We start from the raw sequence: 230,686 nt of genomic DNA on the forward strand, positions 1-230,686 counted from the left end.
TTCGGGTCGGCAAAGCTAAATCTTTTTTACATCTCTCGCAAATCTTTTTTTATCTTTTTTCTAAAAGCTAAATCCCAATCTGACTGCTGTATTTCTGATGAACTTGTGCGCTGTTGCGGGTGCAAAACTACAACCTTTTTAGACTTAAACAATACTTTTTTAAAGTTATTTTTACCTTTTCTTAACTTTTAATCTCAATCAACTGAATTACACCATATTGTAATCAATCTTTTTTTACCATATTATCGCAAATCGAACCAGTTTATCAGCCTTTTCTGCTGCTAGCAGTGGTTTTATCTATATATACCTATTTATATAGGTACAATTTATAACACAATTATTGTCTTAAAAGCTTCATTTTGCCCTCCATTAGACTAAAAGAACTCTTTTACTAAGAAACAAGCTGGGATTAAAAGCTCTTTTCAGGTTATCCTCTACTAGATTTTGATTTTAACCATACATCCATTCCAAAATTCCTTCCTTATATATAAGGAGTAGTATAAAATTTAGAACAAGCCTAATCTATCCTGTTATACTATATATAGTATAATAACGAAGTGTCAATATTAGCTTATCAATATTGGTACTCAAAAAATCTATAAACCAAAAAACGTCCAGAATTTCTTCTAGACGTTTTCTTCACTAAACTAATAAACTAAAAAATTAAAAACACTGGTTTCAACTGGATGAAGATTGAGTTACTCTCCATCGGTTGTGCTGTAGTGCAGAGTTATTAATTGTAGAAGATCTTTCCACTCTTAATTTCTTCTCCAGTCACAATTTTATAAAAATATAATCCCTTTGGATAATTAACTGGAATATTCCAATTGATTCCCTGATTTGGTTTTACTACTCCTTTATATATAGTAGAACTATTTCCAAGCCATTCAGAATAAATAATAATTTCTACTTCTTTATTCTCCCAAACATCATTCTGAAAATTCACCAATCCGTTTGTTGGATTTGGATATACCTTAACAGTAATCGATTGTTCTTGTTCAGTAATATTTAGGTTTTCGAAAGTCGATATTTGACGGCCACTAAAATCATAAGAAACAGTATTGCTAAAAGATTTTTTTCCTCCAGATTTTACAATTCTATAATATTTTGTTATCATCCCTGGAATTTGTGTTATAGTATAATTCTGTTGATCGCCCACTAATTTATTAACCTCTCCAATAACCTCATCACCTATCATATTATATGAATACCATTCATAAGTATAAAATCCTTGGCCTAAACCCCCATTAGGTAAACTTCCTGTAATTTCTAATCCATTCAAAGCAATCGAATTATTAAGAATCTGAGTTCCTGGTATAACTTGAATAGAATTACTTGTAATACTTTGAATGCCAGAAGTAACAGTCCTATTAATATAGAGATTGGGGTATTGATTTAAATAATCATATACAAAATCTGGAATTATTAAATCCAAACCTATACCTTGAATAATTATTGGATCTTCTGGACTATACAATGTCCAAAAATAACTATATAGTCCTGTACCCCCTATAGGAAGGCTTCCAGAAATCAATGAACCATTTAAAATAATAGAATTACTTAATAACTGTGGTGCTGCAATAACGTTTATAGTAACTTCATTACTAATGCTATTTGCATTACCCGATTTAGTTAGTCTTCTATAATTTGTTGTAACCAATAAACTCCCTGGCATTAAACTTCCAGTAGTAGCCCCCTCAACTATATTCCAAGACCCATTGACTTCTTTTTTTTCCCATTGGTAGGTATATGTTCCGCTACCATTACCTCCACTGGGTTGACTACCAAATATGTTGGCACCACTATTACCCTCATTAATAGTTTGATTTCCACTTATTTCATTATTTGTAATTAGAGGACTATCATTCACCTGAATAGTAATTTCATTGCTACTGTTCGCTCTACCACCAGAAAGCGCATATCTTCTAAACTTGGTTGTTCTGGTTAGAGCTTCAGGTGTATATATATTACTTGTCGCTCCATTAATCTGAACCCAATTATTTACTCCATCATTTTTATCCCATTGATAGGTATAAGTCCCTGTTCCTCCATTAGGATTAGTACCTGTTAACATGGACGGTATTTGTCCATAATATATAGTTTGATTCTGAGTAATTGTGTTATTTGTAATTGGTGGAACGAGAGTTTTTACAACTTTTAAATCACTACTTTTATAAATGGATCCACTATAAGAAACATATTCTGCAAAAACAGCTCCTCCAGTATTATTAAATGCACTCGCTAATAATGTGAAAGAAAAATTACGTGATACAAAATTACTACCAAAGAATGGGGCAGAAATAGTGTTACTAATTCTGATTACACCTGAACCAGGGCTTTTTTGATAATATAATGATATATTTCCTTCTTTACCTCCCATGGGGGGGGTTATTGGTCGTGACTTCAACATCTAACTTAACACTCATCGAAGAGGCATCAAGTCCAAAGCTGATAGTCCCTCCAGAATTTACATAATTATCATTTACTAAAAGGGTTGAATTATTTATTGAAACATTAAACTGACTATATGAAAACAATGAATAGATACTCAGAAATAATGTAAAAAATAGTTTTAAGTAATTATTTTTCATAATTGATATTTTAGATTAAAAAAACCTGACAAGTTTGCACCTGCCAGGTTTAAAAAAATTAAAACTAACAAACAAAACTTACATTATTGTAATAATGTATATTGAACTGTTGGATATCCTCTTACTCCTGCATCATTTGTCATAGCAAGGAATTTCACTTTATAAACATTGCCGTCTGCATCTTTCACAACATAAAAACGGTCTGTTTTAATACTTGGCAAAGTTGTATTACTTCCACCGTTTCTCCAATTTGAACCAATAATTCTTTGATCTGTTGTAGATCCAGCAAATTTAGCTTCAGTTACATTCGCTAATTTGAAATTCTCAAATGTTATACCCTCAGAATTTAAAACTTGGTAAACTTTAGTACCACCTTTCATATTTGTAACGATGAAATCAGAGAAACCATAAGTAACAGCTCCAGATCCCATTACAAGATAATTTGTAAAAGTTGTAAAGTTTATATCCCATTTCTTTTTTGTTGGTTCAACAGTCGTTGCACTACCGCTTGCTAAACTGAAAAAAGTAAAATTAAAGTCTGCATTTTTAGTAACTGTTTTCTCTGTAAAAGTTGTAGAAGCAAGATCTGCGTACTGAATTTTATATCCAGTTCCACTTCTTAAAATTCTTACTTTTTTCCATCCTCTCTCTGCTCCATCAGTACTAGCTGATCCTACAGAAGGAGTAGTAGTTGAAATTGCAAAACCAAGATTTACTAAATATACATTGTTATTCGCATCAGTAGCTGAAATTTCAGCAATAGCTGTACCTTCACCATTACCTGCACCTGCTAATACTCCTGTTGGATTATCTACATAACCACTTGAAGCTAATGTTTCTCCACCACCTACAGCAACATCTGTATTGGCTACTTGAGGTAACGTGATATCATTTGTTGCTAATTTCTTAACAGCCATTTTAAGTGATCCATTAATAATCACTCTAAAATCAGATCCCCCTGAAAATCCAAAATCCCAAGAAGCTCTATTTACTGATGTAGAACTTTCAGTGCTTAAATCTAAGTATACTTGATTTGGTTGATTTGGACCACCAACTGTTGGTTGAAGTATTTTCCCTGATGATGGTGGTGTTACCACTTCTACTGGAGTAGTCGCATTATCATCGCTACTAGAACAAGCTGCAAGTGTTAAAGCAGCCATCGATAAGAATAAAAATCTTTTTTTCATTTTATTTTGTATTAGATATTTATATTAAAAGTTAAGGTTATACGTAAGTTTTGCATAATATGATCTTCCATAAGCCAGCATGATATTAGAAGATGTTGCATGTCCTCCACCTTCTGCTGTTCTTGTTTGGTTAACATTCGTCACATCCAAAAGATTTCTTGCTCCAACCATGAAGTCCAATCTGTTTTTGAAAAATGATTTTCTAATCGATGCATCTAACCAATTACTGGCTTCGATGTCTGAAATAACAAATTCTGAATTTCCTTCGATATATTGTTGTGTCTTTCCATTGTATTTATAATAGGCCGAAAAAACGGTTCCCCATTTCGGAATAGAATAGGATATGCTTGTATTTAAATTAAATGAATACAGAAATTTATCATCTGAACTAAATAATTGGTTCTCGATAACACGTGATACTCCAACTAGTGATGCTCCAAAATTAAACATCCAGTTATTTTGTTTCAATTGATGGTTAGTGGACACATTCCACATATTATATTTACTAATATTGATGTATTGGTATTCTGGTATTCCAGCACTATTGAATTTAATAAATGCCATATCTATTCGATCTTTCACATTTAAGAAACTTGTTGTGATGGTATTTGTCATGACAAGACCAGACTTAAAGTAGGTTCCTTTTTTTAAACTTATCTCATACGAAGTACTTGTTTCAGGAATCAGATTTTCATTTCCTGTAAAATGATGCCCGTCAAAAATTAGTTTTGAGTATAATTCATCAAATGTTGGTGTTCTGAAAGACTTTCCTAATGACCCTCTTAATTCTACTCCTTTGCCAAACAAATAACGTAATCCTAAGGATGAAGCATACTGATCATCAAATTTTGATTGTGAAGAAAAACGCAATCCTGGGCGTAAATAGAAACTTTCTGTCGCTTTAATTTCAGAATTAACAAAGAAATCATAATTCTCTAATCGTTTTCTAACAGGAGAAATAATATTCTCATCTTGAATTAATGAAAATCCATTATTGTTTACAAATTCATATCCTAGTTGTAAATCAACTTTACTATCTGAAAAGAAATTACTTACTGTTCCTGTCGAATAGGTTACTTCCATCGACTGATCCTGCACTCTTTTATTTAAAGTTTCATCTCCATTTGTAATATTATATCTAAAGTCTTCTATTTCTCTAGCTTGTCTTTGATGGGATACCGAAACGTTGTAGTTTAATTGAGAAAATAATTTTCCGACAGCATTTAGATGATGATAATAACGGTTTGTAAAATATCTTTTATCATCGGAATACAAATAGGATCCTAATTGTGAATTATAACCTGATTGTACTGTGGTATTAAAATAATCAGTATTTTCATCTAAGTATTCAAATTTATAGAATACTCGGAAATTATTTTTATGGTAGCTAATTAATGCATTTGATATTAGCTGTTCTTTTGGCAACCAACTATATCCCCTAGTGAAGTCATTTTCTTTATAATCTTTTCCTTTTTTATCTCCTAGATATCCTTGAAAATCATTTCTGTTTACACCAGCAGATATATACCAATTCTCTGAAAGATTATGTGCAAGGCGCAATGATTGAATATGTCTTCCTTGTTTAAAAAATGAGAATTCTTTATTAACGGTTTCTTCTTGTGCAGTAGCAGTAATAGACCATTTATGTTTTGAAGATTTTTTAGAGATAATATTAAGTATGCCACTCACAGCATTTGCTCCATGAGTAACACCCATTGATCCTTCTATAATTTCAATTCGTTCAACATCATTCAGATTGATTTGAGTTAAATCGATATTATTTCCTAGTCCAGCTTCATTTGCCAAAGGCACATTATCCACTAAAATTTTAAAATATTGTGCATCTAAACCAAATAATGATACTGTAGAACGCCCATCGTTACCACTTGGTCGTACTGTAATATTAAGGTATTGGTTTAATACATCCCCAAGATTATTTGCTGCTAAATTCTGAATGTCCTGATTTGAAATTACTCGAACATTAAAAACTGATTTATTAATTGATTGTGGTTCGAATTGACCTGTAACCACAACTTCATTCAATTTGTTTTCTTTACGAATTGAGTCTTGTTCAGTTGTCTGAGCGTATGAACTAAATCCTAGGAAAGAAGATAGTAGTAAAAAATAACCTTTATTGATTTGCATTATTTAATTATATTTAGATTAATTCTAAATTGCAAATTTAAACGAGTCATTTGTATTACGCAAGTTATTTTTACTAATTCTAAATAAAAATAAAAGCAGCGTAATTACGCTGCTTTTAAGAATAGATATTTTTAGTCTAATTACAAATCAAAACCCATGTTAACACCTAGTTTTGAAGCAATTATCTTTGTAATTCTAGCTTTTAATGCCGGTATTTTTATGCTTGAAATAACTTCATTGGTAAACGCATACATCAATAGAGCACGTGCTTCTTTGTATGGAATACCTCTAGATTGCATATAAAACATTGCACTTTCATCTAATTGTCCAATAGTACAACCGTGAGAACACTTCACATCATCTGCAAAAATCTCTAATTGAGGCTTTGCATTTATGCTTGCTTTATCACTCAAAAGGATATTGTTGTTTTTCTGAAATGCATCTGTTTTTTGCGCTTCTTTTTCTACATATATTTTACCATTGAAAACACCTGTTGAACGATCACCATAAATTCCTTTATAGTTTTGATGGCTTTCACAGTTCGGTTGAGCATGGTGTACTAATGTATAATGATCAACGTGTTGTTTATCTCCTATAATAGTAATTCCTTTTAGAGTAGAGTCGATACGCTCTCCAAAATGATAGAAATTCAAATTGTTACGGGTAATATTTCCTCCAAAAGAGAAGGTATGTACCGAACAAAAGCTTTCTCCATCCTGAGATATATACGTATTGTCAATTAAATTCGCCTGATCATTGTCATTTTGAATTTTATAGTAGTCCAAATTTGCTCTTTTTTGAACAAATATCTCCGTTACACTATTTGTCAATACAGGATTACTGTTTAAACTTTGATGACGTTCGATGATTTGAACGTGTGCATTTTCTGCAACTACAATCAGGTTTCGTGGTTGTACCAATAGAGCAGCCTCATTTCCTGTAGAAAAATGAATTACTTCAATCGGTTTGTCTGCTACTTTACTTTTTGGGATATTAATATATGCTCCTTCAAATGCAAAAGCAGTATTCAAAGAGGTTAAACTCTCTTCTCTATTTGCAATTTTATTGAAATAGGTATCAATAACCGTTTTGTATTTAGGTTTATTCAATGCTGATGACATTAAACAAACGTCCATTCCATCATGTGTTGTTGAAGATAAGAAAGAACTATAAACACCGTCTACAAAAACAATTTTATAGGTATCTACTTCATTCAGAAAATACTTCTTTACGTCTTTGAAATCAACCACATTTTCCCCTTTTGGGAAAACACTAAAATCATTTTTTAATACTGAACTCAGCGAAGTATATTTCCAAGCTTCATCTTTCTTTGTTGGAAAACCTTTTATTTCAAAATTCTTTAAGGCTTCTGTACGGATATCATGCAAATCTGCATCGATATCTACACGTTCTTCAAAAGCCATAAAAGAAGATATTAATTTTTCTTTTAATTCCATTTTTGGGTATCTAATGTGCGAAAGTTCAACTTTCAAACTCTTAATTATGTTCAATTACTTAAATCAGGTTATTTTTGAAGGTTTCAATTTGGAAATTATTTCTTCAATTGATTACTCCGTACCGATTTAACTAGTTTACTTCTTCAACTTCTTGTTTAATCCAGTCGTATCCTTTTTCTTCTAGTTCATACGCCAATTCTTTTGTGCCTGATTTTACAATTTTTCCATTGTATAATACGTGTACAAAATCTGGAACGATATAATCTAATAGTCTTTGGTAGTGTGTAATTACGATAATTGCGTTATTCTCACTTTTTAATTTATTCACACCATTTGCTACAATACGCAAAGCATCAATATCTAATCCTGAATCTGTTTCATCCAAAATTGCCAATTTTGGCTCTAGCATTGCCATTTGAAAAATCTCATTTCTCTTTTTCTCACCACCAGAAAATCCTTCATTTAATGAACGGGATAAAAATTTTCTATCGATTTCCAATAATTCTGATTTCTCACGAATTACTTTCAACATTTCATTTGCTGGCATCTCCTCTAATCCATTTGCTTTACGCTTCTCATTGATTGCCGTTTTCATGAAATTTGTTACTGAAACTCCTGGAATTTCCACAGGATACTGGAACGAAAGGAAAACTCCTTTGTGTGCTCTTTCTTCTGGAGCTAATTCTCCGATGTCTTCTCCTTCAAGAAATACTTCTCCTTCAGTTACTTCATAATTATCATTTCCTGCAATTACAGCCGAAAGTGTGCTTTTACCAGAACCATTAGGTCCCATGATTGCATGTACTTCTCCTGCTTTTACTTCAAGGTTTATTCCTCTTAAAATTTCTTTATCTTCTACGCTAGCGTGAAGGTTTACTATTTTTAACATAAGTCAATTTTCAATTAGTTCATTTCATCAAGCCAATAATAGGCTACCGAAATTATTTTGTTTTTTATCTTTACTCTTTGCGTTAAAATCAATTAACCCACAGAACCTTCTAATGATATTTCAAGTAGTTTCTGTGCTTCCACTGCAAATTCCATTGGTAATTTATTTAATACTTCTTTACTAAATCCATTAACAATCAATGCAATTGCTTTTTCTGTTGGAATTCCTCTTTGATTACAATAAAAAACTTGGTCTTCTCCAATTTTGCTGGTCGTTGCCTCGTGTTCTACTTTGGCTGATGGATTTTTAGATTCAATGTATGGGAAAGTATGTGCTCCACAGCTATTTCCCATTAAAAGAGAATCACATTGTGAAAAGTTTCTTGCATTGTCTGCTCTGGCACTAATTTGTACCAATCCTCTATAACTATTTTGAGACCTTCCTGCTGATATTCCTTTAGAAATAATAGTACTTTTTGTATTTTTTCCTAAATGAACCATTTTGGTTCCTGTATCTGCTTGTTGGAAATTATTTGTTACAGCAATAGAATAAAATTCACCAATAGAATTGTCTCCTTTTAAGATACAAGATGGGTATTTCCAAGTCACTGCAGATCCTGTTTCAACTTGTGTCCATGAAATTTTTGCGTTTTTCTCACATAAACCTCTTTTGGTCACAAAATTGAATACACCGCCTTTACCTTCTTTATTTCCAGGATACCAGTTTTGTACTGTTGAATATTTAATCTCAGCATTGTCCAAGGCGATTAATTCTACAACTGCAGCATGCAATTGATTTTCATCACGAGATGGTGCTGTACATCCTTCCAAATAACTTACATAACTTCCTTCATCAGCAATTACTAGTGTTCTTTCAAACTGTCCAGTTCCTGCTTGATTGATACGGAAATAAGTAGATAATTCCATAGGACAACGTACTCCTTTCGGAATATAACAGAACGAACCATCAGAAAATACTGCTGAGTTCAATGCTGCATAAAAATTATCCTTTTGTGGAACGATAGATCCTATATATTTTTGAACTAATTCAGGATGTTCTTTTATCGCTTCAGAAATGGAGCAAAAAATAATTCCTTTTTCATTCAGGGTTTTCTTGAATGTAGTTGCCACAGACACAGAGTCCATAACAATATCAACTGCTACTCCGGATAAAACTTTTTGTTCATCTAATGAAATCCCTAATTTCTTGAATGTTTCCAATAATTCAGGATCAACTTCGTCTAAACTTTTATATTTATCTTTCTTTTTGGGAGCTGAATAATATGATATTGCTTGAAAATCTGGTTTTTGGTAATGTACATTGGCCCATTCTGGTTCTATCATTTCTTGCCAAGCACGGAAAGCTTCAATTCTCCAATCTGTCATCCATTGCGGTTCTTCTTTTTTCTTAGAAATCGCACGAACAATGTCTTCATTTAAGCCAATAGGAAAAGTTTCAGATTCAATATCGGTATAAAATCCGTACTCATACTCCTTGGTTTCGAGTTCAACTTTTAATTCTTCCTCTGTGTATTTACTCATGTTTTTTATATTTAAAGTTTTACCACTTTAAGAAATACCTGGTTTTACCCTGTTTATTTCAAATGCTAAAAACTCTATCTTTTTTGACCAATACTGAGAGACCTCAGCATTGTATTTTTATGTCCATTATCAGTCTGCAAAAATAGGTACTCTTTTTGAAATAATCAGGATACATTTAACGGTTTTGGTCTTCCTTTTCACGGGAGATATTCGTTATTGCATCCTGATCTTCCATTTATTCACGTATTGGGAATATTGTTTTTTAAATAATTATTTTTCAGTCTGTTACAATGAAAAACTTTCTCCACAACCGCATGTTCTGCTAGCATTTGGATTATTAAAAACAAATCCTTTACCGTTGATACCACCTGAAAACTCCAATATTGTTCCTGCTAAGTATAGAAAACTCTTTTTCTCTACTGCAATCTTTATATTATTATCTTCAAATATTTTATCGTCTTCATTTTTTGTTTTGTCGAATTTTAAATCATACGACAAACCTGAGCAACCACCACTTTTTACGCCTACTCGCACGTAATCTGTAGCGCTGTCAAAACCATCATCGCTCATTAGGTCGACGATTTTTTTTCTAGCTGTATCAGATACTTTTATCATAGTTCTAATTGATTTTGTCTAAATTAATATGCAAAGATACCACAATTATATTTTTTTATTACATAGGCTAACATTTTTATAACTTATCGTATGATAATTATCATCTATAATTTGGTTTATCTGAATATTCCATAATTTTTATGTTCTTTTTCTTCTGATTGTGATTCCTCTAAATTTCACTTAAAAATCTATACTTCAAATTATTACATTTATTTCATTTCTTTAAATTCGTTCTGGAAGTATCTATTGGTAGTTCATAATATTATCTGTAATTTGCATCACTATTATAAAATTCAGAAAATCACAAAAAATGAAATTATATCCTATAGAGTGTGGTAATTTTAAATTGGATGGTGGAGCGATGTTTGGTGTTGTTCCTAAAGTAATTTGGAATAAAACCAACCCTGCAGATGACAACAATATGATTGATCTTGCAACGCGTAGTATGTTAATTGAGGATGGAGATCGATTAATTTTAATTGATACTGGAATGGGCGACAAACAGTCTGAAAAATTCTTTGCTTATTATTATATGTGGGGTGATTATACTTTAGACAAATCGCTAGCCAAACATGGTTTTCACCGTGATGATATTACGGATGTTTTTATGACGCATTTGCATTTTGATCATTGTGGTGGAAGTGTACAATGGAATAAGGATCGTACAGGTTATGAACCGGCCTTTAAAAATGCTCATTATTGGACGAATGAAAATCATTGGGAATGGGCTACACAGCCTAATGCTCGTGAAAAGGCTTCATTCTTGAAAGAGAATATTATTCCAATGCAGGAAAGTGGCCAATTAAAATTTATTTCTCAATTGGATAAACAGTTTCAAGAAAAATCAGAATTAGGTTTTGGAATTTTCTTTGCAGATGGACATACCGAAAAGCAAATGATTCCACATATTCAATATCAGGATAAGACAATCGTTTATATGGCTGATTTACTTCCAACTGTAGGGCATTTACCAATTCCTTATGTAATGGGGTATGATACTCGTCCTTTATTAACGCTGGATGAAAAATCACAATTCTTACATACTGCTGCAGATAAAAATTACTATTTATTCTTAGAGCATGATGCCCACAATCAAATTATAACGGTTGAACATACCGATAAAGGAGTTCGCTTAAAAGAGCGATTTACTTTTGAAGAAATCATAAGCTAGTGTTAATAGCACTAGAGGATTTAATAAAAAAAAATAATTTAGACGAATATTTCAAATTTAAACTAAACATAATGAGATTAATAAAACCAATTTATTTTTCGGCTATTTTGGGACTTGCCCTTACAGGTTGTGGTGCTTCCAAAGTAATTACTTCTGCAGCTCCCATTACCAACATTGATAATATTGCTTTAAAAAATGCTCCTCTTTCTGATTCAAATCTAAAACGTTGGAGTCATTTGGATATTATTAAGGACACTGTTCCTGGAATGAGTGTTGATAAAGCTTATGCTGAATTACTGAAAAATAAAAAAGGAGTAAAAGTTGTTGTTGGTGTTGTGGACTCTGGTGTTGACATTGATCATGAAGATTTAAAATCTATAATCTGGGTCAATAAAAATGAGATTCCTGGAAATGGTATTGATGATGATAACAATGGATTCATTGATGATGTTCACGGATGGAACTTTTTAGGAAATGTAAGTAATGAAAATCTTGAAATTGTACGTCTTATTAAAAAGGGTGATGACGGTTCTCAGGCTTATAAAGATGCCAAAGCATTATATGATAAAGATTATGCTGAAGCTTTAGGAAACAAACAACAATTGGATTTTATCTTAAATGCTGATAAAGCAATTAGAGATAATTTGAAAAAGGATAATTATACTTTAGAAGATGTTAAGGCAATCTTGACTCGTGATGCTACTTTAGGGCAAGCAAAGATGGTAATGGCTCAGGTATTGAGTAAAACGGATAAAGCAAAATTCGACAAAGAGATTGAAGGATTTAAAGATCATGTTTACGATCAATTGAACTACAATTTGAATCTACAATTTGAAGGTAGAAAGGGTAAAGCTTTGGATAAAAACCCAGATGATATTACGGATAATAAGTATGGTAATAATAATGTAACGGGTCCAGACAAAAAAGATGCAAAACATGGAACGCATGTATCTGGGATTATTGCTGGTATTCGTAATAACGGAAAAGGTGGCGACGGTGTCGCAAACAATGTTGAAATCATGGCGGTTAGAGCTGTTCCTAACGGGGATGAGTACGATAAAGACATCGCTTTAGCATTACGTTATGCTGTAGATAATGGAGCAAAAGTAATCAATACAAGTTTTGGTAAATATTACTCTCCGCACAAAGAATGGGTTTATGATGCTATAAAATATGCTGGAGAAAAAGATGTATTAATTGTGAATGCTGCTGGAAATGAAGGTTATGATTTGAATACTAAAAATGTATATCCGAATGATTCTGAAAATATGGGTCCTGAAGTATCTAATACATTCTTGACGGTTGGTGCATTGAATGTATCTTATGGTTCTAATTTAGTAGCAGACTTTTCAAACTACGGAACGTATGATGTAGATGTATTTGCTCCGGGTGTAGAAATTTACTCTACTACTCCAAATGATACTTATGAATTTTTACAAGGAACTTCAATGGCTGCCCCTAATGTTGCTGGTGTAGCTGCTTTAATTCGTTCTTATTATCCTACACTTACTGCTGCACAGGTAAAACAGATTATCATGGAATCTGGTATTCCTACAAAAATTGAAGTGGCACTAGATGGTGATAAATCAAACAAACGTTCTTTTGCAGAGGTTTCTAAAACAGGAAGAATGGTTAATGCTTATAATGCATTAATCTTAGCTGAAAAAATGACCAACACCAAAAAATAATACAAATATCTTTTATATGGGAAGGATGGGTATCCTTCCCTTTTTATTTTATTCCTCATGAAAAAAACATTTTTAATTACTTTTATTTTAGGTACATTCTTTACCGTTGCCGCACAAAATAATACGGCAAGACCTTTTTATTGGCAACAGCACGTTGACTATAAAATGGACGTGAATATGGATGTGAAAAACTTCCAATACAAGGGAAAACAAGAATTGGTCTATACCAATAACTCTCCTGATACTTTGAAAAAAGTATTTTATCATTTATACAGTAATGCGTTTCAGCCGGGAAGTGAAATGGATATCCGATTACAAACTATTGCCGATCCTGATAAACGTATGGTACGCTCTTTTAAATCTGCTAATAAAGAAATAAAAGAAAGTAGAATTAGTAGCTTAAAACCAAATGAAATTGGCTACTTGAAAATCACTAATTTTAAACAGGATGGACTAGAGGCAATTACAAAAGTAACAGGAACTGTTCTTGAAGTAACTTTAGCAAAACCTATTCTACCTGGAGCAAAAACAAAATTCAACTTGGATTTTGATGGTCAGGTACCATTACAAATTCGTCGTTCTGGACGAAATAGTGAAGAAGGTATTGCATTATCAATGACACAATGGTATCCAAAATTAGCAGAATATGATTTTGAAGGATGGCATGCTGATCCATACATGGGAAGAGAGTTCCATGGTGTATGGGGTGATTTTGATGTGAAAATTACAATCGATAAAGATTATATTTTAGGTGGGTCAGGTTACTTACAAAACAAAAATGAAATTGGATACGGATATGAAGATGCTGGTGTTGTTGTAAAGCGTGATAAAAAAGCAAAAACATTGACTTGGCACTTTAATGCTCCAATGGTTCATGACTTTACTTGGGCTGCAGATAAAGATTATATCCATGATGTAGTAAAAGGTCCAAATAACGTTGATCTACATTTCTTATATAAAAATGAAGCTTCTGTTAAAGAAAACTGGAAAAAGCTAGAGCCAAAAACAGCGGAATTAATGGAGTTCTTCAATACAACTGTTGGTCAATATCCTTACAAGCAGTATTCTGTAATACAAGGTGGAGATGGTGGAATGGAGTATGCAATGTGTACTTTAATTACTGGTAAAAGGAGTGTAAATAGTTTAATAGGTGTAACAGCTCACGAGATGGCGCACTCTTGGTTCCAACATGTATTGGCGACAAATGAGTCAAAACACGAATGGATGGACGAAGGTTTTACTTCTTTTATTTCTGACTTAGCGATGGCTAAAATCGTAGGTGGCAAAGATAATGAAGATGCATTCCAAAGTGCCTACAATAACTATTTCTATATGGTCGCTACGGGTAAAGAACAACCACAAACTACGCATGGAGATCGTTATGATACAAATCTAAACTATGGTATTACTGCTTACAGTAAAGGAACTGTTTTTCTTTCTCAACTAGGTTATTTAATTGGAAGTGATAAAATGATGGAAACTTTAAAACGTTATTTCCATGATTATAAATTCACACATCCAACACCAAACGATTTTAAAAGAGCAGCTGAAAAAACATCTGGCGCCGAATTAGATTGGTATTTAACAGATTGGACACAAACTACAAATACCATTGATTACGGTATTAAAGACGTGAAAGAAGATGGAAAAAATACAACCGTAACATTGGAACGTATTGGTAGAATGCCAATGCCTTTGGATATCTTAGTCGAATACAAAGATGGTTCACAAGAAACGTACTATGTACCATTGCGTATGATGCATTTCACAAAAGAAAATCCATACCCTGAATTAAAAAGAACTATTTTGACAGAATGGGCTTGGGCTTTCCCTACTTATGAATTCAAAATTGCAAAAGATAAAAAAGAGATTAAAACCATAGTAATTGATCCATCAGGATTTATGGCGGATATCAAAAAAGAAAATAACGTATTCAAACAGGACTAATGTTTTAGATACTGTTTTATAGATTTAAGGCACCCCAATTCTCATCCTAATATAAATGGAAGGAATTGGGGTTCTATATTATTATCTGACCTTCTAAAAAAGATACACTATGAATTATTTAAAAATTACTTTTTTACTTCTAGTAACAACTACTGTTTTTGGACAATCCAAAAACTTCATCGATGCTCCATACATAGAAACCTCAGCGAAAGTAGATACCTTAGTCTCTCCTGACAAAATTTATCTAAATATTCTAATCTCTGAAAAAGATACTAGAGGAAAAGTCTCCGTAGAGGATTTAGAAAGAAAAATGACTGATAAATTAAAAAGTCTACAAATTGATCTTGCTAAACAATTGACATTAATAGATTTATCAAGCAATTTCAAAAAATATTTTTTTAAACAACAAGATATTCAAAAATCCAAACTCTATTCTCTTTTAGTATACGATGCAAAGACTGCAGGTCAGGTTATTGTAGCGCTTGAAAATGAGAGCATCTCTAATATAATTCTTGAAAAAACAGAATATTCTAAAATTGAATCCTTAAAACTATTACTAAAAAGTAGAGCTATCATTAAGGCCAAGCAAACTGCTAATGCAATGATTACACCTTTAAATCAGAAAGTAGGCACTCCTCTTTTTATATCGGATACAAATTCAAATATTACAAATTTCTTACAAGGTAGTGCCAATGGAATAAGCATTAGAGGAGTAAGAAGTATGATGCCTGAATATAATTCAAATACTGAAGAAATAGAATTTAAAAAAATTAAAATCGAAATTGAAGTGTATGCCAAATTCAAAATTGACTAAGGCACAATTAAGACAGATTTCTTTAAAAACAATAAAAAACGGCAAGACTAACATCTTGCCGTTTTTTTATTACATTTAGACATCATTCCAACTTCTTTATGAACAAGACGCTCAAAACATTTTTAATTCTTGCGGGTAGTGTTATTCTCGTTGCTATTTTAGGTACAGCATTGGGCATGGATGGTTTTGTGATGCTCTTTTTGATGACCTTTATGATTGTGATTTCTCTCCTTATTGTAATTGGAGTATCAATACAGCAATCCCGAAAAAAATATTTAGATCTGGATAATAGTGGGAAGAAAAAATTCAGAAAAAGAATGTTTATTATTAGTATAATCACTGTAATAATTTTAATTGTTGGATGGATTATACTATCCTTCCAATCAGGTTATATTCTTCCGCAAAGAGACCAACATAAGGATTGGAGCTACTTTCCAAAAAGCAGTAATTCTAATGTTAGTATACGTGCTTTAGATAGTCTTTATATTTATAATCTAGAACCGATAAAAGGAACCGAAAACTACCTCATTTCTTTTGCAAAAGACAGTCTGAGATTTGGTGGTGGTACCGAAGAGGTTTTTTATGGCATTATCAATGCACAAGGAGATTTCAAAGTACAATATGATAAAGCTGTAACGGTTTATATTGATAATGATCGTATTATATTCAGTGAAATTATATATGGGGATAATCCAGATACAACTTATTGTGATGTATACGATTCCAAAACATTAGCTCTGAAAAAAGAAATCATTCAATCGATTACACTCCCTGAAACATATGATTCCTATTCTGGTTCCTATGCAACTGATGCGGGTAAAGAGTTGTATATTAAAAAATACCGTACTGCTTTTTTTGAAAATCTAAGGGGAATCAAAACATTCTCTGATAAAGCAATCTATCCTGCCAGTGATAAAAATAGGGGCTTTGCAATTTATTCTGACAAAAATGGCACTTTATATCAAATTCAAAATTCAAACGATGTTTATTCTTTGGATGTTCTTGCTCCGCAATGCGCTGGATATGATTTAGAGCTATCGGCATTTGAAGCGACAACCCTTTCCGAAAACATTAAAATGTCAAGTCCACCCATTGTTTATAAGAATAACCTCAACAGTGGTGTATCGATTGGTTATGGAAATCCCAATTCAAATGGCGATGAAGTGTACTTTCGCTTTTATCAAACTTGGTTAATGTATTATACAGTAACATTAGGCAAAACCATAACTTCCTTTAAAATAGAAGGAGGGAAAAAAAAATATCCCTATGTTCGTTTCTACCAATTAAATACCCTGAAGAAAGATACTGATGCTTTGTATATCGTTGCTAAAAGTAGGGTTTGGAAAATTCAAAAGAAATAGAGGTTGTTCCATTTTTGATTTTTAGTATATTTCAAATTCTTTACTAATGAATTAATTCCCAAGAATATGTTGGATAAAAAAGTATATGCAAATGGACAAGTTGTTTATGAAAAAATAGGGGAACAACTAACTTATTTTTACAAAAACGGAACCCTAAAAGCAGTAGGTCCCTTTATTGAAAATCTGATGGAAGGCGAATGGAAATTCTATCGGGAAACAGGACAACTCTGGCAAATTGGCAATTTTAAAACGGGGAAGAAAAATGGTTCTTGGATTCGCTATGATCGAAATGATACAATTGAATATCAGGAAACTTTTGAATTGGATAAAATCATTAAAAAATAATTCAACCTCAACCCAATACTATACTTATTTCATTACTCTATTTCATTCGTTATAAACGGAATACGAATTAAAAACACGGAATGTGCTGGCTTATGCTGTAAGGAAACGGGAACTTCGTAACTTTGCCCTTTTATAAACAGATGCAATACACCTACCCCAAGACCGAAAAACTAAAAAGCAGAACCGTCATCGACTCGATGTTTACGGAAGGAAAATCGGTATCCAAATACCCGTTGCGCTTAGTTTTTGTTCCAGGAGAACATAATGATGGGGAACAAATAAAAATTACGGTATCGGTTTCCAAAAAGCATTTCAAAAGAGCGGTAGATCGTAATTACTTTAAAAGAGTATTGCGTGAAACTTATCGCCTCAACAAACACATTCTATTAAACGGAATGGACAAGCCTTATGCTTTTATGCTTTTTTATCAAACAAAAGACCGTTTGAGTTATCAGGATATTCACATGAAAACCGTACAGTTATTTGAAAAGTTTATCGCACAACATTGCTCCCCAACACTTCCAAATGAAAGTGAATAGGAGCAAAAAAAACTAAAACCCCTAATCCCCTATTCTAGACTGTTGAAGTCTATTTCTGTCTCATTTTTTTGCTTCTGAATTTCTGAAATGCAGTTTTATCCAATAATCGTGCATAAGAATTCAATAATTTATCCTATTTCCTACGTATTTAGCCATTTATTATTAATTTAGTACTGTTGTTTTTCATCATTCGGAAAATGGCGTAAGAAATAAATATTCAAGTTATGTACGCATTTTTTAAAAAAAAATATATAATCCCTGTAGTAGCGGGTGGTTTATTCTTTGTAGGAGCCAGCTTTAAAAACGATTTTTTTGAAATTGCTAAACAAATTGAAATCTTTACTACGCTATTCAAAACGGTAAATATGAATTACGTGGATGAAACTAATCCGGGTGAGCTAATGGATAAAGCCATTAAGAACATGCTCAACGAATTGGATCCGTACACGGTTTACTTCAATGAACAAGATGTATTGAAATTCAAAATCAACAATACTGGAGAATATACTGGAATTGGTGCCATTATAAGCCGCAAAGAAGGTAAACTGATTATTAAAGAACCGTACAAGAATTATCCGGCGGACAAAGCAGGTTTAAAAGCAGGAGATGAAATTATCCAAATTGGTGATGTTAGCCTTGTAGATTTTAAAGAAGATGCTTCTCAATTGTTGAAAGGAGCTAAGAATGCTAAAATTGAAATCAAATACAAGCGTCAGGGGAAAATCAACACCACACAATTGATTCTTGAAGAAGTAGATGTCAAAGCCGTTCCATTTTTCGGAAAAGTAGATGATAAAACGGGTTATATCGTATTAACTCAATTTACAACCAAAGCATCATCGGAAACAAAAGAAGCTTTGGAACAACTCAAAAAAGATGGTGCACAAAGAATCATTCTTGATCTAAGAGGTAATCCAGGAGGATTGTTGAATGAAGCTGTAAACATCTGTAATTTATTTGTTCCCAAAAATGAAGTTATTGTAACCACAAAATCTCGTATAGAGAAACACAACAATACTTATAAAACAACCAAAAATCCTGTGGATACAGAAATTCCATTGGTAGTATTAGTAGACGGTCGTAGTGCTTCAGCATCGGAGATTGTTGCAGGTGCATTACAGGATTTAGACCGTGCTGTTGTAGTAGGAAGCCGTAGTTTTGGGAAAGGATTAGTACAACGTCCTATTGACCTTACGTACGGAACACAGGTAAAAGTTACAATTTCACGCTATTATACACCTTCTGGACGTTGTATTCAGGCTTTGGATTACGCACATAAGGACAAAGACGGAAAGGCTATTAGAACAGACGAAAAGAACTATACTGCCTTCAAAACCAAAAATGGTCGTAATGTATATGATGGTGGTGGAATTCAACCCGATGTTGTGTTGGAAGAAACCAAAAACAGTGCAATTACTGATGCTCTTCTTAAAAATGATGCGATATTCAATTATGTAACGCAATACTATTATAAAAACCTTTCGTTAGGAGACAAAATTCCAACAATCTCTGACGCCGACTTCAATGATTTCAAACAATTTTTGAAAAAAGAAGATTTTTCATTTGATACAGAAACTGAAAAATCACTTAAAAAAACATTAGAGATTGCCAAAAAGGAAAAAATAGATGGTTCAATTACTGTTCAATATGACCAACTTTTGAGCGCCTTGGAAAAAGGAGAAGAAAATGAACTGAATAAAAATAAAGCTGAAATTAAAAAACTAGTCCTTGATGAGGTCATCAAACGCTTTCAGTACAAAGAAGGTTTATATCAATACTATACCAAAAACAATAGTGAGATTACAAAATCTATTGCGCTATTAAACGATCCAACAAAGTATAACACCTTACTTAAAAAGTAATGCTTAAATTTTTAAAAATACTCCCCCTACTACTTTGTGGCCTTCTTCACGCGCAAGAAGAAATTGTCCATTCGGTATATTTTGAATTTGACAAATATAATCTCGAAGACAAACAAACAGAATCTGTTGTGAACTTTGTTCGCTCCATTGATTCAACGCGTATAGAAACAATTCAAATTTTTGGGTATTGTGACGATATCGGAAAAGAAGATTATAATTTTAAATTATCTACCAATCGTGCAAATACCATCAAAGAGAAATTAATAGAAAACAAAATCAAAAATAAGATTATTGTTACTATTGAAGGGAAAGGTCGTGTATTGATTGAAGATGATATTTTGGATAATCTATCGGAAGTACGTTCAAAAAATCGTCGTGTGGACGTGGTTGTAAACTTCAAAGAGTTACCCAAACAGAAAATTGAAATGCCGGGTATTTTTACCAGTGTACAAAAAGAACATATTGTTGGGGATCGTATTTTCTTAGATGATTTACTCTTTGAACGTGGTAGCAGCAAGCTTACTTTAAAATCCAAAAATGAATTGGATAAAATTGCTAAAATGTTACACCGTTACAAAAATCTGCAATTCGAAATTCAAGGACATGTATGCTGTACACCGCCCTTCCAAAAAGAAGCCATTGATAAGGATACTAAAAAACGTCAGTTATCACAAAACCGTGCTGAAGCCGTTTATAAATACTTGGTGTTGAAAAAGATTGCTAAAATCCGAATGAAATTTAAAGGTTATGGCAATACACAACCTTTAGGAAAAGGATCAGAACTAGATCGCAGGGTCGAGTTGGTAATTACAAAAGTGTAACTACTTCTTGATCATTTCGATATGTGGAATATCATCTTCTAAATAACTTTCTCCTACAGATTCAAATCCATGTTTTTGATAAAATCGTTCCAAATACAGTTGCGCAGAAATCGTAATTGCACTCGTATGGAAATTTTCTTCAATACCAATAATTGCTTTATGAATCATTTCATGTCCTAATTTTTGCTCACGTAATTTTGGAGATATTACAACTCTGCCTAATGAGGCATTATCAAAATAAATCCCTGCATCAAACAAACGGGTGTAAGCCACTACCTCACCATTAAAAAGCCCAATAAGATGTAATGCTTTTGTATCTTTCCCATCAATATCTTGATATACGCAATTTTGCTCTACAACAAAGACCTCACTTCGCAATTGCAATACTTGATATAGTTCATCAATAGTTAGGTCCTTAAAAGGCGTTATTTTCCATGTAACAGTCATTGGATAAAAATTTATGGGGTTATAGAAACGAAGAAGCTAATTTACTAATTAAAAATTTTAACCGATTTAATAATCGCTTCTAATTCGTGCATTAAATCTCTTTTCGGTGTAGATGGGGCATACGTGAATCCTTCAATGATTACCATTCGATTTCGAACTTTATCCACAATAGCATAATTAATAAAAGGCCCAGACATAAAATCATTTCTCAATTCCCAGGTCCCTTTTGTAGCATAAGCTTTTCGATTGTCTATCAAAGTATTCACCACATAAGGAGCATAAGATCCTTCTGTAATCATTTGTGTATTTTCTAATTTTCCATGGATGTATAGACTACCTATAGAATCTCGCATTTTCACAATATTATGTACCGTATTCGTATCTTTCTCAATACTGACCAAAGGAACTTGATAAATCAAAATACTGGAACTGCCACTTGGGATTTCTTTTTTAATCCACATGAAATTGTCTTTCTCCATCACGTATTTAAAAGTGGATGGAATTTTCAGGGATAAATTAAATTTGCGGTTGATCTTTTTTTCGTCTAATATTTTTAGACTGCAAATGCGTTGACATTCTTTAATTTCAGTATTCTTAATTTTTTGAATAATCTGATCCAGATGTTTTTCCAGTAAGTTAACAATCTGGGGAATGTTCTTTCCGGAAATATAAATTACATTTTGAGGTTGAGCATAGAAATCCTCAACAATTTCAAAATTATTTTTGGGTTGTTTTTTAACCACAAGAATATTACGGCCATCCATCATGGTGCCATTAAATACTTTGGTTGGATATTGATTGATGCTAAAAAGAGGTTCTTCTTGAGGTAATCCATCAATTGGGGCAGCGAGTTTTTTTCGGATACTATCTCCTACTTCGCCGTTCCACAGTGGATCGTCAATAAATACGGAAATGTAGTTTATCTTTCCGGTAGATTGGTTACTATTTCTCCTCTCTTTCTTTGAATCACAAGACATGAATAATAAAGAAAGAGAGAAGAACAGTACTAAAACATTCTTCATGGTATCGGGATTAAAAAAAGAATGCAACTAAATTTTAAAAGAATTATCCTTTAATTTTAAGCTTCATTCCTGGTTTAATATTGTTACCACTAATACCGTTCCATTTTTTTAGATTATCTACAGATACTCCAGGATATTTTTGTGCAATCGAAGAAAGTGTATCTCCTTTTTTCACAACATATTGTTTAGAAGTTGCAGCTTTTATCTTTGTTTCTGCTTTTGCATTATAAGCGATTACGGTATTATTCTCATCTCCGTAAATCTTTAATTTCTGACCTGACTTAACTGAATTAGCTTTAATACCATTCCATTTTTTAATATCGGCAATAGTCGTTCCGTATTTTTTTGCAATAAGTCCAAGACTTTCACCTCTACGTACTGTATGCGATTTTGTAACTGTTGAACTTCCATCTACTGTAGCCACTTCAATTTTATCTTCAACATAAGGTTTCTGATTTGAAATAGGTCTTTCTCTTTTATCAAATTCCCCTTGCGCATACGCATAAATCTTATCTTCATTTGAAGCAAAGATTCCAATTTTATCAACTGGTAATCTTAAGTAATGGTTTTTATTTGCTACATAAGGAATAATGTCCAATTTGTAAATTGGGTTCAAGAACTGAATTTGTTTTACCGGAACATCCAATAATTGAGAAATTTGTTGGAATGTAATTTGGTGTTTTACCATAATTGTATCTGTTGCCAAATACGTAATCGCTGGTTTTTGTGGAACAATGCCGTGTTCTTTATGGTACTCATAAATATACATTGTTGCCAAAAATGCGGGTAAATATCCTTGTGTTTCTTTTGGAAGATTTTTTCTAATATTCCAGTAATTCTTATATCCTCCAGAACGTCTTATTGCTTTAGAAACATTTCCTGGTCCTGAGTTATACGATGCTAATACTAAATCCCAATCTCCAAAAACATTATACAAACTTGATAAATATTGACAAGCTGCTTCCGTTGCTTTCAAAGGATCGCTTCTTTCGTCTACGTATGAGTTTACTTCTAAATTGAATTGTTTACCAGTAGGATACATAAATTGCCATAATCCTGTTGCTCCTACTCTTGATTTTGCTTTTGGGTTCAAAGCAGATTCGATAATGGCTAAGTACTTAATTTCCATTGGTACATCATATTTCGATAATGCTTGTTCAAACATTGGGAAATAATAATCGGAAATGGCCATTAATCGTTCAAACGATTTTTTTCTGTTTTTCAGAAATGATTTAATTACATTCTCTAATGATTCGTTGTATTCTACATTAAAAGGAGACTTCGAAGACATGGCCTTCAAGCGTTCTTTCAATACATCTGTTGGTAAATCATAAGCAACTGTTTCATCTAGGTTTACTTTGCTAACATCAATATACATGTTATCAAACAATTCCTGATTAGCCAATTCCTTCATCCACAAACTATCAATAGAGGCTGCTTTATTATGTGATACAAAACTTTGCTTTAAAGAATCAAGTTTTGATAATTTAGTTTCATTAACTATATGGATTTCCTTGTCTGCACTTTCCTGAGCGAATAGGGTATTCCCTAGGAGCAGTAACAGTATGGGTAGTATGTTTTTTTTATTCATAACTTTCAAAATATAACCTGTTAAATTCCAAATCTTTACAAATCAGAAACACAAACTTAATCAAGTTATAACTATATTTTTATTTAAATATTGTTAAATGTGATAATTAATCTTGAATTGCCTTAATTCCTGGTAAGCTTTTACCTTCCAACATTTCAAGCATAGCACCACCTCCCGTAGATACATAACTCATTTTTGGCTCTAGGCCAAATTGTTTCACTGCAGCCACAGAATCTCCTCCGCCTACTAGTGAAAACGCTCCTTTTTCGGTAGATTCTGCAATATAGTTCCCTAATGAGATTGTTCCATTTGCAAAATTTTCCATCTCAAAAACACCTAATGGACCATTCCATAAGATTGTTTTTGATTCCATAATTACCGTTCTGATAATTTCCAATGATTTTGGCCCGGCGTCTAATCCTTGCCATCCATCTGGAATTTCATTTACTGGAACAATCTGCGTCTCAGCATCATTACTAAATGCATTTGCTGCAACTACATCTACCGGTAAGTGTATCTGAACTCCTTTCGCTTTGGCTTTTTCTAAAATTTCAAGTGCCAATTCTTGTTTATCATCTTCACAAATCGAATTACCGATTTTACCACCTAATGCTTTTATAAATGTAAAAGTCATTCCTCCTCCAATAATTAAATGATCTACTTTATCTAATATATTTTCGATCACTGTAATTTTAGAAGATACTTTGGATCCACCCAATACTGCTGTAACAGGTTTCTCACTATTTTTTAAAACTTTATTCAGGCTTTCTATTTCCTTCGCTAATAGTATGCCAAAGCATTTATGTTCTGGGAAAAATTGTGCAATTATAGTTGTTGAGGCATGAGCACGGTGTGCAGTACCAAATGCATCATTTACATAAATATCTCCTAATGCAGCTAATTTTTTTGCAAATTCAACATCCCCCGCTTCTTCTTCTTTGTAAAATCTTAAATTTTCCAATAACAATACTTGACCGGGTTTTAAATTGGCCGCTGCTTTCTCAGCAACTTCTCCAATACAGTCTTTGGCAAATAAAACCTCAACTCCTAAAATTTCTGCTGTTTTTGCAACAATATGTTCTAGTGAATATTGAGCTTCCACTCCTTTTGGTCTCCCTAAGTGTGACATCAAAATTACGCTTCCACCATCTTGAAGAATTTTTACAATCGTCGGTTTTGCTGCTTCGATACGAGTAGCATCTGTTACCTTAAAATTTTCATCTAATGGCACATTGAAGTCTACGCGGATTAAAGCTTTTTTATTTTTAAAATCGAAGTCTTGTACTGTTTTCATTCTTTAGGTTTTTTCGTTTGTTTTTACTTGGATTGACAAATATAACTTTTTTCATTTATTATCATATTCGAAAAAGTATTAAAAAATAGCCTTTCATTTTTACGAAAACGTTGTAAATGATTGTTTTGACTGAAAATAATTGCTTTTTAAAAAATTTACAGAGAAATCTGTTAAAATTTAAAAACCATCTTTTTTTTTCGTCTTTTTTGAGAATTTTGCAAAAAAACAGATTGGAAAATGATAGGATAACCGTAGTAGTAATTAAAGAATATAGGTGTTGATAGAGTACACACATTTATATTTTTCCAATAATCTGGATTGGTCACGAAAGGCTATTTTAATATCATTATACTTCGTAGCATGTTGAATATCTCTTGTAGTTAGTAATACTCCAAACAGTTCCATACTGTAATAATCGCCATTTTCGTTTAGAAGTACATACATTATTTTACCTATTCATTGATGAATTGGCATCAAAGGTATAAATTAATTTCATGGGAAAACTCCCCGATTATTTAAGTTATTCAGGGAATCGTAAAAATAACGAATCCCTGAATAAACAAAAAATATTAAAATCTTATTGGTGGAACTGCACTTGGATCTGTAGATGATTCTTTTAACATCTTATAAATCATCTCTTCTCCTACTGTTTCAATAATATAATCTCTTGATTTTTTTGCGAGATCGGTTACTTTTTTCATATCGATGTTCACCAGTTTACCGTTTGCTTTTACAATTTTACCATCTACTAATACCATATCTACTTTCTCTGAATTTCCTTGAAAAACAACATGAGCCATTGGATTATATTGATGTGAAAGATTACGGTCATCACTATTATTGATTACAATCATGTCGGCTTTTTTACCGGGTGTTAAGCTCCCAATTTTATCTGCCATATTCATCCCTTGAGCTCCACCCATGGTTGCAAATTGAAGTACATGCTCTGATCTTAATTTATTAATTGGGTTCAAATGACCGTCTTTATGGGCTAACATATGTTCATAAGCTCTATCTGCCCCCAAGGTTGTACGCATTATCTCAAACATGGACTGATTCCAACGCATATCGGTATCTGATCCAAGTCCAATAGGAATTTTATGATTACATATCGGCGTTATTCTTGGATACCCTTGCCCTGCATTACAATTACTACAAGTGGCTATTGTTATAGTTCCTCCTGTATCTTTTATGCGTTTAAAATCATCATCCGTTATAGAAACAGTATGTATATAATTCACATTTTCGTTCATGAATCCATTGTGAAACAATCGTTTAATCCACACTTCATGATCCCAACCATAAAGTCCAGCATGTGTTGCGATAGGAATCCCACGATCTTGAGCAAAACGCCAAGCCGCAGCATCAGGAAAAGCAGGGTCTCTTGTAGAATCCAAACCCATTTTCATTGAGACTAAACCATCTGTTGAACCATATTGATCCCACATTTTAGTAACATGTGTAGTAGTTCCCCATTCTTGGGAAGGTCCATAAACATTGGCATAATGAAAACGTCCCCGAACTCCCGAATCTTCTAACCCTTTTACAGCTGCTTCGATATGATCTGTTGTAAGACCTATGTCTGCCCAATCTGCAAATGTTGTTATTCCGTGTTCTAAACTTTCTACCGCAGCTAATAGATTTGATGCATAAACATCTTCAGGTCTGAATTTTGTACCCAATACCTGAATCATCCATTTGAAATAATCCAATAATGACCAGTCACCACCCACTCCACGAGTTACTGTTTCCCAAGTGTGTCGGTGACTATCGATAAATCCTGGCATTATTATTTTTCCCGTAATGTCAATTATTAAAGCATCCGATGGTACTTCCGAAACTATTCCAATTGCTTTTATTTTATTTCCAACAACGAGTATATCACCTTTAACAATTGTTCCAATTTTTGGATCCATACTAATAATTGTTCCTCCACGAAAAAGTAAGGGTCTTTTATTTTTTTTGTCCGATAAGTACTTATTTAATTCTTCCATAATTTTTATATCTAGATTATTTTTATATATTTTTAAACAAAAAATCAGATGATTTAATGGTCTTTTGTATGATTTCGCTTTTATATAAACTAATGACTCATAAAGGTCTTGGATATAAAACGCACTCCAAATAAGAAATCTTAAGAAATCAGAAAAGCTATCTATGTTTCTATTGGAGAAAGATCATTTTTCCATTTGCAAAGATTACTTTTGTAACAATCTTTTAAAATCAAAAATATGTCCTCTCACCATATTGTTCGCGATGATCAGGAACCCGCACTTATTATTGCTAATGGCGCTGCCTGTAGTGAAGAATTATTAGGACAATTATTGGAATGGTCTCCCTTAGTGATTGTTTTGGATTCTGCTATTGACCGTGTATTGAATCTCGGAATAAAAGTAGATGTTCTATTGGGTGATTTTGATGGTGGTATAGACCCAGAACAGTATAAAGAATTACAATATCCACTTGAAATTGTATATACACCCGATCAGGATAAAACGGATTTAGAAAAAGCCTTTGATTATTTAGTCGAACGTAAAATACCTGCAGCCAATGTTGTATGGGCAACTGGAAAAAGAGCCGATCATACTATAACTAATATTACAAACATTGTTCGTTTTCGTGATGTCCTGAAAATTGTAATTTTGGACGATCATTCGAAAATTTTGCAATTACCTCGAAAATTTGAAAAATGGTATACCGCTTCTACTCCTATTTCACTGATTCCTGTAGGAACCGTTTCTGGAATTACCACACACAATCTAAAATATCCACTCCATAATGAATCGCTAATTATTGGTTATCGCACAGGTAGTAGTAATGAGGTTGTTGAAGATGGAATTGTTTGTATTGAACATACCGAAGGTAATTTATTACTGATGGAATGCTTTGATTAGCTATTGAGAAACATTTGACATTCCTCCTATTTTTATAGTAGGTGATTCCATCAAAGATTGCATCATTCTAACTTTTTGCTCTATATTTGCTACATGCAATTTTCAGAAATTTTAGGACAGGATTACATTAAAAATCATTTGACAAAAAGTGCAAATGCTGGACGTATTCCGCATGCTCAATTATTTGTCGGACCCGAAGGATCTGGTACTTTACCGATGGCTATTGCTTATGCACAATATATTTTATGCAATAATCAGGAGGGAGAAAATTCGGGAACAAATACGGCTTGTAACTTAAAGTTCAATTCTTTATCGCATCCTGATTTACATTTTATTTATCCTATTGCTCCCAATGATTCTATAAAAAGTCATCCTACCAGCGCAGAATTTTTAAAATATTGGAGAACATTTGTTGCTGAAACTCCTTATGGCGGTTTGTTCGATTGGTATAAAGAAATTGGGATTCAGAATAAACAAGGACGTATTGGTGTTGATGATGCTCTTGAAGTATTAAAAGCATTAGCACTAAAATCCTATGAAGGAGGTTATAAAGTTATGATTGTGTGGATGGCAGATAAGATGAATATTGCTGCTTCCAATAAATTACTAAAGATTCTGGAAGAACCGCCAGCCAAAACTTTATTCATTTTAATTTCTGAAAATGAAGAAGATATTATTCAAACGATTCGTTCCCGTTGTCAAGTACTTCATTTTGGAGGACTTAGTGAAAAAATTATTGCAGATGCTCTTGTTTCACGTGAAAAAATTGAGCCTCAAAATGCATTAAAAATTGCACATCAGGCACAAGGAAATTATAATAAAGCGCTTCATTTATTAAATCAAGATAGTGAGGAAACTCCATTTGAAGAATGGTTTGTACTTTGGGTTCGTGCAGCTTTTCGCGCCAAAGGAAATGCTGCTGCCATTCATGATCTTATTACATGGAGTGAAAATGTAGCCAGCTTAGGTCGTGAAGCACAAAAAAAATTCCTTCATTTCTGTATCGAAATGTTTCGTCAGGCATTGTTGATTCATTATCAAACACCCGAATTGGTTTATATGGAACCGAAGGTGGAAAAATTTAAATTAGAAAATTTTGCTCCATTCGTCAATGGAAACAATATCCATGAGATATTCCAAGAACTTTCGGATGCCATTTATCATATTGAACGTAATGGTAATGCAAAAATTATTTTGACCGATTTATCAATAAAACTAACTCGTTTAATCCATAAAAAATAAGCGTATGAACTATATCGGAGAAATCTTTATTCTACTTTTTCTAGCGTTAACTTTTTTGCAATCTGGGTATGAAAAAATCATGGACTGGCAAGGAAATGTCAATTGGTTAAAAGAACACTTTGCTCAAACTTTTATTAAAAATCATGTCCCAAAGAGTTTACTAATTCTTCTCATTTTGGAAATCATTGCGGGTACTTTAAGTGTCGCCGGAATTATTCAAATCATTTTTAATGATGATAAATCTTTAGGATTTTATGGTGCAGTTGTTTCTGGTATCGCTTTGCTATTAATGCTTTATGGACAACGTATTGCAAAAGATTATGATGGTGCTCGAACGATAGTAATCTACTATATTCCAACTTTGGTCGGTATCTTTTTACTGAACTAAATTACTCTGCTTCTAAACTTGCTTTGTATAATTTTAATTCGTTCCACGTGAAAGTTTCACCGTGCTGTTCTTTCAGTACTGTTAAAGATCCTTCGGTATAGTCCGAAAATGCTTTGGCAAGCGCATCAATTTTTTCACTTTCCAAAACGGCTTCAAGAACTAAATCACCTGATTTTACTAATTTTATCAAATGCCCCCAAATCGTATTTACTGATACTTTACGAAGTATTGCAATTTCATCAATTCTTTTGTTTTCCTGAAGTAAAAATAAGGTTTGTTCCACAGTAGATTTTTTGGCTACAGCTGGTTCTTTGTTTACCGTTTTTGATTTTTTTATTGGAACCAATGATTCTAATTCGTCGTATACATCGGATGTCTCTAATAATGATTTTGATTCTGCTGTTTCCATTCTCAATTGCTTGAGCTTAGAAACTTTATAGCTCATAATATCATCATTCCAGATACTTTCTTTGGTAATTTCTTTTCCTTCACCAATGCGTTCCGCCATCAACTTTGCTTTTTTCAATGCTAAAACGGCTGTGACTTGTAAATCTTCAATTTCAACTAATTCTTCATAAAAGGCTTTAATCTTTTTAGCTTGTTTGACTTCTTCTTTCTTTTTTAGAATACTATAGACCAAATTGTCCATCGTTTTATAGAAATAATCATACGCTGCTTGTACACGGGCTAATACAAAATCCTGATCAAAAGGTTCTTTACGGAATATACTTTCTAATTGATTGATAAATTTTTGCGAAGGTGCTATTAGTGATTCTATTTGCTGTGCTTGAGCATGAGCCCATTTTTGGTGTTTTCCTTTGAGTGATTTTGCTCCTGCTTCAAGATAACTCACTTTATGGACTTGCCATTCCTGATTTAATAGTCTCCAGTCAAAAGCAGTTTTCAGGTAATTCAATAGAAATGTTCGGGTTTCTTTTTGAAGAGTCGATTCTAATTCTCCTTCTTCCGTTTTATTCTTTGCATACAGCATTACATTTTGATCGTTGCTAATGCCATTCATGCGCATCTCAGAAAGCAAAATAAGCCCCTCTAACGAGCGTAAACGCGAAAGCGCAACATAGGCTTGTCCAGGTGCAAAAACACGCGATACATCCAACACAGCTTTATCAAATGTTAATCCTTGGCTTTTATGAACGGTTATGGCCCAAGCAAGCTTCAAAGGATAATGTACAAAAGTGCCTAAAACTTCTTCTTTTATTTCCTTCGACATTTCATCTACAGAATATCTAATGTTCTGCCATTCATATCGATCTACTTCAATTGTTTTATTTTCTTCTTTGAAATGCACCATAATTTCTCCATCGGAAAGGGATTCTATCACGCCCATTTTTCCATTGAAATAATTTTTATCCAAGGACATGTCGTTCTTCACAAACATAACCTGTGCTCCTACTTTTAATTCTAAATTTAATTCTAATGGAAATAAATGAATTGGAAAATCACCAACAACTTCGGCTTCATAAGAGAATAAAGGTCGTTCCAATTCTGTCAAGGCTACCGCATTAATTTGATCGGCCTGGCTATTATGGGTCGTTAAAGTAATATAACCCGGATTCATTTTAGTATCGAAATCAGGATTTACAAATTCATTCAGCACTGCTAAGTTTTCTACCGTAATCTGATTATTTCTAAGATTGTTTAGTATCTCTATAAATCGTTGATCGTTTTGTCTATAAATTTTAGTCAACTCAATGTAGAGCAATGGATTTTGTTGAATTACTCGGGCATTAAAAAAGAAAATACTTTGGTAATAGTTTTTAAGATAAAACCATTCTTCTGGTTTTACAATCGGTGGTAATTGTAATAAATCACCAATAAACAATACTTGTACACCTCCAAAGGGTTTATCATTTTTTCGAACATTGCGAATACACCAATCTACAGCATCTAATAAATCGGCACGTAACATACTGACCTCGTCAATAATCAATAATTCCATTGCTCGGATTACTGCTTTACGCTGACCTGACATATTAAAATGGCGTCGTAAGGTATCTTTTGTTTCAAATTTTACTTTATCAAAACTAGGTGGTGTACCAAATTCGGGAATGAATCCGCCAAAAGGCAATTGGAATTGGGAGTGTATCGTTGTACCACCAGCATTTAAAGCAGCTATCCCTGTAGGAGCTACTACCACTACATTTTTATGGGTAGCTTCAATAATTTTTCGCAACAGTGTAGTCTTGCCTGTACCTGCTTTTCCCGTTAAAAAAATAGATTTATGGGTTTGATTGATAAAACGCAATGTATATTCTGAAGGCTCTATTACTGATGACATGGTCTAAAATTGAAAGACGCAAGATACTATCATTCTACGTATCAAAAGGAATAATTATAATTTTTATAAGACAATAAACAACAATTATTTCGTGTATATTATGCTATAAATAATATATAAGTATTTATATATCAATTAATTAAAACTAAAAAATCCCGATTACGTATTGTAATCGGGATTTTTTTATAAATTCTTAAAGAAATTATTTCTTCTCTTCTGTTTTTACAGCTGGAGTAGCTTCTGTTGTTGCTCCACCTTTTTTGTATTTATCATTCAAGGCTTTTACGATTTCTCCTGTAATATCGTATTCTTCTTTAGCGTATAAAATATTTGCAGATTCACCTGTACCGTAGATATAGCTATATCCTTTTTCTTTACCGTATTCTTTGATGAATTTCTTAACGCTTTTTACTAAAGTATCCATTTCAGAACCACTTTCTTTTTGTAAAGTTTGCATCAAAGATTGTTGCATGTATTGTAATTCTTGCTCTCTCTTTTGTAATTCTTGTCCTTTTTGTTGTGCCCATGCAGCTCCTCTAGCTTGTGCATTTTTTTGGAAATCGGCAGCTTCTGCTTGGAAGTGTTTTACCTGTGCATCTAAATCTTTACCCATTACTTCAGACTTAGATTTGTATTTTGCTTCTAAATCTTTGGCTTCCGTATATTCATCTAATAATTTTGCTGTATCAATATAAGCTGTTTTTACTTCAGCTGTTTTTTCAGCAGGTTTGTTACAAGAGATCATTGCAATCGCCAATCCAAGTATTAATAATGATTTTTTCATCTAAATAATATTTTTTTTTAAATTTTTGGTAAATGTATAAAATTATGATTTGAACGCAAATTATATTTTCAAGGTACAAAATTTCTATTTTCAGAAAAGCTAAAAAAATGATAAAAATATTCATTTTCATCATCATAAACGATTCTTATAGTTTTCAAAAAAAGCATAATCCAAACTTATTAAAAGTGCCTTTTTTAGCTTTCAAATAAAAGCGTATCTAAATTTCGGCACCTTACGGGTTATTTCTCCTGTTGAAGTTACTTTAAATCGCTTTAAAATGATTTTTAGCTATTTTTTAATACATAAATATGCGAGGAATATTCTTTTGTGCTATTTCCTTTCAAATTTGAACGAAATCCGATGTACACTGCTTTTAAAAAATTCATTTTTCCGTTTTTGTATTTTTCGGAAAGTAAACTTACATAATAGGCATCCCATTTCATCGGTAATACTTTTTCTAGTTTTAAATTTTCTTTTTGAAAAAGTAATTCAATTGCTTTTTTTGAAAAATGCCATAAGTGTCTTGGTACATCAAAAGCGGCCCAATGCATTCCATAGTGTTTTGCATCAAATGAATTAAAATTTGGTACAGCAATTAGAATTGTTCCTGTTGGTTTTATTATTCTTTTTAATTCCTGAATTTGTTCTTCCAAATTAGGTACATGTTCTAATACATGCCACATCGTAATAACATCAAAAGAATGGTCATCTAAATCTTTAGTGCTTTCTACAAAATTCACCCCTTTTTGTTGAGCAATACTTTTTGCTTTTTCACTGGGTTCAATTCCTGTAGTCTGCCATCCATCGGTTTTAGCTTTTACTAAAAAATCTCCTGTTCCTGCTCCAATATCTAATAATGCTCCTTTTTTGTTTTGAAGATTATTAATCATATTTAATTTATTGGTCAGTGCACTATTTTTTACAAAATGATATGCTTTTTCAAACAGTGATCTTTTCCCATCTGTATGTGAAATATAATCTTCACTTTCATAATATCTGGACAATTCGATTCCTTGTGGTTGCGGATAAGTAATTAATAAATCTAATGATTCATCATGGTACAAATCAAATTGTTCTTTTGAAACTGAAAAATCTTTCAAAGAAAGAAAATGTTTATGTTTTAAAATATCCATTAATAATTATAATATTCGTCTTTTAATTTTTTTAAATAAGTAATCGCGATATTCTGATATAATGATCCTTCTGCTAAACAATCTTCGTTATAAGAATTGACCATAGAAAGCGCAATGAATTTTGATTGGTTACCCAACTTTGTACTTTGTGGATCAATATTTTTTACAGAATAATTTTCTAGTTCTAAATACTTTTCCATTTCGGCCATATCGTATACTAAAATCTTATATCGATCGGCACCGATAGTTACCCAGAATTCTGTTGTTTGATACGTAATCAAATTGTACTTCTGTGTGATGTATTGTTCGAAAGGAATATTCTTTAAATTGTTTTCAAAGATGAAAGCATTTAAATTCTCTAGTCCAATAATATTTTTACCTTTTGATTTTACCAAAACGTAATCGTTTATTTCAACCGTTTGTCTTGCTCCTATACAACTAGACAAAACAAAAAAAAGAAATAATATTGCTATTATCCCTTTTATACTGTGCTTTCGCAAACTTCGTTCCACGTGAAACATTTTATCTTCCCATATAAATTAATAGTACTGAAATATCACTTGGAGAAACTCCACTGATTCTTGATGCTTGAGAAATGGTAACTGGTCTGATCTTTTTAAACTTTTCTTTTGCTTCATGAGAAAGGGATTTTACTTTATCATAATCAAAGTTTTCAGGAATTTTTATTTCCTCAAGTCTATTCAATTTATCCGCATTATTTTTTTCTTTCTCAATATACCCAGAATACTTCACTTCGATTTCTGCCTGTTCGATCATTTCCATATCCAAATCGTTTGCAGCAATATATTCTTTTACTTTCTCAAACTTCATGATATCATCAATATCAATTTGTGGACGAGAAAAGATTTTAAACATTTTATCGGGTTGTGAAATCAAAGCAGAACCTTTCTCTTCTAGGATTGGGTTGGTCTCTTCTACTTTTACACTTGTTTCTTTAAAGAACTGTACAAAGGCAGCCGATTTCACTTTTTTCTTATCCATTTTACGTAAACGTTCTTCAGAAGCTAATCCAATCTCATGTGACATTGGTGTTAAACGGAAGTCGGCATTATCTTGTCTTAGAAGCGTTCTGTATTCCGCTCTGGACGTAAACATACGATAAGGCTCTTCTGTTCCTTTAGTAATTAAATCATCGATTAAAACCCCTATATAGGCTTCATTACGTTTTAAAATGAATGGATCTTTCTCCTGAGCGCGTAAATGTGCATTAATACCTGCCATTAAACCTTGTGAAGCAGCTTCTTCATACCCAGTCGTACCATTAATCTGTCCCGCAAAAAATAAACCATCTACTAGTTTAGTTTCTAAAGTATGTTTCAATTGTGTTGGTGGAAAGTAATCGTATTCGATTGCATAACCTGGACGAAAGAATTTTACTTTTTCAAATCCTTCCACTGAACGCAATGCTTTAAATTGAATATCTTCTGGTAAAGACGTAGAAAAACCGTTTACGTAAACTTCAACAGTATTCCATCCTTCTGGTTCAACAAAAAGTTGATGTCTATCTTTGTCTGCAAAACGATTAATTTTATCTTCAATTGATGGGCAATAACGAGGTCCTAAACTTTTAATTCGTCCATTGAACATTGGAGAACGATCAAATCCTTCTCTCAAAATGTTATGTACTTCATTTGAAGTGTAAGTCATCCAACATGATTTTTGAACTGCCAAAGGTTTTGTTACATCCAAATAAGAAAATTTATTTGGTACAACATCACCTGGTTGTTCTGACATTTTAGAATAATCTAAAGAACGTCCATCCACACGTGGAGGTGTTCCTGTTTTCATTCTTCCAGAAGTAAAACCTAATTTTACTAAATCTTCAGTAATACCATAGGCCGCACTTTCACCTGCTCTACCCCCACCGAATTGTTTTTCTCCAATATGAATTAACCCATTTAAGAAAGTCCCATTCGTTAAAACAACTGTTTTAGATCGAATTTCAATTCCCAATGAAGTTCTGATTCCTTTTATTTTTCCTTGTTCTACAATTAATCCTCCTACCATTTCTTGATAGAAATCAAGATTTGGAGTTCGTTCAAGCATCAATCTCCACTCTTCTGCAAAGCGCATACGATCACTTTGAACTCTTGGACTCCACATTGCAGGTCCTTTAGACTTGTTCAACATCTTGAATTGGATCGCTGTATTATCCGATACAATTCCAGAATAACCTCCCAAAGCATCAATCTCTCTTACAATTTGTCCTTTTGCAATTCCTCCCATAGCAGGATTACAGGACATCTGTGCAATATTCTGCAAGCTCATTGTAACCAATAAAGTTTTAGAACCCATATTGGCAGCAGCGGCAGCAGCTTCGGAACCGGCATGACCGGCACCTACTACAATAACATCATATATATCTTGAAACATACTCATTGTTCCACGTGAAACATTTAATTAAACATTTAAAATAATAAGATTACTGTTCCACGTGGAACAAAGCAATTTTATCTTCTTCTTTACTACGCATTAATGCGGCTTCATCTTCTGTTTTATCTTTATAACCACAGTAATGCAATATACCATGAGCCATAACTCTCTTCAATTCTTCTTCAAAAACAGTATTGAAATCCACAGCATTATCTTTCACTCTTTCCACAGAAACGAATATATCGCCGTGTAATTCATTTCCTACTGAATAATCAAAGCTGATTATATCCGTAAGTGTATCGTGCTTCAAGTATTCTACATTGATCTGGTGTAAATATTCATCATCACAGAATATGTAATTGATCTCTCCTTCTTTCTTGTTTTCAGAAATAATAACTCTAGATAACCAGTCTGAAAAAATGGTTTCATCAGCCAGTTCGAAGTCTGTTTCGTAATTAAAACTAATCATCTTTTTTAAAATATTGTTGCACTTTAGCGTTGAAATTTGGGCGCAAAGGTAAGCTTTGTCTATTTAATATCTCTATGCTATTTAAATATTCTTGTAATGCAGGTGGCAAAGGCTTCGCTTGATTATTGAATTCTTTCTGGTTAGAATCAGATTTACGTTTATTATCTTCTCCTTGTTGCTGAATTGCATTCTCTAATTTTAGTAATTCATAATTTAGATTTAGCATCTTTTGAGCCGTTTCATTCTTGAATCCTTTATTCAAAATATCCTTTTCTATCTGCTTCATTTGATCTAAAGCACGCTGCCCATTATTTCCTAAACCTTCTTTTTCTAATGCTTTTTGTAAAGCATCTTTTAATCTTTGTTGTTCTTTATAAATTTCTAACAGCTCTCCTGCTTCTCCTTCTCCATCTTTTCCACCTTCACCTTGTGTACTTCCTTTACCATCCTTGCCAGGTTTATCAGATTTTCCTTCTCCTTTTTCTTTCCCCTTCTCAGATCCATTCTTCATTTTTTCTCCTAAACCTTTTTGTTTTTGGATAATATCGGACAATTGAAAACCTTTTCCTTGACCTGGTTTTGGTTTTCCTTTACCTCCCATTCCTTGCATCTGCATTTGATTTTGCATATTTGACAAACTTTCACTTAGAAAATCTGCCAAACGATTGGATGATGTAATCGTATATTGTTGATGAGAAATACCTTTTTGTAGCCCTGCATCAGCAAAACTTTCAATTGATTTATCAAGATTATAATGTACTTCCCCTACTTCTTTATTTACAAATTCGTTGATATCTGGATTACGAAGTGATAAAGCAAATAGACTATCATCAACATGCTTGAATTGTAATTTTAAATCTTGTTGTAATTTTAAATTTTTATTATACGTTGGAGCACCTTTTTTAAGTTTTTTAAATTGCTTCATTAAGTCTTCTTGAGAAAAAGAAAAGGCTAATAAATTATCTAAAATCTGACGTAACGTTTTCACATCTTCTTCTAATTTATCATTTCCACCAGCAGCCATCATACTCATCATATTCTTACCCATGTCCTTCATTTTTTTTGAAGCACTTTTTTGTTTCGATTTGGCTTTCTCTTTTTCATTCTTCTGAAGTTCTTCGGAAGCATTTTGTAAATCTTTATCGATACTTTTTTCTTCTTCTGGATCGGAAGGAATATCCAATGGAGATTTTAGATCTTTGTTTTCTTTATTCAAATCTTTTAAATCTTCCTGAATTTTATCGAAATTTTTATTGATCTGATCTTGATTTTCTTTAGTATTTTCTTTTGGTTTGTTAGTCAACTCATCTTGCTTATCTCCTAATTTATCTAAACGATCCGCTAATTGTTCCGCTTTTTTCTCCACATAGAATTTCTTAGTCAGTTCAACAAGTTGTTCTAAATTTTTAGTTTGATTCTTAGAATTCTGTTTGAACTTATCCATTTTATCAAACAATTCTTCTTCTTTAATTTTATTAGTTAAATCCTGAAGTTCATCTAATAGCTTTTGATTTTTTTCAACTTCTTTATCATTGTTTTTTATGCGTTCCAACAACTGTTCTTTGAACTCATCTTTTTTATCGGTTTTGAATTGTTCTAAGTTTTCTTCCATTTTTTTAGAAAACTCTTTCATCATCTGATCTTGTTGCTTCTGACGTTGAATAAAATCTTTTACTTTTTGCTGATCTTTGAATTCTAAATTATTCTTTTCTTTCCCTATTTTTTGTAATTTTTCAAGTTCAGCAATTTGTTTATCTTGATTTTTTATTGATTTTGATAAACTATTTATATTATCATTTTGTTCTTTTAAATTCAAATCTTCTTTTTCTTCATCCGTAGATTCACGATGAGAAAATACTGAAGACTTTGTGCTCTTGAAATTATGTAATGCATCATTATCAAAAACTTCAAAATAATACTCGTAGGATACTCCTTGTTCTAAGGTTAAATTACTAGGAAACGTAAAATAAAATTGATCAAATGTTCCTTGCTTAATCACAATATTGCTACGTTTAATATTTTCAGGTTGTTTCTTAGGATAATAGACAACTTGTAATTTTGTCAAACCATTATCATCAGATATTTGGCCCAAAATCACATTTTTTTGAAGTTTTAATGTATCAGGCGCGTTACTAGCCTGAATTGTAGGGAACTGATCTTTAATTACAGTGATTTGATAATTAATTTTTTCGTAGTTTTTAACGTTCTTATTGGAAGTAAGTATTTGATATTCTGTATTTTGATTGATATTTTTAGAAAATAAAAAGGTATTATTTTCAGTTTTAAATTCATTATTCTGAGAAAAATCAGTCCAAACAATATTTTCTGTATGCTGTCCCATGATTTCCCATGTAACTTTTGTTCCTTCTGGAACCATAGCATTACCAGTTCCTTTAATAATTTCGGTTTTTTTATTTAAATAACTTGGGAAAGTTAATTTCATTTGAAAATTAGCAATCGTTGGAACTACCATTATTCCTAATTCAAAATCTTTTGAAGCTACTTTGTTTGCTTCAAGATGAAATTCAATTTTTTGAGTTGGTTTTTTAAATGTATATTCAAAAACTCCTGGTTTGACATTTTCTAAATAATAACTTTCGTTATTCATAAAAATCATCGCATTTTCCGGAACTATATTACCTACCGTTTTTACTTGCAAAACAAAATCTTTTCCTTCTTCTGTATTTAAATTTTTATTTAATACTACAAAACTAAATGGAGCTGGTGGTAGAAATTTATGTTTGTAGTGCACTACTCTATCCAAACTTTGTGTCAATAAAGATCTATTATTCGACAACATAAAAAAAGCAAGTACTAATAATGGAATTATAGCCCAAGGCAAAAATTTAATGTTCTCTTTAAAATTAATTGCACTACTGAATGGAACGGGTTTTAAATTATTTGCTTTTTGGTCAATTGATGCTAACAATAATTCTGATTTCTCATTGTGTTGAGTCAATTGTAAAAAATTGGTCAATTGATCATTTACTTCACTAAAATGGTTTCCAATAATTTTTGAAGCATAGTCAAAGTCAATTCCTTTTTTTATTTTAAATAATTTAAAAGAAGGAAAAAGTATAAATCGAAATAAGAGAAAAAGTTCAACAATAATAAAACTCCAAAATAATAAAGTTCTACCTATTGGTGAAAGCCAAAGAAAATGTTCCACGAATAACATCGATAAAAAATAAAGTAATCCAATACCGATAAATAAAATTAATCCTTTAATTAATTCATTCGTATAAAACTTCTTTATAAAGGCTTCAAGCTTCTGATATATTATTTTAGAGTTTTCCAATTTTTATAGACTAGACTGTATGACGGATAAAATTACAATTTAAATTGAATAATCAAGAATTTTAAAACTATTCTAGTTGCTTGAGATTTTAATATATCGATGCAATCTCCATTTACTATTTTTTATTCAATTCTCAGGAGGCAATCAAAATAGATTCAGATTACTCTATTTCTCTTTAATTTTAATTTTCTTCAAATTATAGTTGTCAACATATATTAATAACAACAAAAAAAAAGAATTTTTAAATTTAATTTATTGTTTGTTATTATAGCTTGTTAATAGTGACTATAACTTTATTTATTTAGGCATTGTTTTCTAGTTATAGTTTGTTATACACAGTAATTAACAATGCTGTTCGTCGATAAATCTTTTAAAATCAACTCTTTATAAAACGTTATTAACAATGGTTGATAATAGGTTTTATATTTAAATTCTTAATATCTCTACTTGTTAATTTGTGTTAATAAAGTGTTTTTATATGCTGATAAGTATTCTAGAAATTCATCAAACTTAATTTGTTTTATCCAAACCAATTTTGGATTAGTGAAAATTTTGACACGAACAATAAATACTTGTAATATTCTATCTAAAGTTATAAACATTCAATGTTAGTTTATAATTAACTTAATATCAATTAATTATGAATATGAATTAACAAAGTGTTTTTCCATACGATAATAACTACAAACCATCACGTTATCAGTGTATTAGGTAAAGTTAACTTTAAGAACTCGTATAAAAAGGTATTTTTTCAAGGACTTCAAAATAATTTTAACAAAAAATAAGTAATCCAGTTTTCAAAAATAGAAAAAGGATTTTTAAATCGAAGAATCCTTTTTGAAGTTATTAGATTGACACATTGAATTGTATCTTTGTATCATAATTTTGAAACTATTATGACAAAAAGAGTTCGAGTGCGTTTTGCACCTAGTCCTACAGGGCCATTACACATTGGTGGTGTTAGAACCGCTTTATTCAATTATTTATTTGCTAAAAAACACGGAGGTGATTTTTATTTAAGAATTGAAGATACTGATCAAAATCGATATGTTCCGGGTGCTGAAGATTATATTATTGAAGCATTAAACTGGTGTGGAATCCCATTTGATGAAGGTATTGGTAAAGAAGGTAAATGTGGACCTTATAGACAAAGTGAACGAAAAGATTTATATAAACAATATGCAGATCAGTTAATTAATAACGGCTGGGCTTATTATGCATTTGATACAGCAGAAGCATTGGATGTTTTACGTAAAGAATATGAAACGGCTGGTAAAACATTTATTTATAATCATACTAATAGAGAGGAACTTGAAACATCAATCAAACTTTCTGCTGAAGATGTGGCTGAAAGAATTGCAAATGGTGTTGCCTATGTAATTCGTTTTAAGACACCTGTTGATGAAACATTACATTTAAAAGACATAATTCGTGGTGATATAAAATTTGAAACGAATCTATTAGATGATAAGGTTTTATTTAAAAGTGATGGGATGCCTACTTATCATTTAGCGAATATTGTAGATGATCATTTAATGGAAACATCTCATGTAATTCGTGGTGAAGAATGGTTACCATCAATGCCTTTACACGTTTTATTATACAAAGCTTTTGAATGGGAAGCTCCAGAATTTGCTCATTTACCATTGATTTTAAAACCAACGGGTAATGGTAAATTATCAAAAAGAGATGGTGATAAACTAGGTTTCCCAGTATTCCCATTAGAATGGAAAGATCCAAATACTGGAGAAATTTCATCTGGATATAGAGAGAAAGGATATTTACCAGAAGCGGTTATTAATATGTTAGCGTTTTTAGGTTGGAATCCAGGAACAGAACAAGAGATCTTTACTTTAGAAGAATTAATAGCTTCTTTTGATTTGGCTCGTGTGAATAAAGCTGGAGCAAAATTTGATCCTGAAAAAACGAAATGGTTTAATCATCAATATATTGCTAAAGAAGATAATGCAGTTCTAGCGGAAAAATTTGCACCAATAGTACTTGAAAAAGGATTCCAAAAATCAATAGAATATACAACAACAGTTGTTGGATTGGTTAAAGAGCGTGCAACTTTTGTAAGTGATATATGGGATTTGAGTGATTTCTTCTACGTTGCCCCTACTGTATATGATGAGAAAGCGACTAAAAACTGGAAAGAAGAAACACCAGAATTGATGCGCCAGTTAATCGGTGTATTAACTACTATTTCAGATTTTACGAGTCATACTATTGAAACTACTGTAAAAGAATGGCTAACGACCAATGAAATTGGAATGGGGAAAGTAATGCAACCTTTCCGATTGAGTTTAGTTGGAGCATTAAAAGGACCACATTTATTTGATATAGTAGAACTGATTGGAAAAGAGGAAACTGTCCAGAGAATTGAAAGGGCAATTGCTACATTATAACAATGAAAACAAAAGCGGTTCTCTTAAATTTTAAGAGAACCGCTTTTTTATTACTATTAAATTTGTATATTACCTAAATTAACTTTTTTAAATAACTCATCATTATGAACATTCCATTAATTGTAATTTTATTTATTGGATTCTTTCTTTTTCTAGCTTCTTTTTTTACAGTGCGTCAACAGACATCGGCAATTGTAGAGCGTTTCGGAAGATTCCATAGTATTCGTCATTCAGGTTTACAACTAAAAATTCCTGTTATTGACAAAATTGCCGGAAAAATCAATTTGAAAATCCAACAGTTGGATGTAATAATTGAAACGAAAACAAAAGATAATGTATTCGTGAAATTGAAAGTATCGGTACAATTTATGGTTATTAAGAATAAAGTATATGATGCTTTTTATCTTTTAGAATATCCTCATGATCAGGTTACAGCATATGTATTTGACGTAGTTCGTGCGGAAGTTCCAAAATTAAAATTAGATGATGTATTTGAAAGAAAAGATGATATTGCGATTGCAGTAAAACGTGAATTGAATGAAGCAATGACTACTTATGGATATGATATTATCAATACATTGGTTACAGATATTGATCCAGATATTCAAGTAAAAAATGCAATGAATAGAATTAACGCTGCCGATAGAGAGAAAACAGCTGCGGAATTTGAAGCAGAATCATCAAGAATTAGAATTGTAGCGAAAGCCAAAGCAGAAGCAGAAAGTAAACGTTTACAAGGACAAGGTATTGCAGATCAAAGACGTGAAATTGCGAGAGGATTAGTAGAAAGTGTTGATGTATTAAACCGTGTAGGTATTAATTCTCAAGAAGCTTCTGCCCTAATTGTTGTTACACAACATTATGATACATTACAAGCGATTGGTGCAGATACGAATTCGAACTTAATATTATTACCAAATTCTCCACAAGCTGGAAGTGAAATGTTGAATAATATGGTGGCTTCATTTACGGCTTCTAATCAAATTGGTGAAGCGATGAAAAAAGGAGCGAAAAAAAGTCATTTAACACGTGATGAAAGAGCAATGAAAGATGAACCTAAGCATTCGTATGAAGATCCTAAATATGGAGATGAAATTGATCCAAATAAGGTTTAATTGCAATTAAAAAGCCTTTTGAATATATAGAATAAAAAAAGTCCCGATAATTATCGGGACTTTTTTTTATTTAAAGATCTTTTTAAGGATCACAGATATTAAGACATTCTTTATAGGTCCTGAAAGACCACCTAGGAGACCTAGAGCAGCCTTAGGAACGTTTCCGAGTAAATGACTAGGTGAAAGACTATCTTTTGTTTCCTGAACGCTTAAAACGAGTTTTTGATAATAGATTTCTTTTTCTATTTTAAGAATTTCAAGATCACGTTCTATCTCACTGTATGATCTGTATTTTTGATTTTCCATAGTTTAGTCGTTAAAAAAGAATTCAGAAAATTTTTCCAAAATTGGACCTTCAACAATCTTATCTTTTACATAGTAAATAATTATACTTACAATTAAGTATAAAACGCCCATAATCAAGAATCCATATGCAAAATTATCTAATGCATATCCAATGGCCAAAGCTGCTGCAATTGAAAAAAACAGCAAAACCATGCTCAACATGATACTTAATAAAAATATTTTAAGCATCATTGTTGTAGATTTCATACCAACTTTGAAAAGCCAAAGTTTATAATATGATATGTTACTATCTAAAAAACCTTTAGCCTGATCTTGTATGTTCTGGGTGTTCTCTTTTATTTTTTCAAAAGCCATACGCTTATATTATTTTTGGATTTTGGCACTGTGCTTTTTAAGCTCTTCCAATTTTTTTTCTAATGTAGCAATTACATCTTCTGTTTTGTTATCCACATTCGCAACTAAGTCATCAAAAGTAGATTCTAAATCTTTTTTTGTTCTTGCCGCTTTATGTTTTAACATATCCGTTAAATCATTGAATTTATCTTTTAAATCTGATTTTGATTGGTCAAAACCATCTTTTATTTTACCTCTTGTTTTTGAACCTTTATCTGGAGCAAATAAAATACCTATTCCTGCTCCAATTGCTGCACCTGCTAAAACGGCTAATACTGTGTTTCCTGCTTTACTTGACATAATTCAAATTATTTTATGGTTAATAATACTAAAGATACATATATTATTAAGGATTTTCTGTTAAGAGGTCGTTAAATCTGGGTTTCAAGACTGAAATCGATTTAAATTACCTGTGTTAAAGTTTTAATTGCTGGGATAATAATTACGGTTGTTTAAAATTTAAAGTGGCTTAGAAATAAAATATAGAAGTCATTTTTAATAAGCAAAATTGATGAAATTATTTTTTCAATTGTTAAAATTTATACTTTAAAAAGATAGTTTTTTGTGATCAAATATTTTTTTTGGTTCGAAATTATTTAAAAATTTTTGCAGTAAACTTTTCGAATATAGTAAAACATAAAAAAAGGTATTACAAATTGAAATTCATTTGTAACACCTTTTTATAAAGATTTGATGTGTGGATTTTATTTTTCCACTTTTGTCCATGTCTCTTTTAAACCTACGGTTTTGTTGAATACTAATTTTTCAGCAGTAGAATCTTTATCAACACAATAGTAACCTAAACGTTGAAATTGGAAACGATCACCAATTTTAGCTTCATTTAAACTTGGTTCTAAATACCCAGTGCTAATCACTAAAGAATTTGGATTCAAGAATGTTTTAAAATCTACGTCTTTATGTGAGTCTGGAGCTTCATCAGAGAATAGTCTGTCATACATACGTACTTCTGCAGGTATTGCATGAGCAATAGATACCCAATGCAAAGTACCTTTTACTTTTCTTTGACTAGCTTCTGTCCCACTTCCACTTCTACTATCAACATCGTAAGTACAATGAATTTCAGTAATATTTCCATTTTCGTCTTTTACAACGCTTTCTCCTTTAATGATGTAAGCATTTTTCAAACGAACTTCTTTTCCTAATGTTAATCGGAAGAATTTATTATTAGCTTGTTCTAAAAAGTCATCTTTCTCAATGAATAATTCTTTTGAAAAGGGAACTTTTCTAAACCCAGCATTTTCATCTTCTTGATTATTTTCTGCTTCTAGCCACTCTTCTTGTCCCTCAGGATAATTAGTAATAACTAGTTTTACAGGATCTAAAACAGCCATAATACGTGGCGCCGTTTTATTTAAATCTTCACGAATGCAGAATTCTAATAAAGAAACATCGATAATGTTTTCACGTTTGGCAACTCCTATTGTTTCAGAAAATTTACGGATTGAAGCAGGAGTATAACCTCTTCTTCTTAATCCAGAAATTGTAGGCATTCTAGGATCATCCCACCCGTTAACAATATTTTCCTGTACAATTTGTAATAATTTACGTTTACTCATAACAGTATAGTTAAGATTTAAACGTGCAAATTCGAATTGTCTTGGTCTTACCAATTTTGTATCGGCAACTTGGTCTAAAAACCAATTGTATAACTCACGGTGCATTACAAATTCTAATGTACAGATGGAGTGTGATATTTGTTCTAAATAATCAGATTCACCATGTGTCCAGTCGTACATTGGATAAATTTTCCAATCGTTTCCAGTACGGTGGTGTGCACGATGTAATACACGATACATAATAGGATCACGCATTAGCATATTAGAAGAAGCCATATCAATTTTTGCTCTTAGAACATGTTCACCTTCTGGAAAATCACCATTTTTCATTTTTTCAAATAAAGCTAGGTTTTCTTCAATAGAGCGATTTCTATAAGGACCATCAACACCAGGTTGAGTTGGAGTTCCTTTTTGAGTAGCCATATCTTCAGAAGATTGTGAATCAATATAAGCTTTTCCTTTTTTGATTAGAACAATAGCCCAATCATATAATTCTTGAAAATAATCGGATGCATAACGTTCTTCAGCCCAGTTAAAACCAAGCCATTCAATATCTTCTTTTATTGCATCAACATATTCTTGTTCTTCTTTTGCTGGATTTGTATCATCAAAACGCAAGTTTACCGGTGCATTGTAACGCTGTCCCAATCCAAAATTTAAACAGATTGATTTGGCATGGCCAATGTGCAGATATCCGTTTGGCTCTGGTGGAAAACGAAAACGTAACGAATCCTTACTGAATCCGCCTTTAATGTCTTCTTCAATTATTTGTTCAATAAAATGGAGTGATTTTTCTTCTTGCATTTTTATAGATTGCTTTTATAGCAAAAATACACAAAATCAAAAGATTCATTCAATATGAAAAGTAAAAAGCATAAAAATAATTTTATAAAATCATTTTTTGAAGATAATTGATGGGATTTCTAAAGTTTTTATAAATGTAATTATTTCGTTTTTAACAAATTAATACCGATAAATCAAACATTAGACTTATTGTTTTGTAAAAAGAGCCTATTGTGCTATTTAATCAAAACTTAGATTTTGTCCTTTGTTTTAAATTTTAATAAGGGAATAAACACAAGGCTAAACTCATTGAAATAAACTTGTAGAAAGTGAAAAAATAATAATAACAAATTCATATTAATTTAAAAATTAGGAATATAGAAACTGTACTGATAATCTGAAAAATAGAAAATAGACACAATTTGTAAATGTTAAAGCATCATAATCTTTTAATAGTGAATTGATACCAAGTTTACATTGAATGTCCACTTTTGAACTTTTTGATAATAGTACTATTCGTATTAAAATGCCACATTCATTAAAAATTTATCAAATTAACAATTTTATTATAATTTTCTAAAAATTAACAATTCTATTATTTATTCAATAAAATAATAAGAAGACTTAGTTTGGAGATAATTTACTATTGCTATTGCTAAAATAATAAATGATATAAAATTTAATATATAAAATTTAGAAGAGAAAAATTCATAATACACTAATTATGAACATGCAACAAAATAAGGGAATTATAAATGTTTTATAGCAATTATCAATAATAGAGAATTTAAAATCTATTACTATTAAATATCTATTAATATAGCTAAAAAATATATTGATTTTTTAATAAATATTGTTAAAATGTGCAATTGAGAAAAATATAAATATAAAATAATGACTATAAATCACTGTTAATATATCACGATATGCGAAAATATGTTAACAAATATGCTTCATATGTTAATAATAATGTTAATTTTGGAACAATTAATCGACGAAATGCCACAATTAACCGATTAAGTGACTGATTTCCAATATAAAAGAGAATAAAAAATTAACATTTTAAGCAATTACGCGGGGTGGATTGTGTAAAAATGTGTAGTTGTTAATTTATTAATTAACCGGAAAAAACGAATATTATGAATAAGTTTTGTTTTTATGCGTGTTTACTTATTTTAGGATACTCTCCCCGTGTTACATCCCAAAATATAAGTATAAATACTCCGATATTAAATTTCACCCAAGCTTGTGCTTCTCCGGGTTTTAACAATTATTCTTTAAAATTTACATTTACCCAAGCTCAAAATTTAGGAGCAAATAATCAATTTATCGTAGAATTATCCAATTCTAATGGAGATTTCATAACGCCTGTTACATTAACTACATCTACTGCAACAACATCACCTGTTACAGTTTCATTTGCCATTCCAACGAATACTGCTGGACAGAATTATAAAATTAGAATACGGAGTACATCTCCCGTTGCCACAAGTGCAGCAAGTAATCCATTTCCAGCGAATTATGCCGTTTTTGGACAAGCATTTTCAATTAATAATAATATAGAAGATGTTGTAATCTGTTCAGGATCAAGTTATACCATAAATGTAGATTACAATGGCAATAGCTCCTCCCCTGTTCATTATCCTAATTTGGTTTATAAATGGTTTAAGAATCATAACATAATACCTGGGGCAATCACATCTTCATTAACCATCACGGGAACAGGATCTTATTACGCAATGGTCGATTATGGGGTTTGTCAAACGAATGCTTATTCTAATATTGTCATGGCAACCGAAGTAAATGGGTTAAGTGTTGCCATTACTGCCCAAAATCCAGGAAATATTACATGCCCAGGTACAGGAAATGTCCTGAGTGCGAATTTACAAAATACAACTTATACCTATCAATGGTATAAAGATGGAACGGTTATCCCTGGAGCAAATACATTTACTTACACTGCTTTAGATGCGGGAAGTTATTATATAAAAGTAAATAATACTACTTGTGAAGCACAATCGAATGCAATTGCTTTACAATTAACAGATATTCAAGCGAGTTGGGATATAGCAGCAAATACAATCATTTTACCAGGTGAGCAGAAGACAATTACAGTAAGTACAGATGCACAATCCCCAGAATTTAAATGGTTCAAGGACAATGTATTAATTACAGGTCAAACCCAAAACGCAATAACAGTTACAGAAGCGGGAGAATATAAAGTGGTTGTTAAACAAACTGTGGGCTGTATTATTGAAAAAAGTTTGACCACAACGATAGAAGCACCTTCTGCTTTTACAATTGCAATCACGCATGATACAGGTTATCAAGATTGTGTCTCTACTTCTACACTATTAAAATTGAGTCAGTTTAAAGCAACTACTTCACAAGGTCAAGTTGATTTGTTAAATCAAAATACTGGTGCAACTTATCAATGGTATAAAGATAATACAGCTGTTAGCGGTGCTGTAGCTTCAACATTAACCATTAATTCAGCAGAAAATAATGACCAATATAGTTTAAAAGTATCCATACCAAGTTTCAGTACAGTTACATCAAATACAGCGACAGTTAAATTACTATTGAATGAAAATGCAGTTATCAGTACTACAGATATTTATTGTGATAGTAGCTCATCTGTGACAATAAACAGTAGTGTAACCAATACAAATTATACGTATGAATGGTTTAAAGAAGGTAGTACAACAGTAATTGGTACAACAAGTGCGTTGACCGTTAATAATCAAGGAAATTATAAACTAGTAGTAAGCTATAAAGGATGTAGTATCACTTCAAATACTTTGGCTATTGTTCCATTTGATTTATCACAAATTACAGTAGATGCACCCGAAAATATTACTATAAATCAAGGTTTCTCTACTACAATCACAGCGAGTGGTGCTCAGGTTTATGCATGGTATAAAAACAGCATATTACTAGGAAATAGTAATAGTTTAACCATTACACAAGAAGGAACATATATTTTAAAAGCCTCAGTAGGAACCTGTGAAGTTGTAAAAGAATTCCATGTTACTGTAGTGGATGTAACAAACCCAACAAGCTTAATTATACCGAATATAATCTCACCAAATGGAGATGGTATTAATGATCAGTGGATTATACCAGCACAATATGTAAATACTCCGGAAGTAGAAATCATCATTATGAATTCAAATGGAGAAGTTGTATTTAAAAAGAATAACTATCAAAATAACTGGCCAGAATCATCAATGTCATATGCCAGAAAAACAAACGTGTTCTATTATAAAATTATAAAGAATAACAAGACTTTAAAGCAAGGATCAATTACGATAATACAATAACATGATAAAAAAATACGTAGTAGCATTTTTTACTTTTTTCACCATACTTTCCCTTACAGCTCAAGAAGGGGCAGAAATTTCTTTTGATATTCCATCGCAAAATTTATTAAAATTCAACCGGTTTTTAATGAATCCCACATTTTCTTATGTGAACGAGGACTATTCCTACATCAACTTTTTTCACCGAAATCAATGGATTCAGTTTGATAATTCACCACAGATCTATTTTTTAAATTATTCTGGAAGAATCAATGATAAAAACGGAATCGGATTTGGATTATACCAGCAAAAAATAGGGGTAATCAGTAGTTTCGGTGCTCTTGTTAATTATGCCTATGGAATAAAGTTAAGTGAAAAAAACACCTTGACTTTTGGATTTAATATGGCATATTATAACAGCGGATTGGATAATGGCGCAGCTTTTCCAGGAATGCCAGATCCAGCATTACAACAAATTGAAAACAATTCACTTCTCTCCTTTCAACCCGGTATTAACCTTTCGTTTGGGAGTTTTGATTTTGGTATTTATGCAGAAAATTTATTAGACTATAATTTAAAAACAAGTAAATCACTGACAGAATTTTCACAAAAAACGTTCTCAGGACATTTTATGTATACCTATAGAATGCATAATCAAAGCGGTTTTCTAGAAAATGGAAAATTAGTGAGTATGATTCGTGGAAGATCCGAAGAAGATTTTAAAATGGGAGGAAGTGTTTTATTAGATGCTCCTAAAATAGGATGGTTACAAGCTGGTTACGATGATAAATACGGAATGTCGGGTGGATTAGGATTTAATATTACAAACCGTTTATCAATTGGATATACCTTTGAAAAAGGCACAAAAAGTGGGCTTTCCAATATGGGTCCTACTCATGAAATAGTTTTTGCTTACTCCTTTAAACCAAAATCAAGAGCCGCGCAAGACAATAAGAATGACGCTGCTGCAAAAACGGATACTTTGGTAGCGAAAGAAAAAGAATTACAACAGATTAAAAAGCAATTAGACGAAACGAATATCTTGTTAAGTGAATTGATTTTTAGACAAGATTCTGTTGAAAAAGCTAAAAATGCAGATTTTGAAAACCGTTTTATGAACGTTGTCGATTACATTAATATGTCTAACCGAAATGGTCAGAATACACAAAATCAAACGACTGCCCGAGTTCAATTTCAAAACCAGAAAACATCAAAAGAAACAAAGAATACAACTACACAAAAAGAATCAACAACTAAAGTAATTACTATTCCAGTTGTTTCTAAAGGAACTACATCGACGAATGCATCAAAAACAAATACAGATAATACTGACTTTGTTAAGCAAGCGAAAGCAAATAATGTAAAACAAGAAACAATTAAAAACCTTCAGGGAGTAAATGGAGGATATTATATTATTGGAAATATTTTTAGAAATAAGAATTACCTGAATGCATTTGTCAAATCATTGCATACCAAAGGAATAGTGACAGCCGATTCTTTTTTAAATCCATCTACAGGATTAAATTATGCATATCTACAACGCTATGACACGTGGCAGGAAGCTATCGAAGCAACAAAGTCTAAGCTAAACCATACCTATAATGGCCCAACTTGGATTATGCATGTGGACAATGCTATAGAAAATAATTCAAAAGGTTCCGGATCAGTTACGCCTCAAAATAAAATAACAGAAGAAAATAAGGCAGTACAAATTGTTGAAAATAAGGTTATAAGCACAAATTCTCAATCTACACTTGTGGCTACAGAAATTAAAGATACCAAAGCAAAAGAAGTTCAAAAAATACAAAAAGAGACGGAACCGAAGAAAAAAGAAATTGTAGCAGAATTAAAAGAAATCCAAGTTTCTTCAACAGTTACTGCAGCCCAAATTAAAGAACGATATAATGAGAATGAAGCATTAAAAAAATCAAATAATACAATAGTAGAAAAAGTAAATAAAATAGAAGAACCAGTTAAAAAAGAAGTTGCAAAGAAGAAAGATGTAGTTGCAAAAAGTAAAGAGGAAAATGCTACTCCAAAAGCAGATGCTACGGCAGAAGCGATACAAAAGGAATATTCTAAAAACACAACAAAGAAGCGTGAAACGGCAAAGATTGGACCAACGCTAAAGATTAATAATCAAGAAGGTGGATATTACATTATTGCTAATGTATTTGCAAGACCAGATTATGCCAGCAGCTTTGTTGAAAAATTACGTAAAAAAGGCTTAGAAGTTGATTATTTCATCAACCCAATAAACAACTACCGATATGTTTATTTGAAAAAACATGAAGAGAGAAATGGGGCCTTGGCTAGTTACTACAGCAATGTAAACAATACCTATTACGATAAGATTTGGATTATGTGCGTTAATACTTTATAAAATACCATGAAAAAAAACTACTTTACGAATTGTTCCCGGATTACGTTTTCAATTGTTTTTTTATTCTTTATTCATTCCATTAGTATTGCTCAAGTAGCAAAAGCATTTGCCCCCCGATATAATGAAAAAATTAAAGGGGATATGACTTTGATTGCCAATAATATTGTGAATCGAAATTATATTTATGGACCAAATACAGCCTATGATGCTCCCTATACATCATTAGAAGGACATTATGCCAATGATAATTTTGAGATGCGCTATATCGATATTGATTCTGATCCTGATACTTTCAGTTCCAGTAGTGCAAAATTAGAAATGCCAGCAGGTAGTTGCTATAAAATGGTATATGCTGGGTTGTATTGGTCTGCTACCAATAAATACAACATTGGGTATTCAAATAGTTCTTCCGATCCAGGAGATGGATTTCATCATACAGATTTTAATAAAGTCAAATTAAAATTACCAGGAAATACCAGTTATATTAATTTAACAGGAGAAGTAATATTTGAAGGATATACTAGTTCAAATGCCAATTTTAATGCAAGTAGTCCTTATGCCTGTTATGCTGATATTACAACTTATGTAAAAAACTTAGCAAATCCAGAAGGAGAATATACAGTTGCAAATATTAGAGCAACACAAGGATATATTAGAGCTGGAGTTTCAGGTGGTTGGACAATTTTCTTTGTATATGAAGATCCAAGCTTACCAGGTAAATACATTACATCATTTGATGGTTTTGCAGGTGTATTTGGTGTGAATGAAACAGATATAGATTTTACTGGTTTTACAACAATCCCATCGGGGGTAGTAAAAGCAAAATTAGCTTCTTCATCTTTAGAAGGAGATCGATCAATAGCCAACGATCAACTATTATTTAAGGGTGGAAGTAGCTCATCATTTACGCCTCTATCTGGAACTTATAGAACCTCAACCAATTTTTTTAATAGTAGAATAACGATACTAGATACAGAATATTTGAATCGTACACCCAAAAGTAGAAATACATTGGGTTATGATGCAGATATCATGAAGATAGATAATTTATTAGCGAATAACGAAAACTCCGCTACATTAAAATTAAAATCTACTCAGGATCAATATTATATGTTCTTTGGAGCATTTAATGTAGAAATTATTGAACCTAAAATTATATTAGGGAAAAAAGTTCAAAATGCGAATGAAATAGATTTAAATAATGCAAATGTCTCTCCAAACGATGAATTGTTCTATGTACTATCCTTTCAAAATCAGGGAAATGATGATGCAACAAGTTTCACGATTCGAGATGTTTTACCTGCCAACGTAACTTTTGTTCCGGGCGATATAATTTTACCAAATGGAGTTACTTATACTTACAATCCTGTAACCCATGAAATTGTATTCACTGTGAATCCTAATTTAGTTAAAATAGGAAGTGTAATTACCTCTATTAAAATTAAAGTAAAAGTATCCGATTGTCATAATTTAAGAGATGCTTGTTCAAACATTATAAAAAATAGAGCCTACTCTTCTTATAAAGGAGTGATTAATGGTACCCAGATTACAGATGATCCAAGTTTTTCTGGCTTTAATGCCTGTAATATTGGAGAAGATAGCCCAACCAATTTCTTAGTGGGATTAGGAGCGTGCTCATTCGATCGAAATGTTGAATTATGTGGTGCCAATGTTACTTTAACAGCAGCCAGTGGATATGCATCTTATTTGTGGACAAATGCTGCAGGAACCACTATTGGAACGACACAATCAATTACGGTTACAAATCCAGGAGTATATCATGTAGTTTGTACAGGAAATGCACCATGTATGAGCATTACAGAAAATATTACCGTAACACCTTTTGCCAGTAATTTAGCAAATCCATTAGCAGCACCTTTTGCCGATGAGGTAGTTACGTGTTTGAATGATGGAGATCAATTAGTAAAAGTATTCTTGTGTGGAGCAACAGATACAAGAACAGTTAACACAAATATTACAGATGCCATTAGTATTAAATGGGAAAAATTAGATGAATCTTCGTGTGCGGCTGTTGGAATGGCCAATTGTGCCAATAAGAATCCTGCTTGTACTTGGGTTGAAATTGCACAAGGACCAAATTTCACTGCAACAGATGAAGGAAAATACCGTATGGTTATTAACTACCAAAACGGATGTTTCCGAAGATTCTACTTTGATGTCACTAAAAATGTTTTATTAGCAGATGTTGTGACAACCGATGTAATATGTGATACAACGGGATCCATTACAGTAACGAACGTTCCTTCAACAGGATATGAATTTAGTTTAAGCCCTACGGGCCCATGGAGTCTAACAAATATATTTCCAAATCTTGCCGCAGGAACTTATACCGTTTACATTAGACAAACCGATATTAATAATCCCAAAAAATGTGTTTTCACAGTTCCAGGGATATTAATTAGAAATCATGTCCCAACGATAAATATCATACCAAAAAATCCTTTATGTAAAGATGATAAAGGAAGTATACGAGTTCAAGTCAATGATGCATTACCGCAATATCTATTTGAATTATATCAAGGAACAACTTTAATTCAATCATCGGTATGGTTAAACGGAGTTGGAGATAATGATTACACATTTACAGATCAAAATGCAGGAAGTTATACCATTAAAGTTACGACTACAGATGGATGTATACTTACTGGACCAGCAGTATTGATAAATCCAACGGAAGTAGAAGCTACGGCAAATGTAATAAGACCAATAACTTGCGTAGATGGACAAATAAGAGTTAATGCTATAGGAGGAACTGCACCGTATACGTATATAGTAAATGGAGGTGGAATCTTATTAGATCCAGTAATTGAAGTTTCAACACCCGGAGTTTATACTATTATTGTCAAAGATGCGAATAACTGCTCAACAACAACACAGGTAACAGTTGGAACTAGGGTTCAGCCAACCTTTTCTTTTGGAACAGTATATGAAACATGTGAAGTAGGGGCTAATAATGGAGCTATAATTTTCCAGAGTGGGAATAATTATGGATATACAATACAGTATAGTATTGATAATGGTGTTACCTATCAAACCTCATTGTCATTTACAAACCTTGCTAGTGGAACGTATCATATAAAGATTAAATATGTTGTTGGAACAACGACAGATGATGCAGGAAATACAATAGATATAGTTTGTGAAAGTTACACGGTAGATACTGTAGTTCAGGCGGCATCTCAAATTTCAGGTAGTGCAGTTTTATTACAAGATTATACATGTTTACAAAAAGCAAGTATTCAGGCTCAAAATGTTAGTGGTGGAACATTGCCTTATAAATATGCAATTGATGGTATTAATTTCCAAGCAGGAAATACCTTTATAAATCTTACGAATGGTACCTATACGATTACCATTAGAGATGCAGATAACTGTACGTTTGTAACCAATGCTATTGTAGTTGAAAATCTAAATCCTCCAACCAATATTACATTTGTAGCATCACAAGTAACATGTCCTACATTAATAACGGATGTAACAGTAACGGTTGTTGGTGGGACAGCACCTTTCATCTATGAAATTACAGCACCAACGACTCTAAATAATGGAAATAATAATGTATTTACAGGACTTTATGCCAATAGTAGTTATACTATAAAAGTTACCGATAGCAAAGGTTGTACGTTTTCAAATAATTATCTGACCCCAATGATTAAGCCTGTGGTCTTAACAACAGCCACTGCAACAAATGTTACCTGTAAGTCTACAGCAACAGGTTCCATAACGTTTAATACCCATAATTATTCTAATGGAGCAACCTATGATTATACCATAAACGGAGGTACTGCTGTAACAGGACAAGCACCAGGAACAGCGATAACAATTCCAAATTTATCTGTTGGAATCTATGTAATTGTAGTAAAAGACCCAATTACACAGTGTACCGATACTAAAACAGTTACTATTACAGAACCAACCACTGCACTAAATGTAATCTTAACTCCCACAGCCATTACTTGTGTTACACCTGGAAAAATAACAGTCGATGCAACTGGTGGATGGGGTGGTTTTATATATCAATTAACCTATCCAAATGGAACAACTATAGTTGGACCACAGTTAGGCTCTGTCTTTAATAATTTAACAGCAGCAGGTCAATATACTGTAACAGTAGTAGATGATGGAGGTTGTACGGTTACCAATACAGTTACATTAAATTCGAATGCAACCATTCCTATTCTGGCAATAAATTCTACATCAGACTTATGTTTTGATCCAATAAATAAAGCAACTTTAGTAGTTGATATTACAAATCCAGCAGCAGGGGAAATCTATACCTACAGTATTAATGGCGGAACACCACAACCGTCTAATACATTTACGGATCTAACACCCGGATCATATACAATTACGGTTGTTGGGACATTATATGGTTGTTCAGCAACGATTACAAAAACGATAGAACCAAGCCTAGCTATTGCTGTAACTGCTGCAAATATATCTGCATGTACAACATCTACAAGTTTAGGAATTACGGTTACAGGAGGAAATGGCGTATATCAATACGCAGTTCAAACGAATTCTACAGGAGCAATAAATTATACTTCAACCATTCCTACAGCCATTTCAACAGTTGGAACTCATATTATATGGGTAAAAGATGGAATTGGCTGTACAGCATCATTTCCAATAACTATTGTGAAAGATGCACCAATAGTTATTACTGCTACCGGAACAAATGTATCGTGTTATGGTACAAATTCGGGAGTTATCAATATTAGTGCTACAGGTGGATCTTCCATTTACGAGTACAGTATTAATAATGGAGCAACATTTGGTACAATAACAAATTTTGTAAATGTATTGCCAGGAACCTATACGATTGTTGTGAAAGATAATCGTGGCTGTTCAGCTACGACTAGCGTTATTATTACTCAACCTCAACATGCATTGACGGCATCTGCGGGAGTATCAAAAGACATTACCTGTGATGCTGTAAATAACCTTGCTGAGGTTAGAATTACAAATGCCCTAGGTGGTGTAGGACCTTACACTTATAGTTTTAATGGAGTTACATACGGCCCAAGTAATATTGGACATTTACCAGTAGGTACTCATACAGTATATATTAGAGATACAACAGGTTGTACTTTTCCAATGACTGTAATAGTAACTGCAGCTCCAGCAGCTCCAGTTATTACAACAGACATTGTACCAAATTGTGATGGCACATCAAATATTACTGTAACAACAAGTAATACTACATTTGATTATACCTATGCAATAGATGGTGTTCCAGTACCAGCACAAACCAATAATGTATTTACAAATGTTCCGGCAGGACCTCATGTAATTACAACAAATTATAGCTCAAATATTCCACCTTCACCAAGTGATTTATTACAGGAAGATTTTGGAGCAGGACCAAATACATCGATTAATAATATTGACCCAGTATATTGTTATGAACCCCAAGATGGAACAGGAACTTGCGGAACAGGACTTTTAATTGATGATGGTGAATATTGTGTAACCAAAAACATAAGTCCAAGACAAGATGGATGGGCTGCTTTTTCAGATCATACTGGAAATACAAACGGTAGAATGTTAGTTTTAAATGTTGGAGGAGTAGCTGGTTTACAAGGAGTTATTTATAAAAAACCAATTATAGATATTATCCCAAATCAGAATATCATCACTTCAATTTGGGGTAGAAATTTAGTAAAAAGTACTTATAATATTGGTGAACCAGATATTTTAATTCAATTAGTAGATAACACAGGAGCTGTTATTGCTCAACAAAATACGGGAAGCATACCAAATAATGAGATATGGAATAATTACATTATAAATTTAAATCCAGGAAGTAATACCCAATTGAATTTGGTCATTAGAACAAATTCAACAGTTACAAACGGAAATGATTTAGCGATAGATGATATACATGTATATCAGTTGCCTGAAGTATGTGGTTCCGTGGTTACAACCCCTATTGTAGTTGTAGATAAAACGTTCAAAGCACAAATTGTAGGATCACAAAATATTAAATGTAATGGAGCCAATGATGGACAAGTAACGATTCAAGCAGAAAATTTTGGACCTTATTTTTACAGTTTGAACAATGGTACTACATGGACAGCATTAACAGGTACTTCTCCATTTACAATTACGGGGTTAGCACCGGGTGTGATTAATATTAAAGTAAAAGGAACAAATGCTGATACATGTATTAAAGACTTAACAATAACCTTAACAGAACCAGCTCCATTAACAATTGATTTAGCGACAACTCCAAAAACTTGTTTGGTTAATGGTGAAGTGACCGTTACAGCGGGAGGAGGATCTGGAAATTATACCTATCAATTAACACATCCTAATGGAACTACAATTGTTGGTCCACAAGGGAACAATGTATTTACAGGACTAACAACACCGGGAACATATACTGTTGTAATAAAAGATATTAACGGTTGTACAGCTACCGATACTTTTGCGATTGTAAATCCAACGGCAATAGTAGCTACAATAAATTCAACATCAGATATTTGTTATGATGGAGATAAGGCAAGTATTATAGTCGATGTAACTGGAGGTGTTGCACCATATAGCTATAGCTTAAATGGTGGATTACCACAAACATCAAATACATTTTTGGACTTAACATCAGGAAGTTATACTATAACCGTTAAGGATGATTTTGGTTGTACGACTACTGTTTCCCAAGTAATAGCTCCTCAAATCACTGCAAATGCAGTATTGACGAAAGCTTTAGATTGTACCACAACTATTCCAACAGCAGAGATTAAAGTTACAATTGGTGGAGGTGTTCCAGCATATACCTATCAAGTTTCATTTAATGGTGGAACTTATGGTACACCAGCTACTGTTACAGGAACAACTTTTGTATATCCTACAACAGTAGCAGGGACATACCGATTCCAAGTTAAAGATTCAAAAGGATGCATTGTGTTAACGAATATTGTAACAATATTACCAATTACAAGTCCAGTTATCACAAGCGTTGTTCAAGGACAATCTATTTTATGTCATGGAGAAGCAACAGGATCCATTACAGTAAATATAAATACAGCTGTAGGGGTAGCACCATTTGTAATTAATGTTACAAACACTACAACAGGAGTTAATTATGTTACTCAAACGTCCGGATTAACAGCAGGGGTTTATGAAGTAACCATTACCGATGCAAATTCATGTAAAGATGTTAAATCAATAACTATTAATGAACCAAGTGCTATAACATATGATATTGTACCGGAAAATATTATTTGTGACGCTACAGGAGCAAGTACAATTAAAGGGAAAATACATGTAAATAACGTAATGGGTGGAACACCACTTTATACATATTACTTGCATAATAGTTTAGGTGTTTTAGTAAATCAATTTGGACCTATAGCAAATACAACGCATGTATTTGATATTCTAGAATACGGATTCTATCAAATTGATGTGGTAGATGCCAACGGATGTTTATTAAGAACAGAAAATATTAAAATTGCATCCCCGCCGAACTCTTTAGATATAGTGATTACACCAGTATCGACGAATTGTGCAACAGGCGGTACAGTTTCTGTAACAGTAGAAGGTAGTTTATTAGGCTCAGGACCATTCTATTTTGCATTATATACTACACCGATACCAGTATTTGATCCTGCATCAATTCCTCCATTTATTCCGGCAGATCCAGGAACACCACTTACAGCAACATTTTCAAATTTAACACCAGGAGTTATATACAGTTTTGTTGTGTATGATGATACTACGAAATGTTATTATTTCCAGCAAGCACCAGCACCAATTCCAACAAATTCTACATTAACATCAACGGTTAAACCAAATAATGTAACCTGTACAGGGAATGCAGACGGTAGTGTATCATTTACATTTAGTAATTATGATGCGACTGCTACATCAGTATCCTACCAGATATACTCAGCCTTGAACAATAGTCCAGTTGGGGTGGTAGGTACTACAACTCTATTGACTGGACCAACAATAATTGTTAATAATTTTGGAACACTAGCACCAGGAAATTATTATATACTATTTACTGAAAACGGAGGATCTCATGCAGATTGTACAAGTGGAACAGCCCATTTTACAATTTCGCAATCAGTACAAACAGTAGAAGTTACGGCATCCGCTACAAAAAATGATAACTGTAAAACTAATGCAGGACAAATAACAGCAACTGGACAATTTGGAACAACACCATACCAATACCAAATAGTTCCTACAGGAAGCCCAGCACCTACAGTGGCAACTTGGACGGGTTCAACAATAAATGTATTTAACGTTGAAGGAGGAGATTATACAGTATACATTAAAGATGCTAATAACTGTATTCAATCGGCGACGTCTGTGCTATTACCGACAGATCCAACTCCTGCAATTACAGCAGTAGTTACAAATCAATGTACATCAACCAATGGGAATTTTACAATTTCTGTAAACCTAGTATCGGTTGGAGTGGGACCTTATACCTATAGTTTAGATGGTGGAGCATTTCAAACAGATGCAGCAACAACATTTACCTATACAAACTTAAGTTCAGGAGCACATTCTGTTGAATTAAAAGATAGCAACGGTTGCGGGAATAAAGTATCGTTAGTAATCTATCCTGTATTGAACATCGCTCCAGCAGCAGCAGTTCATCCTACATGTGTAAATAACGATGGAAAAATTACAGTAACAGCAGTAGGTGGATCAGGAGTTACAAATTTCCAATATTCATTACTAAATAGTGCAGGTACGGTAATTGTACCATCAGGTTCTTCAAATATTTTTACAGGACTAGCTGGAGGAACCTATACAGTTATAGTAAAAGACAATTTAACGACGTGTTCAACGACTTTAGCCGTTATACTAGAAATACCAACACCAGTTACGTTTACAACAACGACAGAGCCAGTAAGCTGCTTTGGAGGAAATGATGGAAGTATAACAGTTGTACTAGATACAACAGCAAATGATGACCCAGTATATTTATACAGCATTAATGGTGGAACACCGCAGAATAATCCAGTATTTAATGGCTTAACAGCAGGGGATTATATAATTAAAGTTATTTCAGGTAAAAACTGTAGTCTAACACAAACAATTACAGTAGGAGGACCTAATAAGATTATTATCGATCCATCAGCTATAACAGTAGTAGGCTTTGGATGTACAACGGGTAATAATGTAAATAATGCGACAATTACAGTAAATCCTTTAAATATTACGGGAGGTACTGGAACCTATCTAATCTATCAATTTATTGATAATGCAACTTCAAATGTTGTACAACAAGGAAATAATCCAATTTATATTTTTACAAATACTACAGGAGGATCATTTACAATCAATGTATTCGATCAAAATGGCTGTGTTGGAACAAGTACAGCAACGGTCCTTCCGTATAATGAATTACAATCGGCTACAGCAGTAGTTGATACGCCAATAACCTGTATTAATGGAGGAGAAACAATTCATATTGATGTAGTATCGACCATTAGTAACCCAGCAGATTTAGAATATAGTCAGGATAATGGGGCTATATGGCAAGATTCAAATGTATTCAGTAATCTAGCAATTGGAACACATGCCTTTGTAATACGAAATAAGGTAACAGGCTGTATTATTTATGCCACACACCTTGTTAAAGATCCAAATACATTTATAATTAATGTTACGAAGATTAATGATGTTATTTGTTTTGGAACAACATCTGGAGCAGTAACCTTTGGTATTACAGACGCTACATACACTGGACCATTTACGTGGGAAATTTTTAATATTAGTGGAGTAACGACTGGTATTGTTGGGATACAAAATAATAATGGGCCAACACCAGCAATTAATCTTGGAGCAGGAGATTATTATGTTGAAATAAAATTAGGAAATGCACCAAGCTGTACTAAAAAAGAATTCTTCTCGATTGCCGCACCTACAGACGGAGCTATTACAGTTCAAACACAAGTAACCCCAATAACTTGTGTTGGCAATGACGGAAGTATTACAATAACAGCAACAGGAGGATGGGGTAATTATACGTACTATGTAGGTGTAAATGCTCCAGCCGCAGGTGATTATACAACTAATGCAGTTTGGAGTGGATTAGCACCAAACACCTACCAAGTTTGGGTAAAAGATGTGAATGGATGTGAAGCACAAGCAACGAATGTTGTGTTGAATGACCCAACACCAATAAGCGGAACATTACAAATTACACAACAAAACTGTATTGGATTACAAGGACAAATAGAAGTTCTAAATACTGCTGGTGGACAAGGAAGTAACTACTCTTATCAGTTGGTTCTGAATGGAACGCCTGTAGGAATACCACAAATAAGTCCAATATTCAGTAATTTAGGAGTTGGAACATACCAAGTAATTATTACTGACCAATGGACCTGTAGTATAACACTAGGGCCAGTTACATTATATAATGAAATTACACCAAGTATTGCGGTTATAAAACCAATTGGTTGTGAGGCAATAAACCCAGGAGGAGAAATTACAATTTCTATTATAGGAGGATCGCCAACAATCAACTATACTGTTGTTTTCCCAGACGGAACAACAACACAGACTAATACAACAGGTGTCTTTACAAACCTAATACAACCGGGTGTTTACACATTTACAATATTAGACACAACAACAAATTGTAGTTTTACAGTAACACAAGGATTAGATGCACCAACTGCGGTAACCTTTTCGACTGTAACAACAATGGTAAGTTGTTTTGGCGGAGATGATGGAACTATTTTGGTAGAATTAGGAGCCACAAATAATAATCCAGAATATCTATACAGTATTGATGGAGGATTGGGGCAAACGAATCCACTATTTACAGGATTAGTGGCTGGAACATATCAAGTTACGGCAACCTCTGTGAGAGGATGCTCATTAACACAACCCGTTACAATAACAGAACCTACAAAACTATTAATCACTGCAATGGCAACCGATTTTGTATGTTCAGCGACAAATGTTCCAAGTCTATCAACCATTACAATTACAGGACAAGATGGTACAGGAACATATACCTATAGTATAAACGGAACAAATTATGTAACAACAAATACATTTGAAGTTCCAGATACGGGAGTCGTACAAACGATAAATGTTTATGTGAAAGATGCTAAAGGATGTATTGAAACAACAGCTGTAACATTAAACCCAATGGCCGTTATTACAGCCGTAGCTGTAAATCAAATTACAGCGATTACATGTAATAATCCAGAAGCAGTTGAGGTTGTAGTAACAGGTGGATCAGGAGATTTCACCTACCAACTTTTACCATCAGGTACACCACAAGTAAACAACAATCAGTTCACATTACTAGCGGTTGGGACTTATGCTTTCCAAGTTACTGATAATGTAACAGGATGTTATACTATTACAACACCATATGTTGTTGCACCATATGATTTAATTGCAGCAACAGCAACAGCAACTATTCCTGTAACATGTTTTGGTGGAACCGATGGAGCCATGGAAATTAATGTAACAGGTTATACAGGAGCATATACGTATGATGTAATGAACACGGCTAATATAAGCGTAGCCAACGGAACAGGGAATACTACCGTGGATCCAACGACAATTACAGATATTCCTGCCGGAAATTATACTGTAGTCGTTACTGCAACCGATACACCATACTGTTCTATTACAACAAATACAGTTACGGTTGCTTCACCAGCGGTAGCATTAGCAGTAACATTAGTTCAAAATACAAGTGTTACCTGTGATAATAATCAAGGCGAAGTTATTGCAACTGCAGAAGGAGGTTGGGGTAATTACTTATATGAATTTATCAATACGACAACAGGATTAACGATACAAGGCTATGCAACAAACCATGTATTTAGTGGTTTAGCAGCAGGAACGTATCAGATAAATGTTAAGGATGATAAATTGTGTATCGCTTCACAAACGATAATATTAGCATTACCAACACCAATTACAATTACTTCTGTAGCAAGTACAACAACGTTGTTATGTTATGATGATGAAACAGCGACGATTACAGCACAAGCAACAGGCGGATCAGGAGCAAACTATCAATATACATTGCATTACGGTAATGGATTGACTTCAGGCCCACAAACGAGTCCAGTATTTAATAATCTAGGTGCCGGAACATATTATGTGACTGTGAAAGACAATTGGAATTGTGAGGCGACAGCTGCTACAATTACAATCAATGAACCGACTGAAATTGTAGGTACTTTATCACAAACAGTTGGATTGACTTGTACAGCAGATGCAACATTAACTATTACGGCAACAGGCGGTACACCACCTTACCAATACAGTACGGATAATATGACCTTCTCACAAAATAATACATTTAGTGTAGGAGTAGGAACATATCAATATTATGTGAAAGATGTCAACGGATGTAGCGTAGCAACAAATCAAGTAATAATTAGTCCAGTTCCAGCTTTACAAATCGCTTTAGATTTATCTGGGGCAATAGTAAATTGTGCAGGGAATAACAATGCTGTAATTGTTGCAACAGCAACAGGCGGTTTAGGAAACTATAGCTATATATTATTGAATGCATCCAATGCAGTTGTTGCCGGACCACAAGCTTCAGGCATATTTACGGGATTAGTCTCTGGACAATATATTGTAAAAGTAGATAGTGGAGATTGTACGCAAAATTCAACAACAATTACAATTACGGAGCCAGTTGCATTAGTGGCAGTACCAGTTATATCAAACATAAAATGTAATGGAGAAACCAACGGAAGTATAAAAATCAATGCTACTGGAGGAACAGGAACAATTATGTATGCGATTTCACCTAATTTAAATCAATGGCAAACCAGTAATGTTTTCAATAATTTAGAAGTAGGAACCTATGATATTGTTGTACAAGATCAAAATGGATGTTATATCCCGCTACAAGTTACCATTACAGAACCAGCAGTATTAGATGCAAACCTAGTAGTAATGAGTCAGGAATTATGTGCAGGAACAAATACTGGATCAATTAAAATTGTACCAACAGGAGGAACAGCACCATATTACACAAGTCTGAATTCATCACTTCCTGGAAGTTTTGTTCAAGGACAGTTGTTGATTAATAATTTAAGTGGAGGTCAAACATATACGGTATATATTAAAGATGCCAACGGCTGTATGATTAGTAGACAGGTAACTTTAACAGCGCCAGTTACGATTAACGCGACTTATGCTATAACCTATAGTTGTAATAACAATACACCAGGAAATGAAGTAACCATTACAGTAAATGCTGATGTTGCTGCAAATGTAACTTATGCTATGGATAACGGAGCATATCAAGCAAGTAATGTGTTTAACAATTTAAGTAACGGTAACCATACTGTATCAATTAAACACACGAATGGATGTATTAAAACATTGACATTCCATGTGAATAATAAGCCAGCAATTAAGGCAAATGCCGATGTTGTAAATGTGATCTGCGGAAATGATACGACAGGTAAAATCATGATAACAGTAATGAACCCAGTAGGAGTTTATCAGTATTCTATTTCACCAAATTTAGATCAATGGCAAACTAGTAGTGTATTTACAAATTTAGCAGTAGGTACTTATACGGTAAATGTCAAAAATGAAATTGGATGTATGATATCCTTACAAGTTATTGTGTCTGGACCAAGTCCAATTGTAGGTACTGTGGCAAATGTAATACCAGAAGTATGTTTGGGGGATCAAGATGCATCAATTCAGATAAGTATTACAGGAGGAGTAGGGCCTTACTCTACAAGTTTAAATACACCAAACAACTTTATAGCTGGACAAGTGTTATTTGAAGACCTAACAGGAAACCAAACCTATACGATTTACATTAAAGATTCAAAAGGCTGTCAAACGTTTATTGAAGTACTAGTTGCAAAAGCAATCGATATACGTCCAACAGCTGTTGTAACATATGCTTGTCAGAATAATGGAGCAACAAATACAGTGACGATTAATGTAAATCCAGAAGCTGTAGATGATGTAATGTATGCTTTAAATGGAGGACAACCTCAATTAGAAAATACTTTTACCAATTTAGCACCAGGCAGTTATACGGTTGAGGTATCCCACATTAGTGGATGTGTTAAAACAGTTTCATTTGTGATTGTTAATGTTCCAACATTAACGCTTACAGCGACTGCTACAGGTCTAAACCAAATCGTTGCAATTGCTGGTGGAGGAACACCAGCCTATCATTATTACTTTAATAATCATGATAATGGAAATAGCAATACATACACTATTACGCAAACTGGAACTTATATTGTGAAAGTTGTAGATGCTAATGGTTGTGAAGTAGAAGTTCCAATATTTGTTAAGTTCGTTGATATTCTTATCCCGAATTTCTTTACACCAGATGGAGATGGATTCAATGACGGATGGTCACCATTACATACGGAAGGATTCCCAAATATTATAACGACAGTATACGATCGTTATGGTAGAGAAATAGCTCACTTAAGACAAGGTGAAAAATGGGATGGTAAATACAATGGTACAGAATTACCATCGGGAGATTACTGGTATGTAGTTAAACTTAACAGTCCAACAGACGACAGAGAGTTTGTAGGAAACTTTACACTTTACAGATAAAATTAAAAGAAGATGAAAAAAATATTTTTTTACGTGTTCCTACAATGTTTCACTATAAGCATGTTTTCACAAGAGTTAACATTGCCTACGTTTACGCAATATTTAGCCGATAACCCATTTGTTATTTCGCCAACCTATGCAGGGATTGGCGATCATATGAAAATTAGAGCAAATGGATTAACACAATGGGTAGGGATTAAAGATGCACCAGATACGCAGTCTTTAGTTGCCGATTTAAGGATTGCAAATTCATCAGGGATTGGTATTATGATGTACAATGATAAGAATGGAAATACGAGGCAATATGGAGGCAGAATTTCATTTGCGCACCATTTGATTCTAGACATGGATACAGATCAGTTTTTATCCTTAGGGATATCCTACAACATGAACCATTTTAGGATTGATACAGAGAAGTTTGACAATTACATTTATGACCCTTCTGTAAATAGCAATCGCGCTACAGTAAATCATAATTTTGATGTTGGCTTTTTGTACCGCTATGACCAGTTTTATTTTAGCTTTAATGCTTCTAACATCCTAAATAAAGAAATTGATAATTTTGCGATTAGTGAACCATTGGCCTTGAGAAATTATTACATTTACACAGGATATAAATGGAGACAATCGTCAAGTAGTGATTTTGAAATAGAACCATCATTGTATTATCAATTATTTGAAAGTGATGGACGTTCTAGTACTGACGTAAATTTGAAGTTCCGTTTTTATGATTATGAAGACTATTATTGGTTAGGTGTTTCCTACCGTTTTTTAAACGATCAAATGTTAGAACCACTGAATATTGGACCAATGGCTGGAATCAAAAAGAATAACTTTTATTTTGCTTATTCTTATCAGATTACTGCAAATTCATTATCAGCATATAACTCTGGAACGCACATGATCACTCTTGGATTAGATATCTTCCAAGGAATTAGTAATTGTCCTTGTACATCGACAAAAAACTTTTAAATAAAATAGATAATGGGAATTATTAGGCTTAAAAACATTCGTACATTTTCATATCACGGATGTTTAATCGAAGAAGGGAAAATCGGTTCTGATTATTCAGTAGATTTAGAAATCAAAACAGATTTACAATTATCTTCAGAAACAGATGAATTGGCTGATACAGTTGATTATGTTCATTTGAACAAAATTGTAGAAGAAGAAATGGCGATTCGTTCAAAGTTGCTAGAGCATGTTGCCCAGCGTATTATGAATCGTATTTTTAAAGAAATCCCATCCATCACAAAGGTTATTTTAGGTGTATCTAAACTAAACCCACCAATTGGAGGAGATGTAGAATCGGTAACAATACAATTGAAAGAATATAGAAAGTAATAGCGTCTTATTTTTCTAAGATTACAATCATAAAAAAAAGGTTGTCTGAATTTCCAGACAACCTTTTTTATTTTACTTAGTATCCTTTAGTCGATACTTTCGTTCTTGATATAGATAATTTGCTGTAGTTACATGCCCTAATGCATCTTTGGCTAATTCAGGATCCAGTGCTACAGGCACTAATGTTGTATCATTTTTGATTTCAAATTGTAAAGCCTCCTTGTTCGGTTGCATAATAACAACTTGATTGGCTACACGGAATGCATTGATATCGTGAAACTGCATAATTGCCCTTCCTGGAGTCGTTTCAGGTAGTTTGGTGAGGTTTCTACCCGGCATTGGTGTTGTTACCTTCATCCCGATCATATTAAGCAATGTAGGCGGTATATCGATCTGGCTACTTAACTTATCATATTTTGCACCTTTAGGAACCGTTGGACCAATTACTAAAGCAGGAATATGAAATTTATTAATAGGCACTAGATTTTTACCATAGGTACGCGTATTGTGATCGGCAATAACAATGAAAATAGTATTTTTAAAATAATCCTCTTTTTTCGCTAATTCAAAGAATTTACCAATAGAGAAATCGGCATATTTCATAGCATTATTAACCGTGTTTTTCGTTTTATCATGTAATTCGATACGACCATCAGGAAATTCGAAAGGTTCATGATTTGAAGTCGAGAACATCAATGAGAAAAAGGGTTTATCTCCTTTTGTTTTGAAATAGTTATTTGCTTTTACAACAAGATCTTCATCCGAATAACCCCATGTTCCTTTAAAAGCATAATTTCCTTCTGTAAAATCTTCCTGATCTACAATATCTTCAAAGCCATTTCCATTAAAGAAAGAAGCCATATTATCAAAGTTAGCCATACCACCATAGATAAAACTCGTTTGATATCCTTGTTTCTTTAAGACTTCAGCTATAGTAAAGAATCCAGTTTGTGAATTACTTAATTTCACTACACTTTCAGATGGAGAAGGTAGGAACCCAGTTACAACAGCTTCAATACCACGTACACTTCGTGTTCCAGTACAATATAGATTGGTAAATAATAAACCTTCTTTCGTCAGTTTATCAAACTCCGGCGTTAATGGTAATCCACCTAGACTTCCTACATATTCTGCACCAAGGCTTTCTTGTAAAAAGATTACCAAGTTATATGGTCTTTTTTGTAAACTATCTGGGTTTTGGATATGCAATAATGGTAGTTCAGGATCAATAAAATCAGTTTCTGCAACATTCATGTACTTCTTAACACGATTGATTGCATCCTGTGGATCCATTTTTCCATACATTTTTGAAGCATCACCTTCATTCTTTAAAGAATAAGCAGCAAAAGCAACAGTATAAAGCGAATTTAATCCGATACAATTCGTCAATTGATCCATTGAGAAAACGGCGTTACTCGCGTTTATAGGTCTTTTTGACGTTAAGCTAGAACGTGCTCCGAAAAATAATAAAAAGGCAACCAAAGGAAATAAAATCAATTTGGTTTTATACGGTGCATATTTTGGGTAGAATAATTTCGGTGCTTTTTTAAAGATGTAATATAAAGCAACACCCAAGATGATAAAGGTTACAATAATAGAAGTCAAATAACTTTTTAGGAGCATACCGATTACCTCTTGCGGATAAATCAAATAGTCAATAAAAAGACGATTAGGACGGGTATCATATTGTTTAATAAAATCAGGCGTAGCTAACTCCATGAATAACAATAAGAAAAGAAAAAGAATATAGTAAAAACTAAGAAACTTTTTAAGGTATTGTAAGAACTTATCTGGCAGCAACATCGTTAATACAGCGGGTAAAAAAGATAAATAACTCAATAGAATAACATCCATTCGTAAACCGATTGGAAAGATATACCAGAAATTTTCAGTGGCTTGAATACGCTCTTTAAAAATGAAAAAAAGGATAATCCTACTTAAAGTAGTGATTAATAACCCAATAAGAAAAAAGTTGATGATAGGTCTTAAAAAAGATAATCTCTTCATTGTGGGATGAATTAAATAATAAAGATCAAATGTATTGTTTTTTGAGAACGTAAAAACTAATTTTAAAAAATTATATTAAAATTTTTCTTGCGTTAGTCCTAAAAATATGTAAATTTGCCATCCATTCAAGAATGGCGTCGTGGCCGAGTGGCTAGGCTGGGCTCTGCAAAAGCTCCTACAGCGGTTCGAATCCGCTCGATGCCTCAAAAAAAAGCGATCTAATTTAGATCGCTTTTTTGTTTTTAAGAGTATTCTACAACACTCTTTATATCTTTCTTTTTTAGATTGTATATTGCTGATTTTCTTCTTGTTAATATAAAAAATGAAAACAACAATACTATAAAAACAGTCTTATTTTTCCATTTTTTCTAATGCCGATTTCACTAACTTTTTCTCATTAGGAAACCATCCTTGTACAACCAATACAAATCCAAAAACCATTAGCATTATGCTAATTCCCTTTTTGATTTTTACAATATTAGACGTTGTCATTTTGCTTTTCAGTTGTTTTGCAAGCAATATTTTACCAATATCTGTGATAAGGTAAGTAATGATTACAGAAGCAAAAAAAGTAATCATACGAGAAGGTTGCATATCGAATTTAGGTCCGAATGTAATGATGATTGCTAACCAGAATCCTAAGACTCCAATATTGATAAAATTCAATAAAAATCCTTTTACAAATAGACTGAAGTAGTTCTTTTTGATTAATTCAACTTCTACTTCTTCTTCGGGATTTTTACTGGCTTTCCTTAATTTAAGAAAAGACATAATTCCGTAGGTAAACATAATAATCCCGCCAAAAATAAATAAGGCAGGATCATCTTTTATACTTTGTATTAATCGGTAACTACTAAAATAGGCAATGGCAATAAATACAATATCACCTAAGATTACACCAAAATCAAAAGCCAAAGCAGCTCTAAATCCTTTTGTAATACTTGTTTCTAATAAAATAAAAAAAACAGGCCCCACCATGAAACTTAGGAAGAAACCTAATGGTATACCAGTAACAATATCGTCAATCATTATTTGATAGTTAAAAGTTGAAAGTTAAGCGTTAAAAATAAGAGAATGGTTAACTTTTCAAAGGGTAATGTATAATTCAAAATAACTCACTTAACGTATTTATTCTCCTGCTTTTTTAATAGAACCACCAATAACGTGTTTTTTATTGATTTGTTTTGGATCTCCATAAACGGTAATGTTACCACCCGCTCTTACTTTTGCATCCACAATATCCGTAGCATTTACATCGGCTTCTCCACCAGCATTAATACTTACAGCAGTTTGTTTTGTAATCAAGGTTTTTGCTTGTAAGATACCACCTGTATTAATAACAACATCTTGGTTTGTTGCTTTACCAGTAAGTTTAACAATACCACCCGTTGTAGCTCTTACCGTTGCTTTCTCGACATCCAATTGAATGTTGATTTCTGCACCTTCTTTTGCATTTATTTCAAAAGAAACGCCACTGAATGTTTTTTCTGAAGAAACATAAGAACCTTCACTTGCTTCAATTACATCAATACTTTTGAAATATAATTTTGCTGTGATTTCTTCTCCTTTTAATAATTTTTTCAAAGGCAAACGAACCTTTAACTTTCCATTTTTATTAACCAATTCCACTTCTTTAGCTCTTGCTCCAACGATTTCTATTTTGTTTTCTTTAGAAGGAATTAATTGCACCGAAATTCTATCGAATACATTTAGTTGATTAAATTCACCAACTTCTTTTGTTACGGGAGATTGCGCTACCGAAATTTGTGCCACAACTAAGAAGGCAAACATCATAAACTTTTTCATAGTACTGTACTTTTAATTAATTAATCATTCTTTTTAATAAAGTGGAAATCCAATTGTTTTTTTACCAAATCGGCATTTTTAACTTTAACAAATACTTCATCCCCCAATTGTAAAGTATTGTGAGATACTTCACCAACTAAGGCGTACTGTTTTTCATCAAAAGTGTAGTAATCGTCTCGGATTTCTCTGATACGACACATACCTTCACATTTATTATCCATGATCTCAACATATATACCCCACTCTGTAACACCAGAGATAACACCCAAAAACTCTTCGTTTTGGTGGTCTTGCATATATTTAACCTGCATATACTTGATAGAATCACGTTCTGCATTTGTTGCTAAACTTTCCATATTTGATGCATGAATACATTTTTCTTCATACACTTCGGCATCAACAGATTTTCCACCATCTAAATAATACTGTAGCAAACGGTGTACCATAACGTCTGGATAACGACGAATAGGTGAAGTAAAATGAGAATAATAATCAAAAGCTAAACCATAGTGACCTATGTTTTCCGTAGAATACTTGGCTTTACTCATGGTTCTAATCGTTAAGGTATCGATTAAATTTTGTTCTTTTTTACCTTGAATATCGTTTAATAAAGTATTTAAAGATTTAGAAATATCACCCTTAGTTTTAAGATTGATGCTATAACCAAATTTTGAAATTACAGTTTGTAAACTAATTAATTTATCTTCATTTGGCTCATCGTGAATACGATACACAAATGTTTTCTTTTGTTTTCCTATATATTCGGCTACTTTTCTATTCGCCAAAAGCATGAATTCTTCAATTAGATGATTGGCATCTTTAGATGTTTTGAAATAAACACCAACAGGTTCATGGTTTTCATTTAAGTTGAATTTTACTTCTACTTTATCAAATGAAATAGCCCCTTGCTGCATTCTCTTACTCCTGAAAATTTTAGCGAGTTCATCTAGTTTTAGAGTTGCTGCTACAATTTCATCGTTCACAGTATACGAACTTCCTGTAATTGAAATTTCTTCGGGAATAACATTGTCTTTGGTTTCAATGATATATTGTGCTTCTTCATAAGCAAATCGTTGATCAGAGTAAATTACTGTACGCCCAAACCATTGGTTTACAACGACTGCTTTCTCTGTGATTTCAAATACTGCGGAGAACGTATATTTTTCTTCATTAGGACGCAAAGAACAAGCGAAATTTGATAAAACTTCTGGAAGCATTGGTACAACACGGTCTACCAAATAAACAGAAGTACCTCTTCTGTAAGCCTCTTCATCTAGTAAAGTGCCTTCTTGTAAATAGTACGATACATCGGCAATGTGAATACCAATTTCATAATTTCCATTCTCCAGTTTCTTGAAGGATAAAGCATCATCAAAATCTTTAGCATCCTTAGGGTCAATCGTAAAAGTAAGTGTATCACGCATATCTCTACGATTTGCAATCTCACTTGCTTGAATCGATGTATCTAATTTTTCAGCATAAGCTTCAACTTCAGCAGGAAAATCATAAGGCAATCCATATTCTGCTAGAATAGCATGAATTTCTGTATTGTGTTCACCAGGTTTTCCTAGAACTTTAATTACAGCTCCAAATGGGGAATCTGCTTTTTCTGGCCAATCTTCAATTTTTACTAATACAACATCACCATTTTCAGCTTCACCCAATTTGTTTTTTGGAATAAAAATATCAGTATACATTTTTGCATTTGCTGTAGAAACAAAAGCAAAATTTTTCTGAATATCAATAACCCCAACAAATTCAAGTTTTTTACGCTCAATAATCTCAACAACTTCACCCTCTGGTTTTCGTCCTCTACGTCTGTTGTACACATAGATTTTTACTTTATCACCATCTAATGCTTTGTTTAGATTATTTGTTGGAATGAAAATATCATCTTCAAATTCAGGAGAAACAAAATAGGCTGTTCTTCTGCTGGTCATATCAATAGTACCTTCGTAATAATCTTGTGTAGCAATTACTTTGTATTTGCCTTTTTCAACTTCTTCAATTTTATTTTGTGCAGCGAGAATCTTCAAATCTTTGATAATTTGATTTCGGCTCTGTGTATCGTCTAATTCTAGTTTTGCTCCTATTTGTTTGTAGTTGAATGTTTTATTAACATCCTTAGATAGTATTTTTAAAATTTTGGATGTGAAATCCTTTTCACTTTTACCAAATTTTTTTGGTCTTTTACTCATAAATCATTTCTTATAAAGCTGAAAATTACGAATTAGTAACGAGATATTGGGTATACCTGTTAAGATTTTAATTAAAATATAACGTGCAGAAACCGCTATTTTTTAATTGATTATTAAAAACGAATATTTAGTACCTTTACGTAAAGACATCAAAATAAAAATAATGGAAGATTTTGTAACGGTTGCCGTATTCAATTATCCGCATGAAATAGCAATTTTAAAACACTTGCTGGATGAAGCAGAAATTCAGTATGTATTTGAAAATGAGACTATGACTTCAATTGTGCCTTTTTATTCTCAGGCACTAGGCGGGATAAAATTAAAAGTGCATCCTAATGATATTGAATTAGTACAGAAGATATTAGCAGAAATGAATGATCAGGATCATTTAAAAATTGTTTAAAAACATCCGACAGTTTACTTTAACGACTAATTATTTTGGAAGTTGAAGACTGTTACGGTAAATTTGTACACACAACTAAACTTAAATAACTACAGTCAAAATGAAAATTTCAATTGGAAATGACCATGCGGGTCCAGATTATAAAAAAGCTATTGTAAAATTTCTTGAAGGTAAAGGAATTGAAGTGATTAACCATGGAACAGACGCTTTTGATAGTGTAGATTATCCAGACTTTGTACACCCTGTTGCGACAGATGTTGAAAATAAAACAGTTGATTTTGGAATCATCATCTGCGGTAGTGGAAATGGAGTTGCTATGGCGGCGAATAAACACCAACAAGTAAGAGCAGCAGTATGCTGGACTAAAGAAATCGCAACCTTATCACGTCAGCACAACAATGCTAATATTTTAAGTATTCCAGCTCGATTTACTGCAATTCCACAAGCAATTGAAATGGTAGATGCTTTTCTAAACACAACATTTGAAGGTGGAAGACACCAAACTAGAGTAGACAAAATACCTGTAAAATAATAGAATATTATTTCTATTGTAAACCGACATTATTAATAAATTCAGAATATAGAAATCCATCTTAACAGGTGGATTTCGTTTTAAATTATCTTTATGACGAATATTGATTTCATTTCTAAAAGCGTTACTACGGCAGTTAATAATATTAAAAATACCGTTCAACTATTACAGGAAGACTGTACTATTCCTTTTATTTCCCGTTACCGAAAAGACAAAACAGGAAACTTAGATGAAGTTGTAATTGAACAAATTGCCAAGCTGCAGAAAGAGTATGAAGTCATCGTAAAACGAAAAGAAGCAATTGTAAAAAGTATTCAGGAACAAGGAGGATTAACCAAGGAATTAGAGCAGAAAATCACTTTGAGTTTTGACTTGAATGAATTGGAAGATTTCTATTTACCATTCAAGAAGAAAAAGAAAACAAGAGCAGATACAGCTCGTGAAAATGGATTGGAGCCTTTGGCGAAAATTATCATGGCACAGAATCATGACGAGATTGATTTTATTGCTTCAAAATACTGTAATGATAAAGTAGCTAATGAAGATGAAGCACTACAAGGTGCTCGCGACATTATTGCTGAATGGATTAATGAGAATATTTATGTTCGAAAACAATTGCGTAGACATTTTCAACGAAAAGCTGCAATAACGACGAAAGTAGTAAAAGCCAAAAAAGAGGATGAAAAAGCATCAAAATTCGAACAATATTTTGATTGGTCAGAACCATTACAGCGTGCCCCATCCCACCGATTATTAGCTATACTGCGTGCAGAAAACGAAGGTTTTATAAAGATTAAAATTGACGTTGATTCGGATGAATCAGTAGAGCTAATTCAGCAAGTTGTATTGAAGAATAAAACAGAAGCAGCGGGACATGTCCAGTTAGCTATAGAAGATAGTTATAAACGATTACTAGGACCAGCAATATCCAATGAATCTCTACAAGAAGCCAAAACTAGAGCTGATATCACGGCTATTCAGGTTTTCGCGAGTAATTTAGGACAATTATTGCTCTCACCACCTTTGGGTGAAAAAAGAATTTTGGCAATAGACCCTGGCTTTAGATCAGGTTGTAAAATAGTCTGTTTAGATGAAAAAGGAGATTTGTTGTACAATGAAACAATTTTTCCACATGCACCACAGCATGAAACGGCCATTGCTATGAAAAAAATCCGATCGATGGTAAATGCCTATAAAATTGAAGCCATATCGATAGGAAACGGGACTGCATCTAGAGAAACAGAATTTTTCATTAAGAAAATAGCTTTCGATAAACCAGTACAGGTATTTGTGGTGAGTGAAAGTGGAGCCTCAATTTATTCGGCTTCAAAAATTGCCCGTGATGAATTTCCAAATTATGATGTAACAGTTCGTGGAGCAGTTTCCATAGGAAGGCGTCTTTCAGATCCTTTAGCTGAATTGGTGAAAATAGATCCAAAATCAATAGGAGTAGGTCAGTATCAACATGATGTAGACCAAACGAAGCTAAAAGAAGAACTAGATCAGGTGGTGATGCGTTGTGTAAATAGCGTAGGAATTAATGTCAATACAGCAAGTAAATCATTATTAAGCTATGTATCAGGTATTGGTGAAAAAATGGCTGAAAATATAGTTCAGTATCGATCAGATAATGGACCTTTTACAGAACGTAAACAATTAAAAAAAGTAGCGCGATTAGGAGACAAAGCCTATCAGCAAGCAGCAGCTTTTATTCGAATTTCAAACGCAAAAAATCCATTGGATAATTCGGCGGTACATCCTGAATCTTATGGCATTGTTGAAAAAATGGCCAAAGATTTGAAAATTTCAATGAATGAATTAATTGCGGATTCAGAGAAGATTGCCCAAATTAAAGTTGAAAATTATACAACCGAAGATATTGGTCTTTTAGGATTGAAGGATATCCTAAAAGAATTAGTAAAACCGGGATTAGACCCTCGAAAATCAGCTAAAATTTTTGAATTTGATAGCAATGTAAAAAGCATTAATGATTTAAAAACGGGTATGATTATTCCAGGAATTGTAAATAATATTACCAATTTTGGATGTTTTGTAGACATCGGAATAAAAGAAAGTGGATTAGTTCACATTTCCCAACTAAAAGAGGGATTTGTAAGCGATGTAAATGAGGTTGTAAAACTTCATCAACACGTACAAGTGAAAGTAGTGGAGGTAGATGAGGCAAAAAAGAGAATTCAACTCAGTATGATTATATAAAAAAATCCTCAATGTACATTGAGGATTTTTTAGGCATGAAAAAAACCTACTCCAACACCTATTTATTTTAAACAGGAACTGGAATAGGTTCATTAGATTTTATATAATAAAAGAACACTACAGTTACTAATGGAAATCAGTACTATATTATTTTTTAAGACAATAATGTATTAAAGTTTATTCTCTTCCTTTTTTTCAGCAGGTTGATCCTCTCTAGAAGCAGTTTTAAATTCTTTAATACCGTTTCCTAGCCCTTTCATTAATTCTGGAATCTTTTTACCTCCAAAAAGCAATACTACCACAACCACGATTAAGATAATCTCTGGTGTACCAATTACGCCTAAAAATATGTTTAATGCACTCATAATTTGTTATGTTATATAATTATAGCACAAAGATAAACAGAAAAATATTGATACATCTACGGATGACTTAATTATTTATGGTAATGTAACGTTAAAGTTATAATAAAACTATGCCATAAAAATTAGGATTAATGTTAGAAATGGAGCTTAAAATAGTATTTTTATCATAATCTAAACAGGGTCTTAACAACATAAAAGTGTTTTAATTCCTATATTTGTAATTTAAAGTAGAATATGTCCAAAAAAAGATTGAAAAGGAAAGAACTGTCACGAAAATTATTCAATAAAAATCGATTGGTTGTATTGAATGAAGATACGTTTGAAGAAATCTTTTCACTAAAGTTAAATTTGATGAATGTCTTCATTGTATTGACAACTTCCTCCATTTTTTTGATTGCGATTACAACCTATATTATTGCTTTCACCCCCTTACGAGAATATATTCCAGGATATTCCTCCTCAAAATTAAAATCAGAAGCGACACAGTTAGCAATCAAATCAGATTCACTTTCTAATATTGTTCGACAAAACAATGCTTATATCGAATCGGTAAAAAAAGTATTGATTGGCGATTTGGAATATGCTAAATTCAATAAAGATTCTATTATTGCTGCTGAGGTTATTGATCCATCAAAAGTAAACTTATCTCCTTCAAAAGCAGATTCAGTTTTACGCAATCAAGTGGCTCTGGAAGACAAGTACAATCTATTTGAAAAAGCAGCTCCAAAAGTAAGTATGGTTTTATTTCCACCTGTTAAAGGGCATATTACCGATGGATATAATCCTAAGACAAAACACTTGGCAGTCGATATTGCATTACCTGCGAATACACCGATTAAGTCAATTGCTAACGGAACAGTTATTTTCACCGAATGGACTCCAACGAATGGAAATATAATTATTATCCGCCACAATGACGGTATTATATCGGCCTATAAACATTGTGCTTCTGTAACAAAATCTCAAGGAGATACAGTACGTACGGGAGAAGTTATTGCGATGGCAGGTTCAACAGGGGAACAATCAACCGGTGTACATTTGCATTTTGAATTATGGAAAGATGGCTACGCAATTGATCCTACAAATTTTATTGATTTTGAATAATAATATATGTCTTTAAAGTCCTTTGTGGCAAAAGTATTTGCTAAAGTTATCTACCAGAAAACCCAAAAATGGGCCAACAATCCTATTGAAACCCAACAACAAGTTTTTCTTAGTTTAATTGATGGAGCAAAAGATACTGTTTTTGGAAAAGATCATAATTTCAAAGAAATAAAGACTTACACCGATTTTATTCAACAAGTACCCGTAAGAGATTACGAAGATTTAAAAGGCTATGTAGAACGAGTTGTTGAAGGAGAAAAAGATGTTTTGTGGAAAGGCAAACCGTTGTATTTTGCAAAAACATCTGGAACAACCTCTGGGGCGAAATATATTCCCCTAACAGCTGAGTCAATGCCTTATCATGTTGAAGCGGCACGAAATGCTATTTTACATTACGTATACGAAACAGGAAAAGCAGATTTTGTAGATGGTAAAATGATTTTTTTACAAGGGAGTCCTATCTTGAAAGAAAAGCATGGAATAAAATTTGGAAGACTATCAGGAATTGTAGCACACTTTGTTCCGGAATACCTGCAAAAAAATAGAATGCCAAGCTGGGAAACCAATTGTATTGAGGACTGGGAAACTAAAGTCAATGCAATAGTAGATGAAACAATTCAGGAAGACATGACTGTAATTTCGGGGATTCCATCCTGGGTACAAATGTATTTTGAAAAACTACAAGAAAAAGGGAATCAGAAAATTGGAGAGCTTTTTAAGAATTTCAATTTATTCATTTATGGTGGGGTAAATTATGAACCCTATCGTGCAAAATTTGAAAATCTGATAGGACGTAAAGTAGATAGTATAGAATTATTCCCTGCATCAGAAGGTTTTTTTGCCTACCAGGATTCGCAAAAAGAAAAAGGAATGTTACTCCTACTTAATTCGGGAATATTCTATGAATTTATAAAAACAGAAGAATTTTTTCAACCAAATCCTGTGCGTTACACGATTGGTCAAGTAGAATTGAATGTAAATTATGTCATGATAATTTCAACAAATGCAGGTCTATGGGCCTATAATATTGGAGATACAGTACAGTTTACTAGTCTAAAACCATATCGAATTATTGTTTCAGGAAGAATTAAGCATTATATTTCCGCTTTTGGAGAGCATGTTATTGGTAAAGAGGTAGAAGAGGCATTGAAGGAAGCAATTGAAGGTACTCAAATACGGGTAAATGAGTTTACAGTTGCACCACAAATCACACCAGATAATGGATTACCTTATCATGAATGGTGTATTGAATTTGAAAATGAACCCGATGATTATGAGGTTTTTACCGAATCAATAGATCAGGCAATGCGGAAGCAAAATGTATACTATGATGATTTAATTGTAGGGAAAGTTTTGCGGAAATTAGTAGTCACACCGATTGCAAAAAATGGCTTTCAAGAGTATATGAAATCCATTGGAAAATTAGGGGGACAGAATAAAATACCAAGATTATCTAATGATCGAAAGATTGTGGATCGTCTTTTCAAAAAATAAAAACATAAATTTGCATAAAATTAGTATATGAAAGAAGTAAAGAACATTGTAAGATCTAGAGCACAGGAGTCATCGGCAGCAATTGAAAGATTGTATATCACGATGCGTCATTTATTCAATAGAGGTTTCTATAAGCCTATGGGAGTTTCGGGTGACACTTTAAGAGAAGCATTACTGTTATTACGTCCAGAAATATATGGCTCTATAGATGGTGAAAAAGTAGAATTAAACGGGTTACTATATGTAATTGAGCGTTTACCGGTAGGAATTGAAGAATGTAGATTTATTAATTTGACTTCAGATGAAGGCTATTCGAAATCTCATTTTAAAGCAATTGTTCCTCCAAAAAGAAAAAGAAACTGTTACCGAATTGATGAAGAACAAATGAATGTTGAAATTACCAGAGGACGTTCTGATATTTATGACATTCTAACGCACTTAACGTTCATCTTTATCGAATCTCATAAAATTAAAGACAGAGTCTTGATTGATGAGAATAATTATGAAGTAACACGCGATTGGCAAAAATTAGAGCAAGTTGTTTTGCAAAATAAAAAGCTAACACTTGTTGAAAGAGAAAAAGCAATTTCACATACTGCTAATATTTTAGGAAGAACATTTGCAGATGTATTAGATATTTATGATGATTTTGCAACAGCAGAAAAACCAGATCGTTTCTTACATGTAGTGTATTGGTTAGGTAAACTAGCTATCGAAGAAGTAATTGATAACAATAAACGTACGATTACTTTTAGTCCAATATTAAGAGAAAGATTAGGTCATCATATCCATGGAGAAATTTGGGCAACCAATATTAAAGAGGTTTTGAAAGCTAATAATCTTCTGGAAAGACCAATCCATATTATCAGTGCGAACATGCATAGTGTGATGAATTCAATATTTGCTACACATGTTTTAAAAACACAGTATAAAGACAAATCAGATTTCTATATTTACGAAGAATTAAGTAAGTCTGGAAATAATGAAGTAAGAGATAAGGTAGAAGCTTTTGCATTGCAACACGGGATGATTTCTATTCCAGATGCATCAGGGACAAATATCGATGTTCAGATTTTTGATACAGCTAAAATTGATTTTAAAAAATCAGCATTCCCATTGGCAAAGTTAACAGGAGAAAAACCGGTAATCATTGTTATGGATTATGCTTTTGGTGAGCAAGCTTTTGAGACGATTGATGAGTTATTAAAGCCATACCAAGAAACAAAAGATACCAAAGTGTTATTAGACGTATTGTCCGTTTCTATTATGGGTAAAGCAGGAATTCTAGAAGGAGGAAAAGGAGACATCATGATTCCTTCAGCGCATATCAATGAAGGAACAGCAGATAACTATCCATTTGAAAATGAACTGACAGCAGCAATGTTTGAAGGAAATGATATTGGAGTATTTGCAGGACCAATGGTTACAGTTTTGGGAACATCTTTACAGAACAAAGATTTATTGAAGTTCTTCTATGATTCAACATGGAATGTTATTGGACTAGAAATGGAAGGAGCCTATTATCAAAAAGCAATACAATCGGCATCAAAAATCAGAAAGAGTATTCCTGAGAATGTAAAAGTAAGATACGCTTATTATGCTTCAGATAATCCTTTAGAAACAGGAAGTACATTAGCTTCGGGAGGTTTAGGAACAACGGGTGTAAAACCAACCTATTTGATTACAATTAAGATTTTAGAACAAATATTTAACGTAAAATAATAATTCTATAATGAGTTCAACGCAGCCCAAAGATTACAACAGCAATCAAGAAGTTGATATTTCAGCAGTATTTAGTAAAACTAAAGATGGAGTAAATGGAGTATTAAGATCATTTTTTCACTTTCTTTTCTTCTTAAGAAGAAATATCCTCATTTTGATAGGTTTGTTTGTAGTTGGAGCTGTTATTGGATTTTTTCTAGAAAGAGGGACACAAACGTATAAAAATGATGTAGTTGTATCTCCTAATTTTGACAGTGTTGATTATTTATATAATAATATAAATCTGATACAGTCAAAAATCAATATGGGAGATACACTATTTCTAAAGAGTATTGGTATTAGTAATCCTAAAACATTAAAAGGTATTGAAATCAAGCCGATTATTGATGTTTACAAATTCATTCTTGATGATCGTGAAAATTATGACGTTTTAAAATTATTTTCAGATGAAGGAAGTGTTTCAAAAACAGTTAAGGATGAAATTACAAGTAAAAATTATAAGTATCATAATATAGAAATTATTACTTCTACTACTGGATCTACTAAAAAAAATGTAGAGGCAATATTGGCTTATTTAAATAAAAACCAATATTTCACAGCATTAAAAAACATCTATTTAGCTGATATTGATGAAAAACTTGTGGCTAATAAAAAGATGATAGTACAGATTGACGAAATCTTAAAAAGCTTTACAAGCCGATTTACTGATGAGTACAGAAGACAGAATGATAAACTGGTATACTACAATGAAAATGCCCAGTTAAATGATATGATTAAGACTAAGATTGAACTATATAAAGATCAGTCAAAACTTAAAGAAGAGAAAATTACTTTCAACGAATTTGTACAGAAAAGTAGTGAAACTTTAAATGTAAGAAAATCTAAAAATATCTTCTTAGGATTAACTTTTATTGTTCCTGTTCTTTTCATATTTATATTTTTAGGATATAACTTCTTCAAAAGATTAAAAGCAAGACTTTTTATTAATGAATAAAATGAACATCTTTAATTTAAAGTAAATTGATAGATTAGAAATGTTTTATTCTTAATGTTGTTTTTTATCTAAAAAAACAATAGAATTTGTGCTATAAATTCATTGTAATTTTTAATTTTGACAACTATGATAGTTTCTGTTCTTGAATTGAGAATGAGACTTAAAATCATTGTGACTGCCAAGGGATTATATAATCCTGTTGCAGTTGAAAAGAAGTTAAAAAATCAATGAAATGAAAATAGTGGTAACAGGAGGAGCCGGATTTGTTGGTTCCACATTGTGTATTCAATTAAAACAAAAATATCCTACCTACGATATTGTAGCTTTTGATAATTTAAAAAGGAGAGGCTCCGAATTAAATCTTATTGATTTTCAGAAATTTGGGATTCCCTTTATTCATGGCGATATTAGAAATCAGGAAGACTTAACATCACTTGGAACCTATGATGTTTTAGTCGAAGCATCTGCTGAACCATCTGTTATGGCAGGTCTAGATTCAGATCCCACCTATGTAATCAACAACAACCTTTATGGATCAATCAATTGTTTCAATAGCTGTTTGAAAAATAAAGCAAAATTGATTTTTCTTTCAACCAGTAGAGTATACCCTATTGAAAGTATAGAAAATGCCAGTTTTATTGAAGAACCTACACGTTTTTCATTTGACACAAATCAAAAAACAAAAGGCATCTCATCAGAAGGTATTTCAGAACAATTAAGTTTGGAAGGCGCCAGATCATTTTATGGAACGACAAAATTAGCTTCGGAATTATTCATCCAGGAATATGCTGCATTTTATGGTTTACAAGCAGCAATTACACGTTTTGGAGTGATTGCAGGGCCAAAACAAATGGGGAAAACAGATCAGGGCGTCGTAACGTTATGGATGGCAAAACACTACTGGAAACAATCTTTAAAGTACATTGGATATGGTGGAACAGGAAAGCAGGTTCGCGATATTTTGCATGTAGACGATCTAGTTGATTTAATAGACTTACAAATTCATCAAATCGAAAAATTCTCAGGACAAATATTTAACGTTGGTGGAGGACTGTCTAATAGTACTTCTCTGCAAGAAATGACAGCAATCTGTGAGAAAATTTCAGGAAATACAATCGAGATTGGTAGCGAGAGAGAAACTCGAACAGCTGATTTAAGAATATACATTACAGACAATTCAAAAATTGAAAAAGAGATCGGATGGAAACCTAAAAAATCAGTGGAAACCATTTTTACAGATATCTATAATTGGATTAAAGAGAATGAAAAGCAATTAGAATCAATTTTGAAATAGATAATCAGCAATGGATAAAAATAGTTTTGATTATATCAAAAGCCCTAAATTCTTAGGGATTATAATTGCTTTAGTAGGTACATATTTACTATTTCCTCCTTATTTTTATATGGGAGTATATCCAGTGCAAGCTTCAGAATATTCTTGGACGTCCCTTGATCCATCATGGGTAATTACTTTAAATTATGCCAAGATAGAGCATCTAATTTGGGGAAAAGATATTGCATTTACGTATGGTCCTTTGTCTTATCTTTCAACAAGAGTAGGATGGGGTGTTGATAAGATTGATTTTATTTTATATGACTTATTTATAAGTTTTAATTTTTTCTATATTTTTTTTACGAGTTATGTAAAAAGCTCTAATAAAAAACTTACTGCTTTATTAATTTTTGTAATTAGTTTTGCTTTGCCTGCTTATTTAGGAGCAGGAACTTCTATTGTGTTAATGGCTTTTCTGTTGTTTTGGATAAGACAAAGCTTAGATAATAATCATTACATTAATTATATTTTTCAGATCATTTTATTGGTTCTCATGTTCTTTGTTAAATTCAACACGGGATTAATTTCATTTGTTTTATTACTGCCAATTATATTATACCAATGCATTTTTCATAAAGAAACAAGAAAAATTTATATAGTATATATTCTTATACTACTCGGCTCTATCATCGGCTTATCAAAGGCTCTAAATGTTGCATTAGTAGATTATATTAAAACAGGTTTAAATATGATTTCAGGTTTTAATGAAATTATGTATTTAGATCTGGGCTTAGTCAATGAATTATTTCTAGCTTTAGCATTTATTGGGTTGACATTAGTTATTTTGTTACCTAAAGTTTATTTGAATAAACAGATTAATTACAAAGGACTAATAATAATATTTCTATTTACTTTTCCAATATATGTATTGTATAAACAGGCCTTTGTAAGAGCAGACGCAGGACATATATTAGAGTTTTTTAATTATTGTTTATTATTGATTTTTTGTATTAAAGAATTTCACATTGAGAAATTTAGATCTAATGGAAAAGAGATTATTTTAATATTAGTTTTTATTGCTTTGTTTGGGGCTAAAAAAGGAGAAGTAAATATTTTTAATTTTCCACAAAAGCTTGATAAGTCGGAGTATTTTATAAGCTTAAAGAATTATACTAAGGAATCAGCATTTAATCTTTTCCCAAATAACAATCAGCTCCCAGAAAGTATAAAAATCAAAATTGGAAACAGTAAAATTGATATTTTTCCATGGAATATAAGTCTGCTTTTTGAGAACAAATTAAATTATAGTCCACGGCCAGTTATTCAATCATACACGGCTTATACAAAATATTTAGAAGAATTAAATTTTGAACATTATAATTCAGAAAAGTCACCGAAATATGTTTTGTATGAGTACGAATCTATTGAGAATAGATACCCTTTGATAGATGAGGCCAAAGTAAACCTTGTTTTATTAAATAATTATAAGTGTATAGATACTTTCAGTGTAAATAAAAAGCCGATACTTTTATTAGAAAAAAAGGAAGGAAAGCAAAAGACAATTACATTTGAAAAAATAAAAGAATATGAAGCTGATATAAATGTTTCGTTAGTACCAGAAGAAGGAAAATTTTACGAAGTTGAAGTTGCGAATTCTATGTCAGGTAGTTTACAATCATTATTGACATATGCACCAGAAATTTCTATTATGATTAATACAAAAGATGGTAAGGGAAATGGATACAGGATCTCAAAAAAATTATTAGAATCCGGATTTTTTTCCAATTATTTGATTAGAAATACACTTGATTTTAAGGATTATATGAATCAGGAAAATAAAAAACCAGAGCAAGAAGTAATGGGTTATGTAATTTGGCTGACAGAATCCAAATATTTTAATCCAAAAATAAAAATTACAGAATATAAAATCAATCACTAATGAATATATGTGTTGTTACAGGTTCTTCGGGACTAATAGGAAGTGAGTCAGTTACTTTTTTTGCGGAAAAATTTGATAAAATTATTGGTATTGACAATAACATGCGCGCTCGTTTCTTCGGAGAGGAAGCTTCAACAGAATGGAATACTAAACGATTACAAGATACGGTCCCAAATTTTGAGCACTATACTGCGGATATTCGTAATATAGAAGAATTAGAAAAAATATTCTCAAAATATGGAGATGCTATAAAATTAGTGGTTCATACTGCGGCACAACCAAGTCATGATTGGGCGGCACGTGAACCTTTAACGGATTTTACAGTCAATGCCAATGGAACATTAAACATGTTGGAAATGACACGTTTACATTGTTCTGAAGCAACCTTTATTTTTACTTCAACAAATAAAGTATATGGAGATACTCCCAATTACTTGCCTTTAATTGAATTAGAAAAAAGATGGGAAATAGATGAAGCGCATGCCTACTTTAAAGAAGGGATTGATGAAAATATGAGTATTGACCAGACGAAACATTCTTTATTTGGTGCTTCAAAAGTAGCAGCAGATGTTATGGTTCAGGAATATGGTAAATATTTTGGAATGAACACAGCTGTTTTTAGAGGAGGTTGTTTAACAGGACCAAATCATTCGGGAACACAGTTACATGGATTCTTATCTTATTTAATGAAATGCGCAATTACAGGTGACAAATACACTGTTTTTGGATATCAAGGAAAACAAGTAAGAGATAATATTCACAGTTGGGATTTAGTAAATATGTTCTGGCATTTTTATCAAAATCCAAGACAAGGTGAAGTATACAATGCAGGCGGCGGAAGATTTTCAAATTGCTCAATGACAGAAGCTATTGAAATGTGTGAACAAATTACTGGTAAACCAATGAACTATGAGTATTCAGAAACGAATAGAGTGGGAGATCATATTTGGTGGATTAGCAATGTAACTAAATTTAAAGAACATTACCCAGAGTGGTCATGGAAATATAACATTAATGATATTCTAACTCAGATATATCATAATATGTCTAAAAGATAGATTCAGGATGAGTTTCCGAACAAAAATAATTCAAAAGCTAATTCATCTTAATGAAAGGATTTTTTTCTATCCTAAATTAAGAAAGTTTTACACATCACATTTGATCAAAAGAGATGTTAGGATTATTGATGTTGGAGCGAATAAAGGACAATCAATAGATTTCTTTCTAAAGATTTATCCTGACGCAGGGATTGAAGCTTTTGAGCCCAATAAGAATTTATTTGTATATCTTCAGAATAAATATAAGAGTACAAGAAAAATTGAGTTACATAATTTTGGAGTTAGTAATGTAGAAGGAATATTAGAGTTTCATGAAAATATCATGGATGAAACCTCTAGTTTCGAAGAGCTTAATTTGAATTCAAAATATTTAGAAACGAAAGCTAGAATGTTGGGCGTTTCTAAAGAAAATATTATAATTGATAATTATGATGTAAAAGTGATTCGGCTTCAAGATTTTCTGGAGTTGAGAAAAGATACTTTTTTTGATGTTTTAAAAATTGACGTCGAAGGGCATGAATTACAAACGTTAGAAGGCCTTTTTTCTGGAAATGCTAATAAAATCATGATACAATTTATTCAATTTGAGAGTCATAATGATGATATGTATATGAATAAAAATCAACACCACAGAATTGAGGATATACTCACTCAAAATGGGTATGAATGTATTGCAAAAATAAAACACGGTTTCGGGGATTTCCACGAAATAATATACGAAAACAAAAATATACATGAAGCTTAGTATTGTTATTCCAGCTTATAATGAAGAAGAATCTATAACCGAAACAATTGATCAGATTGAAGAAGCATTTTCCAAAGTTTCGATTGATCATGAAATCTTTGTAGTGAATGATAATTCTAAAGATAATACGTTGCAGGTGCTTGAAACATTAGCACAAAAATACCCCGCATTACAGTATGAGACTAATTTAGGTCCTAACGGATTTGGATATGCGGTACGATATGGATTAGAACGATTTTCAGGAGATTGTGTGGCAGTAATGATGGCCGATTTATCAGATTCACCCTACGATTTGATCCGATACTATACAACGATGGTGGAAGGGAATTATGATTGTGTATTTGGAAGTCGTTTTATTAAAGGCGGAAAAGTAATAGATTACCCATGGGTAAAAAAAATCATTAACAGGATAGCAAACTTTATTATCCGAATGACGATGAGTATTAAATATAATGATACTACAAATGCTTTTAAACTGTATAAAAAAGAAGTAATTGAAGGAGTAAAACCAATTCTATCACCTCATTTTAATTTAACAATTGAATTGCCATTAAAAGCAATTATTCGAGGTTATACCTATACAGTAGTACCTAATTCCTGGACCAATAGAAAATATGGCGTTTCAAAATTAAAAATTAAAGAAATGGGAAGTAGATACTTTTTCATTCTGGTATATTGTTTTGTAGAGAAGTATTTTTCAAGAGGGGATTTTAATAAAAAATAATTTTTATTAAAATCCCCTCTTGAAAAAATTATAATTCTAAAGAGAGAAATTTTAGTTTTTTTGTAATTATGTATTAGATCAATAAGCATTTTAGGGTATTTTGTTTATTTTTATTAAAATTTATAAATATATTGTGCATGGTGATAAAACAAAAAATCACTAAATATTTTAACCACTTCATAATCATTTATACAAAAAAATAAAATCATGACTATTGAAACAATTAATAATATTTATGAACTCCGAACCTTTACTTTTCCAAATCCTACAAATCCACCAACAACAAGATTACCTATTAGTGGAGATATTGTGTACGTAAAATATCATACTAATTCTTGGGATGGAGGTGGCGGTTTTTTTACTTTTATTGATATCCCTGGAAGTGAGGTAAATGACCGTGCTGATGATAATGGGGTTATCATTCAACACGGGGTTAAGAACAACCCTCCAATAATAAATGGACGATGGGTTAGAAAGATAGACAACTACATTAATGTAAAATTTTATGGAACAATCGGCGCTTTACAATCTGATGATGGAGATAAAATTCAATCTGCAATAGAGTGTGCTGCCCTTAACAAGCAGGGAAGTTATTTTATAAAAGGAAACACGGTGTTCATCCCAAATGGGAACTATTTAATAAACAATACTCTTCTTTTAAAAAGTGGTGTGTCAATTCTAGGCGATGGAATGGATAATACTGTTTTGACAGCTGGTTATGAGAATTCAAACTCAGGCTATTTAATAGGTATGGAATCTGGGCCAGTAATAGGTTGCAATATTTCCAATCTTACAGTTACTGGTGACGGACAATCAAACGGCCCTGATATTACCCAAAACAGAACTAAAGGATGCTTCTTTTTACACGCATCAACAGATGAAACAAATACTGGTGGAATATGGCGATCAACGTTTAAAAACATCTCAATTTATAATTTTAATGGAACAGGAATTCATCTTGATGGTGGAGGAAGTACTCCTGATTATAAATTCAATGAACCTAATCAGTTTTTAATTTTTGAAAACGTACATATTATAAGGCAAAAAACAGCATCACATTGTTTGCAGATCACTGGGCAACAAGGGCAAATCACTTTTCTCAACTGTCTTTTTGACGGAATTACTTATGACTACATTGATAAAAATACACCACAAGAAACCTATAATATTATTAAAGGTTTTAATGTTGCCATAAATAATGAATTGAATACTCAACCTGCAGTTATTTCTTTTATAAATAGTACATTTGAAATTTCAGAATATGGAGTTTATGTTAGATTTGCAGAAAATATTACATTTGATACTTGTTGGTTTGAAACATTAGATAATGCAGTTTTTATTGACCCATATATGGATAATTCCTCTTCTGCTTTTCCTAGTAAAGCGATTAACATTATTAATTCTCGATTTGCTAATGCTGCAGGTTTTGGAAGCTTAAGAGTTCGTAATCTAAGTAAATATAATAACGTCCCAACTGGGAGATGCATAACTTCTACTGGATCAGAATCTAACATCTACAATAATTATGTAGTTGTTAGTGATCTCAATACCACCTATAATAGTGCTTTAAATAAAAACTTTATTACTGCATCAGCTAACCCTTCAACACCAAATCTTGGCATTAAAACAATTGGCAATTCATTCCAGGATAATCGACTTGGATACAGTCAGGGAATAACACAAAATATAACAATTCTGAATGAAAATATAAATGATAAATACATTGATCTTAAAGATAACACAATTGTGTTTGTTACTGGTGTTAGCGGAAATCCTCCTATAAAGAGAATGACTTCATCTATCTGTGCAGGTGAAATTATCGAATTACGAGCTGAAAATCTTCCTATTAAAATTAGTAATGCAAAAAACATCTATTTATCTGGGAAAACAGAAATTATTCTAAATAATGGGGATATTGCTACATTCACTAAAATTGATAGACCAGTTGATTTGTATAAAGAAATTTTTCAATTACTTTCTTTATACAAATCAACAAGTGATGTATAAAACATATAAAAAAACCAATCATATGGTTTTTTTACATAATGAAGTGATTTAAACTTATTTTACAAAACAAAAAGGGTTTTTGAAGTTTGTACTACAAAAGATATTGATTTCAAAACTATCTCTTATGTAAGAGATACTTAGATATAATAAAAAATGAAATTGTTCCATATTTATCAATAACTCAATGAGGTTTTGAAACAAGAGTTCCTTTAGGAGTGATAAGGTTTGCCATTTGCTATCTTAAACCCAGTTAATGGATATTATAACGATCGTTATAATATTGAAGTTCAATTTGAATTAGTAACAAAAACATTAGAACAGGTTAATATTCCAGTAGAAGGAATTTTCTTAAATGCAGATACTGGTTGATTCAAAATATTTTCGGTTATGCTGTGAAAAGAAAGAGATTAATGCTAATATTTGTTTTAATAAACATAATAAAAGAATATCTTGACCAAGAACTTTATAATAATTGCGCTTAAAAAACCCAATAAAACAAAGTTTAAAAATATATAAAAACTTTGTGGATACAGAAGATTTATTAAAAGCATATTTCTTTGATAATTATATTGTGTTAGTGGAGATGAACGACCCAGGTTATGATATTGTAGATGAATTAAAAGAAAGGGAAGTTACTTATAGATATGGAGTGTTAAGAATTAATCTTGATAGTATCCTTTTTCTGTTCTAAATGAAAATGGAGCAAGACTAAGGATTAAAAGATATTTTTAGTGTATGGAGATAAAAAAAAGAATAGTAGTTTGTTTGATGATTTTAATCACTGGCATTACATTGGCACAGACAAAAGATACGATTAACTTTAAAATTGATCTGAAAAAGTTTTATACAATTGCAGAAGAAAACGCAAAGGATCGCTATGAATTTACGGTTGAAAAACAAGATTCTTTAGTAAAAGTATTTGAGCTTAATCCTCAACTCGTTTTATCACGATACCAATTTGAAGAATTTAAAATAACGGTTATTCCTGTCTTTGAGCTAGATAAAAAAGTAAAATTAGATAACAAGATAAATTTTTTAAATTATTTGACGAATAAAAAAAAATATAACGATCTATTTTATAATGGATATGTCGATGATGAAATTGTTTTGGATGACTTTTATGTAGAATATCAATATCCACCCAAATTAGGATTCATTCTCGCTTATTCTTTGTTAGGCGATAATTATAGTTTCCCTGAAAGAATAGGTGGTGATCGAGGATTTATGATGAAATTAGGATTAGAAAAAAAATATTTTGCATTTTATATTAAAGGGCTATTACCTCTTTTTATTGTTGAAAATGGAATTGTATATGCTATAACCAATCCTACGAATGAAGGGGGGTATGATAAAATGGAAATTAATGAGTATATGGGTACTATGGTGGGTGAGAATAATTTGAAAAGGATCTTAATGAGTGAATGTACATTTTGTAGTTTAAAAAAAGTAACTAAAAAAAGTAAGTATTATAAAAAGCCATACTATTTTAAAGTAGAAAAAGAATAAAACCAAAACACCCAATCAAAATTAAAGCGATTGGGTGTTTTGGTTTATAAAGTAAAATATTCTGGATATAACATGTAGCTTAACAAGAATGATTATTAATGAGTTAATGTAAGATTAAGATAGTCATGAAAGTTCATGATTTTTTTGAAGAATAGGCTTTTAAAAGAAAAATAAAGCGAAGCTAATTTAACATGGTTTTTTTGCATATTGTGCATTGTTCTATGGAGAGTATTGATATATTTGTGAACATTCAAAAAATGTTTTAAGCTGAAATAAGTTTAAACAAGATTTCCAAAACTATAATACTAATTATGAGAAGGCTTAAAATATTGCTATTCTGGTTGTTTTTTAATAAAAACAATGTGAGTTTAAAAGAGTTGATTGATTTCTTACTGAAGCCTCAAGTACATAAAATAGCGCAACGATATATTACTAAAATTGAAAAATCAGAATTTTATGAGATTTCATTTAATACCATCCCCAATACACTTTTCTGGCCATTGGAATTTCCGATAGAAGGGGTAAATCAAGTTACTGCCGAAACATTTGATGTGGATGATTGGCATTATTATCAAAAGGAAAAAACGATAATAGAAAAAGATGAATACCTACTTGATATTGGTACTGCAGAAGGATTATTCCCATTATCAGTTATTGACAAATGCAAACATATTGTAATGATTGAACCGAGTAGTAAATTTTATAAAACACTACATAAAACGTTTGCTTCCTTTCAAGATAAAGTAACAATCCATAAAACAGCAATAGGAGATTATGATGGAGATGTTTTCTTCGAAGAAGATTCATTGATCGGACAAATTTCTACCACAAATTCCTCTACAGACAATAAAACGACCATTAGAAAGATAGATACATTAATTGACGAGAATCAAAAGATAACCTATCTAAAAGCAGATATTGAAGGGTTTGAGCAAGAAATGCTTAAAGGAGCTGAAAATACTATTAAGCGAAATAAACCCAGAATTGCAATTACGACCTATCATACTGAAAACGATCCTGATGAAATCATTAACTTGATTAAAAGCTATGTTCCAGAATACAAACATTATGTAAAAGGAATATTTACGGAGAAGTCGAAACCGGTAATGATTCATTTTTGGATAGAATAAATAATCGTAAAAATCAATTATCGAATAAGATCAATCAGAAGTACAGGGAATGAAATTTGTAATTTTAACTTTTTTTTAAGTTATATTTGAGCAAGAATATTTTTACCACTAAATGATTAAAAACAAGATAAAATTAATTCAGAATAATAAAAAAATAAAGAATTTTATTATCTACGGATTTGGTCAAGCAATTAATTTAATAAGTCCATTACTTATAATTCCTTATATCGTCTTTATTTGCGGAGAAGCGGGTTTTGGTAAAATAGGATTAGGGATATCGTTAGCCTTTTTTTTAATACTTATAGTGGATTATGGATCGGACATTCACGGAACTAAAGAAGTTTCGATTAACCGTGAAGTTCCTGAAAAAATCAAAGAAATACTCGTAACCGTTTATTCAGCAAAATTTCTATTACTCCTTTTTGTTATTCTATTTACCTTATTGTTAGTCAATTTTGTACCTTTCTTTGCAGAGGAAAAAACACTGTTTTTTTTAAGTATAACCATGGTTATTGCCCAGTTTATAAATCCAATCTGGTTTTTGCAAGGAGTAGAAAACTATAAATTAGTAACAATAATAAATGTTGGCTCAAAATTAATCTATGTAGTAAGTGTATTTCTGGTCATAAAAAATCCACAAGACTATATATATGCCAATCTATGTTTAGGAGGAGGAAGCTTTATTGCAAATTCATTAGGTTTCTTATGGGTTAAGAATAAATATGATTTTCATTTTAAAAATGTAGACTGGCAGAAGGTTAAACAACTATTAAGAAAAGACTTTTCATTCTGTGTTTCGCAACTGTTTTTATCCTTACGACAGTTTGTACCCATTATGTTGATTAGCTATTTTGGAGGTTATTTAATGGCTGGACAATACAAGATATTAGAACAAATCATCATGTTGTTTAGAACCTATCTGCAAATGTTTTCTCGATTTTTCTATGCAAGTTTCTGTCTGGAATTAAGTAAGAGTACCAGAATAGGAATAGCCATGTGGCGAAAATTTAATGGATTAAATGTTATATTTATTTTAGGACTACTTTTAATTTTATTCTGTGCAGCAAGTTATGTGTTAGTCTTTTTCAAAATAGATCTAGAATCTATTGATCGATTGACTTTCTTATTACGAATTGCGCTCCTTGTGCCGATGTTTATTAGCCTATCCTTACCTTTGGAACAACTCATGTTTGGATTGAACAAGAATAAAATATATATCAAAATAGCTATTTCAATAACTGTTTTCAATATCATATTAACAACGCTCCTATTACCTAGATTTGAATTATTAGGGGTAATTACATCATTAATTGTAACAGAAGCTTTGTTTGTAGTATTATATTATATTATTTTGAAAGGATATTTTAAAAAAGGCTGAAAATAAATCTTGAATGAAATTTACATTATCAAAAAGCATATTATACCAATTACTTTTCACACTCTGTGTAACAGTTGTATTTTTAAATAAGTATGAACTCACATTTGCAGTTTGGACAATAGTTGCTTTGTTTACCTTAAGTAGATTTTATTCCGTAACGATATTAAAATATGTAGCGTGTTTCGCAGCGATATTTGTAATAGCCTTTATTGTAAGTTTTTTTAAAGAATCAAAATCATATTATTTTATTCGAGATATAACCTATATGGTAAAACCTATACTTGGGCTATTGGTAGGATATCAAATATGTAAAAAAAGCGAGAATAAAACTATTGCAATAGTCATCTATACAGGAGTTTTCGTGTCGATGGCCCATTTGGGAATTATACTTTTTACAATGGTGTCGAATCTGCATTTAAGTTTCCATCAGATTCGTGCTGCCTCAGGATATTTTAGTGACTTCGAAATTTACGCCCTTATTTTATTGTTGTTTAGCGATAAATTCAATTTCCATATTGGAAAATATAAGAAAATGATTTTGGTCTTAATCGTTGTTGTATCCAGTGTATTGTATTTCTCCAGAACAAATTTTATTCAGTTTGTAATATTATACATTGCAATGAAAGGATATTTTAGAATCACAGCCCGATCGATCTATTATTTACTGATTGCATTAGGGATGACTCTCTTAACCTACACTGTAATTTATTATAGCAACCCTAGAAGAGAAGCAAAAGGATTCGAAGGATTTCTATATAAGGTCAAAATTTCTCCAATTGAACCTTTTAAAACAAAAATCAATAAAGACGATTGGAAAGATTTTAATGATAATTATAGATCCTATGAGAATATCATTACAATTAAACAAGTCTCTAATAATGGAACATCAGCCATTATTTTTGGAGAAGGATTAGGTTCTACAATAGATTTGAAAAGACAAATATGGACAAATGATGGAGAGTTGATACGATACATTCCAATTCTGCATAATGCTTTTATGACCGTTTTTCTCAAATCAGGACTATTAGGGGTAGCACTGTCTATTTTATTCATTTATTTATTATTAAAACATGAAAAGACCGATTTAGATTCTGTTCGTTATATTAACTGGTTATTGGTTGGATCTGGAGTCTTTTTAATTGTATCCAATTGGGTTTTTCTGGGACTTTATTTGAAACTAGATAATAAATCAATTTTAATAGGTTTTTTAATTGCTTACAGAGAAATACTTTTAAAACAAGATCAACAAAACAGAGGTGAAATTACAAATGAATAGTAACTTAAATATTCTGGTCGATTGCCATGTTTTTGATGGGAGTTTTCAAGGAACAACAACCTATTTAAAAGGGCTGTATTCTGAGTTGATTAAAGATAAAACCAAGCATTTCTTTTTAGTTGCATTTAATTTAGAGAAACTTCAAGAAGTATTTGGAGAACATGATAATGTGACCTATTTAGAATTTGGATCAAAAAATAAATTCATTAGATTACTAGTGGATATTCCAAGATTGATTACGAAACATAAAATTGATTTTGCACATTTTCAATATATAGTACCACCTATAAAACGCTGTAAATACATCGTCACTATTCACGATATTTTGTTTTTGGATTTCCCAAAGTATTTCCCATTATCATACAGAATAAAGAATAAGTTTTTATTTAAATGGAGTGCCAAACATTCAGATGTACTACTTACGGTTTCAGATTTTTCTAAAAAACAAATTCAGAAACATTTCAATCTGAATAAAGTAATAATTACTCCTAATGCAGTTGATGCTGTTTATTTTGAACAATACGATAAAAGTGCAATCAAGGAAACAGTCAAGCAGAAGTACGGTTTAGATAAATACTGGCTGTTTATAAGCCGTTGGGAACCACGAAAAAATCATTATACATTACTAAAAGTCTTTGTTGAGAACCAGTATTATAACCACTATTCATTAGTCTTTATAGGAGATAAAGCCATTGAGAATAAAGAATATGACACTTACTATTCAAACCTTCCAGATACTATAAAGGCGAAAATAGTTACACTAAATAAAGTCGATTTTAAGCAATTGCTATTACTATTAAGAGGAGCAGATTTGTCAGTATACCCATCAATAGCAGAAGGATTTGGAATTCCTCCATTAGAATCATTAGCTGCTAGAATTCCAACAGTTTGTTCTAGTACAACTGCGATGGAAGATTTTTCTTTTCTAAAAAAATATGCCTTTAATCCATTAGACAAAGAAGAAATCAAAAAAAAGATTGAATTAGGTCTAAAATGTAGTTCTGAAGAAATTCGCGAAATGAATATTCAGGCATTAGAAAAATACAATTGGAATATAGCAGCCCAACGCTATTTGGAAGTTTTAAAGGAGGAATAGATGTTAATGATTTGTTTTATTTCACAAAAAATCAAAACAGATTAGGCAACGTATTATTTTTCGTTATTTTTGTTAAAAAAATTAACATATTCCTTTTAAACAAATTACATGAGAATAGCCATCGTAGGAACTCGAGGGGTACCGAATCACTATGGAGGATTTGAACAATTTGCCGAATTTTTTTCAGTATATCTTGTTGATAAAGGACACGAGGTATACGTTTACAACACACACAATCATCCGTATCAAGAAAAAATATTTAAAGGAGTTCATATAATACACCAATACGACCCAGAATATAAGATTGGGACAGCTGGGCAATTCATCTACGATTTTAATTGTATCATGGACTCTAGGAAACGAAATTTCGATGTGATTCTGCAATTAGGATACACGAGTAATTCAATCTGGCATTTTCTATTACCCAAAGAAGCAATCATTATTACAAACATGGACGGAATGGAATGGAAACGTTCCAAGTATTCCAAGAAAGTACAAAAGATGCTTCGTTATGCTGAGAAGCTAGCAGTAAAAAGTAGTGATTACTTAATTGCGGATTCGATTGGTATTCAAAAATATCTAAAAGAAAGGTATCAAAAAAATTCTACCTATATTGCCTATGGAGCAACCACTTTTGATAATCCAGAAGTTGCTATTTTAGAAGAATATAAATTAGAACCCAATCAATATAATATGATATTGGCTCGATTAGAACCAGAGAACAATATTGAAACAATTTTAGATGCAACCGTTTTGAGTAAAACAACAGTCATAACAATTGTTATTGGGAACTACAATACAAAGTTTGGTCAGTATTTAAAAAACAAATACAAAGAAATTTCAACGATTCATTTTTTAGGAGCAGTTTATAATCTCAATCATTTGAATAATTTGAGGTATTATTCAATGCTTTATTTTCATGGTCACTCTGTAGGTGGTACAAATCCATCCCTGTTAGAAGCAATGGCCTCAAATGCGCTTATTTTAGCACACAACAATGATTTTAATAAATCGATTTTAAAAGAAAATGCATTTTATTTTAGTACTACCGAAGAACTTAAAAATTTAATTCAGACGATTGAAAAAAAGGATAACTTGCAAAAACTTGCCAATAATTTTAAGGCAATTGTTGAAGAATTCAACTGGAATAAAATTAATGATCAATATTTACAATTACTAGAATACAGTGTGGCAAAAAATTACTAATATTTTCACAAACCCAAAGGCAATTGTCTATACGCTAAGTGGTGTACTTATTACACTACCTATGGGGTATTTTATCAATACACTATCTGTAATTTTATTTGTAGTAACGACCATTTTTTGTGCTAAAGAGAATGGGTTTAAAATCAATAGAAAGCTAGTTCCATTGGTTTTAATTTACTTATTAATGTTAGTATCCGTACTTTGGTCTATAGATAGAGGAGCAACAATAAGTGCTTTAACCAAAGAATTATCACTCTTGGTTATACCAATTGCTTTTTTTATGATTCCAAACCTAACAAAAGAACAAACCCGTCTAATTTTTAGGAATTATAGTTACAGCATGGTATTCTATGGATTATTCTATTTAATCATTGCAACCATACGCTATGTTATATTTGAAGTAACAGATGTTTTTTTCTACCATGAGTTAGTAACGAAAGATGTTAATGCCATTTATGTATCTGTATTTATGTCATTTGCCATGTTCTTTTTTATTACAAAAAAATCAAAAAAACTTCTAGATAAAGGAATAATCATTTTCTTACTGATGATTGTATTTTTACTTTCTTCAAAAAATATTGTTGTTGTCGATATTCTATTAATAATATCCTATTATCTATTTAGCATAAAAACAGATTTAAAAACAAGAATAATCAGTATTGTTTTCTTGACTATTGGAATAATTGGACTTTTTTATGTTGGGAAAATAAAAGAACGATTTTTACATGAAAATCAGTCCAATATTCAAGAAGCATGGACCTGTACAGATTTTGGACAAAACTATTATTTACCAGGAACAGCTTTTCGGGTATATCAGTTTAGAATTTTTACAGAAATGCTCCAAGAAGACCCTATATTCTTTACAGGATATGGATTGAATGCCTCAAAACCTAAAATAGAAGCAAAAACAGTACAATATAATTTGCATAATGGATATGGAGGTTTTAATTTTCACAATCAATATACCCAAATTTTTGCTGAGTTAGGTGTTTTGGGATTTCTATTATTATTGTTAATATTATTTATAAATTTAAGAAAATCGATAATTAATAAAGATTTTCTTCATATTGCTTTTGCGATAACAATGATAATCCTATTTTTGACGGAATCATTTTTATGGAGACAACGAGGAGTAGTTTTTTTTACAATTATTTACTGTGTTTTTATTACTACTGATGTGATGTCAAAGAAGGTTATCTTAAAAAGAGATTAGAATAAATGAAAAGAATACTTATTACAGGTGCTGCGGGCTTTTTAGGATCACATTTGTGTGATCGATTTATTAAAGAAGGATACTTCGTTATTGGGATGGACAATCTAATTACGGGTGATTTAAAGAATATAGAACATTTATTTAAAGAAGCTAATTTTGAATTTTACCATCATGATATTACAAAATTTGTCCATGTACCAGGAGAGTTAGACTATATTTTACACTTTGCATCACCAGCTAGCCCAATAGATTATTTAAAAATTCCGATTCAAACCTTAAAAGTTGGCTCGTTAGGAACACATAATTTATTAGGTTTAGCAAGAGTAAAGAAATCAAGAATATTAATCGCATCCACATCAGAAGTATATGGAGATCCGTTAGTACATCCGCAAACAGAAGATTATTATGGGAACGTAAATACAATTGGACCAAGAGGCGTATATGACGAAGCAAAGCGTTTTCAAGAATCGCTAACAATGGCCTACCATACGTTTCATGGTTTAGAAACAAGAATCGTAAGAATATTTAATACCTACGGTCCAAGAATGAGGCTAAATGATGGTAGAGTAATCCCTGCATTTATAGGACAAGCATTAAGAGGAGAAGATCTAACCATTTTTGGAGATGGGATGCAGACACGCTCATTTTGTTATGTAGATGACCAAGTGGAGGGCGTTTTCAGATTATTACATAGTGATTATGCAGAACCAGTAAATATTGGAAATCCAGATGAAATTACAATCAAAGATTTTGCAGAAGAAATTATAAAACTGACTGGCACAGAACAAAAAGTAGTATACAAACCACTACCAATTAATGACCCACTACAAAGGCAACCAGATATTACACTGGCCAAAAAACTTTTAGGATGGGAACCTAAAGTATCCCGCGAAGAAGGGATGAAAATTACCTATGATTATTTCAGGAATTTAACTGCTGAAGAGCTAAAAAATGAAGATCATAAAGATTTTACAAAGTACATTATCTAGTGAGAAATAATACAGGAAGATATTCAGGGTATATAAGACCATTTTCATATTTGATTGACTTAGTCATTATCAATGGCGCTTCTATGGTATTATTGCCAGAAAATTTTCATTCCCTGTATTTATGGGGTTTTTTAAGCCTTTCTTGGATAATAATTGCAATGAATATAGGCTTTTATGAAGTCTATCGTTATACAAAAGTACTTACGATTTTTAATAAAATATTCAAACAATTTTCGCTCTTTACAATAGTATGTTTTGCCTTTGCAGGATTTTATACAAAGTATTCAGAATCAGAGATAATTTTATATTTCACTATTATATCAATAGTTTTAATATCACTAATTAAGCTATTTATATACTATTTTTTAAGGAAATACAGAGTCCTATATGGCGGTAACTATAGAAAAGTAGTTATTGTAGGAAAAGGGAAAAGCGTAGGGCAATTGATCAATTTCTTTACAGAAAATCCAGATTATGGCTATAAGCTCGTCAATGTATTTAACCTAGAAACAGATAAAAGAGAACAGATAAATGAATGTTTTTCTTTCGTTTTAGAGAATAAAGTGGATGAGATTTATTGCTCCCTTTCAGATTTAAATAATAATGAAGTAAATGAATTCATTGATTTTACAGATAACAATCTTAAAATATTAAAATTTTTACCAGACAATAAAGAAGTCTTTGCTAGAAATCTAACATTCGATTATTACGATTATATCCCTGTTATTTCTTTACGAAATATCCCATTAGATAATACATTGAATAAAGTATTAAAAAGAACCTTTGATATTTTGTTCTCATTATTGATCATTTTAGGGATATTAACATGGTTGATTCCTATACTAGCCATATTCATTAAATGGCAGTCCGAAGGACCAATCTTTTTTAAACAAAAACGTAACGGATTAAATTATCAGGAATTCTATTGCTATAAATTTAGATCAATGGAAATTAATGATATGGCCGATTTACATCAAGTTACCAAAGATGATCCAAGAATTACCAGAATAGGAAGATTCATTAGAAAAACTAGTATTGACGAATTACCACAGTTCTTTAATGTACTATTAGGCGATATGTCTGTAGTAGGTCCTAGGCCGCATATGGTGAGCCATACGGAGATGTATGCACGTCGCATAGACAAGTTTATGGTACGCCACTTTATCAAGCCAGGAATCACAGGATTAGCACAAACCAAAGGATTCCGCGGGGAAGTTGAAAATGACACAGATATAATCTTTAGAGTGAAATACGATATTTTCTATCTTGAAAACTGGTCGCTTCTATTAGATGTTAAAATTGTTTTTATGACTTTATATAATGCTCTCAAAGGAGAAGATAAAGCATATTAATCATACCCTTCAAGATTTAATTTCTGTAGCCCTTCTAAGGCTAAATTCACTGTTTCTGGTATAAAGTATACCAGATGGTTAATAGTTTTTAATAAAATAATTATTTTTTGAAAACAAAAGCCATTAATTTTGGGAACTAATAAACAACAACACACACATCATGATAATTTTACTATTAGGTTCAGGAGGAAGAGAACATGCATTAGCGTGGAAAATGTTACAAAGTGCGAAATGTTCTAAACTATTTGTTGCGCCAGGAAATGCTGGAACAGAGCAAATTGCAACGAATGTAAATATAGCGCCAACAGATTTTGTAGCAATTAAAGACTTTGTAATTGATCAAAATATTGAAATGGTTGTGGTAGGGCCAGAAGATCCACTAGTTCTTGGAATTCACGATTTCTTTTTGGCAGATGAAAAATTAAGAGATATTCCTGTAATTGGACCATCAAAACTAGGAGCAAAACTAGAAGGAAGTAAAGAATTCGCGAAAGAATTTTTATTAAAACACAGAATACCAACACCAGCATACCATAGTTTTACCAAAGAAACGGTACTAAAAGGACACCATTTTTTGGAAACATTACACCCACCATATGTTTTAAAAGCAGATGGTTTAGCAGCTGGTAAAGGAGTTTTAATTTTGCATGATTTAGAAGAAGCAAAACAAGAACTAACCAATATGCTTGTGGATGAAAAATTTGGTGCTGCAAGTTCAAAAGTAGTTGTAGAAGAGTTTTTACACGGAATAGAATTGAGCTGTTTTGTTTTAACGGATGGTAAGAACTATAAAATACTACCAACGGCTAAAGATTATAAAAGAATAGGAGATGGTGATACAGGACTTAATACAGGTGGTATGGGAGCAGTTTCTCCAGTTCCATTTGCAGATAAAGCACTATTAGAAAAAATAGAAAATAGAATTGTTAAGCCTACTATTGATGGATTACACCACGATGGGATACCGTATAAAGGTTTCATCTTTATAGGTCTTTTTAATGTAAATAATGACCCATACGTTATTGAATATAATGTAAGAATGGGCGATCCAGAAACAGAAGTTGTAATCCCAAGATTAAAAACAGATTTAGTAGAACTATTCGAAGCTGTAGCCAATCAAACATTAGATAAAATTGATCTGGAAATTGATAGTAGAAGCGCTACAACAATTATGGTTGTTTCAGGAGGTTATCCAGAAGACTATGAAAAAGGAAAAGTTATTGTAGGATTGAATTCTGTAGAAGATTCATTAGTATTTCATGCAGGAACAAAAATGGACAATGGCCAAGTAGTTACAAATGGTGGAAGAGTATTAGCAATAACTTCATTCGGGGAAAACTTCGAAGAAGCCATAAAAAAATCTTACCAAAATATAGATAAACTAAATTTTGATAAGATGTATTTTAGAAAAGATATAGGTTTCGACTTATGATAAGAACGAATGGGCGCTAGTATCTTGATTTTCTTCGTTGTTGTCTTTGTGGAGTTTCAATTGCTTTACCCAGTAAACAATTGATGCAATACAAATAATTGCAAAAATCCAACTCATGATATTAGCGACCCACCAGTTTTCCAATTCTAATTTTCTTAGAAAGTCCATTGGTATAAATAATATCTTTTCAAATAAGTATTGTATTCCTTCAAAAAAAGCTTTCATCTCTAAACAAGTATTATATTTACAATCACAAAAGTATAAAATATCCACATGATAACAAGTGTTTTTAGTAAATCAAGACCTATAAATTATATTTTAGTTACAATACTTCTTGTTTTAGCCTTTTTATTATGCCAATTAAACACTTCAGAATGGATTCATTCTTTTGCAAAAGTGGTAGATAAGATATTGTTATTGTGCGTTTTAGTATGTTCTGTTTTTGTCTCGAATTTCATCACGAAGAAAAATGGACTAAGCAAGGATAATAGTTATTCCTTTTTGTTATTTTTCGCTTTTCTAATCCTTTTTCCTACAATATTTGTAAATACGAATATTATTATTTCGAATTTTTTCGTCTTGTTAGCCTTAAGACGTCTTATTTCGTTGCAATCATTAGTCACACCCAAAGAGAAAATTTTCGATGCCTCTTTCTGGATTTGTATGGCAGCCCTCTTTCATTTTTGGAGTATACTATTTATTCTATTGGTCTTTATATCCATAATATTCCACGTTTCACGTGATTACAGAAATTGGATTATACCCTTTATTGCATTTTCTGCAGTAGTGATTATTTATGTTTTAGCAGACTTAGTGTTTGATAAAACATTGATATTTAATTTATTAGATAAAGTTGGCGTTGAATTTAATTTCCAATATTTTGATAATAAATTTCAGAATATTGCCTTTGTATTCTATACAGTAGTGGCAGTAGTATTTCTATTCAATCAGATATTTACCATGAATAGTAAGCCAATTAACCTACATGCATCGTATAAGAAAATAATTTTCACCTTTATAATTGGAGTAGTTGTATTTGTGTTATCAACACATAAAAACAATAGTTTCCTTGTTTTTACATTTGCACCCATGTCAATAATGGGCGCAAATTTAATTGAATCATTTGAGAAATATTGGATGAAAGAAGCATTAATTATTATCCTATTATTGGTAGGAATGATTATCTACATCTCTCAATTACCTTCGGCTATTTTATAGTTTGTTTCCGTAAGCTAAATCACCAGCATCACCAAGCCCAGGAACAATATAGTTTTTTTCATTTAAACACTCATCAAGAGCAGCTACCCAAAGATGGCAGTTATCGGGTAAATTCTTTTTCAGGAAATCAATACCTTCTGGAGCTGCAATAACTACCGCAATATGAATTTCTTTTGGAGTACCACGCTCCATCAATTTATTGTAAACGGCAACCATGGAATGACCTGTGGCCAACATAGGGTCGATTAACAAGAAGTTTTTATTCTCAATAGAAGGAACTGCTTGATATTCAACAGCTATTTCAAAATAATCATCATTATTCGGGTGATGTCTGTAAGCAGAAACAAAACCATTTTCAGCATCATCAAAGTAGTTTAAAAAACCAATATGCAAAGGCAATCCAGCTCTCAAGATTGAACAAAGAACAAGTTTATCCTCCAGTTCAGTGGTTTGTTTTATACCTAAAGGAGTAGTGATTTCTATTGTTTTATAATTCAGATCTTTACTTAATTCATAAGCCATGATTTCTCCAATTCGCTCAATATTTCTACGGAAACGCATGCTGTCTTTATGGACGTCTACATTTCTGATTTGACCTAAAAAATGATTTAAAATACTGTTCCCTTCTGAAATGTAATGGATATGCATATGCTAAGATTAAAATGTGTTAGTTTGTTAAAAGTATAAAAAGTATATTTGTATTCAAAAATGTAAAGATATGTTTTCCAAATTAGCCTACCCTATATTTGAACAAAGTATTCAGGATTATCACAAGTTTGATAATGTAGATCAACCCATCAATAATCCATATCCAAAGGATAAAATTGAGCATTTATTATATTTAAAAAACTGGATTGATACAGTTCAATGGCATTTTGAAGACATCATTCGTGATCCAAAGATTGATCCGGTAGAAGCTTTAAAATTAAAAAGAAGAATAGATGCATCCAATCAGGAACGTACTGATATGGTCGAGTATATTGATGGATATTTTCTTCAAAAATACAGTGATGTTAAAGTAAAACCAGGTGCGAAAATTAATTCTGAAAGTCCAGCTTGGGCAATTGACAGATTATCAATTTTATCATTGAAAATTTATCATATGAATGAAGAAGCAACTCGTGCTGAAGCAACACCAGAACACAGAGAGAAATGTCAAATAAAACTGAACGTTTTATTAGAACAAAGAACAGATCTTTCGACTGCAATTGACGATTTATTGACCGATATTGAGAACGGAGATAAATTCATGAAAGTGTACAAACAAATGAAGATGTACAATGATGAAGAATTAAACCCTGTTTTATACCAAAACAAGTAATAATTTTTAAGATTGTCATCATCCAATAAACATATAGCTGTCATTCGACTATCCGCAATGGGAGATGTCGCAATGACAGTTCCTGTTATTCGGGCAGTAGTAATGCAATATCCTGAATTAAAAATTACAGTAGTTTCTCGACCTTTTTTCAAACCTTTTTTTGAAGGTATTCCCAATGTTACCTTCTTTCCGATTGATTTGAATGAAAGACATAAAGGATTTTTTGGGCTCCTTCGGTTATTCAAAGACTTAAAGAAACGCAAGGTTGATGCCTTTGCGGATCTTCATAATGTAATGCGGTCCAAAGTAGTACGAACACTATTTACATTGAATGGAATCCCAGTTGCAGCAGTAGATAAAGGAAGAGAAGAGAAGAAAGCACTAACAAAATTGGAGAATAAAACATTGAAGCAATTAACTTCAATGTTTGAAAGACATGTAAAGGTATTTGCAAAGTTAGGATTTCCAATATCGATTCAACATCCAGTTTTTCCTCCAAAATATTCATTAGAAACCAATGTAACTTCTGTTACGGGAGAAAAAACACAAAAATGGATCGGAATTGCCCCTTTTGCCCAATATGAATCAAAGGTTTATCCACAAGATTTAATGCAAGAAGTTATTGATAAACTTGCAGTAAATTCAGACTATAAAGTCTTTCTTTTTGGAGGTGGAGCAAAAGAAATTGCTGTACTAGAAGAACTAGCAAAAAGCAAAGAAAATGTAATTGTAGTGGCTGGGAAAATTAAATTCCAAGAAGAATTACACCTCATTAGTAACTTAGATGTTATGTTGAGTATGGATTCTGGAAATGCTCACATTGCTGCAATGCTAGGAATACCTGTAATCACATTATGGGGAGCAACACATCCATTTGCAGGATTTTCACCATTTAATCAACCACTTGAAAATGCAATAGTTTCGGATAGAGAACAGTATCCTTATTTACCTACTTCAGTCTATGGAAATAAACAAGTAGAAGGCTATCAAGATGCCATGAGAACGATTGTACCCGATACCGTAGTTGAAAAGATAAAAAGCATATTATAAAAAAAGCCCGATAATTTATCGGGCTTTTTTTATAACTATCGTTTATTCATTTTAGACATCATCATAATCTACATAAAGATCTGAAGAAGTAGGATGTGCTTGACACGTAAGGATTAATCCTTGTGCAATTTCGCCATCTGTCAATATTGAGTTTTTCTTCATTTCAGCCGTTCCATTAGTAATACGAGCTAAACAACTACTGCAAATTCCACCTTGACATGAATAAGGTGCATCAACACCTTGTTTTAAGGAAGCGTCAAGAATTGTTTGCTGCTGTGACATCACAAAAGATGTTTCTTCGTCATCTACTAAAACGGTAATTTTGGTATGTCCATCTAAAGATTTTTCAATGATATGCTCTTCTGTAGAGGCAGTGAACAATTCAAATTTGATTTTCTTTTCAGGGACATTATTTTCTTTTAATACATCGCTAACGATGTTGATCATCTCTTCAGGACCACATAAATAAAATGTACGGAATTCAATTTCTTTATGTTTGTTTTTCAATACAAAATTTACTGTTGAACGCTCAATACGTCCAAAAAGTTCTCCTTCGATTTTTGATTGACTATAAACATAGTGTACAAAAAGACGACCTGTAAATTGCATCTGCAAGTCATGTAATTGTTTATGGAAAATAGTGTCCTCAGGAGTTCTATTTCCATATACTAATACAAAAGAACTCAAAGGTTCGTTGATTAATATAGTGCTTAGTATTGACATTATAGGAGTAATACCACTACCAGCAGCAAATGCAGCATAGTTTTTTTGCAGAGATGAATCCGGTTCAAAAACGAATTTCCCCTCAGGTTTAGCAACATCAAGAAAGTCACCTACTTTTAATTGCTCATTAGCATAAGTAGAAAAAACACCATTTGAAACAGCTTTAATAGCGATTCTTAATTCTTTAGAATTACTTGGAGAACAAATTGAATAAGCTCTGCGAATTTCTTTCCCGTTAAGGGTTGTTTTTAAATTAAGATATTGACCAGCAGTAAAATTATAATCGGCTTGTAATGACTCCGGCACATCAAAAAGAACAGAAACTGCTTTTGATGTTTCACGTTTTATTTCTTTTATTTTTAAAGAATGAAAAGTTGACATAGGATAAATTTATGCCGCAAATATAAGGACTAATTAAAGAAATTACCAATGTAAACAAATGGATAATCCTAAAAAGGAGCTACCGCTTTATTTGTTTTTAAATGTAGAGGAATAAGTTGGGGGTTGAGAAAGGTAAATTATGGGATAAAAAGAGGTTTTTTTACAAGACGCTGTGCCAGACCTAATAATTTGTACATTTGTGAAACCTATAAAAATCAAGGATTACAACGATGGTTGAAACCGCCTTTGTTACTTAGGAGATTTAAATTTAAAATATTATTATGAGCATTAAGAATTACTCTTTAATCATGTTATTTTTTGTGTCAACACTCGCAGTAGCACAGAAAAAGAAACTTACAGTTGATGATTTTGATACCTGGAAAAGAATTGAAAAAACACAACTCTCAGAAAATGGAAAATATTTAGTGTATGAATGTAATCCCGGAAATGGAGATGGGTCATTAGTGATTACAAATACAGAAACTAAAGAATCAAAAACAATACAACGGGGGTATGATGCTCAAATAAGTGGAAATAGCACATTTGTAACATTCAAAATAAAACCACAAATAAAGCTGCGAAGAAAAGCAGAAACAAAAAAATGGAAAAAAGATAAACTCCCAACCGATTCATTGGGGATATTTGTCTTTAAAACCAAAGAAATAAAAAAATATCCAAACCTTAGAGGCTTTGAAGTTCCAAGTGAAGGGGGAGAATGGATTGCTTACAAAACGGTATTGAAGCCGATTAAAGTAAAAGATACCACTAAAACAGAGGTAAATAAGAAAAAAGACGAGAAGAAGAATGATACGATTGTAATAGCATACAACCCTATTTTAAAAGATAGTTTGAAATTCTCTGATGTCAAAAATTTCAGTTGGTCAAAAAAAGCAAATAAATTGATGTTGAGTACTGAGAAAAAGAAAGACTCCATTACGCAATCGACAATAGTATATTTTGATGCCGATCTTAAAAAAACAGATACTGTTTTTAAAGGAAAAGGAACAATTATAAAAACAGCAATTGAAGAGAAAGGTGAAAAATTCGGCTTTTTATTCTCAAAAGATACCACGAAGATTAAAAGATATGAACTTTATAAGGGAACCAAAGAAAACGTTACAGAATTAAAAAGCGGATCCATTAAAAAAATTCCAAACAATTGGACACCATCAGATAAAGGAGGGATGTATTTTTCAGAAAATGGTAAACGATTATTCTTTGGAACAGCATTCGTAGAAATGGAGAAACCAAAAGATACCATTCTGAATATCGAAAGAGCGGGACTAGATGTTTGGGCATGGACCGATAAAGACTTACAGCCTCAACAAAAAATTAATCTAAAAAAAGATCAGAATAAAACATATACAGCAGTTTATGATTTTGAGTTAAATAAAGCGATTCAGTTATCAGACACATTAGTGCCAGAGCTTTCAATATTAAATAAAGGAGATAAAGACTTTAGTATAGGAACAAATGGAAACGCATACAAAAGATCATCATCATGGGATGGACTATGGATTCAAGATTTTTATAAAGTGAATATAAATACCGGAGAAAACACACTTTTGGTTAAAGCACAAAATAAAGTATGGATTGGTGGAGCCCAAAAATATGCGATGTATTACAATAGAAAAGACAGTATTTACTATTCTATTAATTTAATTACAAACGAGCAAATAGCCTTAACAAAAGGACTAAAAGTTCCATTTTATGAAGAAAAAAATGACCAACCTAGTGAACCATATCCATATGGTGTAGCAGGATGGGATGTTGAGGATAAAGCTGTTTTTGTTTATGATCGATATGATATTTGGAAATTAGACCCTAAAGGGAAAAAAGAACCACAGAGAATAACAAAAAACGGAAGAGAAGAGAAGAAAGTATACCGCTACATTCAAATGGATGATAAAGCAGTATCTATTGATACAAAGAAGGAAGTTCTTCTGTCTGTTTTTGAGGAAAAAACCAAAAGAGCAGGATATGCACAATGTAATCTGAATAAGATAAAAACACCTGAAATTTTATTAGGAGGAGACTATATGCTCAATACTCCCAAAAAAGCAAAAAACAGTAAAGAGATATTCTATACAAAACAAACATTTGTTGAATATCCAGATGTTTTGGTTACAGCAAACAACTTTAAAACATCAACGAAACTATCAGATGCCAACCCACAACAAAAAGATTATAAATGGGGAAGCGTAAGCCTAGAGACTTGGAAAGCCTATGATGGAGTAGAATTAGAAGGGTTATTATACAAACCAGAGAATTTTGATCCAAATAAAAAATATCCAATGGTGACTTATTTCTATGAGTTAAATTCAGAGACCTACCATGCACATTATGTTCCAGCACCAAGTAGATCAACAATTGGAAAACCATTTTATACAAGTAATGACTATTTAGTATTTGTACCAGATATCGTTTATAAAGTTGGATATCCTGGACAAAGCGCATACAACTGTATTGTAAGCGGTGTGGATGCAATGATTGCAAAATATCCATATGTAGATGAAAAACATGTTGCACTTCAGGGCCAAAGCTGGGGAGGATATCAAACCGCATATCTAGTAACAAAGACGGATAAATTTGCGGCTGCAATGGCAGGAGCACCTGTAAGTAATATGACCAGCGCATACGGTGGAATTCGTTGGGAATCTGGAATGAGTAGAATGGCACAATATGAGCACACACAAAGTAGAATAGGAACGACACTTTGGGACAACTTAGATTTATACCTTGAAAACTCACCATTATTCTCTGCTCCTAAAGTAAAGACACCACTTTTATTAATGCATAACGATAATGATGGTGCGGTGCCATGGTATCAAAGTATTGAATATTTTGTTGCACTACGTCGATTAAATAAACCAGTATGGATGCTTAATTATAATAACGAACCACATAATCTTAAAGCAGAAAGTTGGGGGAATAGAAAAGACCTTTCTGTTCGAATGATGCAGTTTTTTGATCATTATTTAAAAGGAAAAGAAGCACCAGAGTGGATGTTAAAAGGACGTTCTGCGGTTGACAAAGAAAAAAATAAAGGATAATAGAAGAGTAGATAAAAACCATTCATCTTCGGGTAAAAAAGCCACACTTAAATGCAAGTGTGGCTTTTTTGCATTATTATATTCAGTATTTTTAGCGAGAATAAAAGGAGATTCATGCTTTATTTTTAAGAATTAATAACTGTTTTTTAAAAAAATTAAAAAATAATTTAATTTTTTGTAACGAATCATGAAGATGCTCTACTAACTCATTAAACCAAGACTTAAATAGTATGTTTAAAAAATTAATTACGCTGGAATGGAAGGCATTTACAAGATCAGCATCCTTTGGAACGAATGTCGTCTTAAAAATATTTATGATTTTAGGAGCCGTTTATTTTATTGCTCTTTTTCTAATGATGGGAATCGGGTCCTTTTATATTATAAAAGAGAAGTTCAATGTTGATCCATTAGTTTTCGTTAATAAATTTTTGATTTATTACCTGATATTCGATTTGATTATTCGAATGTTTTTTCAGAAAATGCCCGTAATTAATATTAGGCCATTTCTGTATGCACCGATTCAAAAATCAGTAATTGTGAATTTTGCTTTAGGAAAAACAGTACTCTCCTTTTTCAATTTTTTACATGCATTTTTCTTTGTGCCATTTACGGTTGTGTTATTAATTAATGGCTATGATCCTCTACATGTTATTCTTTGGCATATTGCAATGTTCGCTCTGATATACTCGAATAATTTTTTGAATTTACTCATTAACAATAAAGACTACCTGTTCTATATTTTTATCTCAGGTGTTATTGCGCTAGGAGCCTTACATTATTATGGGATATTCGATATAACAAACTATTCATCCGTGTTTTTTGATGGATTATTTAGTAGCTACTATTATTTCCTATTACCAGTTATTTTACTAGGAGTGTTTTATTATATAGCATATCAATATTATAAAAGTAACTTGTATTTGGATACAGGATTAGCAGTTAAGCAAGATGTAGCAGAAACTCAAAATCTGACTTGGTTAGATCAATTTGGAACAGTTGGAACATTTCTAAAAAATGATATTAAATTAATAACAAGAAACAAACGTTCAAAAACAACCATCATAATGAGTGTAATATTTCTTTTTTATGGATTATTATTCTTTACAAATTCAATAGAAGTATACAGTAACCCAGTATGGAAAATCTTTGCTGCAATATTTGTTACAGGAGGGTTCCTATTCACATTTGGACAATTTGTACCAAGTTGGGATAGTAGTTATTACCAATTGATGATGAGTCAAAACATCCAGTACAAAGACTATTTAAATTCAAAATGGTGGCTGGTTGTTATTGCGACGGTATTCTCTACACTAATCTGCTCGTTCTATATTTATTTTGGTTGGGATGTATACTTTGCAATAATTGTAGCCGCAATTTATAATATTGGAGTAAACTCGCACTTGGTTCTTTTAGGAGGAGCTTATATAAAAACCCCAATAGATTTAAGTTCAAATAAAAACGCTTTTGGAGACAAACAGGCCTTCAATGTAAAAACGATGCTGTTAACGATACCGAAGCTTATTCTGCCGATGATTTTCTATGCTATAGGATTTTATATCTTCAATTCGACAGTAGGGTATTTATTTGTCGCCCTAGCAGGAGTATTAGGTTTTGCTTTCAAATGGAATGTTTTCAATAGGATTGAAAAAGTATACAAAACAGAAAAATACAATACGATAGCAGCGTATAAACAAAAAAAATAAAAAAAACGATAATTCATTATCATAAAAATATAAAGTCATGATACAAGTAAAAAATCTTTCTAAAAGCTATAATGGAGTAACAGTTCTGAACATTGAAAACTTAGAAATTACAAAAGGTCAGAGCTTAGGATTAGTAGGGAATAATGGAGCCGGTAAGACTACTTTTTTCAGTCTATTACTGGATTTAATACAACCTACGACAGGAGAAATAATTAATAACGATGTACAAGTAAATACTAGTGAGAAATGGAAACCATTTACAGCTGCATTTATCGATGAAACATTTTTGATAGGATACCTGACTCCAGAAGAATATTTCTATTTCATAGGAGAGTTAAGAGGTCAAAATAAAGCCGATATAGATTCATTTTTAGTAAAACACGAAGAATTTTTCAATGGAGAAATATTAAAAAACAAAAAATACTTACGCGATTTATCAAAAGGGAATCAGAAAAAAGTTGGGATTATTGCAGCATTAATTGGTAACCCAGCAGTAATTATTTTAGATGAACCCTTTGCTAACTTAGATCCTACAACGCAATTTCGTTTGAAAAAAATCATCAAAGAATTAGCCGCAAATCCAGAAGTGACAGTATTGGTATCAAGCCATGATATCCTACATACTATTGAGGTTTGTGATAGAATTGTAGCATTAGAAAAAGGACAAGTAGTAAAAGATATTAAAACATCTGCAGAAACTCTAGAAGAATTAGAGACATTCTTTGCAGTGTAATAAACAGTAAAAACAAGGAAAATTACGATGCTCATCAAAAGTCTGGATTGTAGTTTTCCTTTGTTTATTTGAGGTATTTAGGGCAAAGTTCAGATAACTTCAACTATAATAGCAAAAACTTCATGAATATTTTCGGTATATCAAAAAGAAACGTATTTTTACCAGTCATTATAATAAATGAAGCTTTTAAAAGTTTTAGGATAAAAACCGTTTTACATTGAAAAACAGCGTACTTAAATACTCCATACTTACAGGACTCTTCCTATTTTTGATAGCTTGCTCTACCAAAAAAAATGCATTCTTAAACCGTAATTTTCATGCTGTTAATACAGAGTACAATATTCTGTACAATGGAGGTATAGCACTAGAAACGGGAATAAAAGATTTAAAGACACAATACAAAGATAATTTTTGGGAGATTTTGCCTATTGAGCGTATGCAAATCAAAGAAAAAAAAATAGGTACTGAGGAAACAAAAAACACAAACTTTGAAAGAGCCGAAGAGAAAGCAATTAAAGCGATCCAGAAGCATTCAATGAATATTGAAGGAGGAGAAAAAAATCCTCAAATGGATGAAGCCCACATGCTATTAGGAAAAGCCAGATATTACGATCAAAGGTTTGTTCCAGCATTAGAAGCATTCAATTATATACTATACAAATATTCCAATAGCGATAAAATCTATGAGGCCAAAGTATGGCGTGAAAAGACAAATATCCGAATGGAAAATGATGCACTTGCAGTTAAAAATCTAAAGAAATTATTGGAAGATGTTAAGTTTAAAGATCAAGTTCGTGCCGATGCAAACGCTATACTATCACAAGCCTATTTAAACTTAGAAGAAAAAGACAGTGCTATTATGGCGCTGAAAGAAGCAACTTTTTTCACAAAAGAAAATGAAGAAAAAGCAAGATACCGCTTTATTCTAGGTCAACTTTTTGATCAAGCAAAACAGAAAGATAGTGCTATGATTGCCTATCAGTCTGTGATTGATATGAATAGAAAATCACCAAGACGCTATGTGATTCAAGCCCATGCAAAACAAGCTCAATACTTTGATTTTGAAAAAGGAGACAAAGTTGCTTTTGTAGAAAAATACACGAAGTTATTAGAAGATAGAGAAAACAGACCCTTTTTGGATGTTTTGAATCATCAGATGGCTTTGTTCTATGAAAAATCAGGAGAAGAAGCATTAGCCGTTAAATTTTATAATAAATCATTACGTTCGAAATCAGAAGACAACTATTTAATGGCTTCTAATTACCGAAATCTGGCGATTATTAATTTTGATAATGCGAAATACCCCGTTGCTGGACAATACTATGACAGTACATTAGTACGATTAGATAATAAAACCAGAGAATACAGAGATATTAAAAAGAAAAGAGAAAACTTAGTTGATGTTATTAAATATGAAGCTATTGCGCAAGTAAATGACAGTATTCTGCGTATTGTGGCAATGTCTGAAACAGATAGAACCAGTTTCTTTGAAAAACATATTGAAAGACTAAAAAAAGAAGAGGAAGCTAGAAAAGCATTAGAAGAAGCTAAAAACCAAGCAGCAGCATCAAGTTCAAGTAATAATCAGAATCAGATGATGACTGATGAGCAGTTAGCCGCGCAGAGTAAGATGATAATGAAATCAGATCTCTCAACGGCAGCTCCACAAACTGTGTTAGGACCTAAAGGACAAAGTACTAGTGGTACAGGCCCATTTTATTTTTACAACCCTACAACGGTAGCTTATGGTAAAAATGAATTCAAGAAAAACTGGGGAAATCGTCCATTCAAAAATAATTGGAGACTTTCAGGAGGATCATCAAAAGGAGGATCGGATAATGAAGATGAAGATAATACAGTAGCAGACGGAGAAAAGAAAGAAGAAAAAATAAATCCGAAATTTACAGTCCCATTTTATTTAGACCAATTACCAAAAGATCAAAAAGCGATAGACAGTATAGCGAAAGAACGCAATTTCGCGTACTATCAATTAGGATCAATCTATAAAGACAAATTCAAGGAATACCCACTGGCTTCAACAAAATTTGAAAAACTGTTGACATTCAATCCAGAGGAAAGATTAATATTGCCATCAATGTATAACTTGTATAAAATATACGAAATTACAGATAAGAATAAGGCGCAAGCAATGAAAGAAAGGATAACCAATCTATATCCAGATTCAAGATATGCACAAATTATAAACAGTTCAAATAGTTCTGACGCAGCAATACAAGAAAGCCCAGAGGTTGTTTATAAGAAACTGTTTAAAGTATATGAGAGTGGACAGTATAAAGTAGTTCTTGAGCAAGTAGAAGGACTAATAGAGCAATTCGATGGAGAGCCAATTGTATCTAAATTCGAATTATTAAAAGCAAATACACTAGGGAAATTAAAAGGTGTTGAAGAATATAAAAAAGCATTAAACTATGTAGCGTTGAATTACCCTAACAGCGATGAAGGGAAACAGGCAGAGGGTTTATTGAAAACAAATATTCCTTTATTAGAGCAAATGGATTTCAATAAAGTAGCTCCTATTAGTTGGAAAATACTATACAAAGTAGGTGGTAATGAGGAAGTTAGAATCAAAAGCATAGAAGAGAAAATCAAGAAATTTATTGCAGATAGAAAATCAGAGAGACTAACAACGTCATTTGATAATTATACAATGGATAATAATTTTATAGTTATTCATGGAATTAGAACAGAAGCAGAAGCAAATGATTTTGTGGCTGTTTTAAAAGAATACAAAGCATACAAATTAAATGATCCCGCAACTGTAATATCAAATGATAATTATAAAGTAGTTCAAATCAAAAAGAATTTTGAGGACTATGTAAATATTAAAAAACAATAATAATGTTTGATAAATCCCCCAAAGCGACAAAAGACTTATTTGGTAAAACGAATAGAATAGTAGAAGGAACGATAATAAAAGGAGATATCATTTCACAAGCAGATTTCAGATTAGATGGAGAGCTACTTGGAAATTTCACTTCAGACGGAAAAATAGTTATTGGACCTACAGGTAAAGTTGTTGGAGATATCCGCTGTTTAAATGCAGATATTGAAGGTAAATTTGAAGGCAAAATAGAAGTAGCTGAGGTTTTAAATATAAAATCGAAAGCAAAAATAAAAGGAGAAGTTATTGTTGGAAAGTTATCTGTTGAACCAGGAGCGGAATTTAGTGCGTCCTGCGTAATGAAAGGCAGTATGAAAGCTATAAACCCAAACAATGGAAGACAACAACAACCCGAAGAAAAAACCGCTTAATGCTTATCTAAAATTCTCTGCAATTGCATTCCAGATGGGAATTATTATTGCAGGAGGAACCTTTCTAGGAGTTTGGTTAGATAAGAAATTCCCAAATGAATTTTCAGGATTCACTATTGTAGGGTCACTGCTGGCAGTATTTATTGCCCTATATATCGTAATCAAGCAATTACAACAAATCAATAAAGACAAATCATAGAATAAACCAATATGTTATCTAAACTAGTTCATTTTTTAAAAAATTTATTTCTTTTTACATTAGTTATAGGAGGGATTCAATTTCTCATCATGAGATTCCTATTCGAAGAACAATCCTTCTATTACAATGCATTTGCAATCTACGGGTTTCTATATCTTATTACCAGTTTAATCTATTTAGCAGTACTCTATATTAATTATAATTTTAGTGACTATACAGGCTATGCATTTATGGGAAGCAGCCTTTTAAAAATGTTTATTGCGATACTTTTTCTAATACCCGTATTAACCTCAAAAGAAGGTAATACACTTAGAGATTTAATGGCATTCTTTATTCCCTATTTTTTGTTTTTAATATTTGAAACGGTGTTTGTGGTCAAGCTATTACATGCTGATAAGGAGAAAACTATTTGATTATCAATAAGTTTAAATATGTCAAAAAAATATTTTTATTAACTATATTTTGTTAATTAAATAATTTACCTTTGCACCAAATTTTACAGACCACGAACTCAACATATAAGTAAAGTAAGATGATTGCAAGAAATTCTATTAAACATTTGGTTGCATTATTGATTTTTTTGTTGCCAGTAGCAATGAACGCTTCTGATGCAAATCAAAAACACAATGAAAAACCTGAAGAATTTAATGCCACTGAAATGATTATGCATCATATTGCAGACTCACATGAATGGCACTTTTTTGGGAATACTACCTTACCACTTCCAGTGATATTAAAAACGGATAGTGGGATTGTGACGTTCATGTCAAGTGAATTTCACCATGACAACACAGGAAGTCATGTAGTTACAAAAAACGGACAGAATTTCGTAAAACTTCACGAGAAAATTTATCAATTAAATAGCGGAGAAACGGCTTTATCATTAAATGAGAAGCACGAAGTAACAAATGCTGTTAAGCCATTAGACTTATCAATTACAAAAAACGTTTTTGCGATGTTTATTACAGTTGCATTAATGTTAATGTTGTTCTTGCCAATGGCAAAATCATATAAGAAAAATACACAGGCTCCAAAAGGAATGAGCAACTTACTAGAAACATTTGTAATGTTTATTAGAGATGATATTGCACGACCTAATATTGGAGAAAAGAAATATATGAAATTCATGCCTTTCCTATTAACTGTTTTCTTTTTTATCTGGATTACAAACATGCTAGGATTAGTTCCAGGTGGAGCTAACGTTACGGGTAATATCTCTATTACGGTAGCCTTAGGATGTGTAACACTATTCTTGATTTTAATTAATGCTAATAAAGATTATTGGAAACACGTATTATGGATGCCAGGAGTACCTACATTTGTAAAGCCAATTTTAGCAGTAGTAGAATTACTAGGAGTTTTCATCAAACCAATCGCATTAATGATACGTCTTTTCGCTAATATTACAGCAGGACATATTATTATCTTGAGTTTATTAGGTTTGATCTTTATTTTGAAAAATGCAGGTATTGCAGGAGTTTCAGTTCCATTCGCTTTATTCATTAGTGTATTGGAATTGTTAGTAGCCTTTTTACAAGCTTTTATATTTACCATGTTGTCAGCACTATTTATTGGTATGGCAGTGGAAGAACACGAACATCATTAATAATTAATTTTTAATATTTATTCTTATGGAATTATTACACGCAGGTTTGGCAGCTATTGGAGCTGGTATTGCAGTTTTCGGTGCTGGTTACGGTGTTGGTAAAGTAGGTTCGTCTGCAATGGACGCTATCGCTCGTCAACCAGAAGCAGCTTCTAAAATTCAAACAGCAATGATTATCGCTGCTGCACTTATTGAAGGTGTTGCTCTTTTTGGAGTAGTTGCCGCTTTATTAGGTGTATTGAAGTAATTGAAATTTAAACATTGCTATCAACGGTTGGTTGATAGTAATGTTTTTTTGATTTGATGTTTTTTTAATAAAATATATACTATGGATTTAATAACTCCCGAAATTGGATTGTTTTTTTGGCAAACAGTAACGTTTATCATTTTATTGTTGCTTTTAGCAAAATTTGCTTGGAAACCTATTCTAGGTGCTATCTCAGTACGTGAAGAAGGTATTAACAGTGCTTTGGCTTCAGCTGAACAAGCACGTAAAGAAATGCAAAACCTGAAAGCAGATAACGAACGTATTTTACAAGAAGCACGTGCTGAGCGTGATTTGATGATGAAAGAAACTCGTGAGATGAAAGAGAAAATGATTGCTGATGCAAAACATGAAGCGCAAGTTGAAGGTGGACGTATGATGGAACAAGCAAAAGCTGCAATCCAGAATGAAAAAAATGCAGCTATGGCTGAATTAAAACAACAAGTATCAACGCTTTCTCTTGAAATTGCTGAAAAGTTATTAAGAGAAGAATTATCTAACAAAGATGCACAAGTAAAATTAGTGGATCGTATGTTAGGTGATGTTACCTTAAACTAATTTATTATGTCAGGTACAAGAGCAGCTATTCGTTATGCAAAAGCAGTTTTAGAATTAGCAAGTGCTAGTTCAATTGCTGAAGAAGTAAACAATGATATGTCATTGATTGCTTCAACAATCAAAAACAATGCAGAGTTAAATACTTTTATAGAAAACCCAACAGTTAAAGTAGAAGTAAAAGAATCAGCATTATTAGAGGTTTTTGCTTCAACGAATCCTTTGATTAAAAAATTATTCCATTTGTTATTTGAAAATAAAAGATTTGAAATTCTAGAGCAAATTGCTGTACAATACAATTCTTTATTCGATGAATTAAACGGTATAGAGATTGCAAAAGTAACGACGGCATTTGAATTAACTCCAGAATTAGAAGCTAAAGTATTAGCTAAAATTAAAGAGTTTTCAAATAAATCAATTACTATTCAAAATGTAGTTGATCCAACAATTATTGGAGGATTTATTCTAAGAATAGGTGATAAGCAATATAATGCATCAGTTGCCAATAGATTACAAGTATTAAAAAGAGAGTTAAGTAATTAGTTATTTACCACACATATAGTGTACAAAGTATAAATTAAGATGGCGGAAATTAAACCTGCTGAAATTTCAGCAATATTAAAAAAGCAACTATCAGGTTTTGAATCTGGTGCTACGCTAGAGGAAGTAGGAACAGTACTTCAAGTAGGAGATGGTATTGCCCGTATTTATGGGTTATCAAATGTTCAATATGGTGAGCTTGTAGAGTTTGAAAACGGACTTGAAGCAATCGTATTGAATCTTGAAGAAGATAATGTAGGAGTTGTACTTTTAGGGCCATCAACTGGAATCAGAGAAGGTTCAACTGCAAAAAGAACACAACGTATTGCGTCTCTTAAAGTAGGAGAACAAATGGTAGGCCGTGTAGTTAATACACTTGGTTTCCCAATCGATGGTAAAGGACCTATTGGTGGAGAATTATATGAAATGCCTTTGGAGCGTAAAGCACCAGGAGTTATTTTCCGTCAGCCAGTTACTGAACCATTACAAACAGGTGTGAAAGCAGTAGATGCTATGATTCCTGTAGGTCGTGGACAACGTGAGTTGGTTATTGGTGACCGTCAAACTGGTAAAACTACAGTTTGTTTGGATACTATCTTAAATCAAAAAGAATTTTACGATGCAGGAAAACCTGTATTTTGTATATATGTAGCTATTGGGCAAAAAGCTTCAACAGTTGCGAATATTGCTAAAACATTAGAAGAAAAAGGGGCAATGGCTTATACAGTAATTGTTGCTGCTAACGCTTCTGATCCATCTCCAATGCAAGTTTATGCTCCTTTTGCAGGTGCAGCTATCGGAGAGTATTTCCGTGATACAGGTCGTCCAGCTTTGATCGTTTATGATGATTTATCTAAACAAGCAGTAGCTTACCGTGAAGTATCATTATTATTACGTCGTCCACCAGGACGTGAGGCGTACCCTGGAGACGTTTTCTATCTTCACTCAAGATTATTAGAGCGTGCTGCTAAAGTAATCGCGGATGATGATATCGCAAAAAACATGAACGACTTACCAGATTCATTGAGACCAATCGTTAAAGGTGGTGGATCATTAACGGCATTGCCAATTATTGAAACACAAGCTGGTGACGTTTCTGCTTATATCCCAACAAACGTAATTTCGATTACTGATGGACAGATATTCTTAGAGTCTGACTTGTTTAACTCTGGAGTAAGACCAGCAATCAACGTAGGTATTTCTGTATCTCGTGTTGGAGGTAATGCACAGATTAAATCAATGAAAAAAGTTGCTGGAACATTAAAATTAGATCAAGCACAATTCCGTGAATTGGAAGCATTTGCTAAGTTTGGTTCTGATCTAGATGCAGTTACATTAAATGTAATTGAAAAAGGTAGACGTAACGTTGAAATCTTGAAACAAGCAATCAATGACCCATTTACAGTGGAAGATCAAGTTGCTATTATTTATGCAGGTTCTAAAAACTTATTAAGAACAGTACCTGTTAATAAAGTAAAAGAATTCGAGAAAGACTATATTGATTACTTGAACAACAAACACAGAGATACATTAGATGCTTTAAAAGCAGGTAAATTTACTGATGAGATCACGGATGTATTGGAGAAAGTAGCAAAAGAAGTTTCTGCAAAATATAACAAATAAGATTTTTAGTATAGAGTATTGAGAAGTGATTTACTCCTCAATACTCCTTACTCAATACTATAAATTAATAAAATGGCAAATTTAAAGGAAATCCGTAATAGAATTACTTCCGTTTCATCGACGATGCAAATCACAAGCGCGATGAAAATGGTTTCTGCTGCAAAGCTGAAAAAAGCGCAAGATGCTATTTCTGCAATGCGACCTTATGCCGAAAAATTAACTGAACTTTTACAGAGTCTTAGCGCTACAATGGATGGCGAAGGAGGAAGTAAATATGCAGATCAAAGACCAGTTAATAAAGTTCTTATTGTTGCCATTACTTCTAATAGAGGATTATGTGGAGCTTTTAATGCAAATGTCATTAAAGAAGTAAAACGTATTTCTCAAACAGAGTATGTTGGTAAGCAAGTAGATTTTATTACAATCGGAAAGAAAGGTAATGATGTCATTAGAAAAACAAATACAGTAATTCAAAATGATAGTGCAGTATTTGATAATCTAACTTTTGAAAATGTAGCTGTAATTGCCGAAGAGTTAATGAAACTTTTTGTTGAAGGTACATATGATAAAATCATATTGATTTACAATCAATTTAAAAATGCAGCAACACAAATCGTAATGACAGAACAATTTTTACCAATTGTACCTATAGTTACTTTAGAAGAAAAAGCAAACGTAGATTATATTTTTGAACCATCAAAAGAAGAGATTGTCGAAGAGCTAATCCCGAAATCTTTGAAAACACAATTATATAAAGCAATTAGAGACTCATTTGCATCAGAACACGGTGCGCGTATGACTGCAATGCACAAAGCAACAGATAACGCAACAGAATTGAGAAACCAATTGAAATTAACCTATAATAAAGCGCGTCAAGCTGCAATTACAAACGAGATCTTGGAAATCGTAGGTGGAGCAGAAGCTTTAAAAGGATAGTTTTTCATTATAAGATAAAGAAAAGAGCCAATATTTATTGGCTCTTTTTTTATTGAAAAAAATAACGAAAAGCAAACCAATACACAATTCATTATTCGTTAAATGAATAACACATCTACAAACAATTTACGACCTTTAATAAAAAATTATAGAAACGTAAATAATATTTATAGGCGACGGTGATTGATTTGAAGGATAAGAGATTACAAATAGATAAAATTCTATAATATTAGAAATAAATATGTGTATTGTGAGACATGCAGGCAATAATAAACCAAAGAATTGGTTATTTTTGTTAGATATAAATTTAGAAAAAGAACAGTAAATTTTGGGGTTATATAAAAATCTATTTAAACAGACAGCCATTTATGGACTTGCTACGGTAATACCTCGAATGTTCAGTTTCATTTTAGTGCCATTATACACGGAACTGTTACCTGCTGGAGAGTATGGAGAAGTATCTGTGATTTTTGCATGGATGATGTTTTTCAATGTGATTCTAGCCTATGGAATGGAAACAGCTTTCTTCAGATTCTATAATAATGACTACGATAAGAAAAGCGTAATAGGAACGTCTACGATATCGGTATTGTGGACATCAATAGCATTTCTGTGTATTGCACTACTCGGGCGCAATATGCTTGCAGAATGGTCTAAAATAGACGTGCAGTATATTACCTATACCATTTGGATTTTAGTATTAGATGCTTTAGTCATTATTCCATTTTCAAAACTACGAGCATACCAAAGACCAATCATGTATGCGATAATCAAAATAGGAAATGTAGCGGTAAACTTAGGCTTGAATATTTTCTTTTTGGTATATCTACCAAAATTGGCCCAATCAAATCCAGATAAATTCCTAAGTACCTTATATGCAGATGATTTCCAAATTGGATATATTTTCGTAGCCAATATCATTTCAAGTTTTGTAACTTTTCTGGTACTTTCACCAAACTACTTCCATATCCATTGGCACTTTGATAGAAAACTTTGGAAAAAAATGATGCAATACGGACTACCAATTATGATTGCGGGAATTGCATTTGCTATTAATGAACATTTCGATAAAATATTATTAGATTATTTGCTGCCCAAAGATGTAGCAAAAGTAGAAGTAGGAGCCTATTCAGCCTGTTATAAACTAGCGGTATTCATGGTGCTTTTTGGCACAGCATTTCGATTGGGAATTGAACCCTTTTTCTTTAGCCATTCAAAAAACGAAAATGCGCCACAAACCTATGCAATGATTACAAAGTATTTTGTGATATTTGGGTCCGTGATATTGTTGGGTGTAATAGTCTTTGCAGATTTATTAAAAATATACCTAATCAGAGATTCATCCTATTGGGAGGCAATGAATGTACTACCACTAATTATTTTAGCGAATTTCTTTTTAGGAATATACCATAACCTTTCAGTGTGGTACAAACTAATTGATCAAACAAAAATTGGAGCCTATATCTCAATTGTTGGAGCGATAATAACGCTGATATTGAACTTTGCATTAATTCCGATTTGGAGTTATGTAGGTTCTGCTGTAGCAACAATTGCTGCGTACGGAAGTATGATGCTAATTTCGTATATTATGGGAAATAAAAGATACCCTATCCCATATGATTTGAAGAAAATAAGCATGTATTTAGGAGTATCAATACTATTTTCAACACTATCATTCTATGTTTTTAGAGAGAAATATTATGTTGGAATACCACTGTTAATCATTTTCATGTATATGATATACCACAATGAAAAAGAAACACTAAAAGGGATTTTAAGAAGAAAATAAACAGAGACTAATACCATAAAATACAAAATAGCAGAAATAATAGTATTTTGTGAAAGAATAAAAAAAGATCAAATGACAATACAGATTATAAACAAATCACAACATAAATTACCGCACTACGAAACTATAGCGTCAGCGGGAATGGATTTAAGAGCAAATTTAGAGAATGCAATTATATTGAAACCTCTAGAAAGAGCAATTGTAAAAACGGGATTGTTTATTGAGCTACCAATTGGATATGAAGCTCAGGTTAGACCAAGAAGTGGATTAGCTGCAAAAAATGGAATTACAGTACTCAATAGTCCTGGTACAATTGATGCAGATTACCGTGGAGAAATTGGAGTAATCTTAGTGAATTTATCCAATGAAGAATTTAAGATTGAAAATGGAGAACGTATTGCACAACTCATTATCGCAAAACATGAAAGAGCGGAATGGATTGAAGTAGCAGAATTATCGGAAACATCGAGAGGTGAAGGAGGATTTGGAAGTACAGGAGTAAAATAATATCCATTTTTTAAAAGAAGAAAATAACAAACACGAATATTGTAAGAATATATGAAAATAATTGTTCCTATGGCAGGTCGTGGATCTCGCTTGCGTCCCCACACATTAACTGTCCCAAAACCATTAATTCCTATTGCAGGGAAACCAATCGTACACCGTTTAGTAGAAGATATCGCAAGAGTGATCAATCAAGAGATTGAAGAAATAGCATTTATCATTCATAAAGATTTTGGAACGCAGGTAGAAGTAGATTTAGTGGCTATTGCAGAAAAATTAGGCGCAAAAGGAACGATATATTACCAAGAGCAACCATTAGGAACTGCACACGCAATAATGAGTGCTAAAGAATCAATGAGTGGACCTATTGTTGTGGCTTATGCTGATACATTATTTAAAGCCGATTTTAAATTAGATACCGCTGCAGATAGTGTGATTTGGGTAAAACAAGTAGAAGACCCAAGTGCTTTTGGAGTAGTACAACTAAACGAACAAAATCAAATTATCGATTTTGTTGAAAAACCAAAAGAATTCATCTCTGATTTAGCAATTATTGGAATCTATTATTTTAAAAGCGGAGAAGCTTTAAGAAGCGAATTACAATACCTTTTGGACAATAATATTGTAAAAGGAGGAGAATATCAGTTGACAGACGGTTTAGAAAACATGAAAGTAAAAGGGATGAAGTTTGTTCCTGGAAAAGTAGAGGAATGGATGGATTGCGGAAATAAAAATGTAACCGTTGAAACAAATTCAAGAATGTTGAATTTCTTACACCTGGATGGTGAAAAATTAGTAGCCGATAATGTTACTATGGAAAACGCAACAATCATTGAACCCTGTTTCATTGGAGAAAATGTAGTTTTGAAAAACGCAACAATTGGACCTAATGTATCATTAGGAAAAGGATGTGTGGTAGAAAATGCTACAATAATGAATAGTTTAGTGCAAAATGATTCTAAAATTAAAAATGCAACATTGGATAATGCAATGATTGGAAGTCATGCAATATTTGATGGTAATTTTAAAAGTATCAGTATTGGAGATTATTCGGTTTTAGAGTAACTTTAACCAATTCAAAAATAGTTTTATGATAATTAAAGCTCTATTTTCAGGTTTGCTATTTATTGGATTGCTCTGCAATCCAGTAAAATTAATTGCGCAGGTACAACCTGAAGATGTGGCATTGGTTACAGATGATTTTCAAGATGCTTTTTATGAATCATTAAAGCAAAAAGGAATTGAGAATTATGATAGAGCTATTACCTCTCTACAAAAATGCATACAGCTACAACCTAATAATGCAGCAGTGTATAATGAATTAGGAAGGAATTATTTGGCACAGAAAAATTATGAAAATGCCAGACAATCTTTTGAAAAAGCCACCCAATTAGATCCTAAAAACAGATGGTATTGGAGTGGACTTTACGATGTTTATTATCAAACAAAAGATTATGAACAATCCATTATAGTTGTAAATAAGCTGATCGAGTTTAATTTTGACTATAGAGACGATTTGGTTTCCCTGTATATGTATACCCAACAATTTGATAAAGCACTGGCTTTGATTAACGAATTGGATAAAACGACAATAAAATCACCAGCAAGAGAAATGTATAAACTACAAATCTTGAGTGATGCAAAATACAGAGGATCGGAAAAAGATAATTTGGAAAACCTAATAAAGAAAAATCCAAATGAAGAATCCAATTATATCTCATTAATTTACCTCTATTCCGAAAGCAATCAGGAAGAAAAAGCATACGAAGTTGCTAAACAATTGGAAAAAAAAATCCCTGAATCCGATTGGGCGCAAGTAAGTTTATTCAAGTTTCATTTGAATAATAATGATGCAGAAAAAGCTATAAAAGCGATGAATCAAGTTTTGGGAAGTCGTAAAGTAGATAAAAAAATCAAGCATAGAGTTTTAAATGAATTCCTGATATACGCAGATAAAAATCCAGGGAATGACGAAGCGCTAGATAAAGCCATTCGTTATTTTGAAAATGAAAAAGAAGTACAAGTAGCGAAGGAAGTTGCAAAATACTATTTGAATAAAAAAAATACACCCAAAGCAATACACGCCTTAGAAATGAACTTGGAAGACCATGCGGAAGACATGGAAACGATGTTACTTTTATTACAATTATATACGGATAATGGACAATTTGACGTTGTATCTAAGAAAGGACAATCTATGATTGATCTATTCCCCTTGCAACCAGAATTATATTATTATGTAGGATTGGCGAATAATCAAGCGAAGAACTTTAAAAAAGCCAAAGAATTTTTGGAAATGGGATTAGACTATGTGGTGGAAAATAAAGCATTGGAAATCAATTTTAATATTCAATTGGGTGAGGCTTACAACGGATTAGGCGATACCGCTAAAAAAGAAAAATATTTTCTAAAAGCAGATCAGTTGTTAAAACAAAATAAAAAATGAAAAGATATTTAGGAATTATAATTCTGATTTGCATGGTGGCTTGCAAGCCAAAATCATTTGTTGCAGAAGAAGGAGCAAATAAATCACTTACTGCTGAAAAAGTGGTTGCAGGTCATAATAAAATAAAGAAAGACTTTTCTACAGTTTATATTAAGGCGAATGTGAAATATAAAGATGATAGACAAGCACAAAATGTAACGGCAGAAATTAGAATTAAAAAAGATGAAACAATTTTAATTAGTGCTCGCTTTATTGGAATAACAATGGCCAAAGCTATTATTACACCAGATGGAGTAAAATACTATGAAAAAATTGGAGGTAAGTTCTTTGAAGGAGATTTTACAACATTAAGTCGTTGGTTAGGAACAGACCTAGATTTCGATAAAGTTCAAAATATGCTTTTGGGAGATGCTTTAGATGATCTAACGAAAGACAAATACCATAGTGAAATTGATAATGGTTTATATAAATTAGAACGTAAGGGTAAAGATGCTCTAGATAAAGCCTTTTATTTTGAAGCAGCTAATTTTCTGTTGAAAAAACAAGAAGTAACCCAAGTTAATCCACAAAGGGAATTATATATTTCATATCCAAATCACAAAGAATATAAAGAAGCAATATTACCAGTAAATGTTATTATTGAAGCATTCTATAAAGGGAAAACGACAAATATTAGCTTAGATTATAATAATGTTACCTTCAATGAGCAACTTTCTTTTCCATATAGTGTTCCAGAAGGTTATGAAAGAATTTTTATTGATTAGATTTGCATAAACCTTATGAATATGTCAAAATACCTCTTTAGTTTGATTTTCTGCTGTATAACAACACTGTTATGGAGTCAGAATGATCAGCAAAAAAAACTAGAAGAGCGCAAAGCGCAAATACAAAAAGAAATTCAAGTTTTCCAAAGTTTACTGAAGACAGAAAAAAGTAAAGAGAAATCTGTTTTGACAAAAATTGGAGAACAGAATGCCAAAATAAAACTTACAGAAAAATTAATCAATAACACCCAACAACAAACAAAGTTATTGAATAATGATATTTATGTAAATCAAAGACAAATAAACAAGCTGACCGATGAGCTAGAGCTATTGAAAAAGGATTACGCAGAAATGATTGTAAAGTCCTATAAGAGCCGTTCAGAGCAAAGCCGTGCTATGTTCTTGTTATCATCAGAAAACTTCCTTCAAGCTTACAAAAGAGCTCAGTATATGAAGCAATATGCTAATTATAGAAAGATGCAAGGAGATGAAATCAAAGTAAAATCAGAAAAACTTCAAACATACAATCAGAAATTAGCGGTTCAAAAAGGTGAAAAAGAAAAACTGATTCGTGAAAATGAAAAAGAAAAAGTTACACTAGAAAGTGATAAAAAGGACCAACAGGTCTTAATGACAGCAATTAAGAAAGATCAGAAGAAATATAATGCTGACATTAAAAAGAAACAACAAGAATCGGTTGCAATTGATCGTCAAATTCAAAAACTAATTAGAGAAGCGATTGCAGCAGCAAATGCAGCAGCAGAAGCGAAAAGAAAAGCAGCAGCATTAGCAGCAGCAAAAAATAAAGCAAAAGGAAATCCTACTACAACAACCAAGAAAAACACAGAAGTTGTATCGGAAGGATCATCGACAAAATTTGCTTTAACAGCAGAAACAAAAGCATTAGCAGATAATTTTAAAGCAAACAAAGGAAAACTACCTTGGCCAGTAGACAAAGGATTGTTGACTTTAGGATATGGAGATCAACCACATCCATTGCAAAAAAATCTTGTAGTTCACAATAGTGGAGTTGAAATTACAACCGAAGATGGAGCAAATGCCCGCGCAGTTTTTGGAGGAGAAGTACTTACAGTACAAGTTCTATCAGGAAATAATAAAGCAGTGTATATTCAACATGGTGATTATATAACAGTTTATTTGAACTTACAAAGTGTATCCGTAAGCAAAGGAGATAAAGTATCTATTAAACAAACGATAGGAAAAATACACACCAATTCATCTGGAAAAACAGTAATCAAATTCTTAGTATTGCAAAATACAACAATGTTGAACCCAGAACAATGGTTGTTTAATATGTAGTTTGTAGAAGCAAAATATATTTATAAAAAAGCCCGGAGTGATCACTCCGGGCTTTTTTATAAATAAGAATTCTTTGTATTATAGAAATAAAGCTTTTAATTCAGTAGCATCTTGAGGTTTTAATTTACCGGCAAGAACTAAGCTTAATTGTTTTCTTCTTAATGCAGCTTCAAAACGTGATTTTTCTAACTCTGTTTGTGGCTCTACTGGAGCAACTTCTACAGGTCTTCCAGTGTCATCAACAGCAACAAAGGTATAAATAGCTTCATTGGCTTTTGTTCGTCCACCAGATTCTCTATCTTCAATCCATACATCAATAAAAATCTCCATTGAAGATTTAAAACTACGAGAAACCTTAGCTTCAACAGTAACAACACTTCCTAAAGGTATAGCACGATTAAAGGCAACATGGTTTACAGAAGCAGTAACAACAATTCTTCTAGAATGTCTTCTTGCAGCAATACTTGCAGCACGATCCATTCGGGCAAGTAATTCACCGCCAAAAAGATTGTTTAAGGGATTCGTTTCGCTTGGCAAAACAAGATCAGTTAATATCGTTAGGGAATCAATAGGATGTTTTGTTTGCATAATTTTTTTTGCAAAGGTACTATCTGTAACGCAGAATATTAAAAAATACACTTAATTATTTTAGAAGCAAGAAAAGAATGAAAACAGTAATAAGTAGATATAAAAAAACCTGAAATGAATCAGGTTTATATTTTTTAAAGCTCTTGGATTAATAACCAAGCTTCTGGATTTTGAGATTTGTGAATTTCTCTCATGGTTTTTTGAGCCTCGGTATAGGTAGCAAAACTACCATATAGAACAGGATATAAGCCATGTTTTGTTTTTTCAATTTTACGAGCCTTATAACCTAAGTTACTTAGCTTCTCATATTCTTTTTGAGCATTTGCTTGTTCTCGGAAAGCTCCAGCAACAATATGATAAGGTAATTTTTCTTCTTTTACCGTTAAAGTAACAGAAGGTAATGGAGCTTCAATAAAGAAAGTAGCTTCCTGTATTTTATTTTGTACTTGTTCTTGAACAGATTTCTCTACGATTAAAGTATCAGTAGCGATTTGATTCTGACGTAATTTATAACCAAAACCAGTAATGCCTAGAGCAACCACTACTATAGCAGCATATTTTAAGTAAGAACCACTCGATTTTCTTTCAGGAGTAAACAAGATTGGCGCTTTATCTTCTAAAGCCTCAACTTGCTCTTTGTAAACTTCACGTTTCACAATTGGTGCTACAAAAGAACCTAAACCAAATGAACTTGTCAAATAGTTTAATTGTTGTGAAGCTTCAAAAACTAAATTGTTTTCTGCATTTAAAGAGAACTGACCAATGTTTTTTACACCTAAACTTCCATTAAGTTGTAACGTCTTTTTCCATGAATTTACTTCTTCTTGGATACGACTTACAGCTTCCTCATAAGATATTTTTTCTGTTTGGGAAATATGATTTGCAAGTAACCCATCATTATTCTTTAAATAAGAATTAAATGAAACAGATTTTTTAGGAGGATAGAAAGTATTTGTGCTTTCAAATAGCTGCGCAGACTGCATTTCAGTTAAGAATGCACCAAACCCAGGAACCGTAACACATTGATAACGATATAAAAGTTGTGATATGTATTGATCTATCTTCATAGTAACAAAGTTAGAGAATATGCGGCATCAACAAAATTTAGTTTACAGTTTTTATTAACAATTTCTAATAAAATTTTTATAACTTGAAAGACAAACGATTAGCATGAAGGAACAAGAACTATTAGCGGCACTAGCATTATTGAAAGTAGAAGGAGTAGGTGATATTGTAGCAAAAAAATTAATTAATCATTGTGGGGATGCAGTATCAGTCTTTAAAGCTAAAGCAAATCAGTTGATGGCAATTGATGGTATTGGAACTGTAATGCTCAATAATTTGAAAGATAAAAAAGCTTTTGAAAAGGCAGAAATAGAATTGAAATTCCTTCAAAATAATAATGAAATCACACCATTATATTACCAAGAAGAGAAATATCCAGAACGGTTGAAATATTGTATTGATGGTCCAGTTGTCCTTTTTTCTTCAGGAACGATAGATTTTAATAACCGAAAGATTATCAGTATAGTTGGAACTCGTAATGTAACATCGTATGGAATAGAGTTTTGTAAAACATTAGTAGGAGATTTAATTCCTTTCGATCCCATTATTGTAAGTGGATTTGCCTATGGTGTTGATATTATTGCCCATCAAGCGGCATTAGAGCATAATTTACAAACCATAGGAGTGGTTGCTCATGGATTAAATCAGATTTATCCATTAGCTCATAAAAAGTATAGAAATGCAGTAGAAAATAATGGTGGATTTCTTACGGATTTTTGGAGTAATTCAAAACCCGATCGAGAAAATTTTGTGAGAAGAAATAGAATTGTTGCGGGAATATCTGAAGCAACAATAGTTATAGAATCAGCAGACAGAGGAGGTTCGTTAATCACAGCAAATTTAGCGAATGATTACAATAGAGATGTATTTGCCGTTCCAGGAAGAGTTACAGATAAATACAGTCAAGGATGCAATACGTTGATAAAAACTCAAAAAGCAAATGTATTAACAAATGCAGTAGATCTTGTATATATGTTGAATTGGGATATAGAAAAGCAAAAGAAAAAGCCAATTCAAAAACAATTGTTCGTAACGCTTGAAAAAGGAGAGCAAGTTGTCTACGATTATCTTCTGCAAAATGGTAAAGAAATCTTAGATATTATAGCGTTACGATGTGAGTTACCAGTACATAAATTATCTTCAATCTTGTTGACGATGGAATTAAAAGGAGTGATAAGACCATTGCCTGGGAAATTATTTGAAGCGATTTGATAAATAAAAAGGGATGACCTATTAGCCATCCCTTAATGTATCTATTATAAGAAGTATTATACAGAGTAACCTAATTTCTCACGGACTCTATTCAATACACCAGTTGCTACAATACCAGCTTTTTGAGCCCCTTTCTTTAATAACTCATCAACTTCATCACGATGAGACATATAATAATTGTATTTTTCTCTTTCAGTTTTAAACTTTTCTATAATTAGTTCAAATAAAGCTTGTTTAGCATGACCATAACCAAAATCACGATTCACGTTTTTATAGTTTTGAACCATAGCTTGCAATTGCACCTCATTGGCTAATAACTTATAGATTGCAAAAATTTTACAAGTTTCAGTATCTTTTGGTTCTTCCAAAGGAGTACTATCCGTTTCAATAGACATCACCTGTTTGCGCAAAGGCTTATCTTCTAGGAATATATTAATAATATTATTAGCCGACTTACTCATTTTTCCACCATTTGTACCAGGTATATATTTCGTGTCCTCTTGAATAAAAGATTCTGGAAGTACAAAAGTTTCTCCCATTTGATGATTAAATCGAGAAGCCACATCACGGGTAATTTCTATGTGTTGCAATTGATCCTTCCCTACAGGAACAAATTCTGCATCATATAATAAAATATCGGCAGCCATAAGCATTGGATACATAAACAAACCTGCGTTTACATCATCCAAACGATCAGCCTTATCTTTAAAAGAATGAGCTAAAGTCAATCGTTGAAAAGGAAAGAAACAACTTAAATACCATGATAACTCAGCAGTTTGAGGAACATCCGACTGGCGATAAAAAGTGATTTTATTAATATCTAATCCACAAGCAAGCCAAGCAGAGGCAGTGCTATATGTATTTTCTCTTAAAACTTTTCCATCCTTTATTTGTGTAGTTGAATGTAAATCAGCGATGAAAAGAAAAGAATCATTTTCAGGTTTGTTCGCCATTTCAATAGCAGGGATGATTGCTCCTAATAGATTGCCTAAATGTGGAGTTCCAGTACTTTGTACACCAGTAAGTATTTTTGCCATGGTAAATTTGTAATATTTTCAGCAAAGTTAAGCCTTTTGATAAAAATTTACGCCCTAATCCTTACATTTGACCATATGAAAGTTGTAAAAATTATTTTTTGGATACTTTGGCGGATCTGGTTTTATATCCTTATGGCACTGCCAATAATTATTATGTTTCCTTTTTTATTTATTTCTATACTGCGTGAGAAATGGTATCCCTATTTTTTCTTTATGGCTCGGATTTGGGCAAAATTTATTCTTTTTGGAATGGGATTCTATTGGACTGTAGAACGAGATCAGGAATTAGATAAGAAAAAGAGTTATATGTTGGTGGCCAATCACACCTCTATGACAGATATAATGCTAATGCTAGCAATTGTAAAAAACCCATTTGTATTTGTAGGAAAAAAAGAATTATCAAAAATACCCTTGTTTGGTTTTTTCTATAAGCGTACCTGTATTTTGGTTGATAGAGGAGATTCAAAAAGTCGCCTTGAAGTATTCAATTTAGCACAAAAAAGGTTGAGCAATGGGTTGAGCATTTGTATATTCCCTGAAGGTGGAGTTCCAGAAGATGAAACAGTTCTTTTAGATGAATTTAAAGATGGAGCTTTCAGATTAGCAATTGAGCATCAAATCCCAATTGTACCAATGACCTTTCCCGATAATAAAAAACGATTCTCATTTACCTTTTTAAGTGGAAGTCCAGGATTGATGAGAGCAAAAGTTCATTCATTTGTAGAGACAAAAGGTAAAGTGTTAACCAATAAGAAAGAAGTCAAAGAGGAAACGAGAAGAATTATTTATAAAGAATTATTAGAATTCCAATACGCGAAAGAATCCCGTAAACTTAGAGTTTAATATAAAAAAAGAAGCGCCTAACCAGGGCGCTTCATTTTTGTTACTACCCAACTAAAGTAATAACTACTTAACAAACTAGAATCGATAGCTTACACCAGTGTATAAGCCTATAAGGTATGGCTTGAAATTGCCTACATCATTGCTAAACGTATTGAATTGATATTTGAACATAGGTTCAAAATTCGCTTCAAATGATTTTAAAAAACTGTATTTAAATCCAATACCAATATTGGTGCTGAAATGAACATTGTTTAAGTTATTTGCTTCGCCTAAATCTGTTTGTAAACCAGAGGAAACAACAGATACTTCATTTTCATTTAAGAAAAGAGTACTCATTCCCCCGATTAATTGAATACCGAATTTTTGGTCTAAAACTTTATAAGAAAGCTCTAAAGGAACTTCGATATAGCCCATTCTTTGATTCAGAGTACCATTTGATTTACCAGGAATATTCGCTTGTAGTGTATTTGTCTCACTGCCTTTAGGTTCAACAACAATATGAGCATTAGTCTCCGATAATTTCACGTTATTGACTCCTGTATTGTTTAATCCAGCATAGAAAACAATATCATTTGTATTGAAACCTACAGAAACTTTATTAATACCAGAACGTAGTGAAAGTTTATTATTTAAGGCGTAGTTCACGCCTAAACCATAACTTAAACTAGTTTCAGATTCTTTAGAGTTTTTTGCTAGTTGCTGATCAATAGGAGAACCACTAGAAGTAGAATTAAAATATACAGCCGCAATATTTGGGGTGATTTGCCATCTGCTAAGAGGTTTAGAATCCGTTTTCGGGAATTTCTCCTGATCTTCTTTTTCCTTCTCTTTTGCTTTTAGTAATTCTTCTAGTGGGTTAGGATCCGAAGCAGCAACAGCTGAATTCGTATCATATTTTTTAAGATCACCTCTATTGAAAGAAGAACGATCTTTTTGTGTCGAATTTCTGAAATCAAAATCTTTAGAATCTCGGTTAGGGTTTATAAACAAACCATTAGATAAGAAAGATCCTTTGTTTGATTTTGTATTTGAAGAGGCAATACCAGTTCTAGATTGAGCTACTCTATTCTTTTGAACAGTATTTAATAAATCTTCTTCAGAAGATGAATTACTTAAACTTTCTGAATTGTTTTTTCCAGAAACATTTTTGTTTTTAGAATAATGGCTATTTGATTTAGAACCAGAAGCAACCACATTGTTAGATACAACGTTGTTATTGTTTGTTGAATTTAAAGAATTATTTTCAGTGCTAGAATTTGTGTTGCTATTTGATTCTTGTAGTACTAGACCATTATCATTATTGGAAGGAATGATATTTTCGGGTAAAGTAGAATTATTTTTTTCTGTTGAAGATGGAGTCTCATTATTATTGTCCAAGACAATTCCATCATTTGGTATAGTAGTAAAATGAACAACAGAATCGGTAACGAAGAAGCCAATCAATAACGCTACAGCTACGCCAGAAAGTTTAAACCATAATGGAATAACCTTTCTTTTCTTTTTGTTAGGGTGTAGTTCAGCTTGAATGTTATCCCATACTTTGTGTGATGGTTCAACTTCAAAGTCTTTGAACTTTTCCTGAAACAGACGATCTATATTTTTTCTCTCGCTCATTTTGCTGATGGTAATTGATCTGTTGCTAATTGAGTTTCAATTTTTTCTTTTAAAATAATTCGGGCTCTGGCTAAATTAGATTTAGAAGTTCCAGTTGTAATTTGTAGCATTGCTGCTATTTCTTTGTGTGAATAACCATCCATAACATATAGATTAAATACTAATCGATAACGATCAGGTAATTCTTGAATAATTTTTAATAAATAATCCAGTGAAATATTATCGTCATCGATTTCAAATGCGGTATCATCAATGATATCATCACTTACTAATTCGAAAACACCAATATTTCTATACTGTTGTAATACGTTATTAATCATTACACGTTTAGCCCAACCTTCAAAAGAACCTTTAAAATTGAATTGCTCAATTTTTTTAAAAATAATTAAAAACCCATCTTGTAAATTATCTTCAGCCTCAGCGTAATTACGCGAGTATTTTAAGCAGACACTGAATAACTTACTACTAAATAATTTATACAACTGTTCCTGTGCTTTAGCATCATTCTTCTGACAATCTTGTATGATTTGCTCTAAGCCCAATAGTCCTTGAATTGATTTGTTATTCCGTTACAGGAACTTCTACGATAATAAAAGTATTCTCTCCATTATCAGCAACACCATTGAAGAATTTGAATTTGTAAATAGTTCCAATAGGACTATTAACGTAAAAATCAAATTTTACTTCAACAGGAGGTTCATTAAGCTCTTGGCAATTGTTGTCGGCGAGTACTTTACTTTGAATGGCGATAGTGCGGGTTTCTAAATTTGGCTGAAAATAAAAACCATCAAAATAATGACAAGTTGAAGGTCTTTTATATAGCATCTTGATTTGATACGATTGTCCTCTAGTGAAACTTTGAGGTACCGTAGCACTTTCAACAGGATTTAATTCCAAATAAAAATTAGGATTATCATCATTACTTAAGCTACACCCCGCTAGGGTGCATATAAATAGTACTAATAGAGCTAATTTTTTCATGACATTTAAATTTATAATCTTACAGCTTTATACCTTAGATGTAAAAAAATAAAAAAGGTTGCTTCATAAATAAAAAAAAACCCGACTAATCGGGTTTTTTTATTTTTTTTATTCAGAAGCCTCTTTAATAGCAGCTTTTATTTTCACTTCAAGCTCATCCATTAATTCGGGATTATCCTTTATTAAAGCTTTTACCGCATCTCTACCTTGACCTAATTTTGTGTCTCCGTAGCTAAACCATGAACCACTCTTTTTAACGATTTCAAATTCTACCGCTAAATCAAGAACTTCACCTACTTTAGAAACACCTTCTCCATACATAATGTCGAATTCGGCTGTTTTGAAAGGTGGTGCCACTTTATTTTTAATCACTTTTACTTTAGTACGGTTACCAATTACATTCTCACCATCTTTTATTTGTGATGAACGACGAATATCTAAACGAACAGAAGCGTAAAATTTCAAAGCATTACCCCCAGTTGTAGTTTCTGGATTTCCAAACATAACCCCGATTTTCTCTCTTAACTGGTTAATGAAGAAAACAGTACAATTAGTTTTACTGATAGTACCCGTTAATTTTCGCAATGCTTGTGACATTAAACGAGCATGAAGTCCCATTTTGGAATCTCCCATTTCTCCTTCAATTTCACTTTTTGGAGTTAAAGCAGCAACAGAGTCAATTACAACAATGTCAATAGCGCCCGAACGAATTAAATTCTCAGCAATCTCTAAAGCTTGCTCACCATTATCTGGTTGAGAAATAATTAAATTGTCAACATCTACGCCTAATTTTTGTGCATAAGAACGGTCAAAAGCATGCTCCGCATCAATAAATGCAGCAATACCACCCGCTTTCTGAGCTTCTGCAATAGCATGCAATGTTAATGTAGTTTTACCAGAAGATTCTGGTCCGTAAATTTCTATTATTCTACCACGAGGATAACCATTTACTCCTAAAGCTAAATCCAGTCCTAAAGAACCAGATGAGATAGACTCTACTTCAACAATGGCACGATCTCCTAACTTCATTACAGTACCTTTACCGTAAGTTTTGTCTAATTTATCAAGCGTTAATTGTAACGCTTTTAATTTGGCTTCTTTATCTGAACTCATCTTTCCTTGTGATTTTTAAACGCAATTATTTTGGTAAAAATACTTCTTTTTTTTGAAGTTACAAGTTTCTGAAATGTTTAAAAAAAGCACAAAATTCCCTTTTAAAAAGACCAGAATAGTTGAGAGAATAAAGATTCGAATAAGAGCAGAGACTTTATAAAGACTGGTTTTTTAATCAAAAAATAATTTGTAAATTTGCACCTTCAAAAATCGTTTTACTATAAAAACGATATAAAATATTTCTCAAACTTAAAATTGATATAGCATGCAACTGTACAATATTTTAAGCGCAGAAGAAAGAGCTGTCATGATTGACGAAGCTGGTAAACAAAGATTAACTTTGTCTTTCTACGCCTATGCGCATTTATTGAATCCTCAGGAATTTAGAAACGAACTTTTTTTAGCTTGGAATCCCCTAGAAGTATTAGGTAGGATTTATGTAGCTAATGAAGGTATTAATGCCCAAATGTCATTACCGGCAGACCGTTTTCATGAATTTAAAAAACATTTAGACAGTATTTCTTTTCTAAAAGATATCCGATTAAATATTGCAGTAGAACAAGATGATAAGTCATTTTTGAAACTAACGATAAAAGTTAGAGATAAAATTGTTGCAGACGGATTGCAAGATGAAACTTTTGATGTAATGAACAAAGGAGTTCACCTGAATGCAAAATCATTCAATAGCTTACTAGAAGACCCAAATACGATTGTAGTGGATATGCGTAATCATTATGAAAGTGAAATTGGTCACTTCAGAAACGCAATTACTCCCGATGTAGATACCTTCCGTGAATCTTTACCAATCATTGAAGACCAGTTGAAAGAACATAAAGAAGATAAAAACTTATTGATGTACTGTACTGGAGGTATTCGTTGTGAAAAAGCAAGTGCCTATTTTAAACACAAAGGTTTTCAAAATGTTTACCAACTAGAAGGTGGAATTATTGAATATACACGTCAGGTAAAAGAAGAAGGATTAGAAAGTAAATTTATCGGTAAGAATTTCGTTTTTGATCATAGATTGGGCGAACGAATTACTGAAGATATCGTTTCAAAATGCCACCAATGTGGAATAGCATGTGATACCCATACCAATTGTGCGAATGAAGGGTGCCACTTACTGTTTATTCAATGTGAATCTTGTGCAGCAGCAATGGAAAATTGTTGTTCTACAGAATGTCTGGATATCATTCATTTGCCACTGGAAGAGCAAGTTGCTTTGAGAAGAGGAGTAAAAAACGGAAATAAGATTTTCAAAAAAGGAAAATCAGAAGCATTACGATTTAAAACAACTACCGATTCAAATCAAAAAGTAGAGGAAGTTGCAAAAGCAGTTAAAGCTTCAACGAAACCAAATAAAAAGAAATTATTCATAGGAAGCGGGACACACTTTTTTCCTAAACCAAGTATTGGACAGTTTAGAATAGAAGCTCATGAAATTAAAATTGGTGATACAATTGTAATTGCAGGACCAACCACTGGACAAGAAGAAATGGTGATTACTGAAATGTTCGTAAACGATCAACTTGCTGAAGTAGCAAAATCAGGAGACAATTGTACATTCAAATTACCATTCAGAATTAGACTTTCAGATAAATTATATAAGTTGATGTAAGCAACGAATTAAAAATATTTTTTTAAAATGGATACATACTCTTAGAGTATGAATCCATTTTTTTTTGCATTAAAACCACAACATCTGTTTATTTAAAATAAAAAGAATTAAATTTAAATAAACAGATGTTGTGGTTATATCTACTGAGAAAGGGCTCCACTTTTGGGGTATAAAAATCTTTATATAAATAAGCTAACAAAATACTATCTTTGTTCACAAAATGTTTTTAAAAATCGAGGTTATGGTAACATAACCCAATATATATATAAATTGAGATATGGCATGTACAAGTTGTTCTACCAGTAAAGATGGATCGTCACCGAAAGGTTGTAAAAATAATGGGACTTGCGGCACCGATAGCTGCAATAAACTAACAGTTTTTGATTGGCTTGCAAATATGAGCCCTTCTAATGGAGAATTACCATTTGATTGCGTAGAAATACGATTTAAAAATGGAAGAAAAGAATTTTACCGAAATACAGAGAAATTAACGTTAAGTATTGGTGATATTGTTGCTACAGAAGCTTCACCAGGACACGATGTAGGGATTGTAACGCTAACGGGAGAGTTGGTGAAAATCCAAATGAAGAAAAAAGGAGTGAATCATACAAGCAATGAAATTCCTAAAATATATAGAAAAGCATCTCAAAAAGATATTGATATTTGGTCTGAAGCAAGAGATAAAGAAGAACCAATGAAAGTAAAAGCCCGTGAATTGGCGATTGACTTAAAGTTGGAAATGAAGATCTCAGATATTGAATTTCAGGGAGATGGATCAAAAGCAACGTTTTATTATACAGCAAATGACCGTGTCGATTTCCGACAATTAATTAAGGAATTTGCCCGTGCATTCAGTACGCGTATTGAAATGAAACAAGTAGGTTTCCGTCAGGAAGCAGCAAGATTAGGAGGTATTGGATCATGCGGAAGAGAATTATGTTGTTCAACATGGTTAACCGATTTCCGAAGTGTAAATACATCTGCAGCACGTTACCAACAATTGTCTTTAAACCCTCAAAAGTTAGCTGGACAATGTGGTAAATTAAAATGCTGCTTGAACTATGAATTAGATACCTATATGGATGCCTTAAAGGATTTTCCAGATATTGAAACACAGCTTTTTACAGAAAAAGGAGATGCTTTTTGTCAAAAATTAGACATCTTCAAAGGGCTAATGTGGTTCGCTTATAAAAACAATATGGCGAATTGGCATGTGTTGAAAATCGAGCAGGTAAAAGAAATAATTAGCGATAATAAGCAAAAGAAAAGAGTATCTTCTTTAGAAGATTTTGCAGTGGAAATTCTTTCTGAACCAGAAAAAGATTTCAAAAATGCAATGGGACAAGACAGTTTGACTCGATTTGATATGCCAAAGAAAAAGAAAAAGCCAGCCAAAAGACGCAAACCAACAAACGATAAAAATGACCCTAAAAAATAGTGTTTTACTCCTTATGGTAACCGTACTCTTTTTCTCTTGTGATAAAAAAAGAGTCTTTGACGAGTACAAAACAATAGGAAAAGTATGGAATAAGGACAGTATTGTTTCCTTTAAGTTTAAACAAGAAGACACGACTTCAGTCTACAATCTTTTTGTGAATTTAAGAAATAATGATGCCTACCCATTCAACAATCTTTTTTTAATTGTTTCGTTAGAACAACCAGACGGATTTACAGAAGTAGATACATTAGAATATCAAATGGCTAAACCAGATGGATCCTTGTTAGGATCAGGTTTTAGCGATGTTAAGGAAAGTAAACTTTGGTTTAAGGAAAAACAAAAGTTTCCAATAAAAGGAGATTATCAAGTGCACATTCAGCAAGCTGTGAGACAAACAGGTAAAGTAGCAGGTGTGAAAGATTTGGAAGGGGTAACGGAAGTAGGATTTAGAATAGAATCAATAGAATAAATTTATTTATGGCTCAAAAGAATAAAAATAAAACAGAGGATTTTTCACATTATGTAAAGATGTTTTGGAAAATCTTTATAGGAGGAATTGCAACGATAATCCTGTTTTTTCTATTGGCTTCATGGGGATTATTTGGATCAATGCCCTCTTTTGAAGAATTAGAAAACCCAGCATCAAACTTAGCGACAGAGATTATTTCATCTGATGGAGTAACGCTAGGGAAATTCTATAGTGAAAACAGAACGCCAATTAAATTTTCAGATTTACCAGATCCATTAGTAAAAGCATTAATATCGACAGAAGATGAACGATTTCTAGAACACTCTGGAATTGATGCACGTGGTACATTAAGAGCAGTCACTAGTTTAGGAACAAGCGGTGGAGCGAGTACCATTACACAACAGTTGGCAAAATTGCTATTTCACGGAGAAGGATCTAAAAATATTGTTGCGAGAATGACTCAAAAAGTGAAAGAGTGGATTATCGCAATTCGATTAGAAAGACAATATACAAAGAATGAGATCTTGACCATGTATTTGAACAAAGCCGATTTTGTAAATACAGCAGTAGGAATTCGTTCGGCAGCAAAAGTTTATTTTGCAAAAGAACCAAGAGACCTTACCACAGAAGAAGGAGCAATGCTTGTTGGGATGTTGAAAAACCCATCTTTGTACAACCCCATTCGTCGTGAAGACATGGTGCGTGAAAGAAGAAATGTTGTATTGGGACAAATGGAAAAGAATGGCTTTTTAGACAAAGCAAAGAAGGAAGCATTACAAAAACTCCCTTTAAAACTAACATTCTCACCAGAAAGTAATAATGAAGGATTAGCAACCTATTTCAGAGAATATTTACGTGATTTCATGAAGCAATGGGTAAAAGAACATAAAAAAGCAGACGGATCAGAATATAACATCTACCGTGATGGATTAAAAATCTATACAACAATTGATTCCCGCATGCAGAAATATGCTGAGGAAGCAGTGGTAGACCATATGAAAAATCTTCAAGAAGAATTTTTCGCTCAGAATAAAAAGAATACGAATGCGCCATTTATCAATCTTTCTAAAGAGCAAACCAATAATATTATTGAACGCGCTATGAAAACGTCAGATCGTTGGCGTATAATGAAAGATCAAGATAAAAGCGAGGAAGAAATTAGAAAATCATTTGCTGTAAAAACGAGAATGACAATTTTCACATGGAAAGGTGAAAAAGATACAACGATGACTCCGATTGATTCAATCCGCTACTATAAAGCATTCTTACAAACAGGTATGATGTCAATGGAACCTCAAACAGGACATGTGAAAACATGGGTAGGAGGAATCAACCACAAGTACTTTAAGTATGATCACGTAGATTTAGGAGCAAGACAAGTAGGTTCTACTTTTAAACCATTTGTATATGCAACAGCCATAGAGCAATTACATTATTCACCGTGCGATAGTATCATTGATGCACCATTTACAATCCCAAAAGGAAGACATAATGTGACTGAAACTTGGACGCCTAGAAACTCAAACGGGCAATACAAAGGAATGGTGACGTTAAAATCTGCATTGGCAAATTCGATCAATACAATTTCAGCAAAATTGATTGACCGTGTAGGACCAAAAGCAGTAGTTGACTTGACACATAAATTAGGGGTGAGATCTGATATACCTGCGCAGCCAGCAATTGCATTAGGAGCTGTAGAGATTACAGTAAGTGATATGGTAGCAGCCTACAGTACATTTGCAAATCAAGGAGTATACATCAAACCACAGATTATTACAAGAATAGAAGATAAAAATGGTCAGGTGTTATTTGAACCAGTACCAGTATCAAAAGATGTATTGAATAAAGATGTGTCTTATGCCATTGTAAAATTATTAGAAGGGGTAACCGAATCAGGATCAGGAGCGCGATTAAGAACTGCTGGAGGAGGAGGACCTGTATATAAAAGAATGACAGGATATCCATATGCCTTTACAAACCCAATTGCAGGTAAAACTGGAACAACACAAAATCAATCAGATGGTTGGTTCATGGGAATGGTTCCAAACCTAGTCACAGGAATTTGGGTAGGAAATGAAGATCGTTCGGCTCACTTTAAGAGCATTAGCTTTGGACAAGGAGCAACGATGGCATTGCCAATATGGGGTATTTTCATGAAAAAATGTTACGCTGACCCAGATTTAAGCATCTCAAAAGGACAATTTGAAAGACCAGCAAATTTATCCATAAATGTAGACTGTTGGAAAGCCGTGAAGGATTCCACAGATTTGGAACAAAATACAGATGAATTTGATTTTTAATAAAAAACGCCTTTGTGAGAAGGCGTTTTTTTTATATTTTTAAACTAAAATAAAATACATTGTATGATTAATAAAAAAGTGAAAGATGTTCATGTAGCGTTGCAAGACGTTAAGGATGGAATGACGCTCATGTTAGGAGGTTTTGGTCTTTGTGGAATCCCTGAAAACAGTATTGCAGAGTTGGTCAAAAACGAAGTAAAAGAGCTTACTTGTATCTCAAATAATGCAGGTGTTGACGATTTCGGATTAGGATTACTATTACATAAAAAGCAAATAAAAAAGATGATCTCCTCTTACGTAGGAGAGAATGCTGAATTTGAACGCCAAATGTTGAGTGGAGAATTAGATGTTGAGCTTATTCCTCAAGGAACTTTAGCGGAAAGATGTCGTGCTGCACAAGCTGGATTTCCAGCCTTTTTTACACCAGCAGGTTACGGAACAGAAGTAGCTGAAGGAAAAGAAACACGCGAATTTAATGGAAAGATGTATGTCATGGAAGAAGCTTTCAAAGCAGATTTCGCCATTGTAAAAGCTTGGAAAGGCGATGAAGCAGGAAATTTGATTTTCAAAGGAACAGCTAGAAATTTTAATCCATCAATGTGTGGAGCTGCAAAAATTACGGTTGCTGAGGTTGAAGAATTAGTGCCAGCTGGAACATTAGATCCAAATCAAGTTCATATTCCAGGGATTTTTGTACAACGAATCTTCCAAGGAGAGAAATATGAAAAAAGAATCGAGCAACGTACAGTAAGACAACGATCATAAGTAAAGTTACCTAATAAAAAATAAATTTTGCAATACATTTAAAATCCATGATGCAATGGATTATCATAGATGGGAGCATATTTATGGATAAATTGATATAGTAATTATGTTAGATAAAATAGGAATTGCAAAAAGAATAGCACAAGAATTACGCGACGGATATTTTGTGAATTTAGGAATAGGAATTCCAACACTTGTGGCAAATTATATTCCAGAAGGAATTGAAGTTGAGTTTCAAAGTGAAAATGGAGTTTTAGGTATGGGACCTTTTCCTTTCGAGGGAGATGAAGATGCTGATATCATAAATGCAGGTAAACAAACGATTACCACACTTCCAGGAGCATCATTCTTTGATTCTGCAACTAGTTTTGGAATGATACGTGGACAACACGTTGATTTAACAATATTAGGAGCAATGGAAGTTTCTGAAAATGGAGATATTGCCAACTGGAAAATTCCAGGAAAAATGGTGAAAGGTATGGGAGGAGCAATGGATTTAGTCGCTTCTGCAGAAAATATTATTGTAGCAATGATGCACGTTAATAAAGCAGGAGAATCGAAAATACTAAAACAATGTACACTGCCACTTACAGGAGTAGGATGTGTGAAAAAAGTTGTAACAGAATTAGCTGTTTTAGAAATTACACCAAAAGGATTTAAACTTCTTGAAAGAGCACCTGGAGTGACTGTTGAAGACATTGTGAAAGCAACAGAAGCAACGTTAATCATTGAAGGAGATATTCCAGAGATGAAAATCAACTAAAAAAAAGGTCGTTTAATATAAACGACCTTTTTTTATGAGATTAATTGCTTTTAGGAATAGCTGCAATTAGTTTCTTTGTATACTCTTTTTGTGGAGATTCATATAAGACATCTGCATCTGCAAGTTCTTCTATTTTGCCCTTATTCATAACCATGATTTGATCCGACATATATTTTACAACGCCCAAGTCATGGGATATAAAAATATAAGTAAAACCAAAATTTTCTTTCAGCTCATTCAGTAAATTGAGGACCTGTGCTTGAACAGAAATATCCAAGGCAGAAACCGATTCGTCGCAAACAATCAACTTAGGTTGTAAAGCTATCGTACGAGCAATTCCAATACGTTGGCGTTGTCCTCCAGAAAATTCATGTGGATAACGATTGAAGTGCTCTGCACCTAGACCTACGCGCTCCAGTATTTCAATCACTTTTGCCTTTCGTTCAGCACTAGTTTTATATAAACCATGTACTTCAATAGGTTCCATAATGGCCTTTCCTACAGGTATTCTTGGATTTAAGGAAGAAAATGGATCTTGAAAAATAATCTGAATTTCTTTGCGTAACTTTTTAATGTCCGCAGCGTTGAGTTTCGTAATATCAACACCACGATATAAAATTTTCCCAGCAGTAGCTTTGTCCAATTGTAAGATAGCATTCCCTAAAGTTGATTTTCCACAACCAGATTCACCCACTAAACCAAGTGTTTCTCCTTCATAGACTTTAAAACTGACATCATTTACCGCTTTGAAGCTTATATTTTTACCAAAGAGACCTTGTGAAGAAAGATATTCTTTTTCTAAATTAATAACTTCCAATAAAGGTTTCTGATGATATAATTTTTTATGAAACTCTACGCGCTCTTCAGAGGTCACGATTTCCGACTTTACTTTGTGATTCATGAAATCTTGTATAGTAGGGAGTCGTTTCAAACGCACGTCTAGTGATGGTCGTGAGTTAATGAGCGCTTTGGTATACAAATGTTGTGGGTTGTGGAAAATGGCATCGATAGAGCCTTGTTCCACGATTTCCCCTTTATACATAACCAATACCCGATGCGATATTTCACTTATTAACGACAAGTCGTGCGAAATAAATATGATACTCATCCCCGTCTCTTGCTGTAAATCTTTTAGTAATTGTATAATTTCTTTTTGTACCGTTACGTCAAGAGCGGTAGTAGGTTCATCGGCAATAAGTATTTTTGGTTTACAAGCAATGGCCATGGCGATCATAACACGTTGTTTCTGCCCACCACTAATCTGATGAGGATAACTATCGTAAATCTTGTTTGGATCGGGGAGTTTTACTTTTTCAAATAAAGCAATCACTTCCTTTTTAGCATCCAATTTAGATAAGGAAGTATGCTGTAGTAAAATTTCCTGTACTTGAAATCCACACTTTAGAGACGGATTTAATGAACTCATAGGTTCCTGAAAAATCATCGATATTTCATTTCCTCTAATCTGTTGAAATTCCTTCGCGGATAATTTTTCCAGAGGAAGAGTATTGTAAATAATTTCCCCTTGGGTAATTTCTGAAATCTTTTGCGGTAATAATCCCATGATTGCCAGTGATGAAACTGATTTTCCAGATCCAGATTCTCCTACAATACCTAATATTTCATTCGGGTATAACTCATAATTAATACTGTGAATAACAGGAGTAAACTGCCCTTCTTTTTTGAAGGCAATTACAATATTATTGACTGTTAGCAATGGTTTTTCCATGAGAATAAAGGTACTATATTTTAAGAAAATAGATTTCCTAAAAAACAAAATAGAATTAAATCGTTAAAAATCAACAAGAAAGCGTGTATTAGCTTAATAAAATTATATTTTTGAAAATTACTTAACAAAACTAGAACCACAATGAAAAGAAATGTACCAAAAAACATGTCGTATGTCATCGTTTTTGGACTTGCCTTATTTGCTACGCAGTTGCATGCGCAGGATCAAAGACAAGCAGCCGAAATTACGAAGGGCTATGATCTAAAAAAATTAAAAAAGCTAGAAAAAGAATTTGCCTATAAAACGGTAATTGAAAAACAAAAAGCTTTAGAAGCGGCGAAACGAAATGGATGGTCAGAATTTATTTTAAATAAAGATGGCTCCAAAGATGAATTAATCGCCTTAACACCAGATGGATTCCCATTGTATAATTCTGTAAACAATAGAGATGCCGCAATTTCAACCAGAGCAAATTTTCTAAATACAGGAGGAGCACTAGGCCTAAATCTGAATGGTGAAGGAATGGTAGCCCGAGTATGGGATGGAGGAAAAGTGAGAACAACCCACCAGGAATTTGGAGGAAGAGTTACAGTAAATGATGATGTTGCGGGACCAGACGGTAACAGTTCACATTCTACACACGTAACGGGAACAATTGCAGCAGCAGGACAAAATGCGCTCGCAAAAGGAATGGCTCCATTAGCAACAGTACGCACATTCAATTGGGGGAATGATAGAGCAGAGGCTTTAGTAGAAGTACAACAAGGAATGTTGTTGTCGAATCATTCCTATGGAACTCCAATTCAAAATACAGATACGGGAGTGTTTATTCCATCATGGTATATTGGGGCTTATGTAAGTGTATCAAGAGATTGGGATGAAGTAGCTTATAGTGCACCATATTATTTAATGGTTGCATCTGCAGGAAATAATGGAAATACGGCTAACCCTGATCCGTCAACACCTGCGTATGATAAATTAACAGGAAATAAAACATCCAAAAACAATCTGGTTGTAGCCAATGCACAAGATGCTATAATAGGGCCAGACGGATCATTAGTAGGTGTTCTTATTAATTCATCCAGCAGCCAAGGACCAGCAGATGACCTTAGAATCAAACCGGATATTACAGGAAATGGAACCAACTTATTATCAACGTGGAGTACGGGAGATAATATGTATGGTAGATTATCAGGGACATCTATGGCTGCACCAAATGTTACAGGAACCTTATTATTGGTACAACAACATTACCATAATATAACCAATCGATTCATGAGAGCGGCTACGTTAAAGGCATTGGCATGCCATACTGCTGATGATGCAGGAAGACCTGGTCCAGATGCTATTTTTGGATGGGGACTATTAAACGCAAAAAAGGCCGTAGAAACTATTACAGCTAATGGATTACAATCGTTGATCTCTGAAGAAACATTAACACAAGGACAAACGTTTACGATGCAAGTTCAATCTGATGGAGTAAACCCTTTATTAGCGTCAATCGTTTGGGCAGATGTACCAGGCGTAGCAAACAATGGTGTTTTGAATAGTTTAACACCAAGTTTAGTGAATGATTTGGATCTACGTTTAACCCAAGGAGAAAACATATTTTATCCATGGAAGTTACAGGCAAATGCGACATTAAATGCAACAAATAATAGTGATAATAATGTTGACAATGTAGAACGTATTAATGTAGTAGCTCCAGCAGGAACGTATACTTTAACTGTTACACATAAAGGAGTACTTCAAGGCGGTCCACAGTCATTTTCATTGATTGTAACGGGTATAACTTCCAATTTTTCAATTACACCTACTGCACCCGATTTAATTTCTTGTACAACAGAAAGTCCAGTTTATAATTTCAGTTATAAACAAATCGGTACAGGCACAACAACTTTTTCTGCTATTGGATTACCACAAGGCACAACAGCAACATTTAATAATGCAACATTAAATGCAACAGGGCTATTAACAATGACAATTTCTGGTTTAGAAAATGTAGCTCCGGGAGATTATACTTTTAGTATTAAAGGAGATGATGGTGTAGAAACGGAATCAAAAGAAGTGACATTAAAAGTCTATAGTTCAACATTTCAACCTGTGACAATAACAGCACCAGCTAATGATTTGACCACCATTGGGGGAAGCATGTCTTTTGTGTGGAATACAACAAATAATGCAGAGTCTTATCGTTTAGAATTAGCAACAGATGCAGCATTTGCAACGATTGTAAAAACGGCTGAAACAGTAGAAAGTAATGCTTTGATGGTGGATTTAAATCCAAACACAACTTATTTCTGGAGAGTAATACCTGTAAATCGTTGTGGAGAAGGAGTAAATACCGCTACAACACACAACTTTAAAACAGGATTTTTCAATTGTGACCATGTTTTTACTGCTACAGATTTTTCTAATGCAACAATTCCAGCTACTGCCAATTCTATTGCGACAATTCCTGTAACAGTTACAGGAGGATTGACTATTGGAGATTTGAATGTAACAGTTGATATTACGCATACGTATGTACAGGATATGACAATCTATTTAGTAGGACCAGCAGCAATAGGAAGTCCAGAAATTAAATTGTTTCAAGAAGCCTGTGGAAGTCAAGATAACATTATGTGCTCACTAGATGATTCAGGTGTTGAAATTGTATGTGGTGATAATCCAGGAATATCAGGAAATGTATTGCCTAAGGAAGCATTAAATAATTTTAATCAATTAGTTGCCGATGGGGTTTGGACATTACGTGTTGAAGATCCCTATAATGGTGATGGAGGAATCGTTAATGGATTCAGTCTATCCATTTGTGGTGTTTCAGATACTCCTTTAAGTACTAAAGATCACGAATTATCCAATGTGTCTATTTATCCTAATCCAACAAAAGGAGTAGTGAATATTACACTGCCACAATTTTTAGAACAAAATGCAAAACTGACATTATTTGACATTCAGGGAAGAAATATCCTTTCCAAAAATGTAAGCCAAACAGAAGAAGTTTTGAATATTGAAAACTTACAAAGCGGTGTTTACTTATTGAATATTGTAAACGGAAATAGTAAAGTAACCAAGAAAATTATTTTGAATAAGTAATTGAAGATTAATTAAAATTGAAAAGGGCTTTGCATTGCAAACCCCTTTTTGTATTATATATGGATAATTTCATCTTCAATGAGCAAGTCCTCTCCTCGTAATCGTAATACAACTTGAGCTACAGCGATTGTATCTTTTTCACAATAGGTGATGATACGATCAATATCTTTTTCTACATAATAAGTATGCCCTACTTGGCTACCATCAATATCATCTTTTGGCGACGGGATTCCCAAAATATTTGTTAGTAATTTGAGTGAAGTGAAATGTTTATAATCTCCAAATTTCCAAAGTTCAAGAGTATCAATATGTGCAATCTCCCAAGGTTTTTTCCCAAATAAATTCAATTTGTTGGGAATTGAAATTTGATTAATAATCATTCGTCTTGCGATATAAGGAAAATCAAATTCTTTAGCATTATGTCCACAAAGTAAATGCTGAGGTTGATTAAAATGATTGTTCAACAAATTTTTAAAATCATTCAGAATCTTTTTTTCTTCTCCAAAAAAAGAAGTCACTCTAAAATTCCGTATATCATTTTTAAGAATGAAATAACCGACGGAAATACAGATTATTTTTCCAAATTCAGCCCAAATTCCTGCACGTTCATAAAATTCTTCTGCAGTAAATTCATCTTTGCGTTGGTATTTTGATTTCTGATCCCACAATTCTTTTTTGGTATCATCCAATTGGTTAAAATCAATTTCTTCTGGAACAGTTTCAATATCTAAAAAAAGGATGTTGTCCAGTTTAATTTTTTCGATCATTCTCTAACATTTTGTACGTTTCATCTATATACTCATAAAAATCATCACTATGAGGTCTGGTTGTAGATTGATTTCCTTTCAAATGACCTAATCGAACAATAATTAATTCATCCTCAGGAATAACAATAACAAACTGTCCAAGATGTCCTCGCATATAGTATATTTTTTTGTTGTGATAATCACTCAACCACCAACCATATCCATATTCTGGAGCAGTAGGGAAACGCGGAGTAACCGATTTCTCCACAAAAGCAGAATCTAGTAATTGTTGACCATTCCATTTTCCATTTTGTTTGTATAATTTTCCAAAACGAGCAAAATCCCTAGCATTACTGGCAAAACAGCAGTATGCTTTTTCAATACCATCAGGATGATCAATTTGCCATAAGGCGTCATTTTCAGCGCCCATAGGTTGCCAGAATTTTTTAGCAACATAATCGGATAAATGTTCACCCGTTGCTTTCTCTATGACCATGGCGAGTAATTCGGTATTTCCACTAAGATATTTAAAGGCCTTTCCAGGCTCTTCAACCACTTTTAGACCCAAGATTACCTTTTTTAGATTACTATCAAAATAAGCACGTGTAGTAATTGAAAAAGGACTGTAATAAGCTTCATCCCAGTTTAATCCTGATGACATTGAGGATAAATCTCCAACCGTCATTCGGGCTGCCATTCCATCTTTATACTCAGGAAAGAAATCTGAAACAGGTTGATTTAAACTTTTAATTTTACCTTCCATAATGGCTTTTCCCATTGCCATGGAAACAATACTTTTGGCCATTGAAAAAGAATTAGATTTGGAATCCTTTGTATAACCATCAAAATATTGTTCATGCCAAATGCTATCATTTTTTATAATCAGGAAAGCAACCGATTTTAAATCTTTATGAATCTGTTCAAGTTTCGGAGTAGCGGGAACAGTATTGTAATTTTTATGAATAGCCCAAGGTTGCCCTACTGTGGCTTTAGGCAGTGTTCTATTATCAAATTCTTTATAATCCTCAAGGTATGCAGTGGTATGTCCTTTAAAGTAGACTGTTCGGACTGCTTTTAGGAGATAATCGATATTAAAAATGTACATTAATGCAATGACTACGGCTAAAATAATCACAAACCAGAGGAGGAATTTTTTTAAGAATTTCATATAAATTCGATATTGAGTTAATGTTTAAAATAAAGACTGTTGTAGGGAAGGAAATTCATGTTCGAGCAACCATTTTTTTCGCCAAAGACCACCGGCATACCCTGTTAAAGAACCATCAGATCCTATAACGCGATGGCAAGGAACAATAATCCATAAAGGATTTCTTCCATTGGCAGAAGCAACAGCTCTAATTGCTTTTGGATCCCCTAGTTTTTTGGAAAATTCCAGATATGATAATGTTTTACCAAAAGGGATTTCAAGTAATCCACGCCACACTTTTTGTTGGAATTCAGTTCCAGAAGGGTTCAGTTTCAAATCAAAATCATTTCTCTTTCCAGCAAAATAGTCATTGAGTTGGATAACAGCTTCTTGCAATACCAAAGGGATTTCATCAGAAAGAGGTGTTTCAGAATCATCTAACGCAGTGATTTTTGAAATACCAGATTCATCCCCTTCAATCGCTGTAATTCCTAATGGAGTTTTGATAAAAACTGTTTGCATATTCTAAAGATACTAAAATTATTGAAAAAGATAAAATGTTATTCATCCAGAAACATTAATGATTCGATTTGGTTTTTATTTTGGAAGAGATTCATTTATTCTTTTTAGAATGCGATTCTCAAATTTTTCTTTTTCGGTCTTATTTTCTGAATTATTAAAATCGTGATTAATTTCTTTCCATTGACCTAAAGCAAGCCCTTGATTTACGCTTACAAGAGCAAATGTTGTTTTTTGTTTTTCTATAGGACGTATCCAAGTATGTAAAATTTGATTTTCTTCAGGATAATAAAAATAGATATGATACCAATGTTCACTATTTGAAAATCGTCCATCTTTTAAACCTAGATATTCTGGCACATTGTATTTTGGATTATCTATTTTAAAATCTTCTATTGATTTGATTAAAATCGATTCAGATGCATTTATCTCATATTCTTCTGTATATGGGTAACTGCCTGGAGCAAAGTTTATTCCGAACCAAATAATTGTTGTAATGCTAATAAGTATTATGGATATAAATAACAGTTTGTATTTTTTCATAATTTTATTTTTTTGCTGAAATCTTATTTTCGAAGGATTGATTTTAAATCAAAATAACTTCTCTTTTCAGCAAAGTAATCATTGAGGTGCAAAGAGACTTGTTGTAATTCCTAAAGGAGTCTTAAAAATGAAATATTTTAAATATACTAAAATTATTGAAAAAGATAAAATAAGAACTCCGGGTTAAACATAAAAAAAACCATCCGATGGATGGTTTCATTTAATAAAGTAGTATAAAATGTTATTCAATAACTTTACCCTTAATAGTAAGTACTTTAGTCTCAGTATTAGTAGTAACAGTTACTGTTTTATTGAAAGCACCTGGAGCAGCAGCATTATAAGTAGCTGTTACACTTGCAGATTCTCCTGGTTTAACTGGTGTTTTAGTGTAGTTTGTAGCTGTACATCCACAAGAAGCTTTTACATTTGTGATTAATACAGTTTGATCTGTTGTGTTTTTGAATGTGAAATCATGAGAAACTGGTGTTCCTTTTTTGATATCACCAAAATCATGAGCTTCAGCCTTCCATGTAATTCCTACAGCAGCCAACAAAGATTCAGAAATAGAATTAGTTGCAGTTGAGAATGACATTAATAAGAATGAACCTAGAACTGTTAATAAAGATAATTTTAATGTTTTCATAAAAATGGGATTTTTTGGTTAATTAAATGGTTTGTTGATGTGCTCACTAAAAATGAACAAGACAAATATATCCCGCATTTAAGAAGGAAGTTGTTAAGTAGTTTGTAAGAATTGTTAATGACTTGTTAACAGGTTGTTTCATCACAATAATTATAGTAATATCGGGCTTAAATTAAGAAGTATACCTTGAGAATTAATCGATTAAATATTATCATCTTCATTGGATTGCTTGCAATTGTTGGGGTTCTCTCCATGCAATTAGTAATGCTCAACCAAGCCTATGTTTTTGAGAAAAAAGAATTTGGAGAAAAAATCCATTTTGCCTTACAAGATGTTGTTAATAAGATCAACAGAGATAATAAAACAGAATCACCAATATCAAATCCAATTCGGAAAATTTCGGATGATTACTATATTGTTAATGTAGACAATGTTTTTGAAGCAGAAGTATTAGAGTTTTATTTGAAAAATGAATTTCAGAAAGTAAAACTCAATATTGATTTTGAATATGCGATGTACAATTGTGCTTCGGATGAAATGGTTTATGGAAACTATATTTCGGCTTCCGATGATCAAGCTAAAAAATGCCAGAAATGCTTTTCTAAAAAAGCTGATCTAGTATATTATTTCGCCATCCGTTTCCCAGAATTAAAGTACAATTATATTAGTTCCTTACAGCAATGGTGGGCCTATACAGGGATTTTGGTTTTGGTATTGATTATTTATGTGTACTCTGTTATTTTGTTGCTAAAACAGAAAAAATACACGGAATTGCAGAATGATTTCATCAATAACATGACCCATGAATTCAAAACACCACTTACTTCCATTCTAATAGCATCCAATTATGTAGGGAAACAAGAGGAGATTTTGAAAAATCCAAAACTGAGTCAATACAACCAGATTATTGTAGATCAAAGTAATAAACTCAATCAACATATAGAAAAAGTATTGAATATTGCCAAAAGCGATTCACATACGATGACATTGGAAAAGAAGAAGTTCGATATGCTTGAAGCAATTGCTGCCGTTCGTGATAATATTCTATTGAAGTATAAGAATGAAGTAACGGTAAATTTAGATTGTGATAAAGACAGTTATTGGATAGAAGCAGATGAATTTCATTTCTCGAATGTGCTTTATAATCTGATTGATAATGCGATAAAATACAATGATAACTCCCCAGAAATAAATATTAAAATTAGGGAAAACGATAAATCAATATGTATTGAATGCATAGATAATGGAATAGGAGTAGAACCATCTGAAATAAGCGTTATTTTTGATAAATTCTATCGTATATCCAATGCAAAAAGAAACGAAGTAGGCGGTTTTGGATTGGGATTGTTTTATGTAAAAAAAATAGCCGACTTACACCATTGGAAAATTAGTATTAAAAATAATCAGCCAAATAAAGGGATTACAGTAACTTTAGCCATTCCAAAAAAATAAATAATGATACAGAAAAGCAAAATATTTTATGTTGAAGACGATGTAACATTAGCTTTTTTAACGACGGATTATTTAGAGCAATTTTACGATATATCCCATTATTCAGATGGTCGTGTTGCTCTTGAAAATTTCCATAAAGACAATTTTGATTTATGTATTCTCGATGTAATGCTTCCAAAAAAAGATGGATTTGAAATAGCAGAAGCAATTCGAGAAGAAAATAGTGAAATTCCGATTCTTTTTCTTTCAGCAAAAACCTTGAAAGAAGACCGAATACGAGGATTACGGTTAGGAGCCGATGATTATTTGGTGAAACCCTTTAGTTTAGAAGAATTGGTTTTAAAAATTGAAGTATTCTTAAAACGGACTAAGAAAGCCATAGTAAAACCACAAAATGATTATACAATAGGAGGATTTCATTTTTATCCCAATGATTATTCTTTGACAAAAGAAAATATCAAAATCAACTTAACAGAGCGGGAATCAGCCTTACTAAAATTATTTTTAGACAATAAAAATAGTGTACTAAAAAGAGAAAAAATTCTCACAGCACTGTGGGGAGACGATGATTATTTTATGGGTAGAAGTTTAGATGTTTTTATATCCCGTTTGCGTAAAGTACTCAAAGAAGAAGAAAACGTACGTATTGAAAACATCCCAAGAATAGGTTTTAAACTGGTTATAGAACAATAAAAAAGGCTTCATATTGAAGCCTTTTTTGTAAAGTATTATTTCAATTGACTATACATATAATCAGACAATGCCTGTAATTCTTCATCAGACATCATTTTTGTAATAGCAAAATTAGTTTTCATAATTTCATACTGCTCAGGCTTTACAATAGGCTCACCGTCTCCTTTTAGGAAAGCAGGAATATTTCCTTTTTTGTCTTTATAAATCTTTGCAATTTCGACTATACTTGGGCCGATTACTGTTTTGTCGGTTAAATGACAAGCGACACAATTACCTTTTCCTTCAAAGATTTCTTTCCCTTTATTCGCTAATGGGAAGGCAGCATCTGTTGGAGTCGATGTTGTTGGCTGTTCACTTTGTTCCGTAACAGTTTCGGGATATAAACTTTCCTTTTCAGGGGTTTCTTTTTTACAATTTGAAAAAAGAAACAAAAGGAATAAAGGCGAAATTTTGAAAAAAGACTTCATGTTTATTATAGGGAATAATGTGTATTAAAATAATTTGGCTGCATCTTTAGCAAAATAAGTAGCTATAATATCAGCACCTGCACGTTTGAAGGCGATTAATTGTTCCATCATAACTGCATCATGATCTAACCAACCTCTTTCGGCAGCAGCTTTAACCATTGCGTATTCACCACTTACTTGATAAACAGCAACAGGAACATCAACATCATTTTTGATTTCACGAACAATGTCAAGATAGCATAATCCTGGTTTAACCATAACGATATCTGCTCCCTCATCAATATCCATTTGAGTTTCACGAATGGCTTCAATACGATTACCAAAATCCATTTGGTATGTTTTTTTATCACCAAAACCTGGAGCAGAATCTAATGCATCACGGAAAGGACCGTAAAAAGCAGAAGCATATTTAGCACTATAACTCATGATTGCAGTATTGATAAGACCTTCATCCTCCAAAGCCTCACGAATTTCTAGAATACGACCATCCATCATATCACTTGGAGCAACAACATCTGCGCCAGCTAAGGCATGTGAAACACTCATTTCTGCCAATACCGCTACGCTTTCATCATTTAGAATAATACCATTCTCTACAATACCATCATGACCGTAAGAAGAATAAGGATCTAAAGCTACATCTGTCATAATAAGCATGTCTGGAATAGCATTCTTAACCGTTTTAACAGCACGTTGCATTAATCCATTTGGATTAATGGCCTCAGTGCCTTTATTATCTTTTAAGTTATCTGGAACTTTTACAAAAAGTAAAACCGATTTGATTCCAAGTTTCCACAATTCTTTTACTTCTTTCTCTAGGTTGTCCAAACTTAAACGAAAATAGTTTGGCATAGATGGAATTTCCTCTTTAATGCTTTTACCTTCGACAACAAATAATGGAGCAACAAAATCATTTGGTGTGATGATTGTTTCACGAACTAATGAACGAATTGCATCATTGGTTCTTAATCTTCTATTTCTTCTTAATGGGTACATATCTAATATTTATTAGAAACTTAATAATTCAGTTATGGAATTTTATTGTGATTTTAAGCGATCCAGTTGATTGGATTTTTTAAAACGTTTATTAATTTTTCTTCAACGCTGTCTTTTTCAGGATGATGATCGTAAACCCACTGTACATGGGGAGGTAAGCTCATTAGAATACTTTCAATGCGACCATTGGTTTTTAATCCAAAAAGAGTGCCTTTGTCGTGTACAAGATTGAATTCAACGTAACGACCACGACGAATTTCTTGCCATGTTCTGTTTTCAGGAGTAAAAGAAATCTCTTTTCTCTTTTCTACAATAGGAACATAAGCCTCTAGAAAACTGTTTCCAACCTCTGTAACGAAGTTATACCAATCTTCCATAGACATGGTTTCGGTTGCTTTACAGTGGTCAAAAAATAAACCACCTACACCACGAGCTTCTTCACGGTGTGCATTCCAGAAATATTCATCACACTGTTTTTTAAATGTGGAATAAAATTCTGGATTATGTTTGTCGCAAGCATTCTTGCAAGTTTGATGAAAATGGGTAGCATCTTCTTCAAACAAGTAATAGGGCGTTAAATCTTGTCCACCACCAAACCATTGTTGGACAATATTACCTTCTTTATCATACATTTCAAAATAACGCCAGTTTGCATGAACTGTGGGTACAAATGGACTTTTTGGATGAATAACCAAGCTTAATCCACAAGCAAAAAAATCAACATCATCTACATTGAAGTAGCTTTGCATCGCTTTAGGAAGCTCACCATGTACAGCAGAAATATTGACGCCGCCTTTTTCAAAAACAGCTCCATTTTCGATAACACGAGTTCTTCCGCCACCACCTTCTGCACGTTCCCACAAATCCTCTTGGAATTTTGCCTGACCGTCTGCAGCTTCTAAACCAGCTGTAATGATATCCTGAAGATTTTGAATGTATTTATAAAATTGCTCTTTCATTATAATTTTGCTTTTGCAGCATTGATTTTATTAAAAATGTCAAAAGAAAAGGTTTTACTCTCATCTTGGATATAGGTATAATACCCAATTGATTTCTCTAATAAAGACGTCTTTTGATCTTGAATTTTGCCAGAAAGACCGACTAGGAAATCAGCAAAATATTCTTGATTTTTCCAGTCCAGTTGAAACGGACTTAAGTGATTGGTTAAAGCGTTTACATCAAAATCAACCAGGTTTTGCATTGTTAAATTCAAGGCAGCCAGTTGTTTTTCGATATTTTTTCGATCCTCTTCACTCCATAAATCTGGAACAAAAACAATAGAAATCAATGTTGCTAGAACATTATTGATCTTTTCGTTTTCTTCGTCTCTTAATCCCTTATTTAACATGGTTGTATTCTTTTACAGCATCAACGAAAGCTCTGGCGTGATCTACCGGAATATTAGGTAAAATGCCATGTCCTAGATTGACAATATATTGGTCTTTTCCAAATTCATTAATCATTTGATGTACCATTTTTTTAATGGTTGCAGGAGGAGAAAGCAATCTTGATGGATCAAAGTTACCTTGTAGTGTAATGTTTCCGCCTGTTAAATAACGCGCATTACGAGGAGAACAAGTCCAATCTATTCCTAAAGCAGAAGCTTTACTTTGTGCCATTTCATTTAAAGCAAACCAACATCCTTTTCCAAAAACAATTACAGGAGTTACAGGAGCTAGTGCTTCTACGATCTGATTCATGTAATACCAAGAGAATTCTTGATAATCAACAGGAGATAACATACCACCCCAACTATCAAAAATCTGAACCGCATTTACTCCAGCAATTACTTTTTCTTTTAAATAAGCAATAGTTGTATCTGTGATTTTTTGTAGTAATACATGTGCAGCTTCTGGTTGTGAAAAACAGAATCCTTTTGCCATATCAAAGCTTTTTGATCCTTTTCCTTCTACAGCGTAACAAAAGATAGTCCATGGAGAACCAGCAAAACCAATTAGAGGAACTTCATCATTTAACTCTTGTTTGGTCATTTTGATAGCCTCCATTACATAACCTAATGTTTCGTGTATGTCTGGAACGATAACACGTTCTACATCTTGAATTGTACGGATTGGATTGGGTAACCACGGTCCTACATTTTCTTTCATTTCTACATCAATTCCCATTGCTTGTGGGATTACCAAAATATCAGAAAATAAAATAGCAGCATCAGGTTGTATAATACGAATAGGTTGTACTGTAATTTCTGTAGCCAGTTCAGGAGTTCTGCAACGTGTGAAAAAATCATATTTATCACGTAAAGCTCTAAATTCAGGTAAATATCTTCCCGCTTGACGCATCATCCATACTGGTGGTCTTTCGACAGTTTCCCCTTTTAGGGCTTTCAAAAATAAATCGTTCTTTATCATCTTTCTCTGTTAATGGATTAATTAGAAGGAGTAATCCCGGCTTCTAATCAACGTTTTTATTAAAATATTTTAGTGTTTGTATAATTACGTTTTCAACGGTAGGTTGATTAGCAAGTACTATATTTTCTGTTATTCCTTCTAGTGCAGATGCAGTGGTTGTACCAATGCAGATACACATTTCATTTGTAATCTGATTTTCTTTCAAATAACTATCAATTCCCGAGGGACTGTAAAACAGTATACCATCAAGGGACGGAGTTATTTTATGAGACGTTAAGTGTGTTTCATACACTGTTATTTCATTGAACGTAATATTACCATTGCGTAAAGCTTCAGGTAATGTATCTCTCCGAATATTTCCTGAAAAAAAGGTAAAGGTTGAGGTTGGATATTTTTTTACAATTACAGCGGCTAATTCTGAAGCATAATCTGTAAACTCAATGACCTGAAAACCTAATCTTTCTAGTAAATCCTTTGTTTTAATGCCTACGCAAAAGCAACTTTTATCCTTTAATGTTTCAAATCGCCCATTTTGTAAGACACTTTCCACCGCATTTTGACTGGTAAACAGCAGATAATCGTGGGTTATGTCAATTTCAAAAGGAACGGCTGTTGTGAGGATGAAATCTGCTTCAATAACAGTAAGACCAGCATTCAGCAAAAATTGCTTCTGATTAGACTTTAGTTTTTTAGTAGATAAAATTCTCATGCTTATTCTGTTCTTATTCTTTACTACAATAGTTAGAAATGTTTTTGTTTTCTCCAAAAACAACCAATATATCACCCTTCTCTAGTACTGTATCAGGAAAGGGAACACCAAGCGACTTTTTAACAATTGATTTTTTTCCTAATAAATTAGTTTTTTCACTTTTTCGGATAATCGTAATCACATTTAATCGATACTCATTAATCGTATCCAACTCATGAATGGTACGACCTACAAATTCATCTTTTACAACTAATTCTGTAATCGTGTAATTATTATCCAATTGATAATTTGACAACGACTTTTTAAAATTAATTTGTCTCGTCAATCGATCTGCTGATTCCTGTTCTGGATGTACAATATCAAAAATACCCATTGCTTCCAGTACGGTATCGTGGATAGGAGATAAAGCACGGCTAATGATTTTCGCATTTGTTAATTTCTTGATGATGGCAGTGGTAATAATAGCAGCACCTTCATTTTCTCCAATAGCCACAACAATAATTTCAGCATCCTTTAAAGGTAAAGCTTCATAAGCCAGTTCATTTGTGGAATCAAGGCAAATAGCATGCGAAATTTTATCTTTAACAAGATTAATTTTGTCGATTTTTTTATCAATTCCGATTACTTCATTACCAGTTTCTGTCAAGCTCAATGCCAATGACATACCGAAATTTCCTAAACCAAAAACGATTATTTTCATTGTATCAGGATTAGTTAATTAATATATTTTCTTTTGGATACTGATAAAATTGATGGTTCATTTGACGCATTAAACCAATCATTAAATTCAGCATCCCAATACGACCGACAAACATTACAATAATAATAGTGTATTTGCTTGGTTCTGTCATAAGCGGGGTAAAGTTCATACTTAATCCAACGGTGCTATAGGCTGAAAAGCATTCAAAAGCAACCGTTAATAAATCTGTTCCTTCTGGTTCAAAAACCAATAACATCATAATAGCAGAACCAATTACAATTAAGGAAATACAAATAATAGCAAAAGCTCTTTTTGTAGATTCACTTGAGATTTGTCGACCGCCGATTTCAATTTTATTTTTACCTCTTGCTACTGCAAAAATATTTAGGGTTGCTAGTGCAAACGTGCTTGTTTTTATACCACCTCCAGTTGAAGCAGGAGAAGCTCCTACCCACATTAGGAAAATCATGAATAAGATAGATGGGGCCGCCATTTCTTGAAAATTAACGGTTCCAAAACCAGCCGTTCTCGGAGTAACAGAATTAAATGCAGCTGTTGTTATTTTTCCAAATAGCGTAGTATGTTCTACTAAGGTATGATTATATTCTCCAATGTACATTACAATAAAACCTGACACTAATAGGATTATAGTAGTGTAAATGATGATTTTAGTATTCAATGTAATAATGCGCTCTCTGATTTCTAGTGGTTTGAGATGCATGATTTTCATACAACGTCTTTTGATGGATTCATAAAAATTATAAGCAATATTGTAGCCCAAACCTCCAAAGACAATCAAGCTCATAATAATCCATTGTAAACCATAGTCAAAGCGTACACTTTCTTCATGTAAATTATCTGAAAACGTTGAAAATCCAGCATTACAAAAAGCAGAAACAGAATGAAATATAGAAAAGAAAATCTTATCCGAGATTAATGTAATATGATCCGTTGTATAGTAAATAAATATTGCACCAATAAGCTCAACACTTAAAGTGAAGGTGACAACATTCATTGCTGTTTTTAGAACATCTTTCATACTATCTGATGCAATGAAATCCTTTACATTCAGACCTTCTTTGAAAGAGGAGCTCCCTTTGAAAAAGAAAGCAAAAAAAGAAGTGAAAGTCAATATCCCTAAACCACCCAATTGGATTAAAATTAAAATTATCGTTTGTCCTATAATAGTAAAATCATTGGCAGTATTCAATACATTTAGGCCAGTTACACACACGGCACTCGTTGCGGTGAATAATGCATCTGTAAAAGTTATACTATGTGTTGTTGCTTTAGGCAGCAGTAATAAGAATGCTCCAGAAAGTGTAATGACAAAAAAACTGCCCACAAACATAATCGCAGGATTGTAATATAATGCATAAATATACCGTACAATAACCATCAAACGAAGGAGAAAATAGAATAGTAATCCACCTTCAAGGATTGGTTTTATTGACTGTAATGTGTATAGATAATAAGAATCTTTATTCACGAGAGCAACAATTCCGGAAACAAAAAGTAAAGTCCCAACGATTACAATGTTACCGAGCGTGATGCGCTTCTTATGTTTTGTTTTATAGAAAAAATATTTAATGAGATTAAAACCAAGAAGAATAACGGTAAGGACAATAAGTCCAATTATTTTATGAGATTTATAAGAATCATTAACATTATATCCAAAATCAAAAACAAGAAAGAGGAGTAGCAATACATCGAAGAATCGATAAAAAGCATTCAATATAGATTCTTTTTTCATCGCAGTTTGTTATTATACGGTTCTCAGCGCTTGCATAATTTTATCACCGCCATTTTTTAAAACTTCAAGAGCAGCATTCTTTCCAAAATCCTTATAGTTACTGATTAATGTCTCTTTCTCAATGTAAATTTTTTCTTTTCCATCAATAGAAAAAAGACCTGCTTTTAATAATATCGTATTATCTTCAACAGTAGCAATTGCTCCTATTGGAGCCGTACATCCCCCTTCAAGCGTTTTTAAGAATTCACGTTCAATATGTGTACAGATTTCAGTTTCTTTATGATTAAGCTGTGCTAAAGCTTCTCTACAATAAGGATTGTTCTCCATAGCAACCACCATCATGGCGCCTTGAGCAGGAGCTGGAATCATCCAATCCAAATCAATATAATTTTCAGGTTTTAAGTCAATGCGCTCTAATCCTGCAGCGGCAAATATTGCACCACTCCAATCACTATCGGCTAATTTTTGTAAACGAGTATTTACATTACCACGCAAATCAACAGCCTGATGTGTTGGATATTGATGTAACCATTGGGCTTTTCTTCGTAAGCTACTTGTTGCTATAATACCAGTGTCATGAAGAAAATCAAGTTTGCCTTTATGGACTAAAATATCAAGAACACTAGCACGTTCTAATACGGCTGCCTGTACAATACCAATAGGTAATGCAGTAGGAACATCTTTCATAGAATGCACTGCAATATCAATATTACCCTGAATCATGGAAACATCTAAAGTCTTAGTGAAAATTCCAGTAATTCCAAATTCATACAAAGGCTTATCCAAGATAATATCACCAGTAGATTTTACGGCAATAACTTCTGTTTTATATCCTAAATCGTTTAATTTTTTTTCAACTGTATGAGCCTGCCATAAAGCTAATTGGCTATCACGAGTACCAATACGTATAATGTTATTCATTCCTTGCTGCTTCAATTTGGAATACTTTTTCTATCCATTGTATACTTTCATCCACCATTGTATCGCTATCTTTTAAATGATTAGCAAAATGAGTGGTGATTTTCTGAATAATTCTATTGCTAATAATCTCTGCCTGTTCTTCGTCAAAGTTAGAGATTTTTTTGCGTTGAAAATTTAATTCAGAATCTTTGATAATGTTTAGTTTTTCCTTCAAAGCATGTATTGTAGGAGCAAATTTTCTTCCATTCATCCAAGTTACAAATTCTTCTTTGATTTCATCAATGATAGCTTCTGCTGCGGGAATGTGTTTTTTTCTGTTTTCTAAAGTTTCATCGGTCATTTGAGCCAAATGATCCAAGTGAATTAAAGTAACCCCTTCTACATTCTTAACGTTTTCGTGAACGTTTTTTGGGATTGAAAGATCCAGAATTAGTAAAGGCTTATTTAAAGCTAAAATATCTTGGTCAATTGTAGGTGTTTGTGCACCAGTAGCCACTACCATGACGTCAGCTTTTTTAATTTCTAAAGGAAGTTCATCATAATCTTTAACCATCAAATCAAATTTACCGGCAATTTTTTCTGCCTTGTTTTTTGTTCTGTTGATTAAAGTGATTTGATCATTCTTCGTATGTTTTACAAGGTTTTCACAAGTATTACGACCTATTTTACCCGTTCCAAACAATAGAATGTTTTTGTTTTTTATATCCTCAACATTGTTTAAAATGTATTGTACTGAGGCAAAAGAAACAGAGGTAGCACCAGAGCTAATTTCCGTTTCATTTTTAACTTTTTTGCTAGCTTGAATTACAGCATTTACAAGACGCTCAATAAAAGTATTGGTAACGCCTACTGCTTTAGATTCAATAAAACTGTTTTTAATTTGACTAATAATTTCAAAATCACCTAGAATTTGACTGTCCAAACCAGTACCCACTCTAAACATATGATTGATAGCTTCATGATTTTTATAAACATAAGCTACCTTTTGAAAGTCTTCAATAGATCCTTGACTGTTTTCACACAACAATTTAATTAATTGAAATGGGTGTTGTGCAAAACCGTATATTTCAGTTCTGTTGCAGGTAGAAGTTACGATTAACGCATCGACACCTTCATTTTTAGCTTGTTCTAATAGCTGTATTTTAGCTTGTTCATTCAAGCTAAATTTTCCTCTAATCTCAGCATCCGCTTTTTTGTAACTCAATCCAACGGCATAGAAGTATTGATGCTTTGATAAGTTATGATTCTCCATATAATATACTTTTCCTAAAAGTTCAACAAAATTATCACTATAGGTTTTACTAAAGTAACGCTCAAAGGACTTTTTGTGTCGCTCTGAGATATTTTTGAATAAAAAGAGTTTAATCATTCCTTTTCTTGTAAATTTGTACTGAAATCAACTCTTTAGAAACATCTTGTTTGGAATCATTCTAAATAAAACAATGTGTTTTTTTGGAAAATAGTAAATAAAAAATACCGCTATGAGTTCTCAAGAAGAAATAAAAATTGAAGAAGATTTTATCCTGATTCGCTTTCAAAACGATGGAAATGAAACCCTACATTTTGAACGTGAGGTAAACAGTGGATTGATTCAATTTCACTTTGGAATAAAGGGAAAAGCTAAATTTATATTTAATCAAGGGCGTTATGCTTTAGAGCTAAAAGAAGAAATGTCACTCCTGTTGTATAATCCACAGAAAGAACTTCCGGTACATTTAGAAGTAGCTCCAAGTTCCTGGATGATTTCTGTTTTGATCTCAATAAAAAAATTCCATGCCCTGTTTTCTAACGAAGCAGATTATATCACTTTTTTAAGTGAAGACAATAAGGATAAGAAATACTATAATGACGCAAAAATTAGCCCTTCCATGTCAATAGTATTAAATCAGTTGTTTAATTTCAATATGCATCCCTCAATAAAAAATCTTTATTATAAAGGTAAAGGATATGAGTTATTAAGTTTGTACTTTAACCGAACGGAAGATTCAAATGCAGAGCAATGTCCATTTTTGGTCGATGAAGAGAATGTATTGAAAATCAGAAAAGCAAAAGATATTGTAATTGCAAATATGGCTGAGCCACCAGGGTTACAACAGTTGGCAGATGAGGTAGGTATTAATTTGAAAAAGCTAAAAATGGGCTTTAAGCAAATATATGGTGATTCTGTTTACAGTTTTTTATTCGATTATAAAATGGAATATGCAAGAAGGATGTTGGATTCTGGATCCTATAATGTGAATGAGGTGGGGTTAAGAATTGGATACAGTACATCCAGTCACTTTATTGCTGCCTTTAAAAAGAAATTTGGAACAACACCTAAAAAATATTTGATGGCATTGAATCCGAATACTTAAAATAAAAATGAATGAGATGGTGTGTGGTGCAGTGGAATATTAGAGATAATTTTATAAATAAAAACTAACGCTACTAGAAGTATAATATGGCCGATATTCAGATTCAATCGTATGCTGAGGTATACAAACAAGATGTTATAAAACTGATTTTAGAAATTCAAAATAAAGAATTTGATATTGGAATAGATCTTGAAGGCCAACCCGATTTAGAAGACATTCCAAACTTTTATCAAAAAGACAAAGGAGCTTTTTGGGTAGCTACGATCGATGAAGTAGTAATTGGAACTATTTCTTTATTGGATATCGGGTCAAATCAAGGAGCCTTAAGAAAGATGTTTGTAGGAGCAGGCTTTAGAGGAAAAGAATATGGTGTTGGTCAAGACCTATTAGATACGTTATTGGAATTTGCCTATCAAAAAGGCTATTCAGATCTCTTTTTAGGAACTACAGAAAAATTTATTGCAGCCCATCGATTTTATGAAAAAAATGGATTTAGTCTTCTTAATAAAGGAGATTTACCATCGAGTTTTCCATTGGTTAAAGTTGATACAAGATTTTATAAGTATAAGGTCGTTGGATATTAATTAATGGATTAATACAAGATAATGAATAAGGAGCGCCATTGGGTGCTCCTTTTATTTTTCAATATTCTATTTCTTTTCATTTATAGAGTAATTTAATAACATTAGAAACCATATCGGGATGCTTTTTGATGATAGCATAAAGTTAGGGTAATCATTTTTTTTCATTGAAGTATTATGTTTGTACTTGAAAAATACGCGGTATAACTCTATACTCGCGTTCTATTTTCATGTGCTGATTACAGGCTTTTCTGAATAATCCTTTGAAAGGAAATAAAAAATACGCTCAATAGATATTATGGTAAATAGTTATTGAGGTAAAGAATCTGAAGCGTTGAAACTTCAGTTGTGTGGTTGTTATTTTTTCAAACCGTCTGCGTCCTGCGGACGGTTTTCGTTTATAAAAGATGTGGAGCGATGTAATAATCGGGAGATTCAGCTAATTTAGATTAAATCTTAAGGGTTTTTTGGGAGTAATTATAAAGCTAAACCATTAATTTTGGAATCTTTGGGTTTATGTAACAAAAACAGAATTTGAGATGTTGTAGACTTTTGAGAACGAAGTTTTAATAGAAGGCTAAAAATAGTGAAGTATATATTTTACTGATACTAACATCGATAAAAAAAGAAATTCCTGTTTTTCTAAACTTTAAATAATGGTTACTTTTATAAAAAAATAAATTGCAATAATGAAAGGTGTATTGTTAGTAAATTTGGGTTCCCCTGAAAGCCCAGAACCAAAGGATGTTAAGCCGTATTTGGATGAATTTTTAATGGATGAAAGAGTAATAGATGTTCCTTATTTATTACGTGCTTTTTTAGTGAGAGGGATAATTTTAAGAAAAAGACCAGAGAAATCCGCAGCAGCTTACAAGAAAATTTGGACTGATGAAGGGTCGCCATTGATTGTTTTATCAAGAAAAATGTATGAAAAAGTCGAAAAAAAGGTAGATGTGCCGGTAGCATTATCAATGCGATATGGTAATCCATCTATTTTATCGGGACTTCAGGAATTAGCAGACAAAGGAGTGACAGAAGTATTACTATTTCCATTGTATCCACAACATGCTATGGCATCTACAGAGACGATTTTAGTATTAGCAGAAGAAATCAGAAAAAAGCAGTTCCCACAAATGAAATTCACAATTGTGCCTGCTTTCTACAATAAACCAGATTATATTAAAGATTTATCCAATTCAATTAAAAAAGCATTGGAAAATTTTGAATACGACCATTTGTTGTTCTCTTACCATGGAATACCAGAAAGACACGTAAGAAAAACAGATGTAACAAAATCACATTGTAAAATTGATGGATCTTGTTGTCAAACGGCATCACCGGCACATGAATTTTGCTATCGTCACCAATGTTACGAAACAACGAAACAAGTGGTAGAGTTATTAAATATACCAAAAGAAAAATACAGCCAAACATTCCAATCAAGATTAGCAGGAGATAAGTGGCTTACTCCTTATACTGATACGTCAATTAATTTAATGCCAAAACAAGGGATTAAAAAATTGGCAGTAGTTACCCCCGCTTTCGTAGCAGATTGTTTAGAAACCCTAGAGGAAATAGCAATGGAAGCAAACCATCAATTTAAAGAACATGGAGGTGAAGAATTTTTGGCGATTCCTTGTTTAAATGATAGTGATGAGTGGGTACAAACGGTTAGCAATTGGATCAATGATTGGGCACATGTCGAAATGGTTCATGCATAAATAATTAATGACTGATTCCTCCAACAGTTTAAAAACAGAAGATATTAAGACACTCTTGATACGGCAGGCTGTACCTGCTTCTATCGGGATACTTTTCATGTCGGTCAATATTTTGGTAGATACTATTTTTGTTGGTCAATGGATTGGATCCTTGGCGATTGCAGCAGTTACAGTAATATTACCTATTACATTTTTAATATCCTCTTTAGGAATGGCTGTTGGTATTGGAGGAAGCTCCATAATCTCAAGAGCATTAGGTTCCAATGACAAAGAAAAAGCATTATATACCTTTGGGAATCAGGTTTTAATGACATTAGTGTTGTCCCTTATCGTTTTAGTAATCGGATTGGTCTTTAAAACCGAAGTACTGTTGCTCTTTGGTGCCAATGGAAATATCATGGCTCCTGCCAATGAATTTTTTCTACCCATATTATTAGCAGGTCCATTTTTAGCATTAAGCATGATGGGAAGCAATGTAATTCGTGCAGAAGGGAAAGCGAAATTTTCTATGATTGCGATGATTGTCCCTGCTATTGTAAATATTGCTTTGGATATTATATTTATAAAACACTTAGGTTGGGGAATGTATGGAGCTGCTTTGGCTACTGCAATATCCTATTTTATGTGCTTCCTTTTTGTAGTCTGGTTTTTTATGTCAAAAAATAGCGAGCTGAAACTACAAGCGAAGCATTTTATTTATAAATCAGCGATTGTTAAAGAAATTACATCCTTAAGTTTTGTTACCTTTTCAAGACAAGGAGTTGTGAGTATTTTGGCAATTATCTTAAATCATACCCTGTATACTTATGGTGGAGAACATTCAGTGGCAGTATATGGTATTATTAGTAGAATGTTGATGTTTGCTTTATTTCCAATTTTGGGAATAACACATGGATTCTTACCCATTGCAGGATACAATTATGGTGCTAAAAATTATGACCGAGTAGTAGAGAGTATAAAAATAGCCATTAAATATGCGGGTATTTTATCCATCATTATTTTTGTTATCATTCTAATTTTAGCAAAACCCATAGTAGCCGTTTTTACAACAGATCCATTAGTTATTGCGGAAACACCAGATGCATTACGTTGGGTATTTGCGGCATCACCAGTTATTGCGGTACAGCTTATTGGAGCGGCCTATTTTCAGGCAGCCGGTAAAGCAATTCCGGCATTATTACTCACCTTAACGAAACAAGGATTTTTCTTAATTCCATTAGTGTTGATTTTGCCTAATTATTTCGGTATTTTTGGGGTATGGGTTGCATTTCCCATAGCCGATGTTTTATCGACTACGATTACAGCTATATTTTTAAAGAGAGAGATCAATACAAAACTTAAACAGCAATAAATGGAGTATTATAATTATATTAAATCGCTTCACCTGATTTTTGTGATCACCTGGTTTGCAGGCTTATTCTATATTGTTCGTTTGTTTGTATATCATGCAGAAGCAATGCAGAAACCCTCTCCAGAAAAAGAAATACTAATCAAACAATACCAGTTAATGACTTACCGATTATGGTATATCATTGCATGGCCATCGGCAGTATTAGCCAGTATATTTGCTTTTACTTTATTGTACTTAATGCCAGGTTATTTAGAGCAGGACTGGATGCAGGTCAAGCTAGGATTTGTGTTTCTACTGTTCTTATATCATGGAAAATGCCATCAAATTTTCCTTCAATTACAAAGAAACGAAGTGAAACATACTTCTAATTTCTTTAGATTATGGAATGAAGGAGCGACGATAATTCTTTTTGCCGTAGTATTTTTAGTAATTTTAAAAAATGCAATTAATTGGATTTTTGGTGTAATTGGGATTATAGCCTTTTGCATTATTATTATGCTTGGTTTCAAAATGTATAAAAGAATAAGGGAACGAAACGCCTCAAAAGATGTTTAAAAAAATTAAAATAAAACACGTGTCATTACGCGTAAGAATCTTCTTCTCGATGATTCTTATTACGTTAATAGCGTCTATTTTAATTGCATCCATATCGATTTATCAGTTTAGAAAAGAAGCCAAAGATTACCAACAAGAACGTCTGGAGCGTAAAGAAACGTCGATAAAAGAACACATCAATTATATTCTTTCTACCACAACATACCCTTTAACAACAGAGAATTTACCGCTTATTTTTAAGGATCGAATTTATGAATTATCAAACATTCATAACCTTGAAATTAATATCTATGACTTGAATGGAGTGCTGTTGAAATCGTCCAAAGCCTCTTTTTCAATCGATACGATTGCACCTCCAGTTTCCAATTTTATTCTGAAATTAATTCAATCCACTGCGGATAAACGATATGTAGATTTACGAATTATTGATGGCCAAAAATATAGATCATCCTATAGTTACATCAAAGATGTGAAATTCAAACCATTAGGGATTTTGAATCTTCCTAATATTGAAGATGATGGATTCTATGAAAGAGAATTAAAGAATTTCCTGATACGCTTAGGTCAGGTATATTTATTTATGTTGTTTTTTGCCATCGTAATGGCCTATTTCCTATCCAGTTATATTACACAATCCTTGAAAAATATTTCCGACCGAATTATTGAAACGCGACTGAATAAGAAAAACGAAAGGATAGAAGTAGAAGCAACCAGCAGGGAAATCAAGCTCTTGATTACGGCTTACAACAGCATGGTAGATAAGTTGGAAGAGAGTGCTGTTAAGCTTGCACAGGGACAACGAGAACAAGCATGGAGGGAAATGGCAAAGCAAGTAGCCCATGAGATTAAAAACCCTTTAACCCCAATGCGACTGACGGTTCAGAGTTTCCAACGAAAATTTGATCCGAATGATCCTGAGGTAAAACAAAAAATGAATGACTATTCGAAAACATTGATTCAGCAAATTGATACAATGAGCTCAGTAGCATCCGCATTTTCTAATTTTGCTTCGATGCCAGCGCAACAAAATGAAACATTGAATGTTGTAGTGGTGGTGCAATTGGCCTTAGAGATTTTTACAGAAGATTATATTCATTTTCATAGTGATGAAGCAGAAATCATTACAATCATGGATCGTACGCAATTAATCCGTGTCATTACAAACTTGGTTAAGAATGGAATTCAGGCCATTCCATTACATCAAATGGATAAAAGCATTCATGTTACAGTAGAACGAAAAGAAAACGATGTTTGTATTAAAGTAGAAGATAACGGTATCGGAATAGATTCAAGCCATGCCAGTATTGTTTTTGAACCAAAATTCACCACTAAAACCAGTGGTATGGGATTAGGTCTTGGAATAATAAAAAATATTATCGAAAATTATAAAGGAACAATTACATTTGAATCAGAACTTGGAAAAGGAACTATTTTTATAGTAAAACTCCCCATTATTAATCAATAATTAAAAATATATGAATTACGAAAACATTTTAATAACACAAGAAGGCGGTTTGGCGATTATTACAATTAATCGTCCTACTAAATTGAATGCTTTGAATAGAGCTACAATTGAAGAGCTACATTATGCTTTTAAAGGAGCGAATGAAGATAGATCAGTCAAAGTAATTATTGTAACAGGAAGTGGAGATAAAGCCTTTGTTGCAGGAGCTGATATTGCAGAATTTGCAGATTTTTCTGAAAGTGAAGGCGGTAAATTGGCAGCAAAAGGACAAGAATTATTATTTGACTTAGTTCAGAATTTATCTACACCTGTAATTGCTGCGGTAAATGGTTTTGCATTAGGTGGTGGATTAGAATTGGCTATGGCGTCACATTTCAGAATTGCATCAGACAATGCAAAAATGGGATTACCAGAAGTTTCACTAGGTGTGATTCCAGGATATGGAGGAACACAACGATTGCCACAATTGGTTGGTAAGGGACGTGCAATGGAAATGATTATGACAGCGGGAATGATTAACGCCGAAGAAGCGAAGAGTTACGGACTAGTAAACCATGTAGTGCCACAAGCAGAGTTACTAGACTTCTGTAAAGGAATTGCATCAAAAATAATGAGAAACTCACCGGTAGCAATTGCAAAAGCTATTGAAGCAGTAAATGCAAATTATGAAGACGGAGTAAACGGATTTAAAATGGAGATTAAAGCCTTTGGAAAATGCTTTGGTACTGAAGATTTTAAAGAAGGAACAACAGCTTTCTTAGAGAAAAGAAAAGCAGAATTTAAAGGATAAATAAAAAAGGCTGTCACGATTATCGGACAGCCTTTTTTACATTATAAAAGGATTATTTTTCACCATTCCATTCAGCATAAAACTGATTGAGGAAACCTTCCATATATTGATGTCTAGCCAAAGCAATTTTCTTTCCAGTTTCAGTATTCATTTTATCCTTTAGTAAAAGCAATTTTTCATAAAAATGAGTAATCGTGGGAGCAGTGCTCTTTTTATATTCTTCCTTGGTCATGCTAAGTTGAGGTTCTATACTAGGGTCGTAAATTGCACGATCTTTGAATCCACCGTAGTTAAAAGCACGAGCAATACCGATAGCACCGATAGCATCCAATCGATCAGCATCCTGAACAATATCTAATTCCTTAGAATTGAATTTTTTCTCAAAATTACCACCTTTGTAAGAGATGTTTTCAATGATTTTCACGACATGATCAATAGTTTCGGGAGCTGTATTTTCTTGTTCTAAAAATGCTCGAGCAACTCTTGGGCCAACCGTTTCATCCCCATTATGAAATTTGCTGTCTGCAATATCATGTAATAAAGCTCCAAGTTGAATGACAACAAGATCAATATCATGCTCTTCTTGAGCAATTAATAAGGCATTTTTGTAAACACGTTCAATGTGAAACCAATCGTGTCCACCTTCTGCATTCTGTAATTTTTCTTTAACAAAAGCAATACTTCTGTCAATAAGTGTGGATTGAGACATAATAATAAAGGTTTTGAATACGGATTCGATATGTTGTTTGAAAAAAAAATCCTTTCGATGTGAAGGAAAGGATTTCTTATGTTTTATTTTACAGCTGGTTCAACCCACTTGAAAATATGTGATTCCTTTGGAACAACAAGTCGTTCAGATATTTTTGCCATACGACCTGGAAGTTTCATTAAATAATCACGTGCTTTTTCCGCTTCGTCCGTTAGATTGGTCATTTTGTCAATTTCCCATTTAACATTTAATTTCTGCATGATATCAACATAATCATTAGCAGTATAAACACCAATGCGTTGAGCAGAATCAGAAAACTGTTCGAAAGCACTACTTATCTTTTGTCCAGACTCTCTTAAGAAGTGAGCAGGCATTACAATTTTTTGTTTCATCATGTATTGGAAAGCCAACATCATTTCACTTGGATCAACAGCAAAAATTTGACGAACGAACTCACTATAAGCATGGTGATGTCTCATTTCATCTCCAGCAATCATTTTACACATCTTAGAAAGATTGTTATTGCTGTGTTTTTTAGCCAATTGTGCCACTCTATTATGAGAAATATAAGTAGCTAATTCTTGGAAACTAGTGTAAACGAAGTTTTTGTATGGATCTCTTCCGGTACCAATATCAAAACCATCATTGATTAAATGCTGAGTCGTTTGTTCAATTTCTCTCATGTTTACTCGACCAGATAAATACAAGTATTTATTCAGTAAATCTCCATGACGATTTTCTTCACCAGTCCAGTTTCTAATCCATTTTGACCAGCCATTTCGTTCGACATTATCAATACCTTCAACATCCATTAACCATGATTCATAAGTTGGAAGTGCTTCTTCAGTAATTGTATCTCCTACTAGAGTTACCCAAAAATCATACGGTAATTCTTTAGCCAATTCTCTAAGTTCTTTAACTTCATCAAAAAATTCTTCACTTTCTGAATTAGGTAAGAAATCTGAGGGCTGCCAGATTTTTTCAACTGGGATTAAGAACTGATCGACAAAACTATCGACGTTCTTTTCTAGAAATTGCATAACTTCTAGACGAATGTTTTTAATAGACATAACTTTTATTGTTGTAAATTAATACCTTTAACTACTTCATTCTCTGTTCTTTCCAAAATATCTGGGAAAGGTATATTTTTTATTGGGAATGGCGTTTGAATAGTAAACGTTAGACGATTACCTAAACCCAATGGAAAAAATCCCCATTTAGACATTTTCCATGAATTATTAATACTAATGGGTACTATATAAGCAGATGGTGCATACTTACAAAGTATCTTTAGTCCACTTTCAGAGAACCTTTTAGGAACACCTGTTTTGCTTCTTGTCCCTTCCGGGAAAATAACAGCAGAACGCTTATGTAATTCGATGTATTCTGCCATTTGCTTAATTACAGGTAAAGCCTGTTTCGGATCTTTTCTATCAATTAAGACAGAACCTCCATGGCGTAGATTATAAGAAACACTAGGTATACCACTACCTAATTCTTTTTTGCTAATAAATTTTGGATGAACTTTTCGCAAAAACCAAATTATAGGTGGAATGTCGTATAAACTCTGGTGATTCGCTACTATTATTAACGGTACGCCTTCAGGAATAGTATCGCGATTCTCTATTTTATAGGTAGTACCTAGAATATGAGTACAGCGAACTAGAAAAAAATTAAGAACGTCAACACTTTTTTTATGCGCTTGATAACCAAATACATTAAAACAAATCCATTGAATAGGATGAAAAATCACTAAAAATAACCCGAAAACCAGGTAATAAATTATGGATATTGGATAAGAAATTAATTTCTGCATAAAAAACATTAATTATTAGCAAAAGTAATGAAACGATTGTAAATATTCTAATGAAAATCGGTGCTTAGGTTGCGATACTGTTATTTATTGTATAATTTTTTTTAAAATAGTTATACTAAGGGAAATAGGATGGCCTTTATCAGGTGAAGAATATTCATAAAAAAAGGGTAATTCTTGAAAAATAAAAGAAGAAAATAGGTTTTGAGTACTATAAGTGTTTTAAAACTGTGAAATTGATTAATATTTTCATTAAAACATTAGAAAGCCTTAACAAAAACATAAATTTCTTGAGAAAGTAAAAAAAATGATGTCCATATTTGTATTAAATGTATATTTGTAGGAATCTACGAAAACGTTTTCTTTGAAGAATTTTGTAATAAAAACAGGATGAATTGTTTTAAATTTTTAAATCCTGATTTTTAATACTATTTTTATAACAAAAGCGTTCAAGTTGATAACGAGTAATTAAGTTCAAATAAAAATTAAAAAAATACAAGTAGTAGTGGATTTAAATTGATGGTAAGTAGTTTCAAATCAAAAAAGAAGATACTTATAACGTTTGATTTTTCGTCCTAAAAATGATCAATAATTATATTTTTTATGGCAACAGAGAATAAGCCTAAAACAGGCATGTATGAAAATGTAAAGCATCAGTTTGAAAAAGCTGCTGATATAATGGGATTAGACCCAAGTGTTAGAAAGATTTTAGCAATTACAAATAATGAAATTGTAGTGCACTTCCCCGTAAAAATGGACAACGGAAATGTTGAAGTTTTTACAGGATACAGAGTACAACATAATAATGTATTAGGGCCTTACAAAGGAGGTTTACGTTATCACCCAACAGTTGATATCGATGCCGCTAGAGCATTAGCAACATGGATGACTTGGAAAACATCATTGGCAGGTTTACCTTATGGTGGTGGAAAAGGAGGAATTCAAATTGATCCTAAAAAATATTCTGAATCAGAATTAGAGCGTATCACACGTCGTTTCACGTATGCATTAGGTGATAATATCGGACCAGAGCATGATATTCCTGCTCCGGATGTGAATACAAATGCTCAAATGATGGCTTGGATTGCAGATACTTATATGTCTACAAAAGCGCCAAATGAGCGTTCAAAAAATCAACACGTTGTTACAGGGAAACCAGTAGGATCAGGTGGTTTGGAAGGTAGAGATAGAGCAACAGGTTTTGGAGTAGTAGTTACTCTAGAAGCTTGGGCAAAATTGAGAAATACTTCATTAGAAGGTAAAAAATATATTGTACAAGGATTTGGAAATGTAGGATACTGGGCAGCTCACTTTATGAAATTAAATGGCGCTACTTTAGTAGGAGTACAAGATGCATCTGCAACAATTTACAATGCAAATGGAATCGATCCAGAAGCTTTATTGAAATATCAAGAAGCAAATGACGGACGTATCACAGGATTTAGTGGTGTAGATACAATTGATCCAGATACATTCTTCGGAATTGACTGTGATGTTTGTATTCCAGCAGCATTAGGAAGCCAAATCAATGCTAGTAACGCTGCTTCAATTAAAGCAAAAGTTATTGCAGAAGGTGCAAACGGACCTATCGATACAGATGGAGAAGAAATATTATTAGCTAAAAATGTAGAAATTATTCCAGATATCCTATGTAATTCAGGAGGAGTAATTGGAAGCTACTTTGAATGGTTACAAAACAGAAACGGAGAAATCTGGCAGATGGATGACGTAATCGTTAAGTTAAGAAAGAAAATTGAAGACGCATTTGAAAAAGTAATTAATGTATCAAAGTTACACCAAACAGATTGGAGAACAGCAGCATACATTCAAGCTTTAACAAGAATCGAATTAGCATATAAACAAAGAGGTATTTTTCCTTAATAAAAGCATCAACGCTATATTAATAAAAACCCATGTTCTGCATGGGTTTTTTGTTATATAAAAAAATAAGTAATTGTTTCACCGGATTTTAAAGAGTAAAGACAAAGTGTTTTTATTTTTTGATCCAAAAAAATAGAAATATGAAAAATCAAGTTTTAATTATCGAGAAGAAAGAATTCAAAGTAATCGAAGAAATTCTTTCCAAAGCTGGAGCAAAAGATGCAGTACATGAAGCATGTTACGCAAAATTAAAGAAAGAACTGGAAACAGCAGAAATAAGAACAGAAGCAGAAATGCCGAAAGATGTAGTGCGATTGAATAGTATAATTGATATTCAAACTCCTGCCGGATTAAAAGAAGGATACCAATTGGTAATTCCAACAGAAAGTAATCCTGCGCAGAAGAAACTGTCAATCTTAATGCCTATGGGTTCTGCCCTAATAGGATATGCCGAAGGAGATAAAATTATGTGGAGTTTTCCGAATGGCGAACAAGAAGTTGTAATTACAAAGGTAGTACAACCATAATTTATGAAAAAGCTTTCCCGTGGAGAGCTTTTTTTATGCTCAGAAATATGAAAATGAATATAAAGCCGTTTTAGTTATATTTGTGATTCAATCCCAACGTTTAAAATGAAAAAGCATTTTTTTGTATTCTTATTCTTTATCACCTCACTCGTTTGTTTTTCACAGAATAATCAGTTGTGGCAAAGCTATCTATCATACAATGCAATTAGTGATTTGGCAGAATCCGATAATAGGATATTTGCTGGGACAGAAAATGCTGTGTTTTCAAAACATTTAATTACGAATGAGCTGAAAACCTTTAATTCAGTAAATGGTTTGAAAGCAGAAACCATAACTTCAGTATACCACAGTCAGATTTTTAATAAAACACTAGTAGGAAATGAAAATGGATTAATCTTAGTGATTAACGGAACAGATGGCACTATTTTAAATGTGATTGATATCCTTACGAAAGTGCCGATTGCGCCCAATAAAAAGAAGATAAATCATTTCATGGAATACCAAGGGAAGGTATATATTTCCTGTGATTTTGGAATTGTAGTATTCGATTTGGCTACTTTGGAATTTGGTGATACCTATTTCATGGGATCAGGAGGAGCAGAAATTGTAGTAAAGCAAACCGCTGTATACAATGGGTTTATTTATGCAGCAACAATAAATGACGGTATCCGTAGTGCAAGTATCACAAATCCGAATTTGAATGACTTTAACCAATGGCAACAGGTTGTGGGAGGAAGTTGGCTAGCTGTAGAAACTTTTGGCGCACAATTGATGGCCTTAAATTTAGATCGAAGTTTACAGAAATATTCCGGAGCCGGCTTTACACAAGTTACCCAATTTCCTCAAATAGGACTAGATATGAGAGCTAGGGGAGATAATTTGGTAATCACAACCCAAAACCACCTTTATGTATTCAGTCAAGCATTAGCACAATTAGTACATATTAATGGTATACCAGGAGAAACACTGAGTTTTACATCAGGAACAGTATTACACAATATAATTTATATTGGAACACAGGAAAAAGGAGTGGTACAAACGGCCCTATTGAATCCTACTACATTCAATTTCTTTAAGCCCGATGGACCAGTAAGAAATAATATATTTTCAATTCAAGCATCACCCAATACACTATGGGCAGTTTATGGAGACTATTCACAGTTTTACGACCCATACCCATTAGATTCATATGGCGTGAGTCGATATGCTACACAAACAGGATGGCTGAATATCCCCTATGAAGAACTTTTGGGTGCTAAGAGCATTGTGCGAATAGCAATAAATCCACTAAATGAGAAACAAGTTTATTTCAGTTCTTATTTTTCAGGATTGTTAAAATACACAGATGGAGTCTTTAGTTTATTTAATTCCGATAATAGTGGATTGGAATCTCTAGATCCTGTGAATAAAGATATAAGGATTAATGGATCCGCTTTCGATAAAACAGGAAACCTGTGGGTGACCAATTCAATGATTGAAAAGCCATTGAAAGTTTTAAGAGCAAACAATGCAATACAAACCTACCCATTTACAATTATAGAAAATCCACTAGCAGCAAGTTACGGGAGAATGGTAATTGATAGAAACGGAACAAAATGGTTTGCGAGTAATTCAAATGGAGTCATTGGATTTAATGAAAACTATAATAATAGAGCAAAGAAAATAACGAAAGGGATAGATATGGGAGATTTGCCAAGTGTAGATGTAAGATCTTTGGCGGTTGACAATAGAAATCAACTTTGGATAGGGACAACAAGTGGCTTGCGTGTGTTACCGAGTATTGATAGCTTTATTTCAGAAGATCAACTAACAGCAAATTCTATTATAATTATTGATGATGGTTTAGCGCAAGAGTTAATGTTTAGACAATTTATAACTGATATCTGTGTGGATGGATCCAATAACAAGTGGATTGGTACAGGAGATTCAGGAGTATTTATGGTATCGCCAAATGGACAAAATACAATCTATAGATTTACAAAAGAAAACTCACCACTACCCAGTAATGTGATTAATGATATTGATATTAATCCCACAACAGGAGAAGTATTCTTCGCAACCAAATCGGGGATGGTGTCCTTCAAAGGACTTTCTACGAAACCCAATGATAATTTGAACGATGTATATGTGTACCCGAATCCTGTTCGACCACAATACAAAGGAACAGTGAAAATTAGTGGGTTGATGAATAAAGCAACTATTAAAATTACAGACATCGAAGGGAATTTAGTACATGAAGAAGTTTCAGAAGGAGGAACTATTGAATGGGATACAAAAGCTTTTGGAAAACACTATGTGGCTTCAGGAGTATATATGATCTTTATTTCATCGCAAGATGCAGCAGAAACTAAGGTTAAAAAAGTGATGATTATTCGATAATGCTTGTAAAAACAAAAGCAATAGTAATAAGTGCGATCAAGTATCAGGAGAAAAGTCTTATTGTAAAATGTTTTACAGAAACAGACGGATTGAAAGATTACTTTGTACGAGACGCTTTTTCTTCAAAAAGAAACAATCAAAAAATCGCCTATTTCCAACCGCTTAATATTCTGGAGATTGAAGCCAATCATAAGAATAAAGGGACACTTGAAACATTCAAAGAAGTAAAAATATCCACACCTTACCAGACGATTAATACCGATATTGTAAAAAGCACCATTATTCTTTTTCTATCAGAAGTATTACATCATAGTGTGAAAGAAGAAGGAAAAGATGAATCCCTTTTTTCATATTTAGAAACAGCATTAACATGGCTGGATAATCATGATGAGATTGCAAATTTCCATCTGATATTACTACTAGAAATTACCAAATACCTCGGGTTCTATCCAGATACTTCAGATTCCTCTTGTTCTTTTTTTGAAATGGTAGAAGGAATGTTTACACCCTTTCAAGGAATTAGTTGCCTGTCTGAACATCAAACCAATTTATTTAAAAGATTGATTGCCTTACGATTTGATAGTGATCAAAAAAGTTTTCATGTTATTGAACGACAACTATTACTCAAAATAATCATGGATTATTATGTCTTTCACCTGGATGGTTTCAGACGACCAAAATCATTAGATGTTTTAAAAGAGGTCTTCTCATAATTAAATCAATAACTTTTTATTCAGTAGAGAATTTATAAAAAGCCTTAAATAATTTCCATTGGTTGAAAAATGAGATTCTATTTTGATTATCAATTTCTAAGAACTTATAATTAGCATCTTCATCCAGTGCTTTGGGATAAATATACCACGAAGTTCCACCATCAAAAGAAATAAATACTCCAGTATCATTATTAGAGCTGTTATGAAGTAAATAGATCTGATTTCCTTTTTCAATAACATAAAAACCCTTATCCGAAGGGTTGTCAGCAACATCATTTCCTAATTTTAAACTTCCAGAGCCATTTTTAAAAACCAATTTACGACTGTTTAGTAATTGGAAATTTTGGTATTGTTTTATAGTCTCTTTTTCTATTTTAGGAGTCGGTTTAAAATACATCTCTTTTTTTACTTCAAAATGCCACTGATGATTTGCTTTAGTAATGATAGGTTGAAAATAAGGCTTTCCAGAAGTAGGATATTCATCAAAATTCCAAGGACCGAGAGAAATAGTATCATTTTTTATAGCGAAAGCATAAGCATTGTAGTTGCTATTGTAATGAAGATCATCAGGAGTCTTTAAAGAATCAACAACTTTCATATTTTTAAACAAGTAATATACACCCTGTTGAAAATCATATTTTTTCTTGGAATGTTCCTTGGTTTGAAGCGTAAAACCTAAAGCATATTCTTTATCCAAAAATTCTAATTTTCGAAGTTTGTATTGATCAAAATACAACGTCGTTAATTTTTTATTTTCTTTCCACGTTTGACCATCATCTGTGGAAGAATAAATAAATCCAGTAGAAGGAAAGTTATCACTACAATCAGATTGTTGAGAATCGAAACTTTTCTTAATCCATACCGTTTGATATAGAATGTTATTAAAAGAATCAATGTATAAATTATCACTGCTAAAAAGACGAGGATTGTCTTTTGGAAACCAAAGACGAATTGTATTATCATTCTTGTTGAGTAGAGAAAACACTTTTTTTGAACTAGAACAACGGGACATGTCTAAGGAGTAATTGGCCAATCCAAAATATAAATTTTTATCCTTTGTTGGGTGTAGATCTCCTTCAATGTAAGGTTTTGAATATGGCAATACTGCTTTGTCGATTTTTGTGGGTTCTATCTCTTTAGTTATTGTAAAATGCCCTTTGCTAAAATTGGACTGAACCAATTCATCAGCTTTTGTAGTCGTTTCATAGTTGGAGTTACGATAAGAAAGTGATTCATATAGGTCCTTAGTAATTAAGAAATTACGTTGAGAAGCATTCATGATTTTTACAGACCCATTCGCTTCGGGCATATTCTCCAATAACATTTTTGCCCAATTGGGGAAGTAATAATGTCCAGGGATGAATTGTAAAGTAAAGTCTGAAGCAGTTTTTGTTTCTTTGGAGGAGATATATAAATCAAAACCACTCCCTTTTCCCGTAGCTTGGTTAAGATATAAAGTATCTTTTTGATGTATAATTTTGATTTCTAAAAGCCGATCGGTATTGTGGTTTTGAGGAATACGCAAGGATAAATCATTGATGCGTATGTAGTTCTCAAATTTGGAACTTGAATTTGGTAATACGCGTTTAAGGGAATCCGTGGGAATGTTTGGAGATTGATAGAAAACATTATTTATGATTAGGCTATATTCTTTATTCTTTTTAAAGAGGATTTCATTACCGTTATTATCTAAAATGGAATAATAATATCTTGCCGTGAAATCTTGCCAACCCGGTTGTGCATGAAGAGTTGGAGACAATATGCCTACTATTAAAGTGAAGAAGAATATCCAGTTGAATTTTTGTTTTAAATCGATCCCCATTTAGTTGTTCTTTAGTAGCTATTTTTCATCGTAATACACCATTAGTCCGTTGATTAGATCTACATGCTTAATGTTTAGATAGCGCATGTGTTTGATTGTTTTTTTGTAAGTAGTTTGCTCTCTTTTTAAAAAATAAACGGCGACAATAGGTTGCGTTTTTTTATAATTTACGCCAATATAAGTGAGGCTCGGTAGTTGAAAAAAGTTGGTTTTCTGATCCCTATAAAAATTAATATAATCATCAATAGCCTCTTTTTTGGAGGTAATCTCTTCAATTTGGGGTCTTTGCTCTAATCCACATCGTCCAAATGTTTGATAAGGATTTTCGTCAACATTCGCTCGTTTTTTATCAAACTCAATTTTTCCAATGAATAAATTACGCTTTGTTTTATAATCAACCGAATTGTTATTTAGAACAGCCATTAATTGTAACAGGTTTTGAGGCTGATACAGCTCGTTGCTTTTAGATTTTCGAAAATTTTTCAAAAACGATTGCATGCTATTCTCCATATAAATCTGTTGCCAAATACTGTCTTTTTCAGATTGATTTAATACATAAGTGTTTTTGATTTTTGTGATGGTATTTTGTGAGTTAACCCCTGGTTGAATTCCAGATAGTTTAAGAAAAATATGATTTTTGTCCGTTGTAACAAAAGTGGAGTCTTGTCCAAAAGCAAAATGGGAAATGATGAAAAGAAGTAATAAGAAGTAATTTTTCATGCAATAGAAGTGTTTCACAAAAGGGACAAGCAATTATCGAATATACATAAGTTTATAAGATTGACAAAATAAACATTCTCTAACCATTTAAGACAGAGCTTTTAAGCTTCCCATTGAGCTTAAAACCTCAATGGGATTATATTCTTTATTCATTAATCCATTGTAGTAAAGATGCTCTTTCTACAATATTCCAAGAATGAGGATGCTTTTCTCCATTTGCTCTTATTCCTCGGTTTTCAGTTTTAATTAATTCAGCTTTTGTGCTTCCTAAATTGACTAATGAATGATATGTTTTTTCCTGTTTATGAACATTTAAATCTTCATACGTTCTGTTTTTATTTTTCATCTGCCATTCCAAATCAGGCTCACAATAAAATCTAACTTTTATATTTTTTAGGAATTCAATATTAGCAGTTGAGTTACAAGAAAAAATATAAGGAGAAACTGCTTTATACTTTTCGATGTCAGTTTCAGGTTTTCCTATTTCTTTTTCTAACATTTCAACTAAAAAAACGCCTTCTTCAACAGCGTCTTTATCAACATTCTTTTTTATGTCATTTTTTGCGCCCTTATATAATTCTTCTAAATCTAATGGTGAATCAACAGCAAAGGTTCCCTTAGGTCGAATTGCATTTTTTGTTTTCAATAAATAATTAGTAAGTAATACGGAAACATTTCCTCCGCTCGAAAAACCACCAATATAAATATTTTCTTTTTTCACTTCATTTTGATCAAGAATTGAATTTATAGCCTTACTATATTCAATTTTATCACCCTCAGATAAGTATAATTTTTGATTGTAATTTAAAAGTAAAGTTGTTATTCCTTCTTTCTCCAAATCTTGTAGAAAAAAGGCTTCTTTTTTTGTATTTTCAATATCACAAGGATAACAAGGGAATAAAATTAAAACCGCTTTTTGATCCAGCGATATTTTTAACTCGTAGTTTTTATCTTTTACAATTTTAATTTCCTTTTTTTCTTTTTTACAACAAACTAAAAAAAAGGAAATGAATAAAATGAAGAGGGCTTTTTTAGTACTTAAATTCATAATAGTATAAAATGATTTTTTTAAAAGAGAAATGTCAATTGACAAATATATACAAGTTTGTATTATTCTTTTTTGGTTGTCTAGAATAAATTAAATTGTCCTCTTTTGAGTTCGTTCTTTTGGGATTTTTTTAATATAAAAAAGGCCTATATTTAATAGAGAAAAAGAGGAAATTAAAAAAAGGTATTAGATTACTATTCAGCCGATAAAAAGTTGTATAAAGACTGCAATTAATTTAAAAATCCTTATTTTCGCAAATCGATTTAAGAAAATGACAAAATGAGTAAGAAATTTACTGAATACAAAGGACTTGACTTGCCAACAGTGGCGTCAGAAGTGCTCGATTTTTGGAAAAAAGAAAATATTTTTGAAAAAAGCATTACTACACGAGAAGGAAACCAACCATACGTGTTTTTTGAAGGACCACCTTCAGCGAACGGATTACCAGGAATTCATCACGTTATGGCACGTTCGATTAAGGATATTTTTTGTCGATATAAAACACAAAAAGGATTTCAAGTTAAACGTAAAGCCGGATGGGATACCCATGGATTACCGGTTGAATTAGGAACGGAAAAAGAACTTGGAATTACAAAAGAAGATATTGGTAAAACCATCACTATAGAAGAATACAACGAAGCGTGTAAACGAACAGTTATGCGTTATACCGACGTATGGAATGACCTTACTGAAAAAATGGGATATTGGGTAGATATGGAAGATCCATACATCACCTATAAATCCAAGTACATGGAAACTGTATGGTGGTTGTTGAAACAAATCTACGATAAGGATTTGATGTACAAAGGATACACAATCCAGCCGTATTCTCCAAAAGCAGGAACAGGACTAAGCTCACATGAGGTAAACCAGCCTGGAAGTTACCGTGATGTAACCGATACGACTATTGTAGCGCAGTTCAAAGCAAAACAAGAAAGCCTACCTTCTTTTTTACAAGGATTAGGAGCGATCGATTTTATGGCATGGACCACTACGCCTTGGACTTTACCTTCGAATACAGCATTAACCGTTGGACCAAAAATAGATTACGTTTTAGTTAAAACATACAATCAATATACATTTGAATTCATTCAAGTTGTATTGGCAAAAGCATTAGTTGGAAAACAATTTGCAGGTAAATACTTTGAAGTAGAAGAAGCTGCTTTAGAAGATTACAAACCCGAAGACAAAAAAATTCCATATACTGTTGTTAAGGAATTTAAAGGAGCCGATTTAGTTGGAATACAATACGACCAATTATTACCGATTGCATTACCGTACCAAAATCCGGAAAATGCATTTAGAATAATAGCAGGAGATTTCGTTACAACAGAAGATGGTACGGGAATTGTACATACAGCACCAACATTTGGAGCCGATGATGCAAGAGTAGCAAAAGAAGCACAACCAGAAGTTCCACCAATGTTAGTTTTAGATGATGCTGGAAACCCAGTGCCACTAGTAGATTTACAAGGGAAATTCACGAAACACATGGGTATTTATGCTGGTAAATATGTGAAGAATGAGTATTACAATGATGGAGAAGCACCAGAGAAATCAATTGACGTAGAATTAGCAATACGTTTAAAAGAAGAAAACAAAGCGTTCAAGGTTGAAAAATATGTACATAGTTACCCACACTGTTGGAGAACCGATAAACCAATCCTATACTACCCATTAGATTCATGGTTCATCAAAGTTACAGATGTAAGAGACCGTATGTTTGATTTGAATGAAACAATCAATTGGAAACCAAAATCAACTGGAGAAGGACGTTTTGGGAATTGGTTGAAAAATGCAAACGACTGGAATTTATCCCGTTCACGCTATTGGGGAATACCATTGCCTATTTGGAGAACAGAAGATAAAACAGAAGAGATAATAATAGGATCAGTAGAAGAATTAGTTACCGAAATTCAGAAAGCGATCAAAGCAGGAGTAGCCTCAGAAAATCCATTTGAAGGATTTGAACCAGACAATATGAGTGAATCGAACTATGATTTAGTGGATTTACATAAAAACGTAGTCGATAAAATTACATTGGTATCACCATCAGGAAAACCAATGAACCGTGAAACAGATCTAATTGATGTTTGGTTTGATTCAGGAGCAATGCCATACGCACAATGGCATTACCCTTTTGAGAACAAAGATTTAATAGATGCTAAGAAAGATTTCCCTGCAGACTTTATTGCTGAAGGAGTAGATCAAACGAGAGGATGGTTCTATACATTACACGCCATAGCAACATTGGTTTTTGATCAAGTAGCCTATAAAAATGTAGTGTCAAATGGATTAGTTTTAGATAAAAATGGACAGAAAATGTCTAAACGTCTAGGTAATGCAGTAGATCCATTCACAACATTAGAAGAATATGGACCCGATGCCACACGTTGGTATATGATTGCCAACGCGAATCCATGGGATAACTTGAAGTTTGATATTGAAGGTGTTGCAGAGGTACGCAGAAAGTTCTTTGGAACATTGTACAACACCTATTCGTTCTTTAGTTTGTATGCAAATATTGATAATTTCACCTACGCAGAAGCGGAAATTCCTCTAGAGGAAAGACCCGAAATTGACCGTTGGATTTTATCAGAATTACATACATTAATAAAAGATGTAGATGCATTCTATGCAGATTATGAACCTACAAAAGTAGCGAGAGCAATTTCAGATTTTGTACAGGAAAACTTGAGTAATTGGTACGTACGTTTATGCAGAAGACGTTTCTGGAAAGGAGAATACAATACAGATAAGATTGCAGCCTATCAAACGCTATATACCTGTTTGGTAACCGTTGCAAAATTAGGATCAGCGATTGCACCTTTCTTTATGGATAAACTTTACAAAGATTTAACGCAAACAACACAAACTGAATCATTTGACTCAGTACATTTGTCGACGTTTCCAGAATATGCTGATAACTTTGTTAATAAATCACTAGAAAGTCAGATGCAGAAAGCGCAAACAATTTCTTCACTAGTATTATCCCTACGTAAAAAGGAAATGATAAAAGTGCGTCAACCGCTGCAAAAGGTTATGATTCCTGTGTTTGACGAGAATCAACGCAATGAAATTGAGGCCGTTTCTGACCTGATAAAAGCTGAGGTTAACGTGAAAGAAGTAGTACTTCTGGACGATGCATCAGGTATATTAGTGAAGCAAATTAAGCCAAACTTTAAAGCACTAGGGCCACGATTTGGAAAAGATATGGGTCTGATTTCCAAAGATATACAGGCTTTTTCGCAAGAGCAAATCAGTGAGTTAGAGCGCGTTGGGAATATGGATATTGCTATCTCAGGGAAAAGTGTTAATTTAACTTCTGAAGACGTAGAGATTACGTCACAAGATATTGAGGGATGGTTGGTAGCAAATTCAGGTAATATCACGGTTGCACTTGATATTACAATTAACGAAGATTTGCGAAAAGAAGGAATTGCAAGAGAACTTGTAAATAGAATTCAGAATATTAGAAAAGAATCCGGTTTTGAAGTGACGGACAAGATAAAAGTATATTTACAAAAAGATGGGATTCTGGAAGAAGCCATAAAGAGTAACGAAGAATATATTAAAGCTGAAACGCTCACAGAAGAACTAATAGTAAAAGACAGTATCCCCGAGGGTACAGTGATAGAATTTGATGAAATAAAAACTGTGTTATCCATTTCAAAATAATAAATTTATGGTAGATGAGAAAGTAAGATACTCAGATCTAGACTTAGCTGAGTTCAAAGAAATAATCAACAATAAAATCGATAAAGCGAAAGCCGATTTAGACTTGATTAAAAGTGCTTATATGAATGATTTGAATAATGGGACGGATGATACATCACCTACATTCAAGGCTTTTGAAGAAGGTAGTGAAACAATGTCAAAAGAAGCAAATTCCCAATTAGCAACTAGACAAGAGAAATTCATACGTGATTTAAAAAATGCGTTAATTCGTATTGAGAACAAAACGTACGGTCTTTGTAAAGTAACTGGAAAGTTAATTGGAAAAGAAAGATTGAAGCTAGTTCCACACGCTACAATGAGTATTGAAGCAAAGAACATGCAGAAATAATTCGGTGAAACTATGCTTGAAGAAGAAAACGTAGTTCATCTATGGATTGGTAGTAATTTTTCCTCGGAAGAAAACTATATGGAGTATTTCAAATTAGATTACTCCGTTGAAGGAGACTTTGACAATCCAGACTATAAACTATGCGGCTTTTGTAAAGATATAGGCACACAATGGTACGATGAGGACTTTATAGGAATCATACCCCGTCAAGACAATGAAGTGACATTAGATGAAATTCTGATAGAGGCAGCAATTGATCAAGACGAATGGATTTCAGTCAAAAAACACTGTGACAAACTTGGAATTAAAAAAGCAAATGCCCTATTTTGGTATCAAGACGCAGAATTGACAATAGACGAATCAATTAATAACCAATACAATGAGTTGAAATATATCGGGGTATTCAAAGGAGATTAATACGTAACAAAAAACAAAAATTGAAGTTGGCTTTATGCCTTTCATACATAAAAGTAAACGCTCCTTTAAGGAGCGTTTTTTATACCAGTACAACAGTGCAAAAGAAAAAGAGACTAAAAAGGATTACAAATAAAGCATTTAACGTTCTTTTGTGAGAGAGTTATATGTATAATATTGTTATTTTTGTCGCATTAAAAAAAGAAAAATGTCATTAAAGAAAGCGTGCCTATTAATTTTTATCATTCTATTAGTTGATCAAATTTCAAAAATTTATATCAAAACAAATTTCATTATTGGTGAAGATGTAAAAGTATTTGATTGGTTTAAAATTCTTTTTATAGAAAACGAAGGGATGGCTTGGGGAGCAAAAATACCAGGATCATACGGGAAGCTGTTTTTGACACTTTTTAGACTTGTAGCAGTTACAGGAATTGGATATTGGTTGTATGATTCGGTGAAAAAACACAGTTCAAACTATTTAATTGTAGCCGTAGCCCTGATTTTTGCAGGAGCATTTGGTAATATCATTGATTCAGTGTTTTACGGACTTATTTTTAATGACAGTACGACAGAATTAGCAACCCTATTTTCAGATCAACCTTACGGAACCCTATTCCATGGTAAAGTAGTAGATATGCTTTATTTTCCAATGTGGCAAGGAAACCTTCCTAATTGGTTACCTATCTGGGGAGGACAATACTTTACATTCTTCGAGCCAATTTTTAATATTGCCGATATGGCTATTTCCACAGGCGTAGGAATATTAATTGTATTCAATAAAAAAGCATTTAAATCATAATTCAATTTTTTAAGATTGAATCCTATAAAAAAAGAGACTATACCATATAGTCTCTTTTTTTATATTATAAGTTTTTCTTTCGATAAGGTGCTACACATTAAATTTATACACATGATTCGGTGTAATACAATAATCCAAAGCAATGTCATTTTCATAAACATCATCAATACTCTGCTCTGCGGGGAAAAAGGATAATCCAATTTTTAATACATCCGGTTTACATTCCGATAAAAACTGATCGTAAAACCCTTTTCCGTAACCCACACGTTGCCCTTTTAAGTCAAAAGCCAATAGCGGAACAAAAACCACATCGATCTTACTGGAAGGGACCTCAATTCCATCAACAGGCTCAGGAATATTATATTCATTCTTTCGAATAGTAGTATTATCAGTCAATAAGAAATGAATCATTTTTCGAGTAACAAAATCGCTTTTGGAAAGAATCACATCCTTGTCTTTACCCGCTAAAATTTGCAATATAAACTCGGTGTCAATTTCATGATGCTCCACAATCGATAAGAATAAATGATAGTATGTTTTATTCCAAATAGGCAGTTTCAATAATTGATTAGCAATTGTTAAACTATATTCTTCCAGCTGTATAGCTGAAATTTCTTTTCGAAGCCCTTTATATTTTAAGCGAAGTTCTTTTTTAGTCATTAGATTTCAAAACATTGGATAAATGATAAATAGCATCACCCTGATAAACAATAGAAGTATGATTAACATTAATTACATAGCCTGAATTTGGAGCCTTTACTTTATGTTCAAATTTTCCGAATGGATCTGTAATGGTCGCTAATATCTCTCCTTTTTCTACATACTTCCCTGCTTCAGTAATATGATGAAATAAACCCGAATACTTAGCTCGCATCCATACCGATTTCTCTATATAAATGGTCTCTTTGTGAGGTTGAGAAACTTTTAGTCGACCCGAAAGCATATCAAAGTGCTTTAGAATTCTTTTGGCACCCTCAACACCCTCATTTGTAATGCCTGGATTTATATCTTGGGATTTTCCACCTTCAAACAAAAGCATTTTTACACCCGCTTTATCACAAGAGTTTCTAAAAGAATTAGAGATGTTTTTGGAAAACAAAGTAAAAGGAGCTTGAAAAATATCTGCTAAATCCTTAAGATCTTTGTTGTTAGGAACAATTCGGATTTGAGCCGCATTAAAACGACTGGCTCCGCCAGAATGGAAATCAATACAATAATCCACATTCGGTATTATTTCCTGCATGAGATAATAAGCAAAACGACTCGCTAAAGAACCTTTTTTACTACCCGGAAAAACACGATTTAAATCACGACCATCTGGAAATTCTCGACTCTGATTCACAAAACCAAAAATATTAATAATTGGAATACAGATAATAGTGCCTCGCTTAGGTTTGTTTACTTTTTTAGTGATAATCTGTCGAACAATCTCTGTTCCATTAATTTCATCCCCATGCAGTCCTGCAGAAAATAAAATAACAGGTCCATCAATAGTAGAACGTTCAATAATTATTGGAATTTTTAATTTGGTCATTGTGTGTAATTTCGCAATTTCCATATTAATCGTTCGACTTTCGCCAGGAGCAATAACCTCCCCTAGAATCGTAATATCTTTCGTATGCATCTTATTCATAAAATAGTAAAAGATAAAAGTAAGTAAATTCTTTTTATGAAGCCACTTTGGTGTTATTTTAGTCAGTAGATTTTCTTAACTTTGTTAGATGGAACTAACGCCGTTAACTTTACAAATTCAGACTTTACCCGACAGTCCTGGGGTTTATCAGTATTATGATAAAGATGATAAAATCCTATACGTTGGTAAAGCTAAAAACCTAAAAAAGAGAGTTGCATCCTACTTCAATAAAGTACACGATACAGCAAAGACCAATGTATTGGTCAAAAAGATTGTTTCCATAAAACACATTGTAGTTCCTACAGAAACCGATGCACTCCTATTAGAAAATAATTTAATAAAGAAATTACAGCCTAGATATAATGTCCTCTTAAAAGACGATAAAACCTATCCTTGGATTTGTATTAAAAATGAACCTTTTGCAAGGATATTTTCAACCCGTAGAATGATAAAAGATGGGTCAGAATATTTTGGACCCTATACCAGTGGGAAAACGGTACATATGCTATTAGACTTAATTAAAGAATTATATCCCTTACGAACCTGTAATTACGACCTAAGCCTAGCAAATATTCAATCAGGGAAATTTAAAGTTTGTCTGGAATACCATATTGGAAACTGTCTTGGTCCATGCGAGGACAATCAATCCCAACAAGATTACCAAAATAACATCAATGCAATTCGTGAAATCTTGAAAGGAAACTTCAAAGAATCATTAAAAGAATTCAAGAAAATAATGCTCGATTATGCATCAAAAATGCAATTTGAAGAAGCACAAAAAATTAAAGAAAAAATAGATATACTGGAAAATTATCAATCCAGATCAACCATATTAAATCCGAAAATTACAAACATCGATGTGTTCTCGATTGTATCCGATGAGAGTTTTGCCTATGTCAATTTTCTGCAAATTTCACATGGAGCGATTATTCGATCCCATACAATGGAATTGAAAAAGAAACTAGATGAAACCGATGAGGAACTTTTAGAATTAGCCGTGATTGAATTAAGACAACGCTTTCAATTAATGTCGAAAGAAGTTATCGTTCCATTTGAAATTGAATTAGGAGAAAACGTAAAAGTCACAGTTCCGAAATTAGGAGATAAAAAACAGATCTTAGATTTATCCATTCGCAATGCGAAGTTCTATAGAATGGATCAGCTGAAACAAATTAAAATCGTAGATCCAGATCGTCACGTTAAGAGAATTATGGCGCAAATGCAAAAAGATTTACGATTATCAGTTGAACCAAGACACATAGAATGTTTTGATAACTCTAATATTCAGGGAACAAATCCAGTTGCTGCCTGCGTGGTATTCAAAGATGGGAAACCCAGTAAAAAAGATTACCGTCATTTTAATATTAAAACAGTAGAAGGACCAAACGATTTTGCTTCAATGGAAGAAGTGGTATATCGACGCTATAAGCGATTATTAGATGAAAATGAGCCATTGCCGCAGTTGATCATCATTGATGGAGGAAAAGGACAGCTATCATCAGCGCTAAAAAGCATTGATGATTTAGGATTGCGAGGTAAAATAGCGATTATAGGAATAGCCAAAAGATTAGAAGAGTTATTTTATCCAGGCGATTCAGTTCCGCTATATTTGGATAAAAAATCAGAAACATTAAAAATTATTCAACAACTTCGAAATGAAGCACACCGATTTGGGATAACATTTCATAGAGATAAACGAAGTAAAAATGCTTTACAAACCTCAATTGAAACAATTCCGGGAATAGGAGAAAAGACTATGGTTACCCTTCTGAAACAATTTAAATCGGTGAAAAGAATTGCAGCAGCTTCAGAAGAAGATATTGCCGCAGTAGTAGGACTTTCTAAAGCAAAAAAAATTACTGAATTTTACAAATCAACAGATCAAAAATAACAAGTATGAAAAAAATTATTTTAGTAATGGCTTTGTTTTCTGTTCTGGTGAATTGTTTCTCCCAAGAAAAAGAAAAAGGATACAAAGTCGGTCTAGTGTTGAGTGGTGGTGGGGCAAAAGGCTTAGCGCACATTGGAGTTCTAAAAGCTTTGGAAGATGCAGGTGTAGAAATAAGCTATATTGGTGGAACCAGTATGGGAGCTATCATTGGAGGGCTCTATGCATCAGGATATTCAGCTAGAGAAATAGATTCGATTTTTAAAGTAACCGATTTTGAAAATATAATTCAAGATAATCTTCCACGAACAGTAAAGTCATTTTATGAAAAAGAAAATGATGATAAATATGCTATTACATTACCGTTTAATAAATTTAAAATAGGGATTCCTATTGCCTTTTCTAAAGGACAAAATACCTATAATCTATTGAATCGATTAACCTATCGCGTACATCATATCAATGACTTTAATCAACTGCCAATTCCATTTTTATGTGTGGCAACCGACATTGAAAATGGACAAGCGGTAATTTTGAATAAAGGATATTTACCACAAGCAATGAAAGCGAGCGGAGCTTTCCCATCGCTATTTAGCCCTGTTGAAATCGATGGTAGATTCTTAATTGATGGAGGCGTGGTCAATAATTATCCGTTGAAAGAGGTAAGAGCCTTAGGAGCAGATATTATTATTGGAGTAGATGTACAGGACAATTTAATGAATCGCGAAAGAATGTCTTCTGCGGCAAGTGTGGTAATGCAGATTGTCAATTTTCAAATGTATCAAGGCATGGAAGAAAAGGCAAAAGAAACCGACATTTATATAAAACCAAATATTAAAGGATTTAATGTAATCTCATTTGATGCAGGAAATCAAATTATAAAAAATGGAGAAGAAGCGGCAAATGTATTTAAAGAAGAATTGGTTGCTCTAGCAGCAAAACAGAAACAAACAAGCAAAATAAAAATACCCTTTAACTTTTCTAGAATTGATACCATTTGTATTAATAAAGTAGAAATAAAAGGGAACAAGAATTATTCAAATGCCTATATTTTAGGGAAGATGAGGTTTAAGTCCCATCAAACGATGGCTTTTGATCGATTGGATGCTGGATTAAGTAGTTTGAATGCAACCCAAAACTTTAAGAAAATTGACTACCAATTGAAAGCGACAGATGAAGGTGATGATTTGGTATTAGATTTAAAAGAAAGTGATATAAAATCATATCTAAGATTTGGTGTTCATTATGACGGATTGTATAAAAGTGCAGCGTTAATCAATTATACGAAGAAGAATTTGTTGTTTAAAAACGATGTTGCTTCCATTGACTTTATGTTAGGAGATAATCTCCGATACAATTTGGATTATTATGTGGATAATGGATTCTATTGGAGTTTCGGATTTAAATCAAGATACAATCGTTTCGATGCCAATGTAGCAATACCTAAAGATGACGAAGAAATTGCATCACAAATTGGGATTAATAAGTTTAATATTAAATATACTGATATCACAAACCAGGTATATTTACAAACGTTATTTCGACAAGTATTTTCTGTAGGAGCAGGAATTGAGCATAAGTACATCAAGATGGATAGTGAAACGATAAATGGGCTTTTTCTACAAAGAGAAAACTATTATGGAATCTATGGTTACATAAAATATGATACCTATGACAATAAATATTTTCCTAGAAACGGAGAATATTTTAATGGGGATTTTAAATGGGTATTATTGTCTTCAGATGATAATATAGACGAAGTAAGCAAATTTTCTATATCAGAAGCGAGAATGGGTATTGCTAGGACATACTTAAAAAAAGTAACATTTAGAGCACAAGCAGAAGGAGGATTTTCCATTGGAAGAATTCCACAAGCACAATACTTTTTGTTAGGAGGGTATGGGTTTAATGAAATTAATGGTTTCAAGCCGTTCTTCGGATATGATTTTTTAGCATTATATGGAGATACCTATATCAAAGGAATGGTAGGTGTTGATTATGAGATATTCAGAAAAAACCATATCAATTTTTATGCGAATTATGCAAATATCGGAGAACAACTGTTAAATGACTTTAATTTATTCTCAAAACCCACATTTTCAGGGTATGCCATTGGTTATGGATTAGAGACATTAATTGGGCCTGTTGAGGTGAAACATTCGTGGTCGCCAGAGACAAGAAAACATTATTGGTCGTTTAATGTCGGTTTTCAGTTTTAACTATCTTCTAAACTTTCTGTTAATTTTATTGTGGAATGTTCTGCAAAAAAACAATATATTTGAGGCCAATAACAAATAAACCGGAGAATATATGTCAATTTGGAGAAGAAAATCATTCGCATCATTAGTCGAAGAAGCCTCAGAAACAGATAAAGGATTAAAAAGAACTTTGTCTTCTAGATCGCTAGTAGCGCTAGGAGTAGGAGCTATTATTGGAGCGGGATTATTTTCTTTAACCGGTATTGCCGCAGCCGAACATGCAGGGCCAGCGGTAACAATTTCTTTTGTGGTTGCAGCAGTAGGATGTGCCTTTGCAGGTTTGTGTTATGCTGAATTTGCGTCGATGATTCCTGTAGCAGGAAGTGCTTATACCTACTCTTATGCTACAATGGGTGAGTTTATGGCGTGGATTATTGGTTGGGATTTAGTTTTGGAATATGCACTTGCAGCAGCAACTGTAGGAGTAAGTTGGTCCCGATACCTATTAGAATTATTAAGTAAATACAATATACACTTACCACCGGAATTAATTTGTTCTCCGTGGGAATCTTTAAAATTAAGTGATGGTACCGTTTTAGAAGGAGGTATCATCAATTTACCTGCTATTTTTATTGTTTGTATTCTATCAATGTTGTTAATGCGTGGAACGAAAGAATCAGCAAAAATAAATAACATCCTGGTGGTTGTAAAAGTATTAGTTGTGATTCTATTCATCGTTTTAGGATGGAGTTATATCGATCAAGCGAATTATGTACCTTACATTCCTGAAAACACAGGTGTAAAAGGACAATTTGGATGGTCCGGTATTGCAGCAGGTGCGGCCACTGTATTCTTTGCCTTTATTGGTTTTGATGCCGTTTCTACAGCAGCACAAGAAGCAAAAAATCCACAAAAAGGTATGCCGATAGGGATTTTAGGATCGCTATTAGTTTGTACGATACTATATGTTTTATTTGCACACGTAATGACAGGATTAGTTCCGTATTACGAATTTGCTGGAGATGCAAAACCAGCAGCAACAGCCTTTGCTAAAACAGGATATTCATTTTTGCAAACAGGATTGATTGTTGCAATTTTAGCAGGATATACTTCGGTTATATTAGTAATGCTTTTAGGTCAAAGCCGTGTATTCTACTCCATGAGTAAAGATGGTCTTTTGCCAAAATTCTTTGGAGATATTCATCCAAAATTCCATACACCATGGAAAACAAATATTTTCTTTATGTTCTTCATTAGTATTTTTGCGGGATTTGTTCCAGTAAGTGATTTAGGACACATGGTAAGTATCGGAACATTATTAGCATTTGCTTTAGTATGTATTGGAGTATTAGTAATGCGTAAAAAAATGCCAGATGTACCAAGATCATTTAGAACACCATTAGTTCCATTTGTACCAATTGCAGGAGTTTTGGTTTGTTTCTATTTAATGTATTCTTTACCATCCGAAAGTTGGATCCGATTAATAATCTGGATGGCATTAGGGATAATAATATATTTCCTTTACGGTAAAAAACGCAGTAAGTTGAATAAAGAGTAAAGAACTTACTCCTATAATATATAAAGAAGATATTAGGGTATTAAATTATTAATACTTTAATATCTTTCCTTTTTTTTTAATATTTGAGAATTAATAAGTAAAAAAAATAAATTTTTCCGATATTTGTGTAGGCTAAAAAGCTAGTAAGCTGCAGGTTAATATTATAGATCTTTTAACTAAAAGGATAATCCAAAATCAGTATCTTGTACGAAGTATCTTTTTACCTAACATTATTAAATTTTCATCATTATGCCTTTATATCATAAACTGGGGGATTTCCCTCAAAAAAGACATACGCAATTTGAGAAACCAAATGGAGGGCTTTATTACGAACAGCTTTTCGGTACCGAAGGTTTTCATGGGCACTCATCTTTGTTGTATCATGTTCATAGGCCAACACAAGTAAAAGAGATTTTAAAATCATACAGTGTTGAGCCGAAAATTGCAATTAATAAAAATATTAAATCATTGTTGTTGAAAGGCTTTGAGCTGAAGCCAGAAGACGATTTTTTGGATAGTAGAAAAGCAATGCTTGTGAATAAGGATTGTACTATTGGTTTAGCAGCACCTCAAAAATCATTACGCAGTTATTTCTATAAAAATGCCGATGCAGATGAAATGATTTTTATTCACCGTGGAAAAGGGAAACTTCGTACCATGATGGGGAATATTGATTTTGAATATGGTGATTATCTAATTATTCCAAGAGGGATAATCTATCAAATTGATTTTGAAACAAGTGATAACAGATTGTTTTACGTGGAATCATTTGCGCCATTTTATACGCCAAAACGATATAAAAATGAATCAGGACAACATTTAGAACACTCCCCATTTTGTGAGAGAGATTTTAAACTGCCAACTGAATTGGAAACATTTGATGAAAAAGGAGACTTTTTAATCAAGATAAAAAAAGAAGGAATGTTGCATGAAGTAGTATATGCAACACATCCATTTGATGTTGTAGGATGGGATGGGTATAATTTTCCATACGGATTCAGTATTCATAATTTTGAACCTATAACAGGAAGAATCCATCAACCGCCTCCAGTACATCAAACATTTGAGACATCTACTTTTGTAGTATGCTCTTTTTGTCCACGTTTATATGATTATCACCCGAAATCAATTCCAGCACCATACAATCATAGTAATATTGATAGTGATGAAGTGTTGTACTATGTAGATGGTGATTTCATGAGCCGTAATAATATTGAACAAGGACATATAACATTACACCCTAAAGGGATTCCACACGGACCAGCACCAGGAGCAATGGAACGTAGTATTGGACATACAAAAACAGAAGAATTAGCTGTTATGGTTGATACTTTCCGTCCATTAATGGTTACCGAAGAAGCAATGGGATTAGACGATGGGAAATATTATAAATCTTGGGTAGACTAGAATAACAATGGGTGAAATGAGTAAATTGGATGCAGATCCAATGGGGTTAATTCTTGGAGTCTTATCTATAGTAATCACGATGTCGGGTTGTTGTTGCGGTCCCTTAGCAGGGATTTCAATAGTATTAAGCATTATAGGATGGTACATGTGTTCAAGTAGTTTAAAAAAATATGCTGAAGAACCCGAATTGTATTCCTATCAAAGTTATAATAATGTAAAAATGGCGAGAGTCATGAATATTGTGATTTTTGTGCTATCAATATTATATATTGCCGGAATCATTATTGCCTTTTTGGGATATTGGGTTATGCCAGCAAATATGAATTATTCAGAACTTGATTTTTAAGGTTTTAATATTTTTAAAGAGAAACTATGTTGAATTATAGAGTTGATATTACCAGTCATTTGAGAGCCATGTGGTGAGTCTGGTATTTTGAAAAGATAAACAACTAACAAGCAATTTAAAAAAATATATTACCATGTCAAAAGAAGTTAAAAACGTAGAATACGGATTAGAAAAAATATTTGAAGGAGCACAAGATTTCCTTCCATTATTGGGGACAGATTATGTTGAGTTATATGTAGGAAATGCAAAACAAGCAGCTCACTTTTATAAAACAGCATTTGGATACCAATCATTAGCATACGCAGGATTGGAAACAGGAGTTAGAGACAGAGCATCTTATGTTTTAAAACAAGATAAAATACGTCTTGTACTAACAACACCATTAACAGAAAATTCTCCAATCAACGAGCATTTAAAAAAACATGGAGATGGAGTTAAAGTTGCAGCTTTATGGGTTGAAGATGCTACAAGTGCATTTGAAGAAACTACAAAACGTGGGGCTAGACCATTTATGGAACCTACAGTGGAGAAAGATGAATTTGGAGAAGTAGTACGTTCAGGAATTTATACTTATGGAGAAACAGTACACATCTTCGTAGAACGTAAAAATTACAATGGAGTTTTCCTTCCAGGTTATAGAGAATGGAAAACAGATTATAATCCTACGCCAACAGGTTTGAAATATATTGACCACATGGTTGGAAATGTAGGTTGGGGCGAGATGAATACATGGGTGAAATGGTATGAAGATGTGATGGGATTTGTAAACTTCCTATCATTTGATGACAAGCAAATTAATACAGAGTACTCTGCATTAATGAGTAAAGTGATGTCAAATGGGAATGGAAGAATTAAATTTCCAATCAACGAGCCGGCAGAAGGAAAGAAAAAATCTCAAATTGAGGAATATTTGGAATTCTACGGTGGACCTGGAATTCAGCACATCGCTATTGCTACAGATGATATTATTAAAACGGTATCAGAATTAAAAGCAAGAGGTGTGGAATTTTTATCTGCTCCTCCACACGCATACTACGAGGCTATTCCAGAAAGATTAGGAGAGCACATGAAAATGATGAAAGAAGATTTAGGTGTAATTGAGAAATTAGCAATTATGGTAGATGCAGATGAAGAAGGCTATTTATTGCAAATTTTTACTAAGCCAGTTCAAGATCGTCCTACGTTATTCTTTGAAATTATTCAAAGAATGGGGGCAAGAGGCTTTGGTGCAGGTAACTTCAAAGCACTTTTTGAATCAATTGAGCGTGAACAAGAATTAAGAGGAACGTTATAATTTCTAATTATTTTTAAGATATTGATAATTTTAAACCAGTAAAAAGGCTGTTGATTGCATATAATGTGTTAAAGTTGGTTTTTTGATAAAAAAAAGTAAAAACTTATATACCTTTGCACTCGCAAAATAAGAGGTCGTAATTCCTCGAGTTTTGTATAAATTTTCATAATTTATAGTTTTTTGGTTGGTTAATAGCATAAAAACTCAGTCATTTTTTTGACTGGGTTTTTTTGTTTTAATACATTTGGAATAGAAATTGTATTTTGTATACCCAAATCCCATTAATCTATTCAATATGAAAAAAATAATCATTCTTTTTGTGCTTACGATATCAATTAGTTTACAAGCACAAACAAAAGAAACATTTACTGTTGGCGAATGGTTTAAGTTTAGAATCCATTATGGGTTAGTAAATGCGGGTTATGCTACTGTTGAAGTGAAAGAAGGTATAAAAAACAATAAAAAAGTTTTTCATGCTGTTGGGAATGGATATACTACAGGAGTTACTAAGCTCTTTTTTAAAGTAAATGACGATTATCAAAGCTATTTTGATAAAACTACAGGTCAGCCTTATCATTATATTAGAAAAATAGATGAAGGAGGATATAAAAAAAATCAAGAAGGATTTTTTAATCAATCAAACAATACAGTATTCGTTAAAGATTACAAACATGATTCTGAAAAGACGCTATCAGTACCCGAAAATGTACAAGATATTATGTCTTCATTTTACTACTTGAGGAATCATCCGGACATCGATAAACTTAAAATCGGGGAGTCGATTACAATTGATATGTTTTTTGACGAAGAAACGTTCAAGTTTAAGTTAAAATATATTGGTAAAGAGGATATAAAAACTAAATTTGGGAAGATTTCCACTTTAGTATTTAAACCTTCTGTGCAAGCAGGTCGAGTTTTTAAAGAAAAAGAAAGCTTAACGGTTTGGATTTCAGATGATGAGAATAAAATACCGGTTAGAATTAAAGCAAGTTTAGCCGTTGGTTCATTAAAAGCTGATCTAGAAGAATATAAAGGACTGAAAAACCCTTTTACCATAAAAGTTGAATAAAAAATGAATACCATACCCCATTTAGAAGCACAATTAGAACGATTAGACGAGAAATTTAAGGCAATAAACCAAAAAACTGAAACCCATCTTGAAGGGTTAATTTGGTCTAAGCCGATAACATATTGGGACTATATTCAAACAGATGCCCTGTTGAGTATCCAAACACAACGTACAACTTTACCCGATGAAATGGTTTTTATCATGTATCATCAGGTAAATGAACTTCTTTTCAAAATGATTTTGTGGGAAATTAATCAGATATCACACACTGAACTCCCGTCAACAAGTTATTTTACAGAAAAACTAATGCGCATTAGTCGGTATTTCGACATGTTGACCACTTCTTTTGATATTATGAAAGAAGGAATGGCAGTAGAACAATACATGAAATTTAGAAATACACTTACACCAGCCAGTGGATTCCAAAGTGCACAATACAGATTGATTGAATTTTGTTCAACCGATTTGATTAACCTAATCGATAACCGTTTCAGAGCAACAATTGATCGCAATACACCGTTTGATCATGCTTTTGAGCACCTATATTGGCAGGCAGCAGGAAAAGATTATCACACAGGAAAAAAATCCTATTTACTTCTTGAGTTTGAAAAGAAATACAAGAAGACTTTTATGGATTATATGGAAGAATATAATACAATCAATCTTTGGCAGAAATTTAAAGAACTTCCAATAGAAGATCAAAAAGACAAAGCATTAGTCGATGCAATGCGTCATTATGACCATACGGTCAATATTACGTGGGTTATGGGGCATTTTAATGCAGCAAAGAAGTATTTAGATAGTGGTAAGGAAAATGCAGAAGCTACTGGAGGCAGTGATTGGAAAAAATACATGCATCCAAAATATCAAAAGAGAATATTTTTCCCAGAATTATGGTCTGAAGAGGAGTTGAATACATGGGGTGAAGAGAAGAACGTTTAATTGGAAAAAAATATAGAAATTGAAATACGCAGTTTTAACCTTATTAATATTTTTTACAACAATATCTTGTAAAAATGAAGTAGAGAAAGTAGAAGAAGAAGTTGTAGTAAAAGCGCCAGTAATTGTTGAAGAATTTGGATTTACATTGAATGATTTTAATGTGGTTAGAGATACAATTGCAAGTGGGGATACCTTTGGTAAAATATTGTCAGAGAATAAAATTGATAATACCAACGTTCATTTGATCACAGAGAAAGTAAGAGATTCATTCAATATAAGAATGATTAAAGCAGGCAGACCTTTCACTTTACTACAATCAAAAGACGCAAAAAAAGACCTGAAAGTATTCATCTATCAGCCAGATAATATAAATTACTTTGTAGTTGATTTAAGAGATAGCATTATTGCCTATAAAAAGAAAAGACCCATTACAATTAAAAGAAGAACCGTAGCTGCGGAGATAAAATCTTCGCTGTCTCAAACCTTAAATGAAGCAGGTGTTGATAATTCATTAGCACATAATCTTTCTCAAATTTATGCATGGTCTATTGACTTCTTCAAAATTCAAAAAGGAGATAAATTTGCAGTAACCTTTAATGAAAAATATATTAATGATACAATCTACGCAGGAGTAGAAAGCATTGAAGCATCATTTTTCGATTACAAAGGAAAAACAATTTATGCATTTCCATTTGTACAAGATACTACATCAGGAAAGATCGACTATTATGATGAACAAGGGAAAGCATTGAAGAATTTTTTCCTAAAAGCACCGTTGAAATTTAGCCGTATATCATCCCGATTCTCTCCGCGTCGATTCCATCCAGTACAACAACGATGGAAAGCACACAATGGAATTGATTATGCTGCTCCGCAAGGAACAGAAATCATGACAACAGCCTCAGGAGTAGTTGAGAAAACAGGATATACAGCAGGGAATGGAAATTTTGTAAAAGTAAAACACAATGGAACTTATGCAACGCAATACCTTCATATGTCTAAGATTTTAGTAAGACAAGGACAACATGTTACACAAGGACAAGTGATTGGTAAGGTAGGTAGTACGGGATTAGCCACTGGGCCGCACGTATGTTATAGATTCTGGAAGAATGGGGTACAGGTAGATGCATTATCACAAAAATTACCAAACTCCGAACCAATGAATGCAAAGCATAAACCTAGATTCACATCCTATATGATGCCTCTAAAAGCAGAATTGGATAGTATTGCAAAAATAAAATTTAAATAAATAATGGCCTTACATAATATTAATCCTACTGGAACGGCTGCATGGCAAGAACTTCGAAATCATTTTGAAGAGATGCAATTCGCTTCAATGAAAGAGATGTTTGCTGCAGATGAAAAAAGAGTAGAAAGATTTAATATACAATGGAATGATTTCCTATTGGATTATTCTAAAAATAGAATCAATGAAGAAACAATTCAGTTACTACTTAAGCTAGCAAAAGAAGTTTCGTTAGAAGAAGCAATATCAAAATATTTTCAGGGAGATTCAATTAATGAAACAGAAGAAAGAGCCGTTTTACATACTGCATTACGTGCACCAAAATCCTCAGTAATTAATGTAGAAGGATCAAATGTTATTCCAGAAGTATTTGAGGTTAAACAGAAAATAAAAACATTTACAGAAGAAGTTGTAAGTGGTTTAAGAAAAGGATATACAGGAAAAGCATTTACAGATGTTGTAAATATAGGAATAGGAGGGTCAGATTTAGGGCCTGCAATGATTGTTGAAGCATTACAATTCTATAAAAATCACCTCAATCTTCATTTTATCTCTAATGTAGATGGCGATCATGTGATGGAAACAATTAAACAATTGAATCCTGAGACAACATTGTTTGTCATTGTTTCAAAAACATTTACAACACAAGAAACCTTGTCAAATTCTGAAACCATTAGAAAATGGTTTTTAGCATCAGCACCAGTAGAAAGTGTAGGGCAACACTTTGTTGCAGTGTCTACAAATGTGCAAAAGGTGAAAGATTTCGGAATTAATGAAAACAACATCTTCCCGATGTGGGATTGGGTTGGAGGAAGATTTTCATTGTGGAGTGCAGTGGGTTTATCTATCAGTTTAGCAGTGGGATTTGATAATTTTGATAAATTATTGAAAGGAGCAAATGACATGGATGAGCATTTTAAAACGGCAGAATTTGATAAGAACATCCCTGTTATTTTAGCGTTGTTAAGTGTTTGGTACAATAATTTCTTTGGTGCCGAAAGTGAAGCAATCATTCCGTATACACAATACCTTCAAAAGCTAGCTCCATATCTTCAGCAAGGGATTATGGAAAGTAACGGAAAAAGTATAGGAAGAGATGGCAATCCTGTGAATTATCAAACAGGCACAATTATCTGGGGTGAACCCGGAACTAATTCACAACATGCATTTTTTCAATTAATTCATCAAGGAACAAAATTAATTCCTACCGATTTTATTGGTTATGTGAAGCCTTTGTATGGTAATAATGATCACCATGATAAGCTCATGTCAAACTTTTTTGCACAGACAGAAGCATTATTGAATGGTAAAACAGAAGAACAAGTTACCGAAGAGTTTGATAAACTAGGTCTGTCTGCCGATAGAGCTGCTTTTTTATTACCTTTTAAAGTATTTCAAGGCAACAAGCCTACGAATACAGTACTGATACAGAAATTAACACCTGAGAGCTTAGGTTCCTTAGTAGCTCTATATGAACATAAGATTTTTGTACAAGGTGTCATTTGGAACATCTTCAGTTATGACCAGTGGGGAGTAGAATTAGGGAAGCAATTGGCAACTTCTATATTGGACGAAATCAATACAAAATCAATTAAAAAACACGATAGTTCTACACAGTTTTTATTGCAATATTTTTTAGATAAAAAATAAATAGGATTAGAAATTAAAAATATAAAAAGCACTCTTTATGATCGTAAAGAGTGCTTTTTTATTTGGTGAAAAGGAGGTTTTTGTTAGAATAATTCAATGGTTTTATTAATATGTAAATGGTAATTTAACATTTTAGCCGATATTGTTAAAATATTAATAATTTTTTGTCTTAACTTGCAGTTTGTTAGGTGATTATTATTTTTAAGTGACGGTAAATGTTGGGCAATTATGTTAACATTGCCTTAACATTGCAAACAAATAAATGTTACATTTTTGCAAAAAATTTAAAACACAACAAAAAATGAAAAACATGAAAAATTGGTTGCTTTCAGGATTGCTATTCATGATCGTGTCAACTGCATTTTCTCAAGGAAAGATTACAGGAACCCTTATTGATGGTGAGATGAATTCTCCATTACCAGGTGCGAATGTAGTTGTTAAAGGAGCTTCAAATGGAGTGACTACAGATTTCGATGGTAAATTTATCATCGAAACTACAGCTGGCTCAGGACAGTTGGTTTTTTCTTTTATAGGTTTTGATAATAAAACAGTGAATTTCACTGTTGCAAATGGCAAAACAGTTAATTTAGGTAATGTAATTTTACAATCGAATTCAAGTGTCTTAGAAGATGTAGTAATTAAAGGTGGTGTAATTGATATCGCAAAAGATAGAAAAACACCAGTAGCAGTATCTACAATTAGAGCAGCTGAAATTCAAGAAAAATTAGGAAATCAAGAGTTTCCAGAAATTTTAAATAATACACCATCTGTTTATGTAACGAAAGGACAGGGTGGTTTTGGTGATTCAAAATTGAATATTCGTGGATTTGACCAAAAAAATATTGCAGTAATGGTAAACGGTATGCCAGTAAACGACATGGAGAGTAGTGCTGTTTATTGGAGTAACTGGTCTGGTATTTCGGATGTAACTACAGCAATGCAAGTACAAAGAGGTTTAGGGTCATCAAAATTAGCTATTTCTTCTGTAGGAGGAACAGTAAATATTGTTACTAGAACATCAGATAAAAAAGAAGGTGGAACAATTTCTAATGGAATTGGTAATGACCAATACTTGAAATTTTTAGCAACATATTCTACAGGAAAAATGAAGAATGGTTTGTCTGCTTCAGTATTAATGTCTAGAACTTCAGGTGATGGATATATTGATGGAACTAAATTTGAAGGATACAATTATTATATTGGTTTAGGATATGAAATCAATGAGAACCATAATATTCAATTAACGTTTACAGGTGCGCCACAATCACATAATCAGCGTTTTACAAATCCTACACTTGCACAATATGTAAAAGCGGGTAATGGGAATGGTATTCCAAACAAAAGATACAATAGAGATTTTGGTTATTTAAACGGAGAAGAATATAGTTTTAAAACAAATTATTACCACAAACCAGTGGCTTATTTAAACTGGGACTGGAAAATTAATGAAACAACAAAATTAGCTACTGTATTTTATGGTTCTTGGGGACGTGGTGGTGGATCATCAGCAACAGGAAGTATAAATGGTATGCGAAATGATAATGATCGTTTAAGAACACCAGAAGGATATATCGATGTAGATAAAATTCAAGCCTATAACTCAGGACAAACTGTAATGGTTCCTAATGCTACAGGTACAGGTATGATTTCGATTACAAGACAACAAACAAATGGACAATTTGTGAACAGTTCAAGTGGTGGTTCTGATACAGACTTTAGAAATGGTATTTCTAAAATTGCATCGGTAAACTCTCATGACTGGTATGGAAGTGTAATGACTTTGAATAAAAAAATAAATGAAAACTTGACATTAGACTTTGGTGTTGATTTAAGAACATACAAAGGAATGCACTATCAAGTAGTAAATGATTTATTAGGAGGTAATGCTTACTTGGATAACAATAACGTAAATGCACCAAATAGATTATTAACCTATCAATATGCTGCAGAAGCTAGTGGAAATCCATTTGTAAGTACTTCGTACCAACAAAGATTAGGTTTTAATAATGATGGAAAAGTAAACTGGTATGGAGCTTTTACACAATTAGAGTATTCGAATGATGTAATTACAGCTTATGTTCAAGGGGGTATATCTAACCAAGGTTTTAAAAGAATAGATCACTTTAAATATTTGGATTCAAATCCATTAGCAGAGACTAAATATGAGAATATCTTAGGTGGAAATGTAAAAGGAGGAGCGAATTATAATATTAATGAACAACACAATGTATTTGTGAATGCAGGATATTATTCTAAACAACCTTTCTTTAATGCAGTATATCCAAATAATGCATCTATTGTTAATCCTTATTTAACCAATGAGAAAATTACAGGATTTGAAGCTGGATACGGTTTCCGTTCTACATTCTTCACAGCGAACGTAAATGTTTACTATACTTCTTGGAAAGATAGAAATCTTAGACAAAGTATCAATACGACAGAAAATCCTGGAGGATATAATGATTTTAGAGCGCTTAATGAGGTACATACAGGAGTGGAGTTAGAAATGACTGCTAAAGTTACTGATGATTTAAAATTGATAGGTATGTTCTCTATGGGGAATTGGAAATACAATGGTAATGCGATTGTAAATACTTATGATCAAGGAAATAATCCAATTGGAGCTACAAATGGATTACTTTATTTAGACGATGTGAAAGTAGGAGATGCAGCGCAAATGACAGCTTCTATCGGAGCAACCTATAAAATTGTTGAAGGATTTACAGTTGACGCAAATTACCGTTTTAATGATAAATTATATGCAGCAATTAGTCCTGCGGATTTTAAAAATCAAAATAATAAAGGATCTTTAGAATTGCCAAACTACGGTTTAATGGATGCAGGAGCAGGATATAAATTATTGTTAGGGAAAGACAAATTACAATCATTGAACTTCAGATTGAATGTTAATAACGTTCTGAATACATTGTATATTTCTGAGTCAAGAACAAACATTCATGCTGATGATGCAGTAACAGTAAATAATCCTAATGGACCTGGACCTACATACGTTAGTTCAAACAGATTATATAGAGGTTTAGCTGATAATAACCAGGTATACTTTGGTTTCGGTAGAACATGGAACTTCTCAGTTGGATATAATTTCTAGTAAGAAAGTTTAGTTAGATTACATATAATAAGAAAAGGGCTTGAAGATATCTTCAAGCCCTTTTTGCATTCTATAATTAAGTGTTTTATACTTTGTTCAGTTGCATGGCAGTCACTAATTTTTGATCCCCTACAATCCATAATACATCCTCTTTAGCGAGTATCCAATTGGATTCAGGATTGATATAACGCTTTCCATTTCGTTCTATTCCGACAATCAAACCATTCGTTTTTTCTCGAAGTTGAGACTCTCTAATGGTCTTTCCAATATATTGATCATTATTAAGTTCGAATTGTTTAAGAATAATATCGCTCTCCGTTGTTTCGGAAGCAGTGACGCTATTCTGTTCAAGATATTCATTAAACTGAGCAATCTGTTCATCCGTTCCAATGAGATATAATATATCACCAGGATAGATTTGTTCATTGCGGGTAGGAATGTTTATTGTAATGGAACCACGTTTAATAATAGCAATGTTAATTCCCATTTTTTCACGTAAACCTAATTCAACTAGTGTTTTTCCAATGATTTTTGATTCCGGTGCAATTTCAAAACTCGTCATGTGCCCATCCCAAGGTGTTAATGCGCTTTTATTGCGAGAGGCTTCATTGCGTTCGCGATCATTAAAGTTCTTTAGGAAATGACTTTCCAGCTTATTATATGTCGCCTGTAGTTTTTTAGGGAACAATAAATATATAGTGACAAAAACAGCTAAAGCAATTATCGCAATTAACGGAGAAAGAAAATAATTCAACAACATTCCGATGTAGAATAATGTTAGTAAGATTCTAGAAAGTAAAAGGATAATTAACGGGCCATGTGTTCTCTTTTCTTTCCATAATTCTCCCATTGCGGTTGCGGCAACTCTGCGTAATGATAATGCCCATAAAAAAGGAGCCAAAATTAAGAGCGTAACTATGGTAACAATAATATTACCCCATTCTGTAGCTTTCGTTAATGGAACGAAGAATCGAGAAGCTAAAAGAATAATAGCGATAATGATTACCGAATGAATAATAATTTGAATGATATTAGCTCTTAAGACTAATTGCCAGTTACTCGTAGTTTTTATGTTTTGAGCATTCGTGCTGTATCGAGACAGAATTTTCAACCATTTTCTAGGCATGATTTTCTCCAATTTATTATAAGCCGGTATTGATAGCTTGATCATAAATGGAGTAGTAAATGTTGTAATTGCTGAAATTGCTACAATGATAGGGTAGAGAAAATCACTAGTCACTTTTAATGTCATTCCTAAGGTTGCAATAATAAAAGAGAACTCCCCAATTTGAGCTAAACTCATTCCAGCCTGTACAGATTGTTTTAAGGGTTGACCAGAGATTAAAGCCCCAACCGTTGTACTTATCGTTTTTCCAAAAATGGTTAATAGTGTGATTAATAATACGGGAAGTGCGTATTCTACTAAAGTATCAGGGTTAATCAACATCCCGACGGATACAAAGAATACCGCACCAAATAAATCCTTTACAGGTTTGACAAGATGTTCAATTCGTTCTGCTTTTGTTGTTTCAGCAATAATAGATCCCATGATAAAAGCTCCTAATGCTGCAGAAAATCCAGCTTTTGTTGCTAAGATAACCATCATTAAACAAAGGGCTAAAGAAACAATCAATGTGGTCTCGTCGTTCAGTAAGTTTTTAATCTTTTTTAAGAGGGTTGGAATAAAGAAAATACCACCCACAAACCAAAGTATAAGGAAAAATAAAAGTTTAAGTACTGATTCAAATAATTCAGATCCGGAAAACTGCTGGCTAATAGCAATTGTAGATAATAATACCATCATTAAGATGGCAACAATATCTTCAACAATTAAGGCACCAAAGACAATCCCTGCAAATTTTTGACCTTTTACACCTAATTCATCAAAAGCTCTAAGGATAATAGTGGTTGAGGACATAGAAAGTATGGCTCCTAAAAAAATACTATCCATAGTAGACCATCCTAGAAATTGTCCAAAGACATACCCTAAGAAAATCATGGATACAATTTGAACGATTGCTGTTATGGAAGAGGTTCCTCCCACCTTCATTAATTTTTTAAAGCTAAATTCTAAACCTAAACTAAATAATAAAAAGATAACACCGATTTCTGCCCAAACTTCTACGTTGTGAACATCCTTTACAGTAGGGAAAAGAGTAAAATGTGGGCCAGCTAAAAAACCAGCCACTAAATAGCCTAGTACAAGAGGCTGTCTTATTTTTTTGAATAATAATAGAGCTGCAGCTGCGGTCATTAATATAAGTCCTAAATCACTAATTAAGGGATATAAATGTTGAGTAGATTCTGCAACGTTTTGTAATTCATTCATAAATTATAATTGTATTTGTGTATTCTTAAGTCCAATAGTGATGCTAGAAAAATATTGATTTTCTAACATAATGTGTTTTTAAAATAATTCAGGGAGGATTACCAGAATGAGGTAAATGTATAAAAAGCAGACAGCAACCTTCCTTTGTGAAAAGAATATATTTTTATTGCACTTTTTATTTTATATGAAAATGTAAAATCATTCTTGATTGAATATAAATATTCAACTGTGTTACATTTATGGGATGCTAAACCTGAACCAGCAAGCTGTTTTTTAACCCTACAATGATTAAAATAAACAAAATCTGGAGTACTAACCTTTTTTGAAAAATGATATAATCCAACACTTTTGGTATGAGCTGAAATTTCTTTTTTGAGAAGAACTTCAGAATTAGTAGTTGGATAAAAATTAACAACTGTTTTAGAAATATTTGAGGCTGATATACTGCTAAAAGCAAACCCCATTATAAGGATTAGCCTCCAAGTTGCTAGTATTGCATGAAATTTTCCCATTTTTACAAATATAACATTTTTCCGCTGTTGAACTCTTAAAAAAATGTTATAGAAAGTAGTTGTGTTGTGATTTTTATTCGTTTTTGTATATTTTATTTTCCTGCAATTAGGAATGAATATAAATAACGAAAAAGTGACGCATGCCCTATGAATAGCGACTTAAGATCTAGTATTATTTCTTATTTTTGGATTTCAATAAAAAATCAAATTATGTACAATACCGTAAAAGAAATCCATTCAGGATGGGCATATTTAGTGTTAATTATGTTAGTTATTGCATTTGTAAACGCCTTAATAGGACTTACATCTAAAAAGACTTTTGTGAAAAAAGACTTTATGTTGTCACTTTTTGCTTTAATTTTTACACACATTCAATTGGTAATCGGTGCTATAATGTATTTTACATCTCCTTATTTAACCGCTGCAAAAGAAATGGGAATGGGTGGTACAATGAAAGATTCAACCTTAAGATTATATGTTTTGGAACATCCATTAATGATGTTGATAGCTATTGTACTAATTACAATGGGATGGTCAAAACATAAAAAAGAAACTACAGATCATGCTAAATTCAAAAAGATTACCGTTTTTTACGGTATAGCTTTATTATTTGTATTGAGTAGGATACCATGGAATGTTTGGTTAAAACTATAAGTATAATAGAGCCCTTTTATGAAGGGCTTTTTATTTGGGTATAATAATTGTTAGTCAGAATTGTTTAATTAAAAATATCACCTTCATGAAATATAAATATATAGGATTAGTAATGACTATTAGTTTAGTGATTTTCTGCAGTAGCTATACCACAAAAACAATTGCTAAAACTGATACAATTAAGATTTCACACTCAATTCAGGATTCTATAATCCAAGATTCAGTACAAGACTCTGTGAGAGAATATGAAGGGAAGAAATTAAAATTATATAAAAAACATGCACATGCCTCCTATTTAGCAGACAAGTTTAATGGAAGAAGAACGGCAAGTGGGGCGATATTCAATAACAACAAATATACTGCAGCACATAAAAAATTACCTTTCGGTACAAAACTGAAAGTAACTAATGAAGCAAACAAAAAATCAGTTGTAGTAGTTGTAAATGATCGTGGACCCTTTACAAAAGGGAGAGAAATTGACTTAACGAAAAAAGCTTTTTTTGAAATAAGTCGTACGAAACACCATGGTTCAGTAAAAGTTACAATTGAAATAATACAATAAATATAGGAAGCATTTTCTATTATAAAAAAGACTCGTTATTGCGAGTCTTTTTTTTTTAAATAATTAGAAGAATAAAATTAGTAATTAATTAACATTTTAATAAGTTCGTTTGGTTTGGTATTTACCGAACTAACCGTATCTTTGCCCGAAATTTAATTGATTATTTAATGAATACACAGCAAAAAGAAAAGGCTGAATTGATAGAGTTGTTTGGTGTTCACTTCGAAAATTATTATAATTTACCACCATTGGCCTCTAGAATTTTAGGGACTTTGATTATGAATAGCAGAGTTAAAGGGATGACTTTTGATGGGCTTGTTGAAAGTACAGGTGCTAGTAAAAGTTCAGTTTCAACCAACCTTAATTTATTATTGAAACTAGGAAAAATTAATTATTACACATTGTCCGGAGATCGAAAAAAATATTTTCGCTGTTCTCCTACCAGTGAAAGAATTCAAAATCAGTTACAGTTTTTAGATTCTGAAAAGGCAATGGTTAATAAGGTAAGAGAATATGAAGGCAGATTTCCAAATGAAGATGAAAGCCCTGAGAAAATAAAACACATGGAAACCTATATGAAATGCTTAGCAGAATTTGAAGACCTATTAAAAAGAGCCATTAGAGAAATGGACTTTTGTGGAACAGAAATGAATAAATAGAACCAAAATAACCTTACATATAACAAATATTTTATCAGATGAAGAATAAATCTATATGGAGTATGCTAATTGCACTACTCGTTTTATCATCGTGTGGAGATAAAAAACCACAACAACAAGCAATGGGACCAATGCCTTTTCCTGTTCAAAAAATTGTAAAGCAAGATGCAACAGTATATCAAGAGTATTCTGCTAATTTAGAAGGTCAACAAAATGTTGAGATTAGACCAAAAGTGAATGGTTTTATTGAAAAAATCTATGTTGACGAAGGTCAAGTAGTAAAAAAAGGTCAACTATTATTCAAATTAGAGACACAAGTACTAAGCCAAGATGCTAGCGCAAGTAAAGCAGCAGTAAGTGCAGCTCAAGTTGAAGTAGATCGTTTGATTCCACTTGTAGAACGAAAAATTGTGAGTAATGTACTTCTTGAAACAGCTAAAGCAAAATTAGCACAAGCAAAAAGTTCATACAACAGTATCAACGCTAACATTAATTTTGGAACAATTACAAGTCCAGTTGACGGTGTAGTAGGAAGTTTACCTTATAAAGTAGGAAGCTTAGTGAGTTCTACTACAGTAGATCCATTAACTACAGTATCTGATACGAGAGTAATGCGTGCTTATTTTTCAATGAATGAAAAGCAATTTTTAAATTTCAACAGAACATTTAAAGGAGCTACTCTAGCGGATAAAATAAAAAGCTTACCAGAAGTAGAATTAATTTTAGTTGATAATTCAGTTTACGATCAAAAAGGTAAAATTGAAACCATCAATGGATTAGTAAATGCAAGAACTGGTAGTACACAATTTAGAGCACAATTCCCAAACCCACAAAGTCTTTTAAGAAGTGGAAGTAGCGGGATCATCCGTTTGCCAATTGAGCAAAAAGGAGTGATGCTAGTACCACAAAATGCTATATATGAAGTACAAGGAAAACAAATGCTTTATGTAGTTGAGAAAGATAATAAAGTAAAATCAAAAGTTGTTCAAACTAACGGAACATCAGAATTAAACTTTATTGTAACAGGAGGACTTGAAGAAGGTGAAGTTGTTGTTGTTGAAGGAGCATCAAAACTAGCAGATGGACAAGAAATTGTACCTCAGGACGGAACTCAAAAAGACCCAAAAGCAGCAGCACCAAGCGGAGCAGCACCAACTGCTAAAGTAAAATAATATATTATGATAAAGACCTTTATAGAAAGACCAGTTCTATCGACTGTAATCTCCATTTTAATTACCATTTTGGGAGTTTTGGGATTAATGTCTTTACCAGTAGAACAATATCCTGAAATCGCACCACCTACCGTTCAGGTAAGTGCTACTTATACAGGAGCCAATGCGGAAACCGTATTAAATAGTGTTGTAATTCCATTAGAAGAAGAAATTAATGGAGTAGAAGGGATGACATACATGACTTCTACTGCAGCCAATGATGGATCGGCAAAAATCAGTGTATTCTTTGAATTAGGTATCGATCCAGATATCGCTGCCGTAAACGTTCAAAACCGTGTATCAAGAGCCACTAGTAAATTACCACAAGCGGTAATTCAAACGGGGGTTACAACATTGAAAAGTCAAACGAGTGCCTTGATGTTCTTTGCGTTATATTCAAATAACAATGAATTTGATGAAACGTTTATTCAGAACTATGCAAAAATTAACTTAGTACCAAAATTACAACGTGTAAAAGGGGTAGGACAAGTTAATGTATTTGGTGCGAAAGATTATTCAATGCGTATTTGGATTGACCCTGAGAAAATGGCCAATTACAAAGTAGCACCAAAAGATGTTCAAGCAGCATTAATCGAGCAAAATATTGAAGCAGCGCCAGGTAAATTTGGTGAAAATGCAGAAGGAGTTTATGAATACGTAATTAAGTATAAAGGACGTCTTTCTCAAATAGAAGAATATGAAAACATCATTATTAAGTCAACAGGAAATGGAAATTTCTTGCGCTTAAAAGATGTAGCGACAATAGAATTAGGAGCGTTTAATTACGGGACGAAAAATATTGCGATGGGTAAACAAGGTGTTGCTGTAGGTATATTCCAAACATCAGGATCTAATGCACAAGACATTATTACGGAAGTAATGCAAATTTTGGAAGAAAGTAAACCAAACTTCCCAAAAGGAGTTGATTATGTAATTCCATTTAATACAAAAACATTCTTAGATGCATCGATTGAAAAAGTAATTTCCACATTAGTGGAAGCCTTTATTCTTGTATTTATTGTGGTATTTGTATTCTTACAAGATTTAAGATCAACATTAATTCCTGCTATTGCAGTTCCAGTAGCAATTATTGGTACATTCTTCTTTTTACAATTATTCGGATTCTCAATCAACATGTTAACGTTGTTTGCGATGATCTTAGCGATTGGTATTGTGGTCGATGATGCAATTGTCGTCGTCGAGGCCGTCCATGCGAAGTTGGACGAAGGAGCAAAATCAGCAAAAGAAGCGACAGTATCAGCGATGAATGAAATTACAGGGGCGATTGTATCGATCACATTAGTAATGTCGGCGGTATTTATTCCAGTATCATTCTTAAAAGGACCATCAGGAGTATTCTACCAACAATTTGCCTTGACTTTAGCAATTGCAATTGCAATTTCTGCGGTAAACGCATTAACATTGAGTCCAGCATTATGTGCTTTATTCTTAAAGCCTCATGAAGATTCAGATCATCATAAAAAAGGATTAAAAGACCGTTTCTTTACTTCTTTTAATACCGCTTTTGACTCTGTTACAAATAAATATACACGTTCATTACATTTCTTAGTAAAAAGAAAATGGTTGTCAATTATTGGATTAGTAGTAGTTGTGGGAATCACATTAATATTATTCAAATCGACTCCATCAGGATTTATCCCAAATGAAGATAGAGGTATCATCATGGCCGATTTAACGTTGCCTCCAGGAACAACTTTGGAGAAAACACAATTAGCGGTAAATGAACTAGATTCAATCTTAGCTTCAATGGATATCGTAGAATCTCGTATGAGTGTTGTAGGTTTCAGTTTATTGAACAGTGTAAATGGTGGATCATACGCCTTTACTGTAATCAAATTGAAAGATTGGAAAGAACGTAAGGAAGCCAATCAATCAGTAGATGCTGTAGTAGGTGAATTATTCGGAAGAACAGCCCATTTCAAAGATGCTAGAGCATTATTCTTTACACCTCCAAGTGTACAAGGTTTTGGGTCAGCAGATGGTTTTGAGATGAAATTACAAGATAAAGGAGATGATGACTGGTTAACGGTAAGTAAAGTAAGCGGGGAGTTTTTACAAGCTTTAAATGCTAGACCAGAGATTCAGTATGCTATGACGAACTTTAATCCAACCTTCCCTCAATATCAAATGGATATTAATATTGAGAAAACTAAGGATGCAGGAATTTCAGTAACGGATATCTTCAATACACTTCAAGGATATTATGGAGGATTGTATACTACCGATTTTAATAGATTTGGTAAACAATACCGCGTAATGATTCAAGCAAAACCAGAAGATAGAGCAACACCAGAATCATTAAATGATGTATACATCAGAAATGCAAACGACGAGCTAGTAGCAATTAGTCAGTTTGTAAGCATGAAACGTGTGTATGGACCTGAAGCAGTAAGTCGTTTCAACTTATTAAAAGCAGTAAATATCAATGGTAAAGCAAACCCAGGATACAGTTCTGGAGATGCAATTAAAGCAATCCAAGAAGTTGCTGAACAACATTTACCAAAAACATACGGTTATGAATTCTCAGGGATGACTCGTGAAGAGATTATCGCAGGAGGTCAAGCAGCAAGTGTATTCTTATTAAGTTTAATATTTGTTTACTTCTTGTTAAGTGCACAGTATGAAAGTTATATTGTACCACTATCTGTATTGTTCTCATTACCAGTAGGTATTGCAGGAGCAATTGGATTTGTGAAACTAGCAGGATTGGAAAATAATATTTATTTCCAAGTAGCCTTAATTATGTTGATTGGACTCCTCGCGAAGAATGCGATTTTGATTGTCGAATATGCCATCCAGCGTAGGCGACATGGAATGGGCTTGTTCGAGTCGGCCATTGATGGTGCTAGAGCACGTTTACGCCCAATTTTGATGACCTCATTTGCCTTTATCTTAGGATTAATGCCATTGGCCTTATCTACAGGAGTTGGAGCAGTAGGTAACAAATCAATTGGTATGGGTGCAGTAGGAGGAATGTTAATCGGAACAATATTCGGGGTATTTGTAATTCCAGTATTATTCGTGATTTTCCAAGGATTGCAAGAACGCATTAGCGGTACGAAAATCGTAGAAGAATCATCAGAATCAGAGAATCAAATTTCATAAATTACAAAAAGCAAGACACAAAAAATGAATAGAACCATAAACGGCTATTCATTTTTTGGATATTGTAATTGAAAATTAAATATATAGATATGAAATATCAAAAGACCTATAAAATAGTCGCACTTGTTGGAGTTGCTTTCGTGATGCATTCTTGCTTCGTTGCAAAAAAATACGAGAGACCAGAAGTAAAGACAGATAATCTGTATAGAACAGAACAGGCAACACAAGACAGTATATCATTGGCTAGTGTATCTTGGGAAACACTTTTTACAGACCCGATCTTACAAGGACATATTAAACAAGGATTGCAACACAATTATGATATCAGAATTGCGATGCAAACAATTGTTTCAGCTGAAGCTTCAATGAAACAAGGGAAGGCGGGTTATATCCCAACGATTGGATTAGGAACAGACTGGACACACCAGCAGTTATCAAAAAACAGTCAATTTGGATCATTTTTTAATGGATCAATAGATCAATATCAATTCACAGGAAATCTTTCTTGGGAAGCAGATATTTGGGGTAAAATTAGAAGTAATAAAAGAGCAGCAAATGCTAAATACTTACAATCCATTGCAGCAAATCAAGCGGTTAAAACCCAATTGCTAGCAAATATAGCTTCTACGTACTATCAATTATTAGCATTAGATGCTCAAATTAAGATTGCAGAAGAAACGTTATTGAACCGTAATCAAAGTGTAGAAACAATCAAAGCATTGAAAGATGCAGGAAATGTGAATGAAGTAGGTGTAAAACAAACGGAGGCACAATTGTATGCAACACAGCTGATCATTGCGGATTTAAAGACGAATGTTACAATTCTTGAGAATACAATGAATATTCTTTTAGGTGAGGCACCAGGAAAAGTAAACAGAAGCACATTTGATGTTCAAAAAATGAATCCAGATATTAAATTGGGTGTACCAGCTTTATTGTTAAGTAAAAGACCAGACGTTATTGCTGCAGAGTATAACTTGATTAATACATTTGAATTGACAAACATGGCAAAAAGCAGTTTCTATCCTACTTTCAAAGTAACAGCTACTGGAGGTTTTCAGAGTTTGGAATTGAAAGAATGGTTTAATGCAAATTCACTTTTCGCTAATGTAGTAACAGGATTAACTCAGCCACTTTTTAATCAAAGACAAATTAGAACGCAGCACGAGATTGCTAAAGCAAATCAAGAAAAAGCATTCTTACAATTTGAACAATCTTTATTAACAGCTGGAAAAGAAGTTTCAGATGCATTATCACAATACAATAACGAAACCTACAAACTAACAATAAGAGAGAAACAAGCGGATGCATTACGTAAAGCAGCTACTTATTCAGATGAGTTATTAACGTATGGTTTAGTGAATTACTTAGAAGTGTTGACTGCTAAAGATCAAGCTTTAAGTACAGAATTAGATTTAATTGACAACAAATACAAACAATACAACGCCGTAATTATGCTTTACAAAGCATTAGGAGGAGGATGGTAATAAACCTTGCTTTATGTAATGGTTTTGGTTAATTTTTTCGTTTTTAGTAAAACCACTGAGTGTGCCTGTATACTCAGTGGTTTTTTTATATCTAAAGTTGACTTTGCAAATAGTTGATGTCTTCTTGAGAAAGCTGTCTTAAATCGATTTCAATTACGTTATTAGTGTTCAAACCCATTTTATTTGTTATTTCAATGATGGCTTTATCAAGCGCAGTTTTTAATCGATCTCTGTTCTGAATAGTTTGTAGATAACCATCCGTTGGATCCATTGTAAAACTTAACTGAATAATGTTTTCATCATTTTCAAACCCATGAATTTCGTGAACATTCCAATTGGATTTAGATTGAGGTTTGTAACTACGGTTTAACTTGTAGTTGAAATTCTCGATAATTTCAATTATTTTAAAAGAATCAATCTTCATTAGTTATCTTGTTGATTGCTAAGAATGGAATCAATAATTAAGTCGGCATGAATCCTAGAATTCTCAATAAACCATTTTTGTGTTTCAAGACCACCACATACTACACCAGCCAAATATAAACCACTTATATTAGTTTCCATTGTTTCAGGGTTATATTGAGGAACACTTTTCCCATCATCCGATAAATGGATTCCCATATTCTGTAAAAATTCTAGATCGGGACGATACCCTGTTAAGGCAAGAACAAAATCATTTTCAACAATTACAGTTTCTTCAGGAGTAACGATTTCAACTTGATGCTCTGTTATTTTGGAAATATTAGATTCAAAGTAAACTTTGATACTTCCTTCTGCAATTCGATTCTCAATATCAGGTTTTACCCAATATTTAACACGATCACTAATTACATTTTTACGAATTACCATGATTACTTCCGCCCCTTTTCTCCAACACTCCAATGCAGCGTCTACAGAAGAATTATTTGCTCCAATAATAAGCACTTTGCTGAAAGCATATTCATGGGCTTCTTTATAATAATGCCTTACTTTTGGGAGACTTTCTCCAGGTATATCAAGATACAAAGGAATGTCATAAAATCCAGTAGAAATAACTACATTTTTGGAAGTATAAGTCGCTTTGTTCGATTGAATGATAAAAGAATCAGAGTCCGTTTTAGTAACTTTTTCAACCGTTTCAAAAAGATTAATATTAAAGTTGAAATAACGATGAATATTACGATAATAATCTAATGCTTCCTGTCTTCCTGGTTTTGGAGCAATACAATTAAAGGGAATATCACCAATCTCTAAACGTTCTGCCGTTGAGAAAAAAGTCATATATAAAGGATAGTGAAAGATGCTGTTTACTATAGCACCCTTTTCTATTATTAGATAATTCAATCCTTTCCTTTGAGCTGCAATTGCACAAGCTAAACCTATCGGGCCACCACCTACAATAATGAGGTCGTATTTTTTGTCTATCATCCTACAAAGATAAAAGATTAGTAGAGAGGAGCGAATTATCTTTTTTTAATCAAATATAAACCACCTAAATTTCGATATTGATTGCTTGGAAAAAGAACCTGTATAAACCCAATATCACTATTTTTTGCAAATGGCTGTGGAGGATAATAAACATTAATTGTACAATCGTATTTTTTACCAAATCCAATGTCTTTGGAAATATCTTCTTTAAAATAAAGAAAGTCCTCCTTGAAAGCTAATTTAAAATAACCTGTTCCTGCCCAAGTGAGCGGAACATTAGTATAAGCTGCTTCATTAACAATGAAATTTTTGGTGAAATGAAGTAATTCTAAAGGCTGTTTTGTTTTCTCTAAATCATAGAAACTTTTTTCGGAATTACTTTGGTTGTAATAACTATAAGGGAAATAATCGTTCGTTAAATTGTTTTTTAATGGAAAGAACCGCTCGTAACCTCGTTCAGGAAAATCTTTAAAATCCAGTTGATTTATACTCGCCATGTCCTGATAAATTCGAGAATCATTTAGACGAGTATTCAGTGTGAACCATTTTCCATTCTGTAGAATATAAAAGATGAGAGAATGCCAATCTTCAGCAGGTTTATAAAATATACGATCTGCGGTTTTGTAATAGTCAGTAAAAGTTTTCTCCCATTGTATAGAGTCCATTTTGAAATCGGCATTTAATTGAGAAGAAAATGATTTTTTTAGGGAATCACAAGTGCTAAGCCAATCAATATAAAAATCCTTTCCAAATAAAAATCCAGAAGGATAATCCAGGAATTCCACTGTGGAAAAATGAATACTATCGATGATTTTCCCATCCGAGGCAATTTTGGTAAAGTGATTCGAATCTTTTATTAAAATATATTGATTCGTTTTGCTATCAAATAATACATTATTTGCCGATGGAATGGAATCAACTTCGTAATGCGCTGATTTTACACCATCTTCTAAATAATGGAATATAACGTATTCTTTCGGAGTCATTACCTCCGAAAACCAACGGGTTATTTTTCGATATTGAAATAAATAAATTAGCGCTATAATAACGATAAAGAGTATAATCATGGTGGTTCTTTTCATATCGCTATAATTGACGATTACCAGTCTTTATAAGGGAATTGACTTAAATATGCATTGTAGTATTGTTCCTGTCCTGTAACCTCTTCTCCCAACCAATCTGGTTTCTCGAAAACATCATCTTCCGACTTAAGCTCGATTTCAGCAATAGTTAAACCTACATTATCGCCATGAAATTCATCCACTTCAAAGAGGTGATTTCCTACCATAACTTCATAGCGGATTTTATCAATTACACCTCGTTCACAAAGCGCTAATAGTGCTTCGGCTTCATTTGCAGGAATTTCTTTTTCCCACTCAAATCGTGTTGTGCCTGATGCATTCCCTTTTCCTTTAATTGTAAGATAACCCTGATCACCTTTAATGCGTACCCGAACCGTTCGTTCCGGAGCAGAATTTAAGTAACCCTGAACAATTCGTTTTGAGATTGAAGCTTGCTTTTTAAAAGCTTCCGAAGTCACAAAAAATTTTCTTTCGATTTCTAACATTGGGAATATTTTAGGAGCAAGTTAATGAATTTTAGTATTTGTATTTGTATTTTTACGAGATAAGCACTAGAATAAAATAAAAATGAAGTTTAGAAAAGTACGCAACAATAACCCTTTGGGGGATTTCTTTAAAGAAAATTTTGATGAAAATCAACTTTGGAAATACAAGACAGACGATGTAGAGTTATTGGTGAAGCTGATTAATATTATTAGACCAAAATACCCAAAATCTATAATAGAAGTTAGTCTAGAACCTCTTTTTGAAGTGCTTCGCCAAAATGAATCCTATCAGTCAGGACTTTCAGAATATCTAACACAACTGATTGCCAAACGTAAATTAAACCGAATCCTATCCGATGCGGGAATATTACAAGATACCGATTTCATTTATGAAGTAAGAAAGCGTCTTTTTGCTAAACTGCTTCCAGATCAGCCTCAAAAAGACACTTTAGAATACATCTTAAATCAAGCCTTTTATCTAAATACAGATACTATTTGGGTAAATAAAATTCCTTGTGAAGAATTAGAAGAACTATTTAAAATGCTTCAATTCAAAAGCGTTTATAGTACAACAAAGCAATACGATGTATTGTCAGAGGTATTAGTGGCTATGAGCCTTATTACACAGCGTATTAGTGGGAGAGCAATGGAGTCCGATGTAATAAAGATGGTACCTGAATTTGATAATTTAGAAAGCCCATTCGTTGCATTTGAAAAGGAACTCTTGCAAATTGATTCAGAAATTAGGAATTCAGAGAGTCACTACATTACAGCAGACAACCTATACTACAAGCAGTTGTTAATTCTACATAAACAATGTAACGAATTTGTAGATAAAGCTTTCGCAAATAGCACAAAATATGGAATTTCGCTAAAAGTGAATCAAAATCTTTTACGAATCAGGCAACAATTAGACCGTCTAAAAGTACTCATTCCGCTATTAGTTGTAAAAGAAGATTCAGACAAAGTAAAAAATACAATTCAATTAGGATTAAAACTAATTGAATACAATTGTTATAAAAATAATATCAGGAAACTGGTAAATGAGAGTACACAGTTGTTGTCCTATGAAATTACACAACATACCGCCAAAACTGGAGATCATTACATTACGGAAAATAGAAAAGAATACTTCAAGATGTTCTATGCGGCATTAGGTGGCGGACTAATTGTAGGTATTCTGTGTGTAATAAAAGTACTTCTTTCCAAAATTACCACCAGTGATTTTGGACATGCCTTTTTCTATAGTTTGAACTACTCCTTTGGTTTCATTGCGATTTATGTACTAGGATTTACATTAGCCACAAAACAACCGGCAATGACAGCTTCAGCTTTGGTAAGAGCACTAGAAGAAGGTTTGAAGAAAAAAGGAGATAGCGCAGAAAAGCATAAAGCCTTTGCTGTCCTATTCGCTCGAGTATTCCGTTCGCAATTTATTGCATTTGTAGGAAACGTTATCATGGCCTTTCCAGTATCGCTATTAGGGATTTGGTTAATTGATTATGTATTCTATTATAATATAGCAGAAACAAAATGGCATAATCTCTTGACGGACTTAAGCCCAATTGCTTCGCTGGCAATATTACATGCAGCTATAGCTGGAGTTTTCTTATTCTTATCAGGAATTATATCCGGAAGTATTTCTAATCGCGATAAACACAACCAGATCTACTATAGAATTCAAGAACATCCATTATTGAAAAAGAGTTTAGGAAGGATAAAAACCAAAAAAATTGCTGAAATATATGAGAAAAAATGGGCAGGAATAATTTCAAACTTCTGGTTTGGGGTTTTTATGGGTAGTACAGCTTCAATAGGGCTCTTTTTAGGACTTGATTTAGATATTCGACACATTACCTTCGCTAGTGGTAATTTAGCCTTAGGGTTGTACGGAGCGCATTATAATGTAGAATTGTCAATGATTATATGGGGAGTAGTAGGTATTGGTGTAATTGGACTAGTCAATTTCTTGGTGAGTTTCAGTTTATCTATGGGACTTGCTTTCCGTTCTAGAAATATACCATTATCAGAATTACGATTCGTTATTTCATCGATATGGTCTTACTTTAAGAAAAAACCATCACACTTCTTTTTCCCACCCAAAAACAAACTAAAAAAGATTGAAGTAAATCCATAAAAACTGAACGCATAAGGAAGCCTTTCTATTCAAAATATGCATAATTTTGCTAAATGGAAACGCCAGCCCCTTTACGAAAAATTATCCATGTCGACATGGATGCATTTTATGCATCTGTGGAGCAAATGGATAATCCGGAATTGCGTGGAAAGCCTATAGCCGTTGGTGGAGGAGGACCTAGAGGTGTAGTGGCGGCAGCAAGCTATGAAGCCCGGAAATTTGGTGTGAGAAGTGCAATAAGCGGGTATTTAGCTAAGAAAAATTGCCCTGAATTAATTTTTGTCAGACCCCGATTCGATCGATACAAAGAAATATCAAATAAGATCCGAAAAATATTTCATGACTATACCGATTTGGTCGAACCCCTCTCGTTGGATGAAGCCTATCTCGATGTAACATTAAATAAAAAAGGGAATCCAAGCGCTTCTTTAATTGCAGCGGAAATTAGAAAACGAATTTTAGATGAAGTAGGATTAACTGCCTCAGCAGGAATTTCGATTAATAAATTTGTAGCAAAAGTAGCCAGTGACTATAATAAACCAAATGGACAAAAAACAGTTGGGCCAGAAGAAGTCATTACTTTTTTGGAAGAATTGCCAATCCGTAAATTTTATGGAGTAGGAAAAGTGACCACAGAGAAGATGTACCAACTAGGGATATTTACAGGTTTAGATTTGAAAACAAAAACCGAAGATTTTCTAGTAGCACATTTTGGTAAATCGGGAGCCTATTATTACCACATCGTTCGAGGGATTCATAACAGTGAAGTGAAGCCCAATCGAATAGCCAAATCTGTAGGTGCAGAACGAACATTTGATGCAAATATTTCTTCGGAAGTATTTATGGAAGAACGATTAGAAAATATTGCAAAAGAACTAGACAAAAGATTACAGAAATATAAAATTGCAGGAAAAACAGTAACTTTAAAAATAAAATACAGCGATTTTTCACAGCAAACTAGAAGTAAAACATTACCCTATTTTATCTCTGACAAAAGCCTAATTCTAGAGACTGCGCTAGAATTATTATACCAAGAAAAATTAAAAGATTCGGTACGGCTATTAGGAATATCTTTAGGAAATTTGAATACCGAAGTAAAGAAAGCCATCGTTGTACAATTGAAATTTGAGTTTTAATCAATCCTCTTAAAAAAGAAATGAAAGATTTTGAGCAATATGATGAAGCCATCTCAAAACAGATTAATGATTCTAATGTCAAGCAATTGCCATTAGAATCATGGGATTTTTATGGAAATTATTTGCAAGAGGTAAATGAAAACATTTTGGATGTAAAACAGCTTACCACATTAGCGGAGTACAACAGCTGGATAATGCACTGGGATATTGCCAAAGCTTTAGAAAAATCCCAAACTATTGTAGTGACCGATTTGACCGTATCAATTGTTTTTGCTTCACAAAATATGGTGAAAATGAATGGATACCACAGAGATGAAGTGTTGGGGAAGAATCCTAAAATTTTCCAAGGGAATGATACTGATGCAGTAGCATTAAAAGAAATTAAAATAGCGATTCAAAATAGAACAGCTTTTGAAAATACCATTATCAATTATTGTAAAAATGGAGAACCCTACAACTGCCATATAAAAGCATTTCCCATTTTTAATAAGAAAGGAATAATCTCTCACTTTATTGCTTTTGAGAAAACTGTATAAAAAAAGACTGTCATTTCTGACAGCCTCTTTAACTATTTATATTTTTAAACGAATTTAGTTACGACTATTGATTTTCGATAATAAGCGTAAAAATTCTACGTATAACCAAACTAATGTAATCATTAATCCCATTGCGCTATACCATTCCATGTATTTTGGAGCTTCCATTTCAGCACCTTTTTCAATTTGATCAAAATCTAAAAATAAATTTAGAGCAGCAATCACAATCACAAATACGCTAATTCCAATACTCATTAATGAATTACCATGATGAACAGGAATAAAGCTGGTGAACATAGATAATAACCAAGAGATTATATAGTAAGTAGCAATAGCCAAAGTTGCTGCGATGACAACACTTTTGAAACGCTCTGTTACTTTAACAATTTTAAATCGATACAAACCAAAACAAACCATAAAAGTTACAAAAGTTGCTCCTACCGCTTGGATTACAATGCCAGGATACATCATATCAAAATAAGCGGAGATTCCTCCAATAAATAAACCTTCAAATAAAGCATATCCAGGAGCTAAAAAACCGGAGTGTTGTGGTTTGAATGAAGCGATAATCACTAATATTAATCCAACGATAGCTCCACCAATCATAGGAACAATTGGATTGATTCCAGTCATAGTCATATACCATGTTACACAAGCAGTCGCAATTAATAAAGCTAAAAGGATGAAACTTTTATTGATTGTTCCTTGAACAGTCATCGTTTCAGTGTATACAGCAGGATTATCGATTACTTGCGCATCGTAACGACTTACTTTTTGAAACGCTTTATCTTTCAAAAAAGGGTTTTTAGATTCTAGGGCCATAATTTTATTTTTTTTGAATCCCAAAAATAATGAATTTTTAATCGATATGCTGAAAAATAGAAAGGTTGTAACATAATAATAACGAAAAAGAGCGCATTTCAAACTATGAAATGCGCTCTTTTATTATTTTAGATAATCATTATTCCATGATTTCAGATACTCTTAAAGTATTTACCATTCCCTTTTCTACTACAGGCATTGCAGCAAGGTTAATAAGCATGTCTCCTTTTTCAACATATCCTTTTTCTTTTGCAATTTGGTTAACGTCGTCAACCGTATCATCTGTACTTACAAATTTATCGTAAAAGATTGAAGTAACTCCCCATAATAAACTCATTTGAGTTAAAATTCGTCGGTTAGAAGTAAACACTAAAATATGAGAAGAAGGTCTCCAAGCCGAAATTTGGAAAGCAGTATATCCACTATTTGTTAAGGTGCAAATTGCTTTTGCTTTGATGACATTTGCCATTAAAGCTGCATGATGACAAATCGTTTTAGTGATAAAACGTTTCGTACGAATTTGCGGTGTATTTTGTGGAACCTGAATCAAAGAAGAATCTTCAACAGCTTCAATAATTTGAGTCATTTTTTCAATAACCTGAACAGGGTAATTTCCAACTGATGTTTCACCAGAAAGCATTACAGCATCAGCGCCATCCATAACAGAGTTAGCAACGTCATTCACTTCAGCACGTGTTGGTGTTAAGCTAGTAATCATAGTTTCCATCATCTGTGTAGCGATAATTACAGGAATACGAGCAGTTTTTGCACGATTCACCAATTTTTTCTGAATTAGTGGAACCTCATGTGCTGGAACTTCAACCCCTAAATCTCCACGAGCAACCATTAAACCATCACAGAAAGCAACAATTTTATCGATGTTTTCCACAGCCTCAGGCTTTTCAATTTTTGCTATAATTGGAATTTTATGATCCGAATTTTTAGCAATTAAATCCTGTAACTCTTCTAAATCTTTAGAAGTTCTTACAAAAGAAAGAGCAATCCAATCCACTTTGTTTTGAATAGCAAAAAGAGCATCTTTAATGTCTTTTGGTGTTAAAGCAGGTAATGAAACATTAGTGTTTGGTAAGTTTACCCCTTTTTTTGATTTCAAAGGACCACCCTGAATAACACGAGCAACAACTTCATCAACTCTATTTGTTTCAAGGACTTCAAACATTAATTTTCCATCATCTAGAAGTACAAGTTCTCCTGGATTTACATCTTTTGGAAAAGACTTATAATTCATGTAAACTTTTTGTGCTGTACCCGGGATGTCTTCTGCTGTAGTAAATGTGATGATATCACCTTTGTTAACAACAACATCCTCTTTCATTACCCCTACACGAAGTTTTGGTCCTTGTAAGTCAGCTAATATAGAAGTGTTATATCCGAATTCGTCATTAAGACTTCTAATAATATCTATTTTTTCTTGTACATCCGTGTAATCGGCATGTGAAAAATTAACTCTAAACACATTTACACCTGCAAGAATCATATCGTTAATGATTTCTCTTGTGCTGCAAGCTGGGCCTAATGTGGCTACAATTTTAGTTTTTTTTCTTGTTGGCATTTCTTCTTAAAAAATTAAATTGTTTTTGGATTTTATTTGATCAGCATCAACGGTATAAACGGTCGAAATTCTGTCAATTGAATTTATAATGGTGACAATCTTGTTTGTGTCAAAGTTATTGTCAGTGTTTTCAATTTTAAGAAAATAATCAACTTTCTTAAATTCGGGTAATAAGTACACTTTTTTTGAAAACTCAAAAGCACTTTCCTCAAATAGATTTTGAGAAGCTGCTTTTTGGTTCAAAATCACAGTGTTTTTGTTTTGAAATAAATTCCAGGAAATATCTTTTTTCTGATCATCAAAAATAAATCTGGAAAAATGAGAATCACCTTCAGTGATGCTAATGTGGATATCATTGTTGCATCGACTCAAAACAATAGGTAATTTCTGATTGATTAAATAAGCAAGACGATAATCTTCTAAAAGGGTATGAATAGCAATTAACTCATAATCAGCTTCCTCGAAATCATCAATATGTAATTTATGAATTGCCATTCTCATCAAAAATAAGATGTAAATATAGCGTTTCTAATGTAGAAAAAATAGTAGAAAAATATATCTTAACGTAATTTTTACAACGAAAACGTTATAGCTTAGAATAAAGCGATGTTATTTTGTATTAATTTTTTCTTGGAAAGCAAAATAAGCTCTTTGTGAAGCTTTTTCTTCCGCTTTCTTTTTAGAAGTAGCCCGCGCTCTGGCGATAACTTTATTGTCAATACTTAATTTTACACCAAAGAAACGTTGACCGTCAATACCATTGTCTTCAAAAACATCATAATGGAAGATTTTCTTCTCCTTTTGACACCATTCGATAAGTAAGCTTTTGTAGCTAATTACTTTTCCTTCTAATTTAGGAATATCTACATAAGGAAGAATTACTTTGTTGTGAATGAATTTTTCACAATAAGGATAACCTTTGTCGAGATAAATAGCACCTACCAAAGCTTCAAAAATATTACCGTGGATATTCTCTCCAAAATGTTGAGGATTAACTTTACTTTCAACCATTTTGATTAAATGTAAATCTCTTCCCAGCTCATTAAGATGTTCGCGACTCACAATTTTAGATCTCATTTTGGTTAAATAACCTTCATCTCCAGAAGGAGCTTTATTGTATAAATGAGCAGCAATAACACTACTCAGCATCGCATCACCTAAGAATTCTAAACGCTCGTAGTTGATTGGATTTCCATTTTCATCAGAACGATTAGAAGAACGATGTGTAAATGCTTTTTTGTAATGTTCAATATTGTCGGGCTTAAACCCTAGTATACGTTCAATTTTTTCAAAAAAAATCCCGCCTTTTGGAGCACGGGAATTTGTAAATATTTTTTTGAAAATGTTCATGTACGAAAATTAAAGTACTAATTTTTTAACCAGTACGCAAGCATTGTGACCACCAAAACCAAAAGTGTTACTCATAACAACGTTCATGTCTCTTTTTTGAGCAACATTGAATGTGAAATTTAATTTCGCATCAATATTCTCATCATCAGTGAAATGATTAATTGTAGGAGGAACAATTCCATATTTCATAGAAAGGATAGAAGCGATTGTTTCAATAGCTCCTGCAGCACCTAATAGGTGACCTGTCATCGACTTTGTGGAATTTAAGTTCAGTTTGTATGCATGTTCGCCGAAAACGGCTTGTATCGCTTTAGATTCAGCTAAATCTCCTAGAGGAGTTGATGTACCGTGCATATTTACACCATCAACATCTTCTGGTTTTAATCCAGCATCTCTTAAACAGTTGATCATTACATTACGAGCACCTAATCCTTCTGGATGTGGAGCCGTGATATGATGTGCATCTGCAGACATTCCACCACCACCGATTTCACAGTAGATAGTAGCACCACGTGCAATTGCATGTTCGTATTCTTCAAGGATTAATGCACCCGCACCTTCACCTAAAACGAATCCTTCACGATCTTTGTCCATTGGTCTAGACGCAGTCTTTGGATCATCATTTCTAGTAGATAAAGCATGCATAGCATTGAATCCACCCATACCTGCAATTGTTACAGCAGCTTCAGAGCCACCAGCCACCATTACATCAGCTTGATTTAAACGAATATAATTGTATGCATCAATAATTGCATTTGTAGAAGAAGCACAAGCAGATACCGTAGCAAAGTTTGGCCCCCTAAAGCCATATTTAATAGAAATATGACCAGATGCAATATCAGCAATCATTTTTGGTATAAAGAAAGGATTGAATTTTGGAGTGCCATTACCGTTAGCAAATTCCATTACTTCATGCTGGAAAGTTTCCAATCCACCAATTCCAGAACCCCAGATTACTCCGACTCTGTCCTTGTCTAATTTATCTAAATCAAATTTAGCATCCGTTACAGCTTCTTCAGATGAAACCATTGCATATTGAGCATAACGGTCCATTTTTCGAGCTTCTTTTCGGTCCATGAAGCTTGTAACGTCAAAATTTTTCAATTCGCAAGCAAACTGAGTTTTAAAATGGGTCGTATCAAAATATGTTATTGGAGCAGCACCACTTACACCATTTATAAGTCCATTCCAATATTCTTGGATGTTATTCCCAATAGGAGTAAGTGCACCTAGACCTGTAACAACAACTCGCCTTAATTTCATATTTATGTTTTTATTTTTACTAACTTAAACAAATAATACCCATGTTTTCTTTATTTATAAAAAACATAAAAGAAACATGGGTATTACATCATAAATTATCTTAATCGGAATTCTATCAAATTTATTTTGTTAACCTCGGTTAAAGGTCAAACATTGAAAATCACAATAAATAATGGCATCCATGTGCTTTTATGGGCACACGGATGCTTTATTTATTATTTTTTTGCTTCTTCGATGTAAGAAATAGCTTGACCTACAGTAGCAATGTTTTCTGCTTGATCATCTGGGATTTGAATATCAAATTCTTTTTCAAACTCCATGATAAGCTCAACAGTGTCTAATGAATCAGCACCCAAATCATTTGTGAAGCTTGCTTCTGTTACAACTTCGTTTTCGTCAACACCTAATTTGTCTACGATAATCGCTTT

The 230,686-nt window shown here is 32.7% G+C and carries 187 protein-coding genes and 1 tRNA gene (1 of these 188 cut by a window edge); 113 read left to right on the top strand and 75 right to left on the bottom strand.

Features of this window, described 5'->3' with window-relative positions; translation table 11 throughout:
- Window positions 1-733: 733 nt before the first annotated feature.
- From P6733_RS06490 to P6733_RS06520, 7 genes are all read right to left on the bottom strand, one after another.
- Entirely contained in the window at window positions 734-2,380 is a 1,647-nt protein-coding gene (locus tag P6733_RS06490; RefSeq protein ID WP_306351144.1) for a T9SS type A sorting domain-containing protein, read from the bottom strand.
- 294 nt (window positions 2,381-2,674) lie between these two features.
- Entirely contained in the window at window positions 2,675-3,778 is a 1,104-nt protein-coding gene (locus tag P6733_RS06495) for an HmuY family protein (RefSeq protein WP_306351146.1), read from the bottom strand.
- 24 nt (window positions 3,779-3,802) lie between these two features.
- Window positions 3,803-5,923 (bottom strand): TonB-dependent receptor plug domain-containing protein, encoded by a 2,121-nt coding sequence (locus P6733_RS06500; protein ID WP_306351148.1) that lies wholly within the window; start codon window positions 5,921-5,923, stop codon window positions 3,803-3,805.
- Between the two features lie 140 nt (window positions 5,924-6,063).
- Window positions 6,064-7,380 carry a Fe-S cluster assembly protein SufD gene (sufD, locus tag P6733_RS06505; RefSeq protein WP_306351150.1) on the bottom strand — a complete coding sequence of 439 codons (1,317 nt, stop codon included), beginning with the start codon at window positions 7,378-7,380 and terminating at the stop codon, window positions 6,064-6,066.
- Between the two features lie 130 nt (window positions 7,381-7,510).
- Window positions 7,511-8,269: a Fe-S cluster assembly ATPase SufC gene (gene sufC, locus P6733_RS06510; RefSeq protein ID WP_306351152.1), complete on the bottom strand. Its 759-nt coding sequence runs from the start codon at window positions 8,267-8,269 to the stop codon at window positions 7,511-7,513.
- Window positions 8,270-8,361: 92 nt separating this feature from the next.
- Window positions 8,362-9,810, bottom strand: a complete 1,449-nt coding sequence (gene sufB, locus P6733_RS06515; RefSeq protein WP_306351154.1) for a Fe-S cluster assembly protein SufB — start codon at window positions 9,808-9,810, stop codon at window positions 8,362-8,364.
- Between the two features lie 285 nt (window positions 9,811-10,095).
- Window positions 10,096-10,425 carry a HesB/IscA family protein gene (locus P6733_RS06520; protein WP_306351155.1) on the bottom strand — a complete coding sequence of 110 codons (330 nt, stop codon included), beginning with the start codon at window positions 10,423-10,425 and terminating at the stop codon, window positions 10,096-10,098.
- Between the two features lie 310 nt (window positions 10,426-10,735).
- Between P6733_RS06520 and P6733_RS06525 the strand changes: the two genes are divergently transcribed.
- The 9 genes from P6733_RS06525 to P6733_RS06565 all read left to right on the top strand — a co-directional run bounded on the left by P6733_RS06525 (window position 10,736) and on the right by P6733_RS06565 (window position 20,973).
- On the top strand, window positions 10,736-11,596 hold the full coding sequence (locus P6733_RS06525; RefSeq protein ID WP_306351157.1) for an MBL fold metallo-hydrolase: 861 nt from the start codon (window positions 10,736-10,738) through the stop codon (window positions 11,594-11,596).
- Window positions 11,597-11,667: 71 nt separating this feature from the next.
- Window positions 11,668-13,284: a S8 family peptidase gene (locus P6733_RS06530; protein ID WP_306351159.1), complete on the top strand. Its 1,617-nt coding sequence runs from the start codon at window positions 11,668-11,670 to the stop codon at window positions 13,282-13,284.
- A 57-nt stretch (window positions 13,285-13,341) separates the two neighbouring features.
- Window positions 13,342-15,231, top strand: a complete 1,890-nt coding sequence (locus P6733_RS06535) for a M1 family metallopeptidase (protein WP_306351162.1) — start codon at window positions 13,342-13,344, stop codon at window positions 15,229-15,231.
- A gap of 109 nt (window positions 15,232-15,340) precedes the next feature.
- The gene (locus P6733_RS06540) at window positions 15,341-16,045 is read left to right on the top strand and encodes an SIMPL domain-containing protein (protein WP_306351163.1); all 705 of its coding nucleotides are present in this window, start codon (window positions 15,341-15,343) and stop codon (window positions 16,043-16,045) included.
- Between the two features lie 98 nt (window positions 16,046-16,143).
- Window positions 16,144-17,406, top strand: coding sequence for a hypothetical protein (locus P6733_RS06545; protein ID WP_306351169.1), 1,263 nt, complete (start codon window positions 16,144-16,146; stop codon window positions 17,404-17,406).
- Between the two features lie 66 nt (window positions 17,407-17,472).
- Entirely contained in the window at window positions 17,473-17,751 is a 279-nt protein-coding gene (locus tag P6733_RS06550) for a toxin-antitoxin system YwqK family antitoxin (RefSeq protein WP_306351171.1), read from the top strand.
- Window positions 17,752-17,891: 140 nt separating this feature from the next.
- Window positions 17,892-18,290: a ribonuclease P protein component gene (gene rnpA, locus P6733_RS06555; RefSeq protein WP_306351173.1), complete on the top strand. Its 399-nt coding sequence runs from the start codon at window positions 17,892-17,894 to the stop codon at window positions 18,288-18,290.
- A gap of 224 nt (window positions 18,291-18,514) precedes the next feature.
- Complete coding sequence (locus P6733_RS06560) at window positions 18,515-20,152, top strand: S41 family peptidase (protein ID WP_306351175.1); 1,638 nt, start codon at window positions 18,515-18,517, stop codon at window positions 20,150-20,152.
- Window positions 20,152-20,973 carry an OmpA family protein gene (locus P6733_RS06565; protein WP_306351177.1) on the top strand — a complete coding sequence of 274 codons (822 nt, stop codon included), beginning with the start codon at window positions 20,152-20,154 and terminating at the stop codon, window positions 20,971-20,973. The genes P6733_RS06560 and P6733_RS06565 overlap by 1 nt, the downstream gene beginning before the upstream one ends.
- On the opposite strand, the gene P6733_RS06570 is transcribed toward P6733_RS06565, so the two are convergent.
- The 6 genes from P6733_RS06570 to P6733_RS06595 all read right to left on the bottom strand — a co-directional run bounded on the left by P6733_RS06570 (window position 20,974) and on the right by P6733_RS06595 (window position 27,321).
- The gene (locus tag P6733_RS06570; protein WP_306351178.1) at window positions 20,974-21,420 is read right to left on the bottom strand and encodes a GNAT family N-acetyltransferase; all 447 of its coding nucleotides are present in this window, start codon (window positions 21,418-21,420) and stop codon (window positions 20,974-20,976) included.
- 44 nt (window positions 21,421-21,464) lie between these two features.
- Window positions 21,465-22,442: a DUF4837 family protein gene (locus P6733_RS06575; RefSeq protein WP_306351180.1), complete on the bottom strand. Its 978-nt coding sequence runs from the start codon at window positions 22,440-22,442 to the stop codon at window positions 21,465-21,467.
- Between the two features lie 43 nt (window positions 22,443-22,485).
- Window positions 22,486-24,033 carry a lytic transglycosylase domain-containing protein gene (locus P6733_RS06580; protein WP_306351182.1) on the bottom strand — a complete coding sequence of 516 codons (1,548 nt, stop codon included), beginning with the start codon at window positions 24,031-24,033 and terminating at the stop codon, window positions 22,486-22,488.
- Between the two features lie 106 nt (window positions 24,034-24,139).
- Window positions 24,140-25,327 (bottom strand): phosphoglycerate kinase, encoded by a 1,188-nt coding sequence (locus tag P6733_RS06585; RefSeq protein ID WP_306351184.1) that lies wholly within the window; start codon window positions 25,325-25,327, stop codon window positions 24,140-24,142.
- A gap of 261 nt (window positions 25,328-25,588) precedes the next feature.
- Window positions 25,589-25,771, bottom strand: coding sequence for a hypothetical protein (locus P6733_RS06590; RefSeq protein WP_306351188.1), 183 nt, complete (start codon window positions 25,769-25,771; stop codon window positions 25,589-25,591).
- A 125-nt stretch (window positions 25,772-25,896) separates the two neighbouring features.
- Entirely contained in the window at window positions 25,897-27,321 is a 1,425-nt protein-coding gene (locus P6733_RS06595) for an amidohydrolase family protein (protein WP_306351190.1), read from the bottom strand.
- Between the two features lie 237 nt (window positions 27,322-27,558).
- On the opposite strand from P6733_RS06595, the gene P6733_RS06600 reads away from it, so the two are divergent.
- From P6733_RS06600 to P6733_RS06610, 3 genes are all read left to right on the top strand, one after another.
- Window positions 27,559-28,221, top strand: a complete 663-nt coding sequence (locus P6733_RS06600) for a thiamine diphosphokinase (RefSeq protein WP_306351192.1) — start codon at window positions 27,559-27,561, stop codon at window positions 28,219-28,221.
- Between the two features lie 93 nt (window positions 28,222-28,314).
- Entirely contained in the window at window positions 28,315-29,463 is a 1,149-nt protein-coding gene (locus P6733_RS06605) for a DNA polymerase III subunit (protein ID WP_306351194.1), read from the top strand.
- 4 nt (window positions 29,464-29,467) lie between these two features.
- The gene (locus P6733_RS06610) at window positions 29,468-29,851 is read left to right on the top strand and encodes a DoxX family protein (protein ID WP_306351196.1); all 384 of its coding nucleotides are present in this window, start codon (window positions 29,468-29,470) and stop codon (window positions 29,849-29,851) included.
- 1 nt (window position 29,852) lies between these two features.
- Here the strand turns inward: P6733_RS06610 and P6733_RS06615 are convergent, their stop codons facing one another.
- The 7 genes from P6733_RS06615 to P6733_RS06645 form a co-directional block, all read right to left on the bottom strand.
- A complete protein-coding gene (locus tag P6733_RS06615) occupies window positions 29,853-32,150 on the bottom strand; it encodes a helix-turn-helix domain-containing protein (RefSeq protein ID WP_306351198.1) in 2,298 nt (765 codons plus the stop codon).
- 202 nt (window positions 32,151-32,352) lie between these two features.
- Window positions 32,353-32,934, bottom strand: a complete 582-nt coding sequence (locus P6733_RS06620) for an OmpH/Skp family outer membrane protein (RefSeq protein ID WP_306351200.1) — start codon at window positions 32,932-32,934, stop codon at window positions 32,353-32,355.
- A gap of 284 nt (window positions 32,935-33,218) precedes the next feature.
- Window positions 33,219-34,067: a class I SAM-dependent methyltransferase gene (locus tag P6733_RS06625; RefSeq protein ID WP_306351202.1), complete on the bottom strand. Its 849-nt coding sequence runs from the start codon at window positions 34,065-34,067 to the stop codon at window positions 33,219-33,221.
- Window positions 34,067-34,462, bottom strand: a complete 396-nt coding sequence (locus P6733_RS06630) for a hypothetical protein (RefSeq protein WP_306351204.1) — start codon at window positions 34,460-34,462, stop codon at window positions 34,067-34,069. Before P6733_RS06630 ends, P6733_RS06625 begins: the two co-directional genes overlap by 1 nt.
- Window positions 34,463-34,589: 127 nt before the next feature.
- Window positions 34,590-36,461: a tRNA uridine-5-carboxymethylaminomethyl(34) synthesis enzyme MnmG gene (gene mnmG / locus P6733_RS06635; protein ID WP_306351207.1), complete on the bottom strand. Its 1,872-nt coding sequence runs from the start codon at window positions 36,459-36,461 to the stop codon at window positions 34,590-34,592.
- 49 nt (window positions 36,462-36,510) lie between these two features.
- The gene (gene ybeY / locus P6733_RS06640) at window positions 36,511-36,930 is read right to left on the bottom strand and encodes an rRNA maturation RNase YbeY (protein ID WP_306351209.1); all 420 of its coding nucleotides are present in this window, start codon (window positions 36,928-36,930) and stop codon (window positions 36,511-36,513) included.
- Complete coding sequence (locus P6733_RS06645) at window positions 36,923-40,228, bottom strand: DUF4175 family protein (protein ID WP_306351211.1); 3,306 nt, start codon at window positions 40,226-40,228, stop codon at window positions 36,923-36,925. Before P6733_RS06645 ends, ybeY begins: the two co-directional genes overlap by 8 nt.
- Before the next feature lie 896 nt (window positions 40,229-41,124).
- On the opposite strand from P6733_RS06645, the gene gltX reads away from it, so the two are divergent.
- Together gltX and P6733_RS06655 are read left to right on the top strand one after the other, a co-directional pair.
- Window positions 41,125-42,636, top strand: a complete 1,512-nt coding sequence (gltX, locus tag P6733_RS06650) for a glutamate--tRNA ligase (RefSeq protein WP_306351213.1) — start codon at window positions 41,125-41,127, stop codon at window positions 42,634-42,636.
- A gap of 104 nt (window positions 42,637-42,740) precedes the next feature.
- Window positions 42,741-43,751 (top strand): SPFH domain-containing protein, encoded by a 1,011-nt coding sequence (locus P6733_RS06655; RefSeq protein WP_306351215.1) that lies wholly within the window; start codon window positions 42,741-42,743, stop codon window positions 43,749-43,751.
- A gap of 66 nt (window positions 43,752-43,817) precedes the next feature.
- Here P6733_RS06655 and P6733_RS06660 read toward each other — a convergent pair whose 3' ends face one another.
- The 4 genes from P6733_RS06660 to P6733_RS06675 form a co-directional block, all read right to left on the bottom strand.
- The gene (locus tag P6733_RS06660) at window positions 43,818-44,057 is read right to left on the bottom strand and encodes a DUF6327 family protein (RefSeq protein WP_306351217.1); all 240 of its coding nucleotides are present in this window, start codon (window positions 44,055-44,057) and stop codon (window positions 43,818-43,820) included.
- A gap of 3 nt (window positions 44,058-44,060) precedes the next feature.
- The gene (locus P6733_RS06665; protein ID WP_306351219.1) at window positions 44,061-44,411 is read right to left on the bottom strand and encodes a competence protein; all 351 of its coding nucleotides are present in this window, start codon (window positions 44,409-44,411) and stop codon (window positions 44,061-44,063) included.
- Between the two features lie 9 nt (window positions 44,412-44,420).
- The gene (locus P6733_RS06670; RefSeq protein ID WP_306351221.1) at window positions 44,421-44,750 is read right to left on the bottom strand and encodes a YtxH domain-containing protein; all 330 of its coding nucleotides are present in this window, start codon (window positions 44,748-44,750) and stop codon (window positions 44,421-44,423) included.
- A 404-nt stretch (window positions 44,751-45,154) separates the two neighbouring features.
- Window positions 45,155-46,831, bottom strand: a complete 1,677-nt coding sequence (locus P6733_RS06675; protein ID WP_306351223.1) for a glutamine--tRNA ligase/YqeY domain fusion protein — start codon at window positions 46,829-46,831, stop codon at window positions 45,155-45,157.
- A 1,118-nt stretch (window positions 46,832-47,949) separates the two neighbouring features.
- On the opposite strand from P6733_RS06675, the gene P6733_RS06680 reads away from it, so the two are divergent.
- Genes P6733_RS06680 through folB form a run of 5 tightly spaced genes read left to right on the top strand, consistent with a single transcriptional unit; the run spans window position 47,950 to window position 68,419 of the window.
- Window positions 47,950-50,133 (top strand): T9SS type B sorting domain-containing protein, encoded by a 2,184-nt coding sequence (locus P6733_RS06680; protein ID WP_306351224.1) that lies wholly within the window; start codon window positions 47,950-47,952, stop codon window positions 50,131-50,133.
- Window position 50,134: 1 nt separating this feature from the next.
- Window positions 50,135-52,495: a PorP/SprF family type IX secretion system membrane protein gene (locus P6733_RS06685; protein ID WP_306351226.1), complete on the top strand. Its 2,361-nt coding sequence runs from the start codon at window positions 50,135-50,137 to the stop codon at window positions 52,493-52,495.
- A 6-nt stretch (window positions 52,496-52,501) separates the two neighbouring features.
- Window positions 52,502-67,075 (top strand): T9SS type B sorting domain-containing protein, encoded by a 14,574-nt coding sequence (locus P6733_RS06690; RefSeq protein ID WP_306351228.1) that lies wholly within the window; start codon window positions 52,502-52,504, stop codon window positions 67,073-67,075.
- Between the two features lie 12 nt (window positions 67,076-67,087).
- Entirely contained in the window at window positions 67,088-68,047 is a 960-nt protein-coding gene (locus P6733_RS06695) for a PorP/SprF family type IX secretion system membrane protein (protein ID WP_306351230.1), read from the top strand.
- 12 nt (window positions 68,048-68,059) lie between these two features.
- Window positions 68,060-68,419: a dihydroneopterin aldolase gene (folB, locus tag P6733_RS06700; RefSeq protein WP_306351232.1), complete on the top strand. Its 360-nt coding sequence runs from the start codon at window positions 68,060-68,062 to the stop codon at window positions 68,417-68,419.
- Between the two features lie 72 nt (window positions 68,420-68,491).
- Here the strand turns inward: folB and P6733_RS06705 are convergent, their stop codons facing one another.
- Window positions 68,492-70,426 (bottom strand): LTA synthase family protein, encoded by a 1,935-nt coding sequence (locus tag P6733_RS06705; RefSeq protein WP_306351234.1) that lies wholly within the window; start codon window positions 70,424-70,426, stop codon window positions 68,492-68,494.
- 133 nt (window positions 70,427-70,559) lie between these two features.
- Here P6733_RS06705 and P6733_RS06710 point away from each other — a divergent pair.
- A tRNA-Cys gene (locus P6733_RS06710) sits at window positions 70,560-70,630 on the top strand.
- 147 nt (window positions 70,631-70,777) lie between these two features.
- Here P6733_RS06710 and P6733_RS06715 read toward each other — a convergent pair.
- The 3 genes from P6733_RS06715 to rnr all read right to left on the bottom strand — a co-directional run bounded on the left by P6733_RS06715 (window position 70,778) and on the right by rnr (window position 74,430).
- The gene (locus tag P6733_RS06715) at window positions 70,778-71,455 is read right to left on the bottom strand and encodes a LysE family translocator (RefSeq protein ID WP_306351236.1); all 678 of its coding nucleotides are present in this window, start codon (window positions 71,453-71,455) and stop codon (window positions 70,778-70,780) included.
- 99 nt (window positions 71,456-71,554) lie between these two features.
- Entirely contained in the window at window positions 71,555-72,232 is a 678-nt protein-coding gene (locus tag P6733_RS06720) for a head GIN domain-containing protein (protein ID WP_306351238.1), read from the bottom strand.
- A 20-nt stretch (window positions 72,233-72,252) separates the two neighbouring features.
- Entirely contained in the window at window positions 72,253-74,430 is a 2,178-nt protein-coding gene (gene rnr / locus P6733_RS06725; RefSeq protein WP_306351240.1) for a ribonuclease R, read from the bottom strand.
- Between the two features lie 163 nt (window positions 74,431-74,593).
- Between rnr and P6733_RS06730 the strand changes: the two genes are divergently transcribed.
- The 3 genes from P6733_RS06730 (at window position 74,594) to P6733_RS06740 (ending at window position 77,582) form a co-directional block, all read left to right on the top strand.
- Window positions 74,594-74,833, top strand: a complete 240-nt coding sequence (locus P6733_RS06730) for a putative signal transducing protein (RefSeq protein ID WP_306351241.1) — start codon at window positions 74,594-74,596, stop codon at window positions 74,831-74,833.
- A 100-nt stretch (window positions 74,834-74,933) separates the two neighbouring features.
- Window positions 74,934-75,365: a ribose 5-phosphate isomerase B gene (rpiB, locus tag P6733_RS06735; RefSeq protein ID WP_306351243.1), complete on the top strand. Its 432-nt coding sequence runs from the start codon at window positions 74,934-74,936 to the stop codon at window positions 75,363-75,365.
- A gap of 93 nt (window positions 75,366-75,458) precedes the next feature.
- Window positions 75,459-77,582 (top strand): Tex family protein, encoded by a 2,124-nt coding sequence (locus P6733_RS06740; RefSeq protein WP_306351245.1) that lies wholly within the window; start codon window positions 75,459-75,461, stop codon window positions 77,580-77,582.
- Window positions 77,583-77,752: 170 nt separating this feature from the next.
- On the opposite strand, the gene tatA is transcribed toward P6733_RS06740, so the two are convergent.
- Window positions 77,753-77,947 (bottom strand): twin-arginine translocase TatA/TatE family subunit, encoded by a 195-nt coding sequence (tatA, locus tag P6733_RS06745; protein ID WP_306351247.1) that lies wholly within the window; start codon window positions 77,945-77,947, stop codon window positions 77,753-77,755.
- Between the two features lie 249 nt (window positions 77,948-78,196).
- On the opposite strand from tatA, the gene P6733_RS06750 reads away from it, so the two are divergent.
- The 22 genes from P6733_RS06750 (at window position 78,197) to purD (ending at window position 103,585) form a co-directional block, all read left to right on the top strand.
- On the top strand, window positions 78,197-79,051 hold the full coding sequence (locus P6733_RS06750; RefSeq protein ID WP_306351248.1) for a M23 family metallopeptidase: 855 nt from the start codon (window positions 78,197-78,199) through the stop codon (window positions 79,049-79,051).
- 6 nt (window positions 79,052-79,057) lie between these two features.
- On the top strand, window positions 79,058-80,545 hold the full coding sequence (locus P6733_RS06755; protein ID WP_306351249.1) for a GH3 family acyl-acid amido synthetase: 1,488 nt from the start codon (window positions 79,058-79,060) through the stop codon (window positions 80,543-80,545).
- 27 nt (window positions 80,546-80,572) lie between these two features.
- On the top strand, window positions 80,573-82,267 hold the full coding sequence (locus P6733_RS06760) for a DUF6909 family protein (protein ID WP_306351250.1): 1,695 nt from the start codon (window positions 80,573-80,575) through the stop codon (window positions 82,265-82,267).
- 10 nt (window positions 82,268-82,277) lie between these two features.
- Window positions 82,278-83,261: a hypothetical protein gene (locus P6733_RS06765; RefSeq protein ID WP_306351252.1), complete on the top strand. Its 984-nt coding sequence runs from the start codon at window positions 82,278-82,280 to the stop codon at window positions 83,259-83,261.
- Window positions 83,262-83,493: 232 nt separating this feature from the next.
- The gene (locus P6733_RS06770; protein ID WP_306351254.1) at window positions 83,494-84,555 is read left to right on the top strand and encodes an NAD-dependent epimerase/dehydratase family protein; all 1,062 of its coding nucleotides are present in this window, start codon (window positions 83,494-83,496) and stop codon (window positions 84,553-84,555) included.
- Window positions 84,556-84,565: 10 nt separating this feature from the next.
- Window positions 84,566-86,473, top strand: coding sequence for an LTA synthase family protein (locus P6733_RS06775; RefSeq protein WP_306351255.1), 1,908 nt, complete (start codon window positions 84,566-84,568; stop codon window positions 86,471-86,473).
- Window positions 86,473-87,531 (top strand): NAD-dependent epimerase/dehydratase family protein, encoded by a 1,059-nt coding sequence (locus P6733_RS06780; RefSeq protein ID WP_306351257.1) that lies wholly within the window; start codon window positions 86,473-86,475, stop codon window positions 87,529-87,531. The genes P6733_RS06775 and P6733_RS06780 overlap by 1 nt, the downstream gene beginning before the upstream one ends.
- A gap of 7 nt (window positions 87,532-87,538) precedes the next feature.
- Window positions 87,539-88,276, top strand: coding sequence for an FkbM family methyltransferase (locus P6733_RS06785; protein WP_306351259.1), 738 nt, complete (start codon window positions 87,539-87,541; stop codon window positions 88,274-88,276).
- On the top strand, window positions 88,266-89,000 hold the full coding sequence (locus P6733_RS06790; protein WP_306351261.1) for a glycosyltransferase family 2 protein: 735 nt from the start codon (window positions 88,266-88,268) through the stop codon (window positions 88,998-89,000). The genes P6733_RS06785 and P6733_RS06790 overlap by 11 nt, the downstream gene beginning before the upstream one ends.
- 207 nt (window positions 89,001-89,207) lie before the next feature.
- Window positions 89,208-91,007 (top strand): glycosyl hydrolase family 28-related protein, encoded by a 1,800-nt coding sequence (locus tag P6733_RS06795; protein ID WP_306351262.1) that lies wholly within the window; start codon window positions 89,208-89,210, stop codon window positions 91,005-91,007.
- A gap of 225 nt (window positions 91,008-91,232) precedes the next feature.
- Complete coding sequence (locus P6733_RS06800) at window positions 91,233-91,376, top strand: hypothetical protein (RefSeq protein ID WP_306351264.1); 144 nt, start codon at window positions 91,233-91,235, stop codon at window positions 91,374-91,376.
- A 103-nt stretch (window positions 91,377-91,479) separates the two neighbouring features.
- Window positions 91,480-91,698: a hypothetical protein gene (locus tag P6733_RS06805; protein ID WP_306351266.1), complete on the top strand. Its 219-nt coding sequence runs from the start codon at window positions 91,480-91,482 to the stop codon at window positions 91,696-91,698.
- Between the two features lie 44 nt (window positions 91,699-91,742).
- The gene (locus tag P6733_RS06810) at window positions 91,743-92,513 is read left to right on the top strand and encodes a hypothetical protein (protein ID WP_306351268.1); all 771 of its coding nucleotides are present in this window, start codon (window positions 91,743-91,745) and stop codon (window positions 92,511-92,513) included.
- Window positions 92,514-92,824: 311 nt separating this feature from the next.
- Complete coding sequence (locus P6733_RS06815) at window positions 92,825-93,643, top strand: FkbM family methyltransferase (protein ID WP_306351270.1); 819 nt, start codon at window positions 92,825-92,827, stop codon at window positions 93,641-93,643.
- Window positions 93,644-93,755: 112 nt separating this feature from the next.
- Window positions 93,756-95,021 (top strand): oligosaccharide flippase family protein, encoded by a 1,266-nt coding sequence (locus P6733_RS06820; RefSeq protein WP_306351272.1) that lies wholly within the window; start codon window positions 93,756-93,758, stop codon window positions 95,019-95,021.
- Between the two features lie 13 nt (window positions 95,022-95,034).
- Window positions 95,035-96,297, top strand: a complete 1,263-nt coding sequence (locus P6733_RS06825; RefSeq protein ID WP_306351274.1) for a hypothetical protein — start codon at window positions 95,035-95,037, stop codon at window positions 96,295-96,297.
- On the top strand, window positions 96,290-97,393 hold the full coding sequence (locus P6733_RS06830; protein ID WP_306351275.1) for a glycosyltransferase family 4 protein: 1,104 nt from the start codon (window positions 96,290-96,292) through the stop codon (window positions 97,391-97,393). Before P6733_RS06825 ends, P6733_RS06830 begins: the two co-directional genes overlap by 8 nt.
- Before the next feature lie 108 nt (window positions 97,394-97,501).
- Window positions 97,502-98,599, top strand: coding sequence for a DUF1972 domain-containing protein (locus tag P6733_RS06835; protein ID WP_306351278.1), 1,098 nt, complete (start codon window positions 97,502-97,504; stop codon window positions 98,597-98,599).
- Entirely contained in the window at window positions 98,580-99,812 is a 1,233-nt protein-coding gene (locus P6733_RS06840; RefSeq protein ID WP_306351281.1) for an O-antigen ligase family protein, read from the top strand. Before P6733_RS06835 ends, P6733_RS06840 begins: the two co-directional genes overlap by 20 nt.
- A 5-nt stretch (window positions 99,813-99,817) precedes the next feature.
- Window positions 99,818-100,801: a UDP-glucuronic acid decarboxylase family protein gene (locus tag P6733_RS06845; protein ID WP_306351283.1), complete on the top strand. Its 984-nt coding sequence runs from the start codon at window positions 99,818-99,820 to the stop codon at window positions 100,799-100,801.
- The gene (locus P6733_RS06850) at window positions 100,801-102,153 is read left to right on the top strand and encodes an undecaprenyl-phosphate glucose phosphotransferase (RefSeq protein ID WP_306351285.1); all 1,353 of its coding nucleotides are present in this window, start codon (window positions 100,801-100,803) and stop codon (window positions 102,151-102,153) included. Before P6733_RS06845 ends, P6733_RS06850 begins: the two co-directional genes overlap by 1 nt.
- Window positions 102,154-102,313: 160 nt before the next feature.
- Window positions 102,314-103,585 carry a phosphoribosylamine--glycine ligase gene (purD, locus tag P6733_RS06855; RefSeq protein WP_306351287.1) on the top strand — a complete coding sequence of 424 codons (1,272 nt, stop codon included), beginning with the start codon at window positions 102,314-102,316 and terminating at the stop codon, window positions 103,583-103,585.
- Here purD and P6733_RS06860 read toward each other — a convergent pair.
- On the bottom strand, window positions 103,580-103,810 hold the full coding sequence (locus P6733_RS06860) for a DUF6341 family protein (RefSeq protein WP_306351289.1): 231 nt from the start codon (window positions 103,808-103,810) through the stop codon (window positions 103,580-103,582). The two genes, purD and P6733_RS06860, sit on opposite strands and share 6 nt — an antisense overlap.
- 48 nt (window positions 103,811-103,858) lie before the next feature.
- Between P6733_RS06860 and P6733_RS06865 the strand changes: the two genes are divergently transcribed.
- Complete coding sequence (locus tag P6733_RS06865) at window positions 103,859-104,803, top strand: DUF6427 family protein (protein WP_306351291.1); 945 nt, start codon at window positions 103,859-103,861, stop codon at window positions 104,801-104,803.
- On the opposite strand, the gene upp is transcribed toward P6733_RS06865, so the two are convergent.
- Entirely contained in the window at window positions 104,798-105,451 is a 654-nt protein-coding gene (upp, locus tag P6733_RS06870) for a uracil phosphoribosyltransferase (protein WP_306351293.1), read from the bottom strand. The genes P6733_RS06865 and upp overlap by 6 nt on opposite strands.
- 70 nt (window positions 105,452-105,521) lie before the next feature.
- On the opposite strand from upp, the gene P6733_RS06875 reads away from it, so the two are divergent.
- Together P6733_RS06875 and P6733_RS06880 are read left to right on the top strand one after the other, a co-directional pair.
- Window positions 105,522-106,124, top strand: a complete 603-nt coding sequence (locus P6733_RS06875) for a DUF4254 domain-containing protein (RefSeq protein WP_306351295.1) — start codon at window positions 105,522-105,524, stop codon at window positions 106,122-106,124.
- A 57-nt stretch (window positions 106,125-106,181) separates the two neighbouring features.
- A complete protein-coding gene (locus P6733_RS06880; protein ID WP_306352109.1) occupies window positions 106,182-107,174 on the top strand; it encodes a glycosyltransferase family 9 protein in 993 nt (330 codons plus the stop codon).
- Window positions 107,175-107,225: 51 nt separating this feature from the next.
- Here the strand turns inward: P6733_RS06880 and P6733_RS06885 are convergent, their stop codons facing one another.
- Window positions 107,226-108,278 carry a ferredoxin--NADP reductase gene (locus P6733_RS06885; RefSeq protein ID WP_306351297.1) on the bottom strand — a complete coding sequence of 351 codons (1,053 nt, stop codon included), beginning with the start codon at window positions 108,276-108,278 and terminating at the stop codon, window positions 107,226-107,228.
- 281 nt (window positions 108,279-108,559) lie between these two features.
- On the opposite strand from P6733_RS06885, the gene P6733_RS06890 reads away from it, so the two are divergent.
- The 19 genes from P6733_RS06890 to P6733_RS06980 all read left to right on the top strand — a co-directional run bounded on the left by P6733_RS06890 (window position 108,560) and on the right by P6733_RS06980 (window position 129,587).
- On the top strand, window positions 108,560-111,331 hold the full coding sequence (locus P6733_RS06890; protein ID WP_306351299.1) for an alpha/beta hydrolase family protein: 2,772 nt from the start codon (window positions 108,560-108,562) through the stop codon (window positions 111,329-111,331).
- Window positions 111,332-111,561: 230 nt separating this feature from the next.
- Complete coding sequence (locus P6733_RS06895; protein ID WP_306351300.1) at window positions 111,562-113,034, top strand: DUF5687 family protein; 1,473 nt, start codon at window positions 111,562-111,564, stop codon at window positions 113,032-113,034.
- 37 nt (window positions 113,035-113,071) lie between these two features.
- On the top strand, window positions 113,072-113,767 hold the full coding sequence (locus P6733_RS06900; protein WP_306351303.1) for an ABC transporter ATP-binding protein: 696 nt from the start codon (window positions 113,072-113,074) through the stop codon (window positions 113,765-113,767).
- A gap of 217 nt (window positions 113,768-113,984) precedes the next feature.
- On the top strand, window positions 113,985-116,624 hold the full coding sequence (gene porW / locus P6733_RS06905) for a type IX secretion system periplasmic lipoprotein PorW/SprE (RefSeq protein ID WP_306351304.1): 2,640 nt from the start codon (window positions 113,985-113,987) through the stop codon (window positions 116,622-116,624).
- Between the two features lie 2 nt (window positions 116,625-116,626).
- Window positions 116,627-117,040 (top strand): bactofilin family protein, encoded by a 414-nt coding sequence (locus tag P6733_RS06910; protein ID WP_306351305.1) that lies wholly within the window; start codon window positions 116,627-116,629, stop codon window positions 117,038-117,040.
- The gene (locus P6733_RS06915; protein ID WP_306351306.1) at window positions 117,003-117,239 is read left to right on the top strand and encodes an AtpZ/AtpI family protein; all 237 of its coding nucleotides are present in this window, start codon (window positions 117,003-117,005) and stop codon (window positions 117,237-117,239) included. Before P6733_RS06910 ends, P6733_RS06915 begins: the two co-directional genes overlap by 38 nt.
- 89 nt (window positions 117,240-117,328) lie before the next feature.
- Window positions 117,329-117,652 carry a hypothetical protein gene (locus tag P6733_RS06920; protein ID WP_306351309.1) on the top strand — a complete coding sequence of 108 codons (324 nt, stop codon included), beginning with the start codon at window positions 117,329-117,331 and terminating at the stop codon, window positions 117,650-117,652.
- A gap of 119 nt (window positions 117,653-117,771) precedes the next feature.
- A complete protein-coding gene (gene atpB, locus P6733_RS06925) occupies window positions 117,772-118,845 on the top strand; it encodes a F0F1 ATP synthase subunit A (RefSeq protein ID WP_306351310.1) in 1,074 nt (357 codons plus the stop codon).
- Window positions 118,846-118,870: 25 nt separating this feature from the next.
- Window positions 118,871-119,092 (top strand): ATP synthase F0 subunit C, encoded by a 222-nt coding sequence (gene atpE, locus P6733_RS06930; protein WP_306351313.1) that lies wholly within the window; start codon window positions 118,871-118,873, stop codon window positions 119,090-119,092.
- Window positions 119,093-119,173: 81 nt separating this feature from the next.
- Window positions 119,174-119,668: a F0F1 ATP synthase subunit B gene (locus tag P6733_RS06935; protein ID WP_306351314.1), complete on the top strand. Its 495-nt coding sequence runs from the start codon at window positions 119,174-119,176 to the stop codon at window positions 119,666-119,668.
- A 6-nt stretch (window positions 119,669-119,674) separates the two neighbouring features.
- The gene (atpH, locus tag P6733_RS06940; protein WP_306351317.1) at window positions 119,675-120,208 is read left to right on the top strand and encodes an ATP synthase F1 subunit delta; all 534 of its coding nucleotides are present in this window, start codon (window positions 119,675-119,677) and stop codon (window positions 120,206-120,208) included.
- 39 nt (window positions 120,209-120,247) lie between these two features.
- Window positions 120,248-121,828 (top strand): F0F1 ATP synthase subunit alpha, encoded by a 1,581-nt coding sequence (gene atpA / locus P6733_RS06945; RefSeq protein WP_306351319.1) that lies wholly within the window; start codon window positions 120,248-120,250, stop codon window positions 121,826-121,828.
- Between the two features lie 72 nt (window positions 121,829-121,900).
- Entirely contained in the window at window positions 121,901-122,764 is an 864-nt protein-coding gene (atpG, locus tag P6733_RS06950) for an ATP synthase F1 subunit gamma (RefSeq protein ID WP_306351321.1), read from the top strand.
- Window positions 122,765-123,092: 328 nt separating this feature from the next.
- A complete protein-coding gene (locus tag P6733_RS06955) occupies window positions 123,093-124,553 on the top strand; it encodes a lipopolysaccharide biosynthesis protein (RefSeq protein ID WP_306351323.1) in 1,461 nt (486 codons plus the stop codon).
- A gap of 72 nt (window positions 124,554-124,625) precedes the next feature.
- Complete coding sequence (dut, locus tag P6733_RS06960) at window positions 124,626-125,060, top strand: dUTP diphosphatase (protein ID WP_306351325.1); 435 nt, start codon at window positions 124,626-124,628, stop codon at window positions 125,058-125,060.
- 51 nt (window positions 125,061-125,111) lie between these two features.
- Window positions 125,112-126,122, top strand: a complete 1,011-nt coding sequence (locus P6733_RS06965; protein ID WP_306351326.1) for a sugar phosphate nucleotidyltransferase — start codon at window positions 125,112-125,114, stop codon at window positions 126,120-126,122.
- Window positions 126,123-126,147: 25 nt separating this feature from the next.
- Window positions 126,148-127,503, top strand: coding sequence for a tetratricopeptide repeat protein (locus P6733_RS06970; RefSeq protein ID WP_306351328.1), 1,356 nt, complete (start codon window positions 126,148-126,150; stop codon window positions 127,501-127,503).
- A complete protein-coding gene (locus P6733_RS06975; protein ID WP_306351330.1) occupies window positions 127,500-128,267 on the top strand; it encodes a DUF4292 domain-containing protein in 768 nt (255 codons plus the stop codon). Before P6733_RS06970 ends, P6733_RS06975 begins: the two co-directional genes overlap by 4 nt.
- Before the next feature lie 21 nt (window positions 128,268-128,288).
- Window positions 128,289-129,587: a murein hydrolase activator EnvC family protein gene (locus P6733_RS06980; protein WP_306351332.1), complete on the top strand. Its 1,299-nt coding sequence runs from the start codon at window positions 128,289-128,291 to the stop codon at window positions 129,585-129,587.
- A 78-nt stretch (window positions 129,588-129,665) separates the two neighbouring features.
- On the opposite strand, the gene P6733_RS06985 is transcribed toward P6733_RS06980, so the two are convergent.
- Complete coding sequence (locus tag P6733_RS06985) at window positions 129,666-130,175, bottom strand: acyl-CoA thioesterase (protein WP_306351334.1); 510 nt, start codon at window positions 130,173-130,175, stop codon at window positions 129,666-129,668.
- Window positions 130,176-130,309: 134 nt separating this feature from the next.
- Complete coding sequence (locus tag P6733_RS06990) at window positions 130,310-131,242, bottom strand: HU domain-containing protein (RefSeq protein ID WP_306351336.1); 933 nt, start codon at window positions 131,240-131,242, stop codon at window positions 130,310-130,312.
- 103 nt (window positions 131,243-131,345) lie between these two features.
- Here P6733_RS06990 and dprA point away from each other — a divergent pair, with 103 nt between their 5' ends.
- Window positions 131,346-132,452: a DNA-processing protein DprA gene (dprA, locus tag P6733_RS06995; protein ID WP_306351338.1), complete on the top strand. Its 1,107-nt coding sequence runs from the start codon at window positions 131,346-131,348 to the stop codon at window positions 132,450-132,452.
- 56 nt (window positions 132,453-132,508) lie between these two features.
- On the opposite strand, the gene trpS is transcribed toward dprA, so the two are convergent.
- On the bottom strand, window positions 132,509-133,489 hold the full coding sequence (trpS, locus tag P6733_RS07000) for a tryptophan--tRNA ligase (RefSeq protein WP_306351340.1): 981 nt from the start codon (window positions 133,487-133,489) through the stop codon (window positions 132,509-132,511).
- A gap of 75 nt (window positions 133,490-133,564) precedes the next feature.
- Between trpS and P6733_RS07005 the strand changes: the two genes are divergently transcribed.
- Complete coding sequence (locus tag P6733_RS07005; RefSeq protein ID WP_306351342.1) at window positions 133,565-134,332, top strand: lysophospholipid acyltransferase family protein; 768 nt, start codon at window positions 133,565-133,567, stop codon at window positions 134,330-134,332.
- Between the two features lie 75 nt (window positions 134,333-134,407).
- Here the strand turns inward: P6733_RS07005 and P6733_RS07010 are convergent, their stop codons facing one another.
- From P6733_RS07010 to recA, 4 genes are all read right to left on the bottom strand, one after another.
- The gene (locus tag P6733_RS07010) at window positions 134,408-135,946 is read right to left on the bottom strand and encodes an outer membrane beta-barrel protein (RefSeq protein WP_306351344.1); all 1,539 of its coding nucleotides are present in this window, start codon (window positions 135,944-135,946) and stop codon (window positions 134,408-134,410) included.
- Window positions 135,943-136,488 (bottom strand): RNA polymerase sigma factor, encoded by a 546-nt coding sequence (locus P6733_RS07015; protein WP_306351346.1) that lies wholly within the window; start codon window positions 136,486-136,488, stop codon window positions 135,943-135,945. The genes P6733_RS07010 and P6733_RS07015 overlap by 4 nt, the downstream gene beginning before the upstream one ends.
- Before the next feature lie 19 nt (window positions 136,489-136,507).
- Window positions 136,508-136,927, bottom strand: coding sequence for a hypothetical protein (locus tag P6733_RS07020; RefSeq protein ID WP_306351348.1), 420 nt, complete (start codon window positions 136,925-136,927; stop codon window positions 136,508-136,510).
- A 108-nt stretch (window positions 136,928-137,035) separates the two neighbouring features.
- Window positions 137,036-138,040 (bottom strand): recombinase RecA, encoded by a 1,005-nt coding sequence (recA, locus tag P6733_RS07025; protein ID WP_306351350.1) that lies wholly within the window; start codon window positions 138,038-138,040, stop codon window positions 137,036-137,038.
- Window positions 138,041-138,305: 265 nt separating this feature from the next.
- Between recA and trhO the strand changes: the two genes are divergently transcribed.
- The 6 genes from trhO to P6733_RS07055 all read left to right on the top strand — a co-directional run bounded on the left by trhO (window position 138,306) and on the right by P6733_RS07055 (window position 145,393).
- Entirely contained in the window at window positions 138,306-139,658 is a 1,353-nt protein-coding gene (trhO, locus tag P6733_RS07030; protein ID WP_306351352.1) for an oxygen-dependent tRNA uridine(34) hydroxylase TrhO, read from the top strand.
- A 277-nt stretch (window positions 139,659-139,935) separates the two neighbouring features.
- Window positions 139,936-141,096, top strand: coding sequence for a PSP1 domain-containing protein (locus P6733_RS07035; protein ID WP_306351354.1), 1,161 nt, complete (start codon window positions 139,936-139,938; stop codon window positions 141,094-141,096).
- Complete coding sequence (locus P6733_RS07040) at window positions 141,080-141,565, top strand: gliding motility lipoprotein GldH (protein WP_306351356.1); 486 nt, start codon at window positions 141,080-141,082, stop codon at window positions 141,563-141,565. The genes P6733_RS07035 and P6733_RS07040 overlap by 17 nt, the downstream gene beginning before the upstream one ends.
- An 8-nt stretch (window positions 141,566-141,573) precedes the next feature.
- On the top strand, window positions 141,574-143,865 hold the full coding sequence (locus P6733_RS07045; protein ID WP_306351358.1) for a penicillin-binding protein 1A: 2,292 nt from the start codon (window positions 141,574-141,576) through the stop codon (window positions 143,863-143,865).
- A 63-nt stretch (window positions 143,866-143,928) separates the two neighbouring features.
- Window positions 143,929-144,630: a CoA transferase subunit A gene (locus tag P6733_RS07050; RefSeq protein ID WP_306351360.1), complete on the top strand. Its 702-nt coding sequence runs from the start codon at window positions 143,929-143,931 to the stop codon at window positions 144,628-144,630.
- Window positions 144,631-144,736: 106 nt separating this feature from the next.
- The gene (locus tag P6733_RS07055) at window positions 144,737-145,393 is read left to right on the top strand and encodes a CoA transferase subunit B (protein WP_306351362.1); all 657 of its coding nucleotides are present in this window, start codon (window positions 144,737-144,739) and stop codon (window positions 145,391-145,393) included.
- Between the two features lie 40 nt (window positions 145,394-145,433).
- Here P6733_RS07055 and P6733_RS07060 read toward each other — a convergent pair whose 3' ends face one another.
- Window positions 145,434-147,122 (bottom strand): ABC transporter ATP-binding protein, encoded by a 1,689-nt coding sequence (locus P6733_RS07060; RefSeq protein WP_306351364.1) that lies wholly within the window; start codon window positions 147,120-147,122, stop codon window positions 145,434-145,436.
- Window positions 147,123-147,263: 141 nt separating this feature from the next.
- Here P6733_RS07060 and P6733_RS07065 point away from each other — a divergent pair, with 141 nt between their 5' ends.
- Window positions 147,264-150,218, top strand: a complete 2,955-nt coding sequence (locus tag P6733_RS07065; RefSeq protein WP_306351366.1) for a S8 family serine peptidase — start codon at window positions 147,264-147,266, stop codon at window positions 150,216-150,218.
- A 53-nt stretch (window positions 150,219-150,271) separates the two neighbouring features.
- Here the strand turns inward: P6733_RS07065 and P6733_RS07070 are convergent, their stop codons facing one another.
- The 5 genes from P6733_RS07070 to P6733_RS07090 form a co-directional block, all read right to left on the bottom strand.
- Complete coding sequence (locus tag P6733_RS07070; protein WP_306351368.1) at window positions 150,272-150,985, bottom strand: 3'-5' exonuclease; 714 nt, start codon at window positions 150,983-150,985, stop codon at window positions 150,272-150,274.
- The gene (locus tag P6733_RS07075) at window positions 150,969-152,132 is read right to left on the bottom strand and encodes a serine hydrolase domain-containing protein (protein ID WP_306351370.1); all 1,164 of its coding nucleotides are present in this window, start codon (window positions 152,130-152,132) and stop codon (window positions 150,969-150,971) included. Before P6733_RS07075 ends, P6733_RS07070 begins: the two co-directional genes overlap by 17 nt.
- Before the next feature lie 24 nt (window positions 152,133-152,156).
- Window positions 152,157-152,633 (bottom strand): methylated-DNA--[protein]-cysteine S-methyltransferase, encoded by a 477-nt coding sequence (locus P6733_RS07080; RefSeq protein WP_306351372.1) that lies wholly within the window; start codon window positions 152,631-152,633, stop codon window positions 152,157-152,159.
- 75 nt (window positions 152,634-152,708) lie between these two features.
- A complete protein-coding gene (locus tag P6733_RS07085; RefSeq protein ID WP_306351374.1) occupies window positions 152,709-153,173 on the bottom strand; it encodes a hypothetical protein in 465 nt (154 codons plus the stop codon).
- A gap of 241 nt (window positions 153,174-153,414) precedes the next feature.
- On the bottom strand, window positions 153,415-153,816 hold the full coding sequence (locus tag P6733_RS07090) for a DUF1573 domain-containing protein (RefSeq protein WP_306351375.1): 402 nt from the start codon (window positions 153,814-153,816) through the stop codon (window positions 153,415-153,417).
- A gap of 186 nt (window positions 153,817-154,002) precedes the next feature.
- Here P6733_RS07090 and P6733_RS07095 point away from each other — a divergent pair, with 186 nt between their 5' ends.
- A complete protein-coding gene (locus P6733_RS07095; protein ID WP_306351377.1) occupies window positions 154,003-155,268 on the top strand; it encodes a sensor histidine kinase in 1,266 nt (421 codons plus the stop codon).
- 6 nt (window positions 155,269-155,274) lie between these two features.
- Window positions 155,275-155,961 (top strand): response regulator transcription factor, encoded by a 687-nt coding sequence (locus tag P6733_RS07100; protein ID WP_306352111.1) that lies wholly within the window; start codon window positions 155,275-155,277, stop codon window positions 155,959-155,961.
- 35 nt (window positions 155,962-155,996) lie between these two features.
- On the opposite strand, the gene P6733_RS07105 is transcribed toward P6733_RS07100, so the two are convergent.
- Genes P6733_RS07105 through hemA form a run of 10 tightly spaced genes read right to left on the bottom strand, consistent with a single transcriptional unit; the run spans window position 155,997 to window position 165,128 of the window.
- On the bottom strand, window positions 155,997-156,428 hold the full coding sequence (locus P6733_RS07105) for a c-type cytochrome (RefSeq protein ID WP_306351379.1): 432 nt from the start codon (window positions 156,426-156,428) through the stop codon (window positions 155,997-155,999).
- 24 nt (window positions 156,429-156,452) lie between these two features.
- Complete coding sequence (gene hemB / locus P6733_RS07110) at window positions 156,453-157,424, bottom strand: porphobilinogen synthase (protein ID WP_306351381.1); 972 nt, start codon at window positions 157,422-157,424, stop codon at window positions 156,453-156,455.
- Window positions 157,425-157,477: 53 nt separating this feature from the next.
- Complete coding sequence (gene hemF, locus P6733_RS07115) at window positions 157,478-158,383, bottom strand: oxygen-dependent coproporphyrinogen oxidase (protein WP_306351383.1); 906 nt, start codon at window positions 158,381-158,383, stop codon at window positions 157,478-157,480.
- A complete protein-coding gene (locus P6733_RS07120; RefSeq protein ID WP_306351384.1) occupies window positions 158,383-158,772 on the bottom strand; it encodes a hypothetical protein in 390 nt (129 codons plus the stop codon). Before P6733_RS07120 ends, hemF begins: the two co-directional genes overlap by 1 nt.
- The gene (gene hemE / locus P6733_RS07125; RefSeq protein ID WP_306351386.1) at window positions 158,762-159,793 is read right to left on the bottom strand and encodes a uroporphyrinogen decarboxylase; all 1,032 of its coding nucleotides are present in this window, start codon (window positions 159,791-159,793) and stop codon (window positions 158,762-158,764) included. The genes P6733_RS07120 and hemE overlap by 11 nt, the downstream gene beginning before the upstream one ends.
- A gap of 43 nt (window positions 159,794-159,836) precedes the next feature.
- Window positions 159,837-160,502: a uroporphyrinogen-III synthase gene (locus P6733_RS07130; RefSeq protein ID WP_306351388.1), complete on the bottom strand. Its 666-nt coding sequence runs from the start codon at window positions 160,500-160,502 to the stop codon at window positions 159,837-159,839.
- A gap of 13 nt (window positions 160,503-160,515) precedes the next feature.
- Window positions 160,516-161,202 (bottom strand): potassium channel family protein, encoded by a 687-nt coding sequence (locus P6733_RS07135; RefSeq protein ID WP_306351390.1) that lies wholly within the window; start codon window positions 161,200-161,202, stop codon window positions 160,516-160,518.
- Between the two features lie 10 nt (window positions 161,203-161,212).
- On the bottom strand, window positions 161,213-162,955 hold the full coding sequence (locus P6733_RS07140) for a TrkH family potassium uptake protein (protein ID WP_306351391.1): 1,743 nt from the start codon (window positions 162,953-162,955) through the stop codon (window positions 161,213-161,215).
- A gap of 12 nt (window positions 162,956-162,967) precedes the next feature.
- Window positions 162,968-163,876 carry a hydroxymethylbilane synthase gene (hemC, locus tag P6733_RS07145; protein WP_306351393.1) on the bottom strand — a complete coding sequence of 303 codons (909 nt, stop codon included), beginning with the start codon at window positions 163,874-163,876 and terminating at the stop codon, window positions 162,968-162,970.
- Window positions 163,869-165,128, bottom strand: a complete 1,260-nt coding sequence (hemA, locus tag P6733_RS07150; RefSeq protein ID WP_306352113.1) for a glutamyl-tRNA reductase — start codon at window positions 165,126-165,128, stop codon at window positions 163,869-163,871. Before hemA ends, hemC begins: the two co-directional genes overlap by 8 nt.
- A 229-nt stretch (window positions 165,129-165,357) precedes the next feature.
- On the opposite strand from hemA, the gene P6733_RS07155 reads away from it, so the two are divergent.
- The 7 genes from P6733_RS07155 to P6733_RS07185 all read left to right on the top strand — a co-directional run bounded on the left by P6733_RS07155 (window position 165,358) and on the right by P6733_RS07185 (window position 172,693).
- Window positions 165,358-166,230: an AraC family transcriptional regulator gene (locus P6733_RS07155; RefSeq protein ID WP_306351395.1), complete on the top strand. Its 873-nt coding sequence runs from the start codon at window positions 165,358-165,360 to the stop codon at window positions 166,228-166,230.
- 86 nt (window positions 166,231-166,316) lie between these two features.
- Window positions 166,317-166,814 carry a GNAT family N-acetyltransferase gene (locus tag P6733_RS07160; RefSeq protein ID WP_306351397.1) on the top strand — a complete coding sequence of 166 codons (498 nt, stop codon included), beginning with the start codon at window positions 166,317-166,319 and terminating at the stop codon, window positions 166,812-166,814.
- Between the two features lie 686 nt (window positions 166,815-167,500).
- The gene (gene hemH, locus P6733_RS07165; protein ID WP_306351399.1) at window positions 167,501-168,532 is read left to right on the top strand and encodes a ferrochelatase; all 1,032 of its coding nucleotides are present in this window, start codon (window positions 167,501-167,503) and stop codon (window positions 168,530-168,532) included.
- A 7-nt stretch (window positions 168,533-168,539) separates the two neighbouring features.
- Entirely contained in the window at window positions 168,540-169,883 is a 1,344-nt protein-coding gene (locus P6733_RS07170; protein ID WP_306351401.1) for an MATE family efflux transporter, read from the top strand.
- Window positions 169,884-170,438, top strand: coding sequence for a CopD family protein (locus P6733_RS07175; protein ID WP_306351403.1), 555 nt, complete (start codon window positions 169,884-169,886; stop codon window positions 170,436-170,438).
- Between the two features lie 49 nt (window positions 170,439-170,487).
- Complete coding sequence (locus tag P6733_RS07180) at window positions 170,488-171,903, top strand: sensor histidine kinase (protein ID WP_306352115.1); 1,416 nt, start codon at window positions 170,488-170,490, stop codon at window positions 171,901-171,903.
- Window positions 171,904-171,913: 10 nt separating this feature from the next.
- A complete protein-coding gene (locus P6733_RS07185) occupies window positions 171,914-172,693 on the top strand; it encodes an enoyl-CoA hydratase/isomerase family protein (RefSeq protein ID WP_306351405.1) in 780 nt (259 codons plus the stop codon).
- Window positions 172,694-172,745: 52 nt separating this feature from the next.
- On the opposite strand, the gene P6733_RS07190 is transcribed toward P6733_RS07185, so the two are convergent.
- The 3 genes from P6733_RS07190 to P6733_RS07200 all read right to left on the bottom strand — a co-directional run bounded on the left by P6733_RS07190 (window position 172,746) and on the right by P6733_RS07200 (window position 175,218).
- Entirely contained in the window at window positions 172,746-173,402 is a 657-nt protein-coding gene (locus P6733_RS07190; RefSeq protein WP_306351407.1) for an HD domain-containing protein, read from the bottom strand.
- Between the two features lie 83 nt (window positions 173,403-173,485).
- A complete protein-coding gene (locus P6733_RS07195; RefSeq protein ID WP_306351409.1) occupies window positions 173,486-174,472 on the bottom strand; it encodes an acyl-ACP desaturase in 987 nt (328 codons plus the stop codon).
- Between the two features lie 5 nt (window positions 174,473-174,477).
- On the bottom strand, window positions 174,478-175,218 hold the full coding sequence (locus tag P6733_RS07200) for a lysophospholipid acyltransferase family protein (protein WP_306351411.1): 741 nt from the start codon (window positions 175,216-175,218) through the stop codon (window positions 174,478-174,480).
- A 600-nt stretch (window positions 175,219-175,818) separates the two neighbouring features.
- Here P6733_RS07200 and P6733_RS07205 point away from each other — a divergent pair.
- From P6733_RS07205 to recO, 4 genes are all read left to right on the top strand, one after another.
- The gene (locus P6733_RS07205) at window positions 175,819-177,096 is read left to right on the top strand and encodes a Glu/Leu/Phe/Val family dehydrogenase (protein ID WP_306351413.1); all 1,278 of its coding nucleotides are present in this window, start codon (window positions 175,819-175,821) and stop codon (window positions 177,094-177,096) included.
- 140 nt (window positions 177,097-177,236) lie between these two features.
- Complete coding sequence (locus P6733_RS07210; protein ID WP_306351415.1) at window positions 177,237-177,623, top strand: GreA/GreB family elongation factor; 387 nt, start codon at window positions 177,237-177,239, stop codon at window positions 177,621-177,623.
- A gap of 105 nt (window positions 177,624-177,728) precedes the next feature.
- Window positions 177,729-180,002 (top strand): type IX secretion system anionic LPS delivery protein PorZ, encoded by a 2,274-nt coding sequence (gene porZ, locus P6733_RS07215; RefSeq protein WP_306351417.1) that lies wholly within the window; start codon window positions 177,729-177,731, stop codon window positions 180,000-180,002.
- The gene (gene recO, locus P6733_RS07220) at window positions 180,002-180,715 is read left to right on the top strand and encodes a DNA repair protein RecO (protein ID WP_306351419.1); all 714 of its coding nucleotides are present in this window, start codon (window positions 180,002-180,004) and stop codon (window positions 180,713-180,715) included. The genes porZ and recO overlap by 1 nt, the downstream gene beginning before the upstream one ends.
- A gap of 16 nt (window positions 180,716-180,731) precedes the next feature.
- Here recO and P6733_RS07225 read toward each other — a convergent pair whose 3' ends face one another.
- From P6733_RS07225 to P6733_RS07235, 3 genes are all read right to left on the bottom strand, one after another.
- Window positions 180,732-182,537 (bottom strand): hypothetical protein, encoded by a 1,806-nt coding sequence (locus P6733_RS07225; protein WP_306351421.1) that lies wholly within the window; start codon window positions 182,535-182,537, stop codon window positions 180,732-180,734.
- A gap of 18 nt (window positions 182,538-182,555) precedes the next feature.
- The gene (locus P6733_RS07230; protein ID WP_306351423.1) at window positions 182,556-183,257 is read right to left on the bottom strand and encodes a hypothetical protein; all 702 of its coding nucleotides are present in this window, start codon (window positions 183,255-183,257) and stop codon (window positions 182,556-182,558) included.
- 145 nt (window positions 183,258-183,402) lie between these two features.
- Window positions 183,403-184,305: an alpha/beta hydrolase gene (locus tag P6733_RS07235; RefSeq protein WP_306351425.1), complete on the bottom strand. Its 903-nt coding sequence runs from the start codon at window positions 184,303-184,305 to the stop codon at window positions 183,403-183,405.
- A gap of 279 nt (window positions 184,306-184,584) precedes the next feature.
- Here P6733_RS07235 and ileS point away from each other — a divergent pair, with 279 nt between their 5' ends.
- The 4 genes from ileS to P6733_RS07255 all read left to right on the top strand — a co-directional run bounded on the left by ileS (window position 184,585) and on the right by P6733_RS07255 (window position 189,587).
- A complete protein-coding gene (gene ileS / locus P6733_RS07240) occupies window positions 184,585-187,983 on the top strand; it encodes an isoleucine--tRNA ligase (RefSeq protein ID WP_306351427.1) in 3,399 nt (1,132 codons plus the stop codon).
- Window positions 187,984-187,990: 7 nt separating this feature from the next.
- Window positions 187,991-188,371 carry a TraR/DksA family transcriptional regulator gene (locus P6733_RS07245; RefSeq protein ID WP_306351429.1) on the top strand — a complete coding sequence of 127 codons (381 nt, stop codon included), beginning with the start codon at window positions 187,991-187,993 and terminating at the stop codon, window positions 188,369-188,371.
- Between the two features lie 12 nt (window positions 188,372-188,383).
- On the top strand, window positions 188,384-188,788 hold the full coding sequence (locus tag P6733_RS07250; RefSeq protein ID WP_306351431.1) for an immunity 22 family protein: 405 nt from the start codon (window positions 188,384-188,386) through the stop codon (window positions 188,786-188,788).
- Window positions 188,789-188,993: 205 nt separating this feature from the next.
- The gene (locus tag P6733_RS07255; protein WP_306351433.1) at window positions 188,994-189,587 is read left to right on the top strand and encodes a lipoprotein signal peptidase; all 594 of its coding nucleotides are present in this window, start codon (window positions 188,994-188,996) and stop codon (window positions 189,585-189,587) included.
- Between the two features lie 90 nt (window positions 189,588-189,677).
- Here P6733_RS07255 and P6733_RS07260 read toward each other — a convergent pair whose 3' ends face one another.
- Both P6733_RS07260 and P6733_RS07265 read right to left on the bottom strand, forming a co-directional pair.
- Entirely contained in the window at window positions 189,678-190,247 is a 570-nt protein-coding gene (locus P6733_RS07260) for a 5-formyltetrahydrofolate cyclo-ligase (RefSeq protein ID WP_306351436.1), read from the bottom strand.
- Window positions 190,240-191,211 (bottom strand): succinylglutamate desuccinylase/aspartoacylase family protein, encoded by a 972-nt coding sequence (locus P6733_RS07265; protein WP_306351439.1) that lies wholly within the window; start codon window positions 191,209-191,211, stop codon window positions 190,240-190,242. The genes P6733_RS07260 and P6733_RS07265 overlap by 8 nt, the downstream gene beginning before the upstream one ends.
- 97 nt (window positions 191,212-191,308) lie before the next feature.
- Between P6733_RS07265 and uvrC the strand changes: the two genes are divergently transcribed.
- The 11 genes from uvrC (at window position 191,309) to P6733_RS07320 (ending at window position 207,927) form a co-directional block, all read left to right on the top strand.
- Window positions 191,309-193,111 carry an excinuclease ABC subunit UvrC gene (gene uvrC, locus P6733_RS07270; protein ID WP_306351441.1) on the top strand — a complete coding sequence of 601 codons (1,803 nt, stop codon included), beginning with the start codon at window positions 191,309-191,311 and terminating at the stop codon, window positions 193,109-193,111.
- 5 nt (window positions 193,112-193,116) lie between these two features.
- Window positions 193,117-195,327 (top strand): patatin-like phospholipase family protein, encoded by a 2,211-nt coding sequence (locus P6733_RS07275; RefSeq protein ID WP_306351443.1) that lies wholly within the window; start codon window positions 193,117-193,119, stop codon window positions 195,325-195,327.
- Between the two features lie 91 nt (window positions 195,328-195,418).
- Window positions 195,419-196,864 (top strand): amino acid permease, encoded by a 1,446-nt coding sequence (locus P6733_RS07280; RefSeq protein ID WP_306351444.1) that lies wholly within the window; start codon window positions 195,419-195,421, stop codon window positions 196,862-196,864.
- A gap of 249 nt (window positions 196,865-197,113) precedes the next feature.
- Window positions 197,114-198,271: a homogentisate 1,2-dioxygenase gene (locus tag P6733_RS07285; protein WP_306351446.1), complete on the top strand. Its 1,158-nt coding sequence runs from the start codon at window positions 197,114-197,116 to the stop codon at window positions 198,269-198,271.
- 7 nt (window positions 198,272-198,278) lie between these two features.
- Complete coding sequence (locus P6733_RS07290; protein WP_306351448.1) at window positions 198,279-198,617, top strand: CCC motif membrane protein; 339 nt, start codon at window positions 198,279-198,281, stop codon at window positions 198,615-198,617.
- A 133-nt stretch (window positions 198,618-198,750) separates the two neighbouring features.
- Complete coding sequence (gene hppD, locus P6733_RS07295; RefSeq protein WP_306351450.1) at window positions 198,751-199,911, top strand: 4-hydroxyphenylpyruvate dioxygenase; 1,161 nt, start codon at window positions 198,751-198,753, stop codon at window positions 199,909-199,911.
- Window positions 199,912-200,206: 295 nt separating this feature from the next.
- Complete coding sequence (locus P6733_RS07300; RefSeq protein WP_306351452.1) at window positions 200,207-200,980, top strand: DUF3108 domain-containing protein; 774 nt, start codon at window positions 200,207-200,209, stop codon at window positions 200,978-200,980.
- A 3-nt stretch (window positions 200,981-200,983) separates the two neighbouring features.
- Complete coding sequence (locus tag P6733_RS07305) at window positions 200,984-201,922, top strand: tryptophan 2,3-dioxygenase family protein (RefSeq protein ID WP_306351454.1); 939 nt, start codon at window positions 200,984-200,986, stop codon at window positions 201,920-201,922.
- Between the two features lie 19 nt (window positions 201,923-201,941).
- On the top strand, window positions 201,942-203,171 hold the full coding sequence (locus tag P6733_RS07310; RefSeq protein ID WP_306351456.1) for a M23 family metallopeptidase: 1,230 nt from the start codon (window positions 201,942-201,944) through the stop codon (window positions 203,169-203,171).
- Window positions 203,172-203,174: 3 nt separating this feature from the next.
- Window positions 203,175-204,818 (top strand): glucose-6-phosphate isomerase, encoded by a 1,644-nt coding sequence (gene pgi, locus P6733_RS07315; protein ID WP_306351458.1) that lies wholly within the window; start codon window positions 203,175-203,177, stop codon window positions 204,816-204,818.
- 310 nt (window positions 204,819-205,128) lie between these two features.
- Window positions 205,129-207,927: a TonB-dependent receptor gene (locus tag P6733_RS07320; protein ID WP_306351460.1), complete on the top strand. Its 2,799-nt coding sequence runs from the start codon at window positions 205,129-205,131 to the stop codon at window positions 207,925-207,927.
- Window positions 207,928-208,012: 85 nt separating this feature from the next.
- Here the strand turns inward: P6733_RS07320 and P6733_RS07325 are convergent, their stop codons facing one another.
- Together P6733_RS07325 and P6733_RS07330 are read right to left on the bottom strand one after the other, a co-directional pair.
- Window positions 208,013-210,256 (bottom strand): cation:proton antiporter, encoded by a 2,244-nt coding sequence (locus P6733_RS07325; protein ID WP_306351462.1) that lies wholly within the window; start codon window positions 210,254-210,256, stop codon window positions 208,013-208,015.
- Between the two features lie 98 nt (window positions 210,257-210,354).
- Window positions 210,355-210,768, bottom strand: a complete 414-nt coding sequence (locus P6733_RS07330) for a hypothetical protein (RefSeq protein WP_306351464.1) — start codon at window positions 210,766-210,768, stop codon at window positions 210,355-210,357.
- 210 nt (window positions 210,769-210,978) lie between these two features.
- Between P6733_RS07330 and P6733_RS07335 the strand changes: the two genes are divergently transcribed.
- From P6733_RS07335 to P6733_RS07360, 6 genes are all read left to right on the top strand, one after another.
- Window positions 210,979-211,422, top strand: coding sequence for a hypothetical protein (locus P6733_RS07335; protein WP_306351466.1), 444 nt, complete (start codon window positions 210,979-210,981; stop codon window positions 211,420-211,422).
- Window positions 211,423-211,507: 85 nt separating this feature from the next.
- Entirely contained in the window at window positions 211,508-211,984 is a 477-nt protein-coding gene (locus tag P6733_RS07340) for a septal ring lytic transglycosylase RlpA family protein (RefSeq protein ID WP_306351468.1), read from the top strand.
- Window positions 211,985-212,151: 167 nt separating this feature from the next.
- On the top strand, window positions 212,152-212,643 hold the full coding sequence (locus P6733_RS07345) for a GbsR/MarR family transcriptional regulator (RefSeq protein ID WP_306351470.1): 492 nt from the start codon (window positions 212,152-212,154) through the stop codon (window positions 212,641-212,643).
- A 38-nt stretch (window positions 212,644-212,681) separates the two neighbouring features.
- Window positions 212,682-213,815, top strand: coding sequence for an efflux RND transporter periplasmic adaptor subunit (locus P6733_RS07350; RefSeq protein ID WP_306351472.1), 1,134 nt, complete (start codon window positions 212,682-212,684; stop codon window positions 213,813-213,815).
- Between the two features lie 6 nt (window positions 213,816-213,821).
- Entirely contained in the window at window positions 213,822-216,980 is a 3,159-nt protein-coding gene (locus tag P6733_RS07355; RefSeq protein ID WP_306351473.1) for an efflux RND transporter permease subunit, read from the top strand.
- Window positions 216,981-217,069: 89 nt separating this feature from the next.
- Window positions 217,070-218,467 (top strand): TolC family protein, encoded by a 1,398-nt coding sequence (locus P6733_RS07360; RefSeq protein WP_306351475.1) that lies wholly within the window; start codon window positions 217,070-217,072, stop codon window positions 218,465-218,467.
- 91 nt (window positions 218,468-218,558) lie between these two features.
- On the opposite strand, the gene P6733_RS07365 is transcribed toward P6733_RS07360, so the two are convergent.
- The 4 genes from P6733_RS07365 to P6733_RS07380 are packed head-to-tail and all read right to left on the bottom strand — an operon-like array spanning window position 218,559 to window position 221,441.
- Window positions 218,559-218,891, bottom strand: coding sequence for a hypothetical protein (locus P6733_RS07365; RefSeq protein WP_306351478.1), 333 nt, complete (start codon window positions 218,889-218,891; stop codon window positions 218,559-218,561).
- Window positions 218,891-219,874, bottom strand: a complete 984-nt coding sequence (locus P6733_RS07370) for a YpdA family putative bacillithiol disulfide reductase (RefSeq protein ID WP_306351480.1) — start codon at window positions 219,872-219,874, stop codon at window positions 218,891-218,893. The genes P6733_RS07365 and P6733_RS07370 overlap by 1 nt, the downstream gene beginning before the upstream one ends.
- A gap of 35 nt (window positions 219,875-219,909) precedes the next feature.
- Window positions 219,910-220,956 carry a hypothetical protein gene (locus P6733_RS07375; protein ID WP_306351482.1) on the bottom strand — a complete coding sequence of 349 codons (1,047 nt, stop codon included), beginning with the start codon at window positions 220,954-220,956 and terminating at the stop codon, window positions 219,910-219,912.
- 17 nt (window positions 220,957-220,973) lie between these two features.
- Complete coding sequence (locus tag P6733_RS07380) at window positions 220,974-221,441, bottom strand: CYTH domain-containing protein (protein ID WP_306351484.1); 468 nt, start codon at window positions 221,439-221,441, stop codon at window positions 220,974-220,976.
- A gap of 82 nt (window positions 221,442-221,523) precedes the next feature.
- Between P6733_RS07380 and P6733_RS07385 the strand changes: the two genes are divergently transcribed.
- From P6733_RS07385 to P6733_RS07395, 3 genes are read left to right on the top strand one after another with little or no spacing between them, the layout of a single operon-like run.
- A complete protein-coding gene (locus P6733_RS07385; protein ID WP_306351485.1) occupies window positions 221,524-223,578 on the top strand; it encodes a site-specific recombinase in 2,055 nt (684 codons plus the stop codon).
- Between the two features lie 53 nt (window positions 223,579-223,631).
- Entirely contained in the window at window positions 223,632-224,714 is a 1,083-nt protein-coding gene (gene dinB / locus P6733_RS07390; RefSeq protein WP_306351487.1) for a DNA polymerase IV, read from the top strand.
- A 20-nt stretch (window positions 224,715-224,734) separates the two neighbouring features.
- Window positions 224,735-225,250, top strand: coding sequence for a PAS domain-containing protein (locus P6733_RS07395; protein WP_306351488.1), 516 nt, complete (start codon window positions 224,735-224,737; stop codon window positions 225,248-225,250).
- Window positions 225,251-225,304: 54 nt separating this feature from the next.
- Here P6733_RS07395 and P6733_RS07400 read toward each other — a convergent pair whose 3' ends face one another.
- From P6733_RS07400 to P6733_RS07425, 6 genes are all read right to left on the bottom strand, one after another.
- Window positions 225,305-226,072, bottom strand: coding sequence for a Bax inhibitor-1/YccA family protein (locus P6733_RS07400; protein ID WP_306351490.1), 768 nt, complete (start codon window positions 226,070-226,072; stop codon window positions 225,305-225,307).
- Window positions 226,073-226,211: 139 nt separating this feature from the next.
- Entirely contained in the window at window positions 226,212-227,645 is a 1,434-nt protein-coding gene (gene pyk, locus P6733_RS07405; protein WP_306351492.1) for a pyruvate kinase, read from the bottom strand.
- A 6-nt stretch (window positions 227,646-227,651) separates the two neighbouring features.
- Complete coding sequence (locus tag P6733_RS07410) at window positions 227,652-228,140, bottom strand: IPExxxVDY family protein (RefSeq protein WP_306351494.1); 489 nt, start codon at window positions 228,138-228,140, stop codon at window positions 227,652-227,654.
- 114 nt (window positions 228,141-228,254) lie between these two features.
- Complete coding sequence (gene rnc / locus P6733_RS07415) at window positions 228,255-228,995, bottom strand: ribonuclease III (RefSeq protein ID WP_306351495.1); 741 nt, start codon at window positions 228,993-228,995, stop codon at window positions 228,255-228,257.
- Between the two features lie 9 nt (window positions 228,996-229,004).
- The gene (gene fabF / locus P6733_RS07420) at window positions 229,005-230,258 is read right to left on the bottom strand and encodes a beta-ketoacyl-ACP synthase II (RefSeq protein WP_306351497.1); all 1,254 of its coding nucleotides are present in this window, start codon (window positions 230,256-230,258) and stop codon (window positions 229,005-229,007) included.
- 215 nt (window positions 230,259-230,473) lie between these two features.
- Window positions 230,474-230,686, bottom strand: the 3' portion of a protein-coding gene (locus P6733_RS07425) for an acyl carrier protein (RefSeq protein ID WP_007137004.1). It continues 24 nt past the right edge of the window; the window shows 213 of its 237 coding nt (coding positions 25-237); the start codon falls outside the window, past its right edge; it ends in the stop codon at window positions 230,474-230,476.

It is taken from the genome of Flavobacterium aerium (assembly GCF_030766725.1).
GTDB classification, from domain to species: Bacteria; Bacteroidota; Bacteroidia; order Flavobacteriales; family Flavobacteriaceae; genus Flavobacterium; species Flavobacterium aerium.

Bases quoted from the DNA above. Each gene is read 5' to 3' on its own strand.
- P6733_RS06490 (WP_306351144.1), bottom strand. From the start codon at position 2,380: ATGGGAGGTAAAGAAGGAAATATATCATTATATTATCAAAAAAGCCCT.
- P6733_RS06495 (WP_306351146.1), bottom strand. From the start codon at position 3,778: ATGAAAAAAAGATTTTTATTCTTATCGATGGCTGCTTTAACACTTGCA.
- P6733_RS06500 (WP_306351148.1), bottom strand. From the start codon at position 5,923: ATGCAAATCAATAAAGGTTATTTTTTACTACTATCTTCTTTCCTAGGA.
- sufD (WP_306351150.1), bottom strand. From the start codon at position 7,380: ATGGAATTAAAAGAAAAATTAATATCTTCTTTTATGGCTTTTGAAGAA.
- sufC (WP_306351152.1), bottom strand. From the start codon at position 8,269: ATGTTAAAAATAGTAAACCTTCACGCTAGCGTAGAAGATAAAGAAATT.
- sufB (WP_306351154.1), bottom strand. From the start codon at position 9,810: ATGAGTAAATACACAGAGGAAGAATTAAAAGTTGAACTCGAAACCAAG.
- P6733_RS06520 (WP_306351155.1), bottom strand. From the start codon at position 10,425: ATGATAAAAGTATCTGATACAGCTAGAAAAAAAATCGTCGACCTAATG.
- P6733_RS06525 (WP_306351157.1), top strand. From the start codon at position 10,736: ATGAAATTATATCCTATAGAGTGTGGTAATTTTAAATTGGATGGTGGA.
- P6733_RS06530 (WP_306351159.1), top strand. From the start codon at position 11,668: ATGAGATTAATAAAACCAATTTATTTTTCGGCTATTTTGGGACTTGCC.
- P6733_RS06535 (WP_306351162.1), top strand. From the start codon at position 13,342: ATGAAAAAAACATTTTTAATTACTTTTATTTTAGGTACATTCTTTACC.
- P6733_RS06540 (WP_306351163.1), top strand. From the start codon at position 15,341: ATGAATTATTTAAAAATTACTTTTTTACTTCTAGTAACAACTACTGTT.
- P6733_RS06545 (WP_306351169.1), top strand. From the start codon at position 16,144: ATGAACAAGACGCTCAAAACATTTTTAATTCTTGCGGGTAGTGTTATT.
- P6733_RS06550 (WP_306351171.1), top strand. From the start codon at position 17,473: ATGTTGGATAAAAAAGTATATGCAAATGGACAAGTTGTTTATGAAAAA.
- rnpA (WP_306351173.1), top strand. From the start codon at position 17,892: ATGCAATACACCTACCCCAAGACCGAAAAACTAAAAAGCAGAACCGTC.
- P6733_RS06560 (WP_306351175.1), top strand. From the start codon at position 18,515: ATGTACGCATTTTTTAAAAAAAAATATATAATCCCTGTAGTAGCGGGT.
- P6733_RS06565 (WP_306351177.1), top strand. From the start codon at position 20,152: ATGCTTAAATTTTTAAAAATACTCCCCCTACTACTTTGTGGCCTTCTT.
- P6733_RS06570 (WP_306351178.1), bottom strand. From the start codon at position 21,420: ATGACTGTTACATGGAAAATAACGCCTTTTAAGGACCTAACTATTGAT.
- P6733_RS06575 (WP_306351180.1), bottom strand. From the start codon at position 22,442: ATGAAGAATGTTTTAGTACTGTTCTTCTCTCTTTCTTTATTATTCATG.
- P6733_RS06580 (WP_306351182.1), bottom strand. From the start codon at position 24,033: ATGAATAAAAAAAACATACTACCCATACTGTTACTGCTCCTAGGGAAT.
- P6733_RS06585 (WP_306351184.1), bottom strand. From the start codon at position 25,327: ATGAAAACAGTACAAGACTTCGATTTTAAAAATAAAAAAGCTTTAATC.
- P6733_RS06590 (WP_306351188.1), bottom strand. From the start codon at position 25,771: ATGTATGTACTTCTAAACGAAAATGGCGATTATTACAGTATGGAACTG.
- P6733_RS06595 (WP_306351190.1), bottom strand. From the start codon at position 27,321: ATGGAAGAATTAAATAAGTACTTATCGGACAAAAAAAATAAAAGACCC.
- P6733_RS06600 (WP_306351192.1), top strand. From the start codon at position 27,559: ATGTCCTCTCACCATATTGTTCGCGATGATCAGGAACCCGCACTTATT.
- P6733_RS06605 (WP_306351194.1), top strand. From the start codon at position 28,315: ATGCAATTTTCAGAAATTTTAGGACAGGATTACATTAAAAATCATTTG.
- P6733_RS06610 (WP_306351196.1), top strand. From the start codon at position 29,468: ATGAACTATATCGGAGAAATCTTTATTCTACTTTTTCTAGCGTTAACT.
- P6733_RS06615 (WP_306351198.1), bottom strand. From the start codon at position 32,150: ATGTCATCAGTAATAGAGCCTTCAGAATATACATTGCGTTTTATCAAT.
- P6733_RS06620 (WP_306351200.1), bottom strand. From the start codon at position 32,934: ATGAAAAAATCATTATTAATACTTGGATTGGCGATTGCAATGATCTCT.
- P6733_RS06625 (WP_306351202.1), bottom strand. From the start codon at position 34,067: ATGGATATTTTAAAACATAAACATTTTCTTTCTTTGAAAGATTTTTCA.
- mnmG (WP_306351207.1), bottom strand. From the start codon at position 36,461: ATGTTTCAAGATATATATGATGTTATTGTAGTAGGTGCCGGTCATGCC.
- ybeY (WP_306351209.1), bottom strand. From the start codon at position 36,930: ATGATTAGTTTTAATTACGAAACAGACTTCGAACTGGCTGATGAAACC.
- gltX (WP_306351213.1), top strand. From the start codon at position 41,125: ATGACAAAAAGAGTTCGAGTGCGTTTTGCACCTAGTCCTACAGGGCCA.
- P6733_RS06655 (WP_306351215.1), top strand. From the start codon at position 42,741: ATGAACATTCCATTAATTGTAATTTTATTTATTGGATTCTTTCTTTTT.
- P6733_RS06660 (WP_306351217.1), bottom strand. From the start codon at position 44,057: ATGGAAAATCAAAAATACAGATCATACAGTGAGATAGAACGTGATCTT.
- P6733_RS06665 (WP_306351219.1), bottom strand. From the start codon at position 44,411: ATGGCTTTTGAAAAAATAAAAGAGAACACCCAGAACATACAAGATCAG.
- P6733_RS06670 (WP_306351221.1), bottom strand. From the start codon at position 44,750: ATGTCAAGTAAAGCAGGAAACACAGTATTAGCCGTTTTAGCAGGTGCA.
- P6733_RS06675 (WP_306351223.1), bottom strand. From the start codon at position 46,831: ATGCAAGAAGAAAAATCACTCCATTTTATTGAACAAATAATTGAAGAA.
- P6733_RS06680 (WP_306351224.1), top strand. From the start codon at position 47,950: ATGAATAAGTTTTGTTTTTATGCGTGTTTACTTATTTTAGGATACTCT.
- P6733_RS06685 (WP_306351226.1), top strand. From the start codon at position 50,135: ATGATAAAAAAATACGTAGTAGCATTTTTTACTTTTTTCACCATACTT.
- P6733_RS06690 (WP_306351228.1), top strand. From the start codon at position 52,502: ATGAAAAAAAACTACTTTACGAATTGTTCCCGGATTACGTTTTCAATT.
- P6733_RS06695 (WP_306351230.1), top strand. From the start codon at position 67,088: ATGAAAAAAATATTTTTTTACGTGTTCCTACAATGTTTCACTATAAGC.
- folB (WP_306351232.1), top strand. From the start codon at position 68,060: ATGGGAATTATTAGGCTTAAAAACATTCGTACATTTTCATATCACGGA.
- P6733_RS06705 (WP_306351234.1), bottom strand. From the start codon at position 70,426: ATGAAGAGATTATCTTTTTTAAGACCTATCATCAACTTTTTTCTTATT.
- P6733_RS06715 (WP_306351236.1), bottom strand. From the start codon at position 71,455: ATGATTGACGATATTGTTACTGGTATACCATTAGGTTTCTTCCTAAGT.
- P6733_RS06720 (WP_306351238.1), bottom strand. From the start codon at position 72,232: ATGAAAAAGTTTATGATGTTTGCCTTCTTAGTTGTGGCACAAATTTCG.
- rnr (WP_306351240.1), bottom strand. From the start codon at position 74,430: ATGAGTAAAAGACCAAAAAAATTTGGTAAAAGTGAAAAGGATTTCACA.
- P6733_RS06730 (WP_306351241.1), top strand. From the start codon at position 74,594: ATGGAAGATTTTGTAACGGTTGCCGTATTCAATTATCCGCATGAAATA.
- rpiB (WP_306351243.1), top strand. From the start codon at position 74,934: ATGAAAATTTCAATTGGAAATGACCATGCGGGTCCAGATTATAAAAAA.
- P6733_RS06740 (WP_306351245.1), top strand. From the start codon at position 75,459: ATGACGAATATTGATTTCATTTCTAAAAGCGTTACTACGGCAGTTAAT.
- tatA (WP_306351247.1), bottom strand. From the start codon at position 77,947: ATGAGTGCATTAAACATATTTTTAGGCGTAATTGGTACACCAGAGATT.
- P6733_RS06755 (WP_306351249.1), top strand. From the start codon at position 79,058: ATGTCTTTAAAGTCCTTTGTGGCAAAAGTATTTGCTAAAGTTATCTAC.
- P6733_RS06760 (WP_306351250.1), top strand. From the start codon at position 80,573: ATGAAAGAAGTAAAGAACATTGTAAGATCTAGAGCACAGGAGTCATCG.
- P6733_RS06765 (WP_306351252.1), top strand. From the start codon at position 82,278: ATGAGTTCAACGCAGCCCAAAGATTACAACAGCAATCAAGAAGTTGAT.
- P6733_RS06770 (WP_306351254.1), top strand. From the start codon at position 83,494: ATGAAAATAGTGGTAACAGGAGGAGCCGGATTTGTTGGTTCCACATTG.
- P6733_RS06775 (WP_306351255.1), top strand. From the start codon at position 84,566: ATGGATAAAAATAGTTTTGATTATATCAAAAGCCCTAAATTCTTAGGG.
- P6733_RS06780 (WP_306351257.1), top strand. From the start codon at position 86,473: ATGAATATATGTGTTGTTACAGGTTCTTCGGGACTAATAGGAAGTGAG.
- P6733_RS06785 (WP_306351259.1), top strand. From the start codon at position 87,539: ATGAGTTTCCGAACAAAAATAATTCAAAAGCTAATTCATCTTAATGAA.
- P6733_RS06790 (WP_306351261.1), top strand. From the start codon at position 88,266: ATGAAGCTTAGTATTGTTATTCCAGCTTATAATGAAGAAGAATCTATA.
- P6733_RS06795 (WP_306351262.1), top strand. From the start codon at position 89,208: ATGACTATTGAAACAATTAATAATATTTATGAACTCCGAACCTTTACT.
- P6733_RS06810 (WP_306351268.1), top strand. From the start codon at position 91,743: ATGGAGATAAAAAAAAGAATAGTAGTTTGTTTGATGATTTTAATCACT.
- P6733_RS06815 (WP_306351270.1), top strand. From the start codon at position 92,825: ATGAGAAGGCTTAAAATATTGCTATTCTGGTTGTTTTTTAATAAAAAC.
- P6733_RS06820 (WP_306351272.1), top strand. From the start codon at position 93,756: ATGATTAAAAACAAGATAAAATTAATTCAGAATAATAAAAAAATAAAG.
- P6733_RS06825 (WP_306351274.1), top strand. From the start codon at position 95,035: ATGAAATTTACATTATCAAAAAGCATATTATACCAATTACTTTTCACA.
- P6733_RS06830 (WP_306351275.1), top strand. From the start codon at position 96,290: ATGAATAGTAACTTAAATATTCTGGTCGATTGCCATGTTTTTGATGGG.
- P6733_RS06835 (WP_306351278.1), top strand. From the start codon at position 97,502: ATGAGAATAGCCATCGTAGGAACTCGAGGGGTACCGAATCACTATGGA.
- P6733_RS06845 (WP_306351283.1), top strand. From the start codon at position 99,818: ATGAAAAGAATACTTATTACAGGTGCTGCGGGCTTTTTAGGATCACAT.
- purD (WP_306351287.1), top strand. From the start codon at position 102,314: ATGATAATTTTACTATTAGGTTCAGGAGGAAGAGAACATGCATTAGCG.
- P6733_RS06860 (WP_306351289.1), bottom strand. From the start codon at position 103,810: ATGAAAGCTTTTTTTGAAGGAATACAATACTTATTTGAAAAGATATTA.
- P6733_RS06865 (WP_306351291.1), top strand. From the start codon at position 103,859: ATGATAACAAGTGTTTTTAGTAAATCAAGACCTATAAATTATATTTTA.
- upp (WP_306351293.1), bottom strand. From the start codon at position 105,451: ATGCATATCCATTACATTTCAGAAGGGAACAGTATTTTAAATCATTTT.
- P6733_RS06875 (WP_306351295.1), top strand. From the start codon at position 105,522: ATGTTTTCCAAATTAGCCTACCCTATATTTGAACAAAGTATTCAGGAT.
- P6733_RS06880 (WP_306352109.1), top strand. From the start codon at position 106,182: ATGGGAGATGTCGCAATGACAGTTCCTGTTATTCGGGCAGTAGTAATG.
- P6733_RS06885 (WP_306351297.1), bottom strand. From the start codon at position 108,278: ATGTCAACTTTTCATTCTTTAAAAATAAAAGAAATAAAACGTGAAACA.
- P6733_RS06890 (WP_306351299.1), top strand. From the start codon at position 108,560: ATGAGCATTAAGAATTACTCTTTAATCATGTTATTTTTTGTGTCAACA.
- P6733_RS06895 (WP_306351300.1), top strand. From the start codon at position 111,562: ATGTTTAAAAAATTAATTACGCTGGAATGGAAGGCATTTACAAGATCA.
- P6733_RS06900 (WP_306351303.1), top strand. From the start codon at position 113,072: ATGATACAAGTAAAAAATCTTTCTAAAAGCTATAATGGAGTAACAGTT.
- P6733_RS06910 (WP_306351305.1), top strand. From the start codon at position 116,627: ATGTTTGATAAATCCCCCAAAGCGACAAAAGACTTATTTGGTAAAACG.
- P6733_RS06915 (WP_306351306.1), top strand. From the start codon at position 117,003: ATGGAAGACAACAACAACCCGAAGAAAAAACCGCTTAATGCTTATCTA.
- P6733_RS06920 (WP_306351309.1), top strand. From the start codon at position 117,329: ATGAGATTCCTATTCGAAGAACAATCCTTCTATTACAATGCATTTGCA.
- atpB (WP_306351310.1), top strand. From the start codon at position 117,772: ATGATTGCAAGAAATTCTATTAAACATTTGGTTGCATTATTGATTTTT.
- atpE (WP_306351313.1), top strand. From the start codon at position 118,871: ATGGAATTATTACACGCAGGTTTGGCAGCTATTGGAGCTGGTATTGCA.
- P6733_RS06935 (WP_306351314.1), top strand. From the start codon at position 119,174: ATGGATTTAATAACTCCCGAAATTGGATTGTTTTTTTGGCAAACAGTA.
- atpH (WP_306351317.1), top strand. From the start codon at position 119,675: ATGTCAGGTACAAGAGCAGCTATTCGTTATGCAAAAGCAGTTTTAGAA.
- atpA (WP_306351319.1), top strand. From the start codon at position 120,248: ATGGCGGAAATTAAACCTGCTGAAATTTCAGCAATATTAAAAAAGCAA.
- atpG (WP_306351321.1), top strand. From the start codon at position 121,901: ATGGCAAATTTAAAGGAAATCCGTAATAGAATTACTTCCGTTTCATCG.
- dut (WP_306351325.1), top strand. From the start codon at position 124,626: ATGACAATACAGATTATAAACAAATCACAACATAAATTACCGCACTAC.
- P6733_RS06965 (WP_306351326.1), top strand. From the start codon at position 125,112: ATGAAAATAATTGTTCCTATGGCAGGTCGTGGATCTCGCTTGCGTCCC.
- P6733_RS06970 (WP_306351328.1), top strand. From the start codon at position 126,148: ATGATAATTAAAGCTCTATTTTCAGGTTTGCTATTTATTGGATTGCTC.
- P6733_RS06975 (WP_306351330.1), top strand. From the start codon at position 127,500: ATGAAAAGATATTTAGGAATTATAATTCTGATTTGCATGGTGGCTTGC.
- P6733_RS06980 (WP_306351332.1), top strand. From the start codon at position 128,289: ATGTCAAAATACCTCTTTAGTTTGATTTTCTGCTGTATAACAACACTG.
- P6733_RS06985 (WP_306351334.1), bottom strand. From the start codon at position 130,175: ATGCAAACAAAACATCCTATTGATTCCCTAACGATATTAACTGATCTT.
- P6733_RS06990 (WP_306351336.1), bottom strand. From the start codon at position 131,242: ATGAAGATAGATCAATACATATCACAACTTTTATATCGTTATCAATGT.
- dprA (WP_306351338.1), top strand. From the start codon at position 131,346: ATGAAGGAACAAGAACTATTAGCGGCACTAGCATTATTGAAAGTAGAA.
- trpS (WP_306351340.1), bottom strand. From the start codon at position 133,489: ATGGCAAAAATACTTACTGGTGTACAAAGTACTGGAACTCCACATTTA.
- P6733_RS07005 (WP_306351342.1), top strand. From the start codon at position 133,565: ATGAAAGTTGTAAAAATTATTTTTTGGATACTTTGGCGGATCTGGTTT.
- P6733_RS07010 (WP_306351344.1), bottom strand. From the start codon at position 135,946: ATGAGCGAGAGAAAAAATATAGATCGTCTGTTTCAGGAAAAGTTCAAA.
- P6733_RS07020 (WP_306351348.1), bottom strand. From the start codon at position 136,927: ATGAAAAAATTAGCTCTATTAGTACTATTTATATGCACCCTAGCGGGG.
- recA (WP_306351350.1), bottom strand. From the start codon at position 138,040: ATGAGTTCAGATAAAGAAGCCAAATTAAAAGCGTTACAATTAACGCTT.
- trhO (WP_306351352.1), top strand. From the start codon at position 138,306: ATGCAACTGTACAATATTTTAAGCGCAGAAGAAAGAGCTGTCATGATT.
- P6733_RS07035 (WP_306351354.1), top strand. From the start codon at position 139,936: ATGGCATGTACAAGTTGTTCTACCAGTAAAGATGGATCGTCACCGAAA.
- P6733_RS07040 (WP_306351356.1), top strand. From the start codon at position 141,080: ATGACCCTAAAAAATAGTGTTTTACTCCTTATGGTAACCGTACTCTTT.
- P6733_RS07045 (WP_306351358.1), top strand. From the start codon at position 141,574: ATGGCTCAAAAGAATAAAAATAAAACAGAGGATTTTTCACATTATGTA.
- P6733_RS07050 (WP_306351360.1), top strand. From the start codon at position 143,929: ATGATTAATAAAAAAGTGAAAGATGTTCATGTAGCGTTGCAAGACGTT.
- P6733_RS07055 (WP_306351362.1), top strand. From the start codon at position 144,737: ATGTTAGATAAAATAGGAATTGCAAAAAGAATAGCACAAGAATTACGC.
- P6733_RS07060 (WP_306351364.1), bottom strand. From the start codon at position 147,122: ATGGAAAAACCATTGCTAACAGTCAATAATATTGTAATTGCCTTCAAA.
- P6733_RS07065 (WP_306351366.1), top strand. From the start codon at position 147,264: ATGAAAAGAAATGTACCAAAAAACATGTCGTATGTCATCGTTTTTGGA.
- P6733_RS07070 (WP_306351368.1), bottom strand. From the start codon at position 150,985: ATGATCGAAAAAATTAAACTGGACAACATCCTTTTTTTAGATATTGAA.
- P6733_RS07075 (WP_306351370.1), bottom strand. From the start codon at position 152,132: ATGAAATTCTTAAAAAAATTCCTCCTCTGGTTTGTGATTATTTTAGCC.
- P6733_RS07080 (WP_306351372.1), bottom strand. From the start codon at position 152,633: ATGCAAACAGTTTTTATCAAAACTCCATTAGGAATTACAGCGATTGAA.
- P6733_RS07085 (WP_306351374.1), bottom strand. From the start codon at position 153,173: ATGAAAAAATACAAACTGTTATTTATATCCATAATACTTATTAGCATT.
- P6733_RS07090 (WP_306351375.1), bottom strand. From the start codon at position 153,816: ATGAAAACATTAAAATTATCTTTATTAACAGTTCTAGGTTCATTCTTA.
- P6733_RS07105 (WP_306351379.1), bottom strand. From the start codon at position 156,428: ATGAAGTCTTTTTTCAAAATTTCGCCTTTATTCCTTTTGTTTCTTTTT.
- hemB (WP_306351381.1), bottom strand. From the start codon at position 157,424: ATGTACCCATTAAGAAGAAATAGAAGATTAAGAACCAATGATGCAATT.
- hemF (WP_306351383.1), bottom strand. From the start codon at position 158,383: ATGAAAGAGCAATTTTATAAATACATTCAAAATCTTCAGGATATCATT.
- P6733_RS07120 (WP_306351384.1), bottom strand. From the start codon at position 158,772: ATGTTAAATAAGGGATTAAGAGACGAAGAAAACGAAAAGATCAATAAT.
- hemE (WP_306351386.1), bottom strand. From the start codon at position 159,793: ATGATAAAGAACGATTTATTTTTGAAAGCCCTAAAAGGGGAAACTGTC.
- P6733_RS07130 (WP_306351388.1), bottom strand. From the start codon at position 160,502: ATGAGAATTTTATCTACTAAAAAACTAAAGTCTAATCAGAAGCAATTT.
- P6733_RS07135 (WP_306351390.1), bottom strand. From the start codon at position 161,202: ATGAAAATAATCGTTTTTGGTTTAGGAAATTTCGGTATGTCATTGGCA.
- P6733_RS07140 (WP_306351391.1), bottom strand. From the start codon at position 162,955: ATGAAAAAAGAATCTATATTGAATGCTTTTTATCGATTCTTCGATGTA.
- hemC (WP_306351393.1), bottom strand. From the start codon at position 163,876: ATGAATAACATTATACGTATTGGTACTCGTGATAGCCAATTAGCTTTA.
- hemA (WP_306352113.1), bottom strand. From the start codon at position 165,128: ATGGAGAATCATAACTTATCAAAGCATCAATACTTCTATGCCGTTGGA.
- P6733_RS07155 (WP_306351395.1), top strand. From the start codon at position 165,358: ATGAGTTCTCAAGAAGAAATAAAAATTGAAGAAGATTTTATCCTGATT.
- P6733_RS07160 (WP_306351397.1), top strand. From the start codon at position 166,317: ATGGCCGATATTCAGATTCAATCGTATGCTGAGGTATACAAACAAGAT.
- hemH (WP_306351399.1), top strand. From the start codon at position 167,501: ATGAAAGGTGTATTGTTAGTAAATTTGGGTTCCCCTGAAAGCCCAGAA.
- P6733_RS07170 (WP_306351401.1), top strand. From the start codon at position 168,540: ATGACTGATTCCTCCAACAGTTTAAAAACAGAAGATATTAAGACACTC.
- P6733_RS07175 (WP_306351403.1), top strand. From the start codon at position 169,884: ATGGAGTATTATAATTATATTAAATCGCTTCACCTGATTTTTGTGATC.
- P6733_RS07180 (WP_306352115.1), top strand. From the start codon at position 170,488: ATGATTCTTATTACGTTAATAGCGTCTATTTTAATTGCATCCATATCG.
- P6733_RS07185 (WP_306351405.1), top strand. From the start codon at position 171,914: ATGAATTACGAAAACATTTTAATAACACAAGAAGGCGGTTTGGCGATT.
- P6733_RS07190 (WP_306351407.1), bottom strand. From the start codon at position 173,402: ATGTCTCAATCCACACTTATTGACAGAAGTATTGCTTTTGTTAAAGAA.
- P6733_RS07195 (WP_306351409.1), bottom strand. From the start codon at position 174,472: ATGTCTATTAAAAACATTCGTCTAGAAGTTATGCAATTTCTAGAAAAG.
- P6733_RS07200 (WP_306351411.1), bottom strand. From the start codon at position 175,218: ATGCAGAAATTAATTTCTTATCCAATATCCATAATTTATTACCTGGTT.
- P6733_RS07205 (WP_306351413.1), top strand. From the start codon at position 175,819: ATGGCAACAGAGAATAAGCCTAAAACAGGCATGTATGAAAATGTAAAG.
- P6733_RS07210 (WP_306351415.1), top strand. From the start codon at position 177,237: ATGAAAAATCAAGTTTTAATTATCGAGAAGAAAGAATTCAAAGTAATC.
- porZ (WP_306351417.1), top strand. From the start codon at position 177,729: ATGAAAAAGCATTTTTTTGTATTCTTATTCTTTATCACCTCACTCGTT.
- recO (WP_306351419.1), top strand. From the start codon at position 180,002: ATGCTTGTAAAAACAAAAGCAATAGTAATAAGTGCGATCAAGTATCAG.
- P6733_RS07225 (WP_306351421.1), bottom strand. From the start codon at position 182,537: ATGGGGATCGATTTAAAACAAAAATTCAACTGGATATTCTTCTTCACT.
- P6733_RS07230 (WP_306351423.1), bottom strand. From the start codon at position 183,257: ATGAAAAATTACTTCTTATTACTTCTTTTCATCATTTCCCATTTTGCT.
- P6733_RS07235 (WP_306351425.1), bottom strand. From the start codon at position 184,305: ATGAATTTAAGTACTAAAAAAGCCCTCTTCATTTTATTCATTTCCTTT.
- ileS (WP_306351427.1), top strand. From the start codon at position 184,585: ATGAGTAAGAAATTTACTGAATACAAAGGACTTGACTTGCCAACAGTG.
- P6733_RS07245 (WP_306351429.1), top strand. From the start codon at position 187,991: ATGGTAGATGAGAAAGTAAGATACTCAGATCTAGACTTAGCTGAGTTC.
- P6733_RS07250 (WP_306351431.1), top strand. From the start codon at position 188,384: ATGCTTGAAGAAGAAAACGTAGTTCATCTATGGATTGGTAGTAATTTT.
- P6733_RS07255 (WP_306351433.1), top strand. From the start codon at position 188,994: ATGTCATTAAAGAAAGCGTGCCTATTAATTTTTATCATTCTATTAGTT.
- P6733_RS07260 (WP_306351436.1), bottom strand. From the start codon at position 190,247: ATGACTAAAAAAGAACTTCGCTTAAAATATAAAGGGCTTCGAAAAGAA.
- P6733_RS07265 (WP_306351439.1), bottom strand. From the start codon at position 191,211: ATGCATACGAAAGATATTACGATTCTAGGGGAGGTTATTGCTCCTGGC.
- uvrC (WP_306351441.1), top strand. From the start codon at position 191,309: ATGGAACTAACGCCGTTAACTTTACAAATTCAGACTTTACCCGACAGT.
- P6733_RS07275 (WP_306351443.1), top strand. From the start codon at position 193,117: ATGAAAAAAATTATTTTAGTAATGGCTTTGTTTTCTGTTCTGGTGAAT.
- P6733_RS07280 (WP_306351444.1), top strand. From the start codon at position 195,419: ATGTCAATTTGGAGAAGAAAATCATTCGCATCATTAGTCGAAGAAGCC.
- P6733_RS07285 (WP_306351446.1), top strand. From the start codon at position 197,114: ATGCCTTTATATCATAAACTGGGGGATTTCCCTCAAAAAAGACATACG.
- P6733_RS07290 (WP_306351448.1), top strand. From the start codon at position 198,279: ATGGGTGAAATGAGTAAATTGGATGCAGATCCAATGGGGTTAATTCTT.
- hppD (WP_306351450.1), top strand. From the start codon at position 198,751: ATGTCAAAAGAAGTTAAAAACGTAGAATACGGATTAGAAAAAATATTT.
- P6733_RS07300 (WP_306351452.1), top strand. From the start codon at position 200,207: ATGAAAAAAATAATCATTCTTTTTGTGCTTACGATATCAATTAGTTTA.
- P6733_RS07305 (WP_306351454.1), top strand. From the start codon at position 200,984: ATGAATACCATACCCCATTTAGAAGCACAATTAGAACGATTAGACGAG.
- pgi (WP_306351458.1), top strand. From the start codon at position 203,175: ATGGCCTTACATAATATTAATCCTACTGGAACGGCTGCATGGCAAGAA.
- P6733_RS07320 (WP_306351460.1), top strand. From the start codon at position 205,129: ATGAAAAATTGGTTGCTTTCAGGATTGCTATTCATGATCGTGTCAACT.
- P6733_RS07325 (WP_306351462.1), bottom strand. From the start codon at position 210,256: ATGAATGAATTACAAAACGTTGCAGAATCTACTCAACATTTATATCCC.
- P6733_RS07330 (WP_306351464.1), bottom strand. From the start codon at position 210,768: ATGGGAAAATTTCATGCAATACTAGCAACTTGGAGGCTAATCCTTATA.
- P6733_RS07335 (WP_306351466.1), top strand. From the start codon at position 210,979: ATGTACAATACCGTAAAAGAAATCCATTCAGGATGGGCATATTTAGTG.
- P6733_RS07340 (WP_306351468.1), top strand. From the start codon at position 211,508: ATGAAATATAAATATATAGGATTAGTAATGACTATTAGTTTAGTGATT.
- P6733_RS07345 (WP_306351470.1), top strand. From the start codon at position 212,152: ATGAATACACAGCAAAAAGAAAAGGCTGAATTGATAGAGTTGTTTGGT.
- P6733_RS07350 (WP_306351472.1), top strand. From the start codon at position 212,682: ATGAAGAATAAATCTATATGGAGTATGCTAATTGCACTACTCGTTTTA.
- P6733_RS07355 (WP_306351473.1), top strand. From the start codon at position 213,822: ATGATAAAGACCTTTATAGAAAGACCAGTTCTATCGACTGTAATCTCC.
- P6733_RS07360 (WP_306351475.1), top strand. From the start codon at position 217,070: ATGAAATATCAAAAGACCTATAAAATAGTCGCACTTGTTGGAGTTGCT.
- P6733_RS07365 (WP_306351478.1), bottom strand. From the start codon at position 218,891: ATGAAGATTGATTCTTTTAAAATAATTGAAATTATCGAGAATTTCAAC.
- P6733_RS07370 (WP_306351480.1), bottom strand. From the start codon at position 219,874: ATGATAGACAAAAAATACGACCTCATTATTGTAGGTGGTGGCCCGATA.
- P6733_RS07375 (WP_306351482.1), bottom strand. From the start codon at position 220,956: ATGAAAAGAACCACCATGATTATACTCTTTATCGTTATTATAGCGCTA.
- P6733_RS07380 (WP_306351484.1), bottom strand. From the start codon at position 221,441: ATGTTAGAAATCGAAAGAAAATTTTTTGTGACTTCGGAAGCTTTTAAA.
- P6733_RS07385 (WP_306351485.1), top strand. From the start codon at position 221,524: ATGAAGTTTAGAAAAGTACGCAACAATAACCCTTTGGGGGATTTCTTT.
- dinB (WP_306351487.1), top strand. From the start codon at position 223,632: ATGGAAACGCCAGCCCCTTTACGAAAAATTATCCATGTCGACATGGAT.
- P6733_RS07395 (WP_306351488.1), top strand. From the start codon at position 224,735: ATGAAAGATTTTGAGCAATATGATGAAGCCATCTCAAAACAGATTAAT.
- P6733_RS07400 (WP_306351490.1), bottom strand. From the start codon at position 226,072: ATGGCCCTAGAATCTAAAAACCCTTTTTTGAAAGATAAAGCGTTTCAA.
- pyk (WP_306351492.1), bottom strand. From the start codon at position 227,645: ATGCCAACAAGAAAAAAAACTAAAATTGTAGCCACATTAGGCCCAGCT.
- P6733_RS07410 (WP_306351494.1), bottom strand. From the start codon at position 228,140: ATGGCAATTCATAAATTACATATTGATGATTTCGAGGAAGCTGATTAT.
- rnc (WP_306351495.1), bottom strand. From the start codon at position 228,995: ATGAACATTTTCAAAAAAATATTTACAAATTCCCGTGCTCCAAAAGGC.
- fabF (WP_306351497.1), bottom strand. From the start codon at position 230,258: ATGAAATTAAGGCGAGTTGTTGTTACAGGTCTAGGTGCACTTACTCCT.